The organism is Promicromonospora panici (genome assembly GCF_900608595.1).
GTDB classification, from domain to species: domain Bacteria; phylum Actinomycetota; class Actinomycetes; order Actinomycetales; family Cellulomonadaceae; genus Promicromonospora; species Promicromonospora panici.
On record NZ_UWYY01000012.1, the window covers coordinates 1 to 230,686 of the forward strand.

Sequence of the window (230,686 nt, forward strand, 5' to 3'; positions counted from 1 at the left end):
CCGCGCCCTCCCGACCGTCACCTCCCGACCGTCACCCCACGCGTTCCCCGGCCAGCCGGAGCCGCGGCTCGGCGCCGGCGGGCGCGCCCTTCTGGAAGAGCACCGACCGGACCACCGCGGGCCGGAACAGCTCGGACGGCGGCGCGAGGAGGGCCAGCACGCGGCGGAACGTGGTCTGGACCTCCGTGTTCACCCCGCAGCGCTCCTGGACCCGGCCGAGGTACCAGCTGGAGACCTTGTCGCGGAGGGTACGGCCCGCCGCGTTGCCCGTGACGCCGGGGCGCGCCTTGTCCGCTCCGGTGGAGATGGTCCAGGCCTGGTCGGAGGCGGCCAGGAGTGCGGTCTGGGCCGCGCGGTTCGGGAGTCCGGCGGTGAGGCTCTCGTCGAGCGCCACGGCGTCGAGCGCCGCCGTCGACATGCCCTGGCCGAACACGGGGTTCAGCGCACACAGCGCGTCCCCCGTGACGAGCAGTCCCTCGGGGACCACCCGGTCGTAGGACCGCCGCACGTTCTCCGTCCGCAAGAACCCGTAGACGGGCGAGACCGGCTCGGCCTTGTCGATCCACTGCCGCACCAGGGGGTGTACCTGGCGGTCGGCCAGGGCCTCGAACGCCTCGGGGTCGGTCGGCAGCGGCTCACCCCGCGGAGTGGCGAACGTGATCATATGGGTGCCCGCGGGCTCCACCGGGGCGATCACGGCACCCGTCGTCTCCCCCACCAGGTACACGAGCCGGGCGTCCGTCAACGCGCCGTCCGACCCGTCGCGGTAGACACGGCTGACGTAGCCGATGCCGGACTCGACCCGGTCCTCGGCGGGCCGGACCGCGCCGAGGGCCTCGAGCCACTCGGGTGTGCGGGAGGAGCGGCCGGAGGCGTCGACCACCAGGTCGGCGGCGAGCCGGGTGGGCGCGGTGCCCGTCCGCTCGCCGCCGCGCTCGCGCAGCAGCACGCCCGTGACCCGGTCCGCCGACCCGGTCAGCCCGACGACGTCGGTCCCCTGCACCGCCGTGACCCTCGGGTGCGCCAGGACCCGGCCCCGCACCCCGTGCTCCAGGAGGGGCCTGGTGAGGCAGAGCGTCGTGGACGTCGTGGCGCCCCGGGCGAACCAGCGGTCGCGCATGTTCTGCAGGTAGTCGGTGGGCGACCGCACCTGTTGCGCGCCCGCGGCGACCAGCTCCTCGTCGAGGCCAGGCAGAAAGCGCAGCATCGCCCGCAGTCCGCTCTCCAGCAGGAGGTGGGTGTGCTTGCTCTGCGGCACGCCCTTGCGCGGCTCGGGCCGCTCCGGGTACCGGTCGCGCTCGACGAGGGTCACCCGCTCCGCGTGCCCCGCCAGTGCGAGGGCCGCGAGCAGGCCGGCGATGCTGCCCCCGAAGACCACCGCGTGTCCGACGCCGTTGCCGATGCCCTGCTGCCCGTCGCTCACGTGCACTCCCCCTCCGCCGCCGAGCTCCCGCCGCGGCACCAGATCAGCCCAAATGTCCGTTCAGTCGGATTATTGAGCAGCGGGAGCGGCGGAGCAACGGCTGCAACGCTGGCTACCGCCCTTGTTTCAGGATCCGGAAGACGGGGCCGTCAGTACATCGCCCCCGCCGGCGCGGCCGGCTCCGTGACGTCGCCGCGCGCCGCGGCGAGCGCCGTGCGCACCACGACCGCCAGGGCGCGGGCGAGCGCTTCGAGCGGGAGGTGTGGCTCGCCGCCGTCGGCCAGGGCGGAGGCCGACACGGTTCCGCCCACCTCCTCCGTGCTGCGCGGTACGTGGACGAAGCCCGAGAGCACGCCCGGCCGTTCCGCCAGGGCGTGCTGGACGGCGTAGAAGCTGGCGTTGCAGACGTACGTCCCGGCGCTGTAGCTGACGCCGGCGGGAATGCCCGCCTCACGCACGGCGGCGGCAGCGGCCTTGACGGGGAGCGTGGCGAACCGGGCGAGCGGCCCGCCGTCGGCCACGGGGGCGTCGACGGGCTGGCCGCCGTCGTTGTCGGGGATCCGCGCGTCCATGAGGTTGATCGCGACCCGCTCGATCCGGATCTGGGTGATGCCATCGGCGAGACCTGCGGCGACGACGACGTCGGGCGCGTGCTCGTCGAGCAGGCGCAGCAGGGGCCCGTCAGCGGACCGGACCTGGTCGAACGCCACCGGCAGAACGGCGGTGACCAGCTCGTCCGGGCCTGCCCAGCCCTCCGCGAGCGCCGCTACGGCGTCCGCCGACGAGTTGACGGCGTCACCGCCGAACGGCTCGAACCCTGTGACCAAGACCTTCATCACGCACGCTCCTCACCCGGGCCGTGCGGATCACGCCGGCCGGATCACGCGGAGTCTGCCTCCGCCTCCTGCGCGACCTCGGTGGCTACGCGCTGCCATAGGGTATCGACCTGCGCGCGCAGATCGTCCTCGGAACCCGAACCGTCGAGGGTGACGTCGGCGGCGGCGAGCCGCTCGTCGTCGCCGGCCTGCGACGCGAGGCGCGAGCGTGCGGCGTCCTCGCTCAGCCCGCGGCTCTCCACGAGGCGGCGTACCCGCTGCTCGGCGGGCGTGTGCACCACCACCAGGAGGTGGAAGTGCCCGGCCTGCCCAGTCTCGACGAGCAGCGGGATGTCGTGCACGACGACGGCGGCGGGATCCGCGGCCGCCGCCTTGGCCTCCCGTTCCGCCGACAGCCGGCGCACCTCGGGATGCACTATGTCGTTCAGGCGGCGGCGGGCGGCGGCGTCCGCGAAGACCAGGGCACCGAGCTTGGGCCGGTCGAGGTCGCCGTCCGGCGTCAGGACGACGTCGCCGAACGCCTCGGCGATCTCGGCCAGGCCGACCGTCCCGGGCGCCACCGCCTCCCGCGCCAGCAGGTCGTGGTCGATGACGACTGCGCCGAGCTCGGCCAGGCGTGCTGTCGCGACCGACTTGCCGGCCGCGATCCCTCCGGTGAGTCCGATGCGGAACATGTGGTCCTCAGAGCCCGGGAACATGGAAGACGTGCGGCGCGGGGCGACGCAGCACGTCAAGGCTACCTCCGGACCAGCGCCGCATCGTCACGAACCCGGGCTGTGCCCGGTCGGTCGTGGTGAGCGCGCCGCGCCGCGGCGCGCGAGACGAGAGGAACCTCGATGACCCCGATCCAGCAGGCCCTCACCGACGTCCTCGATATCGCGTACGTCGAGGACGGGCCGGCCACCGGCCCGGCCGTGGTGCTGCTGCACGGCTACCCCTACGACGTGCACAGCTATATCGACGTCGCGCCCCGGCTGGCGGCGCTCGGCTACCGGGTCGTCGTGCCCTACCTCCGCGGTCATGGCCCCACGCGGTTCCGTGACGACTGGACGGCCCGATCCGGCCAGCAGGCGGCGCTCGGTGCGGACGTCCTCGGCCTGCTCGACGCCCTCGACCTGCCCGAGGCCGTGCTCGCCGGCTACGACTGGGGCGGCCGCGCCGCCTGCGTGGTCGCGGCCCTGCGGCCCGAGCGGGTCACCGGGCTCGTCAGCGTCAACGGTTACCTGATCCAGGACATCGCCGCGTCGGCGCAACCGATCCGTCCCGACCTCGAGGCCGGCTTCTGGTACTTCTACTACTTCCTCACCGAGCGCGGCCGGGCCGGCCTGACGGCGAACCGGCGCGAGATCGCCGAGGTCATCTGGCGCCGCAACTCACCGGCCTGGGACTTCGACCAGGCGGTGCTCGACCGGGCGGCGGCGGCGTTCGACAACCCCGACTACGTCGACGTCGTGCTGCACTCCTACCGGCACCGGCTGGGTCAGGCGCCGGGCGCGCCGGAGTACGACGCCTTCGACTACGCCCTCGCCGGGCTACCTCCGATCGGGGTCCCGACGGTGACGCTCGCCGGCCTCGCCGACGGCAACTTTCCGGCGCCCGACGGCGTCCCCGACGCCGGCCGCTTCACGGGTCCCCGCCTGCACCGCCGGGTGCCGGACGCCGGGCACAACCTCCCGCAGGAGGCGCCGGACGCGTTCGTCCAGGCCGTGCTCGACGTGACCCGGCTGGCGGCCGGCCGGGACCAGGTGCCGGACGCGTCGTAGCCGCCTACGAGGCCGGTGCGCCCTCTGCCAGGGCGGCGGCGATGTCCTTGCGTGAGCGGACGCCGAGCTTGGCGAACACCTTGCGCAGGTGCCACTCGACGGTGTGGGCGCTGAGGTAGAGCTGAGCACCGATCTGCGGGTTGGTCAGGCCGTCGGCGGCGAGCCGGGCGATCTGTGCCTCCTGCGGCGACAGCGTCTCGGTCGCTCGGGGTGCTGCCCGCGGCGCCGCGACGGCGACCGGGGCGCCTGCCTCCCTGAGGCCGCGCCGGGCGCGCTCGACGTATCCGGTCGCGCCCATGCGGGTGAGCAGGTCGTGCGCCAGGCGCAGGTGCTGCCGGGCGTCGGCGGCGCGCCCGGCCCGCACCAGCCACTCGCCGTACAGGAGGTGCGTGCGGGAGAGCTCCACGTCGACGCCCGTGGTCCGCAACCGCGCGAGCGCCTCGCGGTAGTGGGGCTCGGCGTCGGCGTCGGCGCTGACCAGCGCGGTCACGAGGGCGGCCGTGCCGAGCGCCCAGTCGGTGCCCGCCGCCTCGGTCAGCTCGACGATCGCACGTGCGCCCTCGGCCGCCTCCTCGGTGCGGCCGAGCCGGCTGGCCGCCTCGACGAGCTCGACCCTCGACCAGATCGACAGGCCCATCTCCTGCGGGTACGCGGCCCCGCGCCGCGCGGCGACGAGCGCGTCCTCCCAGCGGCCGAGGCCGTTGTAGAGGACGGCGGCCGCCCACTCCGTCGCGGTCAGCGCCTTGCCCTCGGTGCTCAGGGCCGGGTCGTCGACGATCGCCTGGATCGCCGCCCGGGTCGCGGCCTCGCTGCCACCCCACGGCACCACGACCAGCGCGGTGTAGTGGGCGAAGAAGCTGCTGCCCGTAACTTCCCCGATCGTCGCGGCCTCGTCGACGAGCGACTGCGCGTCCACCAGGTCGCCGGCGTACATCCGGTTCGAGAGCCGGAGCAGCAGCGCCGACGGCAGCACCGACAGCGCGCCGAGCTCGCGGGCGAGGCGGAGCATCGCCGCGGACAGCACCGACCAGCTCTCGAAGTCCCAGACGTTGTGCGCCATCCGGCAGGCGAGCGGGAGCCATCCCAGGTCGGCTGCGGTGACCCCCTCGGAGCTATACGCCGCGAGCGCCTTGAGCAGCAGCGGCGCCGCGGCGGCGTAGCCGTCGGTGTAGACGCGGGCGACTCCCTCGAGGAGCAGGTCGCTGCGCGCGGGCTGCTCGGGCCGGGCCATTCGCACGACGGCGGCGGCCACCTCCTCGAGCCCCTCGCCGCCGGGCAGCTGGCCGGCCGTGAACGCCGCGTACAGCGCGTCGCGGTAGGTCTCCTTCGCCAGCACGGGGTCGAGCGCCTCGAGACGGTGCGCCGACGCGAGCAGCAGCGGAAGCCCGACGCTCGCGCTGCGGAAGGCGAACATCACCTGTCCGCGGACCAGGTCCGCCTGGGCCAGCTCGCGCTCGCCGAGCGGCGCGAGCTGAGCGCCGTCGAGCAGTTCGAGCGCCTCGGCATACATGCCCGCCTGGCTCTTCGCCTGGGCAGCGGCGACCGCCCGCGACCCCTGGACGGCCGGGTCCGGAGTCAGCTGGGCCGCCCGGGCGAGGAACGCGGCCGACGCCGCCACGCCGCCACGCGCGCTCGCTCGCGCCGCGGCCTGCTCGAGGCCTGATGCGACCCGCTCGTCGGCGACGGACACGGCGCTCGCCAGGTGCCACGCCCGCCGGTCGGGGTCGTGCCCGGGGTCGGTGGCCTCCGCCAGGGCGCGGTGCGCGTCCTGGCGCTCCTGCGGCGATGCCGACCAGTAGGCCGCCGACCGCACCAGCGGGTGCCGGAAGCGCACCATGCTGCGGAGCGTGACCAGGTCCGCTGCCTCCGCCTCGGCGGCCGCGGCGGAGAGATCGATGTCGAGCGTCCGCGCCGCGCGCCGGAGCAGCACGACGTCGCCGACAGGCTCGGCGGCGGCGAGGTGCAGCAGCCGCTGGGTGTCCGGGGCGAGCGACCGGAGCCGCCGCAGGAAGCCGCGCTCGACCGGGCCGGCCAGCGCCTGGTCGTCAGGTCTCATGTCGCCGGCCAGCTCGGCCGCGGTCCGGCCGCGGGGTAGCTCGAGGAGGGCGAGCGGGTTGCCCCGGGCCTCGGCCAGGACCCGGTCGCGGACCTGGTCGTCGAACCGGCCGGGCGTCACGGAGGACAGCAGTGCGCGGGCGTCGTAATCGGCCAGTCCCTCGACCTCGAGGTGCGGCAGGCCCTGGAGCGGGTGCCCGTTCGCGGGACGCATCGCGAACAGCAGCAGCACCCGCTCGGCCAGGAGCCGCCGGGCGACGAACGCGAGCGTCTGTGCGGAGACCTGGTCGAGCCACTGCGCGTCGTCGACCAGGCACACGAGCGGCTGCCGCTCGGCGACGTCGGCGAGCAGGTTCAGCACCGCCAGCCCGATCAGGAACCGGTCGGGCGGCGTGCCCGCACTGAGCCCGAACGCCGTCTCGAGCGCGAGGCGCTGCGGCTCCGGCAGCCGGTCGATGTGGTCGCGGAACGGCGCGCAGAGCTGGTGCAGGCCACCGAACGCCAGCTCGGCCTCCGCTTCGACGCCGACCACGCGCACGACGCGGCAGCCGTGTGCTTCGTCCCGCAGGTACGAGAGCAGCGCGGTCTTCCCGATGCCGGCCTCGCCGCGCAGGACCAAGGACGCGCTCCGGCCGCCCTGGACGCCCGTGACGAGGTCGTCGAGGGCTGCGCACTCCCGTCGTCGGCCGAGGAGTACTCCGCCCGGCGCTCCGCTCGTTCTCTGCATGGCTCCCGGCGTGAGCATACTGGGCCAGGTGGCCGGTCGGCCGTTCCGCCGGACGACGCCGGGTCTCAAGCAGCCTCTTGCGGCGCCACGCGGCGCACGCCCCGCACCGGCTCGTGCCGACGCTTCGACGGCCACGCGGCGCGCGCCAGCAGCGTCTCGAGCGCCGCGAGGTCCCCCGTGCGCGCGGCCACCTGGAACGCCGTCACGAGACGGCGGTGACACGCCCTGTCGACCGGCCGCTCACCGCTCCCCTCGAGGTCTGGCTGCGCCCGCCGCACCAGCTGCCGCACGTTGGCGCTACTGGTCCGCAGCAGGGCGGCGATCTCGGCGTACGGATAGTCGAAGCCCTTGCGCAGCAGGTACGCCGCGAGCTTGCCCGGGGTCAGCCGCGCCATCAGGACCTGCAGCGTCTTCTCGACGACGGCGGTCTGCTCCGCCCTGAGCACCTGGTCGTCCGCGGCGTCGACCAGGTTGGCCAGGGACGTCGCACTTGTCGCCTGGTGCCGGTGCCGGGCGGACTGGATGACGTTGATCGCGAGGCGGGTAGTGGTCGTGGTCAGGAACGCCGCGGGATTCTCGATGACGCCGCGATCGGTGTGCTGCCAGCGCAGCCAGGCATCCTGGACCACGTCCTCGGCGCCGGAGACGTCGCCGGTCACCCGATGGGCGATCTGGATGAGCCGGGGGCGCTGCGCGAGGAAGACGTCGAGCGCCGCGTCGAGCTCGGTCGGGGTGGTGGGCACCAGGCCTGACGCTGACATCTGTGGACTCCCTCGCGGACGGCTGCCATCGGCTTCGATGGGTCAACCGTCCGTCCGCGGGGCGTTCAGGCGCGCCACGGGCAGTCCGTGGTCGGTCCGTAGGAACCCCGGGGGTCGCGACCACGGACCGCTGCCACGGGCCACGCACTCGCGGTGTGCCCCCGTGGGTTCCGGGGCTGGCGGCTCCCGGGCCGTCAGGCCAGGGTCGCCGTCGCGGTCCCCGCGTCGTCGTCCCGAGGGGTCACGAGGGCAGCGGCGAGCCCACGGCGCGACCTGATGTCGAGCTTCGTGTACACCTTGCGCAGGTGCCACTCCACGGTATGCGGGCTGAGGAAGAGCTCGGCGCCGATCTGCGCGTTGGTCATGCCACTTGCCGCGAGCGCCGCGATCTGCGCCTCCTGCGGCGTCAGCCGCTCCGAGGACCCGGCGTCGCGCGTGCGCACGTGCTCACCCGTCGCGAGCAGCTCGCGCCGGGCACGCTCCGTGAACGCGAGCGAGCCCATGGCGTCGAACATCCGGTGGGCGGTCCGGAGCTGCTCGCGGGCGTCCGCGCGCCGTCGGACACGGCGCAGCCATTCGCCGTAGACGAGGTGGGTACGGGCTACCTCGACCTGTACGCGATCGGCGGCGAGCTCGTCGATCGCCGTCCGGTAGAGCCGGTCGGCCTCGTCGGCGGAGTCGGTGAGCAGCGCCCGGCTGCGGGCCTGGACGCCGCGCGCCCATCCGGTGTCGGCGGCCCGGGTCAGCTCGACGAGCCGGTCGAGCGATTCCCGTGCCAAGGCACGCTCGCCGCAGTGGAAGGCGGCCTCGACGTGCTCGACCAGCGACAGGCCGGTGAAGTTGAAGCCGTCGTGCTCGATGCCGGTCCGCGCGGCGGCCAACGCGTCCTCGTAGCGGGCCAGGCCGTTGTACAGGACACCCTGCATGCAGCCCGTCACGCCGAGCAGCGAGACCTCGCCGTGCTCGGTGGCGCTGATCCGGGCCTCGTCGAAGATCCCGGCGGCGGCCGCCTCGTCGCCGCGCCAGGCGGCGAGAACCAGCGTGGCGTAGCGGTGCGGCGCCTGCCCGGTGGCCGCCGCTATGGCGTCGGCCTCCTCGATCATCCGGGTCGCTGCCGCGAAGTCGCCGTGGTGGATCTGCACGCCCCCGTAGTAGATGAGGGCCGGGGGCAGCACGCTGAGCGCGCCGACCTCGCGGGCCAGCCGGACCGCGCGGGAGGACAGGACGTCCCAGGCGGGGAGGTCCCACCGGTGGTGGATGAAGGACTCGAGCGCCACCGGCACGGAGAGCAGCCAGCGCATCGCGGCGTCGCGGTTCCCGAGCTCCTCGTGGGCGAACGGCTCGAACGCCCGGACCAGCGCCGGGACGCCCGCCTCGTAGCCGTCCGCGAGCAGCGTGGAGACGCCGTCCAGCAGCAGGTCGGAGGCCAGGGACGCCGACGGCGGGGCGCTCGACCGCCGCGCCGCGATCGCCGCCGCACGGGCGCCGTGCGGGCCGTGCACGCGGCCGGCGAAGACCGTGGCACTGATCGCCTCGAGGTAGGTCTCCCGCGCCAGCGGTGAGCCCTCGGCGGTGAACCGGTCTGCGGCGTCGAGCAGGAGCGGCGCGGCCTCGTCGCTGCGGCTGCGCGCGAACAGCATGCGCGCCCGCAGCCGGGCAAGACGAGCCCGGTCGAGCGGGCTGAGCGGGCACAGATCAGCGAGCGCGGCCAGCTCGGTCGCACGTTCGGGCGCGGCCGCCGAGAAGTGGGCCTCGGCGGCGGCGAGGGCGCGTCGGCCGCGCTGTCCGGGATCGGGGGTCAGGGCCGCGGCGCGTTCGAGCAGCACGGCCTCGGCCGCCACGCCGCCTCGCTGGTGTGCCCGGTCGGCGGCCTCTTCCAGCCCTGCGGCGACGTCCTCGTCCGGCCCGTGGGACGCCTGCGCGGCGTGCCAGGCCCGGCGGTCCGGCTCGAGCACGGGGTCGGTGGCCTCGGCCAGCGCCTGGTGCACCGTGCGACGCTGCCCGGCGTCGGCCTCGCGGTAGACCGCGGAGCGCGCCAGGGGGTGGCGGAAGCGCATCGACTCGCCGAACTCGATGAGACCGGCGGCCTTCGCCGGTGCGGCGTCCGGGGTGATGCCGAGCAGCTCGGCCGCGCGCAGCAGGAGCCGGACGTCGCCGACCGGCTCGGCCGCGGCGATGAGCAGCAGCGTCCGGGTGCGGTCGGGCAGCGACGTCAACCGCCTCGCGTAGTCCTGCTCGACGCGGCCCGACACCGAGGCCAGGTCGGCCGCGTCGAGGCCGTAGGCCAGGTCGGCGGCGGTGCGGCCGCGCGAGAGCTCGAGCAGTGCCAGCGGGTTTCCGCCCGTCTCCGCCACGAGGCGGTCGCGGACGCGCGGCTCCATGCGGCCCTCGACAGACGCCTCGAGCAGGTCGCCGGCGGCCTCCTTGTCCAGGCCGCCGATCCGCAGCTCCGGCAGCCCGCCCAGGGCTCCGGCGCCCTCGGGATCGCGGACGGTGAACACCATCGCGACGGCCTCCGCCAGGAGCCGCCGGGCCACGAACTCCAGGGTCTGGAGCGAGACCTGGTCGAGCCAGTGGGCGTCGTCGACGAGGAGCAGGACGGGACGGGTCTCCGAGGCGCGGGTGAGCAGGGTGAGGACCGCCAGCCCGACGAGGAAGCGGTCGGGCGGGTCGCCCGCCGCCATCCCGAATGCCACCTGGAGCGCGTCGCGCTGAGGCTCCGGCAGGGCGTCGACCGCCCCTAGGAACGGCGCGCAGAGCTGGTGCAGGCTCGCCCAGGCGAGCTCCATGTCGGCCTCGATGCCCTGCGCTCGGGCGATGGTCATCCCGGAGGCCTGGACCGCTGTGTACTTTAGCAGCACCGACTTCCCGATACCCGCCTCGCCCCGGATGACGCGCACCGTGGACTCCCTCGCCCGGAGCCTGGCGAGGACGTCGTCCAGCACCGCGCACTCGCGGTGCCGACCCACCAGGTTCGGTAGTCGGGCTGCGCTCACGGTGCTCCTGCGGGTAGGGGCGCACACCACGGCGGAGCGCTCTGCGGACAAGAATATTCGGTTCTGTCACACATCGGTACGTCTGCCGGGTCGAGAGCGGACAAGCATTCGTCTGCTGTCCAGCTGCTGTCTAGGAGTTGCCATGCCGTCACGCGAACACCGGCTCGCCACGTCCGTCCTCGTCGTCGGGACGGGAGGGGCCGGCCTGCGGGCCGCCATCGAGCTCACCGAGGCGGGCACCGCGGTGCTCGCGGTGGGCAAGCGGCCGGCCGTCGACGCGCACACCGTGCTCGCCACCGACGGCATCAGCGCCGCCCTGGCGACCGCCGACCCGGACGACACCTGGGAGCAGCACGCCGCCGACACCCTTCACGAGAGCGGCCTGCTGGCCGACCCCCGCGCGGTGCAGCACGTGGCCCGGAACGCCGGGCAGGCGATCCACGACCTCGAGCGGTTCGGGATGCGGTTCGACCGGCAGGCCGACGGGCGGATCGACCAGCGCGGGTTCGGGGCGCACACGTACCGGCGGACGGCCTTCACCGGCGACCACACCGGCCTCCGCCTGCAGCGGGTGCTCCGTGCGCACGCCGCGCGGCTCGGCGTACCCCTCCTGTCGACGTGCTACGTCACCCGGTTGCTGGTTGATGGGGGCTCAGTGTTCGGCGCCTACGGGTTCGATCTCGTCGACGGGTCGCGCTACCTCATCCACGCCGATGCGGTGATCCTGGCCGCGGGCGGGCACACGCGGATCTGGCGGCGTGCGGCGGCGCGACGCGACGAGAGCACCGGCGACTCGTTCCGGCTGGCCGCCGAGGCCGGGGTCCGGCTCCGCGACCCGGAGCTGGTGCAGTTCCACCCGACCGGCCTCCTCGCTCCCGAGAACGCCGCGGGCACCCTGGTCGGCGAGGCCGCGCGCCGCGAGGGCGGCGGCCTCCTCAACAACCTCGGCGAACGCTTTCTGGACCGCTACGACCCCGTGCGGATGGAGCGCGCCGGCCGCGACCTCGTGGCCCGCGCGTCGTACACGGAGATCGCCGAGGGGCGAGGCACGCCGGCGGGCGGCGTCTGGCTCGACCTCTCGCACCTGCCGCGGGAGACGATCCTGACCCGCCTGCCCGACGTCTACCGGACGCTGCTCGACCTGCAGATGGTCGACGTCACCTGCGACCCGTTCGAGGTCGCGCCCACGGCCTACTACTCGATGGGCGGTGCTCAGGTCCGGCCGGAGGACAACGGTACGGACGTCGACGGCCTCTATGTCGTCGGCGAGGCGGCCAGCGGGCTCCACGGCGCCAACCACGTCGAGGGCAACGCACTCCTCGAGCTGCTTGTCCACGGCCGGTCCGCCGCGCGCGCGGCGGCCCTCTACTCCGCCCGCCTGACCAACCAGCGACGCTCGCTCGGCGCGGTCCGCGACGCCGAGGCCGACGTCGACCGCGTACTCACCGCGGGCGGCAGGCAGAACCCGCGGGCCCTGCAGCGCGAGGTGCGCGACCTGGTGACCGAGCACGCCGGCGTCGTACGGCACGAGGCGGGGCTGCGGGCCGGTCTCACCCGGCTCGAGGACGTCGAGGACCGCGCGGGCGACCTCTACGTGCACACGGACATCAGCGGCTACCAGGACCTCGCCCACGCCTTCGACCTGCGCTCGGCGGCCCTGGCTGCCCGCGCGACCCTGGAGTGCGCGCTGGAGCGCCGCGAGTCGCGCGGCAGCCACCAGCGCTCGGACCACCCGGGCCCCGACCCGGCGCTGCGGGTCAACCTCCTGTGGTCGCCGACCGAGGGTGTGCGCCGCGCGGTGGTGCCACCCGTGCCGACCGACATCGCCGCGCTGATGCGCGACGTGCCGGCCGACGGGAAGTGGCTGGAGTAGGCGATGGGGCCGGAGTGGGTGGGAAGCGGCCGAGAGCGGGCCGCAGGCCGCGACCTCAGACCCGGGCCGGCGTCCGGGCGGCGTGCCGCTCGGGGGTGAACGCCACCGCCAGCGTCGCCGGGTAGCGCGACCACGGCGACGGCGCCCAGGTGACCTCGCGGTCGGTGAGCCGCAGGTCGAGCCGCTCCATGAGGCTCTCCACCGCGATCTTCACCACGAGCCGTCCCGGGCGCCGGGCGGGGCACGCGTGCGGCCCGACCCCGAACGACAGGTGCGAGCGGTTGCCGGCCTCGAAGAGGTCGTCGGTGGTCCGCACCCGCGGGTCGTTGTTCGCGGCGGCCACGCCCATCACTATCGCGTCACCTGCCTTGATCCGGACCTTGCCGAGCGTGCAGTCCGTGACGGCGTACCGGGCGGGCAGGTTGGCGACGGGCGGCTCGCTCCACAGCGTCTCGTCCATGGCGTCGTCCAGGCCGCGCCGCACGCCGGTGACCCGGCCGGTGTACCGGGGGTCGGTGAGCATCCGGCGCAGCGTGGCCGCTATCCAGGTCACGAGCAGCTCGTTCGACGCGCAGATCGCCACCACCATGGAGTGCACGATCTCCGTGTCGTCCTCGAAGCTGGGGTGCTCGACGAAGCGGGCCGTCAGGTTGTTGCCGGGGCTCTCCCGCGTCGCGAGCACGTGGTCCAGCACGATCCGGTCCATCGTGGCGAGGGCGGTCATGGGGTCGCCCCCGTGCCCGAAGACGTCGCTGGCGCAGCGCAGCAGGGCGATGCCCTGGTGCTCGTCGAAGCCGAACATCCCCGACACGGCCAGGAACGACACTGCGGCCGCGTACCCGCCGATCAGGTCCGCGTGCCCCTGGGTGGCGAACGAGTCGATCAGCCGGCTGCAGACGCCGCGCACGAGGGCGGCGGTCTGGGCCTCGTCGATGCCCGCGAACGCCTCGTCCACGGGGAGGCGCAGCCGCCGGTGGTCCGCGCCGTCCGCGTAGTACAGCGCCCGCCGTCCGGCCGGAGACAGGATGGCGTGCAGGGTCGAGTCCAGCGGCAGGCGCTCCTTCCAGTGCCGCGGGTTCCTCGCGAACACGCTCTCGGTCCGCATCACCTCCATGACCTCGGCGTGCCCCAGCACGAGCCAGCCCGGCACACCCGGCTCCAGGTCCACGGGCGCCACCGGCCCCCACTCGTCCTGCAGCTTCCGCAGCGCCGCGGTCATGTCCTCCGCGCCGGTCAGATCCACCAGCGCCACACGACCTCCGCCTCGCCGCGGTTCCAGGTCAGGCATGGCCCCTCCACGATCGACATTCATCGAATCATCCATCGAAATTGTGGGGCGACCTGCGTAGACGCCCGATCGTCGGTTTCTATCACGGCGTGTGGGGAACACGTAACACGTGTGTGGTCCAGGTCACCCTCGCTTCACCCGCTATCTTCGTGGCGCCTGTGCACACCGGTGGGTTCGGGTGGTCCGACGGGCGCGGCGGGGGCCGCACCGCGTGGGACGATGCGACGGTGAGCATGCACGGTGGCGGCGGGAGCATGGGCGGCGGCCGCACGATGAGGTCCTTCACGCAGGACGGCTCGGTCACCCAGCAGCGCCTGGGGCGGGCCGCGTTGCGGCGGATAGTGGGTTTCGCCCGGCCGTACCGCGGCCGGCTCATCCTCTTCGTGCTCATCCTGGCCCTGGAGGCCGCGGCGGGCGCCGCGACGCCGCTGCTCTTCCAGCGGATCATCGACCACGGCATCGTCGACGGCGACACGCGACTGGTCGTCCTGCTGGCCGGTGCCGCCGCCCTGCTCGCGATCGTGGCCGCTGGACTGTCCGTCGCAGACCGGCTGGTTTCGTCGCAGGTCGGCGAGGGGCTCATCCTCGACCTGCGGATCGCCGTGTTCGACCACGTCCAGCGCATGCCGCTCGCCTTTTTCTCCCGTGCCCGCACGGGCGCCCTGGTGCAGCGCCTCAACGGTGACGTGCTCGGGGCGCAGCGTGCGTTCACGTCGACCCTGCAGACGGTGGTCTCCAACACCCTGACCATCACGTTCACCCTCGCGGCGATGCTCACCATGTCGTGGGAGCTCACCCTCGGCGCCCTCGTGCTCGTCCCGCTGTTCGTGTTCCCCGCGCGCTGGTTCGGCCGCCGCCTCGCTGTCCTGACCCGGCGCGGCATGGAGGTCGACGCCGACCTCGGCCAGGTGATGAACGAGCGGTTCAACGTGGCCGGTGCCCACCTCGTGAAGGTGTTCGGCGACCCGGCCACCGAGTCCGAGCGGTTCGCCGGGCCGGCCCGCGAGCGCCGCGACCTGGGCGTGCGGACCGCGCTGTTCGGGACGTGGTTCCGGGTGGGGCTGTCGACCGTCGCGGCCCTGGCCGTGGCCGGCGTGTACGGGCTGGGCGGGCTGCAGGCGATCGCCGGCGAGCTCACGGTCGGCACGGTCGTGGCGCTCGCCACGTACCTCACCCGCCTGTACGGGCCGCTGACGGCGATGGCGAACGTCCAGGTCGACGTGATGACGGCGCTCGTGTCGTTCGAGCGGGTGCTGGAGGTCCTGGATCTCGAGCCGTCGGTGGCCGAGCAGCCGGACGCCGTCGACCTGCGTGCGGCCGTCGCTGCCCGGGGCGCGTCCGTCACCCTGACGGGCGTGACGTTCCGGTACCCGCGGGCCGACGAGGTGTCGCTCGCCTCGCTGGAGTCGGTGGCCGGGCAGCGCAAGGATCCGACGACGGACACGCTGCGCGACGTCTCGTTCGAGGTCCCCGCGGGTTCGATGGTGGCGCTCGTCGGGCCGTCCGGGGCGGGCAAGACGACGGTCTCGCAGCTGGTCAGCCGGATGTACGACCCGACGTCGGGCGCGGTGCGCATCGCCGGCACCGACCTGCGCGACGTGACGTTCGCGTCGCTGCGGGCCACGGTCGGCGTCGTCTCGCAGGACGCGCACCTGTTCCACGACACGATGGCGGCGAACCTCCGGTTCGTCCGCCCGGAGGCGACCGACGCCGATCTCGAGCGGGTGCTGCGCCAGGCGCGCATCTGGGACCTGGTCGACCGGCTGCCCGAGGGCCTGGACACCGTGGTGGGCGACCGCGGCTACCGGCTGTCCGGCGGCGAGCGGCAGCGCCTCGCGATCGCGCGCCTGCTCCTCAAGGCGCCCGACGTCGTGGTCCTCGACGAGGCGACGGCACACCTCGACTCGGAGTCCGAGGCCGCCGTGCAGGTGGCCCTCGACCAGGCCCTCGCGGGGCGGACGTCGCTGGTCATCGCGCACCGGCTGTCCACGGTCCGCGCGGCGGACCGCATAGTGGTGCTCGACGACGGCCGCGTGGCCCAGTCCGGCACGCACGCCGAGCTGATCGCCGCCGGCGGCCTGTACGCCGACCTGTACCGCACCCAGTTCGCGGAGACAGCCTGACGCCCCCGCTGGGAGGATGAGCCCTGTGGGATCCCACGACCATCACCTGCCGCACGGACACCGCGGCCGCCTCACCGCCGCGTTCACGATCACGGCGGCGGTGCTGCTCGCCCAGGTCGTCGGCGCCTGGGTCACGGGCAGCCTCGCGCTGCTCGTCGACACCGTGCACCTGCTGACCGACGCCGCGGGCCTCGCGATGGCCCTGTTCGCGGCGCACCTCGTGGAGCGTCCGCCGTCGGCCCGGCGCACCTGGGGCTACCGCCGCGCGGAGGTGATCGCGGCCCTCGCGCAGGCCGGCGTGCTGCTGGCCGTGGGCGTGTACGTGCTGGTCGAGGGCGTCGCGCGGCTCGCCGCGCCGCCCGAGGTGCCCGGACCCGAGCTGGTGGTCTTCGGCGCGATCGGCCTGGTCGGGAATCTCGCCGCGCTGGCGATCCTGGCCGGGCAGCGGACGGCGAGCTTCAACCTGCGCGCCGCGTTCCTCGAGGTGGTGAACGACGCGCTGGGCTCGCTCGCGGTCGTCGTCGCGGCGGTGGTCATCATCCTGACGGGCTGGCAGCGGGCCGACGTCGTCGCGGGGCTGCTGATCGGCGCGCTCATCCTCCCGCGGGCGCTCAGGCTGCTCCGCGAGACGGTCTCCGTGCTGCTGGAGTCGTCACCGCCCGGCCTGGACCTCGACGAGGTCCGCGCCCATCTGCTCCAGCTCGACCACGTCGAGGACGTGCACGACATGCACGCTTCGCTGATCGCCACGGGCCTGCCGGTGATCAGCGCGCACGTGGTGGTCGGCACCGACTGCTTCACCGACGGCCACGCCGCCCGCATCCTGGACCAGCTGCAGGAGTGTGTGGCCGAGCACTTCGACATAGCGGTGGAGCACTCCACGTTCCAGGTCGAGCCGCACACGCATCCGGCCCACGAGCACCCGCAGCACGCCTGATCTCAGACAGGCCTCTTGGCTGTGGGCGGCTAGCGGGGTGGCGGCGGGTTGCGGATCGCCGCGTCTATGCGGGCCAGCACCGCCCGGGAGCGCTCCAGCTCGGTCCGGTAGCGCTCCGGCAGGTCGGCGGCAAGCCGACGGCGCATCTCGACCGCCTCCCGCGCGTGCCCGAGCGCCGTGACGTTGTCACCCGCGGCGCTCAGCGCGCTCGCCAGGTTGGAGAGCGCGAGCGCCAGGTCGGGCCGGTGCTTGTCCGGGTTCTCCAGGACGAGCTGGCGCCGCATCATCACGGCCTCCCGCATGGGCGGCAGCGCGTCGTCGGCCCGGTCCAGGTCGAGCAGCGTGGCCCCCAGGTTGGCGAGCGCCTCGGTAAGGCCCGTGCGGTACTTCTCCGGCTGCTCACGCATGAGCCGGCGGAGCATGTCGACGGCCTCCTGCGTGGGCCGCAGCGCCTCGTCGAACCTGCCCAGGTCCGCGTACCGCACGCCCAGGTTCGACAGGGACTGCGCGAGGTACTTCAGCGACCGGGCGTTCCCGCTCGCGAGCCCCCGGCGGATACCCACCGCTTCCTCCTCGAGCAGCACTGCCTCGTCGTACCGGCCGCGCCGGGCCAGCGTGACACCGAGGTTCGACAGGGAGTGGGCGAGAAAGTGCAGGTACCGCTCGGGATGCTCGCGGGCGAGGTCCCTGCGGATCTCCAGCGCCTCCCGCTCCAGCCGGAGCGACTCGTCGGCGCGGCCGACCGTCGAGTACAGGGCGCCGAGCGCGGACAGCGCGCCGGCGAGGTCGGGCCGGGTGCCGCGCTCGTTCTCCTTGGCGAGCCCGCGCTGGATCTCCAGGGCCTCGACGAGCACCACGCCCGCCTCCTCGTACCGGCCGAGGGCCTCCAGCGTGGTCCCGAGCTGGCCGAGCGACCACGCCAGCTCCCCGAGGTGCTCGGGGCGCGCGGCGGCCAGCCGCCGCCGGATCGCCACGGCCTCGGCGTTCGCGGGCAGCGCGTCCTCGGGCCGCCCGCTCTCGGTGAGGGCCTCGAAGTTGCCCAGCACCGCCGCGACCCGCGGCTCGTACTGGATCGGGTCGCCCTCGGCGAGGCGCCGGTAGAGGTCGAGCGACGCCCGCTGCGCCGCCTCGATCTCGCCGGTCCGGCCGAGCTCGGTGTAGGACACCCCGGCGTTCTGCAGGGCGCGCGCGTGCTCGGCGTCGGCCCAGAGCGCGTCCCCGGGCGGGAACTGCCGGCACAGCGCGATGACCTCCTCCTGGAGGGCCAAGGCGTCGCTGTGCCGGCCGAGGGCCCAGTAGCCCATGCCGAGGTTGTTCAGCGCGGTGCACAGCGGCGGGCGATACCGGTTCTCGTCGTGCCACGCGAGGCCGCGCCAGAGCCCGACTGCCTCCTGCAGCAGGGCCGACGCGGCGTCGGGCTCGCCCTCGGCGATCAGCACCGTGCCGAGGTCGCTCAGCGCCTCGGCCCGCTCGGCGTCGCCGCCGGCCGTTCGGGCCAGGTCCGCCACCCGGTGGGTGAGGCGGTCCAGCACCGGCACGGCCAGCGGCCCCGACGACCGCGGCAGGCGGCGCGTCGCACGCATCAGGCCGGGCAGGTCCTCCGGCCTCCCGGACGGGAGGGCGGACGCCGCCGCCTCGATCAGCTCGCCGGTCACGTCCCGGTCCGCGGCGGGCCGGTCCAGCCCCATCGCCGTGGCGAAACCCAGCACCGCGAAGGCCTGGCCAGGGTCCAGGTCGCGGGTGCACGCGGCGGTCAGCTCCCCCGACCTCGCCAGGGTCCGCGACACGAGCAGCTCGGCCAGGCGCGGGACCGGAAGCAGGTGCGCGCGGACCCAGTCGACAGCGTCCGCCGTCCGGCCGTCTGCCGGCTCTGCGCCCGCGCGCCGCAGCGCCTCGCGGACACCGTCGTCGGTGGTGTCCCGCAGCAGCGTCGCCACGGCCAGGGCGGCCTCGGCGGTCCCGCCCGCTCCGTCCCCGAGCCCTGCCGCGGCGGCCGTGCGCGCCCAGCCGGTCCGCTCGTGGTCCAGCACGACGCCGAGCGCGGCCCCCGGGTCGACGACGTCGCCGCCGTCGAGCACCGTCGCCAGCGCCGCGGCGTGCAGGTCGAGGACGCGCACGTGCCCGTCGGCCACCGGCTCGAAGCGGACCTGGGGCACGGGCCGGCCCAGCGCCCGCGCGAACCGCGCGACCGCCGCCTCCAGGAACGCGCGCTCGTCGTCCGGGCGTTCGACCTCCAGGCCGAGCGCGGGGTCGAACGCGACACTCAGCGTCCGGTCGAGCGCCGGGTCCAGCGCCATCTGGGTGACCGACGGCGTCCGCCCCGCCCAGAGCTCGCTGGTCCACCGCTCGCGCCGCCACCACTGCCCGCCGGTGCGGGCCAGGCACAGGACGCGCAGGCGACCGCTGCGCCTGGTCGCCCCGATGGCGTCGAACATCGCGGACAGGCCGGGCCGGGAACCGGCGTCGTCCACGACGAGGAGCACACGCCGCGCGTCGGCGACGCCGTCCACCACCGTGACCTCCTGGCCGGGCGGCACGTGGACCACCGTCCATCCGGTGCGCCGCAGCCTCCGGCACAGCTCCAGCGCCAGGCGGGTCTTGCCGACGCCGCCGAGCCCGCACAGCAGCCGCAGCGCCACGGGCTCCCGCGACCGCGCCCACGACCGAAGCTCCGCGAGCTCCCGGCCGCGGCCCATGAAAGGCACGATCCCGCGCTCGGGCGCGAGGAGGGCAGCCGGGCTCGCGCCCCACGCCTCATCGGGTCCGGGTCGGCTCATGGGGAGTCATCCAACAGCACATGGGCCGTCCTGGCCAGCGAACCTGTGATAAGGATCAGGGGCGCCCGCTGACCGTGTCGCTGCAGGTCAGAACACCGGGCCGGGTGATCATCAGGCCAGGTACCGCATCCTGAAAACGACGACGGCCCGCCGCCCCCGAAGGAGCGACGGGCCGTCAGACGACTCGGGTCAGTTGCCCGTGAGCTTCTCGCGGAGCGCGGCGAGCGCCTCGTCCGAAGCCAGCGTGCCGACCTCCTCGACCGGAGCCGAGGAGTAGGTGGCGTTGCCGCCACCGGCCGGAGCGGCGGCCGGGGCCTCGGACGTCGCCTCGGTGTCCGCGGTCAGCGCCTCGGCGACCTGCTTGCGGTGCGCGGTCCAGCGCTCGTGCGCCTTGGCGTACTCCGCCTCCCACGCCTCGCGCTGCGCCTCGTAGCCCTCGAGCCACTCGTTGGTCTCCGGGTCGAATCCGTCCGGGTACTTGTAGTTCCCGGCCTCGTCGTACTCGGCGGCCATGCCGTACAGCGCGGGGTCGAAGTCCTCGGACTCCGGGTCCACGCCCTCGTTGGCCTGCTTGAGCGACAGCGAGATGCGGCGGCGCTCCAGGTCGATGTCGATGACCTTGACGAACACCTCGGCACCGACGGTGACGACCTGCTCGGGCAGCTCGACGTGGCGCACGGCCAGCTCCGAGATGTGGACCAGGCCCTCGATGCCGTCCTCGACGCGCACGAACGCACCGAACGGAACCAGCTTGGTGACCTTACCCGGCACGACCTGACCGATGGCGTGCGTACGGGCGAAGGTCTGCCACGGGTCCTCCTGCGTCGCCTTCAGCGACAGGGAGACACGCTCGCGGTCGAAGTCGACGTCGAGCACCTCGACGGTGACCTCCTGGCCCACCTCGACGACCTCGGACGGGTGGTCGATGTGCTTCCAGGACAGCTCGGAGACGTGCACCAGACCGTCGACGCCGCCGAGGTCCACGAACGCACCGAAGTTGACGATCGAGGAGACGACACCCGGGCGCACCTGGCCCTTCTGCAGGGTCTGCAGGAAGGTGGAGCGAACCTCGGACTGCGTCTGCTCGAGCCAGGCACGGCGCGAGAGCACGACGTTGTTCCGGTTCTTGTCGAGCTCGATGATCTTGGCCTCGATCTCCTTGCCGACGTACGGCTGGAGGTCGCGGACACGACGCATCTCCACGAGGGAGGCGGGGAGGAAGCCGCGCAGGCCGATGTCGAGGATGAGGCCACCCTTGACGACCTCGATGACGGTGCCGGTGACGACGCCGTCCTCCTCCTTGATCTTCTCGATCGTGCCCCAGGCGCGCTCGTACTGTGCGCGCTTCTTGGACAGGATCAGTCGGCCTTCCTTGTCCTCCTTCTGGAGGACCAGGGCCTCGACGGCGTCGCCGACGGCGACAACCTCGCCAGGGTCGACGTCGTGCTTGATCGAGAGCTCCCGGGACGGGATGACACCCTCGGTCTTGTAGCCGATGTCGAGAAGGACCTCGTCGCGGTCCACCTTGACGATCGTGCCTTCGACGATGTCACCATCGTTGAAGTACTTGATGGTGGCGTCGATGGCAGCAAGGAAGTCCTCCTCGGTGCCGATGTCGTTGACGGCAACCTGGGGTGCGGACTTCGCAGGGGTGGAGATGGTCATTGAGTTCGATGCTCCGATGCGGACATGGCGTAGTACGGACAGGGTCTGTTTGAGCTGCGCTTGCGCTCTGCTCACGAGGTGCCGCTGACTGCCCAGAGGGCGCACGGCACCGCCAGCCATCCTAGTGGCGTCGCAGCGCCCGGGTCAACGCGAGCCGGGGTGGCGCAAGCCTCAGGAGGCTGGTCGGGAACGTGCCGCCGGACGACGCCCGGGCGGGTGCGAGGGTGGGTGGTCGGGCAGCGGAACTCAGAGCGCGAGCTCCAGATCCTTGCCCGGGATGGCGTCGAGCAGGGCCCGCGTGTAGTCGGTGCTCGGCGAGTCGAAGACCGCGTCGACGGTCCCCTCCTCGACCACCCGGCCCTCCTGCATCACCAGCACGCGGTCCGCGATCTGCCGCACGACGGCGAGGTCGTGCGTGATGAAGAGGTACGTGAGCCCCAGCTCCTCCTGCAGGCCGGCCAGCAGCTGCAGGATCTGCGCCTGCACGACGACGTCGAGCGCCGACACTGCCTCGTCGCACACCACGAGCTCGGGCGACAGCGCGAGGGCGCGGGCGATCGCCACCCGCTGGCGCTGACCGCCGGACAGCTCCGAGGGGAACCGCTGCAGCTGGCCCTTGCTGAGGGCCACCTGGTCGGCGAGCTCCTCCACGCGGGCCCGGCGGGCCGCGGGGTCACCGTAGGAGTGCGCGCGCAGCGGCTCCTCGATCGCGCGGTACACCGAGTAGAGCGGGTCGAGCGACGAGTACGGGTCCTGGAACACGGGCTGCACCCGGCGCCGGTACGCGATCTGCTCCCGGTGCCCGCCGGCGCCCACGAGGCCGCCGTCGAACGTGATCGTCCCCGTGGTGGGCTTCTCGATGTCGAGGATCATCCGGGCCAGGGTCGACTTGCCCGAGCCCGACTCCCCCACCACCGCCACGGTGGAGCCGCGCGGGATGTCCAGGCTCACGCCGTCCACGGCGGTGAAGTCCCTGCTGCGGGAGAACAGGCTGTTCCCACGGATGGAGAACACCTTGCTCACGTCCTTGACGGAAACCAGGACGTCCGACTCCGCCGCCGTCTCCTCGCCGGGAGCGAGCAGGGCGTCGTCCAGCACGTCCTCGAGGCCGCGCTCGCGCGCGATCTCGATCCGCCGCGAGGCGAGCGACGGCGCCGCCGCCATCAGCCGCTTGGTGTACTCGTGCTGCGGCGCGGTGAGCACCTGCCGGGCCGGGCCCTGCTCGACGATGTCACCGCGGTACATGACCACGACGACGTCGGCGCGCTCGGCCGCGAGGCCGAGGTCGTGCGTGATGAGCAGCACCGCCGTACCGAGGTCCTCGGTCAGGGCGGAGAGCTGGTCGAGGATGCCGCGCTGGACCGTCACGTCGAGGGCCGACGTCGGCTCGTCCGCCACCAGCAGCGCCGGGCGGCCCGAGAGGCCCATGGCGATGAGCGCGCGCTGGCGCATGCCGCCGGAGAACTCGTGCGGGTACTGGCCGGCGCGCGCCCGGGCGTCGGGCAGACCCACCTCGTCGAGCAGCTCGACCGTGCGGGCGCGCGCGTCCCGCCGGGTCCGCAGGCCGTTGTCGATCAGGCCCTCGTCGACCTGCCGGCCGATCTGCATGATCGGGTCGAGGTTGGTCATCGGGTCCTGGGGCACGAGGCCCAGCTCGGTGCCGCGCAGCTGGGCCATCCGCTGCGGGGAGACCTTGCCCAGGTCCTCGTCCTTGAACCAGATGTGACCGTCGGCCACCGAGCCGTTGCTCGCCAGCAGGCCCAGCACCGCCATGGCCAGGGTCGTCTTGCCGGAGCCGGACTCCCCCACGATCGCCACGGTCTGGCCGCGCCGGACGGTCAGGTTCGCGTTCGCGACGGCGCGCGCGGCGCCGCCCTCCGTGCGGAAGTCGACGGACATGTTCTCGACGCGCAGCACGACGTCCTCGGTCGGCGCGTCGGTGGGCGGCGACGCACTGGTGGCCGGCTCCGCCGGCGTCGGCACGGCCGTGTTCTTGTCAGCGATGTCGTTCATCGTCGGGTCCTGTTCCGGGGGTCGAGGGCCTCGCGCAGGCTCTCGCCCACGAGGGTGAAGCCGAGGGCCGTCACGGCGATGCAGATACCGGGCAGGATCGCCAGCCGCGGCGCCACGGCCAGCTCCTGCTGGGCGGCCGTCAGCATGCGGCCCCACTCGGCCGTGGACGGCTCGCCGCCACCCAGGCCCAGGAAGGACAGCGCCGCGGCCTCGATCACCGCGGTCGCCAGGCTCAGCGTGGCCTGCACGATGACCGGTCCCACGCTGTTGGGCAGCACGTGGCTCATGGTCACCGACCGGCGCGTCAGGCCCAGGGCCGACGCGGCGAGCACGTAGTCCTGGCCCTTCTGCGCCAGCATCGACCCGCGCAGCAGCCGGGCGAAGATCGGGACCTGCACCACACCGATGGCGACGATGACCGCCATCGAGGACTGGCCGGCGATCGCGGCGATCGACACGGCGAGCAGCAGCGACGGCACGGACAGCATGAGGTCCACCAGCCGCATGACGGCGAAGTCGACCGACTTGCCGAACCAGCCGGCCAGGAGGCCCAGGAGCAGGCCGCCCGTGAGGCCGAACAGCGTGGACAGGACGCCCACCAGCAGCGAGGCCTGGGCACCCCAGATCAGCTTGCTCAGCACGTCGCCGCCGTAGCGGTCCAGGCCGAGCGGGAACTCGGCCGACGGGCCGGGGATCATCGTGGGACGCACCTCGTCGCGGCCCGGCAGCTCGGTTCCCCCGTAGGGCGCCAGCACCGGGGCCAGCACGGCTACGAGCACGAAGACCGCGACGATCACGAAGCCGCTGATCGCGACCGGGTTCTTGCGCAGCGTGCGCCACGCGCGCGCCCAGACGCCCTCGCCGCCGTGGTCGGCACCGCCCGGCCCGTCGCCGTGGATGCTCGTGTGGAGCGGCGCGGCGGCCGCGCCGTCGGTCACGGGAAGCTCGTTGGCACTCATTGCTGCCTCCTCAGCCGCGGGTCGATCAGCCCGTACGACACGTCGACGATCAGGTTCACGAGGGCGTAGACCACGGCGATCATCAGGATGAAGCCCTGCATCACCGGGTAGTCGGCGTTGAACACCGAGTCAGCCAGGAAGCTGCCGATGCCGCTGAACGCGAAGACGGTCTCGGTGAGCACCGCGCCGCTGAGCAGCAGGCCGACCTGCAGGCCGATGGTGGTGACGACCGGCAGCATCGCGTTCTTCAGGATGTGGTCGCCGCGCAGCCGGGCCGGCTTGATGCCCTTGGCCCGTGCGGTGCGGACGTAGTCCGCGTTCTGCACCTCGGAGACGGCGGCGCGGGTCATGCGGGCCACGATCGCCAGCGGGATGGTGCCCAGCGCGATGCCGGGCAGGATCAGGTGCACCAGTGCGTCCCACGCCGCGTCCCACTCGGCGGTGAGCAGGCCGTCCAGGACGTAGAAGTTGGTCGGGTGGGTGGCGACCATCGTGGCGCTCTGCCGCCCCGTCGTCGGGAACCAGCCCAGCTCGACCGCGAACAGGTACTTGAGGATGAACGCCAGGAAGAACACCGGCACGGTGACGCCGATCAGCGAGACAACGACCGCCGAGTGGTCGACGACGGAGCCGGCCCGGCGGGCAGCGACGTAGCCGAGCGGGATGCCGATCCCGATGGCGAAGATCAGGGCGACCACGGTGAGCTCGATGGTCGCGGGGAACCGGGTGAGGAACTCGTCCAGCACCGGGCGGCCGCTCTGCAGCGAGGTACCGAAGTCGCCCTGCAGCAGCCGGAGCAGGTACTTGCCGTACTGGACGGGAAGCGGCTGGTCGAGTCCCAGCTGGGCCTCGATCTCCGCCGCGGCCTCGGGGGTGTACCGCTCACCGAGCATGGCCTGGACCGGCCCGCCCGGCAGGGCACGCACCCAGCCGAACAGCAAGATCGACAACCCCACCAGGAGGGGTATCAGGAGCAGCAGCCGCTGCACAATCAGTCTGAGCATCGTTCCTCGACAGACATGCGTTTTCATCGGTCGTCCCGGAGGCAGGCTCGTGGCCCGCCCGGCCGGGACGACTCCGGACAGCGGTCGGGGCGCGGCAGCCGCCGCGCCCCGACCTGAGGTATTTCACCCTAAGGCGTTGGGGACCCTAGGCAGTTCGGGAGGGAACCTTACTCGCCCTCGCCGAGAGTGATGACGTTGTACACCTCGTCCTGCACCGGGGAGATCGGGTAGCCCTCGACCCCGGGTGCGACGACGAGCGACGGCACGGGGCTGGCCAGCGGGACGCCCGGCAGGGCCTCCATGATCACCTCGTTGGCGTTCTTGTAGGCGTCCTCCTGCTCTTCGAGCGGAGCGTTGCGCGCGTCCTTGATCGCGCTGAACACCTCCGGGTCGTCGAAGCCCCACTCCAGCGACGGCGCACCGAAGAAGGTGCCGATGAAGTTGTAGGTGTCGTTGTAGTCACCCGTCCAGCCCAGCAGGTGCAGGCCGTGGTTCTCGCCACCCTGGATGGTGTCGATGTAGGTCGGGCTCCACGGCTCTGGGGTCGCCGTCGCGGTGATGCCCACCTCCTCGAGGTCGGCGGAGATGGCCTCGTAGATCGCGGCGGGGTCCGGCATGTACGGGCGCGAGACCTCGGTCGGGTAGTTGAACTCGATCTCGAGGTTCTCCTGTCCGGCCTCCGCCAGGAGGGACTTCGCCTTCTCGGGGTCGTACTCGTAGGTCTGCACGTCCTCGCTGTAGCCCGAGACGATCTCCGGCACGAACTGCGTCGCCGGCGTCGTGCCCTCCGGCAGCGCGGCCTGGACCAGGCCCTCCTTGTCGATCGCGTGCGCGATCGCCTGGCGGACCTTGATATCGTCCAGCGGCTTCTGCGCCTGGTTCATGCCGAGGTACAGGATGTTGAACGCGTCGCGGTCGAGGATCGTGTAGCCGGCCTCCTCGAGCGCGTCGACGTCGGCGGGCGCGACCAGGTCGTAGCCGTCGATGTCACCGGCCTCGAGCGCCTGGCGACGAGCGGTGCCGTCGGCGATCACCGTGAACACGATGGTCTTGACGTCGGCGATCTCGCCCCAGTAGTTCTCGTTCGCGGCCAGCGTGACGCTCTCACCGCTCGCCCACTCCTGGAACGTGTACGGGCCGGTGCCGACGGGGTGCTCCCGGCCGTACTCGGTCAGCTTGGGAGCGTCCGCGGTGCCCTCCACCTCGTCCGCCCCGAACTCCTCCAGCGCCGTGGGCGACTGCATGGAGAACGACGGCAGCGAGAGCGCCGGGACCAGCTCGGGGATCGGCTCCTTCAGCGTGACGACGGCGGTCGCGTCGTCGGACGCCTCGCAGGAGTCGTACAGGCTGTCGTCGCCGGTGCCGCCGAAGACCGCCTTGTAGTAGTACGAGAGGTTCTCGTGCGCGGCGAGGCCGGTCCAGTTGTGCCAGCGGTCGAAGTTGAAGCACACAGCCTCGGCGTTGAAGTCCGTGTCGTCGTGGAACGTCACGCCCTCCTTGAGGTGGAACGTGTACTGCAGACCGTCCTCGCTGATGTCCCAGCTCTCGGCGAGCAGCGGGGCGGGGTCCGCGGTGCCCGGCTCGACGCCGACCAGACCCTCGAAGATCTGACGGGCGACCCGGAACGTCTCGCCGTCGCTGGCGAACGCGGGGTCGAGCGAGCTCGGCTCGGCGGATCCGGCGAACACGAAGGTGCCGTCGCCGCCGCCCCCGCCCTCACCGCCCTCGGGGTCCCGCTCGCTCGCGACACAGCCGCTCAGAGCCACTGCGAGCGCAGTCACCAGGGTGACGCCGCCCGCAAGGCGCGTAGCGCGTCGACGCATGGCACTCTCCTTCCTCGAGCGCACCGGCGGGCCCGGGTTCGGGCACGACGACACGCAGACCGTTTGCGCCTGACCTTAGGAGCCCTTTCGTTGCTTCCGTATTTCTCCCAGCACTCGCAATCCAATCGTGACCCTTTTGTTACCGCTGTGTATGTGGCAGTTGTCCGGCGGTTCACACCGGCGTGCTGGCGGGCGTGAGGCGGGGATGATGGCACCGTGAGCAATGACGAGCCCGTGTCCTTCGGCTACCGCGACGTGCGGGACGACGGCCGCGCCGCCAGGACCTGGTGGGACGCCAACGCCGGCGAGTATCTCGACGAGCACCGCGACTTCCTCGGCGACGCCGGGTTCCGCTGGGGACCCGAGGGCCTGACCGAGGCGGAGGCCGGCCTGCTGGGCGACGTCGCCGGGCGGGACGTGCTGGAGGTCGGCGCCGGCGCCGCGCACTGCTCCCGCTGGCTCGCGTCCCGCGGGGCGCGCGCGGTCGCCACCGACTACTCGGCGGGCATGCTGGCGGGTGCCGAGCGGCTCGATGCCGCGACCGGCGTCGTCGTGCCGCGGATCCAGGCGGACGCGCGGGCGCTGCCGTTCGCCGATGGCGCGTTCGACGTCGTCTTCACGTCGTTCGGCGCGCTCCCCTTCGTGCCCGACGCCGGCACCGTGCACCGCGAGGCCGCCCGGGTGCTGCGCCCGGGCGGACGCTGGGTGTTCTCCGTGACCCATCCCCTGCGCTGGGCGTTCCCGGACGACCCGTCCCGGCGCGGCCTGACGGCGACCCGCTCGTACTTCGACCGTCGCCCCTACGTGGAGACCGCGGACGACGGCCGCGTCCTGTACGCGGAGTACCACCGCACGATCGGCGACCACGTGCGCGACGTCGCCGGGGCCGGGCTGCGCCTGGTCGACCTGGTCGAGCCGGAATGGCCGGAGTGGAACGACCAGGTCTGGGGCGGTTGGGGTCCGGAACGTGGCCGCTACCTCCCGGGCACGGCGGTGTTCGTCACCGTCAAGGACCTGTCGGACGCTCAGGTCACCCGGGTGACCTGAGCGTCCGACACGTCAGTGGCCGGCCTCGTGCCAGGTGGCGCCCGTGCCTACCGAGACGTCGAGCGGGACGTCGAGCGTGAACGCCGACCCCATCTCGGTGCGCAGGACCTCCTCGGCGGCGGCACGCTCCCCCGGCGCCACCTCGAGCACGAGCTCGTCGTGCACCTGCAGCAGCAGGCGCGAGCTGAGCCCGCGGGCGTCGAGCGCGTGCTGCACCTTGAGCATGGCGAGCTTGATGATGTCGGCGGCGCTGCCCTGGATGGGCGCGTTGAGCGCCATGCGCTCGGCCATCTGGCGGCGCTGCCGGTTGTCGCTCGTGAGGTCGGGCAGGTAGCGGCGCCGGCCGAGGATCGTGGCGGTGTACCCCGTGGCGCGCGCCTCCTCGACCACGCCGGAGAGGTAGTCGCGCACGCCGCCGAACCGCTCGAAGTAGTCGTCCATCAGGGTCTGCGCCTCGCCCGTGGCGATGTTGAGCTGCTGCGACAGGCCGAACGCGCTCAGGCCGTAGGCCAGGCCGTACGACATCGCCTTGATCTTCGACCGCATCTCCGCGGTCACGCCGGCGGGCTCCACCTCGAACACGCGCGAGCCCACGTACCGGTGCAGGTCCTCCCCCGAGTTGAACGCCTCGATCAGGCCCTCGTCGCCCGACAGGTGCGCCATGATCCGCATCTCGATCTGGCTGTAGTCCGCGGTCAGCAGCGACTCGTAGCCCGCGCCGACCTGGAATGCCCGCCGGATCTGCCGGCCCGCCTCCGTGCGGATCGGGATGTTCTGCAGGTTCGGGTCGGTCGAGCTCAGGCGGCCCGTCGCCGCGATGGTCTGCTGGAACGTCGTGTGGATGCGCCCGTCGGGAGCGACCGACTTGAGCAGGCCTTCGACCGTGACCCGCAGGCGGGACACGTCGCGGTGCGCCAGCAGGTGCGCGAGGAACGGGTGCTCCGTCTTGACGAACAGGTCCTGCAGGCTCGCCGCGTCGGTGGTGTACCCGGTCTTGATCTTCTTGGTCTTGGGCATGCCGAGCTGGTCGAACAGGACCTCCTGCAGCTGCTTGGGGCTGCCGAGGTTCACCTCGCGGTCGATCACGGCGTACGCGTCCGCGGCGGCGTCGGCGACACCCTGCGCGAACTGCTTCTCCAGGCCCGTCAGGTACTCGGTGTCGGCGGCGATACCGATGCGCTCCATCCGTGCCAGGACGCCGGACAGCGGCAGCTCGACGTCGTCCAGCAGGTGGGTGGCGTCGCGGTCCTTGAGCTCGCCCACCAGGGCGGTCGCCAGCTCGGCCACGCCATGGGCGCGCACGGCTTCCGCCTGTCCCTCGGTCTCGCCCTCGAGCGAGAGGTCCAGGGCGCCCTGGGCGCCGTCGGGCTCCGCGACCTTGAGCTCGCGGCCGATGTGCCGCACCGCGAGGTCGCCCAGGTCGTAGCCGCGCTGGTCCGGGTAGCACAGGTACGCCGCGAGCTCGGTGTCGAACGTGACGCCCTCGAGGTCCATGCCGCGGGCGGCGAGCATGTGGGCGGCGGCCTTCGCGCCGTGCAGCGTCTTGGCCGCGCCCGGGTCGGCGAGCCAGGCCGCGAGCGCCTTCTCGTCGTCGGGGCCGAGTTGCGTCAGGTCGAGGTAGGCGGCCTCGCCGCCGGGTTCCGCCACGGCCACGGCCCAGGCGTCCCCTGCGCCGGGGACTGCCTTGCCCGCCACCTCCACGCCCACGTGCGCCGTGCGGGCGGCCAGCCAGGCCCCGAGGCCGCCGGGGGCGATGATGGCCAGGTCGAGCTCGATGTCGGTCCCCGCCGGGGTCTCCTCGTCCGCCGCGCCGGCCGGGTCCACGGCGAGCAGGCGGTCACGCAGCTGGCCGAACTGCAGGGTGTCCGACACGAGGTGCACGGCCTCGCGGTCGAAGCCCTCCAGTGCGAGGTCGGCCACGCCGAGCGGCAGCTCGACGTCGGTCAGGAGGGCGTTGAGCTCGCGGTTGATCCGCACCTGCTCCAGGTGGGTGCGCAGGCTCTCGCCGGCCTTGCCCTTGATCTCGTCGGCGGCGTCCAGCAGGGCGGCGAGGCCGCCGTGCGCAGTGATCCACTTGGCGGCGGTCTTGGGCCCCACGCCGGGGACGCCCGGCAGGTTGTCGCTGGTCTCGCCGACGAGCGCCGCGAGGTCCGGGTAGCGCTCCGGCGGCACGCCGTACTTCTCCTCGACGGCCGACGGGTCCATGCGGGCGAGCTCGGACACGCCCTTCTTCGGGTACAGGACGGTCACGTCGCCGTTCACGAGCTGAAGCGTGTCGCGGTCGCCCGAGCAGACCAGCACCTCCATGCCCGCGGCCTTGGCCTGCAGAGCCAGGGTCGCGAGGATGTCGTCGGCCTCGATGCCGGCGAGCTCGATCGAGGAGATGTGCAGGGCGTCGAGCACCTCCTTGATGAGCGGGACCTGCCCCTTGAAGGCGTCCGGCGTGGCGAGCCGCGTGCCCTTGTACTCCGGGAACCGCTCGGTGCGGAAGGTGACACGGCCGGCGTCGAACGCCACGGCCAGGTGCGTGGGCTGCTCGTCGCGCAGCAGGTTCGTCAGCATGGACGTGAAGCCGTAGACGGCGTTGGTGATCTGGCCTGAACTGGTCGCGAGGGTGTCGGGCAGCGCGTAGAACGCCCGATAGGCCATGGAATGGCCATCGATCAGCAGGAGACGGGGGCGGCCTGACGAGGGCTTGCCCGGAGTACGACTTGGCGCGGTGGAGGTCACGCCTGACAACATAGCCCGCATGACTGACACGAGCGCTTCCGCGACGCCTTCCGAGGCCGGCACCGGGGCAGAGATCGGGGCCGGTATCTCGCCCGGCATCGACTGGCGGGCCATGTACGGCGATGCCGACACCACGGGAACCCTCTTCGAGCGCATGGAGATGGAGCTGCTGGAGGTCGCCCCGGACCGCGCCGTCGGGCGTATGCCGGTGAAGGGCAACACCCAGCCCACCGGGCTGCTGCACGGCGGCGCCTCGGTCGTGCTGGCCGAGACGCTCGGCTCGCTCGCCGCGCAGGCGCACGCCGGGCCCGACAAGAAGACCGTCGGTATCGAGGTCAGCGCCACGCACCACCGCGCCGCGCGCGAGGGCTACGTGACGGGCACGGCGACGGCGATCCACCTGGGCCGCTCGACGGCGTCCTACGAGATCGTGATCACCGACGACGCGGGCAAGCGGGTGTGCACGGCACGGCTGACCTGCATGATTCTCGGCTAGGGCCGGTCTGAGAGTCAGCCGGCCTTCGCAGCGCGGCGGCGCGACGGCGCGCCGCCGCCCACGGGGCGCATGTCGATGGGGCCGGACTCCATGACGGACCGGGCGCGCCGGCGTCGGGCGATGAGGTCCTCGATGCCGCCGCGGCCGAACCTGCGGTGGTGCGGGTGCGCGCTGTCACGCACGGTGGCATCGGTCGTGAGGCGGCGCTGCAGCGCCGCGACGGACGCCACGCGGTGCCCCGCGGCCGGGGCGAACCCGAGCCGGGCGAGGAAGCGCTGCACCCCGCGGTTGCCGGGCACCGGCGCGGAGTAGATGTCGTCGCACTCGTGCTCGGCCGCGAGGTCGGTCGCCGCGCGGAGCAGCGCGTGCCCGACGCCGTGGCGGCGTGCCCGCGGGGCCACGAACACCATGTCGAGGTACAGGCTCGCGCGGCGCGCGAAGAGGTAGGCGGCCACGACCCGCCCGAGCACGACGCCGACGACCCGCCCGTTCTGCTCCGCGACCAGCACGTGGCCGCCCGCCGCGAGCAGGACGCTGAGGTGCTCCAGCAGGCGGTCGGTGTCCTGGGCTCCGAGCTGGGCCCCGGTGGGTGAGTCGTCGCGGGCCTCGTCGGCCAGCGCGGCGACGGCGGGCAGGTCGTCCTCGCGCGCGGGGCGTATCTCGAGCACGCTCATCTCCTCCCGGGTATCTGGGGTCCGGGTCTCAGGGCCGGCTGAACGCAGACACTAGTCCCGGCCCGGCCGGTAGAAAAATATACAACCCGGATTTCACCCGCTCTAGGGCACCGCGTGGGTCAGGCGCCGACCTGCTCGATGACGGCGTCGGCGACCTCGCGCATGGTGAGGCGGCGGTCCATCGACGTCTTCTGGATCCAGCGGAACGACTCGGGCTCCGACAGGCCCATCTTGGTCATCAGGAGGCCCTTGGCGCGGTCGACGCGCTTGCGGGTCTCGAAGCGTTCGGTGAGGTCAGCGACCTCGGCCTCCAGCGCGCCGATCTGCGAGTAGCGCGAGATCGCGATCTCCACGGCGGGCAGCAGGTCGGCCGGGGTGAAGGGCTTGACCACGTACGCCATGGCACCCGCGTCGCGGGCGCGCTCCACGAGCTCCGTCTGGGAGAACGCCGTGAGCAACACCACAGGAGCGGCGTGGGCCTTGCCGATGCGCTCGGCGGCCGAGATGCCGTCCAGCTCGGGCATCTTGACGTCCATCACCACGACGTCGGGCTTCAGCTCGATGGCCAGGTTGACGGCGGTCTCGCCGTCGCCGGCCTCACCCACCACGTCGAACCCGGCCTCACGCAGGGTCTCCACCACATCCATGCGGATGAGGGCCTCGTCCTCGGCCACGACGGCGCGGCGCGAGGGGTTGGCGGGAGCGGCCTCCGGCTCGGCATCGATCATCGGGGGCAGATCCAGGGAAAGCTTCTCGGTGTTCTCGTCGGTCACGGGGTACATCCTACGTCCCGCATACTCGGGCTTGGGGCCTGGACCAGCGGTGTGGTTCGATGTCTGCTGCACGACGCCGCGATGCGGCGAGCCGGGTTGGCGGAACAGGCAGACGCGGCGCTCTCAAAAAGCGCTGTCCGAAAGGACATGTGGGTTCGAGTCCCACACCCGGCACACGAGACGTCCGAGCTCCGCAGTACGCGGACGGCGAACACGCGGCACCTACGTCGCGGCGCCGCTGTGCTCGGCCAGCCCGTTCGTGCTCCCCGCCCGGCTCTCGTCGTAGCGCACGACCTCCAGCCCGAACTCTGCGAGGATCTCGGGCAGCAGGCGCACCACGTCGCGGTCCTTCTCCCGGTTCGCCTCGGGCAGCCGCGACCACGGCACGCCGATCATCGGGTGCACCTTGGCGTCGTCGTCCCGCACGGGCCCGCTGCGCCAGCCCTGCGCCACCCGTACGGACTCCCACAGCTCGTGCTCCGCCTCGGCGAGCTCGTCCAGCTCGGCGCCCTCGAACACGACCTCGGGGGCGCCGTCGCGCGGCGCGATCGTCGCGCCCATCCGCGCCAGGCGCTCCGGCAGCCCGACGACCCAGCCCCGGTTGGAGGCCCGCAGGTCGTCGGAGAGGTCCTCCCAGCGCACCATCGCGGGGACCTCGCCCCAGCCGACGCCGCGCTCCCGCTGGTTGCGCAGGTAGACGTGATGGACGGCGCGCGCGATCCGCTCGTACATGTCGGCGTGGGCGCGGGCCTCCGCTCGCTCGACGTCGGCGAGCAGGTCGCGCATGGTCACGGTCCGCAGGCGGCCGTCCAGGTTGTCGAGCACACGCGAGGCCTCCGTGCCGAAGGCGCCCGTCAGGCCCGCCAGGCCGTCGAGCAGGAGCACCAGCGAACCCGGGCCGCCGTGCCACAGCTTCGTGGCCGTGAGGGCCACCCGCAGGGACGTTCCCTCGTCCGCGTGGCAGACGTAGACGACGTCGGGCGCGCCGAGGCTGCCCGTGCCGAGCGACGGGGCCGCCCGCAGCTCGATCTTCTCGGCGACGGGCGACCACCGGGACCGCAGCGCCTCCACGACCGGCACGGCGTCGTCGGCCATGAGGTCGACCGCCAGCCGCACGCCGTCGCCGGCGAGCTCCCACTCGCGGGCCAGGCCCACCACGAGCGCCTTGGCGAACTCTCCGGACCCGACCACCGCCACCCGGGTCAGCGGGGCGGGCCCGCCCGGAGCGTCCACGATGCGCCGCACCTCGCGCACCGCGAGCGCCTGCGCGGCGATCACGTCGAGCGTGAAGAAGTCGACGCCGGGTTCGGCGCAGCTCAGGTGCCGCGCCTGGAGTGCTACGCCGAGGTCGGGGTCGCTGACGTGGGCGTACAGGCGCTCGGGCCCCTGACCGGCATGGCGGACGGCGTTCTCCGCCTCGGCCACGGTGAGTACGTTGGCCGTGGCGTCGGTGCTGTCGTCGCCGCACGCGTACAGGACCGTCGCGCCGGTGAGGCCGACGTCGTGCAGGCCGGACGCGTCGGCGGTGCGCAGGACCCGGTGGCCCGCAGCCTCGAGCGCGGCCGCGACCGTGTCGGCGGCGTCCGTCTGCCCGACGACTATCGCGTGCCCCTGCGCGCGCCGGTCCCTGAACCGGTGGATCTCCCCGGTGAACAGCACTCGGGCCGCCTCGAACAGCGCGTAGACGGCGGTGCCGGGCGCGAGGAACCGGGCCACCTGGAGCTGCCAGGAGAGCTCACCGCCTCCGCTGGCCGGGTCGGCGCCCATCACGAAGAGCTGGAGGTCGTGGTAGACGACGTCGTACCAGGTACGGCCGGGGACGTGCGTGGTGTCGAGCGCGAGCCCCCACCAGCCGAGTCCGAGCGAGACGGCGACGAGGACGGCGAAGCCGAGGCGGGTCCATGGGAAGGAGCGGGTCACGCCCGGAACAATAGCGACATCTCGCCCCGGCAATCGCCGAGGTGGAAGTGTGGCGAGGTAGGACCGGGGCCGGAGTGCTGATCAGCACTCCGGCCCGGTCCTACCTCGCCACAGTTCTACCTCGGCGCCAGAGGGTCAGAAGCCGCTGCGGCCGTCGACGTGCGAGCCGATGCGGTGCACCAGGATCGAGTTCGTCGTGCCGGGCACGCCGACCGGCGCACCCGAGACCACCACGACCAGATCGCCCTTCTCGGCGAGGCCCTGGTCCTGCAGGGTCAGGTCCACCTGGTCGACCATCGCGTCGACGTTCTCGACCTTCGGCACCAGGTACTCGGAGGTGCCCCAGGTCAGGGCGAGCGTGTTGGCGACGTGCTGCTCCGGGGTGAAGGCCAGCAGCGGGATCGACGAGCGCAGGCGCGACATCCGTCGCGCGGAGTCACCGGACTGCGTGAACGTCACGAGGTACTTGACCCCGAGAGTCTCGCCGATCTCGGCGGCGGCCCGCGTGATGGCGCCACCACGGGTGTGCGGCGTGGAGCCGAGCGGCGCGATGCGCTCCCGGCCCGCCTCTTCAGTGGCCTCGATGATCCGGGCCATGGTCTCGACCGTGACGATCGGGTAGTCGCCCACGGAGGTCTCACCGGAGAGCATCACGGCGTCGGCGCCGTCGAGCACGGCGTTGGCGCAGTCGGACGCCTCGGCACGGGTCGGCGTCGGCGACGTCGTCATCGACTCGAGCACCTGCGTGGCGACGATGACCGGCTTGGCGTTGCGCCGCGCCATCTCGACGATGCGCTTCTGCACGAGCGGCACCTGCTCCAGCGGCATCTCGACCGCGAGGTCGCCGCGCGCCACCATGACGCCGTCGAACGCCGCGATGACCTCGCTGAGGTTCTCCACGGCCTGCGGCTTCTCGATCTTGGCGATGACGGGGACCGTGCGGCCCTCCTCCTCCATCACCCGCCGGACGTCCTCGTAGTCCTTGGCGGACCGCACGAACGACAGCGCGATGAAGTCGGCGCCGAGCTGGAGCGCCCAGCGCAGGTCCGCCTCGTCCTTGTCGGACAGGGCCGGCACAGACACGGCGACGCCGGGCAGGTTGATGCCCTTGTTGTTCGAGACCGGACCGGGGACCTCGACCTCGGTGACGACACGCGGCCCCTCGACGGCGGTGACGCGCACACGCACCTTGCCGTCGTCGATCAGCAGCGGGTCGCCGACCTGGGCGTCCTGGTTCAGGCCCTTGTGGGTGGTGGACACGATCTCCCGCGAACCGAGGATGTCCTCGGTCGTGATGGTGAACGTGTCGCCCTTGTTCAAGAAATGCTTTTCGTCTCCCGCGAACCGGCCGAGCCGGATCTTCGGGCCCTGCAGGTCGACCAGTACGGCGACCGACTTCCCGGCCGCCTTGGCGGCCTCTCGCACGTTGCGGTAGACCGCCGCATGCGCCTCCTGCTCGCCGTGGCTGCGGTTGATCCGCGCCACGTTCATGCCGGCGTCTACGAGCTCCCGAAGCTTTTCGGGACTCTCTGTGGCGGGTCCGATGGTGCACACGATCTTGGCTCTGCGCATGTCTCCAGCCTAGGCATGGTGGGCGCCGCGGCGCCCTGTGGGGGTGTACAACTCCCGGACGGGTTCTCCGGTCACGACCGCAGAGCGAGCGTGCGCGGACGCACCGGGGCGGGCAGCTCGGTGCTGCCCTGCAGGTAGGTGTCGGCCGCGGCGGCCGCGGCGCGGCCTTCCGCGATGGCCCACACGATGAGGGACTGACCGCGGCCGGCGTCGCCGGCGACGAAGACGCCCGGCAGGCTCGCAGCATAGTCGTCGCCGCGGGAAACCAGGCCCCGCTCGGTGACCTCGATGCCGGTCTGCTCCTCCAGCACCGCGGTCTCCGGGCCGGTGAAGCCCATGGCAACGAGCACGAGGTCGGCGGGGATCTCGCGCTCCGTGCCCGGCGTCGGCGCGCGGCGGCCGTCCGGCAGGTAGACCGTCTCGGCGACCTTCAGCGCGCGGACGTTGCCGTCGGCGTCGGGCAGGAACTCGACCGTGGAGGCCAGGTAGGCGCGCTCGCCGCCCTCCTCGTGCGAGGTCGAGACCTCGAACAGGATCGGGTCGGTCGGCCAGGGCTGGTTCGCCGGGCGCTCGACCGGCGGCTTCTTGCCGATCGCGAGCGTCGTGACGCTCGCGGCGCCCTGGCGCAGCGCGGTGCCGAGGCAGTCCGATCCCGTGTCGCCGCCGCCGATGATGATCACGTGCTTGCCGGCCGCCGTCGGCGCACCCTCGGGGAGGATGTCCGGCGTACCGGTGCCGACCGCCTTGTTGGCGGGGGTCAGGTAGTCCATGGCGAAGTGGATGCCGGCCAGGTCCCGCCCCGGGAGGGGCAGGTCGCGCGGTACCGTCGCGCCCGTGGCGACCACGACGGCGTCGAACCGGCGGCGCAGGGCGTCCCAGCTGATGTCCTCGCCGATGGTGACGCCCGGGCGGAACCGCGTGCCCTCGGCCTCCATCTGCGCCAGACGGCGATCGATGTGCAGCTTCTCGAGCTTGAAGTCGGGGATGCCGTAGCGCAGGAGGCCGCCGATGGCGTCGTCCCGCTCGTAGACGACGACGGTGTGCCCGGCGCGCGTCAGCTGCTGCGCGGCGGCCAGACCGGCGGGACCCGAGCCGACGACGGCGACCGTGGAACCCGTGAGCCGCTCCGGCACGTGCGGGGTGACCAGGCCGCGGGCGAACGCCTCGTCGATGATCGAGACCTCGACGTTCTTGATCGTCACCGAGGGCTGGTTGATGCTCAGCACGCAGGACGACTCGCACGGCGCCGGGCACACGCGCCCCGTGAACTCCGGGAAGTTGTTCGTGGCGTGCAGGCGGTCGATCGCGTCGGCCCACTGGCCGCGCCACACCAGGTCGTTCCAGTCCGGGATCAGGTTGCCCAGCGGGCAGCCCTGGTGGCAGAACGGCACGCCGCAGTCCATGCAGCGCCCGGCCTGCTCCTTGAGGAACGGCTGGCCCTCTGCGCGGTGCGCGTGGGTGTCCTTCCAGTCGCGCAGCCGGACCTCGACGGGCCGGTTCGGGGGGAGCTCCCGCTCCCGGACCTTGAGGAATCCTCGGGGGTCAGCCACGTGCCACCTCCATGATCTGGTCCCAGACGGACGGGTCCCACTGGGTCTTGCCCGAGACGTCGGCGCCTGCGGCCTCCGCCTCGCTGAGCGCCAGGCGCACGCGCGCCCAGCCGGGAGGCAGCAGGCGGCTGAACCGGCCGCGCGCCGCCTCGGGGTCGGCGAGCAGCTCGGCCGCCACGGCCGAGCCCGTCTCGGCCCGGTGCCGCTCCAGCAGCGCGTGCACGTTCTCCCAGTCGGCGTCGTCCAGCACGCCGATCGCGAGCTCTCCCGACTCCAGCGCCGCCTGGTTGACCCGCGAGACCCGCAGGTCCAGGAAGTACGCGGTGCCGCCGGACATGCCCGCGCCGACGTTGCGGCCCGTGGGGCCGAGCACCAGCACCGTGCCGCCGGTCATGTACTCGCAGGCGTGGTCGCCCACGCCCTCCGCGACGAGCGTGGCGCCGGAGTTGCGCACGCCGAACCGCTCGCCCACGCGGCCGCGCAGGTAGACCTCGCCCGACGTGGCGCCGTAGCCGATGACGTTGCCCGCGATGACGTTGGCGCCGTCGAGCACCGCCGACTTGTCCGGTCGGACGGCGATGCGGCCGCCCGACAGGCCCTTGCCGACGTAGTCGTTGGCGTCGCCGAACAGGCGCAGCGTGATGCCGCGGGGCAGGAACGCGCCGAGCGACTGGCCGGCCGACCCGGTCAGCGTCACGTCGATGGTGTCGTCGGGCAGACCGGCACCGCGGTACCGCTTGGTCACCTCGTGGCCGAGCATCGTGCCGACTGTACGGTTCACGTTCCGCACGGGCAGCTCGATCCGGACGGGCTCGCCGCGGTCGAGCGCCGGCGCGGCCGCCGCGATGAGCTGGTTGTCCAGCGCCCTGGCCAGGCCGTGGTCCTGCTTCGTGGTGTGCCGCAGCGAGGAGCCGTCCTTGAGCTGCGGCTGGGCCAGCACCGGGGTCAGGTCGAGCCCCTGCGCCTTCCAGTGGTCGACGGCCTTGCGCGTGTCGAGCACCTGCACCTGGCCCACGGCCTCCTCGAGGCTCCGGAAGCCCAGCGCAGCGAGGTGCTCGCGCACCTCTTGCGCGATGAACTCGAAGAAGTTCACGACGAACTCCGGCTTGCCGGTGAACCGGCTGCGCAGCTCCGGGTTCTGCGTGGCGACGCCGACCGGGCACGTGTCCAGGTGACAGACGCGCATCATGACGCAGCCGGAGACCACCATCGGCGCCGTTGCGAAGCCGAACTCCTCGGCCCCGAGCAGCGCCGCGACGATCACGTCGCGGCCGGTCTTCATCTGGCCGTCCACCTGCACGACGATGCGGTCGCGCAGGTCGTTGAGCACCAGCGTCTGCTGGGTCTCGGCCAGGCCGATCTCCCAGGGCGTTCCGGCGTGCTTGAGCGACGTGAGCGGCGAGGCGCCCGTACCGCCGTCGTGCCCGGAGATCAGGACGACGTCCGCGTGCGCCTTGGACACACCCGTCGCCACCGTGCCGACGCCGAACTCGCTGACCAGCTTCACGTGCACGCGCGCCTCGGGGTTGGCGTTCTTCGCGTCGTGGATGAGCTGGGCCAGGTCCTCGATCGAGTAGATGTCGTGGTGCGGCGGCGGCGAGATGAGCCCGACGCCCGGCGTCGAGTGCCGCGTCCGCGCCACCCACGGGTAGACCTTCGGCCCGGGCAGCTGGCCACCCTCGCCGGGCTTGGCGCCCTGCGCGAGCTTGATCTGGATGTCCGTGGCGTGCGTCAGGTACTCCGACGTCACGCCGAACCGGCCCGACGCGATCTGCTTGACGCGCGAGCGGCGCTCGTCGTCGTACAGGCGCTCAGGGTCCTCGCCGCCCTCTCCGGTGTTGGACCGGCCGCCGAGGCGGTTCATCGCGATGGCGAGCGTCTCGTGCGCCTCGGCCGAGATCGAGCCGTAGGACATGGCGCCCGTGTTGAACAGCTTGACGATCTCGCTGACCGGCTGGACCTCGTCGATCGGCACCGGCTCGCGGTCGGGGCTGAACCGCAGCAGGCCGCGCAGCGTCATGAGCCGGTTCGACTGCTCGTCCACGCGCCGCGTGTACTGCCGGAAGATGTCCATCCGGCCGGACCGGGTCGCGTGCTGCAGGCGGAACACCGTCTCGGGGTCGAACAGGTGGTCCTCGCCGTCGCGACGCCACTGATACTCGCCGCCCGTGGTGAGGCGCTCGCCCGGCTTCTTGTTGCCCGACGGCGGGTACGCCTCCGCGTGCCGCGCCGCGACCTCGGCCGCGATGACGTCCAGCCCGATGCCGCCGAGCCGCGACGTCGTGCCGGTGAAGTAGTCCTCGACCAGGTCGTGGGACAGCCCGATGGCCTCGAAGATCTGCGCACCCCGGTAGGACATGATCGTGGAGATGCCCATCTTGGACATCACCTTGAGCACGCCCTTGCCGAGCCCCTTGATGAGGTTGGCGACCGCCTGCTCCGGCGTGACGTCCAGGTACCCGCGGCGGGCGAGGTCCTCGACGGTCTCCATCGCGAGGTACGGGTTGATGGCGGCCGCGCCGTAGCCGATCAGCAGCGCGACGTGGTGCACCTCGCGCACGTCGCCCGCCTCGACCACCAGCGACACCCGGTTGCGGGTGTGGTTGCGCACCAGGTGGTGGTGCACCGCGCTGGTCAGCAGCAGCGACGGGATCGGCGCCAGCTCGGAGTTGGCGTCGCGGTCCGAGAGCACGAGGAAGCTCGCGCCCTCCTCCACGTACCGGTCGACGTCGGCGAAGATCTCCTCGAGCCGGGACAGCAGCGCGGCGCCGCCGCCGGACACGTCGTAGAGGCCCTGGACCGTCTCGGCGTGGAACAGTCCCTCGAGCTCGCGGTCCCGCTCGACGTGGACGACCTTGGCGAGCTGGTCGTTGTCCAGCACCGGGAAGCCGAGCACGAGCTTGCGCGCGTGCTCCGGCAGGTCGGCGAGCAGGTTGGGCTCGGGCCCGATGGCGCTGCCGATCGCCGTGACGAGCTCCTCGCGGATGGCGTCCAGCGGCGGGTTGGTGACCTGCGCGAACATCTGCGTGAAGTAGTCGAACAGCAGCCGGGGGCGCTGCGAGAGCACCGCGACGGGCGTGTCGGAGCCCATGGCGCCCAGGGGCTCGCCGCCCGTGGTCGCCATCGGCGACAGGATGATCTTGAGCTCTTCCTCGGTGTACCCGAAGGCGCGCTGACGGCGGCGCACCGACGCCGGGCTGTGCGCAACGTGCTCGCGGTCCGGGAGATCCTCCAGGCGCACCGAGTGCTCGCGGATCCAGTCGCCGTACGGGTGCATCGACGCGAGGCCGGACTTGACCTCCTCGTCCTCGATGATCCGGCCGGAGCCGGTGTCGACCAGGAACATCTTGCCGGGCTCCAGGCGGCCCTTGCGGACCACCGTGGCGGGGTCGAGGTCGAGCACGCCGGCCTCGGAGGCCAGCACGACCAGGCCGTCCTCGGTGACCCACCAGCGCCCGGGGCGCAGGCCGTTGCGGTCCAGCACGGCGCCGATCAGGGTGCCGTCGGTGAACGTGAGCGACGCCGGGCCGTCCCACGGCTCGATGAGGTTCGCGTTGAACTCGTAGAACGCGCGCAGTGCGGGGTCCATGCCGGGGTTGTTCTCCCAGGCCTCCGGAACCATCATCAGCACCGAGTGCGGCAGGGACCGGCCACTGAGGTGCAGAAGCTCCAGCACCTCGTCGAAGCTCGCCGAGTCGCTCGCGCCGGGCGAACAGACCGGCTGCAGCGCCTTCAGGTCGCCGAGCAGCTCGGACTCCATGGTGCCCTCGCGCGCCGCGACCCAGTTGCGGTTGCCGCGCACGGTGTTGATCTCGCCGTTGTGGGCCAGCAGGCGGAACGGCTGGGCCAGCGGCCACGACGGGAACGTGTTCGTGGAGAACCGCGAGTGGACCAGCGCCAGCTCCGTGGCGTACCGCGGGTCGGACAGGTCCGGGAAGAACGGCTCCAGCTGCGCGGTGGTCAGCATGCCCTTGTACGTCAGGGTGCGGGCGCTGAGCGAGGCGAAGTACAGGCCCACCTCGTTCTCCGCGCGCTTGCGCAGGCGGTAGCAGCGGCGGTCCAGGTCGATCCCCGACAGGCCCCGCGAGGGGTCGGCCACGACGATCTGCCGGAACACCGGCATGGACGCGCGGGCCGTCGGGCCCACGATCCCGGCGTCCACCGGGACGTCGCGCCACGCCAGCACGTCGAGCTTCTCCTCGGCGGCCAGCGTCTCCACGCGGCGCACGACGGCGTCCCGCTCGGCGTCGTCGGTGGGCAGGAACGCCGTACCGATGGCGTACATCCCGGCGGGCGGCAGGTCCACGCCCACCACGTCGCGGATGAACGCGTCGGGGATCTGGGTCAGGATCCCGGCACCGTCGCCGCTGTCCTCCTCCGCCCCCACCGCTCCGCGGTGGTCGAGGTTCAGCAGGGCGGTCAGTCCGGCATCGACGATGTCACGCCCGGGCGTGCCGCGGAGCGTCGCCACGAAGGCGACGCCACATGCGTCGTGCTCGGCCGCCGGGTCGTACAGGCCCTGTGCGGGCATCCCCACCTGTTGTGTCGGCAACGGCTTGGTCATGGGTCCTCACAGGCACCCGGCCGTAGCCGGGCGCAGTTCCTTGCGGTGGTCCGGGACGACGGCGGCCCGGTCGGTCAGGGGGCTCGTCGTCCGGTGGTCCCGGCGGCCGTGCCCCTCAGGTGCGCGCGGAGGTGTCCGCGTCGGACTCCTCCACTGCTGCTGTCTTCTTCTCCTCGGGCTCGGCGGCTGCCGTGCCCGTCTCTTCACTTGCTGGGTCAGGCTCTGGGTCGGGCTCTGGCTCGGCCTCGGGTCCGGCCGACGGATCGTCGTCCCGTGGCCGCAGCAGTACCGACTCTTCCCTGGTGGGGAACTTGCGAGCCAGCACTATCGAGACCACCAGGGCCGCGAGGCCCAGGAGGATCGAGGTCCAGACGTTGAGGCGGAGCCCCAGCACCAGCTCCGCATCGTCGATGCGGAGCATCTCGATCCAGACCCGTCCGAGAGTGTAGAGCAGGACGTACGCCCAGAATACCCGCGCATGACCCAACTTGAACCGACGGTCGAGAAACAGCAGAACTCCGGCCATCGCGAGATTCCACAGGAGCTCGTACAGGAACGTCGGGTGGAACAGCGTGCCTTCCGGGTACGCCACGCCGGTCGCCGGGTTGGACACCAGGTACTCGGCGTCGATGTGCAGGCCCCAGGGCAGCTCGGTGGGCCGCCCGTACAGCTCCTGGTTGAACCAGTTGCCGAGCCGGCCCACGGCTTGCGCCACGAGCAGGCCGGGCGCCACGGCGTCGGCGAAGGACGACAGCCGGACGCCCAGGCGGCGGCAGCCGATCCAGGCCCCGACGGCGCCGAGCGCCACCGCGCCCCAGATGCCGAGGCCGCCCTCCCAGACGTAGAACGCCTTGACGGGGTCGCCCCCGCCGGAGAAGTCCTCGCCGAAGTACCTGTCCGGCGACGAGAGCACGTGATAGATCCGGCCGCCGACGATGCCGAACGGCACCGCCCAGAACGCGATCTCCAGGACGTCCTCGGGGTTGCCCCCGCGCGCCTTCCACCGCCTCGCGGTCATCCAGACGGCGATCACGATGCCGGCGAGGATCGCCAGCGCGTAGGCGCGCAGCGGGAAGATCCCGAGGTACCAGGTGTGCTCGGCGGGGCTGGGTATCTCGGTCGTCACAGCGGCCGGCAGCACCGCAGACAGCTCAAGTGGCAGAGCGGTCGGCAGTGCGGTCAGCAGCGTCACGGTGCCTCTCCGGAAGCGGTGGTCGCGCCGGTGGGTGCATCGGCGGGCGCGGTAGCGCGCGCCGACCGTACCCCGGCTGCCAGGTCCTCCGTCACCCGGGCGAGATTCGTGAGACGGACCGCCCACTCGTCGTCGGCCAGCGGGCCGTCCGACAGCAGCGGATGCACGAGCGCGGAGCCGACGATGACGCCGTCGGCGAAGCGGCCCACCTCGGTGGCCTGCGCGCCGGTGGAGACGCCAAGGCCCACGCAGACGTTGGTCGCGCCGGCGGCGCGCGTGTCGGCCACCAGCTGCTCGGCGCGCGAGCCCACCTGGCTCCGCTCCCCCGTCACGCCCATGAGCGAGGTCGCATAGACGAACCCGCGGGACGCGTCCACGGTGAGCCGCAGCCGCTCGACCGACGAGCTCGGGGCCACCAGGAACACCCGGTCCATCCCGTGCGCCTCGCTGGCGGCAAGCCAGTCGGCACCCTCGTCCGGGATCAGGTCCGGCGTGATGAGCCCGGCGCCGCCCGCGGCGGCCAGGTCGTGCGCGAACGCGTCCGGCCCGTACTTGAGCACCGGGTTCCAGTAGGTCATGACGAGCACGGGGACGTGCGGCGCGTACTCGGTCAGCTCCCGCACCACGCGGAACACGTCCCGTACGCGGGCGCCGGCGTCGAGCGCGCCCTGCGCGGCCGCCTGGATCACCGGGCCGTCCAGCACGGGATCGGTGTACGGGATGCCGAGCTCGATGATGTCGACGCCGTGGTCGACGAGCGTCTTCAACGCCTCGATCGACCGGTCCACCGTCGGGTAGCCGACGGGCAGGTAGCCCACGAGGGCAGGCCGGTTCTCCTCCTCGCGCAGGCGGGCGATCAGGTCGCCGGTGCCGGAGCCGGTGGCTCGCTCTGTCACGGTGCTCATCCCCGGCCCTCCTGCCGCTCGAGCTCCTCCGCGGCGACGCCGTTGTCGGCGCCGTCCAGCAGCCCGAACCAGCGAGCCGCCGTCGCCACGTCCTTGTCGCCGCGACCGGAGAGGTTCACGAGGATCAGGAGCGGCTCGCCGTCCGGCCCCGTGCGGCCCTCGGCCGCCGCGCCCTTGCCGACGCGCATGGCGCCCGCGAGGGCGTGCGCCGACTCGATGGCCGGGATGATCCCCTCGGTACGGCACAGGAGGCGGAACGCCTCCATGGCCTCGTCGTCGGTCACCGGCTCGTAGGTGGCGCGGCCCAGGTCGTGCAGCCAGGCGTGCGCCGGCCCGACGCTCGGGTAGTCCAGGCCCGCGGACACGGAGTGGCTGGGCAGCGTCTGGCCGTCGTCGTCCTGCAGCAGGTACGAGCGGGCGCCGTGCAGCACGCCCAGCGCGCCGCCGCTGAACCGGGCCGCGTGGCGGCCCGACTCGATACCCTCGCCGCCGGCCTCGAAGCCGCGCAGCTCGACGTCCTTGTCGTCGAGGAACGCGTTGAAGATGCCGAGCGCGTTGGACCCGCCGCCCACGCACGCCGCGACGACGTCGGGCAGCCGGCCGGCGCGCTCCAGGATCTGCTCGCGCGCCTCCTCGCCGATGATGCGGTGGAACTGGCGCACCATCTCGGGGAACGGGTGCGGCCCGGTGACGGTGCCGAGCAGGTAGTGGGTCGTCTCGACGTTGGCCACCCAGTCGCGCAGGGCCTCGTTGATGGCGTCCTTGAGGGTGCGCGAGCCGATCTTCACCGGCACGACCTCGGCACCGAGCAGGCGCATCCGCGCCACGTTCAGCGCCTGCCGCCGGGTGTCCTCCTCGCCCATGTAGACCACGCACTCGAGGTCCATCAGGGCGGCCGCGGTAGCGGTGGCGACGCCGTGCTGGCCCGCCCCCGTCTCCGCGATGAGGCGCTTCTTGCCCATGCGCTTGACCAGCAGGGCCTGCCCGAGCACGTTGTTGATCTTGTGCGAGCCCGTGTGGTTGAGGTCCTCGCGCTTGAGGAACACCCGCGCGCCGCCTGCGTGCGCCGCGAACCGCGGCACCTCGGTCAGCGGGCTCGGCCGGCCCGTGTACTCCCGGTGCAGGCGCTGCAGCTCGGCCGCAAACTCGGGGTCGTCGGCCGCCTTGCGGAACTCGGTGTCGAGCTCGTCGAGCGCGGTGATGAGCGCCTCGGGCACGAACCGCCCGCCGTACTGGCCGAAGTACGGGCCGGAGACGTCGGACAGCTTCACGTTGATCACGTCGGATCCCTTCAAGCTGGACGGACGGACCGCAGCGACGGGTGCGAGCCCGCTGCGACGAGGTCGGCCACCGAAGCACGCGGGGCACGGTCGGTCACGAGAGCCTCGCCCACCAGTACGCCGTCGGCACCGGCGCGGGCCATCTCCATCACGTCGTGCGGGCCCCGGATGCCGGACTCCGCGATCTTGATCACGTCGTCCGGGATGTACTCGGCGAGGCTGCGGAACAGGCCGCGGTCGAGCTCGAGGGTCTTCAGGTTGCGGGCGTTGACGCCCACGACCCGCGCCCCGGCGTCCACGGCGCGGCGGACCTCTTCGAGGTTGTGGGCCTCCACGAGCGCGGTCATCCCGAGCGAGTGCACGCGCTCGACGAGCGACTCGAGCACCGTCTGCTCCAGGGCGGCCACGATGACCAGGACCAGGTCGGCCCCGTGCGCGCGGGCCTCCCACACCTGGTACGGCGTCACGATGAAGTCCTTGCGCAGCACGGGGACGTCGACCCGGCCGCGCACCGCGTCCAGGTCGGCCAGCGAGCCGTTGAACCGGCGCTGCTCGGTGAGCACCGAGATCGCGGACGCGCCGCCGGTCTCGTACTCGACGGCGAGCGCCGCCGGGTCGTCGATCTGCGCGAGCGAGCCCTTGCTCGGGCTCGAGCGCTTGACCTCGGCGATCACCGATACGGCGTCCGCCTGCTTCAGGCGGCCGAGGCACTCGAGGGCCCCGGGCACCGCGGTGGCGCGCTCCTTGAGCGCGTCGAGAGGCACACGTGCCTCACGCTCCGCGAGGTCCTCACGAACCCCCGCGACGATGTCCTCCAGGACCGACATGTAATGAGCCTCCCCGTGCCCTTGCTCTGCCCTCGTCTACGACCTCATGCGATGGACTGCCTCATACGCTTGTCGGGACGTTCGCCCCCATGGCCATCGTAGGCGGATCGACGGTGTGGTCCTGACCACTCCCGGACCGTGAGACGACGTACCGTCAGATCCCGGGCCGGGAGCCGGCCGAGAACTGGCTGGGGATCACCTGGCCAGGTCAGGGATCGTCGCGGGGGCCGGTGCCGGCATCCGAACCAGGGTCCGCACCAGGGTCAGAGCCACGGCGTCAGATAGGGCTGCAGACCGGGGAGGTTGCGGGCTACGAAGAACGCCAGAGCGACGCCGAGCGTGACCCAGCCCGCGGTGCCGGACAAGCCCTTGACGGGCCGGTCGCGGGCGGCGGCCACGAGCCAGGTCAGCCACAGGACCACCACCACGGGGGCGCTCACGGTCCACAGCGCGTTCGCCGACCAGGCGCCCGCGAGGTCGAGGTGCGCCAGGTCGTGCGTGGCACGCAGGCCGCCGCACAGCGGGCAGGCCAGGCCGGTCAGCTCCAGCAGCGGGCAGAACCCGTAGGAGCCGCGTGCGTGCGGGTCACGGACGGCGACCAGCAGCGTGGCCGCGCCGACCGCCGCTCCGGCCAGCAGCGGCGCCCGGAGCGCCCGCCTCGCGGTGGTCCGGGCGGCTGCTTCAGGAATCGGGCCCACCCACCACGAAGCGCACGATCACGAGCACGATCACCGCGGCCAGGATCGCCAGCGAGATCCAGCCCAGCACGACGCCGGTCAGCGCCATGCCCTCGTTGTCGGCCTCGCCGGCGCGGACGGCTCGGCGGCCCTGGTTGCCGATGATGATGGCGGGGATGCCGGTGATGGCTCCCAGCGCCAGTACCACCGAGGCGATGCCCAGCACGAGCGACCAGGCCCCCAGGCTGTTCCGGGGGTACGGGGCGGGCCGTGCGGCCATCGCGAGCTCGGTCATCGTGGACCTACCGCTGGACCTTCTTCTGGCCCTTGCCCAGGTTGCGCAGAACCAGGCCGACGAGCAGCGAGGCGGCGACCACGACCATGCCGACCACGAACATGACCAGCCCCGACGGCGACGACGCGGCCAGTACGAGGCCGAACGCGGAGATCAGCGCCCCGAGCGTGATGCCTGCCATCGTGACCCACGCGGCGACCGTGTGGCCGTGGTTGGTCGGAGGGACGCCCGGCGGCAGGTAGGCGATCTCGGGCTTGTTGTCGGTCATTGCAGGTGGGTGCCTTTCGTGTCGTGCGGTACGCGCTCAGCCTAGCGGCTCAGCGCGAGGTCAGCGGCCCGTGGGGTCGTCGCCGCGGGACAGCGCGTCCCAGGCGTCGTGGGGGTCGATCTCGTCGTCCGGCCCGGCGGCTGCGCCGTCGTCGGGCGAGGTGCCGGGCTCGCCGCCGGGTGCGGTCGTGGCGCCGGAGGCGGCGCCGGCGGTCGCGCCCGCCGACGCCGCGGCGTCCGCACGCTCGTGCCGGCCCGACGTCGCCGTCCAGCCGCGGGCCGCGACCGCGCCCCAGACCGCCACGACGACGGCGAGCACGCCGGTGGCGACCGCGGCCCACGGCCACGCGGTGAGCGTGACCGGCGAGGTGAGGTCGGTGACACCGCTGCTCGCGGAGGCGGCGGCGGTCGCGGCGGGCGTGGGGTCGCCGACGACCACGAGCGTGCTCGTCACCACGAGCACCCCGGCGGCCGCCGCGACGACGAGCGCGACGTACCGGGCCACGCGCCCCGTGAGCGCGCAGGCGATGCCGGCCGCCAGGAGCACGAGCGCCCCGGCGCCGACGCCCGGCGCGGCCGAGGTCCCCGAGGCGGCGACGGCTACCTCGGGCTCCAGGGCCGTGGCCACCGTGGTGGTCACCCAGGTCGGCGAGCCGGTGCCGAACGTCAGCCCGCCCAGGACGAGCAGCGCGAGGACGGTGCGCGTACGGGTCACTTGGCGCCTCCGTCGATGCGCGCCGGCTCGGCACGCAACGGCTCGGCACGCAACGGCTCGGCACGCAACGGCTCGGCACGCAACGGCGCCAGGCGGGACGCGAGCTGTACGGCTCGCACCGCCGCGGCGGCCTTGTTGCGGGACTCCGCGTACTCCAGGGCCGGCACCGAGTCGGCGACGATGCCCCCGCCGGCCTGGACGCTGGCGCGGCCGTCCGCGATGTACGCGGTGCGGATCGCGATGGCCATGTCCATGTTGCCGCCGAAGTCGAAGTAGCCGCACACGCCGCCGTAGATGCCGCGGGAGGCGGGCTCCAGCTCGTCGATCAGGGCGATCGCCCGGGGCTTGGGAGCTCCCGAGAGCGTGCCCGCCGGGAAGGTCGCCCGCAGGGCGTCCAGGGCGGTGCGGCCGGCGCGGAGCCGGCCCACCACCGTCGAGCACATGTGCATGATGTGGCTGAACCGGCGCACCTTCATGAACTCGACCACCTCGACGCTGGTCGGCTCGCACACCTTCACCATGTCGTTGCGGGACAGGTCGACGAGCATGATGTGCTCGGCCCGCTCCTTGGGGTCGGCCAGCAGCTCCTCGCCCAGCTCCGCGTCCTCCTCCGGGTGCGCACCGCGTGGCCGGGACCCGGCGATCGGGTAGGTGGTGACGTGACCGTCGTCCACCTTCACGAGGGTCTCGGGGCTGGAGCCGACGACGGCGAACTCCGCGCCGTCCGGCTTGGCCAGGTGGAAGTAGTACATGTACGGGCTCGGGTTCACGGTGCGCAGGGCGCGGTAGACGTCGAGCGGGTCGGCCGGGCAGTCCAGGTCCAGGCGCTGGGAGAGCACGACCTGGAACACCTCGCCGTCGCGGATCGCCTCCTTGCCCGCGAGCACCGCGTTCTCGAACTCGTCCTGGGTGGACCGGAACTCGAGCTGCGGCTCGGGCGCGTCGTCGACGAGGACGGACGTGACGCGCGGCGCGCCGGCGGCGAGCTGCGCCTCCATGGCGTCGAGCCGTGCCACGGCGTCCGCGTACGCCTCGTCGACGCGCGCGTCGGTCGCGTCGCCGTTGATCGCGTTGGCGACCAGCCAGACCGTGCCCTCGCGGTGGTCCACGACGGCGAGGTCGGTGGCCAGGCACAGGGCTAGCTCGGGCGCGCCCACCTCGTCCGGGGCGGTCGCCGGGAGCGTGGGCTCCCAGTGGCGCACGATGTCCCAGCCCAGCACGCCCGCCAGGCCACCGGTGAGCGGCGGCAGGTTCGGCACGCCCGGCGTGCGGAGCGCGGTGAGGGCCACCTCGAGCACGTCGACGACGTCGCCCTCCGTGGGGATGCCGACCGGGACGTCCCCCGTCCAGACGGCCTGGCCCTTGTCACTGGTCAACGTGGCGCGGGACGCGACGCCGACGAACGACCAGCGCGCCCAGACGCCGTCGGACTCCGCCGACTCCAGGATGAAGCTGCCCGGCTTGCTCTGCGCCAGCGTCCGGTAGAGGCCGACGGGCGTCGCGTCGTCGGCGAGGAGGGGACGGACCACCGGGATCACCCGGCGGTCGGCGGCCATCTCCCGGAACTCCCCGAGGCTCGGCCAGGTGCGACCCCAGGGCAGGTCGGCGGGTGCGGTCGCCGTGCGGGCCTCGTGGGGATCGAGCTGGGTGTCGAGCTGGGTCACCGGATCTCCTCGTTCTGCGGGTTGCCGTACTGCTCAGTGTGGTCCGGCTCGTCACGTTCTCCCACCACGGCGCCCAGGTCGCCTCCGGCCTCGAAGCAGGTGCGCGTGCCGGTGTGGCACGCGGCGCCGACCTGGTCCACCTGGACCAGCAGGGCGTCGCCGTCGCAGTCCATGCTCACGGACTTGACGTACTGGGCATGCCCGGACGTGTCGCCCTTGCGCCAGTACTCCTTGCGGCTGCGGGACCAGAAGGTCACGCGCCCCTCCGTGAGGGTGCGGCGCAGGGCTTCGTCGTCCATCCAGCCGACCATGAGCACCTCGCCCGTGTCGTGCTGCTGTACGACGGCGGCCACCAGGCCGGCGTCGTCCCGCTTGAGCCGGGCTGAGATCGTGGGGTCGAGAACTTCGGGCACCTGAGAATCCTGCCACGTCGCGGGCCGACGGCGCTGTGATCTCCGCCGTCGGCCCGAAACTCACTCGTCCACCTGCCCGCCGAACCGAAGGTTGACCGCCCATCTGGCGCCCAACCGCAACCCACGCGTCGATCAGACCCGACCCGGACGCGCAACCTTCGATTCGACGACGGGGGCCGACAACGACCTGCGGTTCGACGTCGGAGGCCAGACGCGTAACCTGCGGTTCGACGCCGGAGTCGAGCCGCACCGTGCAGTTCGGCGCCGGCCGGATACTGAGCCGCCGAGCTGTGAGGCCGCTCAATCGTCAGGAGGGTCCGCCGTTGTGCAGCTCCAGCGTCGCGCGAACCTTCCCCGAGATCGCACCGGGCGTGTAGACGGCCGACTTTCGAAAGTGCAGCACGATCGCCGAGACCGCCGTGAGGTCGTTGTGGCGCTCCAGATCCGCGTCCAGACGCGTCCCGTCGTGATACTCGTCGCTGTCGATCTCAGCGATCACGATTCGCCCGTCCTTGAGGTCCCACCCCAGGTCACCCCTGCGTTCGACGCCGGACAGGTCACGCACCGGCACCTGCAGGTGATCCGGGGGAACGCCGTTGTCGATGCAATCGAGCCTGGCGCGGGTCTCCGACGGCGACTCAGATCTCGCGTCGGCCTCGCCGAAGTAGTCATGGCGCGTGGCAATCCCCCGCCGACCACGACACTTGGCGTGGACCTCCTCCAGCTCGTCGAAAGTGATGAATCTCCTGTTCAGGGCGTTGTCCATCACTCCGACAGCATGGATCCGGTCCAGCTCGGGCACGGCCTGCACCAGGGCCCAGGCCACCGTCGCCACCGCAATCCCGTCCACCTCGGTCACGGTCATCCGGTCGTCGAACATCCGGGCGTGAATTCCGTCGCGCGAGTACGCCCGTCGCCCGCCCGGAAGCGTGGCCTGCGGCACGAGCGCGATCGGTAGACCCCAGACGCCGTGGAGCGCGAGCGCACAGGCGCCGACCACCACCGACTCAGGACCGAGCGCCAGTTTCGCGGCGAACGCGGCCCGACGGCGACGGCGGTCCGGATGCCGCGACGCGATCGGCGTCGGGTCGGTGTCGTACAGGCCGCGAGCTACACGCTTCCAGGCACGCGAATCGAGCTGACGCGCGATCCGCGTGAGCGACACACCGAGCTCGCGGCACTGTTGTGTAGTGATCAGGCCTTCCTGGGCCTTGGCGATGATCGCGAGCTCGACTGGTAACTCGATCTTTCGTCCCATGCGCCCAGACAACGCTGGTCGCGGGGGCTCGTTGTTCGCGCAAACGGCGGTCTGTGCACAAGTCCCGTACGACCACGGATGTGGTCACGGTCAAAAGGCTCTCCCGCCGTCGACAGGTGCTGTCCTATGACACCAGTTCTTCCTCTGGCGTCACGCGCCCACACCACTGGACCGGCGATCGCGCCCCACGCCGTCCGACATGCCGCGTGCCGCGTTGCTCGTGCCACAACACCGAACTGCCGGACGCCGCACGCCGCACGCCGCACGCCGCACGCCGCACGCCGGACGCCGGACGGAACTCGCCTGCCCCCGACCGGTCCAGCTAGCGCCGAGCCGCAAGTTACGCGTCCACTCGCCGTACACCACCGGCGCCGAACCGAAACTCACGGGTCAACCCTGTCGTCGAGCCGAAGGTTGAACGTCCGGCTCGGGTCCGATCGACACGTAGGTTGCGGTTCGCCGCCAGGTCGACACGTAGGTTGCGGTTCGGCGCCAGGCCGACACTCAACCTTCGGTTCGCGCCGGGTGGGGCGGCAGCCTACCTCGTCTGCGCGACCCAGCTGGCGTGCATGCGGGCGTAGATGCCGCCGGCCGCGGCCAGCTCGTCGTGCGGGCCCGACTCGACCACGTGGCCCTGGTCCACCACCACCACCAGGTCGGACGCCTCCGCGGTGGAGAGGCGGTGCGCGATGGTGATCGTGGACCGGCCGGCCGTCAGGGAGTCCAGGGCCCGCGCGATGCGCACCTCGGTCGCTGGGTCTACCGCCGACGTCGCCTCGTCGAGCACGAGCAGGTCCGGCTGCGCGAGGTAGGCGCGGGCGATGGCGACGAGCTGCCGCTCCCCCGCCGACAGCGCCTCGCCCCGCTGCCCCACCTCCGTGTCGAGCCCGTCCGGCAGGTCGGCAACCCAGTCGGCCAGCCCGAGCTCAGCAAACGCCCCCTCCACGGCGGCCCGCTGAGTGCTGGAGATTCGCCCCTCCGCGGGGTCCTGATCGGGCGAAGACCCAGCACCCAGCGGGGTGCGGAGGCCGTAGGCCGCGTTGGCCAGCACCGTTCCGTCGAAGAGGAAGCCCTCCTGCGGGACGAGCACCACCCGCTCCCGCAGCGAGGCGAACGACAGATCACGCAGGTCCACGCCGTCCAGCTCCACGGCGCCCGCCGTCGGGTCCATGAGGCGGGTGACGAGCTTCGCGATCGTGGTCTTGCCGGAGCCGGTCTGCCCGACCACCGCCACCTTGGTCCGCGGCGGCAGGTCCAGCGTCACGCCGTGCAGCACCTCGGGCCCGTTCGGGTAGGCGAACCGGACGTCGCGCAGCGTCACGCGGGCCGGCCCGCGCTCCTGCGTCACCGCGTCCGGCTTCTCGGCCACCTGCACCGGGGTCTCGATGACGGCGATCACGCGCCGCCACCCGGCCACCGCGTTCTGCAGCTCGTTCAGGATCTCGGTAGCCATCTGCACCGGCCCGGTGAACAGCTGGACCAGGAACAGGAAGGCCACGAGCTGGCCCGCCGTCAGGCCGCCGCCCACGCCGAGCAGCGTGCCCACGACCACGACTATCGAGAGCACCAGGTTGGAGATCAGGACACCCGACGAGAACGTCCCGGCCACCAGGACCTGCGAGCGGGCCTGCGCGGCGCGCGTCTCCTCGATGGCGCCGCCGATGCGCCGCCCCGTGCGCTCGGACACGCCGTACGCGCGCACCGTCTCGGCGCCCACGACCGACTCGGAGATAGCACCCAGCATCGCCCCGACGCGTTCGCGCACCAGCGTGTAGGCCCGGTTCACGTACCTCTGCCCGTACCGGATCACGAGGAACATCGGCACGAAGGCGACCCACACCACCGCCGTGAGGATCGGCGAGTAGACCAGCATCAGCCCGGTCGCCACCACGATCTGCAGCGCGCTGACCAGCAGCATGATGCCGCCCCACTGCACGAAGAGTGACACCGTGTCGACGTCGTTCGTCACCCGCGAGACCAGGGCGCCGCGGCGCTCGGTGTTCTGCGTGAGGGTCGACAGGTCGTGCACGTGGCGGAACGCCTTGATCCGCAGCGTCGCCAGCCCGGCCTCGGCCGAGCGGAACAGCCGCACGTTGACGAGCGCCGCGCACAGCCCGGCCAGCACGAGCGCCCCCGCCGCGAGCGACGCCAGGAGCGCCACCCGGCCGGCGTCGGGCCCGGCGTCGGCCAGGATGCCGACGTCGATGGTCTGCTGCACCGCGAGCGGAACCACGACGCGGCCGGTGGCCGCGAGGGTCGCCAGGCCGAGCGTGATCCACAGCCCGCGCGTGATCTCGGGGCTGATCTCGATCCCGCGGCGCAGCGTCGCGAACACGCCGAGGTGGCTCGTCGACTCGATGCGGGCACCGTCGGCGTCGAGCAGGTCCTCGGGCACGTCGGTCACGTCGGGTTCGTCCGTCGCCGTGGTCATCCCGCCACCTCTTCCAGCTCGTCGTCCAGGGCACCTGCGGCGGCGGCGTCGGCCCGTTCCTTCTCGCGGCGCTCGGTCTCGACCTCGTAGGCCGTCGCGAGCTCGCGGTAACCGGCGTCGCGGGCCATCAGCTGGTCGTGCGTGCCGGTGTCGACCACGCGGCCGCCGTCGACGTGGATGACGCGGTCGGCGAGCGCGACCGACGACATGCGGTAGGCGACCATGATCACCGTCGTGCCCGGCCGGTTCCCGGCCTCCGGCCCGGGCCCCGAGGCCGCCTGATCGTCGACCCGGTCGGCCAGACCGCGCAGGATCTCCTGCTCCACCCGCGGGTCGACGGCGCTGGTGGCGTCGTCGAGCACGAGCAGCCGAGGGCCGCGCACCAGGGCGCGCGCGATCGCCAGGCGCTGCCGCTGCCCGCCGGACAGGTTGGCGCCACGCTCGCCCAGCGGCGCGTCGAGGCCACCGGCCAGCTCGCGCACCGTTTCGTCGAGCCGGGCGAGCCGCAAGGCCTCCCACACCTCGTCGTCGGACGGCGCCTCCGGTGCGCCCGCATCCGCGAGCGTCACGTTGCCGCGCACCGTGTCCTCGAAGATGAAGGTGGTCTGCGTGACGAACGCGACCTGGGCCGGGATCTCGCCGTCGGCCAGGGTGCGCACGTCGACGCCGTCGAGCAGGACGCTGCCGCGCGTCGGGTCGGACAGCCGGGCGAGGAGGCTCACCAGGGTCGTCTTGCCGGACCCCGTGGTGCCGACCACGGCGACCGTCGTACCGGGTTCGACGTCCACGTCCACGCCGTCGAGCAGCGTGATCGGGCGACCACGCGCGCCGCTGATCGCCGGCACGTCGACGCCGACGTCCGCCAGCCGGACGGCGAGGCCGGCCTGGCCGGCCGTCCGCGGCAGCCGGGCGTCGCCGTAGGCGAGCGCCCCGGTCGAGTCGACGACCTGCGCGATGCGCTCGTAGCCGACCAGCGCGCGCGGCAGCTCGCCGAGCACCCAGCCGAACGCCTGCACGGGCACGGTCATCATCGTCAGCAGGTAGGCGGCAGTGACGATGTCGCCCGGGACGACGTCGCCGGTGGAGATGCGCCAGGTGCCGATACCGAGCACCAGCAGCGTGCCGACGGCCGGCAGGGTCTGGATCACGGGGTCGAACAGCGAGCGGACGATGCCGACGCGGACGTTCGCGGCGCGCAGCTCCTGCGTGCGGGCGCCGAACCGGTCCTCCTCACGGTTCTCGGTGCCGAGCGACTTGACCAGCAGCGCGGCCTCGAAGCTCTCGTGCGCGACGTCGGCGACGTCGCCGCGCAGGCGCTGCGCCCTGGTCACGGCCGGCGACATGTGCCGCTGGTAGACGGCGTTCACGGCGACGGTGACCGGGATGATCGCGAGCGCCGCGAGCGCCAGCCAGGGGTCGATCGTCAGGAGCATGGCGACCGAGACGCCGATCATGACCACGACGCCGAGCGCGAACGGCAGGGGGTTGAAGACGCCGGTGGCAGCCTCGGTGTCCGAGGTGGTGTGGTTCAGGAGCTGGCCGGCGGGGTGCGCGCGGTGCCAGGACGCGGGCAGGCGCAGGTACTGGCGGGTCAGGGCGGTGCGGTGGTCGGCCTGGATGCGGGTGACGCCGAAGCCCGCCCAGATGCGGCGTCCGGCGACGGACAGGGCGAGCGTCAGCGCGACCGCTGCGAGCACGAGGCCGCCGAGCCAGATCCGGTCCTGGGCGGCCTCGTCGCCGGCGATGGCCGGGACGACTATGGAGTCGGTGGCCCAGCCGACCGCACGGCTCACGGCGACGGTCAGGGCGCCGAAGAGGCCTGACGCGCCCACGGCCAGGACGTACAGGCCGGGGTGGGAGCGCATGCCGCGCCACATGAGTGCGAGCGACCGGCGTACACGGGAGCCGGTCAGGGCCATCGGTCTGGATCGCGGGGCATCTGTGGGCACGGCAAAACCTCGCTTCCTCGGGGACTGGTCAATTTTCTCACGACCCGGGAATCGATTCGACGGTATTTTCGCCCTGGGCGTCGACGACGCTAAACCCTCAACTTAGGTTGAGGTCAAGGGAAGCGTGGTGTGCTGGTCACGGACCTGTCAGCGGACGACGATGCCCGCCGCGCGCATCGCGTCCTTGACCTGGCCCACTGTCAGTGTGCCGAAGTGGAACACCGACGCCGCCAGGACGGCGTCCGCCCCCGCCTCGGCGGCCTCGACGAAGTGCTGAGGCGTGCCCGCGCCGCCGGACGCGACGAGCGGAACGTTCACCCGCTCGCGCACCGCGCGCAGCATCTCCAGGTCGAACCCCGCGGTGGTGCCGTCGGCGTCCATGGAGTTGAGCAGGATCTCTCCCGCGCCCAGTGCCGCTGCCTTCTCGGCCCACTCCACGGCGTCGATCCCGGTGCCGCGGCGTCCGCCGTGCGTGGTGACCTCGTAGCCCGACGGGGTGGTGACGTCGCCGGTGACCCGGCGCGCATCGACGCTCAGGGTCAGTACCTGGGAGCCGAACCGCTGTGCGATCTCGGAGATCAGCTCGGGCCGCGCGATGGCCGCGGTGTTCACCCCGACCTTGTCGGCGCCGGCGCGCAGCAGCCGGTCGACGTCGTCCGTCGAGCGGACGCCGCCGCCCACCGTGAGCGGCACGAAGACCTGCTCGGCGGTGCGGCGTACCACGTCGACCATGGTCTGCCGGTCGCCAGAAGAGGCCGACACGTCCAGGAACGTGAGCTCGTCGGCGCCCTCGGCGTCGTACCGGTCGGCGAGCTCGACCGGGTCGCCGGCGTCGCGCAGGTCGGCGAAGTTGACGCCCTTGACCACTCGGCCTGCGTCGACGTCCAGGCACGGGATCACGCGGATCGCGACGGACATCAGCCCTCCTTCTTCTTCTCGGGTTCTTCCTCGGCGACCGCCTTGTGCGCGTCGAGGATGTCGACCACGTACACCACGGTCTCGCCGGCGAGCCGGCTCTTGGTGTTGGCGTAGCCGTCCTGCGGCGGTACCACCAGCATCACCTGCGAGCCGACGGTCTGTTCCAGGAGGCCCTGGTCCCAGCCCTCGACGAGCCGGCCGATGCCGATCTCCGCGGACTGCGGCGGAGAGCCCTCGGTCCACGTCGTGTCGACCACCCCGCCGTCGCTCCAGCGCACGGCGGTGAACTCCACGGTGACGATCTGGCCGGCCCGCACCTGCGGCCCCGTCCCGCGCACGAGCGGGTGCACCACCAGCTCCGACGGCGGTTCGACGTCGCCCGGGATGCGCACGGTCGGCGCCCCGAGGTCGTCGAGCTGCACCTGCGGCAGGCCCTCGCCCGGCGGCTCGCCCTCTTCACCCGACGCGCGGGCGGGCAGCACGTCCACGACCAGGAGGACGGGGACGCCGTCCTGCTCGTCCATGAGTGAGAGGCGGGCTCCGGTCCGATTGCCCTCCAGGGCCTCGAAGAGGTGGTTACCGAGCGACTTCTCGGTCATCGTGTACGCCACGGGCGCCGTACGGAACGTGTTCTGCAGCTCCGTGCCGTCGCGACCGTCCTCCGCGTAGAGGTTCAGGAGCACCGGGTCGTCCCGCTCCAGCACGTCACCCGTGCCGGGCCATACCGTCCGCGAGCCCGTCTGCACCACGGAGAATGGCTTCTTGTACTCGAGCTGTGGCGGGGCGCCGGCCGAGCCCGTGACCTGGAGCGGGGCCTGCGACGCCGACGACGTCGGCGCTGGGCCGACGTCGACCGGCAGCGAGGCCGGGGCGCACGCCGTGGTCACCGTCACCGCCGCCGCTGCCAGCGCACCGACGATCACGCGTACCCAGGAGCTCACCGACAGAGTCTCCCATGACGCAACGGTGTCTCCGGAACCGGCGGCACCTCCGGAACGGGACCACCCCCTGGGACGACAACGCCCCCGGAACCGGCGCGTGGCCGGCTCCGGGGGCATGCCTCTGGCGTCACATGCTCTCGATGAGCCGCTCCACCCGGTCGTCCACGCTCTTGAACGGGTCCTTGCACAGCACGGTGCGCTGCGCCTGGTCGTTCAGCTTGAGGTGCACCCAGTCGACCGTGTAGTCGCGCCGGGCCTCCTGGGCCGCCCGCACGAAGTCGCCCCGCAGCTTGGCCCGCGTGGTCTGCGGCGGGAGCGCCGTGGACTCGAAGACCTCCAGGTCGGTGGTGACCCGCTCCACCATGCCGCGTGCCGCGAGCAGGTTGTAGAGCCCTTCCGTGCGGGAGATGTCGTGGTAGGCCAGATCGAGCCGAGCGATACGCGGGTCGTCGAGACCCATGCCGTGCTTCTCCTGGTACCGCCGGATGAGCTTGAGCTTGATGGCCCAGTCCAGCTCGCGGTCCACGAGGGACAGGTTCTCTGCCTGCAGGGCGCGCAGCCCGCGCTCCCACAGGTCGAGCACCTGCTTGACCACCGGTGTGACCTCGAGGTTGGCCTCCACGAGCTCGCGTGCGCGCTCGTAGTACTCCGACTGGATCTCGATGGCCGTCATGGTCCGGCCGTTGGCGAGGGTCACCGCGTGCTTGCCCGTGCGGTCGTGGCTGATCTCCCGGATCGCGCGGATCGGGTTCTCCAGCGTGAGGTCCCGCATCGGGACGCCCGCCTCGACCAGGCGCAGCACCAGGTCGGTGGTGCCCACCTTGAGCATCGTGGTGGGCTCCGCCATCGACGAGTCGCCCACGATGACGTGCAGCCGGCGGTACAGCTCGGCGTCGGCGTGCGGCTCGTCTCGGGTGTTGATGATGGGGCGCGACCGTGTCGTCGCGCTGGAGACGGCCTCCCAGATATGGTCGGCGCGCTGGGACAGGCAGAACACCGCCCCTCGCGGGGTCGAGAGCACCTTCCCGGCCCCGACCAGGATCTGTCGGGTGATGAGGAACGGCACGAGCACGTCGGACAGCCGCGAGAAGTCCCCGGACCGGCGCACCAGGTAGTTCTCGTGGCAGCCGTAGGAGTTGCCCGCGGAGTCGGTGTTGTTCTTGAACAGGTGGATCTTGCCGGGTAGGTCCTCGTGCTCGAGGCGCTGCTGCGCGTCGGCCACGAGGCCCTCCAGGATGCGCTCCCCGCCCCGGTCGTACGAGACGAGCTGGCGCACGTCGTCGCACTCCGCCGTCGCGTACTCGGGATGGGAGCCGACGTCGAGGTACAGGCGGGAGCCGTTCCTCAGGAACACGTTCGAGGAACGGCCCCACGCCACCACCTTCCGGAACAGGTATCGGGCGACCTCGTCAGCCGACAGGCCACGCCCGTCGTCCGCCGCGCACGTCACGCCGTACTCGGTCTCGAGACCGAAGATCCTGCGGTCCATGGACTTCCCCTCCCTGTTCGCGGAACCTGCTGCTAGCGGTCGGTGCCAGGCGTGGTGCCGGAGGTGTCCGGCCCCTCGTCGGGCTTCTCCTCGGTCGCGGACTCGTCGGTCGGGGATTCCTCGGTCGGCGATTCGTCGGTCGGAGACTCATCGGTCGGAGACTCGTCGGGTGACTCCGGTTCGGCGTCCGGCTCGGTGGTGTCGACAGCGTCGACGGCGTCCGACGGCGCCGTGTCCGCTGTGCCCATGCCCGGCGTCGCCGGACCGGCCGGGACGTCGTCGGCGGGCGGGAGGTCGTCAGCGCGAGCCGTGGCGCCCGACACCGCCTCCCCGCCCTCGGCCAGCAGGTCGGCGAGCACCTGCCGGGTCAGCCGCCGGAACGCCCGCCGTGGCCGGTCCCGCTCCAGCACCGCCACCTCGAGCTGCGCGGCGTCGATGGTGCGCGACGACGAGCCCTCACCCGACCCGAGCGCCGCGACGGCGAGCCGCAGCGCCTCTCCGAGGGACATGTTCTCGCGCCAGCCGTCCTTGACGCGCCGGCCGAGCTGCTCGGCCTGCCCGCCCATGACGACGAAGCTGTGCTCGTCCGCCACCGTGCCGTCGTAGGTGAGCCGGTAGATCTGGTCGTCCGCCGGTTCGGTGCCCACCTCGGCGACGACGATCTCCACCTCGAGCGGCTTGGACTCGGTGATGAACACGGTGCCGAGCGTCTGCGCGTACGCGTTCGCCAGGCCCCGGGCCGTCACGTCCGACCGGTCATAGGAGTAGCCGCGCATGTCGGCGTACCGGACACCGGCCACCCGCAGGTTCTCGAACTCGTTGTACTTGCCGACCGCAGCGAACGCTATGCGGTCGTAGATCTCCGAGATCTTGTGCAGGGCACGCGAGGGATTCTCCGTGGCGAACGCGATGCCGCCGTCGTAGGCGAGCACCACCACGGACCGGCCGCGGGCGATGCCCTTCCGGGCGAAGTCCGCCCGGTCCTTCATCAGTTGCTCGGGCGAGACGTAGAACGGCATGTTCATGCGAGCGACCCCCTCTCGCGACGCTCCGCCGCGATCTGCTCCGCCACGCGGGCGATCTCCGCACTCTCGATCCGCTCGTAGCCGTCCACGGACACCGTGGCGACGATCGGGTAGATGCCGCGCACGGTGTCGGGGCCGCCCGTGGCAGAGTCGTCGTCCGCGGCGTCGTACAACGCCTCGACCGCTACCCGGGTCGCGGCATCGGCGTCCATCCCGCGTCGCCACAGCTTCTTCAGCGCACCCCGCGCGAACACCGAGCCGGAGCCCACGCCGTGGTGCTCGTGCTCCTCGTACCGGCCGCCGGTCGGGTCGTAGCTGAAGATGCGGCCGGTGTCCTTGTCCAGGTCGTAGCCCGCGAACAGCGGCACCACGGCCAGCCCCTGCATCGCCATCTGCAGGTTGCCCCGCAGCATCGTGGCCAGGCGGTTCGCCTTGCCGGTGAGCGAGAGCAGGGAGCCCTCGATCTTCTCGTAGTGCTCGAGCTCGAGCTGGAAGAGGCGCACCAGCTCCAGCCCGATGCCTGCGGAGCCCGCGAAGCCGACCGCCGAGTACTCGTCGGCGGGGAACACCTTCTCGATGCTGCGGCTCGCGATCATGTTCCCGGCGGTGGCGCGGCGGTCACCCGCCATCAGCACACCGCCGTCGAAAGTCAGCGCCACGATCGTGGTGGCGTGCGGGGACAGGGTCGCCGGGTCGGTCATGCCCGCGGGCACGCTCCGGTTCCCGGGCAGCCGGTCGGGGGCATGCTCGGCCAGGAAATCCACGAAGGACGACGATCCCGGACGCAGGAAGGCGTCCGGGAGTCGTCCTGTGGTGCGGTCTGCGCTCAGGTTCACTGCCCACCCTTCTGGACGAATCCACGAACGAACGACTCGGCGTTGGTCTCCAGCACCTCGTCGATCTCCTCGAGCAGGGCGTCGACCTCGTCGTCGTCCTTCTGCGCTGCGGCAGCGGCGGGCGCCGGGGTCTCGGCGTCGTCGTCGGGAGTGCGGTCCTCGTGTGACGGGTTGATTCTTTCCTGACCGGCCATGGTCGCCTCCTGGTGATTCTCTGACGTGGTGCTGGTCTCGAAGCCTAGGCCCTGACCTCAGATCTTGACCCTAGACGGTGACACTGACATCGAAGGTCACCTTCTCCCGGAGAGTCCCGCGAGCAGGGCCGCGGCGTCGGGACTCGCGTCGAGCAGAGCGCCGATGTGGCGCCGCGTGCCGCGGGTCGGGTCGAGCATCGGTACGCGCTGCAGCGCCTGGGACCCGTCGACGTCGAAGATCACGGAGTCCCAGCTCGCCGCCGAGATCTGGCTCCCGTAGCGGGCCATCACCTCGCCCCGGAAGTAGGCGCGCGTGTCCGTCGGCGGGTGCTGCACCGCTCGCGCGACGCTCTCCTCGTCGACGATGCGGTCCACCGCGCCCTTGGCGAGCAGCCGGTGGTAGATACCGCGTTCGGGGCGCACGTCGGACCACTGCAGGTCCATCGCGTGCAGCCGCGGGTGGTCCCATTCCAGGTTGTCGCGCGAGCGCAGGCGGTCCAGCAGCCGCATCTTGGCGACCCATTCCACCTCGCGCGCGCAGGACGCCGGGTCGGCACCGAGCCGTTCCACGACCGACGCCCAGCGGTCCAGCACGGCGTCCGACTCCGTGTCGGTGCCGAGCACCTTCAGGGAGCGCCGCACGACGTCGGCTACCTCCCCCTGGACCTCCAGCGCCGTCATCGTCCGGCCGTCAGCCAGGTCGAGCGGCGCGGTCAGGGAAAGGTCGCGTGAGACCTTCTGCACGTCGCTCACGGGCGCGGCGAGCCGGAGGGCGGCGAGCTCGGTGCGGGCGTCCACCCCGGCCTCGGCCAGCTCGTCGAGATGCTCCAGCACCCACAGGACCAGCGACGTCGTGCCGGTCTTCAGGTACGTGGGCACCTCCATCAGGTTGGCGTCGCCGAGGATGAGGTGCAGGCGTCGCCACCGCTGCCGGTCGGCGTGCGGCTCGTCGCGGGTGTTCACGATCGGACGGCGCAGCGTCGTCTCCAGGCCGATCTCGGCCTCGATGTAGTCCGCGCGCTGCGAGATCTGGTAGCCGGCGGTTCCGCTCGTCGCGCCCAGGCCCACGCGGCCGGAGCCGGTGAACACCTGCCGCGTGACGAGGAACGGTGTGATCAGCTCGGCGAGCGTGGTGAACGGAAGTGCGCGGTCCACCAGGTAGTTCTCGTGGGTGCCGTAGCTCGCACCCTTGCCGTCGACGTTGTTCTTGTAGAGCACCACCTCGCTGCCGGGGAAGCCGGACAGCTCCCGCAGGGCGGCCAGCATGACCCGCTCGCCGGCGACGTCCCAGCGCACGATGTCCTCGGGCGTCATGACCTCGGGCGACGAGTACTCGGGGTGGGCGTGGTCGACGTACAGGCGGGCGCCGTTCGTGAGGATCACGTTGGCGGCGCTCGGGTCGTCGTACTCCTCGGCGGCAGGCCGCTCGACCTCTTGCATGGATCCCGCCCGGCGCCGTCGGCCCGGCAGGCCGGGCTCCACCACGGGCACCTGCCCGGTCACGGGGCCTGACGGCGCGGGCAGCGCCGGGTCGTCGGTCAGCATCGACGGCTGCGCCGAGGCGCGGTCGAGGTGGAACCCGCGCGCGTCCTGCAGCGGGTCCTCGTCGTCGTAGTCCCAGCGTGCCTTGCCACCCGTGCCCTCGGCACGCGTGGATATCGCCCGGTAGGTCGTCACCACCTGGCTCGACAGCAGCATGGGGTTGGCCAGGGGTCGACCTGGCTGCAGGACCCCGTACTCGGTCTCGATGCCCATCACACGACGCACGCTCACGTTCACCACCCTATGCCGGAGTAGTCCCGTTGGTGAGGCAGGGTCCGCGCCCGCCGTAGGACGGACGCGGACCCTGCCCCGATGGCTGTCAGAGGTACTGACCGGTGTTCTGGACGGTGTCGATCGTGCGGGGCGTGGCGCCCTCGCCCTTCTTCTGGACGATGGTGCGGATGAAGACGATGCGCTCGCCCTTCTTGCCGCTGATGCGCGCCCAGTCGTCAGGGTTCGTCGTGTTCGGGAGGTCCTCGTTCTCCTTGAACTCGTCGACGCACGCGGTCAGGAGGTGCTCGACGCGGATGCCCTTCTGCCCCGTGGCCAGGAAGTCCTTGATCGCGTTCTTCTTGGCCCGGTCCACGACGTTCTGGATCATGGCGCCGGAGTTGAAGTCCTTGAAGAACAGGGTCTCCTTGTCGCCGGAGGCGTACGTGACCTCCAGGAACTGGTTCTCCTCGTCCTCCGAGTACATGCGCTCGACGACCGAGGTGATCATGCCGTCGAGAGCCGAGGCCATGTTGCCGTCGTACTCCGTCAGGTCGTCCGCGTGGATCGGCAGCTCCTTGGTGAGGTACTTGCCGAAGATCTCCTTGGCACCCTCGGCGTCGGGCCGCTCGATCTTGATCTTCACGTCGAGACGCCCCGGGCGCAGGATGGCCGGGTCGATCATGTCCTCGCGGTTGGACGCGCCGATCACGATGACGTTGTCGAGCCGCTCCACGCCGTCGATCTCCGCGAGGAGCTGCGGAACGATGGTCGTCTCGACGTCCGAGGAGAGGCCGGTGCCGCGGGTGCGGAACAGCGACTCCATCTCGTCGAAGAAGACGACGACGGGCATGCCCTGGCTGGCCTTCTCCCGCGCACGGGCGAAGATCAGGCGGATGTGCCGTTCGGTCTCACCGACGTACTTGTTGAGCAGCTCCGGTCCCTTGACGTTGAGGAAGAAGCTCTTCACCTCGGGGTTGCCCCCGTTGGCGCGAGCGACCATCCCGGCCAGGGAGTGGGCCACCGCCTTGGCGATGAGCGTCTTGCCGCAGCCGGGAGGACCGTACAGGAGCACGCCCTTGGGCGGGCGCAGCCCGTGCTCGCGGAAGAGGTCGGGGTGTGCGAACGGCAGCTCGACCGCGTCCCGGATCGCCTCGATCTGCGGCCCGAGGCCACCGATGTCCTCGTACTCGATGTCCGGGACCTCTTCGAGGACCAGCTCCTCGACCTCGGACTTGGGCACGACCTCGAACACGAAGCCGCTGCGCGTGTCGACCGTGAGCGAGTCGCCCACCCGGAGCGGAACGTCCATCACGGAACCGGCGAGGCGCACCACGCGCTCCTCGTCCGCGCGGCCGACCACGAGCACGCGGTCGCCGCCCAGCATCTCCTTGACGGTCACCAGCTCACCGGTGGTCTCGTACTCGCCCGCGCCGACGACCGTCATGGCCTCGTTGAGCTTGACCTCCTGGCCCGGGCTCAGCCGGGAGACGTCCAGGCTGGGGCTCGCGGACACATGCATCTTGCGGCCGGCGGACGAGATGTCCACCGAACCGTCGGTGTGCGCGCCCAGGAACACGGCGTAGGTGCCCGGCGGCTTGGCAAGATCGTCGAGCTGCTTCTTCAGCTCGACGATCTGATCGCGCGCCGCGCGGAGTGCCTCCGCGAGACGCTCGTTCTTGGCTGAGAGGAGGGCAATCTGGCGCTCGTAGTCGCGGTTCGGCAAAGACTCATGCTCGGGATGGTTGTATCCTGACGTGTTCTCGGTCATGACATCCCCTCTCGTAGGGCCCGGGAGGCGACCATATGACGCAAACGCCTCCGAGAACAGCACTCTAAGCACAGTCACCGACACACCGGGAGTAAGAACACCCGTTTGAGACGTCCGGGGTACCCGATCGTTACAGCCCGTTCACGCGGGCGGGATGTTCGGATCCTCGGGCGCAACGCCAAGGTCACGACGTACCTTGCGGACCTTCTTGTCCGATATGGCGCGCTCCCCCAGCTCCTCCGGCGTCCACTCCGATTCGGGCGTCACGGGGTACGCACCCTTGGCAGGACGCCGTTTCCGCTCGGGTGCGATGACCCCGTCGGCCATCCGCCGGGCGATGATGAGGAAACCCGTGTGGCCGATCATCCGGTGCTCGGGACGCACGGCCAGACCCTCGAGATGCCACCCGCGGATCATCGTCTCGAAGGCCGCCGGCTCGGTGAACCGGCCGTCCGCACGCAGATCTTCCGCTGTGCGCGAAAGTTGTGTCGTGGTGGCCACATAGCAGACGAGGACCCCGCCGGGGGCGAGCGCCGAGGCGACTGCGTCGACGTTCTCCCACGGCGCGAGCATGTCCAGGACCACCCGGTCGACGGTGCCCGGCTCGGCCACCTCGGGCAGGACGTCGGCGAGGTCGCCGACCGAGAGCTGCCACGCCGGGTGGGGCCCGCCGAAGAAGGTCTCCACGTTGCCCTGCGCGATGGCCGCGAAGTCCTCGCGCCGCTCGATCGAGTGCACGTGGCCCGCGTCGCCGACGGCGCGCAGCAGGGACATCGTCAGCGCTCCGGAACCGACGCCGGCCTCGACCACGCGGGCACCCGGGTAGATGTCGGCCATGGCGACGATCTGCGCGGCGTCCTTGGGGTACACGACGGCGGCGCCGCGGGGCATTGACAGGACGTAGTCGGCCAGCAGCGGGCGCAGGGCGAGGTACTCGATCTCCGCGGTGTTGACCACCACGGATCCCTCGGGCTGCCCGATGATCTGCTCGTGCTTGAAGTAGCCCTTGTGCGTGTGGAAGGTCCCGCCGGGCTGCAGCGTGATGGTGTGCAGGCGACCCTTGGGGTCGGTCAGCTGGACCTTGTCGCCCACGCGGAACGGGCCGCGGCGCAGTTCGGCGCCGGTGGCGGTAGGGGTATCGGTGGGTGTGGTCACGACCGACCAGTCTAGGTGCTGGCCCCCGGGCTCGCGTGCGCCGGGCCGGGCGCCGGAGGTCAGGTGGCGCGGACCGCGCGCGCGACGTCGGCGAGGTCGAGCACGCCCGTGACCCGGCCGCCGTCGACCACCGGGACGAGCCGGGCGCCGCCCGACCGTTGAGCCAGGTGGTTGAGCAGGTCGGTGCCCGACATGCCGGGGTGGACGCCGGATCCGGGGACGAACGGCACCGCCACGGCGTCGACCTGGGTCACGTTTTGGGCCGTCGGGGGCACGGCCGCGACAGCATCCCCGTCGAGCACGGCCACGGGGACCTGGTCGTGTCCCACCACGACGACGTAGTCCGACGACGACGCGCCGCTCGCGACCGCAGTCGCCCGCGCGCTCAGCGCCTCCGCGACCGTGGAGCCGACCGGCACCAGCAGCGCGGGCCTCGCGAGCGCGGCGGCGGACAGCCCGGCGATCGCCTCGCGGCGCAGCCCGTTGGTGATCGCTGCGCCGGCACCCGCCCAGAGGAAGGCGCCGATCAGCGCCGACCACAGGACGGTGGTCAGGCTCGGGGTCGTGCCCTGTACGAACGGCACCGCCAAGGCCCAGACCAGCACGCCGACGGCGACGACGCGGCCCACCCAGCCGGCCGCGATCGTGCCCGTCGTGCGCTTGCCCGTGACGGCCCAGACCAGGGACTCGAGGATCTGGCCGCCGTCCAGGGGCAGGCCCGGCAGCAGGTTGAACGCGCCGACGAACGCGTTGGACACGGCGCCCGCGTACAGCAGGAGCGTGGGAACGTTCTGCACCGGCGCGGCGATGTACGCGAACCAGAAACCTGCCGCGAGCGCCAGGTTCGTCAGGGGACCGACGACGGCGACGAGGAAGCCGTCGAGCGGCCGGCCCAGGCCGCCGGTGTAGGCGGTGTGGCCGCCCCAGAGCGTGACGGCGAGCTCGGTCACGTTCTGGCCGCGTGCCCTCGCGACGAGCGCGTGCGCCGTCTCGTGCAGGAACACCGAGCCGAACAGGAGCAGCACGAACACGAACGCCACGAGGTAGGCGCCCGCCCCGAGCCCCGGTGCGACCGACTGGACGTTGGGCACGAACAGGACGGTCAGGACGACGGCAGCGAGGAACCAGGACCGCGTGATGATCACTGGCGCGCCGGCGACGCGGCCGACGACGAACCCCTTCGAGCGCTGCGGGACGGGGGCTGCGGGCGTGGAGGCGGGCTCCGATGTGGTCACTGGACCAACCTATCCGGCCTGTCGGCCGGGGAGACACGGCGCGCTGTGGACAACTCCCGGGGGATGTCGGTGGCCGCCCCTAGGGTTGGGGTCATGACGACGACGGAGGTTACCCAGGAGCCGGTGCTGGACGTGGCGGCGGAGGCTGCCGACGATGCGGTGTCGGCCCTGCGTGCGCCCTCGCGGCCGCCCGCCCTGTCGCCGTCGCGCGCCAACGACTTCATGCAGTGCCCGTTGCTGTTCCGGTTCCGCACGGTGGACCGGCTGCCCGAGCCGCCGTCCGCGGCGGCGGCGCGCGGCACGCTGGTGCATGCGGTGCTGGAGCGGCTGTACGACGCCCCGCTGGGCGAGCGAACCCTGGCAGCCGCGCACGACCTGCTGCCCGGCGAGTGGGACCGGCTGCTGGAGGCTGACGAGCGGTACACGTCGCTGTTCACCGACGGGGTCGGCCCGGACGGGCAGGACCGCGAGGGGTGGCTGGCGGGGGCGGGCTCGCTGCTGGGTACGTACTTCACGCTGGAGGACCCGAACCGGCTGGAGCCGGCCGAGCGCGAGCTTCTGGTGGAGTCACAGCTCGACGGCGGCCCGCTGCTGCGCGGCATCGTGGACCGGCTGGACATCGCACCGACCGGTGCGGTGCGGGTGGTCGACTACAAGACGGGCAAGTCGCCGCGCCCGGGGTACGAGTCCTCGGCGGTGTTCCAGATGCGGTTCTACGGGCTGGTGCTGTGGCGGGAGCGCGGGGTGCTGCCCAAGATGCTCCAGCTCGTGTACCTGGGCGACGGCCAGGTACTGCGGGGCGAGCCGACCACCGAGCACCTGGAGCACACGGAGCAGAAGATCCGCGCCATCTGGTCGGGCATCGAGGAGGCGGCCCGGACCGGCGAGTGGAGGCCTCGCAAGTCCAAGCTGTGCGGCTGGTGCGCGCATCAGGCGATCTGCCCGGAGTTCGGCGGCACACCGCCGGAGATCCCGGAGGGCGCGGTAGCGCTGCGGCTGGGCATCACCGGCTGAGCCGGCTTGGCCGACGGCGGCCCGCGGCGACAACCGCGATGCGGGCTGCCAAGGGCTGAAGGCTCAGCCGAGCAGGTCCACGACCTCGCCCGACACGATCCGTCCGAGCACCTCGAGGTCGATCTGCTTGAGCGACGCCGCTCGGCTGAGCCCCGGACGCGGCGGTACGGGCACTTCCGCGGGCACACCGAGGGTGCGCGCACCCGAGGCGAGCGCGGACGTGATGCCTGGGCCGGAGTCCTCGATGGCCACGCAGTCCTCGGGTCGTACCCCGAGCAGGTCCGCGGCCACCAGGTACGGCTCCGGGTGCGGCTTGCCGTGCGCGACCTCGTCGCCGGTGACAAGGTGGGCGAAGGTACCCGCGGGGGCGCCACCGGCCACCACCTCGGCCTGGCTGCGGTAGGACATGGTGACCATCGCGCACGGGACCTGTGCGGCGCGCAGGTCGTCGAGGAGCTCCAGCACCCCGGGGCGCCACGGCACGGTCTCGCGCAGCTGCTCGTTCACGCGGGCCACGAGCCAGGCCACGATCTCGGCGGGTTCGAGCGGGACGCCGGCGTCGCGCAGCATGGTGCCGGTCGTGACGAGCGCCTGCCCCACGGCGCCCAGCGCGTCCTCGTGCGTCCAGGTCGCGCCGTGCGCCTCGACGATCTCCCGCTCGGCGCGCATCCAGTAGGGCTCGGTGTCGACGAGGGTGCCGTCCATGTCGAACAGGACGGCGGCGGGCAGGACGGCGGATGAGTCACGGGGCACCGGCACATCGTAGGTGCCGACGTTGTACAACTGGTAACGGCCGGCGAAGGCCTGGCTCAGTCCGCGAGGAGCTCGTCCACGCGCGCTTCCTGGCCGGCGTCCAGCTCGGTCCGGCCGAACGCGGCTACCGCCTTGTCGAACGTCCCGTTGACCCGGGGCTCGATCTCGACGACGCCGGCCGGTGCGACCATCGCCTGGTCGTACTCCGCGATCCACGCGTCCATGTGCGCCACGTAGGCGTCGCGCGCCAGGTCGAGCCGGCCGCCGTCGGGCAGCGTGACGGCCTTGGCGTCCTCCTTGGCGGTCAGGACTTCGGCCCGCGCGTCTTCGGCGAGGTCGGGCACGTCCGCCATGAGCGCCGTGGCGAGCTCCTCCTGCTCCTCGGCGTCGGAGGTGGCCTCGATCTCGTCGAACCGGGCGCTGATCTCGTCGATGTAGTCACGCATCGTCGACTCGCTGTGCTCCACGGCGTCGAGCAGCACGTCAGCGGGCTCGCTGGCGCGGTCGGCCTGGGACCAGGCGATACCGCTGCCGGCGCCGGCGACGACGAGCGCCCCGGCGGCAGACAGCAGGACCCGGTGATTTCGCAGGTTGAGCATTGGTTCATACTCACCCGAACCACGGGTGTCCCGCGCGGCGCACAGTGTGATTCGTGACGGAGCAATCAGACATATGCGGTTATCTCGGGCGGGCCACGTCGACCTCCATGCCCGCACGGGCGGAAAATCCTGTGCGACGGCATTCCGCCGAACCTACCGTGGCGGCATGCCGAAGATGCGTGTCGAGCTCCAGGCAGCGGACCGGGCCGAGGCCCAGAAGATCCTCCGGAAGTACGCCGACGGCGGCAGTGACCGCGCGTCCGACGACGCGGTCCTCGACGAGATCTGGCGCCTCGGGCACACCCCCGCCGGGAACCCGGAGTGCGTCGGGATCACCAACGGTTCGCCGACCTACCTGAAGTTCGACGTCGACGTCTACCCGGAGCTCTCGCGTTAGTTCTGGCCGCGCCCCGCGACACTGCTTCTCACGAGCACCGCAACCCACAGCCCTGCCGCGCGCTCCGCGGCGTCCTGGGCGATGCTGACCCTCGATCGGCGGCCCCGGCCGACGACTCCCGGCATCGACCGAAGGGAAGCAGACCGTGTTCGGACCCGATTTCTTCGAGCGACTCTCGCAGCGGATGTACTACGACCTCGACGGCAACCCGATCACGCAGGACCAGTGGTCCGTGCTGCGCCGCGGGGCCGGCAGCGCTCACGTCGCCCGCGACCACATCGGGTTCTACCACGTGTCCACGGTCTGGACCGGGATCGATACGACCGCCCCGCTCGACGACGACCACCGTCACACGCCGCTGATCTACGAGACGATGGTCTTCGTCGAGCGCCTCGACCCGGACGGCACCCTGTCCGAGGACGACCGGCTCGACTGCACCGAGCAGTTCGCGGAGCTGCACGCGACGCGCGAGGCGGCTCTGGCCGGCCATCACCGCGTGACGGCAATGGTCCGGGACTGGCTCGTCAACGGACACCCGGAGCTCTGACGACGGAGGGCTACTGATGCAGACCCGCACGCCTTCCCTGACCACGTCCGTTGTCGCCCGTCGCGCCGCGCGCGGCAGACCGCTCTACGGTGAACCGATGCACGGAACCACCCCGCGGGAGCTCGGCCCCGCGGGTGCACAGGCACTGCTCACCGAGCTCTTCGAGCCCGGCGCTGACCGTCTCGCCCACTCGATCGGCGTGGGACGGCGGGCCGAGCACGTCGCGCGGGTGCTGGGCCAGCCGGAGCTGCTCGTTTCCGCGGCGTACCTGCACGACATCGGCTACGCCGCGGCCGCGTGCGACACCGGCCTGCACCAGCTCGACGGCGCCCGTTACCTGCGTACGCTCGGCGCCTCCGGCGAACTGACCGGCCTCGTCGCCCACCACACGGCGGCCACGGTCGAAGCCGCCGAACGAGGCCTGGACGTGGCTCTGCGGCGCGAGTTCCCCACGCCGCCGGGCGAGCTGCTGGACCTGCTCACCTACTGCGACATGACCACGTCCGCCCGGGGCGAGGCGGTCACCGTGGACGAACGGTTCGAGCGCATCTACGACCGCTACCCGCCGGACCACCTGGTCTCGCGCAGCATGCAGCACGCGGAGCCGGGGCTGCGACGGATCGTGTCGGGCATCGAGCGACGGCTCGAGCGGTCGCTCGGGTGAGGTCCTGGGGGTTCAGATCGGGGTCCAACGGGTTCAGGTGAGGTAGGGCTGCATCCGCGTCGGGTCCACCGCATGCTCGATACGCAGCCGCATCGAGGGGTGGATGTCCAAGTCGCCGAGCCGGTCGACCGGCTGCCACACGACCTCGCTGGACTCCCCCGAGGTCCGCGCGGACCCGCCGGTCACCGTCCCCCGCATGCAGATGGAGAACTGTGCCCGGACCTCGCCGTCCGAGTACACGATCACGTGCCGCGGATCGGTGTAGATCCCGACGAGGCCCGTGATCCGCACGCGATACCCGGTCTCCTCCTCGGTCTCCCGGACGCCGGCCTGGCGCACGGTCTCGCCCGGGTCGATGCCGCCGCCCGGAAGCGCCCAGAGGTTGTTGTCGGTGCGATGGATGAGCAGCAGGCGCCCGACGTCGTCCTGCACCGCCACCGTGACAGAGGGAACCACCGAGTTCACGGGTGGCGCGGCCGGGTCGTCGAAATAGTCGAACCGGGCCATCACGCCACCCTGCCCGAGTCCTCCGTCCGAGGCCATGCCTCCAGTGGTTTCGCTGCGCTCCAGACCCGCTCGAACCCTGCCTGGTAGGCGGGCGCCATCGACGCCTCCGGGCCGTCCTTGAGGTGCAGCAGCGGGTTGGCCCCCGCGGGCGAGCCCCAGACGTGGGTGTTGACGAGCAGGTCGTCGTCGAAGCGGAACGTGGTCGCGTACAGGGTGCTGTCGTGCAGCCGCACCTCGACGCCGGGCGTGCCGAGCGCGGGCGCCAGGTAGGCCAGGACCAGCGCGATCCGCCCGGCGAGGCCCGTGCCGCCCTCCTCCTGGGTGCGCACCGCCACGGCCGCGCCGTCCGGGTCGCCGAGCAGCAGGCGCACCTGGACACCGCGCGCCGCCATTGTGACGATCTCGGTGGTCAGGTCGAGCGTCTGGTCGGGCAGGAACGTCGCGGCGAACGCGTGCAGCTCGAACCGCTGCTCCACGCCGGCGAGGAACGCGCGCCAGGTCCCGGACGGCACGGCCCGGCGGGCCGGGTACACCCCGACGATCTCCTGCGCCGCGGCCTCCGCCCGGTCCACGTCGCCCCACAGCGCCGCGACATCGCAGCCCAAGGCGTCGGACACCGCCACCCGGTGGCGCGGGTGCGGCGTGCGGCCCTGGGCCACCCAACGCTCCACGGTCTTCGGGTCCACGCCCACGGCAGCAGCGAGCCGCACCTGGCTCAGCCCGGCCTGGCTCATCGCTGCGACCAGTCGTTGATTCCTCATCGTGAATACCCCCCAGGGACGTATCTATCACCGAAACGTCCCGCGCGCTGCCGATGGCACGTCCCGTACCCCCGACGCACAGTGGTCTCGAGCCAGTCGACCCTTGCCCGACCCGTGTACCGGAGAGTCTCGTGAATCCCATTGCGTCGCAGTCGGTCACCGAACGTCTCGGCGATGTCATCGATCTGCTGCGTCACGTTCGCGCGGACTGGATCGAAGTACTGACCGTCACGCCCGAACGCGTGTGTCTGCAGCCCTGGCACCTGGACGACGGCGAGAGCATCGCCCGCGCGCTAGGCCTCGACCACGCCATCGACCAGCGCATGATGAACCCCGGCTACACCCTGTGGACCGGCACCTGGAGGGGTGTCGAGGTGCAGGTCCGGGGCGCGCTGCGGGCCGGGGTGCCGGTGTTCTGACGGGGTCTAGCTCCGCGGTGCCAGCACGGCTCGGGCCCGGTCCGCGAGCGCCTGCAGCCGGGGGTTGAGGTCGGCGAGCTCCGCGGCGTGCTCCTGGACGATCTGCTGCTGGAGGGCCGGAAGCTCGTCCTCCACCTGGGTGAGCAGCCCGGTGCTGCGGAGGCAGGTCACGAGCGCCACGGCGTACCTGCGCTCCCGATCGGTCGGCACGTAGTCCTGCTCGCGCGTGCCGGGCACCAGCTCGGCGTCGGCCGGCAGCTCACGCACCCGGGGCGGGTCGGCGCGGCGGGGCGGCTCGTTCGCTCCGAGCGGCACACCGAACAGGTCGGCGGTGGCGGACGGGTCGAAGGTCTCGCCGTCGGGCAGGCGGAAGCCGTGCTCGGCCAGGCAGCCGGCGAAGGCGCCGGTGCTCCGGCCGACCAGCTGCTGGACGGCCTCACCGCGCGCCTTGACGAGCTCGTTGCCGAGCCGGCCGTAGCGGTCGCGCACCTCGCTGACCTCGGCCGCCCCACCGAGCCGGTCCCCGGCCGTGCCGAGGCAGGATTCCGCTACGCGCTGAAAGGCGGGGTCGGTCCGAACGATCTTGGCGGACTGGGCCGGCACCGGGCCGCCGAGCCCGTGGCGACGTGCCTCCGCGACCGTCGTCGGCTGCAGCGGCGGCTCGTCGAGCGCGGCGAACGTCGGCTCGGCTCCCTGGGCGAGCGCTCGTTCCTGCGGGTATCCCTCGTCCGCGAGGCAGTCGAGGTACAGCGTTCCTGCCGCCCGCTCGACGGCGGCCAGGTGGTCGTCGCGGAACAGGTCGAACGGTTCGTCCTTCCCGGGTGGCAGCTCGCTCATCTCGTTGTCGGTGTGCTCGTCCGCCACGGCGGCGGACACCTGAACGAGAGGGAACGCCGGCGGGAGTCCGGGACACGCTTCGACACGACCCGAATTTCACCCGCTCCTCGTCACAAACCCGGGCGGCTCGCCTCAGACAACAGGGTTCGGTGGAGCCGGGGGACCGCCCAGGAGCCGGGGCCGCGGGCCGGCGTGCGGCGCCCGCCTCGGCGGCGCGTCCTCGGCTCGTGTTCCCTCGGCTGCCCCGATTCGCCCGTCCGCGAACGCGGCCGTGCCCCTGACCACGCCGAGCGCGCCACACCCTAGGCTGGGGGGATGACCGACGCGCATCACGAGCAGCCGGAGCAGGCCTCGCCTCGCCAGACCGTGCTCCTCGCTGCCTTCGAAGGTTGGAACGACGCGGGGAGTGCTGCAACGACAGCGCTGACGCACCTGGCCGAGGTGTGGGGCGCCGAGAAAGTGACCGAGCTCGATCCCGAGGAGTTCCACGACTTCCAGGTCAACCGGCCGTACATCTCGTTGGACGACGACGGCAAGCGATCCATCACGTGGCCCACGACGTCCGTGTCGGTGGCCCAGGTCGGCGAGCGCAAGGTGGTGCTGGTGCACGGCGTCGAGCCGTCCATGCGCTGGCGCAAGTACTGCGAGGAGCTGCTCAAGGTGGCCGACGAGATGGGCGTCCGGACCGTGATCACGCTCGGCGCCCTCCTGGCGGACGTGCCGCACACGCGGCCCATCCCGATGACCGCGACGTCGGACAGCGTGGGTCTGCAGTCCGTGCTCGACATCGAGGCCAACACCTACCAGGGCCCGACCGGGATCGTAGGGGTGCTGCAGCACGAGGCGGCCCAGCGCAACCTGCAGTCGGTCAGCCTGTGGGCGGCCGTGCCGCACTACGTGGCCAACCCGCCGTCGCCCAAGGCGACGCTTGCGATCCTCACGCGCGTCGAGGAGATCCTGGGCGAGTCCGTCCCGATGGGCGAGCTGCCCGACGACGCTGCCGCCTGGCAGCACGGCGTGGACGAGCTGGCGTCCGAGGACTCGGAGATCTCCGAGTACGTCGCCCAGCTCGAGGAGGCGAAGGACACCGCCGAGCTGCCCGAGGCGTCGGGCGACGCCATCGCGCGGGAGTTCGAGCGCTACCTGCGCCGCCGGGACAGCGGTGGCAAGGACAGCGGCCCGGAAAAGCTCTGACCGCCTAGGTCTCTGGTGGCCGGACCTCAGGCGGCGCGCCGCACGATGATCACGGGCGGCACGCGCAGGCTCTGGCCGACGACGCAGTAGCGCTCGGTGAGGGCACCGAGCCGCTGCAGCGCCGCGTCGTCGGCGTCGGTGTCGAGGTCTGCCTCGATCGTGACCTCACCGACCCCGACCAGGACGTCCCGGTCGAGACCGAGCGTGCCCCGGGCGTCGAACGAGCTCGTTCCCGTGAGGGTCGCCGAGCGGATCGTGATCCCCATGACCGTGGCCACGCTGCGCAGTGTGACGCCCGTGCACGCGAGGACGGCCTCCACGAGCATGTCGGCACTGCAGGCGTCGGACCCGTCGCCGCCCGTAGTCCGGTGCAGGCCCGCGCGCACCGGGCCCGCCCAGGTCGCGACGGTAACCGTCACCCCGGCGTCGGCGAACGTCCCCGAGGCGCGCAGCGGCGTCACCGCCGCGCGGGGGTCCGTGCGGTACTGCTCCTTCAGCGGTGCCTGGCGGGCACGGAGCTCAGTTGCGTCCATGGGTTCATTGGAGCAGCCGACGATGGCCGGCGCCCAGCCCGGAGAAAAGTGAAGGCCTGAACCCCGAGGGGTTCAGGCCTTCACCGTCCGATTCGGCGTGGGGCTCACGCGCTGGTGGAGATCGGCTCGATCCGTACTCCGGCGTCCGGACCGTGGAAGCCGACCCATGTCTCGAGGCACCGTGCGGCGTCCTCGACGCGGTCGTAGACCGGTGCGTAGCCCGGTCCGTTGCGAACGACGCGATAGCGCGTGCTGCACCGGGGCGTCGTCGTGACGGTGACCCGGGTCTCACCCGTGAAGTCTTCCTCGTACTCCGTCATGCTCCCCATCCTGCCCCGGGTTAAATGCAAACGGAAGCAGGGGTCAAAACTAACCCCGCGGGCCCGTCTCGTGGTGCTGGTCTACCTGACTCGGGCGGGGCGCCAGCCGGGCGTCCCCACGGTCAGATACGTACTCCGAGCAGGGCATTCATCAGGCGAGCCAGGACGCCGGGAGCGCCTTCCTCGTCGGCGGAGGTGTCCCGCGAGGGGTCCAGGGACTCCTCGGCCCAGGCGTCGACGGCGGCCAGCGCGGCCGGTGCGTCGAGGTCGTTCGCGAGCGCCGCGCGGACGGCGGCCAGGGTCACGTCGGCGGACGGCCCGCCATTGCCCGAGACCGCGTCGCGCCACCGCGCGAGCCGCGCCTCGGCAGCCGGCAGCGACTTCTCGTCCCAATCCCACTCGGTGCGGTAGTGCTGCGCCAGGAGGGCCAGCCGGATCGCCATCGGGTCGTGGCCGGCCTCGCGCAGGCTCGAGACGAGGACCAGGTTCCCGAGCGACTTGCTCATCTTCTCGCCCTCGTAGCCGACCAGGCCGGCGTGCACGTGCGTGCGGGCCCCGGCCGGCTCGTCGCCGGCCGGCGTCGGACACAGCACGCGCAGGTGCGACGTCGACATCTCGTGGTGCGGGAACAGCAGGTCGGAGCCGCCACCCTGCACATCGAACCGCTCCCCCGCCGCCAGGCCGAGCCCGTCGCGGGCGATGACCGCGCACTCGACGTGCCAGCCCGGCCGGCCGCTGCCGAGGGGGCCACCGTCCCACGCGGGCTCGCCCGGGCGCTCGCGGCGCCACAGCAGCGGGTCCAGCGCGTCCTTCTTGCCCGGGCGGGCGGGATCCCCGCCGCGCTCGGCGAAGGTCGCCAGGGCCTGCTCACGGTCGAGGCGCGCGACCGTCCCGAAGCGGGGGTCGGCGGTGAGGTCGGCGTAGACGTCGCCCAGGTCCGGCGTCTGGCCGCCGGCGCCCGGCTCGAGCGGGACGCGGTAGGCGGCCCCGGACTCGACCATGGCGGCGACGGCCTGTGCAACCTCCGGAACGGATTCGACGGCGCCGGTCCACGTCCGCGGCGGGATGACGCCGAGCGCCGTCATGTCCTCGCGGAACAAAGCGGTCTGGGACGCGGCGAGCTCGCGCCAGTCCACGCCGGTCGCCTCCGCGCGCTCCAGCAGCGGGTCGTCGACGTCGGTCACGTTCGAGACGTAGACGACGTCCTTGCCCGCGTCCAGCCAGGCCCGCACGAGCAGGTCGAACGCGACGTACGTGTTCGCGTGACCGATGTGGGTGGCGTCGTACGGCGTGATCCCGCACGCGTACAGCCGGGCCTGCGGCCCCGGCGCCGCCTCGACGAGCTCGCCGGTCGACGAGTCGTGGACCCGCACCGGGACGGCGGCGGGAAAGCCGGGAAGCTGCGGGACTTGGGGTGTGGGCCAGGCGTGCACGCGACCAACGATAACCGCCGCTCACGACACTCCCGGACCAGTTCAGGGCCCTGAGAGTGTGTTCTACACGATGCCGCCGTGCGGTTCGATCGTGCCCGACATCAGCAGCCACACGACGAAGCCCGCGAGCGCGAACCGGTAGAACACGAACGGCTTGTAGGAGTAGTTCCCGATGATCTTCAGGAAGCCGATGATCACCGCGTAGCCCACGCCGAACGCGACGATCGTCGCGATGATCGTTGCGCCCCAGCCGGGCGCTCCGGCGGGTATCGGCTCACCCAGGGTCTTGAACAGCTGGTAGAAGCCCGAGCCGAGCACGGCGGGCAGCGCGAGCAGGAACGAGTAGTCCGCGGCGGCCTTGCGGGTGAAGCCCATCGCCAGGCCCGCGGTGATGGTGCCGCCGGACCGCGACACACCCGGCACCAGCGCCATCGCCTGGGCCAGGCCGAAGGTGATGGCGCTGCGCCCCGTCAGCGACGTCAGCTCACGCTCCTGGCGGCCGAAGATGTCGGCCAGGAGCAGCAGCAGCCCGAAGAACGCAAGTGTGAAGACGGTGATCCACAGGTTGCGCAGCGTCGTCTCGATGTAGTCCTGGAACAGGAGCCCGAGCAGCACGATCGGGATCGAGCCGAAGATGATGTACCAGCCCATCGCGGCGTCGTGGTTCGCCGTGACGCCTGGGCGGCTGTGCCGTATGTCGACGGAGCCGGGGCGCGGTCCCAGGCCCGCCCGGGCACGCCAGCCGGTGCCGTTCGCACCCGTCAGGGCCTTGAACCAGGCGACGAGGATCGCCCCGATCTTCTTGCGGTAGTAGATGATCACCGCCGCCTCGGTACCGATCTGCGTGATCGCGGTGAAAGCCGCGCCGGGGTCGCTCGAGCCGATCAGCTCACCGACGATCCGCAGGTGCGCCGACGACGAGATCGGCAGGAACTCGGTAAGGCCCTGAACCAGGCCCAGAAGGATCGCTTCCCACGCAGTCACGGGCGGTGACACTACCCCACGGCGCGCCTCCGGACGCACCCGCGGGAGCCGCAGGTAGCCTGCCGAACATGGAACGACGCCGCGTAGGCAGGTCCGGCCTACGGGTCTCCGAACTCGGGCTCGGGACCATGACATGGGGCCGCGACACCGACGAGATCGACGCGGCGGAGCAGGTGCGGGACTTCCTCGATGCCGGCGGCACCCTCCTGGACACCGCAGCCAGCTACGCCGACGGCGACGCCGAGCGCGTCATCGGCACCCTGCTGTCCGGCAAGGTCGCCCGCCACGAGCTCGTGCTCGCCACCAAGGCCGGCATCCGCTCCGAGTCCCGGCCCGACGGCGGCTCCGGCCGCGTGGTGGACGCCTCCCGCGGCGCCCTGCTCGACAGCCTCGACGAGTCGCTCGTGCGCATGGGGACCGACCACGTGGACCTGTTCCTCGTGGCCTGTCCCGACCCGCACACCTCCCTCGAGGAGACGTGCAACGCACTGCGGATAGCCGTCACCAGCGGGCGCGCCCGCTACGTGGGGCTGAGCAACCACCCGGGCTGGGCCACCGCACGCGTCGCGACGCTGCTCGAGCCCGACGTCGGCCTGGCCGCCGTCGAGCTCGAGTACTCCCTGCTGCAGCGCGGCGTGGAGCGCGACGTGCTCCCCGCGGCCGAGGCCCTCGGCGCCGGGCTGTTCGCCTGGTCGCCGCTCGGGCGGGGCGTGCTGACCGGCAAGTACCGGCGCGCCATCCCCGCGGACTCCCGGGCGGCCGGGGCGCTCGCGGGATTCGTCCAGCCGTACCTCGAGGGTTCGGCGTCCGCCGTCGTCGAGGCCGTGGCCACCGCCGCCGAGGGGCTGGGCCGCACCGCCGGGGAGGTCGCGATCGCGTGGCTCCTGGAGCGCGAGGGCATAGCGTCGGCGGTCGTGGGCGCGCGGACGCCAGCCCAGCTCCGCTCGTCGCTGGAGGCCGTGACCCTCGAGCTGCCGTACGAGGTGCACGCCGCTCTCGACGACGTCTCCGCCCCCGAGATCGGCTACCCCGAACGCTGGTGACCGTGCCCCTGCCCGTGCCTGACCGGCGGACTGCTCAGCGCTGCTGCGCGGGCTGCCGCTCCTCCTCGTCCGCGTTCTCCTCGATGTCGTCCAGGTCGTCGTCGAAGTCGATGTCGTCGAGGTCCTCGTCCTCGTCGTCATCATCGTCGTCGTCGTCGATCTCGTCGGCCAGGTAGAAGGGCGTCACCTCGCCGAACACCGTGGCCAAGGAGTCCTCGTACACCTCGTAGGCGTCGGCGAGCACGTCGTAGGCGTCGTCGACTGCGGGGTCGTCGTCACTCCGGCGAGTGGCGACCGCGTGATGATGGGCCTCAAGTGCGGCAATGAGGCGATCGAGCGCGGCACGCGGTTCAACGGTCATGCCTTGAACTGTAGCGCCAGGTCCAGGCCAGCGGGATCGCAAATTCGGATCGTTACCGCGGAGGTACCGGGGTTTCCCGCCGGGCCCTTCAGGGGTGGCCCGGAGATCGGGACAGGGGATACCCGCAGATCTGACCAGCGAAGATGGTCCCGGCGGTGGATGACGTGCAGGGTCACGATCGATTGGATGGCGCACATGAGCGCAACCGTCTCCGCCGACCGCCCACAGACCACGACGCGACAGCGCTGGCGGTTCATCGACTCGCTGCGTGGCTTCGCCGTCTGCGGGATCCTGCTGGTCAACGCGGTCGACATCACCCAGGTCGGCATGGCACGGCTGGTCGAGGGCGGCGCCATACTCACCGACCCGGTACGTGAGGCGCTCTACCTCACGGTCCAGACCCGGTTCGTACCCATCTTCATCTTCCTGTTCGGCATGAGCCTCTGGATGGTGCTCGACGGCGCACGCACGCGCTCACCGCGCCCCGGGCTGGTAATGGTTCGGCGTCTGGTCAGCCTTACGGTCATCGGCGGCCTTCTGATGTTCGCCTACCCCGGCAACGTCCTCCTGGAGTACGGCATCGTGGGGCTGCTGATGCTGCCCGTCGTCCTGCTCGCCCCGCCGCGGGTGACCCTCTGGGCCGGCGTCGTGCTCACTGTCGCCGTGTACGCGCTCGCGGGCGGGGGTGTGGCGTCCGTTCCGGGCCTCGTCCTGCTCGGCGCGGGTGCCGCCGCCCTCGGCCTGCCCCGGGCACTGGAGACCTCCGGCAGGACCGTCGCCGTCGTGTTCGCCGTCGCGGCAGTGCTGACGGGCCCCGCCCTGCTGTGGCAGCAGACCACGCAGGGTGACCCGCGATACTCGACGCCGGGCGGGATCGCCGGCCTCGTCATGGCCGTGCTGTACGCCACCGGCCTGGCGCTGCTGTGGCGCACGCCCGCCCGCAGGGCGATCGCCGCCGCCTTCGAGCCGTTGGGCCGGATGGCGCTCAGCAACTACGTCGGGGCGGCGATAGTCATGGCGCTGACCCCGCTCGTCGTCGACGTCGGCTACATGACGAGTGTGGCGCCCGTGGTACTGCTGTCCGTGGCGGTGATCGTGGCGCAGTCGCTCCTGAGCCGCCTCTGGCTCAGGTACTTCGCCTACGGCCCGATCGAGTGGCTGTGGCGCACCGCGACCTGGCTTCGGCCGGTGGCATTTCGCCGCGCCGCGGCGTCGATCACTGCGGGTTGATCGCCCGTAGGGGCACAATGGCCGCTACGGAGCGTGTTGCTGTCATCGCTCCGCAATGAAAACGGCATAAACTGACCTCACCCGCGACCCGAGGACGGTGCATCAGATGGCGAGAGACGGCTCCTTGTTCCGCAAGCACAGTCAGTACGAGTACCGCGTCGTGACGTTCGACCCGGACACCAGCGTGCCGGACGCCCGCCGGCTGCTCACCGAAGAGGCCGAGTACGGCCGCTGGGAACTGGCAAGGACCCTTCTCTACATCGGCGGCAGACGCAAGGTCTGGCTCCGCCGCAGGATCATCAAGGTCTCCTCGACCCTGTGACGCCCGCCGCGCCGCCCGGCGTGTTCCGCAAGGCATGCGCGGACGCGCCGGCCGGGTTCTTCGCGCGCGAGGCCGCCGGCCTCGACTGGCTGCGGGTCGACGGCGGGCCACGGATCGTCGGCGTGTCCGACGTCGGGCCGGGCCACCTCGACCTGGAGCGCCTCTCCCCCGTGACGCCCACGCCGGCCGCAGCGCGGGCCTTCGGAGGCGCCCTGGCGACGCTGCACGACGCCGGCGCGCCCGCCTTCGGCGCCGGACCCGGCCCGGCCTGGGGCTGGTCCGGCGAACCCGGGGGCTGGTTCGGGCCGCTGCGCGACCCGCTGCCGATGCCGGGCGGGGTGTGGCGCTCCTGGCCGGAGTTCTACGCCGAGGCGCGGCTGCGTCCGCTGCTCGGCCAGGGCCGGGAGCGCGGTGTCCTCGGCGACGACGACGCGCGGCTGATCGACGCCGTCTGCGCGCGGCTGCCCCGCCTGGCGGGACCCAGCGCCGACGACGAGCCGGCCCGCCTGCACGGCGACCTCTGGTCCGGGAACGTGCTGTGGGTCGACGGCGGGCCGCCCGCACCGGATTCCGCGGGCGGCCCGGCGCCAGGCGCCGTCGACGCCGTCCTCATCGATCCCGCCGCGTACGGCGGGCACCGCGAGACCGACCTCGCGATGCTCGCGCTGTTCGGGGCGCCACACCTCGCCGAGATCCTGGCGGGCTACCAGGACGTCCACCCGCTCGCCCGGGGCTGGCAGCACCGGGTGCGGCTGCACCAGCTCTACCCGCTCGCGGTGCACGCGGTCCTCTTCGGCGGCTCCTACGTCCCCGAGACGCGGTCGCTCCTCGCCGAGCTGGCGGGGTAGCCGGCGCTCTACTTCGGCCAGGCGGATCAGCAGGTCGCCAGCGCTCAGCGGGTCGCCCGCGCTCAGCAGGTCGCCAGCAGGCGGTCCAGGACGCGCGTGCCGAACTTCAGGGCGTCGGTCGGCACCCGCTCGTCGACGCCGTGGAACATGCCCGCGAAGTCGAGGTCGTTCGTCAGCTGCAGCGGCGCGAAGCCGTAGCCCGTGATCCCGAGCCGGTGCAGCGACTTGTTGTCCGTGCCGCCCGACAGCGTGTACGGCAGCACCGTCGCGCCCGGGTCCTCGGCGTCGATAGCCGCGACCATGGCGTCCACGAGCGAGCCGCCGAACGGCACCTCGAGCGCCGTGTCGATGTGGATCGGCTCGATCCGCACCCGCGGGCCGGCGAGCTCGCGCAGCTTCGCCATGCCCGACTCCTCCTGGCCGGGCAGGAGCCGCACGTCGATCGCCGCCTCGGCCCGCCCGGGGATCACGTTCGCCTTGTAGCCGGCGTCCAGCTGGGTCGGGTTGGACGTGTTGCGCACCGTCGCGCCCACGAACTTCGCGACCGGGCCGAGGGCGGCGACCAGCGCGTCGATCGTGGCCGGGTCGTCGTAGTCCACGGGCAGCCCCGTGAGGTCGCCGACGCCGCGCAGCAGCGCGTCCACTGTGGGCGTGATCGTGTACGGCCAGGCGTGCTGCCCGATCCGCGCCACGGCGGCGGCGAGCTCCGTCACGGCGTTGTCCGCGTTGACCTGCGAGCCGTGCCCGGCCCGGCCGTCCGCGATCAGGCGCAGCCAGGCGATCCCCTTCTCCGCCGTCTGCAGCAGGTAGGCGCGCTTGCCGCCCACCTCGACCGAGTAGCCACCGACCTCGGAGATCGCCTCGGTGGCGCCCTCGAACAGCTCGGGGCGGTGGTCCACGGCCCAGCGCGCCCCGTACACGCCGCCGGCCTCCTCGTCGGCGAAGAACGCGACGACGACGTCGCGCGCGGGCTTGCGGCCCTCGCGCACCATCTGCCGCACGACGGCCAGGATCATGGCGTCCATGTCCTTCATGTCGACGGCGCCGCGGCCCCAGAGCAGTCCGTCGGTCAGCTCCGCGCCGAACGGGTCCACGCTCCAGTCGTCCTTCGCCGCCGGCACGACGTCCAGGTGCCCGTGCAGGACGAGCGCGGGACGGCTCCGGTCCTGCCCCTCCAGCCGCACGACGACGGACGCGCGCCCCGGGCTGGACTCGAACAGCTCGGGCTCCAGGCCGACCTCGTGCAGCAGCTCCATGACGTACTCGGCCGCCGCGCGTTCCCCCGGGCCCTCGTTGGTGCCGTAGTTGGACGTGTCGATCCGGATCAGCTCCTGGCAGATCCGGATGACCTCGTCGGCAGCGGTGGGCACGGGCGTGGAGGTGGGAACAGTCTCAGTCACGGCCCCACCGTAACCGCTGGCGTTGTGGGCGTGATCGTTGCGCCTAGATCGGGCACTTCATCGCAACTATCGCGCCCACAACAAAGGGGTCAGGCCAGGCCGCGGCGCTTGAGCAGCGGCGCGATGTCCGCCGTCCGGCCCCGCAGGTCCTCGAACGAGGCCAGCGGGTCCTGCGAACCGCCGCGGGCGAGCAGCTTGCGGCGGAACGCCTCGCCGTTCTCGCGCGTCAGCCCGCCGTTCTCGGCGTACCACTCGACGGTGTCGGCGTCGAGCACCTCCGACCAGATGTACGAGTAGTACCCGGCCGAGTAGCCGCCGCCGAAGATGTGGTTGAAGTAGGTGGTGCGGTACCGCGGCGGCACGGACTCGAAGTCGACGCCGGCCGCGGCGAGCGCCGCCGCCTCGAAGGGCAGCACCTCCTCGACGGACGTCGGCACCTCCGACGGCGCGAGCTGGTGCCATGCCTGGTCGAGCAGCGCTGCGGCGAGGTACTCCGTCGTCGCGAAGCCCTCGCCCCAGGTGCGGGAGGCGAGCATGGTGTCCACCCACTCGGCCGGCATCGGCTCGCCGGTGCGGTGGTGAACCGCGAAGGACCGCAGGATCTCCGGCTCCCACGACCACATCTCGTTGACCTGCGACGGGTACTCCACGAAGTCGCGGGGTACGGACGTGCCCGACTGCGACGGGTAGCGCACATCGCTGAGCAGCCCGTGCAGCGCGTGCCCGAACTCGTGGAACAGCGTGGTGACCTCGTCCCACGCGAGCAGTGTCGGCTCGCCGGCCGGGGGCTTGACGATGTTCAGGTTGTTGACCACCACGGGCTTCTGGCCCAGCAGGTGGCTCTGGGTGACGAGGCTGTCCATCCACGCCCCGCCGCGCTTGGACTCGCGGGTGTACCAGTCGGCGAGGAACAGGCCGAGGCCGGTGTTCGGTTCCCCCGGCTCGGGGGCGTCGAACACCTCGAACACCCGGACGTCCGGGTGGTAGCCGGGCAGATCGGCGCGCTCGGCGAAGGACAGCCCGAACAGCAGGTTCGCGGCCTTGAACACGCCGTCGCGCACGACGCGCTCCAGCTCCAGGTAGGGGCGCAGGGCGGCGTCATCCAGGTTGAAGCGCTCCTTGCGCACGGCCTCGTTGAGGTAGGACCAGTCGGCGGCGGCGACGCTGCCCTGGTTATCGCTGCCCGATGTCGCCCCGCTCACCTTCGCGAGCTCGGTCGCCTCGCGCCGCGCGTTGGCGACGGCGGCGGGCGCGAGCCGGGCGAGCATCTCGTTGACGGCGGCCGTCGTGCCCGCCGTCGCGTCCGCGGCGATGTAGGCGGCGTGATGCTCGTAGCCGAGCAGCCGCGCGTGCTCTGCCCGCAGGCGGGCGAGCTCCAGGAGGATCTCGCGGGTGTCGTTCTCGCCGCCCGTGGCGCCGCGTGCCGCGGATGCCTCCTGGACCCGCGCCCGGACCCCGGCGTCCTCCAGGGAGGCGAGCACGTTCTGGTGCGTGAAGAGCTGCATCTCAAGGAGCCAGCCGTCCTGGCCGCGGGCCTCGGCGGCGGCCTTGGCGCCGGCCTTGGCGTCCGGAGAGAGCCCCGCGAGCTCGGCCTCGTCGGTGACCAGCACGCTCGCCGCGTTGGCGCCGGCCAGGAGCTTGCGGCCGAAGCTCGCCTGCAGCGACGTGATGCGCGAGTTGAGGTCGCGCAGCGTGGCCTGGTCGGCCTCGGACAGCGCGATGCCGGCCCGCTCGAACTGCGTCATCTGCTTCTCCAGCAGGTACGCCGTATCGGGTTCGAGCTGGAGGGTGCCGGCCTCGGCGGCGTCGGCCAGAGACTTCACGCGCGCGTAGAGGCGCGCGTCCATACCGATGGCGTCCTGGTGGGCGGCGAGCTGCGGCGCCAGCCGTTCCTGGATGTCCTCCCGACCGGGCGTCGAGTCGGAGGGCAGCTGGTTGTAGAACGTCGTCGCCGCCCGGGCCAGGAGCCGCCCCGCGCGCTCCAGCGCCTCCAGCGTGTTCTCGACGGTGGCCGGCTCCGGGTTCGCCGCTATGGCTTCGACGTCGGCGCGATGGGTGGCCATGCCCGCGACGATCGCGGGCTCGTAGTGCTCCTCGCGGATCGCCGCGAAGTCAGGCAGCTCGTACGGGAGGGCCGACGGCGTGGCGAAGGGGTTGGCCGGGTCGAGGACGGCGTCCGCGCCCTGGAGGGTGGCGTTGCTGGAGGTCATAAGTACATCTTTACGCATACGTCCGGCGCGCTCCGGTGGTTTTACGGGCACCGCATAGGGCGGCCCCTGGCGCGTCACGTTCGAGGACGGTCGCGACTTCCACCCCTGGACCGCGGGCGCCGTCGAGCACCTGTGCGGCTGCGACCTCTACGAGGGCGGAGTTGAGCTCCCGGAGGAGCCCGCCGCGCCGTCGTCGGACCTGTCGTGGGAGCTGCGCTGGCAGGTCACGGGTCCGGAGAAGGACTACACCATCCGCACGACCTACTCCAAGCCCCTGACTCCCTCTGTCGTGGGCGGGATCGTTACGCCTAGAACGGGCAGGTAGGCGCAACGATCCCGCCCACAGCGAAGGGCATGGCTCGTCAGGGCAGGACGTGCGGGTTGTTCGCGTGGGTAAGCGTCTCCCAGGCGACGAACAGGTTGTTGGTGCCCTGGGGCCGCGTGGACTCCGTCAGCGCCTGCGTGTTCGTCATCGCATGGCCCTGCCGGTTGTGCAGCGCGTTGAACCCGACCTCGGTGACCGGACCGAGGCCCAGTTTCACCGACCCGCCGCAGAGCCAGGACGGCACGGCCGCGCCCCGCTGATAGGTCGAGTGGAACCCGAGCGCGTGCCGCAACCGCTCCCCCACCTGCGGGTACAGGTCGTCACCCTGGATGGCGGCGGTCTCCGCGACGTGCGAGATCGCCGAGATGCCGTAGCCCGTGTGCGTGAAGTCCCGGCAGGTCTCCTGCGACAGGCCGTTGACCAGCGTCCGCTGGTTGTGCCAGTAGGAGAAGATCTCGTCGGGCGTGTCCCGGCCGGAGCCCGGCACGGTGCGCGGCACCGACCCGTCAGAGGTCAGGTAGATGAAGGCGGGCACCCGCACAAGGAAGCGCTGGCGGGCGGAGGCGTATACGTTCCGGTCGTCGAGGAAGACGGCGATGCCGACGGCCGCCTCCATCATCGACAGCTCCCAGTTGCCGTTGCTGTTCGACCCGTTGACCACCTCGGGCAGGTAGACGTTGCGCAGCATCGTCTCGAACCGGTCGACGTCGGCCGACGCCCAGCCCGCACCCGTGTACCGGATGATCTCCGCGGCCCGCGGCCACACCGAGCCCGCCCACGCCGTCTGCAGGGGCGCGTTCGAGCTGGTGTGGTCGCGGATCACGAGCGACCACGCGTTCATGAGCGAGATGGACTTCTGGGCGTACCGCGCGTCACCGGTCACAGACCAGGCCAGGGCGTGGGTGTAGGCCGCTATCGCGTCCTCTCGCTCGTCGGTGCAGCCGTTGTTCGGGTTGGAGTACGACCCGCACTCGACGACCGCCCGCGGGTGCGGGGTGTAGGACAGTGACGCGTACCGGCTGCCCATCATCGAGTCGTATGCGCCCCGCCACGGCTGAGCGCCGGCCTGCACCTGCTGCCGCACGAAATCGAGCTGGGGCCGGCTGACGTGCACACCCGGGTGCGTGAAGGTGGTGGGCACGTCGGTGGGCGCCGTCCCGCTGGCCGTCCCCGCCGTCGACAGCAGCAGGCCGACCGCCACCGTTGCGCTGACCGCTGCCGCGACCAGGGCGCCGGTCGCGCCGGACCGCCCGGCGCGCATCAGAACCCCGCCGTGATGCGCGTGAACTCGAACCCGGGCTGGTCCCGGTTGACGGACCAGAACGCCAGCCGCGTCAGCCCGTTGTTCCGCGCGTAGTCACGGATCTGGGTCCAGGCAGCGGTGGTGGTGATCTCGCCCTGGTCGGAGCTCCCGTTCATGCCCGAGATGCCCATGTGCGAGTACGCCTGGGCGTCGGTCCACCCGTTGGCCGCCTTGAGCTGGTTCTTCAACCCCTCGGACGCGTTGATCGTGTCCTGCGCGATGTTCGAGGAGCCGAAGTTGAACGGCATGATCGTGTAGTTGTCGATCGGGACACCCAGCTGCGCGGCCCGGTTGATGAGCCGGGTGCCCGCCCCCTCCGGGCCGCTGCGGCCGGTACCGATCGTGACGGCGATCTTCACGTTCGGGTTGTTCTGCTTGACGATGGTCAGGCCCTGCAGGATGCGGTCCTGGACGGTGTAGTTCTCGAACTCGTCGGAGTTCTCGATGTCGAAGTCGACAACGTGCGGCTGGTGCGCGTTGATGACCTGCTGCACGGCCCCCGCGTACGCGGCGGGTGTCGAGCAGTTGGGACCGAGCTTGTTCCCGGACCAGCCGCCGAACGAGATCTGCACCTGGCCGCCCGCGGCCTTGATCGCGTTGATCGTCTGCTGGTCGACGCCGCCGGTGAGCGGGCGGCTGCCGTCCCAGGCGGGGTTGCAGCCGCCGGACGACAGGATGAACGCCATGGTGAACGCCCGCACGCCCGTCTGGCTCATCACCGACGTGGCGCTCGGCGGGTTGCCCCAGCCCAGGTACAGGTACGGTGCGGCCGGCATCTTCGCCGGGTTCGGGCCAGGGTTGCCGCCGCCGGACGGGAGCGTCCAGCGCTGGTTGTCGCCGGCGAAGCAGTCCCAGAGCTGCAGGGGTGTGCCGTCGGCCGAGCTGGGCCCGGTCGCGTCGAGGCACTTGCCCAGGGCGCGCAGGGTGCCGTCCGCGCCGGCCGTCCAGCGCTGCGCGGCGGTGCCGTTGCAGTCCCAGATCTGCACGCGGGTTCCGTTCGCGGTGGCGCCGCCGGCGACGTCGAGGCACTTGCCGAGTGCGCGGACGGTGCCGTCGGCGCGCACGTCCCAGCTCTGGGCGTCCGTGCCGTTGCAGCCGTAGAGCTGGACCTGCGTGCCGTTCGCTGAGCTCGCGCTCGCGACATCCACACACTTGCCGCCGTAGCCGGTGATGGACCCGGTGGCGGCCTGCGCCGGCAGCGCGCCCCCGCCGAGCGTGAGTGCCGTGACCAGGGCCATGGACAGAACCGCGAGGCCACCGAACACACGGCGCCGTAGACGTGCTTGCATGGTCGTCCTCCTTCACTTTCAAGCCTGTAAGTGAGGAGACGGTACGACCGCCGCGACGCGCGCCACATCAGGGCTTCCCCGTATACACACCTTTGTTGTGGGCGTGATCGTTGTGCCTACGCGCTGGTTTTAGGCGCAACGGTCACGCTCACAACAAAGGGGGTCAGAAGCCTGCCGTGATGCGCGTGAACTCCAGGTTCGGCTGCTCGATGCCGCTGCAGTTCGACGTCACGCCGCCACCGGGGCAGCCCCGGTCGCGGTTGACCGCCCAGTACGCGAACCGCGACAGGCCCTGCGCGCTGGCCCAGTCGCGGATCTCGGTCCACTGCGCGGGGGTCGTGGTCTCCTGCAGGTCCGAGAGCCCGTTCATGCCGGAGATGCCGGAGTGCGCGTACGCCTCGGCGTCCGACCAGCCGTTGGCGGCCTTGAGCTGGTCCTTCAGCCCCTGGGCGGCGCTGATCGTGTCCGCGACCATGTCGGAGCCGCCGAAGTCGAACGTCATGACCGTGTAGTTGTCGATCGGCGTGCCCAGCTCGGCGGCGCGCGTGATGAGGCGTGCCCCCGGGCCGGCCGGTCCGCTGATCGCGGTCGGGATCGTCACCACGGTCTGCACGTCCGGGTTGTTCTCCTTGACGATGGCGATCGCCTGCAGGATGCGGTCCTGGACCGCGTAGTCCTCGTACTCGTCGGTGTTCTCGACGTCGAAGTCGACGGCGTCCGGGCCGTGCGCGTCGATCACCTGCTGCACGGCGCCCGCGAGCGCCTCCGGGCTGGAGCAGTTCGGCCCCAGCTTGTTCCCGGAGTACCCGCCGAACGAGATCTGCACCTGGCCGCCGGCGCCCTTGATCGCGTCGATGGTCTGCTCGTCGACGCCGCCGGTGAGCGGCCGCTGCCCGTCCCACGCGGGCGTGCAGCCGCCGGACGACAGCATGAACGCCATGGTGAACGCGGAGACGCCGGTCTCGCTCATCACCGCGGTGGCGTCCTGCGGGTCGCCCCAGCCGAGGAACAGGTACGGCGCGCCGGGCATCTTCGCGGCCTCTGCCTGGGCGCCGGCGTCCGCATTCGCCTCGGTGCCGGCGGCGAGGCTACCGCCCTCCATCGCGGTGGCGCCGACCACGCCGCCCGTGACAAGGAGCGCCGCGGTCAGCGCGCTGAGGACGCCGAGGCGCCTCGGGTTGGTCTTCATCGTCGTCTCCCGAAGGTGTTGGTCTAATAAGTAAAGAGACCGTACAACCCGGGTGAAATTTGGCGCATCAGGGTTATCCCGTACCCGCTACCGCCGCTCCTCGGTCAGGTTGCCCTCGGCGTCCAGCCGGATCTCCGCGTCCAGGCCCAGCCGGTCCAGGAACGCCCCGTCGTGGCTCACCACCAGCAGCGCTCCCCGGTACGCCGTCAGCGCGTCGACGAGCTGGTCGGTGCTCGCGATGTCGAGGTTGTTGGTCGGCTCGTCCAGCACGAGGAGCTGCGCCGGCGGGTCGGCCAGGAGCAGCCGCGCCAGCGCCACCCGGAACCGCTCGCCGCCCGACAGCGTCGCGACCGGACGGTCCACCGCCGCGCCCCGCACCAGGAACCGCGCCAGCCGGTTGCGCAGCTCGCCCGGCGGCACATGAGGCGCGCCCTCCCGCACGGCATCCAGCACCGACGACTCTTCAGGAAGCACATCAACCCGCTGCGGCAGATAGGCGACGCGCCCGGTCACCACCTCACCTCCCGCCCCACCCCGTTGAGTGCTGGATATCTGCCCCTCCGAGGCCTGTTCAGAGGGCAAATATCCGGCACTCAACGAAGCCTGGGGGTCGAGTACGCGCTCCAGCAATGTTGTCTTTCCGACGCCGTTCGGGCCTGTCAGCGCCAGGCGCTCAGGGCCCTGGACCACGATCTCCCGGCCGTCCGCTCCACGCAGCACCGCGAGCCGGCGCCCGGCCGGCACCCCCGGATCCGGCAGGTCCACGGAGATCCGGTCGTCGTCGCGCACCGCGCGCTCCGCCAGGTCGACCGCCGCCCGCGCGGCCTCGACCTTGTCGTCCAGCATCCCCCGGCGCGAACCCGCCGACTTCTCCGCGCTGTTGCGGCGGTCATTGATCGCCGCGGGCACGTACTTCCGGTTCGCCCGGTCCTTCCTGCCCTGCCGCTCGCTGTGCGCGATCTTCTCCTCCGCCTCGATCCGCTGCCGCTTCTCCCGCCGCAGCGTCTGCTCCGCCGAACGCAGCGCCTGCGCAGCGGCCTCCTGCTGCACCGCCAGCCACGCCCGGTACTCCGAGTACGGGCCCCCGAACGTCGTCAGCGACCCCGCCCGCAGCTCGGCCGTCTCGTCCATCAGCTCCAGCAGCGCCAGGTCGTGCGAGACCACGACGAGCGCGCCCTTCCAGCCCCGCACGAGCTCGTACAGGCGCTCGCGGGCGTCGCCGTCGAGGTTGTTCGTCGGCTCGTCGAGCAGCGCGACGGCGGCGCTCCCGCTCGACTGGCGCAGCCGCACGCCGGTGATCGCCGTCAGCATCGCCTCACCGCCGGACAGGCTCGCGACCGACCGGTCCAGCCCGGTGGGCAGGCCGGTGGCCGAGAGCAGCGCGACGGCCCGCTCCTCGACGTCCCAGTCGTCGCCGACGGCGTCGAAGTGCGCGACGTCGACGTCCCCCGACTCGATGGCGCGCAGCGCGCGCACGACGGGCGTGATGCCGAGCAGGTCGGCGACCGTGGCGTCGACGTCCAGCGTGAGCCGCTGGGGCAGGTAGTCGGCCGTACCGCTCAGCACGATCCGCCCCGAGGTGGGTGTGAGCAGGCCCGCGACCAGGCGCAGCAGGGTGGACTTGCCGGCGCCGTTCAGGCCGGTCAGGCCGGTGCGGCCGCGGCCGAAGGCGCCCGAGACGTGGTCGAGCGCGACGGCGCCGTCAGGCCAGGCGAAAGTGACGTCGTGCAGCACGACAGAAGGGTTGGACAACAAGGCAGGACTCCCGGGTGGTGGCGAATGCCGACGCCGGGTACCGCAACAGAGTGGTGCAGCAGGGCAGGCGTCAGCGCGAGGTGGTCTCGTACCGGGAGATGCCTGTCATCACAGTCCTTCGAGTAGCTCCCTCACACGTGCGGCACACCCGCAGGAGCAGGTGAAATAGTGCCACGACGCGACGCCGGGGCGCAACGTGGAGCACGGCGCCGTTGCCGTGCGTCACGCCGCGCCCCGACGAGATCAGCGTCCGGTGAGGACGGCCCAGCGGATGCGCTCGCTGCGCAGGAACAGCGCGGCCCACACCGCCACGGCGTACAGGACTGGCGTAAGCGTATGCGTCACCGAGTCCTCCATGCGGATGTGCGCGGCGACGGCGCCGCCCAGGTAGGCGGTCAGCAGCAGGCCGCCGACGAACGCCGTCCACGGGATCACATAGAGCACCACGGCCACGGCCTGCAGCACACCGATCAGGAGGACGGCGGACGCCGGGTAGCCGATCGCCTCGAACATGCCGACCGACCGGTCCGACTCGGTGACCTGGCCGTACGCGCCCTGCGCGAGGTCCACGGCCACCCCTAGGGTGACCAGCCACCCGACGACGGGCGCCACCCGCCGCAGCACGACCTCCCTCCAGGCCGGCGTTCGGCGGGATCCGGGTTCGGCGGCCTGCCGGTCGGCCGGTTCCGCGGCGGGCGTGATCGTCTCGGCGGGTCCTGGAGCATCGATGGTCATGTCGTGGTCTCCGTTTCGTGCGACGTCTGCGGCGCGGTCACGAAAAAGTAGGACGGACCAGCGCGGTAGCCCACAGCACGAACCGTTTAACCTCCCGAACCCGTCACGGCGCCTCGGCCGTGATGTACCGCTGCACGGTGGGCGCCAGCCAGGCCACGACGTCCTCGCGAGACATGTCCGTGGCGGGACCGAACCTCAGCACGTACCGCACGAGCGCCATGCCGAGCACCTGTGAGGCGACGAGCGCGGCGCGGCGCTCGGCGTCCGCCCTGGTCACGACGAACCGTTCGGCGAGCGGCAGGATCTGGCCGGCGAACACCTCACGCATCCGGGCCGCACCGGCCTCGTTCGTCGCGCCGACGCGCAGGAGTGTCTGCAGCACGCTGTCGTTCTCCCACAGGTCGAGGAAGTGCCCGATGAGCACGCCGCCGACGTCCTCGACCGGGATCGCGCCCAGGTTCGGGAGGACCAGCTCGACGTCGATCACCGCCGCGAACAAACCCTCCTTGGAGCCGTAGTAGCGCATGACCATGGAGGGATCGATGCCGGCGTCGCGCGCGATGGCGCGCACCGTCGCACGCTCGTAACCGTCGGCCGCGAAGCGCGCACGGGCCGCCTTCAGGATCGCGGTGCGGGTCGCGTCGGAGCGGCGGCGCGGAGCTTTTGACTCTGTCATGCCAACAACTGTATGCCAACACTCGTTGACTTCGGCGCATCGGGCCCACTAGCCTGGTCAACAAGCGTTGGCAAACAACCGTTGGCCAAGCACCCTGAGGAGGACATCATGAACACGGACGTCATAGTTGTCGGAGCTGGGCCTACCGGCCTCCTGCTCGCCGGAGACCTCGCCACCGCCGGGACCCGCGTCACCGTGCTGGAGAAGCGTCCGGCAGCGCTGAGCAACCTCACCCGCGCGTTCGCCGTCCACGCCCGCAGCCTCGAGGTGCTCGACGCGCGCGGTCTGGCCGACGAGCTGATCACCAAGGGGCAGCCCGTCGGGAGCGTCCAGCTCTTCCAGAAGCTCACCATCAACCTGGCGGACCTGCCGTCGCGGTTCCCGTACGTGCTCGTCGCTCCCCAGTACGAGGTGGAACGGCTCCTGCGGCGTCGCGCCGAGGAGGCGGGCGCCGTCTTCCGGTACGACACCGAGGTCACCGGGCTCACCCAAGACGCCGACGGCGTCACGGTCACCGTCGCGGACGGCGCGGAGCTGCGCGCCAGGTACCTGGTCGGCACGGACGGCGCCCGCTCGACGGTCCGGGCCGCCGTCGGCATCCCGTTCCCCGGCCGCGCCGTCATCCGCTCGATGGTCCTGGCGGACGTCCGGCTCGCGCGCAAGCCCGCCGACACCCTGACCGTCGCCGCGGCCAACGAGTCGCTCGGTTTCATCGCCCCCTTCGGTGACGGCTGGTACCGGTTCATCGGCTGGCACGGCAACCGCAACGTGAGCGAGGACGAGCCGGTCGACCTCGAGGAGGTGCGCGCGATCGCGCGCGCCACCCTGCACGACGACTTCGGCATGCACGACCCCCGCTTCCTGTCCCGCTTCCACGCCGACGAGCGCCAGGCGCCCACCTACCGCGCGGGCCGCGTGCTCCTCGCCGGCGACGCCGCGCACGTGCACAGCCCCGCGGGCGGCCTCGGCATGAACACGGGCATGCAGGACGCCGCGAACCTCGGCTGGAAGCTCGCCGCGGCACTCCGGCTGCCCGACGGCGCGGGCGCCGCCGTCCTCGACAGCTACGAGGCCGAGCGCCACCCGATCGGCAAGCAGGTGCTGCGCGCCAGCGGGGGCATCCTGCGGGCGGCCACCAGCCGGGGCCCGCTGGCGGCGGCCGCGAGCGCCGTCGGCGTCGGGATCGTGTCGCGGGCCGCGCCGATCCGGCGGCGGGCGGCGGGCTTCATCTCCGCCGTGGGCATCGCCTACCCGCGACCGCGCGGCGCGCACCCCCTCATCGGCACGCGGGCGCGTGACCTGCCGCTGGACGGCGGCTCGCGCCTCGCCGAGGCGCTGCGGGCGGGCCGGTTCGTCCTCGTCGCCCCCGCGGGCGCGGTGGCGCCGGAGCTGCCCGCCGCGCTCGGCGAGGTCGACCCCGCCGAGCGCGTCCTGACCCGCCGGGCCGACGGCGGCGCCACCACCCTGCTGGTGCGCCCCGACGGTTACGTCGCCGACGCCGCTCCCGCGGCGTGACGGCCGAAGGCGACCGGATCAGTAGCTTGAGCTGGTCTCGCTGAAGAAGCCTTCCCGGAACTCCGGGATGCTGAACAGCACGGCGATTCCGGCGGCCGCGAGGAGAGTCAGGCCGATCGTGACCCAGCCCGTGATGATGCCGCCGAGCGCCAGGCCGGGGTTGTCCGCCAGGCCCTCCTTGTGCGCCTTGCGGCTCAGGTGGCCCGTGATGACCGCGGGAATCGCCGCGAGGAAGCCGACGAGGCAGCTGAACAGCATGACGACGCTGAGGATGCCCAGCACGAGGGACCACACGCCGAGGGCGTTCTTCTCGGGCGGCGCGGCGTACCCGTAGGGCGCACCGTACTGCGGCGGCTGGGGCTGGGGCTGGTGCGGCCCGGGCCCGTACGCCGAACCCTGCTGATACTCGGACCCCTGCGCGGGCTGCTGAAGGTACGGCTGCTGATATGGCTGCTCGTACGGCTGCTGATAGGGGCTGGGCGGTCCCGCCTGGTCAGATGCCGACGTCGGCGCGGAGCCGGGGTCGAACACCGGGCCGGAGGTGGCGTCCGGGGTGCTCGGCTTCGGTGGGTCGTACGGCGACTTCCACTCGTCGGGCTGGGTCATGGTCCTACCTTCCACGTAGTGCCTGCCAGGCGCTGTGCACCGCGCCTGGCGGGCCTGATCGAGTTATGCCTGGGAGACCGAGAACGCCGCGCCGAGAAGCCCGAAGATCAGGATGGCGACCCACCACAGCACAAAGGCGCCGACCAGCCCCACATTGATCCAGCCCAGGATGAGTCCCGCCGTCGCGGACCCGGTGTTGTTCGCCAGGCCTTCCCGGATCGCCTTCCTGCTGGCGTTCCCGGTGACTATCGCGACGATGCCGAGGACGAGCGGGCAGAGGATCCAGCTCAGGATGCCGGTCACCAGCGACCAGACGCCCAGGTCGTTCTTCGGCGGCGCGGCCGGGTAGCCGTACGGCGAGGGCGGGCCGTACTGGTACTGAGGCGGGCCCTGCGGCGCGTGGGGCTGCAGCTGTCCCGAGGGGTACTGGCCGGAGGGAAACTGCCCCGACGGGTACTGCACGGGATGCCCGTACGCCGGACCGGCAGGCGGCGGCGAGGGCGTGAGCGGGGTCTGTGGCTGCTCTCCCGGCGGCTGCGGGACAGCCGGCTGGTTCGGCGGGTCGTGCGGGGAGTACCCGTCGTCGGGCTGGGTCATCGTGCGGCCTTCCGGGCTCGGCCACGCCATGCGGCGCGGACAGGAGAGAGCGGGTCAGCCCGCCGTACCCCCGAGGGAGATCGCACCTCGGATGCGGCGGGCTGACCGACGGCAGGGAGTTGACTCAGCCGTTCTCGAGGTTCTCGAGCTCGTCCATCAATTCTTCGAGCTCAGGATCCATGGTCTGACCCGTGTCGCCGAGCTCCTGCTCGTAGCCCTCCTGGAGCTCCTCCTGGAACGCCGGGTCGTTGACCGCCGTGGCCGCGAAGATCGCCCCGACGACGAGGAAGCCGACCACGATCGTGGTCCACGCGATACCGACCCAGCCGGTGACGATGCCCACGAGGCCCATGGCGCCGTTGTCGGCCTGGCCCTCCTGCTGGGCCTTGCGGCTCTTGTGGCCGGTGATGATCGCGGCGATGCCCGTGAGGATGCCGCAGCCCAGCACGGCAAGGATGCCCAGCACGAGCGACCACACACCGAGGTTGTTCTTCGGCAGCGGTGCGGCGCCGTACGGCTGGCCGCCCTGCGCGTAGACCGGCCCCTGCTCCTCGTACGGCTGCTGCCCGTAGGGCTGCTGCTGGTACGGCTGCTGCCCATAGGGCTGCTGCTCGTAGGGCGTGGGCTGCCCGGGAACCGCGCCCGACGGCGGTGTGGCTGGCTGTCCCTGCTCGGGCTGCTGCGGCGGGTCGTAAGGTGACTGGCCGCCGTCAGGCTGGGTCATCGTGCTGCCTCTCTGCTTACGGGGGACCGGGGCTGATCCGGCCCGGAAGAGCCAAACCTACAGGCAGGAGACCCCTGCAAGCAGGAAAAACGCACGGGTAGATCTACCCAAGGTCCATGCAGGTCAGAGGTCAGTAATCGCCGTAGCGGTCCATGTCGTTCATGTCGCCCCACTCGCCGAAACCACCGGACAGCAGCCCGGCGCCCAGCAGGACGATGAAGAGCACGACGGCCACGAGCACCAGCGCCACGTTGATCCAGCCCAGGATCAGGCCGGCCGTCCCCATCCCGCGGTTGTTCGCGAGACCCTGGTCCGCGGCCTTTCGGCTCATGGTGCCCGTCACGATCGCGGCGATACCGAGCACCAGCGGGCAGAACACGTAGCTGAGGATGCCCGTGATCAGCGACCAGACGGCCAGGTCGTTCTTGGGCGGGGACTGCGCGTGCCCGTACTGGGACACGGCAGGCGCTGCCGGCTGGCCGTAGGCCCCGGGCGCGCCGGGCTGCCCGTAGGGTGCATTCGCGTCGCCCTGCTCGGACGGAGCGCCCGGGCCCGGGTCGGCCGGACCGGCCTGCGCCGGCTCCGCCCCGGACGACTCCGACACCGGCTGCGTGGGCGGCGTCTCGGGGTCTGGCTTGGGCTCGTACGGCGTGCCACCGTCGTTCTGGGTCATCAGGCTGCCTTCCTGGTCACGGAGCCAGGGGACGTCGGGACCGGCGCCCCTCCACCACTTAACCAGCCTGAGGGCAGACCCGCCCGGGAAACGCGCCGGTCAAACCGGCTCCCAGGTCTCCACCTCGTGCACCACCACGAAACCGAGCCGCTCGTAGACGCGGCGCGCGGCGGCGTTGTCGTCGTACAGCCCGAGCGTCACCAGCCCGCGCTCGGCGACGCCGTCCGCCGTCATGCGCGCCGTCAGCGCACCGGCGTACCCGCGGCCGCGGAACGCTGGAAGGGTCCCGATCGAGCCGAGGTGGACGGCGCCGCCCGGGACCGAGGTGGCCGAGCCGACGGCGGCCAGCACTCCGGCGGCACCTTCTGGGCCGTCCGACGGCGCCAGCACCCCGTACCAGCGGGCGTCGCGCGCGCCGGGACCACGCGCACCCGGGTTGGCCTCGGCGAGCAGGGCGGCGATCTCGTCCGCGTCGCGGTCCGGATCGAGCTCCGCCACGGCTGCCGCGCCGGTGTCGGGCACGGACGGCGCAGTCTCGGCGACCATCCGGTCCCAGGTCGCGGCGGGCCCGAGGCCCCAGCCGGAGAGGATCTGCCCGGCCAGGGCCCCGGTACCGCGGGTGACGGTCACGCCGCGCACCGTGTCCTCGGGCACGATCGCGCCCAGCAACCTCGCCAGGCGCTCCGGCCGGCCGACGGCGGTGAACGCCGTGCCCGCCCGCTCGCCCGTCCGGTCCACGAGCTCGACGACGGCGGCAGCACCGGCGTCGTCGGGACCGGTGCTGTCCGTCCACGACCGCCTGACCTCGGAAAAGCTCCGAGAGCGGACCCGGAGGAAGATGTGGTCGAGCCCGTGGCCGGCCAGCCGGGTCACGCCCGGGAGGCCGCCACCGGCGCGGCGGCCTCGGGCGTGAAGTCCACCCCGGCCTCCTTGCGCTGCTCCGGCGTGATCGGCGCCGGCGCCGCGGTCAGCGGGTCGAACCCGCCACCCGACTTCGGGAACGCGATGACGTCGCGGATCGACGGCGACTTCGTCAGCAGCGCGACGATGCGGTCCCAGCCGAACGCGATGCCCCCGTGCGGTGGGGCGCCGAACGCGAAGGCGTCGAGCAGGAAGCCGAACTTCTCCTCGGCCTCCTCGTGCCCGATGCCCATCACCTCGAAGACGCGCTCCTGCACGTCCCGGCGATGGATACGGATCGAGCCGCCGCCGATCTCGTTGCCGTTGCAGACGATGTCGTACGCGTAGGCCAGGGCCTCGCCCGGCTTCTTCTCGAACGAGTCGATCCACTCCGGGGTCGGCGACGTGAAGGCGTGGTGCACCGCGGTCCAGGCGGACGAGCCGAGGTCGACGTCGTCGTCCTCGCCGGCCGGCTTGAACAGGGGCGCGTCGACCACCCACACGAACGACCAGGCGTCCTCGTCGATCTCGCCGGTCTTGTGCGCGATCTCGAGGCGGGCCGCGCCGAGCAGGGCGCGCGCCTCCGACGTCTTGCCGGCGGCGAAGAACACGGCGTCACCCGGGGCCGCGCCGGTCACCGTGGCGAGGTGCTCGCGCTCTCCGTCGGACAGGTTCTTGGCGACCGGGCCGCCGAGCTCGCCCTCCTCCGAGAACGTCACGTAGGCGAGGCCGCGGGCCCCGCGCTGCTTGGCCCACTCCTGCCAGGCGTCGAACTGCCTGCGCGGCTGCGCGGCCCCGCCCTTCATGACGACGGCGCCCACGTACTCCGCCTGGAAGACACGGAACGGGGTGTTCTTGAAGTAGTCGGTGAGCTCGACGATCGGGTTGCCGAAGCGCAGGTCCGGCTTGTCCGTGCCGTACAAGCGCATCGCCTCGTGGAACGTGATGCGCGGGATCGGCGTCGTGATCTTGTGGCCGATCAGGTCCCACAGCGCGCCGAGGATCTTCTCGGCCAGTGCGATCACGTCGTCCTGCTCCACGAAGCTCATCTCGACATCGAGCTGGGTGAACTCCGGCTGACGGTCCGCGCGGAAGTCCTCGTCGCGGTAGCAGCGGGCGATCTGGTAGTAGCGCTCCATGCCGCTGACCATCAGCAGCTGCTTGAAGAGCTGCGGCGACTGCGGCAGGGCGTACCAGGAGCCGGGCGCCAGGCGCGCCGGGACCAGGAAGTCGCGGGCGCCCTCGGGCGTCGACCGGGTCAGCGTCGGCGTCTCGATCTCGACGAAGTCCTCCGCGTCGAGCACGGCGCGCGCGGCCTGGTTCACCTTGGAGCGCAGGCGGAGCGCGGCGGCCGGGGCCGGACGGCGCAGGTCGAGGTAGCGGTGCTTGAGGCGCGCCTCCTCGCCGATGACCTCGGTCTCGGCGAGCGCGGTGGACACCTGGAACGGCAGCGGAGCGGACTCGTTGAGCGTGACGACCTCGGTCGCGACGACCTCGATCTCGCCGGTGGCGAGGTTGGGGTTGGCGTTGCCCTCGGGGCGGCGGCCGACCTCACCGGTGACCCGCAGCACGTACTCGGCGCGCAGCGGGTGGGCGATCTCCTCGTCGCGGATGACCACCTGGGCGATGCCGGACGCGTCGCGCAGGTCGATGAACGCCACTCCCCCGTGATCACGGCGGCGATCGACCCAGCCCGTGAGGGTGACGGTCTGGCCGATGTGCTCGGCCCGTAGTGAGCCGGCCGTGTGGGTGCGGAGCACGGAGAGGTTCCTTTCGTACGGAAGGTGAGTGCCGCCGTCGGGCACCCTGGCGGGTTGGACGACGGCGTGTGGGCGCCCTGGGGCGCGCAGGCGAGTCTAGTCGGTGGCGACTGGCGGCGGGCTCCAGCAACCACTCGGCAACCTCCGGCGGACCGGCCCGGCCGACGTGTGCCGCAGGTGGGTGAAACCCCCAGCCCCGTCGAAGACGGATTTTCGTGGCATTACCCGCCACGGGTCGACTATCCTCCCTGGTCAGGAGGGGGTGCCCGATGGCTGATCTAAGTGTTGACCTTGATGCGGTACGCGAGCTGGGTTCGAGCCTGACGACGGTGGCGAACGAGTTCGAGAACGCGAACACGAACAGCGACCGCATCGCGGAGGCGGTCGGACACGGCGGGCTCGCGGACGTGGTGCGGGACTTCGCGCACAAGTGGGATGACACCCGCGCGAAGATGACCGAGAATCTGCGGATGCTGGCCGACGCGTCGACTCAGGTGGCTGAGGCGTTCACCGATGTGGACACGGACCTGGCCAAGTCGATGGAGGGCAACGACGCCCCCACCGGCTCCGGGGGTCCCGTGTGAGGCCAGCTGACTGGTCGCCGGTGGGGCTGGACGCTGACCCCACACCCGGCGACCCGGTACTTGTGCTGTCCGGTGGGCAGGAGTATCTGGAGGTCGCGGACTCGATCGACAACGCCGCCTCGGCGATGAGTCGCCTGGACGTCGAGGGCACCATCTCGCAGGCTGTCGATGCGTTGATGGAGACCAAGGAAGAGACCATCGGCGAGATCCGTCGAGCCCACGGCCGGTACGTCGCCGCGGGTGACGCCCTGGTCGGGTACGCGGACGCGTTGGAACGGGTGCAGTCCGAGACCCTGGCCGCGCTGGAGCAGGCGCGTACCGCGCGGGATGCGGCGGATGCGGCGTCGGGGTCGAAGGACCGGTGGCAGGAGATGGCCGACTCCGCGACCGACGAGAGCGAGAAGCAGGAGTATCAGCAGAAGGCTGATCAGGCCGGTGATGACGCCGATCAGGCGGCCGGGACGATCAGCTCGGCGCAGGGCACGATCGAGACCGCGGTCTCGGACCGGGACCGGGCCGCCGAGAATGCGATCGACCAGATCGAGGAGATCACCAGCTCGGATGATCTGAACGACGGATGGTGGGAGGACTGGGGCTCCAAGCTCGTCGCCGCCATTGCGGATATCGCCGACATGATCTCCACCATCGCCGGGATCCTGGCACTGATCGTCGCGTTCATCCCCGTGATCGGCACCGCCCTCGCCGGAGTGCTCATAGTGATCGCGGCAGTCGCGGCGATCGTGTCCGCCCTGGCGAACATCACGCTCGCGGCCACCGGGGAGCGTTCCTGGGCCGAGGCCGGCATCGCGATCGCAGGAGCCGCCCTGTCGCTGATCGGGCTCGGCGCCGCGGCCAAGGCCATCAAGGGCCTCAAGGGCGTCAAGTGCCTGTTCGGCAAGTGCTTCGTCGCAGGCACTCTGATCCATACTTCCGAGGGCGAGCGGCCGATCGAGGAGATCCGGGTCGGTGAGAAGGTCTGGGCCCGCAACCTCGCCACCGGCCTGGACGAGCTGCACCTGGTGGAGGAGACGTTCGTCCGGCAGACCACGACGCTGTACCACCTCACCGTCGCCGGTTCGGTGGTCACGACGACCGACGAGCACCCGTTCATGGTGCAGAACATGGGCTGGATCCTGGCCCGCGACCTGCAGCGCGGCGACATCCTGGTCACCCCCGAGGGCACCGCCACCCTCGACCGGGTAGAGGTCGAGCACCGCGGCGACGCCGAGACCGTCTACAACATCCACGTCGAGACCCACCACAACTACTTCGTCTACGCGGGCGACGTGCCCGTCCTCGTGCACAACGCCGTCCACGCGAAGGCCCTCAAGCCGAACCAGACGTACAAGATCAAGGACGCGGTCTACAAGACCGACGCCAACGGCCGCCCCTCGGGGATCGAAGCCAAGCTGACGAAGCAGAACATCGGCGGCGAGACCGACCCCAAGGTCGACCCGCTGGGCTTCGTCAGCGGCACGCACCAGCGCGGCCATCTCCACGGCGCGCAGCTCGGCGGTCCGAACGACCACGCCGCGAACTTCATCGCGCAGTTCGACCGGGCGAACAGCCCGTGGCAGCGGGCCATCGAACGAGAGGTCCGGAAGGTCGTCGAGTCGGGCGAGGATGTGACCTACAAGGTCACGCCTCATTACGATGGCGATGCCGTGGTCCCGTCGCAGGTTCATTACAGCGCAGAGGGTTCCAACGGGTACAAACTCGACTACACGATCGACAATCGGCCGGACCTGCCGTTGCTCTCCGACGAGGTGAAAGCGGGCAACCTCCCGAAGAACGACCACGGCTTCCGGTTCGGGAACAGGAGCTGACCCATGAGCCTCGAAGACCTGGTCGACGCCGGCGGTCTCACCCCGCGCGAAGAGCCATTCGACTGGGAGCGCGCCGAGAGCCAGCTCCAGATCCCGATCCCCGAGGACTACCGCAGGCTCGTCGACGCCGGGGGCAGCGGGCTGTGGTTCGACTACATTCGCGTGTTCGCGCCGGACGAGCGCTATCTGAGCCGGAACCTGCTCGACTCGAACGGCGTCTTCGAGGACCTCCTGATCCTCTGGGAGGACGATCCCGAGTTCAGGCCCGCAGACCTGCCGGAGGGCGACGACGCGCGGCTGATCGCGTGGGCGAACACCGCGAACGGCGAGATGTTGTTCTGGCGCACCGAGCCCGGTGCCGACCCGGACGCCTACCCGATCTACGTCGAGAACGCGGACGGCGAGGAATGGGAGCGGTTCGACATGTCGACCACCGACTACCTCACGGGCCTGCTGCGCGGCGAGGTGAGCAGCGAGTTCTTCTCGAGCACGTTCCTCCGCACGGATCAGGTGTTCCAGCCGTACCCGGACCTGTGACCGAATGATGCCGGCCCACGCGACCCCGGCCCACGATGAGAGGCGACGATGACCGACGTACCACCCCAGGGAAACGAGCCCTCGTCCACCGTCGACCCGCAGGCCGACGTCGGCTCGCCGGCGCTCGCGGCCGCTCTCGCCGCAGGTGACCTGCCCGCCGTCAGCCAGGCCCTGCAGGCCGACGCCGTCGTGGTGCCGATCCTCGATCGCGGGGACGGCACGCCGCAGATCCAGGTGTTCCCCGCACCCGAGGGGTCGGCCGGCCCCTACGAGCTGCACCTGTTCTCCTCGACCCAGACGCTGTCGGCGTTCCTGCGGGACGCGCCCGACCGAGCCTTCAGCCTGCGTCGGCGCGAGTCGCTGGCCCCGTTCGTGAACCAGCACGGCGCAGCCCTCGCCCGGGTGGTCCTGGACGCGGCCGGCCCGCACCCGATGACGTTCGCGGTCGACGACTTCCTCGACCGGCTCGACCCCCAGCCTCCGGCCGACGACCCGACCGGACTGTTCGACGAGACGGGCGCCGGGATCAGCGGCGAGGCCCTGTACGCCCTGGGCACCGTCGACGACCCCGGCGGTTACCGCGGCATCGGCATCGAGCTGAACCTGCCCGACCACTGGGCGATGATCGAGCTCGACGAGCCCGAGCAGCGCGAACGTCAGATCCGCGAGATCGTGAAGAAGCAGACGGCGAAGCTGGGCGACCGCTCAGCTCCCCTGCGGCGCGACCTGCGGGAGAAGATGGAGGACGCCGCCTCGAGGGCCGAGTCCGCAGGTGGGAAGATCATGGCTTACCTGCTCCTGCCCGGGGAGAACGTGGCCCTGGCCCTCAACGTGACGCTCTACTGGCACGACCTCGGCCCCGAGACCGGCAGCTCCAGCCACCTCCAGCGGATTCAGGACCGCCTGAGCGCCAACCCGAGCCCCGAGGACGTGCTCACGCGGACCGAGACCCTGTCCGGACCGTTCCTGCGGCACATCCGCCTCACCCACGGCTCCGACGAGGTCGGCGGGCAGGACGTCCCGCTCATGCTGGTCGACTACTGGGCGGAGGCCCCGGGGCGGCAGTCGGTCGCCCGGCTCGCGTTCTCCACGCCCCACGTCGAGGCCCGCGAGGCGATGCTGCGCCTGACCGACAAGGTCCTGTTCTCCACCGAATGGATCCTCGGCCAGCCGAGCGACAACGCGGACGCCGAGGGGTCCGCGGCCGACGCCCCGACGGATCCGAGCCCGGCGACGCCCAGCCCGTCGGCGCCCAGCCCGGCATCCGTATGACGCGGCGGGGCGCGGTCACCGGCTGACCGCGCCCCGCCGGGGCCATGGTGGCCGCACGCCCACACCGCGACCAGCGGCGGCGAGCGCGGCCACCACGTCGTCCGGCAGCTCGACGCCACGGGCGAGCGCATCCTCGTGGCGCCGCCACTCGAGCTGTCCCGGGTGCAGGATCTCCTCGGCGCCGTCGGCGAGCGGCGCGGCGTGCAGCCGGTCGAGGTAGTCCCCGACCCGCTGCCCGAACGGTGGCAGGCCGCCGAACACCGCCGGGTCGAGCACGACGAACACGTGCGCGACATCGTTCGGCTCGGCCGGTTCGAAGAGCCACGAGGAGATCTGGTCCGACGTCGGGCCGGCCGCCAGGATGCCGGTCAGGACGTCGACGAGGACCGCGAGCCCGTAGCCCTTGTGCGCCGACATCGGCACCATGGCGCCCTCGTCGGGGTAGCGCGACGGATCGGTGGTGGGACGCCCGGCGCCGTCGACGATCCAGCCCTCGGGTACCGCCGTGCCGACGTCTCGCGCCTTGACGACCTTGAGGGAGGCGACCTGGCTGAGCGCGATGTCCAGCATGACCGGCGGGTACCGGCCGGCGGGCACCGCGTACGCGAGAGGGTTGTTGCCGAGCACCTTGCCGCGCGCTCCCGGCACCGTCATGTTGGGGTCCACATTGCTGGCCACGATGCCGACCATCCCGGCCTCGGCCGCGGTCAGGGCATAGAGGCCGGCGGCCCCGAAATGCGTGGACCCCCGGACGACCACCACCGACACCCCGGTCGACCGTGCCTTCGTGATCGCGGTGCGCACCCCGGCGTGCCCGCCGACCATCCCCAGCCCGCGGTGCGCGTCGAGCAGCGCATAGGCGGGCCCGTCCACGACGGTGGTGGGCGTGGCGGTCAGGTCCAGCCCGCCGCGCCGGGCCTTGTCGAGGTAGCCGCCGAGGTTCTTCAGCCCGTGCGAGTGCACGCCGAACGCATCGGTGCGCGTGAGGTGACCGGCCGTCGTCCGGGCGTGCTCCACCGGGGTACCCGCCGCGACCAGGCACGACTCGGCGAACTCCGCGAGGTCCGGATAGGGCACGCGCAGCGGGCTCACATCGTCATCCCGCCGTCGAGGACGAGCACCGAGCCCGTCATGAACGCCGCTTCCTGGGAGGCGACGTAGGCGATGGCCGCGGCGATCTCGTCGGGCCGGGCCAGCCGGCCCAGCGGCTGGCGGGCGACGAACGCCGCCTCCTGGGCCGCCGGGTCGGCCGCGGCGGCGATCTTGTCCGCGAGCGCCGGGGTGAGCGTGGTGCCGGGGCACACGCAGTTGACGCGGACGCCGTCGGCGACGTGGTCCGCGGCCATCGACCGGGTCAGGGCGACGACGGCTCCCTTCGTGGCGGCGTAGACGGCGCGTTCGTGGTGCCCCTTGAGCGCGGCCACGGAGGCGACGTTCACGATGACGCCGTGGCTCTCGCGCAGCGCGGGCAGCGCGGCACGGCACATGTGCACGATGCCCTTGACGTTGACGGCGAGCATGCGCTCGAGGTCGCCGTCCGACGTCGTCTCGACGGTTCCCGGGATGGCTATGCCCGCGTTGTTGACGAGGATGTCGAGTCCGCCGAAGCGGTCCAGGGCCTCGGCGACGGCCCTGGTGGCGGTGTCCGGGTCGGCGACGTCGCCGGCGGCCAGGCGCGCCCGGCCGCCGTCGGCGACGATGGCGGAGACGGTGCGCGCCCCGTTCGCCGCGCCGCGGGCGTTGACCACGACTGCGGCGCCCCGGCGGGCGAGCAGCACGGCGGTCTCCCGGCCGATGCCCGCTCCGGCCCCGGTCACGAGCGCGGTGCACCCCGTGAGGTCGCCGGTCATGGCGCCGCCCCCGTGGTCCCGAACACGAGGTCCGGCAGCCACAGGCTCAGCTCCGGGACCAGGATGACGGCGAGGAGGAGCACTCCTATCGCCCCGAAGAGGTAGCCGGACTGCCGCAGGTAGGCGGGGACCGTGGTGTCGAACATGGAGCAGGCGATGAGCATCACCACGCCGACCGGCGGGGTGAGCAGGCCGAGCGTGAGGGTCAGCACCATGACGATGCCGAAGTGCACCGGGTCGATCCCGACCCGTTCCGCCACGGGGACGAGCATCGTCGTGAGCAGCAGGATCAGGACCGTCGAGTCCATGAACATCCCGACGACGAGCAGCGCGGCGACCAGGACCAGCATGAGCAGCGTCGGGTTCTCCGTGATCCCGAGCAGGCCGTCCATCAGCTGCTGCGGGATGCGGTCCCAGGTCAGGCCGCGGGTCCACGACCCGGAGATCGCGATCAGGAACATGATCATGCCGACGTCGACCACGGTGTCCCCCAGCGCGCGTCCCAGCCGTTGCCAGGTGAGCTCGCGGTAGAACAGCACGCCCACGAGCACGGCGTACGCGACGGCGAAGGCGCCCGCCTCCGACGGCGTGAAGTACCCGAACCGCAGGCCCAGGATCAGGATCACGGGGAACAGCAGCGCCCACACGCTCTTGACCGCAGCCCCGCCGATCTCGCGCGGGGGTGACATTCGGGGGCGCTCGCGCGGGTAGTCCTTGCGGCGCGCCGTGACCCCGACGGCCACCATGAGGAGCAGAGCCATCAGGACGCCGGGGACGACTCCCGCCGCGAACAGCCGGCCGATCGACACCTCGCCGAGCGTCCCGTACAGGATCAGGCCGGTCCCGGGCGGCACGAGCGTCGTGATGATCGCCGAGGTCCCGATCATCCCGGCCGCGAAGCCGGGCGCGTAGCCGCGGGCCGTCATCCCGGGGCCGAGCACGCGGCCGAACATCGTGGCGTCCCCGATCGCGGAGCTGGTCACGCCGCCCATCGTGAACGCCGTGACGACGTTGACGTGGCCCAGGCCCGCGCGCAGGTGTCCCGTGAGCGCGGACGACAGGTCGAGCAGACGGCGCGTCATCCCGGTCTCGTTGAGGAAGTTGCCGGCCAGGATGAACAGCGGGATCGCGAGGATGGCGAAGTTCTGGGTCTGCGTCACCGAAAGCTGGGCGGCGATCGTCAGGTCGGTGGTCGGCTCGCTCAGGTAGTACAGGAACCCCGAGACGCCGATGGCGAACGCCACGGGCATGCCGAGCGCCACGAGAATCAGGAACACGACGAAGACGGTGATCACAGGACGCCCTCCGGTGCTCTCCCGGCCGGGCCGGGTTCCGCCGGCCCGGGCTCCGCGGGCGTGCGCAGCGCCGCGACGTCGCCGCGGATCCGACGCAGCGTCGTGGCGAGCATGAGCAGGCAGCCGACCGGCATCGACAGCGTGACCCAGGTGTAGCTGAGCCAGGGCAGGCCGCTGAAGCTGCGGTCGGCGGCGTCGCCGGCCAGCTGGGTACCCGTGACCACCATGGCGACCAGGAAGACGGCGATGACGACGTCGTTGAGCAGCCGGACGCCGGTGCGCGGTCTGGCCGGCAGCCGGACCACGAGCAGGTCGATGGTGACCATCCGGTCGCGCCGCCAGGCGACGTCGGCCCCGACGAACACGGCCCACGCGAACAGGAAGGTCGCCAGGTCCACGGTCCAGGACAGCGGGCTGCCCGCGGTGCGGGCCGTCGCCGAGACGAGCACGAGCAGGGTCATGAGCACCACGCAGGCCTGGGCGAAGCCCAGCTCTACCCGGCCGAGCGCCTCGTAGAGCCGCGTCATTCCTTGCCGATCTCCGACCAGATCTGGTCCCGCGCCTCAGTGAGCCCGAGCGTCTCGTAAGCCGCCTCGCCCGCCTCCCGGAACGCGTCGACGTCGGGCTCCTCGTTGATGGTCATGCCCTGGTCGAGCAGCTCCGCCTTGACGTCGTCGACCTGGTCCTCCATCGCCTGCGACGTCGCCATGCCCGCCCGGTCCGCCTCCTCGACGAGGATCTGCTGGTACTCGGTGGGCAGCGACTCGAACCACTCGGTGCTGACGACCTCGAAGTTGATCAGCAGGATGTGGCCCGTCTCGCTGGCGTGGCTGAGCACCTCCTGGAGGTTCGCGCCAGGGATGTTCGCGTACACGAGCTCGGCGCCGTCGACCGCGCCCTGCTGGATTCCGGAGTACATCTCGCCGAAGTCCATGGCCACCGGCTCGGCGCCGAGCGCTCTGATCGACTCCTGCCAGATCGGCGAGCCCGGCGTGCGGATCCGCAGCCCGTTCAGGTCCTCGGGCGTGCTGATCTCCTCGTTCGTGAAGAAGTGCCGGTGGGTCTGGACCCAGTTGAACGAGATCACCTTGAGGCCCTGCGCCTCGAGCTCGTCGAGGTAGCCCTGGATCGTCTCGCTCTGTGCGAGCTGCTCCACCTCGGCCAGGTCGTCGGCGAAGTACGGGCCGTTCATGACGGCGATCTCCTCGACGTACTGCCCGAGCCGGGCGGCGTCCGTGTTCTGCCCGATGTTCGCGCCGCCCTGGATCTGCTCGATGATGTCCTCCTCGACGCCGAGCTGCGCCGCCGGGTACACCTCGATCGACAGGCCACCGTCGGTCCGCTCCTCGACGGCCTCGGCCCAGTCCAGGAAACCCTGGTGGAACGGCTCGCTCTCGGCGAGCACGTGGTTGAAACGGAGCTCGTACTCGGCGTCCCCGCCGGCCGGCCCGCCCGTACAACCTGCGGCGACCAGTGCCGCCGCGAACCCGATAGATACTATCAATCTGGATTTTCGACTGGGCATTTTCATCCCTTCGCACCACGATGTACGCCGGATCTTCGCCTATATGCGATGGTGCCACGTCGCCGAGCGAGGAACAAGTACTCCCTTTGAGCCGATCGGGCTCGTTGTTGTCGGGAGCGATCGAGCGCCGGTCAGCCCGGCAGCACGAACTCCGCGCGCACCCGCGACACGAGCAGTCGCGCGTACACCTCGGCGGCCTCGGGCATGCGCTCGCGGATGGCCCGGGCGGTCGTCACGTGGTGCTCCAGCACGGCCTCGACCGGGTCCGACGGCGACATGCCGAGTCGCGTGCGGCCGACCATCACCGTCTTGACCACCTGGTCGAGGGCGGCCAGCATCTCGTTCCCGCTCGCGCGCAGCATCGTCTGATGGAACTCGACGTCGGTCTCCAGGTACTCCTCGGTCTGGCCCAGCCCCCGGCGCCCCATGTCGACGAGCCGCTCGGCGAGCACGACCAGCTGCTCGCGCTCGGCGTCGGTCGCGTGGTCGGCGGCGCCGCGGGCCGCCGTCGGCTCCACCGCGACGCGGAGGTCCAGGAGGGTGCGGAGCTGGGCGTCCCGCCCGGGGCCGGCCAGGCGCCACTCGATCACCTGCGGGCTCAGCACGTTCCAGTGCTCCTGCGGGGCGACGATCAGCCCCACCCGCCGCCGGGCCTCGACCATGCCGAGCGACTCCAGCAGGCGCATGGCCTCGCGCGCTACGGTGCGCGAGACGCCGTGCTCCTTCTCCAGGCTCGCCAGGTTGACCACGCTGCCAGCAGGCAGCTCTCCGCCGGCGACCTGTCGTCCCAGGACCTCGGCGACGCGACGGTGCAGTGAGCTGGTAGCCACCGGGGCATCATCGCACCTGGCGTAGCCTGCCGCTGACGCCGGTCGAGGCGCCACAGGTCAGCGCGTCACGTCCCGGACGCGCATCGTCACCCGCTCCCAGCGCTCCCGTCGCTGCGCCTGCACGGCACGCCGGACGAGCTGCACCACCCAGACGATCCCCGGCATGACGACCGCGCCCAGCACCACGCCACCGATGGCCAGGTACACCCCGCGGTACTCGTCGGCCCACATCGACCGATCGGACACCACCTGGCTGGCGTTCATCCCGAGGTAGCCGAGTGCCAGGGCCGCCGCGAGCGGGATCGTCGCGAGGTAGAGGTAGGCCGCCTCCCAGCGGCGCCGACGGTCGTCCTCGCCGTGCCGGTCCCGCGCCTCCAGCGACGTCGTCTCCGCGTGGATCGACCGGGCGAGGCGCCGCAGCATCCGGCTCACGATCCTGAACTTGCGGCGCAGGCCCATCTGCACGAACAGCGTGTCGTGGTAGCTGGTCACGCGCACCGACGGGACGAGCAGGCTGATGTCCGCGGCGGCCTCGACCGAGAAGCTGAGCTCGAGCTCCAGGTCGCCGAGTGCGTCGGCGACGGTGCCGAGGATCCGGCGCTTCTCGGCGTCGGGCAGCGCTCTGCCCTGGGGCCGCCGCTGCGCGTCGCGGAAGTAGCGCAGGTTCCGGTGCGCCTCGTCCCCGATGTAGCGCAGCCGAGCCGCGCTCGCCACGAGCTGGGCCACGGAGACGAACGCCGTATTGCCCTCCTCCTTGCCCATGCCGAACATCAGGCTCACGTACGGGCCGACGACGACCGTGGCCCCCGGCCGCTTGTTCAGCTCCGCCGGGCGGTCGAACGTCTCGACGGACGGCTGCAGCTCGCGGTGCGTGCGGTAGACGAGCCGCTCGATCAGCAGCCGCCGCTCGTCGCCGACGCACGAGTCGGGCAGCCGCGGTCCGGCGACGAGCTGATGGCACTCCCGCGAGACGCCGAACGGCTGCTCGACGCCGGTCTCGGTACCGAGCTCGTCGATCCGCCGCTCCAGGGACACGCCGCCCAGGGCCACCTCGAGGCTGCGGCACGTGTTGAGCAGATCGACCAGGCTCTCCAGGAACCGCAGGTAGGAGGCATCGTCGGGCGGCGTACCTCGCTCGTCGGAGCCTGGCGCGTTGACGCCGAGGCTCAGCGCAGCCACGGACTGGCCGGAGGCGGTGCGGAACATCCACAGGCGAGCCCAGACGATGACACCGCCCGAGTACCGGACGCCGACGTCGGATCCCTCCCAGTGGCGCACCGTGGCGGCCGGGAGCAGGCCCGCCGCGTCGTCGTAGTACCTGTCCAGCCTGCCAAGGTGGAGATGCTTGCTCGGGGGCAGCATGCCGTCGCCCTCCACGGGCGTCCAGCCCGTGCCGTACAGCGACGAGACGATCAACGTGCGCGGTTCCGCGGGCCGGGGCGCCTGGGCCTCCGCCGCGACCGGGGCGCCACCAGATCGGCGGAAGAAAGCGACCATGCCGGACATGCTTCGCAGAACGGCATGGGGTGTCAACCATAGTGCGGGCGTAGCCTGACGCTCATGCCCAGAACGATCGCCACCAACACCACTGTGACCCGCGACGAGCTGCTCGAGTTCCTCCGCTCGCGCCGCAACGGGATCCTCGTGACCAGCCGCGCCGACGGCGCCCCACAGCTCAGCCCCGTCACCTACGGCGTCGACCCGGAGGGGCGCGTCGTGGTCTCGACGTACCCCGAGCGCGCCAAGGCGCGGAACCTGAGGAAGCGGCCCGCGGCGTCGTTCATGGCGCTCGGCGAGGGTTTCAACGAGGCCTGGGTCCAGGTGGACGGTACCGCCGAGGTGCTGGACATCCCGGAATCCGTGGAACCGCTGGTCGACTACTTCCGCGCGGCCGCTGGCAAGGAGCACCCGGACTGGGACGAGTACCGCGCGGCGATGGTCGAGCAGGGCAAGTCGCTGGTGCGGATCACCATCGAGCGGTGGGGGCCGGTGGCGACGGGCGGGTTCCCGGCGCGTCTCGCGCAGGGGTGACGCCGCCGTCGGCCGGTCAGCCGTTGCGCGTGTCGTCCTCGTCGTCACCCAGCCGGCGCACCACCCGGTAGCACAACCAGGTCACGCCGGCACTCGCCACGCCGACGAGGACGGCGCGGGCGGGCACCGGGCGGCCTCCGTCGGGCAGGACGGCGGCCCAGGCCACGAGGTTCGCCACGCCGTAGAGCGTGCCGGCCACCCCGGCGAGCAGCACCACGACCACCACGACCACGAGGCCGAGCCTGCCGATCGCGGCGGCCATCTGTGCGAGCTTGTCGTCCTCCACCATGGGGTACCTGTCCGGGTTCCTTCGAGTGTATTGCGGCTTCCGTCGGCCCGGCTGAGGGCTCCCGTCTGGAGGCTACGTGCGCCGCGGAGCGCAGGCAGGCTGATCGGGCGCCGCCGCCGGGGTGAACTTCGCCGGACCACCCCGGCGGCCGTCTCGCCGAGTGCCACCGCGCGCCGCCACTCCCCCGGACCTGCGACCATGTGGGCGTGCGAGAGATCAGGCAGAGCCGCAAGCTGAAGTCCGTCCGGTACGACGTCCGGGGTCCGATCCTGGAGGAGGCGTACCGGCTGGAGGCGGAGGGTCACAAGATCCTCAAGCTGAACATCGGCAACCCGGCGCCGTTCGGGTTCGACGCGCCCGAGGCGATCCTCGCGGACATGATCCACCACCTGCCCGAGGCGCAGGGCTACAGCGACAGCCGCGGCATCTACTCGGCGCGCACCGCCGTCGCGAACTACTACCAGACGCACGGCCTCGACACCCGCGTCGACGACGTGTACATCGGCAACGGCGTCTCCGAGATGATCAGCATGGTGCTGCAGGCGCTGATCGACGACGGTGACGAGGTGCTGGTCCCCGCGCCGGACTACCCGCTGTGGACCGGCGCGGTGAGCCTGCAGGGCGGCAGGCCCGTGCACTACCGCTGCGACGAGGACAACGGCTGGAACCCCTCGCTGGAGGACATCGAGTCGCTGATCACGCCCGCCACCAGGGCGCTCGTGATCATCAACCCGAACAACCCGACCGGCGCCGTGTACAGCGAGGCCACGGTCAAGGGCATGGCGGAGCTGGCGCGCGCGCACGACCTGGTGCTCCTGAGCGACGAGATCTACGAGAAGATCCTGTTCGACGGCGCGACCCACCACCACGCCGCCACGTTCGCGGGCGACGACGTCCTGACGATCACGTTCAGCGGCCTGTCCAAGGCCTACCGGATCGCCGGCTACCGGTCCGGCTGGGCCATGATCTCCGGGCCCAAGCACCGCGCCGCAGACTTCCTCGAGGGCCTGACCCTCGTGTCGAACATGCGCATGTGCGCGAACGTGCCGGCTCAGCACGCCATCCAGACGGCGCTCGGCGGCTACCAGTCGATCGAAGAGCTCATCGTGCCGGGAGGCCGGTTCTACGAGCAGTCGATGCTCGCCGACAAGCTGCTCAACGAGATCCCCGGCGTCACGTCCGTGCGCCCGCGGGGTGCGCTGTACTGCTTCCCGCGTCTGGACCCCGAGATGTACTCGATCCAGGACGACGAGGCCTTTGTCATCGGCCTGCTGCGCGACAAGAAGATCCTGGTCACGCACGGGACGGGGTTCAACTGGCCGGAGCCGGACCACTTCCGCCTGGTGACCCTGCCCGACGTCGACGTGCTCACCGAGGCGATCGGCCGGATCGCGGAGCACCTGGAGATGCTCCGCGCCTGACGTTCGTGTCCCGCGAAGCAGAGACGAACGTCAGCCCAGCGACGCCGGCATCAGGCCCGGCACGCCTGGGAGCCGCGGCGCGGGGAGCGCCGGCCGCTCCTCCCGCAGCCTGGCCGACGGCGCGAACGGCACGAGATCCTGCTGGCACACGGCGCCGTCGTCGGCCTCTAGCGTGACGAGGTACCGCGCGATCGCCGCGTCGGCGCAGGCGCTGACGCCGATGGTCGTGTGGCCCCAGCCGTCGACGGTGAGCATCCGCGAGTCGGGCCACAGGGAGGCGTACGGCGCGGTGAACCCGTAGTGCGTGGCCGGGTCGAACCGGGTGCCGATCACGAGCACGGGCTGCTGCGTGGCCTGCTGCCACGAGCCCTTGTAGACGTCCTCGTCGTCGGCCCCGATGTACTCGCACTGGATGCCGGTCCAGCCGCGGAACAGCCCGAAGTGCGGGTACTGCTCGTCGAGCGCGGCGACCTTGCGCGGGTAGGACGTGGGTCGTCCCGGGAACTCGAGGTCCACGCACGCGGTGGCGAAGCTGGCGCCCACGGACGGGTAGTCCTGCGTGTATCCGAGGCGGCGCAGCAGCTCGCTGATGGACGGGCCCGAGTCCAGCCTCTCCGCGGCCGACGGCGGCGAGGCCACCCCGGTCAGGACCGCGAGCTGGGCGAGGAGGGCGGCGAGGTCGGGCCAGCTCGCGGTGTTGTACATCGAGCCGAAGACCTGGGCGATCAGGGTGCCGTACCGCAGCTCGAACGTGGTCCCGTCGCCCACCGGGAGCTCGACCGGCTCCTCCTTCACGGCCGCGTACACGTCCTCGACCACCTGCGCCGGGTCACCCAGCGCGTTCAGGGCACACCGCTCGCCGGCCCCGGCGCACAGCCGCACGAACTCGGCATGGGTCTCGGAAGCGGCCTCCGCCTGCCGCAGCCGCGTACCCAGGAGCTCGCCGTCCGCGTCCGCGGACCACACCCGTGGGTCGATGGTTCCGTCGAGCACCAGCGCGCGCACGTTGTCCGGGAACAGGGCCGCGTAGGTGGCACCCAGGACGGTGCCGTACGAATACCCGACGTACGAGATCGCGTCGTCGCCCAGCCGCTCCCGCAGCACGTCCATGTCGCGGGCGACGTTCGCGGTGGACGCCGTCGCCATGCGGTCCCCGCCGAACACCGTGCAGGCAGTGCCGAGCGCCGCGGCCTCGCGCAGGAACCTGGCATCCTCCGCCCGGTTGAGCGGCAGGTCGAGGCTGGACGCGAGGAACTCCTGCTCGGCCTCCTGCGTAGGGAAGCACGTGGCGGGGTCGGACATACCGACGGCACGCGGATCGAAGCTGACGATGTCGAAGCGCTCGCGGACCGACGGGTCGAAGAGCGCCTGGCCGATCGCGTGCAGGGTCGACACGCCCTCCCCACCCGGCCCGCCGAAGTTGACCAGCACGCTGCCGATGCGGTTCTCCTGGTCCAGCGCGGGCAGCCGGGTCACGGCGATCGTGGTGGTGCGCCCGCGCGGCTTGTCGTAGTCCGAGGGCACTTCGATCGTGGCGCAGTCGAAGGCGTCGGCGCCCTCGGTCGCGCACGTGGTCCAGGGGATGTCCGCGGCGAAGGCGGGGGCCTCAGCCAGTTCGGCGGCCGTGGCCTCTGCTGCCGATGCCGGGAGCGTGGCGGGCTGCGGTGCGCCGCCGGCGGACTGGGCGGGTACGGCGCCGACCAGCAGCAGCGTACCGATGACGAGTAGGGACAGGGCTGGGGATATCGCCGCGCGTGCTCGGCGCGACGCCGTCGAGCGCTTGGTCATGGCCCCGAGTGAAACAGTCGAATCGGACACACGCCACGAAAGTCACCTGTTTCAGGGACGTCAGGGCACGGCGTGGACGTCGCCGGAGCGCGCGATCGCCCGCAGGTGGGCCCGGGCCCGGTGCACCACGGGGTTGGCCGCCCTGCGGGCGGCCAGGTCCACGAGGGCGACCAGGTCCGCGGCACGCGCCAGGTCGGTTGCCCGACGGCGGTCGGGCTCGCCGGCACCTGACCTCACGCTCGCGGCCGTGCTGGTGTCGGTGTCCACACCCGCGGCGGTGTCCGCTTCCGTGCCTGTGGCCGCTTCCGCGCCTGTGGCCGCGTCGCCGTCGAGCCCCGCGAAGTAGCCGTCCAGGACGCCCTCGACGTAGGCCGGCTCCCGGTCGAAGCGCAGGAGGTTGCCCAGGTCCGTGGCCGGATGGCCGGCGTGCGCGAACTCCCAGTCGAGCACGCCGGTGACCTGAAGCGTCATGGGATCGACCAGCACGTTCTTCGGGTTCAGGTCGCTGTGCACCAGGCTCGGCGGGGCGCCGTCAAGATCCGAGGCGGCCCGCTCGGCGACGGCCCGGAGCGCTGCGACCTCGCCGTCCGGCCACCCGTTCTCCGTGAGCTGCGGCGCGTGGGTATCAACCCACTCGGGCAGCCACAGGGGAAACGGGTCGATCCGGAGGCCGGCGTCCGCGAACATCCCGGCCTGCGGCATCGGGAAAGCGGCCAACGTCCCGGCCACGAAGCCGAGCGCGCGGCCGAGGGTGCGCAGATCGGTGGCCCGGCGTCCGGCGTCCCCGTCACCTCCCGCCCGGCGGGCGAGCGCGAGGTCGCCGCGCTCACCTGGCAGCAGCTCCGTAACGAGCACCCCGGGGAGGTCGGCGTCGCCGTCGTGCACCTGGCGGACGGCCGGAACGGGAACGACGTCGCGAACCAGGTGCAGGAGCGCCGCTTGGATGCCGGCGGCGCCCGGCGCGTGCCGCGCATCGGCGAAGTACCGGACCGCGAGCCGGTGCTCGCCCCGGCTGTCCTCGCCCCGGCCGTCGGAGGGCGCGGCGAGGAACGTCTCCCCCGACCAGCCGCCGGCCAGGGGTTCCAGGATGTAGCCGGCGAGGCGCGGGTCGTCGAGTACCGGGCGTCGCATCAGAACAGGGTCTCGCTTCCGACGTCCGCGACCAAGGACACCGCGCCGGTGCCGTCGGCGCGCACGCCGCTGAAGGCGCCGCGCGGGTAGTCGCCCTCCACGTGCTGACCGGCCTCGTCCGCGCCTCTTTCGGCGCCGGCAGCCCGGGCGCGATGCATGGCCGCGCCGCCCAGCCCGCGTTCGTCGATCAGCGGCCGCACCCGCTCCCAGAGCCAGTCCCGGTAGCCCTTGTGCGCGTAGGCGCCGCGGGCGTAGACACGCCCGTAGCCCTCCACGAGGTGCGGGTGAGACCGTTCGAGCCACCCCAGGTACCACTCGCGGGCGCCGGGACGCAGGTGGAGCGGCAGGACGGTGACGCCGGTGGCACCGGCGTCGACCAGGTTGTCGAGGAGCCGTTCGAGATGGGCGAGCGAGTCGGTCAGCCACGGCAGGACCGGCGCGACCATGACGCCACACGGCAGGCCCGCGGCCCGGATCGCACGGATCAGGTCGAGGCGAGCGCGCGGCAACGGTGTGCCGGGCTCGACGGCCTGCTGCAGCTCCCTGCCCGCCGGCGAGTCGGCGAAGGCCAGCGACACCCCCAGCCCGACGTCGACCCGCTCCGCCGCCTGGGCCAGCAGCGGCAGGTCGCGCCGCAGGAGCGTGCCCTTGGTCAGGATCGAGAACGGCGTGCCCGAGTCCGCGAGCGCCGAGATGATGCCGGGCATGAGCTTGTAGCGGCCCTCGGCCCGCTGGTACGGGTCGGTGTTGGTGCCGAGCGCGACGGCCTCGTGGGTCCAGGACGGCTTAGCCAGCTCGGCGCGCAGCACCTGGTCGGCGTTGACCTTGACGACGACCTGCGAGTCGAAGTCGTGCCCGGCGTCCATCTCTAGATATTCGTGAGTATTCCGTGCGAAGCAATAGGCGCACGCATGCGAACATCCACGATAGGGGTTGATCGTCCACCGGAACGGCATCTGCGATGCCGCCGGAACCTTCGACAGCGCGCTCTTGGCCAGCACCTCGTGGAACGTCACGCCCGCGAACTCCGGCGACCGGACGGTGCGCAGCAGCCCGGCGGTGCGCAGCTCGGGCAGCTCGAGCCCGGGCAGCGCACCGTCGTCGTGATTGATCGCCTGACCGTTCCATCGCATACCTGATTCGAACACTCGTTCGAACAGGCGTCAAGTTGATACGCCCTCCGCGTAAGGCGCCGAGCCGTCAGCCCTTCGGGACCACCCGCGGCCAGCGGTCCTCGGCGGGCGGCTCCCACGTCGCGGCGCCGGCGTCGACCTGGTCGCCGGAGCGGATGTCCTTGACCTGGTCGGCCCCGGGTCCGCCGTCCTCGCCCACGGAGCCCGGGAACCACACGAACGGGATGCCGCGCCGGTCCGCGTACTTGATCTGCTTGCCGAACTTCGCGGCGCTCGGGGCCACCTCGACCGGGATGCCCCGGGCCCGCAGCGCCGTGGCCACCGCGTCGGAGGCGGCGCGCTCCTCCTCGGACGCCACCGCCACCAGCACCGCCGACGGCACCGAACGCGTTGCCTGGACCAGCTCGGCTGACAGGAGCCGCGACACCAGGCGAGAGACGCCGATGGACAGGCCGACACCCGGGTAGGTGTTCCTGCCGTCGGAGGCGAGCGTGTCGTACCGGCCGCCGGAGCAGACCGAGCCGAGCTGCTCGTGACCCACCAGCACCGTCTCGTACACCGAGCCCGTGTAGTAGTCGAGGCCGCGCGCGATCTTCAGGTCCGCGACGACCACGCCGGGCGCGCGCTCGGAGGCGGCGGCGATCAGCGCGCCCAGCTCGGCCAGGCCGGTCTCCAGGAGCTCCGTCACGGCCCCGTACGACTCGGCGAGGGCACGGACCTCCGCGATCACTCCGACGTCGGACCCCGAGATCGACGCGAGCGCCAGGCAGGCCTTGGCCTGGTCCTCGGTGGCACCGCACTCGGTGACGAGCAGCCCGGAGACCTTGTCGGGCCCGATCTTGTCGAGCTTGTCGATCTGGCGCAGCACGCCCTCGACGTCGTCCAGGCCGACGCCGCGATAGAAGCCCTCGGCGACCCGGCGGTTGTTGACCAGGATCCGCACGGGCGGCAGGCCGATCTCGGACAGCGCGCCGAGCGCCTCCGCCATGACCAGCGGCGCCTCGACCTCGAAGTGGTACGGCAGCTCGCCGGCGCCCACGATGTCGATGTCTGCCTGGATGAACTCGCGGAAGCGGCCCTCCTGCGGGCGCTCGCCGCGCCACACCTTCTGGATCTGGTACCGCCTGAGCGGGAACGCGAGCTTCCCGGCGTTCTCCAGCACGTAGCGCGCGAACGGCACGGTCAGGTCGAAGTGCAGGCCGAGCTGCTTCTCGGAGCCGGCGCGCGCGGCGCCGTCCTCGTCCTGCAGGCGGGACAGCACGTAGACCTCCTTGGAGGTCTCCCCCTTGCGGAGCAGCTGATCGAGCGGCTCCACGGCCCGCGTCTCGATCCCGGCGAACCCGTGCAGCTCGAAGGTGTGGCGCAAGGTGTCGAGGACGTGCTGCTCGACGATGCGACCGTCAGGGAGCCATTCGGGGAAACCGGAGAGAGGAGTGGGCTTTGCCATGCCTCAAATCCTCCCATGAGCGCGAGGTGGTCAGCCCGGCTTTTCCACAGCCGCGCTCTCGACGAGCCGCGCGAGCAGCTCCGGCTCCCCGCACCGGTGCCACGCCGCCTCAGGACCCGACGAGGTCGCGGGCCGCCTGAAAGATCGGCTGGGCGAGCCGAGCCTGGATCTCCCTGATGTCCTGCCTGCGTTCGGCGTTGTGCTGCAGCACGTCCGTCGTGTGCTCGAGCAGCCGGTCGCCGAGGTTCGGCTCCCCCACGTCGAAGCCCCACTCCGGTCGCTCGATGTCCTCCAGGAAGTACCGCATCTTCGGGTGGGACACGATGCTCAGGACGGGGGTACCGAGCCCGAACGGGATCATGGTCGCGTGGCCGCGCATGCCGACCACGAGGTCGGCGCGACGGAACAAGGCATAACCCTCCTCGGGCCGGCTGCGGCTGAGATCGTCGACCGGCAGCTCGCGCCCGTACTCCGAGCGGAGGTCCTTGGCGATCCGCGAATCGTTCGGTGCGTGCACCACGCAGCGGACCTCACTGCCCGCTGCCTCGACGGCGGCGACGTACTTCTCGATCTGCGCCAGGAAGGTCCGGTAGCCCCGGCGGAAGCGCCGTCTGCTGCGGTCGTAGGCGACGTTGAGCAGGATCGTGCCCGTGCCCTCCTTGGCGGGAGGGAGCCCGGGGTGGGTGTGCTCGAGGATGGTGGTGGGGCACGGGACGAACCGGAGCCGGTCGTGCAGGTGTGCGGGCAGAAGGCGGCTGACCTGCTCGATCGAGCCGTGGTTGCGCAGCCCGAGGAAGACCGATCTCTCGGCCATCGCCAGGAGGCCGTTCCGGAACCTGTCGCCGACGAACTTCTGACCGACGAAGAGGTTGTACCCGACGGCGAACGTGGCGAGCGGCACGGTGATCCGCTCGAGCTGGGCCTGAGGGACGTTCCACTGCCAGCCGGAATGCCCGTTCGGCGCCGTGTCCGGGAGAAACAGCCCGCCGCCTCCGACGATCATCGCCCGCTGTGCGTTCACCAGCTCGAGCCGCTCGTCGTCGAACAGCTGGTGCACATGGATGCCGAGCCAGGACGTCTCGCCGGTCGCGGTGGTGAAGGCCTCGCGGACCGCGGAGGGCAGCGCGAGATCGCCGAAGTTGCCCCGCCCGGAGGCGTAGAAGGCCCCGTGCGCTATGCCGCCCGTCGGAACGTCGGCCGGAGCCGGGGTGACCGGCCCTCTCAGCCGCCCGAGGACACCCCGAGCCCCTCGGTACCCGGGCGTGGCGCGAAGCGCGTGGACCGCCGCGTCGATGCCCTCGTCGTAGGCGTGCCGGATCCAGGCGATCGTCGCGATCTCCGTCTGCGCGCGGGAGACCGCCTGGTGGTCGTGGCGTGCGAGCCGCAGGACCTCGACGGCCGCGTCGTACCTGCTCGTCGCGCGCAGGACGCGGGCAAGCAGCATGAGGTACTCGGTGCTGGCGAAGGCCGCGGCCGCGTCCTCCACCGACCTGAGCACCCCCAGTGCGCCGTCGAAATCGGCGCCCTCGAACCGCAGCTCAGCGTCTGCCACTGCCTCGGCGACGTTCATCGTGCGCTCTCCTGCTTCATCGTGATGACGTGCGGGCCTACGGCCACCGCGTTCGCCATGACCCAGTCCCGTTCTGCTTCCGAGTCGTGCGCCGCCGAGTGCGGGATCCACTCTGCCTCCTTGAGGCGCAGTGTCCCCGAGTCGTAGAAGTCGAAGCCCACGAGGTCGATGGTGGTCGACACGTCGAGGGCCAGGAGGAGCCGCAGCATGTTGAACCCCATGGTCGGGTAGCCGGTCCGGGGGTCGCCGTCGCCCCACAGGTTCTGCGGGGGCCACCGCAGGCTGGAGTCCCCCAGGTACCGCTGCATGCCCGGCCTCGCGCGGAGCTTGACCGACTCGTACCACTCCTCGATCCGGGTGCAGACCAGCATCCGCAGGTCCACCGGGACGTCGAGGTTGAAGTCGTGCTTGTGCAGCGTGACGTGGATGTCGGTGCGCGAGCCGGTGTGCGGCGGGTCGATGACGAAGGAGTTGAACCTCATGACCAGGTCGTGCGAGTCGATCAGCGCGCCGAGCTCGGCCTCCCGCAGCTTCATGGAGTTCGCGACGAGGGCGATCGACTTGCCCGAGACGTACTCGCGGAATCGCTCGGCGTCGATCCACTCCGTGGTCGTGATGAGCTCGGCCGGTGCCAGCTCGACCGGCTCAGCGGGGACCTGGGCGAACGCCTCGAAGAGCGCCCGCAGCCCTTCGGTCCGGTCCGCCGACGCGGCATCGAGGAGGAACCGTGCCACGGGGCTGTCGAGGTCACCATGCTGTGCGGACCGTTCGGCGAGGATCAGCCCGATCAGCTCGTCCGCCAGGTCCCTCGCTCCGGCCTGCCCCAGAGCCGACGCCGTGGACAGGGCGCGCGACGTGAACCCCGGCACGGAGGTCCACGGCCGGGCGCCGGTGCGCAGCCGGAGGTTCGTCCTCGTGCCCGGCCGTGCCCGCGCGGCCACGAGATGGGCGAGCGGCTCGGTCGCGTCGCGGACGGACAGGGGGCGGTCGGCTCGTGCGTCGCGTGCGAAGGCGAGGAACCGCTCGTTCGCCTCCGCCCGCTGCCAGACGGCCGATGCGGGGAAGAGCTGTCGTCCGACGGCGGTCGTGCCACCGGCGAGCAGGTCGGTCACCAGCGTCCGGGACCGACGTGCGAGATCGCCGGACGGGCCGAGCTGTCGAGAGGCCATGGGGATTCCGTTCCGGTTCTCAGCGTGCCGCGCCGAACGCGGTGGTGAACGCGCGAGTGACGGCCTTCCCGTTGGCACGGGCGCTGCATGCCACACGGCGTCGGACAGATTACCCCCAGCGCGGCCAGGATGCTCACGCGGTGCCGGCCGTAGATGGGGGGCGGCGGTGTCCCGGAGCAGTCGCGCGGCAGCCATGAAGGGCTGTCAGCCCAGCTTCTCCGCGGCCGCGTCCTCGACCAGCCGCGCGAGCACCTCCAGCTCCCCGCGCTCGTGCCAGGCCAGCCGCCGCAGCACCTTCACGCTGGTCCAGCTCCCGTGCCGGTCCGACGTCGATGCCAGGTCCGGCGCCATCCGGGACACCACCCGGCGCACGTGGGCGCCGGACTCCTCGAGCTCGGTCACCAGGTCGCTCGCCCGCTCGCGCGCGGGCAACCCGAGCAGCGGCAGGTAGTAGCGCGACTCGGTGTCGGCGATGTGCAGCGCGAGCTGTCCCACCGTGTGCCACCAGGCGTACACCGGGAGCACCCGGTGGGGGTCGCGGTACGCCAGCACGCTCGGCGGCGCGTCGCGCACCAGCTCGAGGGTCCTGGCCCGCATGCCGTCGAGGATCGCGAGCGTGGCCTCCCGCTCCGCCTCGGTCGCCGGCACGCGGTCCCGGTCGAACACCGTCTCGTCCCCGGTCCTGGCGCGGTCCACGCGCTCGACGACCTGCAGCATCCCGGCGTCGAGCGCTCCGGCACCGCCCGCTTCGGCGCCGGAACCGCACCGCTCCGCAAGGTTAGCCAGCGCCGTGTCGTCGTCGGGTCCCTGGCCGCAGGTGCCCCAGTGCTCGAGGTCGAAGGACCACGCCGCCGACCAGCCGTCCTCGGCCATCCCGGCGCGCTGGTCCACGTACGCCCTCATCTTCGTTCCGCGGCGAGGAAGGGGTTGGTCTCCAGCTCACGTGCCACGGTGGTTGCGGGGCCGTGCCCCGGTACGACGGCGAGCGCCGGGTCCAGGCCGCGCACCACGTCGCGCAGCGTCTCGGCCATGACGTGGCCGGAGCCGCCGTGCAGGTCGGTCCGGCCGACCGAGCCGGCGAACAGGACGTCGCCCGTGAGCACCATGTCGCCGTCGGGCCGGTAGAGGGTGGAGCCCTCCGTGTGGCCGGGCGCGTGCAGGGCGCGCAGCGTGACCTCGCCGAAGGTCAGCACGGCGGAGCCGCCGGGCGTGGCGAAGGGTTCGATGACGGCGGGCGGCCGGTAGTCGTCGCGGTGCAGCCCGAACGCGGCCTCCAGCGCGGGGCTGAGCGTGCCGAACGGGTCGGCCAGGCGGTAGGCGTCGGCCTCGTGCAGCCGTATCGGGATCTCGTAGCGCTCGCACAGGGCGCCCGCGTCCCAGGTGTGGTCGGCGTGGCCGTGCGTGGCGAGGACGGCGCGTGGCGTGAGGCCGGCGTCGTCGACCAGGCGGACGACGGCGTCGGCCACTCCCGCGCCCGCGTCGATCACCACGCAGTCGGCGCCCGCGGACACGACGCAGCAGTTGGTCCCGAACACCGGTGCGACCACTACGCGAAGCTCCACGGCGACCACGCTATCGGTTCACGTCGTCGCTGACAGGACCCTTCTTCACCCATGGGCCGAACCGTTCAGACAGTATGAGCTGGCATCCGATGCCTACACTGTCCCCGCACGGGGTGATTCGCCCCGGATCCGGCAGTGAATCGGTCCAGCGGACCACGCCCCCGGGTCGCGGCGAGCACAAGAGAGCACGGAGAAAGGAACGCGGTGGCGTCCAGCAAGCAGCGGCAGCGCGCTCAGCAGGCCAAGCAGGCCGAGAAGCAGGCGCAACGGCAGGCGGCCAGGCGCGCCCGCAGGCAACGCCTCTGGGCCCTGATCGCCGGGGTGACCGTGCTCGCGCTCGTGGCCGCCTTCGTGATCGCGGCGCTGATCAACAACGCGCCGGACGACGCCGCCACCAGCGGCGGCGCCTGCCCGGCGGGTGTCGAGGAGACGCGGGACGACTACGAGCTCGCCGACCCCTCGGTGGCCGAGGACCGTACCTGGACCGTCACGCTGCAGGCCTGCTCGGGCGACACCGAGGCCGACATCGTCCTCGAGCTGGACGGCGAGAACGCACCGCAGGCCGTCGCCAGCTTCGTCACGCTCGCTCAGGCCGGCTACTTCGACGGCACCGGCTGCCACCGGCTCACCACCGAGGGCATCTTCGTGCTGCAGTGCGGCGACCCGACGTTCACCGGCTCCGGCAGCCCGGGTTACAGCTTCGGCCCGATCGAGAACGCTCCGGACGACGACGTCTACCCTGCCGGCACCGTCGCCATGGCGCGCCGCGGCGGCGACGCGGAGTCCATGGGCTCCCAGTTCTTCCTCGTCTACGAGGAATCGACCATCCCCTCCGACGCAGCCGGCGGGTACACGGTCTTCGGCACGATCACATCCGGCCTGGACTTCGTCCAGGCAGTCGCTGACGCGGGAGAAGCGGGCGGTGTGTCTGACGGCGCGCCCGTCGACCCGGTCACCATCGAAGGAGTTGAGACCCAGTGAGCGAACCCACTTCTCGCTCGTCCGAGCCCGTCCAGCAGGACGCGCCCGCCGAGCCCGTGGCCGAGACTCCGACCGCAGCCGAATCTCCCGCCGAGGCGGTGAGCGAGGCGCCTGAGGCACCGGCCGAGGCGGACGCGACAGCGGACGCGCCGGACGCCACCGTGGAGGAGGCACCCGAGGTCCCCGCGGAGGAGACGGCCCCCGAGGCCGAGGCTCCCGCGCAGGAGGCTCCCGCGCAGGAGGCTCCCGCTGACGAAGCTCCCGTCGAGGAGACACCCATGCCGGCGGCTCCCGCGGCCGAGGCCGAGACGCCCGCGGAGGAGGCAGTTCCGACGGAGGACACTCCCGCGGCTGAGGCTCCGGCTGCTGAGGCTCCGACGGAGGAAGCTCCGGCTGCTGAGGCTCCGACGGAGGAAGCTCCGGCTGCCGAGGCTCCGACGGAGGAAGCTCCCGAGGCTGAGGCACAGGTGCCCGCTGAGGAGGCTCCCGCCGAGGAGGCTCCGGCGTCCGAGGCCCCCGCTCCTGCCGAGGAGAAGCCGGCCGCCGCTCCCCCGCCAGCGACTCCCAAGCCAGCGACCCCCAAGCCCTCGGCGATCCCGTCGCCGGCCGCGCTCGCAAGGCCGCGTCCGCCCAAGCCGGGCGCGCCGTCGGCTCCCGCCCCGCAGGCCGCCCCGGTCACCGCGCCCACGCCGGTCGTGCCGGCCGCCGCCGACGCCGCCGCGCACGCCGAGGCCGAGAAGTTCGGCCGCGTGGACGACGAAGGCAACGTGTACGTCCGCGAGTCTGCGGGCGAGCGTGTCGTCGGGCAGTTCCCGGGCGTCACCACCGAGGAGGCGCTGGCGCTGTACGTGCGCCGGTACCTCGACCTGAGCGCGAAGGTCGGCCTGTTCGAGGCCCGCCTGGAGAGCGCCGACCTGTCGGTGCGCGAGATCGACCAGACGCTCCAGAAGCTCGCCGAGGAGACCGCTGAGCCGGCCGCCGTCGGCGACCTGGACGGCCTGCGCACCCGCGTCGAGGCGCTGCGTGGCCGCGCCGCGGAACGTCGGGCCACCCTCGAGCAGGCACGGTCCGCCGCGAAGGCGGAGGCCGTCGCCGCCCGCACCTCGATCGTGGAGGCAGCCGAGAAGATCGCGGCGACCGACCCGAGCAAGATGCAGTGGCGTCCCGCGGGCGAGGAGCTGCGTTCGCTGCTGGACCGCTGGAAGGAAGCCCAGCGTTCCGGGCCACGCATCGACCGCCCCACGGAGGAGTCCCTCTGGAAGCGGTTCAGCCACGCCCGCACCGCGTTCGACCGCGAGCGCCGGCACTTCTTCGCCGACCTGGAGCAGCGCAACAGCGCCGCGAAGATCGAGAAGGAGAAGCTGGTCTCCGAGGCGGAGGCGCTGTCCACCAGCACCGACTGGGGTTACACGGCGGGCGCCTACCGCGACCTCATGACGCGCTGGAAGGCGGCGGGCCGTGCGTCCCGCAAGGACGACGACGCCCTGTGGGCCCGGTTCCGGGCCGCGCAGGACCGGTTCTTCCAGGCGCGGGACGCCGAGAACGCCGTCATCGACGCGGAGTACGGCGAGAACCTGAAGGTCAAGGAGGAGCTGCTCCTCGAGGCCGAGGCGCTGGTGCCGGTCAAGGACCTGAACAAGGCCAAGGCCACGCTGCGCGACATCCAGGAACGCTGGGAGGAGGCCGGCAAGGTCCCCCGCGGCGACATCCAGCGCGTCGAGGGGCGCCTGCGGGCGGTCGAGACCGCGATCCGCGACGCCGACCAGGCGCAGTGGAAGCGCAGCAACCCGGAGACGCGAGCGCGTGCCGAGGGTGCCGCCGCGCAGCTCGAGGCGGCGATCGCGGGCCTCGAGGAGGAGCTCGCGGCCGCCCAGGCCAAGGGCGACAAGCGCAAGATCTCCGAGCTGGAGGCGGCGGTCACCGCCCGTCGCTCCTGGCTGGAGCAGGTCGTCAAGGCGGCGGAGGACTCCCGGGGCTGACACGCCCCTGGGGTTTGTCCACAGCGGGCCCGGTCGCGCACTGCGCGGCCGTGCCCGCTGCACGTAGGTTCTGCGCATGCCGTCCCCGCGCACCTCGCTCGCCGCGCTCCTCGACCCACGGCCCGCGCCCGCGCCGCTGGTGGTCACGCCCGCGCACGTGGGCGGGCGGGTTGCATGGTCTGACCTGCGGCGTTCCGGCGCCCTGGTCGAGCTGCACGACGGCGCGGCGGTCGCGATCGGCTCTGTCGTCGGGCCCCGGCACCGCGCGCTGGCGCTCGCGGGCGAGGTGCCGGCGCGCTGCGTCCTGGTCGCCGCGACGGCCGCGTGGGTACACACGGGGCTGTACGAGGGTGTGCCCGCCCCGGCCTGGCCCGCGGGCGCGCCGATCGAGGTGGCCTACTCCCCCGGCGTCCACTGCCCGGCGCCCCGCCCCGGCCGGGTCGCGCGGCGCGCGCCGGGGCTCGGGCCGGACACGGTCAGCGTCGCGGGGGTAGCGGTCACGGGGCTGACCAGGACCGCAGCCGACGTCGCCTGTACCGCTCCGCTGGAGGCCGCGGTGCCGGTCCTGGTGGCCCTGGCGGAGCGTGGCGCGGATCTGCCCGGTGCTCTGCGGCTGCTCGACCGGCGCGTCCGGGTCGTGGGCCGGCCCGCGGCGCACCGGGCGTTCGCGGCAGCGCGGGAACGGCTGAGCCGCTAGGTTCAGGGACATGGCCGGATCCAAGACACCAGCGGTGGAGCTCGACGTCGCCGGACGCACCGTCCGCGTGACGAGCCCGGACCGCGTCGTCTTTCCCCGCGGAATCACGAAGCTGCAGGTCGTCGAGTACTTCGTCGCCGTGTCCGACGGCATCACCGGTGCGCTGCTGCACCGCCCCACGACGCTCGAGCGCTGGCCCAAGGGGTGGCACGAGGGCGCGCACCTCGCCACACGCATGCCGAAGCCGGACGATCCGAAGGGTGACGGCTTCTACCAGAAGCGTGTCCCGAAGGGCGCGCCGGACTACGTCGAGACGGCGACGATCGCGTTCCCGTCGGGCCGGACGGCGGACGAGGTGTGCCCGACGGAGCCGGCAGTGGTGGCCTGGGCGGCCAACATGGGGACCCTCACGTTCCACCCGTGGCCGGTGCGGCGGGACGACGTCGAGGCCGTCGACCAGCTGCGGATCGACCTCGACCCGCAGCCCGGTACCGCGTTCGCGGAGGCAGCGACCGTCGCGCCGCACCTGCGGGAGCTGCTGGGTGAGCTGGCTCTGACCGGCTACCCCAAGACGTCCGGCGGGCGCGGGCTGCACGTGTTCGTGCCGCTGGAGCCGCGGTGGACGTTCACGGAGGGGCGGCGAGCGACGATCGCCATCGGGCGCGAGCTGGAACGCCGCCTGCCCGGCAAGGTGACGACCCGGTGGTGGAAGGAGGAGCGCGGCGAGGCGATCTTCGTGGACTACAACCAGATGGCCCGCGACCGGACCATCGCCTCCGCGTACTCGATCCGGGCCAACGGAAGGGCTTCGGTGTCGATGCCGCTGGAGTGGGACGAGCTGGGCGAGGTGCACCCGGACGACTTCGACGTCCTGACCGCGCCGGCCAGGTTCGCCGAGCGCGGCGACCTGTTCGCCGCGCTACGGGCCGATCGGGACCCGGCGCTGGACTGCTCCCTGGACGCGGCCCTGGAGCTCGCGTCCCGCGACGAGGCCGACGGGCTCGAGGACCTGCCCTACCCGCCGGAGTACCCGAAGATGCCGGGCGAGCCCAAGCGAGTCCAGCCCAGCCGCGACAAGGACCGGGACAAGACAAAGGACTGACCCCCGCGGCTTCGTTGTGGGCGTGATCGTTGTGCCTATAACGGGCGCACCATCGCAACGATCACGCCCACAACCAGAGTGCACGGGTCAGTGGTTGCGCAGGGCCTTGATGAGGTCGCCCTTGCGCATCGTGGAACGACCCTCGATGCCGATCTCGGCGGCGCGCTTGCGCAGGTCGTCGACGGTCCAGTCGTCGTACTCGGGCGACTTGCCGCCCTTGCGACCGACGTTCTTGCGGGACGAGCCCGCGGCGGCGTTCGCGATGCGGGCCGCCTTCTCCTTGGAATTGCCCTCGTCACGGAGCTTCTCGTACAGCTCCTTGTCCTTGACGCTCGGGCCGGGTTCACGCCTCGGCATGGCTGCTCCTCCCGCTCGCTGACCGTTCACTGTCCACGATGGCCCGACACCGAGCCGCTCGCACCCGGGATGACCGATGAGTTCCGCGCGGCTGGGGCGTCGGACCGTGCATGGGAACCCTGAGCTACTTCGCGAACATGTCCGCCGACGGGTACACCGTCGACGCCGACGGCAAGTTCGACTGGACCGATCCCTCCGACGAGGTGTTCGCGTTCATCAACGAGATCGAGTCGGACGTCGCCGTCTACGTCCATGGCCGGCGCATGTACGAGACGATGGTCTACTGGGAGACCCACGAACCGGGACCGGATCCGAACCCGCACGAGACGCGGTACGCGGAGATCTGGCAGGGAGTGGAGAAGATCGTCGCGTCGTCGTCCCTGCCCGAGGAGGCCATCACGTCGGCGCGGACCCGGCTGGTGCGCGACCTGCGACTCGGTGAGCTGCGGCGGATCGCCGACTACGCGCCCGGCGTCGTCTCCGTGGGCGGGCCCACCGTGGCCGCCGAGCCGATCAAGCACGGGCTCGTCGACGAGTTCCGCTTCTTCGTCTACCCCGAGGTGGTGGGCGGCGGCCTGCCGGCCCTGCCGCTCGACGCACGACTCAGCCTGCGCCTCGTCGACTCCCGGACGTTCGCGAACGGGTGCGTCTACCTGCGCTACGTGCCGCGCTGAGGCAGGCTCGTTCCGTGACCACATTCAACCTGCCGGTGCAGCCCCCGGTTCGACCGATGCTCGCCAAGAGCGTGGCATCGATCCCTGCCCAGACGCCCACCGATGTCGGCCCGGCGTACGTCTACGAGCCGAAGTGGGACGGCTTCCGCGCCATCGTGTACCGCGATGGCGACGCCGTGCGCATCGACTCCCGCAATACGAAGCCCATGGACCGCTACTTCCCCGACGTCGTCGCCGCGGTCCGCGAGGCGCTCCCGGAGCGGTGCGTGGTCGACGGCGAGATCGTCATCGCCCGGACGCCGGAGGGCTCGGACGGTGATCTCGGCCCAGGCAGCGGCGCGCGGCTCGACTTCGAGCTGCTGTCCCAGCGCATCCATCCGGCCGCGTCCCGGGTGAACATGCTCGCGGAGACCACCCCCGCCGCGCTGGTGGTGTTCGACGTCCTCGCGCTGGGCGACGAGTCGCTCATGGACCGCCCGCTGGCCGAGCGGATCGAGGTGCTGGACGGGCTGGGGCTGAAGGGCCCGCTCGTGTTCGCCACACCCCGCACGCTGAACACCGCGGTCGCCGAGGAGTGGTTCGGCTCCTTCGAGGGCGCCGGCCTGGACGGCGTCGTCGCCAAGCCCGCGGACGGCCCCTACGCGCCCAACAAGCGCGCCATGCTGAAGATCAAGCACACACGCACGGCCGACGTCGTGCTGGCGGGCTACCGACTGCACAAGACCTCGACGCCCGAGGCACCGGTGCTGGGCTCGCTGCTGCTGGGCCTGTGGGACGAGTCCGACGACGGGCCGCGGCTGCAGTTCATCGGGGTCGCCGCGTCGTTCTCGGCGTCCCGCCGTGCCGAGCTCGTGGCCGAGCTGGCGCCGCTGGTCGTCGAGCCCGGCACACCCGCGGCGGACGAGCACCCCTGGCGCGGGTGGACCGATCCCGCGAACGCCGAGGCGGGCGACCGGCTACCGGGCGCGCAGTCCCGCTGGAGCTCCGGCAAGGACCTGTCGTTCACTCCCCTGCGCCCGGAGCGCGTGCTCGAGGTGGGCTACGACCACATGGAGGGCACCCGGTTCCGGCATACCGCCCAGTTCAAGCGCTGGCGCCCGGACCGCGAGCCGGCGTCGTGCACCTACGAGCAGCTGGAGGAGCCCGTCCGCTACGACCTGGGTGAGCTGCTGCCGGGCGCGCCGGGCACGGCCTGACGCCGGTCGTCCCAGTGGTGGGCGGCGGACCGACGGGCGTGATGCTGGCCGCGGAGCAGGAGCATGTCGTCGACCGCGGCGCGTAGCTGGACGCGCCGGCTCACCTAGGGCTGACGCTGCGCGGCAGGCCGCACCGGCGATCCGGTCAGACCGGCAGCTGCGGCCGTTCGACCGGCTTGGTGCCGGTGATCCGGTGCACGTCGAAGACGCCCTCGACCTTCCGGACGGCGGCGAGCACGGTCGCGAGGTGGGCCGGCTCGGCCATCTCGAAGATGAACCGGGAGACCGCCAGCCGGTCGTCCGACGTCGAGACGAACGCCGAAAGGATGTTCACGTGGTTCTCGGACAGCACCCGCGTCACGTCCGACAGGAGGCGCGACCGGTCGAGCGCCTCGACCTGGATCTGGACCAGGAACATCGTGTTGGCGCCCTGCGTCCACTCCACCTCGACCAGGCGCTCCGGCTGCTTGCGCAGCCCGTCCAGGTTCACGCAGTCCGTGCGGTGCACGCTGACGCCCTGGCCGCGCGTGACGAAGCCGACGATGTCGTCGCCGGGCACCGGGGTGCAGCACTTGGCGAGCTTGACCCACACGTCCGCGGAGTCGGAGCCCTTGAGCATGACGCCCGGGTCGCCCGAGCGCACGCGCCGGGCGGTGAGCCCGCCGGGCCGGGTCGCCTCGGCGACGTCCTCTTCCGCGCCGTCCGCGCCGCCGAGCGCCCTGACCAGCTTCTCCACCACGTGGGCGGAGGAGATCTGGCCCTCGCCGACTGCCGCGTACAGCGCGGAGACGTCCTGGTAGTTCATCTCGTTCGCGACCCCGACGAGGGTCTCGTGCGACATCAGGCGCTGGATCGGCAGGCCCTGCTTGCGCATGGACTTGGCGATCGAGTCCTTGCCGGTCTCGACGGCCTCCTCGCGGCGCTCCTTGGTGAACCACTGGCGGATCTTGTTCCGCGCGCGCGGCGACTTCACGAACCCGAGCCAGTCCCGGCTCGGCCCCGCCGTCTCCGACTTCGACGTGAGGATGTCGACGACGTCGCCGTTCTCCAGCGGCGAGTCCAGCGGCACCAGGCGGCCGTTCACGCGGGCGCCCATGGTGCGGTGCCCCACCTCGGTGTGCACGGCGTACGCGAAGTCGACCGGCGTCGCGCCGCCCGGCAGCGCCATCGCCATGCCCTTCGGCGTGAAGACGTAGACCTCGTCGCCGCCGATCTCGAACCGCAGCGAGTCGAGGAACTCCGCCGGGTCGGCGGTCTCGCGCTGCCAGTCCACGAGCTGGCGCAGCCAGGCCATGTCCTGGTTCTTCGGGTCGTTGCCGCCCCCCGCAGGCGTCTTCTCCTTGTACTTCCAGTGCGCCGCGACGCCGTACTCGGCGCGGCGGTGCATGTCGTGCGTGCGGATCTGGATCTCCACGGGCTTGCCGCCCGGGCCGATCACCGTCGTGTGCAGCGACTGGTACATGTTGAACTTCGGCATCGCGATGTAGTCCTTGAACCGGCCGGGGACCGGGTTCCACCGCGCATGCATGGCGCCGAGCGCCGCATAACAGTCGCGCACCGTGTCCACCAGGACACGCGTGCCGACGAGGTCGTAGATCTCCGCGAAGTCGTGGCCGCGCACGATCATCTTCTGGTAGATCGAGTAGTAGTGCTTCGGCCGGCCGGTCACCGTCGCCTTGATCTTGGCGCTGCGCAGGTCGGACTCGATCTGGCCCTTCACCACGCCGAGGTACTCCTCACGCGCGGGGGCCCGCTCGGCCACCAGGTGCACGATCTCGTCGTACACCTTGGGGTACAGGGCCTGGAAGGAGAGGTCCTCCAGCTCCCACTTGATCGTGTTCATGCCCAGCCGGTGGGCCAGGGGCGCGTAGATCTCGACGGTCTCGCGCGCCTTGCGCTCCGCCGACTTGGACGGCACGTACTTCCAGGTGCGGGCGTTGTGCAGGCGGTCGGCCAGCTTGATGACCAGCACGCGGATGTCCTTGGCCATCGCCACGACCATCTTGCGCACGGTCTCGGCCTGCGCCGCGTCGCCGTACTTCACCTTGTCGAGCTTGGTGACGCCGTCCACCAGCAGCGCGACGTCGTCGCCGAACTCGGTGCGCAGCGTGTCCAGCGCGTAGTCGGTGTCCTCCACCGTGTCGTGCAGCAGCGCGGCCGCGATCGTGGTGCCCTCGAAGCCGAGCTCGGCGAGGATCGTCGAGACCGCGACGGGGTGCGTGATGTACGGGTCGCCGCTCTTGCGCATCTGGCCGCGGTGGGCCTTCTCCGCGACGACGTACGCACGCTCGATCAGCGCCACGTCGGCCTTGGGGTGGTTGCTGCGGATCGCCTGCAGCAGCGGCTCGATCGCGGCGGGCGTACCGCCGCCCACGCTGCGCACGCCGAGGCGGACCAGCCGGTTCCGCATCCGGTTGCCACCGGGCGGGGTCGGCGGGTTCTTCTCGGGCACGGGAGCGCGTGACACCGTGTTCTCAGCCATGTACGCGCCTCCTTCCCCGGGTCGAACCCGGAGTCGCCAGTCTAGCCCTGGACCTCTATTCCCCGTCCGAAGGGCTCATTCACCGGACGTCGTGTCTACTCGCAGGAGAGTATCGACGTTGCGGCCCTGAAGCCTGTCCCGCCCGTGGAGTGCCTCCAGCTCGAGCAGGAACACGAGCCCTGACACCACTCCCCCGCATTGCTCGATCAGCTCCGCGGCCGCCGCCGCGGTACCACCTGTGGCCAGAACGTCGTCAATGATGAGAACACGCGCACCAGGGGTGAGTGTTCCCGAGCGCAGCTCGATCGACGCCGACCCGTACTCCAGGTCGTACGACACCGTCTCCGTGGGCGGCGGGAGCTTGCCGGCCTTGCGCAGGGGCAGGAAGCCGAGCCCGAGGGCGTGCGCCACCGGTGCGCCCAGCAGGAAGCCCCGGGCCTCCATACCCGCTACGACGTCCACACCGTCCGCCAGCGCCAGGCGCGTGAACGCCTCCACGACGTCGGCCAGCCCTTCGGCGTCGGCCAGGAGCGGGGTGATGTCCTTGAACAGGATGCCCGGGGAGGGAAAGTCGGGGACGTCCGCGATCAGGTCGCGAATGCGCGTCGCCCTCTCCGGCAGCAGGCCGGAGAGGGCGACGTCGGTCATGTTGTCTGCCACGAGGCGTGAGCCTACCGGCGACGCCTGGGCTGAGCGGAATGTCCCTGGTGATGCCCCGGGACGAGCTGAGCGGACCCGGACGCCGCGGCGGCCAGCACGCTCTCGTCGGCGCCCTCGGCGACCAGTCCGGCACGCAGGTCCATGACCTTCTTGGTGTGCGCGGCGATCTTCGGCTCACGCTCCCGCAGCGCCACGTCCAGCGGCGTCGCCAGGAAGAGCGAGGACAGCGCGCCCGCCGCGATACCGACGAACAGCGACAGCGAGATGTCCTTCAGCGTGCCGGCCCCCAGGAGGAAGCCACCCACGAACAGGATGCCCGCCACGGGCAGCAGCGCCACCACCGAGGTGTTGATGGACCGGACCAGGGTCTGGTTCACCGCGAGGTTGGCCCGCTCGCCGTAGGTGCTGCGGGTCTGCTCGGTCACGGCGACCGTGTTCTCGCGCACCTTGTCGAAGACGACCATCTTGTCGTACAGCGAGAAGCCGAGGATGGTCAGGAAGCCGATGATCGTCGACGGCGTGACCTCCCAGTCGATCACGGCGTACACGCCGGCCGAGATGAGCACGTCGGCGAGCATCGCCACGATGGCGGCTACCGACATGCGCCACGCGCGGAAGTAGATGGCCATGAAGACCGCCGCCGCCACCACGAACGCCACGGTGCCCCACAGGGCCCGCATGCTCACGGACTGACCCCAGGTCGGGCCGATGAAGTTCGAGGTGACCTCACTCGCCTCGACGCCGTACGCCTCAGCCAGCGCTTCGCCGACCTGGTCGGTCTGCTGGTTGTCGAGCTGCGTGGTCTGGACCCGGACCGAGTCCGCGCCCACCGTGGAGACATGGGGCTCCTCGTCCGGGGCCACCGACGCGACCGCCTCGAGGGCGACGTCCTCGTCGGTGGTCGATGCACCGGACACCGTGAACTCGGAGCCGCCCCGGAAGTCGATGCCGAGGTTCAGGCCCTGGAAGACCAGCACGAGGATCGACGCCGCCGAGAACAGCGCGACGATCGAGAACCAGAGGCCGCGCCGCTGGATGATCGGGTAGGACCTACGGCCGGTGTAGAGGTCGTTGCCCCACTGGGCGAAGCCGCCGCGAGCCATCAGTGCTTCTCCTCGTTCTGAGCCGCTTCGGCGGCCGCCTTGCGCTCGGCGGCTCGCCGCTCCGCGATAGTCATCCTGCGGCCGTCCTCGGCGACACGCGGCGCGGGTGGCACCGACTGCGCCGAGACCAGCTCGCGCTCCCTGCCCGGCGCAGCCGCGTCCGCAGGGACGGCGGCGTCCGGCTTCGGGCCCGCGAACCGGCCCGCGCCGCGGTACGGTGCCGCGTCGAGGCGGTCGGGCGAGAGGCCCGACGCCTTGTGCCCGTCGCGGAAGAACGGCACCTTCGAGATGATCTCCATGACCGGGTGCGTGAACCAGATGACGACCATGACGTCGATGATCGTGGTCAGACCCAAGGTGAACGCGAAGCCGCGCACGCCGCCGACCGTCATGAAGTACAGGATGACCGCGGAGAGCAGGTTCACCGCCTTCGCCGCGTAGATGGTGCGGCGAGCACGGCTCCAGCCACGCTGGACCGCGAGCCGGAGCGACCGCCCGTCACGTAGCTCGTCACGGATACGTTCGAAGTACACGATGAACGAGTCCGCGGTGAAGCCGATGGCCACGATCAGACCGGCGACACCGGGCAGGGACAGGCGGTAGCCCATTCCCCAGCTCAGGAGCGCGATCACGACGTACGTCATGGCGGCGGCCACGACCAGCGAGGCCACGGTCAGCAGGCCCAGCGTGCGGTACTGGAACAGCGAGTAGACGACCACGAGCGCCAGGCCGATCAGGCCGGCGAAGAGCCCGCGCTGCAGCTGCTCGGAACCTAGCGTCGCCGAGATCGTGTTCTGCCCCTGCACGTCGAACGTCAGCGGCAGCGAACCGAAGCTCAGCTGGTTGGCCAGCGTGGCGGCCGTGTCACGGGTGAAGGAGCCCGTGATGCTCGCCTGCCCGTTGGTGATCGGGTCGTTGCTGCTCGGCGCGGAGACGACCAGGCCGTCCAGCACGATGGCGAACTGGTTGCGCGGCGGCTCCAGCGGCGTCAGGCGCTCCGTGGTCTCACGGAACTTCACCGTGCCCTCGGAGTTGAAGTCGAGGTTGACACCCCACTCGTTGGTGACGGTGCCGTTCGGACCGGGCTGGAGGCCGGACGTCGCCGAGTTGAGGTCGGTGCCGTCCACCTCGACCGGGCCGAGGATGTACTTCGCCGCACCCGTCTGGTCACACGTCACGAGCAGGCGGCCGGGGTGGTCGCCGCCGCCACCCTCGCGGTTCTTCGGGTCGGTGCAGTCCAGTGCGTCGAAAGCGGCCTGGACCGACGGCGTGATCTGCGCCAGGTCGGACGGGTCGGTAGCCGACTCGATCGCCTTCTCCTGCTCGGCGATCTCCTTCTTGGTCGGCTCGTTCGCCGCGGCGACGTCGCCGGCGCCTTCGCGATTGGCAGCCTCGCCATCGGACCCCGCGGCGGCGTCGCCGGATGCGGACGGGTCCGCCGACGGCTGCGCCGTCGGGTTGCCGATGGTGAGGACCGGGCGGAACTTCATCTGCGCGGCCTGGGAGATCAGCGCGACGGTCTCGTCGTCCACCTCCCCCGGGATCTCGACAACGATCTGCCGCTCACCCTGGGCGGCGATCTCCGCCTCGCTCACGCCGTTGGCGTCAACACGCTGCCGGATGACACCGATGGCCTCCTCCATCGCCTCCGGCGTGATCTCGGAGCCGTCGGAGGTGACGGCCTGCAGGATGACCTGGGTACCGCCCTGCAGGTCGAGCGCCAGGCCAGGGGCCAGGCTCGCTCCGTCAGGATTGTCGCTCGACTTTCCGTCGAACTGCCAACCTGCCAAGAGGGCGCCGAAGGGCAGCAGGATCGTCAGGATCGTCAGGAGCACGATCGTGCGAACCGGCCGCGAGCGCCGGGTGTCAGTCGCCAACGTCTGTCTCTTCTCGTGTGCGCGCCGGGGTACGTCCGGCGCGGGTTCGGCGCCGCCCGGGATCACCGGACGGCGCGGCCGTCACTTACCGTCTGCGTCGGCGTCCCGCCGCTGCTGCTCCCGGTACTCGCGCTGGGCGGTGTCCAGGCCGGACAGGTCGTCGGGGACGTCGTTCGCGTCCGGCTTGATGGTACTTGCCGATTCGCTGTTCTCTGTGACGTCGGACTCATCGGCCGCGTCGTCGGTGTCCTCGTCGTCGGCGACGGGCTCATCGATCTTCTTGGAGATGGCGGCGCGGAGCCAGGTGGTGGGGTTACCGGGGAAGGACTCGATGGTCACCTGGTCGTTCGAGTCGTCGACGTCGACGACGGTGCCGATCATGCCGGAGGCGGTCATGACCTTGGTCCCCACGGTGAGGTTGTTCCGGAACTCCGCGGCCTCGCGCTGCTGCTTGCGGGTGCGGGAGGACATGAAGAACATCACCACGAGGAGGATCGCGACGAGAATGAGCATTTCCACGGTAAGGGTCCCTGTTCGATTGCGGTGTCGGATGAGCAGCGCTCGCATGCGTCGCGCACGTACGACGAGGATCCAACCCAGTGTAGTGCCGGGGCCGGATCCTCGGGTCGCCCGTCAAGGGGCGCCACCAGAACAACGTCAGGGGTCCAGCAAAGTTCCCGTTTCCGGCTCGCTTATGGCGCTGCCCGACGCCGGGGCGGGCGGGGTGAGCCCCAGGTGCTCCCAGGCCGCGGCTGTCGCGACACGGCCGCGCGGTGTGCGGCCGACGAGGCCCTCGCGTACCAGGTACGGCTCGGCGACGGTCTCGACGGTCTCAGCCTCCTCGCCCACGGTCATGGCGAGGGTGGACAGGCCCACGGGCCCGCCGCCGAACCGCGTGCACAGCGCGGTGAGCACCGCGCGGTCGAGGCGATCCAGGCCGATGGGGTCGACCTCGTAGACCTCCAGCGCAGACTTGGCGGCGTGCAGGTCGAGGCGTCCGTCGCCGCGCACCTGGGCCCAGTCGCGCACGCGGCGCAGCAGGCGGTTGGCGATGCGGGGGGTGCCGCGGGAGCGGCCGGCGATCTCGTGCGCCGCTGCGTGCTCCAGGTGCACGCCCAGTAGCCCGGAGGAGCGCAGGATCACTCGCTCCAGCTCTTCGGGCGAGTAGTAGTCCATGTGGCCGGTGAAGCCGAAGCGGTCGCGCAGCGGGGCGGGTAGCAGGCCGGAGCGGGTCGTGGCGCCGACGACGGTGAACCGCGGCAGCGCGAGCGGGATCGCGGAAGCGCCGGCGCCCTTGCCGACGACGACGTCGACCCGGAAGTCCTCCATCGCGACGTACAGGAGCTCCTCGGCGGGACGGGCGAGGCGGTGGATCTCGTCGATGAACAGCACGTCGCCCTCCTCGAGGGAGGACAGGACGGCGGCGAGGTCGCCCGCGTGCTGGATGGCCGGGCCGCTGGTGAGCCGCATGTGCGATTCCAGCTCGCCCGAGATGATCATCGCCAGGGTCGTCTTGCCGAGGCCGGGCGGGCCGGACAGGAGCACGTGGTCGGGCGGGTTGCCGCGGGCGATGGCGGCCTGCAGCACGAGGGAGAGCTGGTCGCGCACCACCCGCTGGCCCACGAAGTCGTCGAGCTTCTTGGGCCGGAGCGCGGCCTCGGCGGCGCGTTCGATCTCGTCGGCGCTCGGGGCGACGATCCGGCTGCCGGAGCTCTCGGTGGTGGTCGAGGCCTCAGCCACGGTGGCCTCCCAACAGCCGCAGCGCGGCGCGAAGCGTGGACGCCACCTCGTCGGCGGCCACGGCGTCGGTCCCCGCGTCGGCGAGCACCTTCGCGACGGCGTCGTCGGCCTGCTTGGCGGGCCAGCCCAGGCCGGCGAGGGCCTCTACGACCCGCTCGGAGTGGTCGCCGACGACGGCGGTGGCCGCGCCAGGGGCTGCCTCGGCGGGCGAGACCTCTGACGGCGGCCCGAGCCGGTCGGCCAGCTCCAGGACTATGCGCTGGGCGCCCTTCTTGCCGATGCCCGGCACGCGGGTGAGCGCGGCGAGGTCCTCGCCCGCGACGGCTCGGCGCAGCGCGTCCGGGGTGTGCACGGCGAGCATCGCGAGCGCCAGCCGCGGGCCGACGCCGGACACGGTCTGGACCACCTCGAACACGTCGCGCTCGTCGGGGTCGCCGAACCCGTACAGGGTCATCGAGTCCTCGCGGACCACCATGCTCGTGGCGACGCCGGCGGTCTCGCCGACACGCAGCCCGGCCAGAGTGGTGGGCGTGGCGTGCACCAGGTAGCCGACGCCGCCGACGTCGACCACCGCGCGGTCCAGGCCGATGTGGGCAACGGTTCCCGTCAGCGAGGCGATCACGGGCTCCCCCTTCTTGCGTCCTGGGACTATCGAACGTTCGTGCGAGGAGCCTAACAAGCGCGACCACGGCTCCCGACGCAGGCACGCCGCCGACCGCGTCCGCGGCCACCGGTCGAGTGCAGAGTTGGTCAGGCCCCGGGGGCCAAGTGCAGAGTTGGTCGCGGATACGGGCCCTGTCACCGCTACCAGCTCTGCACTCGCCAAAGCAGGCAGCAACCAAGTCTGCAGTCGGGGCCTGGGGCCGGGCTCAGCGGCGGGGACGCTGCTTGGCGGCCTGTTCCGCCGCCGCCCAGGCGCGCTGCGCGGGGGTGAGCTCGTGCCGGTCGCCGCCCTGCAGCGCGCCGGCCGGGCGCCACAGGTGCGTGAGCGCGAGGGCCAGCGCGTCGGCGGCGTCGGCGGGCCGGGGCGCCTCGTCCAGATCGAGGATGCGGGTGATCATCGTCGTCACCTGCGCCTTGTCGGCGCGGCCCGAACCGGTCACCGCGGCCTTCACCTCGGACGGCGTGTGCAGCGCGACGGGCACACCCCGGCGGGCCGCGGCCACCATGGCCAGGCCCGCCGCCTGGGCGGTCCCCATCACCGTGCCGACGTTGTGCTGGGCGAAGACGCGTTCGACCGCCACGACGTCGGGCACGTGCTCGTCCAGCCATCCGTCGAGGCCCTCGGCGATCTTCAGCAGCCGCAGGTCCGTGGACAGGTCGGCGTCCGACCGGATGACGCCTACCGCGACCATCCGCGCCCGGCGGCCGGGCAGGGAGTCGACGACGCCGACTCCGCACCTGGTCAGGCCGGGATCGACTCCGAGAACGCGCATGGCGTCAGATTCTCACGACCCGGGGCGTAACCCCGGCAGGCTCGACCGACGAAGTGTGCTCGACCGACGGGACGAGCGTCACTCCTCCTCGTCGAGCGCCGCCAGGACCTCGTCGCTCGCGTCGAAGTTGGCGTAGACGCTCTGCACGTCGTCGCTGTCCTCGAGCGCGTCGATGAGGCGCATGATCTTGCGCGCGCCCTCGACGTCCACCTCGACCTGCATCGACGGGTGGAAGATCACGTCGGCGGAGTCGTACTCGATGCCCGCCTCCTGGATGGCCGTACGCACGGGCACCAGGTCGGTCGCCTCGGTCAGCACCTCGATGACCTCGCCCTGGTCCGTGACGTCCTCGGCGCCGGCGTCGAGCGCGGCGAGCATGACCTCGTCCTCGCCCACCCCGTCGGCCTTCGGCACCACGATCAGGCCCTTGCGGGAGAACAGGTACGACACCGAGCCCGGGTCGGCGAGGTTGCCGCCGTTGCGCGTGAACGCCAGGCGCACCTCGGAGGCCGCGCGGTTCTTGTTGTCGGTGAGGCACTCCACCAGGACGGCGATGCCGTTGGTGCCGTAGCCCTCGTACATGATCGTCTGGTAGTCGACGGCGTCGGCGCCCTCGCCCGAACCACGCTTCAGCGCACGGTCGATGTTGTCGTTCGGGACCGACGACTTCTTCGCCTTCTGGACCGCGTCGAACAGCGTCGGGTTACCGGCGAGATCGCCGCCGCCCGTGCGCGCCGCGACCTCGATGTTCTTGATCAGCTTCGCGAAGAGCTTGCCGCGCTTGGCGTCGATCGCGGCCTTCTTGTGCTTGGTCGTGGCCCACTTGGAGTGACCTGACATGCCTCTACCTGACTCCTTGCATTTCCGATGGCTCTTTCAGTGGCGTCTTCAGTGACGTCGAACGGTAGCGGGAGAACCGCTCAGGCGCCCGCGACCATGCCGACGAACAGCCCGTGCACGCGCGTGTCCCCTGTGATCTCGGGGTGGAAAGCGGTGGCGAGCAGCGGCCCCTGCCGTGCTGCAACGATCCTACCGGCGGCCGCCACCTGACGGCCCTGCGTATCCACAGCCGGGATGCGCGCGAGCACCTCGACGTCGCGGCCGGCCTCCTCGATCCAGGGGGCGCGGATGAACGCGGTGCGCACCGGGCCGCCAGCTCCCACGTCGGAGATGCCGACGAAGTCGAGATCCGTCTCGAACGAGTCGACCTGCCGCCCGAACGCGTTGCGCCGCACGACCACGTCCATGCCGCCCACGGTCTGCTGGTCGGCGGTCCCGTCCAGGATCCGGTCGGCGAGCAGGATCATGCCGGCGCACGAGCCGTACACCGGCAGGCCCTCCTTGATCCGCGCCTGCAGCAGGTCGCGCAGCTCGAAGATGCGCAGCAGCTTGTCGATGGTCGTGGACTCCCCGCCGGGGATCACGAGCCCGTCGACGGTCTCCAGCTCGGCCGGCCGCCGCACGGTCACCGCGCGCGCGTTCACGGACTCGAGAGCGGACAGGTGCTCGCGGACGTCGCCCTGCAGGGCGAGTACTCCAACAGTCGGGGTTGCCACAACCATCCATCTTACGGCGCCGCGCCAATCGCCCGAGGATCGAGCCCTTCTGGCCGAAAGATGCCGGCGAACGACGTCAAGGGCCGCTGACCTCGTCATCCATCGCGCCTTCGACGTCCGCACGCCATGCGGCAGCATTACGCGGGCTCATCGGCGGGACATCAGCAAGGTCGTTTCCTAAAACCCAGCGGCGAGGAGACCGGTTGTCCGGGACGATTCGCACCCCGGCCGGGCGGCCGTAGCTCGTGATCTCGTACTCTTCCCCGGTCTCCAGGACATGCTGGATCACCGCGTGTGGGTTCTGCTTCAGCTCGCGGGCGCCGATGGTCCTCATGGGTCCTCATGGCAGCATCGTCGTCGTGGTGTGGACGCACGTCTGTGCCACATTGGGATTGCCCCGGCGATCACGACGTGCACTCCACCGTGAGGCCGGGCGGCAGCGTGGTCACAGCGGACTGGAGCGTCTCGGTCGCGAGCTGCTGCAGGACAGTCTGGTTGATCACACCGACCGTGTCGTGCCGTTGTCGGTGATCGACACCGCCACGTCGTTGATCGTCGCCGTGTAGTCGAGGGCGTGCGGCGCGGTGGTCTCCGGCCAGGTCACCGCTGCCGTCTCGAACAGCTCCCCATCGGTGTCGGTGCAGACCGTGGCAGTGGTCGGCACCGTCCAGGCGATGACCTGGCCCGCTGGACCTGCTGCGGCGCCCTCAACGACCCACACGGCCCAGGCGACACCACCGCCCACGCACACGAGCAGCGTTGCGAGCGCCACTGCCGCAGCACGCGGCGCACGCTTCCCCACCCCGTGACCGTGCTCCGGTCAGTCACGCCGCGCCCGCCTACGCAGCCGCATGCCCGCGGCGACCGCTCCGGCCGCAAGCTGGGCCAGCACCAGCAGGTCCGCCCCGGTACGTGGCAGGCTGCCCGGCCCGCGTGCACCAGAATCAGTCCCGCCACCCTCGCCCTGGCCGACGGCGGAGAGGGTCACGGCCACGTCGATCCGCGCGGTCTGCTGCGAGGTATCCGTGCCGTCCGCCGTCCCGGTGTCATCGCGCGGTTCCGTCCCCGGCTGGGCCGGCCGAACCCGTTCGCCCGGCCGGCCCAGCCTCTGCGGCCGGACCTTCCCGTCCGGCCAGCCCGCCGCCGTCGGCCACCCCAGAGCCGACGGCGGCGGGCAGTTCGGTCGCCCGCGCGGAACGCTCGCGGGCGGCACGGGCGGCGTGGCATCGGCCGCCCGGGGCGCGATCACCCGGAGCGCGAGGGCCGCACTCGCCGCTACGGTGACGGCGGCCGCGAGCGCCCGCACAGTGAACCGGGTCACCGTGTTCCGGGTCGGAGTCTGCACTGATCCGTCCACGTCCGCGGTGCGGTCAGGGGGCCGGCGGATCGAGGTGTGCCTGCGTCACATTGACCGTGAAGTTCTCCAGGGTCGCGGTCAGGGCCTGCGTGAGTCTTTCCATGAGGAGCACCTTCCGTGGAATTTCTCCCTACGCCGCTCACGCTATGCACGGCATCCACGGGTGCGCGCGCCAATAGGGCGGCCCTTTCTGGATTTCACCCGCTATTCTTCTCGACCAGCCGCCGGAACTGCCGATCCGTCCCGCAATGCGGCGTTTAGCGCGTCGATGACAACGAATCGACCGGTAGCGACACATTCGGCGATCTGAAGAGGAGCGATTCGGATATCGCCGATATCGGACGGGATCGCCGACATAAAAATGCCGCGGCAAGTCGATGGATATCGACGCAATGCCACGCAAAAAAGGACACTTTCACCCTCTATACAAACGATGAGAGGCATGTCCTGCCGCGACGGTCGCGTCAGTCGTCGAACTGCTCACCGAGGTGGCGTACCTCGCCGTCCCAGCCGGCCACGAGGTGGTCGACGACGTCCGGCAGCTCCGGAGGGAACACCTCCAACGGCTGGTCGCGAAGCTCCGCCGCCGTCAGCCAGGCCACCTCGTCGAGCAGCTCCCGCTCGGCGTCGGTCCAGCCGTCGGCGTTCACCTCGACGGCGTGCGGTGTCCGGGCCAGGAAGAACACCTCGTACTGGCGGCACGTCTCGGCGTAGAACTCGAAGATCCCGGTTCGCGTGAGCACCGGGCCTATCAGGTCCTCCGCGGCCAGCACGATGCCGACCTCCTCGCGGGTCTCCCGCAGCGCGGCCTGCACCGGGGTCTCCCCCGGGTCGATGCCGCCACCCACCGTGAACCACCAGGAACGTTCGGGCTGGTTCACGTCGTGCCCGCGCATCACGAGTGCGCGGCCGTCGTCGTCCATCAGGATCACGCGGGCTGCCGAACGCTCCCGGATGCCGTCCGGCCCCGGCACCCAGTCGTCACCGAGCGACGTGCTCGACGACGAAGCGCCGGGCCCCATCTCGGCGGCGGATGTCACCAGCCCCGCTCCGCCGGCCGGACGGGCTGCGGCTCCTCCGCGAGGTTGATCAGAACGGTCGCTACGCCAGGTCATGCGATGACGATACGTGGACACCACTTGCCACCATCGTCAGCAGCTCCGGCCAGGACTCCTGGAGCAGCTCGACAACGGCTCCCGACCCGAAGGTGCAGCTGCTCAGCACGGGAGATCGTCACCCAGGTATCGGCGCACCGGGTCCTCCAGGCGCAGCGTCCCGGACACGACCTGCCGCATGACCGCGAGTGCGGTGAAGCTCTTGCTGCCGCTCTGCGGGGCGGCGCGCGGGGTGCTCGACCAGGGCGACGACCCGCGCGGACATGAAGCGAGCCGTCCGGACCGGCGTACCGCCACGAGTGACCTCGGTGACCTCGACGATCCCGCGACCCTGCGTCACCTCGACCCGCCGGCCGGCACGGGTGGCTTCGACCTCATAGGTTCGAGTCGCTCCACCGGCGTCGATGACGACCTCGACACGATCACCCCTCATAGTGACCCTCCCTGGGCCGAGCGCTGACGATCAGGCGACGAATGGACGTCGGACCCGGATCATCCGCTACCTGGTACAACCGGAGGTCGGCAGCTGGTCATCCCGCGGCACAGTGGTCACTCCCGGGTGACCACGTGCGAGAGGTCGACCTCCCACCGGTCCAGGCCGCCCTGCGGGAGCTGCCAGACGTACTCGTTCTTGAGCTTGCCGCCGTCCTCGGCGAACGGTCCGGTGTGGTGCCCGTAGAACGCGACGGTGGGGAGCGTGCCCTCCGGCGCGGTGCGGATCCCGTTGTTGAAGTCGCCGTTCCGGCGGCGCAGCTCGTCCGCCACGAACGCCCTGAACCGTGCCTGGTCCAGGGAGGCCGCCGACGTCGCGCTCTCAGTGAGCTGGATCGCGATGTGGAGCTGTCGGTCGCCGTTATGGTCCTCGTAGCTGATCAGGCGGTGGTTCTCGACCGCCTCCAGCAGTTCGGGGTCGCTGTAGATCACGTCCCGGAGGGCGTCGGGTCCGACGACGGCGCCGTTGTAGTCTACGGACATGTCGGAGCGCCCGTAGTGGAACAGGAGTGGAAGGTCGAGGAACTTCTCCTCGATGACCTGCTCGTGGCCGAGCTCCCTCAGGACCGGCAGGAGGTCGCGCATGCGCAGCACGTGACCGCGGTCGTGGATGTTGTACCGGATGCGCGGGTTGATGTTCCGGTCGCGGACGATCGTGACGACCAGCTCCCCGTCGTCGTTGGTCTCCAGCAGATAGTCGAACGGGTTGAACTGGAAGATCATGGGCAGCACGCCGTACTCGCCGGTCTTGGTCAGACGGTCGGACAGGCGCTGGTCCTCGCTGATCGCGCGCCGCAGCGCGACCGTGAAGTCGGTCTCGATACTGAGGTTGATCTCGAGGTCGCTGGCCCCGTAGGAGCCGAACACGCTGTGGGCGTAGCGCAGGATGTGCGAGCGCATGTTCTCGCTGATGCCCTCGCCGCCGAACGCGGCCACGATGTCGTAGTCCGCCCAGTTCAGCCGGTCGTCCTCGAACAGTGACTTCAGGAACGGCGGGTAGCTGGTGATGATGTAGGTGTAGTCGGTCCCGAACTCCCTCATCGTGTTGATGATCTTGTCCTTGTCCGGCCCGCACGACTTGATCATCGTGATCTCGGTCAGCGACGTCGTGACGTTCATGCCGGTCGCCCACGCCCCGAGGGAGAACGCGTTGAGCAGGAAGGGCTGCTTCCGCAAGGTGGACGCCGTCCGCGCGAAACCCACCTGGAGCAGCTGACGCGTAGCGGCCCGCTCCTCACGCCCCCTGACCCAGCTCGTGGGCATCCCGGAGCTCCCGGAGGACTCGTCGACGACCACACCGCGACGGGGCAGCCGGCCTCCGACACACCGTTCGCTGACGCTCCACCGCTTGATGTACGAGTCCTTGTCCATCTCCGGGACCGCCCGGAGCGCCTCGGTCAGCGAACCCGTGAAGACCAGGCGGTCACGGCGACCATGCTCCGCGAGGAAGGCGCGGTAGGCGGGCACCTGCCGTGCGGCGAGCTCGAACGTGCGCCAGGCCCTGAGCCGGCCCAGCCACCAGCGCAGGGGCTCGATCCCCGGACCGAGGAGCAGCTTGTGCGTGTGCACGCTGTGCGTCAGGGGGCGGACCACGCCGTCGACCAGGGCCACGAGCGAGAAGGCGAGGAGACGCTTCATGCGCCGGCTCCGATCAGCATCGATGTGGCAGGACGACGGTGCGCCACGGGCGGGGTCTTGCTGTATCCGAACCGGAAGAGCATCCAGGCCATCCGGCTACCGCCCTCGTCGGCGGCCACCGCCGAGGCGAAGGCACGGTGCGAGCCGGGGTTGGTGATGACCGTCCCGAACGGGTGCAGCCGGACGCCGTGGGCGGTGAGCTCCAACCAGAGCCGCATGAAGGTGCGGCCCGCCTCGATGTAGTCGGACGGGTTCGCGAAGGGGCCCTCCAGCCAGCCGAGCTGACGGACGCCGCGCATGGTGTTCAGGTACATGGTGCGGACCGCCCCGCCGATCACCGGTGCGTCCCACAGGCCGCGGTGCGTCATCGCGAACCGGAGCAGGCTGCCCGGCATCAGCATCGCCTCGGCGCTCAGGCCGTCGGCCCTCTGGCGGGCGTCCTGCTTGCTGAAGCGCAGCCACGCCATGATCTCGTCGTAGACCGCGTCGTTACGGAGGTCGGAGAACAGCGTCGCCTGGTTGATGTGCACCAGCCTGCGGACGGTCGAACGGTCGGAGGTGGTGCGGAACGTGTGCCCGCCGGCGTCCGCCACGTCGGACGCCGCCGCCACGACCTCGGCCGGGACCGGCCGCGCGTCATACGGGCGGCGGGACGTGCCGCGGACTCGGAACAGCTGCAGCCGGGCGACATCGTCCGCGGTCGCCGTCCGGGGTGTGAGGGTCACCGTTCCCAGGAAGTGCAGGCGGTCCGGGCTCCCGAAGTCCATCTCGCTGTGGTCGAGGTTCTCGGCCACGTCGTAGCCGAGCCCGCCCGCGACCGTGCGGAGCGACTCCAGGAAGACCCCCGCGCAGACGTGCCCGAAGGGGATGCCGAAGGACTCGGCGGGCAGACCCAGGTCCAGGTCGTAATAGACCTCGGCGGTACGGGAGTCGACGGGCCGGACCTTGATCGGCTGCGAGTTGTGCGGGGACGGGTAGTAGCGGGCATCCTCCACGATGCTCAGCCACGGTTCAGCCGGGTTCATCAGGTGCATCTCCGTTCGGCACGCCGTCGGCCGCCGTCGGACAAAAGGTAGTGCAGTGGCGAACGCGGCGGCACCTATATGACGGCTGCCGCAGGCGCTCGCCGCTCCCGCTGCCGGTACTCGCGGGGCGTGACGCCCGTCTCCGTGAGGAACTGCCGGTTGAAGTTCGACAGGTTGGTGTAGCCGACCTCCTCGCAGATCCGGGCCACCTTCAGGTCGGTAGAGACCAGCAGGCGACAGGCCTGGGAGATCCGGAGCCGTCGGACCACCTCGGTGAAGCTCAGCCCGCTGGCGCGCTTGAAGTGCTTGGAGAACGACGGCTGGGACATGTAGGCCAGCTCGGCCGCGCGCTGTGCGGTGATGGGCCGCCGGAGGTCCTGGAGGATGTAGGCCAGGCCGGCTTCGACGGCGGCCACGCTCTCCTGGCTCGTGGAGTCGGCGATCCAGGTGCTGTTGATGCGGAGCACTTCACTCTCGGGCGCTCCGCCGAGGAAAGCCAGGAGCGTGTAGAGCGCGCCGATGCGCGCGACCCCGGTGCACCGGCCCACGTCCTCGACGAGCTGGGCGGCCTGCCGACCGGTCTCCCCGACGAACTCGATGCCCCGCTGGGACAGCTCGAGCAGCCCGGTGACCTCCGCGAGCTCGGGAATCACCTTGATCGAGTCGCGCAGCCAGTCGGGATGGAGCTGGATGACGACGTCGCGGTTCACGACGACCTCACCCGGGGCGAGGTCGCTCATCCAGTCATGTGGCACTCCGCTGCCCACCATGGCGACGTGGCCCGGCCCGAACCGGCCGATCTGGTCGCCGATGATGTAGCTGCCATGGCTGGACCGGATCAGGTGGATCTCGTACTCGGGGTGCCGGTTCCAGCGGGCGACGTCCGTGGGGTAGTCGTGCTGCTTCCACCGGAACGACTGCGTCGGCGGGACGGAGATGAGCTCGAGCGTGGCGGGCTGCGAGGTCACCCGCTCGAGCTCGGCCGCGTAGGCGGGGTCGGAGGCGACCACGGCCAGTCCTTTCCGTCGTCCTGTGGAATGAAAGTATCAGTATCTGTTCAGGATCGGCGTAGTTTCAACGACGCGAGGCTGCGACTGTCGTATTCCGACCACATCGCATGACCACGAGTTCGGGTCTGGGCCGAGCGCCACCGACGGCTGCTTCACCATCCTCAGGCCCTCGAACGGTCAGTGCCATGAGTGACATAGGAGTACTCGTGAAGGCCAACCGACGCACGTCCCTGATCAGCGTCACGCTGTTGGGCACCTTGCTGGCGACATCCGCCTGCTCATCCTCCGGCGGCGAAGCCGGAGAAGACGTCACCCTCACCATCGCCACGGTGAACAACCCGCAGATGCAGGACATGGAGGAGCTGAAGAGCCACTTCGAGGCGGACAACCCCGGGATCACCGTCGACTTCGTGACCATGGAGGAAGGGGACCTGCGAGCGGCGGTGACCGCCGACGTCGCCTCCGGCGCCGGCCAGTACGACATCGTGACCGTCGGCGCCTACGAGGTCCCCCAGTGGGGCGCGCAGGACTGGCTCCTGGACCTCACGGAGCCCCTCGAGTCGGACGCCGAGTACGACGTCGACGACATCCTGCCCCCGCTGCGGGACGCGCTCTCGGTCGACGGCCGGCAGTACGCGGTGCCGTTCTACGGGGAGTCGTCGATCCTCATGTACAACAAGGAGATGTTCGCCGAGGCGGGCATCGAGATCTCGAACAACCCCACCTGGCAGGAGGTCGCCGAGTACGCGGCCGAGCTGGACACCGACGAGCACGCGGGCATCTGCCTGCGCGGCAAGCCCGGCTGGGGCGACCTCTTCGCACCCCTGACCACCGTCGTGCAGACCTTCGGCGGCAACTGGTACGACGAGAACTGGGACGCCCAGGTCAACTCGCCCGAGTTCGTGGAGGGCGTCGAGTTCTACGTCGACCTCCTCAACGAGCACGGGCAGGCGGACCCGGTGTCCTTCAGCTTCACCGAGTGCCTGAACCTCCTGAGCTCCGGCAAGGTCGCCATGTGGTACGACGCCTCCGTCGCCGCCTCCATCCTCGAGGACCCGGAGGCATCGGAGGTCGCGGGCCAGATGGGGTACACCCACGCGCCCGTGTCCGAGACCGAGGAGTCCGGCTGGCTCTGGTCCTGGAACCTCGCGGTGCCCAGGACGACGAAGAACGCCGAGGCCGCGACCACGTTCGTCAAGTGGGCGACGAGCAAGGAGTACCACCAGCTCGTCGGCGAGGAGCTGGGCTGGACCCGCGTCCCGCCGGGCGCCCGCACGTCCACCTACTCGATCCCCGAGTACGAGGAGGCCGCCGCCGCATTCGCCCCGATCACCCTCGAGGTGATGGAGAGCGTCGACCCGACGCACCCGGGCGTCGACCCGCAGCCGTACGTCGGCATCCAGTACGTCCCGATCCCGGAGTTCCAGGACGTCGGCAACCAGGTCGCCCAGGAGGTCGCTGACGCGATTGCCGGCCGCACCACCGTCCAGGACGCCCTCGACCGCGGACAGGGCATCGCCCAGACCGCCGGCGACCTGCAGAAGTAGTCCGCATCGACGGGTCGACGCCCCTGGTGCACGCCGGCACGAACACCGGCGTGCACCAGGGGCCCGGCCGGAGGCTCCATGACCAGCAACTCTGAAACGACCACACCTCCTAGCGGCCCCGCCGCTGACGCGAGCACCGCGCGGACGCCCCTCGGGATGTGGAACAGCAAGCCCCGTCAACCGGTCGCCGGTGGAGCGGCGGCGAAGCAGACGGCACGGCTCGCCCGCGGCCTCGTCCTGCCCGGCCTGATCTTCACGATCCTGCTGACCCAGATCCCGTTCGTCGTGACGATCATCTTCTCGTTCCTCCAGTGGAACCAGCTGCGCCCCGACGAGATCCGCTTCACCGGCTGGGACAACTACGCCGTCGTGTTCACCGGACCGGACTTCCTGAGGTCGCTGCTGGCGACCGTCACCATCACCGGCTCCGCAGTGCTGCTGTCGCTCCTGCTCGGCCTGTTCCTCGCGGTGCTGCTGGACCGCAAGTTCCGCGGACGCGGTCTGGCGCGCACACTCGCCATCACCCCGTTCCTGGTGATGCCCGCCGCCGCGGCACTCGTGTGGAAGTGGCTGATGCTCGACTCCAACGTCGGCATGGTCAACTGGTCGCTCGGGCTGTTCGGGATCGACCCGGTGCAGTGGAACACGAACTACCCGTGGGTCACCATCGTCATGGTCCTGGTGTGGCAGTACACGCCGTTCATGATGCTGATCCTGATGGCAGGGCTCCAGAGCCAGGGCGGGGACGTCCTGGAGGCGGCGGCCGTGGACGGCGCGGGACCCGTCCGGGTCTTCTGGTCGCTCACCCTCCCCCACCTGCGTCCGTACGCCGAGATCGCGACGCTCCTCGGGTCGATCATGCTGCTGCAGGTCTTCGACCCGATCGCGATCATGACCAAGGGCACCGGCGGCACCAAGACCCTGTCCTACCTGCTGTACGAGCGGGCGTTCATCGGCCTGGACATCGGCCAGGCCGCGGCGTTCGGCGTCGTCGCCGTCATCGTCACCATCGGTTTCGCCATGATCACCCTGCGCAGCGTGTTCTCCATCTTCGTCGAAGGGAAGGTGCGCTGATGCGGGTCTTCAAGGAAAGTCTGGTCACCAGCCTCACGTGGCTGATCGTGCTGCTCTTCTTCTTCCCGATCGCGTGGATGGTGTTCACGGCCCTCAAGTCGGAGAACGACGCCGCGGCCATCCCGCCCCGGTTCGACGCCGCGCTGAGCCTCGACCAGTTCCGGGCCGTGATCGACACGGGCATCGGGGACTACCTCACGAGCTCCTTCATCGCGAGCGTCGGCTCGACCGTGCTGGTCCTGGCGCTCGCGATCCCGGTGGCCTACGGGCTGAGCATCCGGCCGATCGTCAAGGTCCGGGACGTGCTGTTCTTCTTCATCTCGACGCGCTTCCTGCCGGCCGCGGCGTCCATCCTGCCGATCTTCATCATCCTGAAGACCATCGGAGCGCTGGACAACATCAACGTGATGCTGCTGCTCTACGCCGCGATGAACCTGCCCATCGCCGTCTGGATGATGCGCTCCTTCTTCAGCGAGGTGCCGGAGGAGATCGTCGAGGCCGCGCGCCTCGACGGAGCGAACCTGCGCACCGAGCTGGTCCGGGTCGTCCTGCCCATCGTGCTGCCGGGCGTCGCCGCCGTCGCGCTGATCTGTTTCATCTTCGCGTGGAACGAGTACTTCCTCGCGAACCTCCTCACGACCGTCGAGGCCCGGACCGTGCCGCCGTTCCTGGCCAGCTTCGTCTCCGGCCGCGGACAGTTCCTCGCCATTCTCTCGGCCGCCTCGACCCTCGCCGTCCTTCCGGTGGTGCTCGCCGGCTGGCTCGCCCAGAAGCAGCTCGTCCGCGGCCTGGCGATGGGGGCGGTCAAGTGATGATGTTGCGCGCCGTCGTCGAACCCGGGACGGGCACCCGGCTGCACCACACCACCGTTCCGACCCCAGGGGACGGCGAAGTGCTGGTCCGCAGCACACTGGTCGGGATCTGCGGGTCCGACACCCACGCCCTGGCCGGCCACCACCCCTTCCTGACCGGCCCGTACGTGCCGGGCCATGAGGCGATCGGCGAGGTCGTCTCCACCGGGCCGGGCGTCGACGGCCCTGTGCGACCGGGGCAACGGGTGCTGCTCAAGCCGAACGTGGCGTGCGGCACCTGCCTCAACTGCCGCGCCGACCGCACCAACGCCTGCGAGACCCTCGCCTGGGTGGGTTGTGATCCCTCCGATGCGCTCCCGGGCGCCATGGCCGACTACTTCGTCGCTCCTGCCAGGAACCTCTACGCCGTGCCGGACGGACTGAGCGACGAAGCGGCGGCCCTGGTCGAGTGCCTGGCCACCCCGGTGCACGCCGCCCGGATCGCGGGCGACCTCAGCGGCGCACGCGTGGTCGTCCTCGGGGCCGGGACGATCGGGCTGCTCTGCGTGCTCGCCGCGCTGCACGCCGGGGCTGCCTCGGTGGTCGTCACGGACATGGAACAGAGCAAGGTGGACCGCGCGAGACGTGTCGGGGCGGCCGGCGGGGTGATCGCGACGTCCGAGCGGTTGCCCGACGAGGTCCGCGAGCTGCTCGGCGGACCGGCCGACGTCGTCTTCGACTGCGTGGCGAACGGCCGCTCCCTGGACCAGGCGGTCGGCCTGCTGCGCCGGGCCGGAACGCTGCTGATCGTCGGCGTACCTCCCCGGCCCGACCCGATCAATCTCCCGCTGGTCCAGGACTGGGAGCTGCGTGTGCAGGGCTGCGCGGCTTATACCGAGGCGGACATCGTCACGGCCCTCGGTATCGCCGTCGACGGCGGGCTCCCGGTCGACGAGATCGTGTCAGGCACCTACGAGCTCGGCCACATCGCGGAGGCCTTCGCCGCTGCCGGAGCGGACACCTCGGGGAAGGTCATGATCTCCATGGCCAGGTGAGCCGTTCGCCCGCCGCACCTGGGGTGGCTCATGTGCGGCGGGTGGGTGCCGGGCGATCGGTTGTCAAGGAGCGGTGTCGCTAGACCCCGAGGCGGGCCTGGGCCGTGCTCGCCCGCTCGACCAGGGCGGGGCGCACGGTCACGGTACGGTGACGGTGCTCGCCGGCCGGGGTGTTCAGCTCCTCCAGCAGCAGCGCTGCCGCGGCCTCGCCCATCTTCGCGCCTCGCAGCTCGACCGTGGTCAGCGCGACGGGGCCGCTCCGCGCCGACCGGTTGTCCTCACAGCCGACGACGGCGATGTCGCCGGGCACCTCAGCGACCAGAGCAGTGTGCAGGCCGTCCGCGATGCCGTTGCCGAGGTCGTCGGTGACCGCCACGACGCCGTCGGGGAGCGGGCGCCCAGTGCGGCCGGCGAGGGCGTGTGCGACCGCCTGGCCGCCCTCGAAGCGGAGCCCGTCGGCGTCGATGGTCTCCAGCGACACACCCTGCGCCTCAGCGACCGCACGCCGCACACCCGCGCGCCTGGCCCGGACCGGCTGGTACTCGTCGCGAGCGGCGACGAACGCGAGGCGCGTGCACCCCGTCTCGATGAGGTGCCGCGCGGCGACGTATCCGACCTGCTCGTTGTCCACCAGCACCGTGCAGCACTCGACCCCGGCCTGCTCGTAGTTGAGCAGCACGATCGGCCGGCCGTGTGAACGCATCCGCTCGATGCCGTCGAGGGAGTCCTCCATCGGCGAGAGCAGGACCCCTGCGACGCGAGCCTCGTCGAACAGGTGCAGGTAGTCGTCCTGCCGGCGCATGTCGCACGCCGCATTCCCCAGGACCAGCCGCAGCCCGACGCCGTCGGCGCCCTGCTGGGCACCGTGCGCCATGTCCACGTACAGCGAGTTGTCGAGGTCGGCCAGGACCATCCCGATCGAGCTCGTCGTGCCGGTCGCCAGCAGCCGGGCGGCGTCGTTACGCACGAAACCCAGCTCCGCGATCGCCGCCCGGACCCGCTCGGCGGTCGCCTCCGCGACCTTCTCGGGCCGGTTGATCACGTTCGAGACCGTGGCGATCGAGACCCCCGCATGGTGCGCGACGTCGAGCATGCTCGGGTTCGTCTTCTTCGGCGTCGCCGGCACCTCGTCACCTCTCTCGTTCGCCCTGCCCAGAGGGTATCTGCCGCCGACTCTGGTTTAAGCGCTTAATTCTCCGCTAGGCTGCGCCCGGCCGCACGGGCACGTGCGTGCCTCTCGCGACGAAGGAGTCGAGATGAGAGCAAACCTCCGGACCCGGCTGCGCGGCATCGCCGCCGCCCTGGGATCCCTGGCGTTCCTGCTGGCCGGCGTGTTCGCCGTCCCCACCACCGCCACCGCGCTGGAGGGCGAGATCAATCTCCACGACCCGAGCGTCATCAAGGCCGGCGGCTGTTACTACGCGTACTCGACCGGGTTCGAGAACGACCCGGCCAACCGCACGGGCTCGATCACGACCTACCGCACCTGCGAGCCGACGCCGGACCGCGGCTGGCGGAAGGTCGGCAACGTCTGGGAGTCCACACCGGCCTGGATCACCCAGGCGCACGGCGGCCAGACCCCGCCGAACATCTGGGCACCCGACATCAACTACATCGACGGTGAGTACCACCTGTACTACGCCACCGCGATCTGGGGCGTCGACCACGCCGCGATGGGCCTGGCGACGGCTCCGAGCCCCACCGGGCCCTGGACCGACCGGGGCATGGTCACGGACGTCAACTACCCGATCGACCCCGACGTGGTCCGCGGCGGGGACGGGCGCCTGTACCTGGCATGGGGCTCGTGGAACGGCATCTACATGCACGTGCTCGACGAGTCCACCGGCAAGCTCTCCACGTCCGACCACAACCTGTGGCGCATCGCCACGAACGTGGAGGGCGTCTCCATCGTCCGGGACGGCGCGTACTTCTACCTGCTCGCACCCACGGGCACCTGCTGCAGCGGCACCAGCAGCACCTACCACACCGTCGTCGGCCGGGCCACGTCCGTGGCCGGGCCGTACTACGACCGCGACGGACGGAACCTCCTCAACGGCAGCCAGACCGTGATCATGCGCGGGGCCTGGCCGCGCGTCGGCGCAGGAGGTGGCGACGTGTACACCGACGGCGGCAACCGGTACTTCGCCTACCACTACTACGACGCGGACAACGGCGGACGCGGGACCCTGGACATCCGCCAGCTCACCTTCGCCGCCGGCTGGCCGATCCTCGACGCCCCGCTCGGCAGGACCGACGCTGTCCTGCAGGTCAGGCACTCCTCGATGTGCGCGGACGTCTGGTTCGAGAGCACCGAGGCCGGGGCCGGGGTGAGCCAGGGCAACTGCAACGGCGGGGACAACCAGCTCTGGCAGACCACGCGCACCGGCAACACCTACCAGTTCCGCGCCACCCACTCCGGGCAGTGCCTCGCGATTCTCGGCAGCTCCACGACCCAGGGCGCCACCGTGAACCAGTGGACCTGCAACGGCGCCGACGACCAGAAGTGGGAGCGCGTCCCCGTCCTCGGCGCGTATTCCCTGCTCCGGAACGTCGCCACCGGCCAGTGTCTCGAGGTCTCGGCACACTCGACCACCAATGGCGCTGCGCTCAGCCAGTGGCCGTGCAACCGCGGCGACAACCAGCTCTGGCTCATGGACTGACCGGCACCCCTACGGCGTCGACGACGGACCGCACCGTCGTCGACGCCGTGGGCCTGAGCATGGGGGCCGGTCAGTTCACGTTCGTGACGGGTCGATAGCGGGCGCCATCCTGCGTCCTTGCGAGACGCGCCGCCGGGAGACCATCGGGTCTCCCGGCGGCGTACCCGTCAGGCCGATGCCTCGGTAACGCCTACCAGCGGCGGGGCGCTGTGGTGGATGGGGACTCCGGTGTGCAGCGGTACCCCGGTGCCACCGTGCCGGTGCGCGACGATCTCGGCGGCGATGGAGAGCGCCGTCTCCTGCGGGGTGCGTGCACCCAGGTCGAGGCCGATCGGTGAGTGCAGCCGGTCGAGCTCGTGGTCGGTCAGGCCCGCTTCGCGCAGCCGGGTCAGGCGTTCCTCGTGGGTGCGGCGCGAGCCCATGGCCCCGACGTAGGCCGTTCGAGTCATGGGCATCCGGGACGACATCCGTGAGTTCCTGACCACCCGCCGGGCCCGGCTCACGCCCGACCAGGTCGGCCTGCCGGACTTCGGCGGACGACGTCGGGTGCCCGGCTTGCGCCGCGAAGAGGTCGCCATGGTCGCGGGCCTGAGCGTCGAGTACTACGTGCGCCTGGAACGCGGCCACGCGACCGGGGTCTCCGAGGCAGTCCTGGAGGGATCAGCCGCGCCCTCCAGCTCGACGACGCCGAACGGGAACACCTCTACGCCCTCGTCCGCGCAGCGAACCAGGGCGCGCACCCGCAGCGACGCCGCACACGCACCAGGACCGACCAGATCCGACCCCGTGTGCAGCAGCTTCTCGACGCGATGGACAACGTGCCTGCCCTGGTCCAGAACGGGCGGCTCGACATCGTCGCCACCAACAAGCTCGGACGGGCCCTGTACTCCGAGATGTACGTACAGCCGCAAGGACCGGTGAACTTCGCACGGTTCGCCTTCCTCGATCCCCGCGCCGAGCCCTTCTACCGGGACTGGGAGAGCGCTAGCCGGCAGACCGTCGCGGTCCTGCGCGCCGAGGCCGGCCGCGCCCCGTACGACCGCGCCCTCAGCGACCTGGTCGGCGAACTCTCCACCTGCAGCGACACCTTCCGCACCCTCTGGGCATCGCACGACGTACGCGAGCACCGCACCGGCCTCAAGACCCTGACCCACCCCGTCGTCGGCGACTTGGACCTCGACTTCGAAGCCATGGACCTCACATCCGACCGCGGCATCCAGCTGATCGCCTACTCCGCCGTGCCCGGCTCGGCATCACACGACGCCCTCAAGCTACTCAGCAGCTGGACGGCGACGACCGTCGATGCCCGGAGCACCGACCAGAACGTCGCCGGCCGCAACTGACCGACCAGGGGTGCCCTGGCAGTACACCCCTCGTCAGGGACTCCCGCGAGCGCACCGGGGCCGGAAGGCTGACGAGCATGCTCAGCACGAAGAAGCTCCTCGCCGCCCCGCTGGCCCTCGGGCTCGCGCTCCTGATGACCGCCTGCACACCCACTGGGTCCGCCACGCAAACCGGGTCCGCCACGGAACCCGAGGAGACCGACCCGCTCACGGGCCAGTGGCAGATAACCTCGCTCGAAGCCGGTACCGAGGGCGACCTCGAACCCGTGCCGTACTCCGGTCAGATCATCTTCACGGAGGCCGACACCATGGCCGTCCAGGCGATGAACCCGGACACAGAAGCCCCGGACACGCCGTACACCGTGAACGGGTACGAGGCGTACTACGGGAACGTCGCGATCGACGAGGCCGATGGCACCTTCGAGGTGACCATCGAGTCCGCCGCGGTCCGCGACCTCATCGGGCAGAGCCTGACCCGGAACTTCGAGGTGTCCGACGACGCCCTCGTGCTGACGCCCGCCGACCCCGCCGAGGGCTGGCGCGTAACCTACGAGCGGTCCTGACCGCCTGAGGGGTCCTGTCCGGGCCTCCCACTACGGAGGCGGCGGGGCGTTTGATGAGTTCCGAACGGACACGAGAGGAAACCACACCGTGGAACTTGGCCTGCACATCGCCGACTTCACCTGGACCGGCAGCGCGCCCGCGCTCGGTCCGACCCTCGCGCAGCACGTACGCAGCGCCGAGCAAGCCGGCATCACGCGCGTCACCGTGATGGACCACTTCTGGCAGATCCCCGGCGTCGGTCCGGTCGAGCACGAGATGTACGAGGCGTACACGGCGCTCGGGTTCATCGCCGCGCACACCGAGAAGGCCCTGCTGCACACACTCGTCACCGGCGTGATCTACCGCGAGCCGGCGCTGCTGGCCAAGGCCGTCACGACCCTCGACGCCCTCTCGGGCGGACGGGCCGGCCTCGGTATCGGTGCCGCATGGAACGCCGACGAGTCCGAAGGGCTCGGGTTCCCGTTCCCGCCCGTCAGGGAGCGGTTCGACCGGCTGGAGGAGGCCATCCAGATCTGCCTGCAGATGTGGTCCGACTCCGAGGAGCCGTTCGAGGGGACGCACTACCAGCTCGGACGCACGCTGGACTCGCCCGGGCCGCTGCGCCGCCCATACCTGATAATCGGCGGTGGCGGCGAGAAGCGGACGCTCCGCCTGGTTGCGCAGTACGCGGACGCCTGCAACATCGGTGCCGGGCCTGAGGCCGGTCACAAGCTCGACGTGCTGCGCGCCCACTGCGACGCCGTCGGCCGTGACTACGACCAGATCGAGAAGACCGCCATGCTCACCCTCGACCCGCACGACGACGCGGACGCCCTGGTGCGCAACGCCGAGGAGATGCGCGAGCTCGGCTACACCGTGGCCTACGTCTACGCGCGCGACATCACCGAACCGGCGAAGATCATCGACACCCTCGCGACGGCGGCGGACCGGCTCCGTTGAGCTAGGCCTTGAGATCGTCGAACAGGTGACACAACGAAGGAGCAGCATGACCACCATCGCCATCGTGGGCGCGGGCCCGGGCCTGGGTGCCGCCGTCGCCCGCAGGTTCGGGGCCGAGGGCTTCGCGGTCGCCCTGGTCTCCCGCACCCAGGAACGCCTCGACCAGCTCGCCGCCGACCTCCGGGCTGAGGGCGTCACCGCCCGCGGTTACGCGGCCGACGTCCGCGACGCGGAGTCGCTGACCGCCGCGCTCGGCCGGGCGGCAGCGGAGCTCGGGACCATCGAGGTGCTCGAGTACAGCCCGATCCCGCAGCGGGAGTTCCTGCGGCCCGTCCTGGAAACGACCGTCGACGACCTGACCGCCGCGGTCGAGTTCTCCGTGCTCGGACCGGTCACCGCCGTCCAGCAGGTACTCCCCGGCATGCGGTCGCTCGGCCGGGGAACCTTCCTGTTCGTCAACGGCGGCAGCGGCGCCCGCCCCAACCCGAGGGTCGCGGGCACGTCGATCGCGTTCGCCGGCGAGAGCGCCTACGCCAGCATGCTCCACGACGTCCTGGCCGGCGAGAACATCCACATCGGCCAGCTGATCATCCCCGGCGCGATCCGGCCCGGGCACCCCACCCACGACCCGGCGGTGCTGGCCGACACCCTGTGGACGATCCACAGCGACCGGGGCGAGTTCCGGACGTTCGCCGACCAGCTCGACGCCTGAAGAACTGCCCCCAGAAGAACCACCGACAAGGAACCCGATGCGTCCCCGCCACATCCAGTCGTTGATCGCGATCGCCGCGGTGTCCTGCTTCGCCCTCGCGGCCTGCACCGCCGCGCAGACGCAGTCCGTGTCCCCGTCGGCATCGGCATCGGCTCCTGCAGCACCATCGACGACACCGCCGGCACCCTCCGGCGAGTCCGGCGGGGTGGTCCCCTCGGGTGAGCCCGTCGACGTCGTCACCGGGCTCGTCGCGCCCTGGTCCGTCGCCTTCCTCGGCGACACTCCCCTGATCAGCCAGCGCGACGACGGGACCATCCTGGAGGTCACGGGCGACAGGACCCGGGCCATCGGCACGGTCGCGGGCGTGGAGCACGTCGGCGAGTCCGGGTTGCTCGGGCTCGCGGTCGACGACCAGGACCGGCTCTACGCCTACTCCACAGGCCCGGATGGCAACCGCATCCAGCGCTACACGGTTACCGGCGAGCCCGGGTCACTGGCTCTGGGCGAGCCGGAGTCCATCATCGACGGCCTTCCCTCGGCCAGCTATCACGACGGCGGCCGCATCGCCTTCGGCCCGGACGGTCTGCTCTACGCCACCGTCGGAGACGCCGGACAGGGAGACACCGCACAGGACGTCGACAGCCTCGGCGGGAAGATCCTGCGCATGACGCCCGACGGCGACGTGCCGGACGACAACCCGTTCCCCGGGTCGCTCGTCTACAGCTACGGGCACCGCAACCCCCAGGGCCTCGCCTGGGCCGACGACGGAACCCTGTTCGCCGCCGAGTTCGGGCAGGACACCTGGGACGAGCTCAACATCATCACCCCCGGCGGCAACTACGGCTGGCCCGAGGTCGAGGGCATCGCCGGACGGGAGGACTACATCGATCCCGTCCAGCAGTGGAGCCCCGAGCAGGCCAGCCCGAGCGGCATCACCATCGCCGGCGGCACCATCTTCCTCGCGAATCTCCGCGGCCAGGTGCTGCGCGCCGTCCCGGTCGCCGACCCCACCACGTCCACCGACTTCTACGCCGGCGAGTACGGGCGCATCCGGGCCGTCATACCCGCGCCCGACGGCGATCTCTGGTTCCTCACCAACAACACCGACGGCCGCGGCACACCGACCGCCGGCGATGACCGCCTCCTGAGCGTGCCGCTCAGCTAGCCGGTGCGCATGTGGGTTCGTTGGCCCTGCTGCCCGAAGAGGATGAGCAGCTCCAGGGGGCGCGTCCCGACGTTGGCGATCGCATGCGGGGTGCGGGTGTCGAACTCGGCGGCCTCGCCCGAGCCCATCTCGAAGTCCTTGTCGCCGAGCGCGAGCCGCAGCGTGCCGCTGAGGACGTAGATCCACTCGTGCCCCTCGTGCACCTGTAGGTCGAGCTTCTCGGGTACCGACGACGGCACCGGGATCACCTGCTTGAACGCGTTGAGGCCGCCCGCCTCGCGGGACAACGGGACCCACACCACGCCCCGGCGATTGACCGGCCGCGGGTGGATACGAGGATCGCCTGTCGCCGGCGCCCCCACCAGGTCGTCCAGCGGCATCCGGTAGGCCCGGGCGAGCGGGAGCAGCACCTCGAGCGTCGGACGGCGCTGCCCGGACTCGATCCGCGACAGCGTGCTGACCGACATGCCGGTCAGCTCGGCGACCTGACCCAGCGTGGACCGCCGCTGCTTGCGTATCGCGCGCAGGCGCGGCCCCACGGCGTCCAGGACGGCATCGAGGTCATCAGCCATGCGCCCATCGTGACATGCGGCCCTTTGCGGTTCTGGCAAATCTCGGATCGATCCTGGCAACCAGCGGTTAGGGCTCATCAACACCCAGGCCCCGCCCCGGAGCCTGCGACGAGAGAGGACCGGCATGTCCGCCCCCACAACCAGCCAGGTGGATCGCCCCAGAACCGGGCGACGACGTTTCCCCTACGCCCCCGTCATCGTGCTCACCCTCATGCAGGTGACGCTGGTGATCGACAACAGCGTCGTGGTTCGGCGAGCGTGCGGTCGGGTCGGCCGGCATGGGCGGCCTCCTGCTCGGCCTGGTGTGGATGTCCCGCCTGACCCCGGACAGCGGCTACCTCGACGGCCTCCTCGGACCGTTCCTGCTGCTGGGTCTGGGCGCCGGTCTCACCGTCGCGCCGCTCACGGCGGTGATCATGCACAACGCACCGCGCGAGCACGTCGGGGCCGCCTCCGGCCTGAACCAGGCGATGCAACAGCTGGGCGGGGCCGTAGGTCTCGCGGCGCTGTCGACGGTCTTCGCCGATACCGCGGCCACCGCCGACACAGCGACGGGCATCTCTGCCGCGCTCACCGTCGCTGTCCTCTTCCCCCTCGCCGGCCTGCTGCTGTTCGCGGTCTGGGCACGGCGCATCACCGTCCCCTGAACACCTCGCCGTGCCCCAACCCACCATCCGAACCATGGGAGAACACGATGAAGAACACCCTTTCCAAGAACTACCGCACCGAGTGGAAGGCCTGGCGGTCGGGCTGGGAGCAGTGGCTCGTGGCGCCCCACAGCTGGCTGTCCGCCGTTGCCGTGAACTGGCTCGACGACACCCCGCGGCGGTTCGAAGCGACCCCGGGCCTGTGGTGGCAGGACGGCGACACCCTCATGGTCGACCCCGAAGGCACGTCCATGTCGTTCGACGGGACGGAGTTCACCCGGACCCGCGCTCTGCGCCTGGCCGAAGGGCGTGATGATCAGCGGGTGACCGCGGGCGACCTCGAGATCGGGATCACCTACCGCGAGGGCTACCACATCAACACCTACGACCCGAACGCGCCGGCGCGGAAGGCGTTCGACGGCGTGCCGACGTACGAGCCGAACCCCGACTGGATCATCACCGGCCGGTTCGAACCGTTCGGCGACGACCAGGCACTCGCCCTGGGCACCGTGGGCTGGCGCGAGCACGAGTACCTCTCGCCCGGCGTCGTGCACTTCGAGCACGGCGGTACCGCGTACGAGCTGCAGGTCATCGTCGGAGGCGGACACCGCACCACGGTCTTCGCCGACGCGACCAGCGGCGAGACGACCTACCCAGCAGGCCGGTCCCTCGACATCCCGGAACCTGCCGACGACGGCACGGTCACGCTCGACTTCAACCGCGCGCTGAACCTGCCGTGCGCGTTCGGCGACTTCTTCCCGATCTGCCCCACCCCGCCGTCAGGCAACCGCTACCCGTTCCGCATCGAGGCGGGCGAGATGACGCCCGCGACGAAGTAGGAGGCCCTGCTCGTCGTGATGGATTCCTTGACGGGCAATCAGGCGTCATATCTACTGGTCGCCCGGTGTTTCGATGACGCAACTCCAGGGGGTCTGGAATGAGCAGAGAGTCATCCGTTCGTCGAACTGCTTCGGTGCTGACAGTCCTGACCGCGGCCGTATCGCTCGCCGCCTGCGGCAGCCTCGGTGGCGGCACCAGCGAGGACGAGGACGACGGCGACGGCGTCATCACGTTCTGGCATTACTACGGCGACGCACACGGCGTTCCGCTGCAGGCGATGCTCGACAAGTACTCCGACGAGTCGGGTGTCGAGGTCGAGGCCCGCTTCATCCCCTTCGACGACTTCAACCGCACCCTGCAGCAGGCGGCGGCCGCCGGAACGCTGCCGGACATCGCGCTGATCAACGCCTTCGACACCACGCAGATGGCCGAGGCCGGCATCATCGAGGACCTCACCCCGTACGCCGAGGAGTGGGGCGAGCAGGACGCCTATTACGAGACCGGCTGGGAGTCGGGGCAGGTCGACGGTGCGACCTACGCGATCCCGCACCTGGCCGACGTCTACGCCCTCTACTACAACGAGGATGTCCTCGCCGAGGCGGACGTCGAGGTCCCGGAGACCTGGGACGAGCTAGAGGCCGCCGCGACGAAGATCACCCAGAGTGATGCGGCGCCCAACGGGCTGGCGATGTCCGGCATCGAAGGGGCGGAAGGAGCCACGGGCGTCCTGCTGCGCACCCTCGCGGCCGGGGGCGACCTCGCCGACTTCGGTGGGGAGGCCGGCGTCGCCGCCCTCGAGTCCATGCAGCGGATGACCGAGTCCGGAGGCCTGTCAGAGGGCTTCCTCACCTGGAACGAGGACGACGCCATGGCGGCCTTCACCAACGGAGAGGCCGGGATGGCGATCAACTCCGCGAGCGCCATCAACGTCATTCGCGAGAGCGCGCCCGACCTCGCCTGGAGCGTGGCGCCACTTCCCGAGGACGTCACCGAGGCGACCTTCCTGTCGGCAGAGAACCTCACGATCGGGGCGGGGAGCGGCGACGCGGACGCCGCCTGGGACCTCATCGAGTGGATGCAGCAGCCGAGTGAGCTCGAGGAGTACCTGCCCGCTCGCAACAAGCTTCCCGCGCGAGACGACGTTCCGGGAGCTGTGACCGACCCCGAGCGGGCGACGTTCGCCGACCAGCTCGTGAACGCCTGGGCACCGAACGGCGATATGGCCGCACGCTCGAACGAGGCGCTTACCCTCGTCCAGCAGGCGTTGCAGTCGGTGATCAGCGGCGCGGCCTCCCCTACCGACGCGGCCGCCGACACACAGGCGGCGATCGACGAGGCGATGGGTAGCTGATTCGTGACGGCTGCCGCGCCCGTGCACGTCGAGATTCCTCCGGGCCTGGCGCGGCCCGGCCGCCGAGGGCGCCGGGCACGACGGCTCCTGGCCCCGGCGCTCTTCGTGCTGCCCGCCGTGGTCTTCGTCGGGGCCACGGTCGTCTATCCGCTCCTGTACAGCGTGCTGCAGAGCTTCTTCGACGTCGGCCTGCGTGAGGTGGTCCAGGGCGGCGCGCGATGGGCCGGTCTCGACAACTACGTCGATCAGTTCGGCCGCTCCCGCTTCTGGTACTCGTTCTTCATCTCGATCGTCTACGCCGCGGGCAGCGTCGTACTCACCTTCGCCGCGGGCCTCGGCCTCGCGCTGCTGCTCCGCCGCGCCTTCCGCGGGCGCAACGTGCTCCGTGCCCTCATTCTCATCGCGTGGGTGCTGCCGACGGTGGTGAGCGCGAACGTGTGGCGGTGGCTGCTCGACGGCAGCTACGGGCTGCTCAACGCGGCGCTGCGCGCGGTCGGTCTGCTCGAGGGAGACCTCTTCTGGCTCGGCCGGCCGGTCACCGCGATCGCGGCGGTCGTCGTCGCCACCGCGTGGAGCTTCGCGCCGTTCGCAATGATCCTGCTGTCGGCGGGGCTCGAGGGGATCTCGAGGACGCTGTACGAGGCAGCCCGCATCGACGGTGCGTCGCCATGGCAGCAGTTCCGGTACATCACCCGGCCGCAGCTGCGGCCGGTGGCACTCGCCGCGCTGCTGCTCATCTTCATCTACACCTTCAAGACCTTCGACACGATCTTCCTCATGACCGCGGGCGGCCCCGGCGGAGCGACCACGACGCTTCCCGTCTACGCGTACAACGAGGCGTTCGAGTTCTCACGCTTCGATACCGCGGCGGTAGCGACCACGGTGCTCATGGTGGTTCCGATCGTGCTGTCGGTCGCGTACTTCCGAACCCTTCGGAAGGAGAACGCGTGAGTGCCAAGCGGATCCCCGCCGGCGCCGCGCCACCTGCCCGCGGCATCCACCGTGACCACGTGACCCGGCGCTGGCTGGCGATAGCCGGGGTCGTCGTCACGGCCGTCTACCTCGTCCCGGTCTACTGGATGCTCGTCACCTCGCTGAAGACGGGCGACTCGGTCTTCCGGGTGCCGCCGGACCTGATCCCGCTGCCGCCCACGATCGAGCCGTACGTGCACGCCGTGTTCGGCGACGCCGACATCGCGCGGGGTCTCACGAACAGCGCGATCATCGCCGTCGGCACCACCTTCCTCACCCTGGCACTCGCCCTGCCCGCCGCCTACGGGCTGGCGAAGTTCCGGCTGCGCGGTCTCGGCGTGGTGCTGATGCTGATGCTCGTCGTGCAGATGGTCCCGTCCATCAATCTCGCGCTCCCCATGTTCGTGCTGTTCAGCAGCATGGGGCTGGTCAACTCCTATGCCGGGCTGATCATCGCCAACTGCGCGCTGGCGGTGCCGCTGGCCGTCACGATCCTGCGGCCGTACTTCCTCACCGTCCCCGCCGAGGTCATCGAGGCGGCGAAGGTGGACGGATGCAACGAGCTGACGTCGTTCGCCCGCGTCGCCCTGCCGATCTCCACGCCGGGCGTCATCACCGTCGCGGTGATCAGCTTCCTCGGAGCCTGGGGCGAGTTCGTCTTCGCCCTCTCCCTCGCTACGAGCGAGCACATCCAGCCCATCACCATCGTCCTCGCCGAGTTCACGAACCAGGTCGGCATCCGGTGGAACGACCTGATGGCGGTCTCGGCGGTCGTCGCGCTGCCGGTCATCGCCGCGTTCGTCTTGCTCCAGCGGTACATCGTCGCCGGTCTCACTGACGGCGCCACCAAGACGTGACGCCCACGCACGAGAAGGGTTGACCGGAGCTCGGTTCACTGGCGAGGTTTTACCCGTTTGGTCGGGACGGCGGTGAGCGGATCCTCCGGCCACGGATGGCGGGGGTAGCGGGCCCGCAGGTCGGCTCGGACCTGGGGATAGCCCTGCTTCCAGAAGGAGGCGAGATCACTCGTGATCGCCACTGGGCGCTGCGCCGGCGACAACAGGTGCAGGACGACCGGGACACGACCGTCCGCGACGGCCGGTGTGACGGTCCAGCCGAATACCTCCTGCAGCTTCACCGCCAGGACCGGCGGCTCGACGCCGTCGTACGCGAGCCGAACCTCGGAGCCTGACGGGACCCGGAGCCGTTCCGGTGCGAGCTCGCCGAACCGGCCTGCTGCGGGCCACGGCAGCAGTCGCCGAAGTGCCGAGGCCACGTCGATGCGGGCAAGGTCGCGCGCGCCGCGCACCGAGGCGAGCTCGGTACCCAGCCATCCGTCAAGATCGGCCAGCAGCGCTTCGTCGTCGACCGCAGGCCACGGGGAGCCGAGGTGGGCGTGGCAGAACGCGAGCCGCTCCCGCAGGGCGAGTGCGGCCTCCGACCAGCGCAGTACGGACAGGCCGCTGCGCCGGATACCGTCGCGGACGGCCGCCTGGACGAGCAGCGGGTCGGGCTTCGCCAGCGGGACGTCGTTGAGCACGATCGCGCCGAGTGTCTCGACGCGCCGCGTCACGATCCGGCCGTCGTCCCAGCGGATGTCGTCGGTGGTCGAGACGAGGTCGCCGGCGACGTCTCGCGCGGTCTGCTCGTCGATCGGCGCCGCGGACCGGATCCTGGCGTCGGCGCGACCGGGTGCCCGGTCAGCGACCGCGACCGCCAGCCAGGTCGCGGCCCGCAGCGGGGACTGCGGATCCAGCGCGGCACCCGTGCCACCGGACATCTGGTACGTGGCCGAGTCGGTCCCCCGGGCCCGCGCGATCCGATCCGGATACGCCAGCCCCACCACGATCCCCGCCGCGAGATCGTCCGGTACGCCGCGTGTCCCTCGCCCGGCCGGCCCACTCACCGGGCCGCCCGTGCCCCGGCCCAGGCGCTTCGCCTCTTCCCGCCAGCGGGCCGTGGCTCCGCGGTCCTCGCCACGGCGCAGGGCCCGCCAGCGGGCCGGCAGATCATCGCCGAACGCCCGACCGGAGTCGTCCGAGAGCATCGCGACGACCTCGCGAGCCCGGTCGGCGCCGACGCGCGGAGCGCCGTCCAGCAGCGCACGAGCCAACCGGGGATGCGCCCCGATCGCCGCCATCCGCCGGCCCCGCTCGGTGATCCGGCCGCTGTCGTCAACAGCGTCGATGCGGCGCAGCAGCTCGGTGGCCGCGGTCATCGCGACCGCCGGCGGCGCGTCGAGCAAGGCCAGACCGTCACCACCGGGCGCACCCCACGCCGCGAGCTCGAGGGCGAAGGCCGCCAGGTCGGCGATCGCGATCTCCGGCGCCGCGTGGTCGTCGAGGCGCGAGTGGTCGGTGGCAGACCAGCACCGGTAGACCCGGCCGGGCGCCTCCCGCCCGGCGCGCCCCGCTCGCTGGTCGGCCGACGACTTCGAGACCCTGCAGGTAACCAGCGAGCCGAGGCCACGGGACTGATCGGTCCGCGGCTCCCGGGCAAGACCCGCGTCGACCACGACCCTGACCCCGGGCACGGTCAGCGAGCTCTCCGCGACCGACGTCGTGACGACGATCCGGCGAGTCGCGGCCGGCGCCAGCGCGCGGTCCTGTTCAGCCCTCGACTGGCGGCCGAACAGCGGCAGGACGTTCTCACCGGCCAACCGGCGGGTCACCCCGTTGATCTCCCCCTCCCCGGGGACGAACACGAGGATGTCGCCGTCGTTCTCGGTCAGTGCACGCCGGACGACGGCCGCGACGTGATCCAGCAGGCGCGGGTCGACCCGCCCGCCGGGAAGCAGCGGCGCGGGGACCGGCGGTGGGGCCCACTCGACCGCCACGTCGAACTGCGCGGCGGACGCGGTGATCACCGGCGCCGGAGCGTCCGTGGCCAGTGCGCGGCTCAGCCTGACCGTGTCCGCCGTGGCGGAGGTCGCGACGATCGCCAGGTCTTCCCGAAGATTCGCCCGGATGTCGACGCAGAGCGCGAGCAGCAGATCGGCATCGAGGTGCCGCTCGTGGCACTCGTCGATGACGATGGCGGAGACGCCCGGCAGCTCCGGGTCCTGCTGCAGACGCCGCACGAGGAGCCCTGTCGTCACCACCTCGACCCGGAGTCCCGTGCCGCCGCTGCGTTCACCGCGCATCGCGTAGCCGATCCGCTGCCCGAGCGGTTCGCCGGCCAGCATCGCCAGCCGAGTCGCTGCCGCGCGGGTCGCCATCCTGCGCGGCTCGGCGACGATGATCGTGCCCCCGAGCGCGTCGGCCAGCGCGAGCGGCAGCAGCGACGTCTTCCCCGATCCGGGCGGCGCGACCAGCACCGCGGTACCGCGCGACCGCACCGCGTCGACCGTGGCGGGCAGCACCGCCCGGACAGGCAGGTCCGCCCCCGGCACCGACGATTCAGGAAGCAGCACGCCCCGACGGTAACCGACCACTCACACCCTGCGAGAATGCGTTCTCGTGAACCAGCTGCTGGACCTCGGGTCCCGGAAGTTCTGGCGACTGGTCGGCAAACCTGTCGACCTCGCCGCGGACCACTCCTGGTTGCGCGCCCCGATGAGCGTCTCCTCCACGGTCGGGGACGGTTGGCTCTCCGCCGAGGCCGCGCATCACGGCGGCACGGTGGACGACGACGTCGCACCCACGGAGCGTTCAGCGGACCCGGCACCCGGCCTGCTTCCGACGATGACGCTCCTCGACGGTGCCGGCTTCGACGCCTCCCGGCTGGATCCACGGATCCGTGACTTCTACGAGCACACCGCCGCCTGGCACATGGAGGTGTGGACCGGATGGTCACCGCTGTTCTGGCCGGCCGGTGAGCTGATCGCGCGGTTGTTCGGCCGCCGGGTGGAGCAGCTGTCTCTCCCGATGCGCCCGCTCGACGTCGCGCACGGGATGGACAGCCGGGTCCGCGTGATCCGCGACCGGGACGGCGAGCAGGTGGGCGCCGCGTGGCTGCGGACCCTCCGACCGTCGGGCCGCTATGTTTTCAGCGGCTGCTACTCGGCGCGTCGGCTCCCCGGCTCGGCACAGCCGAGCGTGCACGTCGCGTTCCCGCTCGAGTCCGGCAACGTCCAGGTGTTCCTGCGCCCGGTCGTCAGTGACGGGGGCGGGCTCGTCCTGGAGTCGCCCCCAGGCCTGTTCGGGCAGGATGGCGCGTACGTCGTCGTCCACGACGGCGGACGGGACTTCGCGGCGCGTGTCCCGCTGCACGAGACCTTCCGTCTGTACCGCGACCCGTACGGTGTGCTCCGCACCGACCACGAGCTGCGGGTGCGGCGCACCTGGATGATGCGCCTGCACTACAAGATGGAGCGCGCCCGATGATCCACACCTTTCACCTCGCCGAGCTGCCGGCCGCCGTGACGGCACGCGCGCTGCTGCGTCCGCCGTCGGGCGCCGCCACGCCCGGACTGGACCACGCCGAGTGCCTGGCCCTCATGCGCCTGGGGGCGCCCACCGCCTCCGTGGACCGGCTGCAGCTACGCCGGATCGCGGTCTTCGCGCAGTGGCGCGACGAGGACGCCGTGGACCGCTTCCTGTCCGACGACGTCCTCGGCCGCCACCTGGCGACCGGCTGGCACGTCCGCCTGGAGTACCTGCGCCGCTGGTCCCGGCTGGCGGCCCTGCCCGGCCTGCCTGCCCGGACAGGCGACTGGGACCAGGACGAACCCGTGGTCGCGGTGACCGTCGCACGGATGCGTCTGCTGGAGGTCCCCCGGTTCCTGCGGTGGGGCAAGCCCGTCGAACGCCAGGTGCGCGACCATCCCGGCACCACGCTCGCCCTGGCCGCGTTCCGGCCGCCGCGCACGATCTCCACGTTCTCCGTGTGGCGCACCGTGCGCGAGATGGAGGAGATGGTGCACGGCCGCTCCGGCGTCCCCGCGGACCGGCGGCATGCGGACGCCATGGTCGAACGTCGGCGCCGCGACTTCCACCACGAGTTCGCGACGTTCCGCTTCCGCCCGCTCGCGGAGCACGGCACCTGGGAGGGGCGGACCGGGATGGTCCCGCTGAGCTGATCGGGCGCGTATCCAGGTGCGAGCGGCTGCTGGACGGGGCAGCATCGAGAACCCAGCCGCCGCACCGGACGAGCAGCTGGACGCACGCAGAGGAGTACGACCATGAGCGAGTTCGCCGGGCCCACGGGGCCGATCCGCGACGTCGCCCCAGGGATGACAGTGATCGATGCCGACGGCGAGACCGTCGGGGCCGTGGACGATGTCCGCCTGGCTGACGCGGGCGCGACCACCGGCGCCGGCCAGTCGGCCGACCAGCCTGGTGGTCCGGTCGCGTGGATCGCCGAGGCGCTCACGACGGACACCGACCTGAGCCAACAGGCGCAGGAGCGCCTCACACGTCTGGGGTACGTCCGGGTCGACGCCAGCGGGCTGTTCTCCGGGCATCGTTACGTCGAACCGGACCAGATCGCCATGGTCACCGGCGAGGAGGTACGGCTGTCGGTCGCAGCGGACCAGTTGATCAGGTAGACGCGTGCCGGAGACGGCCTGACGACGGAGAACACGACATGGCAACTGACTACGACGCCCCACGCAAGACCGTCGAGGACGAAGAGGTCGAGCGGGATTCGATCCAGGAGCTGCAGGCACGTCGTGCTGACAAGGCCTCGGAGGTTGTGGACCTGGACGAGAACGAGGTGACGGAAGGCTTCGAGCCGCCGGGCGCCGACCTGTCCGGCGAGGAGCTCACCATACGTGTGCTGCCCCCGCAGGCTGACGAGTTCACGTGTTCCAGCTGCTTCCTCGTGCACCACCGCAGCCAACGTGCCTACGAGAGCGCTGGCCAGGTGCTGTGCACGGAGTGCGTCGCCTGATCAGTCTTCCCGCCTGACGGGCGCAGCAGAGGTCTCAGGTGGACGGAGCCGGGCGCCGGTCCCGGGCGCCGGTTACCCTACGGCGTGCCAACGAAAGCAGGGATCGACCCGGACGAGCTTGCCACCACCCTTCGGGTGCTGGGCCGGCTCAAGGACCTCGACCCCAACCATCCCGACGTCCAGACGGTCAAACGGGCGACCGGCTACATGTGGAAGCTGCTCAAGAAGTCCCGTAAGGCCGCAGTTCGCGACGAGCGTCAGGCGCACGACCGGAGCGTCATCGAGCAGACGGCGACCGGTTCGGCGGAGCGGATCGACGACGAGACCGCCGGCATCCCGCTGGTCTCGACCGTGCGGGGGGCGTTCGCCGGGGAGCTGCGCACCGCCCGCGGCTGCTACATCTGCAAGACGGACTACACGCTGGTCGACTCGTTCTACCACGGGCTGTGCCCGGCCTGTGCCGCGAAGAGCCACGCGCGGCGCGACCAGCGCACGGACCTGACCGGCCGCCGCGCGTTGCTCACCGGGGGCCGGGCGAAGATCGGCATGTACATCGCGTTGCGCCTGCTGCGCGACGGCGCTCACCTCACCGTCACCACGCGCTTCCCGAAGGACGCGGTGCGCCGCTTCTCGGCGATGCCCGACGCCGCCGACTGGCTGCACCGGCTCAAGATCGTCGGCATCGACCTGCGTGATCCCACACAGGTGATCGCCCTGGCCGACGACGTCGCCGCGGCGGGCCCGCTGGACATCCTGATCAACAACGCCTGCCAGACGGTCCGCCGGTCCCCCGGGGCCTACTCGCAGCTCGTCGCGGGCGAGTCGACGCCGGTCGCCCCGCTTCCCCACGGGCTGGTAGCGCCGGAGATGGTCACGTTCGATCGCATCTCCGAGGCCCACCCCGCCGCGATCGCTGGGGCGCTGACCGCCTTGTCGGTCGCCCACCACGAGGGGCAGTCGCAGGACGACGCCGTCGCGATGCACAGCGCGGCGTCCCTGACGGCGCTGGCACTCCGCGCGGGCTCGGCCTCCCTGGACGCCCACCTGGCCGGCACCGCCGTCGACGCCGGCGGGCTCCTCCCCGACCTGCAGACGACCAACTCGTGGACCCAGGTCGTGGACGAGGTCGACCCGCTGGAGCTCCTGGAGGTCCAGCTCTGCAACGCGATCGCGCCGTTCCTGCTGATCTCCCGGCTGCGGCCGGCGATGCGGGCCGCGACGTCCAAGGCGCGACGCGGGTACGTCGTCAACGTCTCGGCGATGGAGGGACAGTTCTCCCGCCGTTACAAGTCCGCGGGACACCCGCACACCAACATGGCCAAGGCCGCCCTCAACATGCTGACCCGGACCTCCGCGGCGGAGATGTTCGAGAAGGACCGGGTCCTGATGACCGCGGTGGACACCGGGTGGATCACGGACGAGCGCCCGCACCAGGAGAAGCTGCGGATCGCCGCCGAAGGCTGGCATGCGCCCCTCGACCTGGTCGACGGCGCCGCCCGCGTCTATGACCCGATCGTCCAGGGCGAGGCCGGGACCGACCTGTACGGCTGCTTCCTCAAGGACTACGAGCCGTCGCCCTGGTAGACCTGATTCGGGCCCGAACTAGGGACTAAAGTCCCTACCCAACCAGCCCGGGCTGGAGCAACATAGCAAGTGGCCTGCGAGACAGGCGAGGGAGCCGAGAGGCTGAGAGGCCAGAAGGTTGAAAAACCAGCTGGCGACCCCCACAACCTGATCCGGACAATGCCGGCGAAGGGAAATCGCCTCGCAGGTCCTTTACATGCCTTGAGCAGACAGGGAGGCTCCGCGGACACGATGTCCGCGGAGCCTCCCTGCTGGCAGCGCCGCGACGTCTGTCGCGGTTACGGGGTGTGGATGTCGGGCCAGGGGTAGCTGCTGACCTCGCTGCCGATGTGGAAGCTCGGGTGCGGCGGCTGGTTGTAGGCGGTGTTCTGCCAGGCGATCGCCACGCGGTACTGGACGTCGTGCATCAGCGTCGCGATGCGCAGGTTCGTCCTGTGCGGTGTGGCATAGATGCGCAGCGCGGAGGAGTCACTGGTCCGCCAGACCACCTCTTCGCGCCAGTCGCCGAACAGGTCCGCCGACAGGCTCGGCGTGGACTTGGTGCCGTTGTTCGACGCCACGCCCGACCCGGTCAACGCCGTCCCGGAGGGATAGTCGGTGATCCGGGTGCCGTCGAGGAGCTCGCGCTCACCGTCGCCGTCCCACCACGCCAGGAAGTTCGTCGAGGCCGGCTTGGCGCCGACAGAGCTTCCTGAGGCGTTCCGCAGGTCCGACACGTTCGAGGACCAGAACTCGCCCCCGGGATTGGCGGTCGTGACGTTCGCGGCGACGCCGCGGCCGTTGTCGCCGCTGGGGCTGGTCTGGAACAGGACCGAGCCGTTGGAGCCGATGAGGCTGGACGACGGGTCGCTGCTGCTCTCGTGCACCATGAACACCTCTTGACCCGCACGGCTGGGCACGAAGTCCGAGACGTGGAGCGCGTCGCCGTGGCCCATCCGGGAGTTCCACAGCGCGTTGCCGTCCGAGCCGACCACCATCGCCCCGTAGACCACGTCCTGGCGGCCGTCGCCGTTCAGGTCGGCGATGGACAGGCTGTGCGCGCCCTGGCCCCGGTACTGCGAACCCTCGACGTCGGAGTCGAAGATCCACCGCGTCGAGAGGTTCTGGCCGTCGAAGTCCACGGCCCAGATCACCGAACGGGTGTAGTAGCCCCGCGCGAAGATCATCGACGGCGTGGCCCCGTCGAGGTAGGCGGTGCCGGCCAGGAAGCGGTCGACCCGGTTGCCGTAGTTGTCGCCCCAGCTCGACACGTTGCCTCGCGGGGGCTGGTAGTCGACGGTGTCGATCGCGCCGCCCGTACGGCCGTCGAAGATGGTCAGGTACTCCGGTCCGGTCAGGATGTAGCCGCTGCTGTTGCGGTGGTCGGCGCCGGCGTTGCCGATGACGACGCCACGGCCGTCGCGCGTGCCGTCGGCGGTCTTCATGGCGATCTCGGCGTCGCCGTCACCGTCGTAGTCGTATACCTGGAACTGGGTGTAGTGGGCACCGGAGCGGATGTTGCGCCCCAGGTCGATCCGCCACAGGCGGGTTCCCTGGAGGGTGTAGGCGTCGATGATGGTGTTGTCGGTGACGCCGGACTGCGCGTTGTCCTTGGCGTTGGTGGGGTACCACTTGACGATGTACTCGTAGTCCCCGTCGCCGTCCAGGTCGGCGACGCTGGCGTCGTTCGCCTCGTGGCTGCTCGTGGGCCGGCTGATCGGGACGTCGAGGTAGCCACCGGAGCCGAACCTGGCCTCGGTGCCCGAGCGCGTCCCCTCGGAGCCGCCGGTGACGGCCGCGACGGTGTAGGTTCCGTTGCCGCTGCTGTCGAGATAGTTCGTGGCGCCGGTGATCGGCGACGCGTTGAGCTTCTGCCCGTCGCGGTAGACGTTGAAGGCCACGTTCTGGTCGTCGGTGCCCAGCAGCCGCCAGCTGACGAGGTTGCCGCTCCCCGAAGGCACGACGGTCACGCCGCGGGTGAGCGCCTCGACCTCGTAGACGCCGTCGCCTCCGCCGGGTTCCCCGGAGCCGCCGGTCGTGACGTCCAGGTAGTCGATGTTCGCCAGGCCGCTCGCACCGGTGGCCCGCAGGCGGACGGTGTTCGCGCCCGCGTTGAGCTGAACGGTGATGGTCTGGGTCGCCCAGCTCGTCCAGGCACCGGTGGACCCGAACTGCTCGGTCTGCACCACCGCGCCGTTCACGACGACCTCGCCCGGCCTGCCGTCCGTTCCGCCGTTGGCATAGCCGAACGTCAGGGTCACCGTGCCCGCTGCGGCGGCGTCGACCCTGAACTCGACCGCGGCTCCGACAGCATTGTCGGTGTTGCAGAATCCGCTGCCCGAGTGCCCGGCGTGGTTGGACTCGATCAAGCCACCACAGACGGCCGGGGCGGCCTCGGCCTCATGGCGGACCGTGGCCGCGTGGGCGGTGTTCAGTGCGACGACGCTCGACGCGACGACGGCGAGGCCGGATAGCCCTGCCACGAGCGTCATTCGGGTACTTCTTCGCCTTGACATAGTTTCGCTCCTCTTTGAGCTGGCTCGACTTGAGACGGCGCGGCCATGGGGGCACGGCCGGGGATCTTGCGAGGCGCGATGAGGCAAACGGGCCCCATCGCCACGATGTCATCGAAAAACCGAACTTGAATCGATCCAATCCGGCGTCGTTGACCGTATGGTAAGCGTTTGCCTGGTGTCAACGGGTACCCGATAGTTAATCGATTAGCCGCTGGCTCAACGCAGAAGGGCCCCGCGGACACGATGTCCGCGGGGCCCTCCGTCGAAGCCCTAGCTCACCAGCCGCGCTCCGCCAGCCGCACCGGCGCCGGCTCCTCCTCGACGTTGATGCCGACCATCGCCTCGCCGAGGCCGCGCGAGACCTTGGCGATCACGTCGGCGTCGTCGAAGAACGTCGTGGCCTGCACGATGGCCTTCGCGCGCTGCGCCGGGTTGCCCGACTTGAAGATGCCGGAGCCGACGAACACACCCTCGGCGCCGAGCTGCATCATCATCGCGGCGTCGGCCGGGGTGGCGATGCCGCCCGCGGTGAACAGCACGACCGGCAGCTTGCCCTCGCGGGCTACCTCCGCCACCAGCTCGTACGGTGCCTGCAGCTCCTTGGCGGCGACGAACAGCTCGTCCTCCGGCAGCGAGGTCAGGCGGCGGATCTGCTGGCGGATCTGGCGCATGTGCGTGGTCGCGTTGGAGACGTCGCCCGTGCCGGCCTCGCCCTTCGAGCGGATCATCGCGGCGCCCTCGGTGATGCGGCGCAGCGCCTCACCCAGGTTGGTCGCGCCGCACACGAACGGCACGGTGAAGCCCCACTTGTCGATGTGGTTCGCGTAGTCCGCGGGGGTCAGCACCTCGGACTCGTCGATGTAGTCGACACCCAGGGACTGCAGCACCTGGGCCTCGACGAAGTGCCCGATGCGAGCCTTCGCCATCACGGGGATGGAGACGGCCTCGATGATGCCGTCGATCATGTCGGGGTCGCTCATGCGCGACACGCCGCCCTGCGCGCGGATGTCCGCGGGCACCCGCTCCAGCGCCATGACGGCCACCGCGCCCGCGTCCTCGGCGATCTTCGCCTGGTCGGGCGTGACGACGTCCATGATGACGCCGCCCTTGAGCATCTCGGCCATGCCACGCTTCACGCGCGCGGTGCCGACCGTACCCACGGTGTTCTCGCCGGTCACGGATTCAGTCACGGTTACCTCGCAAAGTTCTCGCCGATGGGATCGACGCCGGTCGTTCCGGGCGCGGTCGGCGCCCTGAGTCGATCCTATCGCCCGGCCCTACCAGGAATCGCCCGCCGTTCGCCCAGCGGTCACCCGCCATTCGGCTCCAGGGCGTGCGGCAGAGCGTCGTCCAGCTCCACCGTGCGTGGCATCGGCGCCCGGCCGGCCAGGTGGAACATCCGTACGTGCCGGAGGCGGCGCACGCGGCGGGCCTGAGCCACGGCCTCGTTGTGGAAGCGGCGCGCCAGCGTCGCCCGGTACCAGGCCGCGGACAGCCCCGCCACCACCTCGCCCGACGGCCCGTCCAGCAGCACCCGGATCGCCTCGGGGGCGCCCAGCGCCTCCCGCAGCGTCGCCGTCAGCCCTGACTCGGCCCGCTCGCGGTCCGCGCCCAGCCCGTCCATCTTCAGCGCGGCGGCGGGAGAGGTGACAGGCCCCGCGTCCGACGCCGCGTACGCCGCGTCGGCCACCAGGATGGCGCTCGCAGGGTCCAGCGCACCTGACGCCGCGAGCTCGACCGCCGCGGACGCGCGCCGCACCAGCTGCGCGTCGAGCGCTATGCGGGACGCGGCGACCTTGCGGTGCAGGCGGTCCAGCCGGGACGCTCCGCGCCAGGCGAGCAGCAGGCCCACCGCGAGCGCCCCCAGCACTACGAGCGCGATCTCGGACCAGCTCATGCGTCACCTCCGACCCGGCGCGGGAACAGCCCCATGATGCGCCCGACGACGTCGCCGCCGATGGCGCTGTCGGCGGCGAGCGTCATGTCGTAGACGGCGAGCACCTGTTCGGTCACGCCGGCCCAGTCGAACCGCTGGACCCACTGGGTGGCGTGGGCGCGGTAGGCGTCCCGGCGTGCGGGGTCGGCGAGCAGCGTCAGCACGGTCGCGGCGAGGTCCGCGGGGTCGCCGTTGCGGAACAGGGCGCCGGCGGCGCCGTCGTCCAGGACACGCTGGAACGCGCCCAGGTCGCTGGCCACGACGACCGACCCGGCGCTCATGGCCTCCACGAGCACGATGCCGAAGCTCTCCCCGCCGGTCTGGGGCGCGACGTACAGGTCGGCGGAGGCCAGCAGCGCGGCCTTGTCGGCGTCGGACACCCCGCCCAGGAACTCGACCGACGAGGCGCGCTCCCCCAGCAGCTCGCGGGTCTCGGCTGCGGCGCCGTCGCCGCGGCCGGCCACCAGGAACCGGGTGCCGGGCAGGGCGTCGAGGATGGCGGGGACGGCCCGCAGCAGGACGCTGAGGCCCTTGCGTGGTTCGTCGAGCCGGCCGAGGAACGCGACGGTCGGGGCCTCGGGCGTCCCGGTCCACTCGGGCCGCCGGGGGCTGCTCGCGAACACCTGGGTGTAGACGCCGTTCGGGATGACGACGGCGTCGCCGCCGAGGTGGTCCACCAGGGTGCGGCGGGCGTCCTCCGACACGGCGATGCGGGCGGCGATCTTCTCCAGGGACTGCCGCACGAGCGGATAGGCGACCTGCAGCGCCCGCGAGCGCACCTGGGAGGTGTGGAAGGTGGCGACGACCGGCTCGGTGGCCTGCCAGAGCGCGAGCATCGACAGGGACGGCACCATCGGTTCGTGCAGGTGGACGATGTCGAAGGCGTGGCCGTCGATGCCGCCCTCGAGCCAGCGGCGCACGCGCGTGGCGGTCAGCGGCCCAAAGGTGAGGCGGGCCACCGAGCCGTTGTACGGCACGGGTACGGCCCGGCCGGCGGCGGTGACGACGTCGGGCAGGTTGACGTCGTCGCTCGACGGGGCCAGCACGGAGACCTCGTGCCCGGCGGCCTGGAGCGCCTGCGCGAGGTCGCGCACGTGGAACTGGACGCCCCCGGGGGCGTCGAAGGAGTAGGGGCAGACGAGGCCGACGCGCAGTGTGCGGTGGCCGCGCCGCCGGACGCCTCTCACCCGGTGCCTCGCGTGTCGGCGGGCTGCCGCCGGGCGGGTCCGAGGTCGGCGAGGAAGACGCGCTGCAGCATGTGCCAGTCGTGGGTGTGCTCGACGATGATGCCCGCGAGCTGGTCCACCCAGCCCTGGGTGAGCAGGCGCGCGCGCTCGTCGCGCGGCAGCCCGGCGTCGGGCACGGGCAGGGGCGGGTAGAACCGGATGACGATCCCCCACGGCGTCCCCGCTGCCCGACGGCGGACGCCGCGCAGCCGCTCGTAGGTGATGCCCACGGCGTGCACGGGGATGCCGGCGTCCAGGCCGACCAGCGCCGGTCCGGCGGCGACCCGGGCGCGATGCCCGGCGAGGTCGACCTCGATGCCCCTCGCGGTGAGGTCGCGGTCGCTGAGCAGCGGGATGAGCTTGCTGCCCTCCTTGGCGCCGCGGATCAGGGCGCCGAGCGTGTCGCCGTTGCCCAGGGGGAGCACCTTGATGCCGATGGAGGTGCGGAACCGGACGAACTCCTCGAACAGCTCGTCGGGCTTGAGCCGTTCGGCGACGGTGAGCACGTTCGAGAGGTAGCGGGAGCCGTAGGCGCCGGCCAGGTCCCAGTTACCGAGGTGGCCCAGCGCGAGCGCGGCCGCGCCGCCCGCGTCGACCCCGGGCCGCACGTGCTCGTCGTAGCCCTCCACGCGGACGCGCGCCCGCAGCCGTTCCGGGCTGATGCCCTGGAGGGTGAACGCCTCGCGGAAGTAGCGCATGTAGCTGCGCATGCCGGCCCGGGACAGCCGGCGGACGGCGGCGTCGTCGAGGTCGGGCCGGACCCGCGCGTAGTTGGCCTCCATGCGGCGCACGCTCTTGTCGTGCCGCAGCCAGGTGAGGTCGGCCACGAGGGTGAACAGGCCCCGGAGGACCGGCTCGGGGATCTTCGTGGCGTTCCGCCACGCGAACGTGTAGACCGACGCGACGTTCATCAGACCTCCTGCCTCGTGAGCTGCGCCCGCACGGTGGACATGCGCTGGAACACGGTCACCAGGCTGGCGAGGGCCAGCAGCGTGAGCACTACCTCTAGCACCATCACCGGAAGCCCCACCTGCATGAACGTGAACGGCACGAGCGCCAGCACCAGGCGGTCGGCCCGCTCGGCGATGCCGACCTGGGCGGTGGCTCCCACGCTCTCGGCGCGGGCCCGGGCGTACGGGACGACGCTGCCCAGCACCAGGCAGGCCAGCGCGGCGGCGATGCCCCACAGGCCGTGGTGCTCGTCGGGGTGCAGCACGAACCAGAGGGTGATCCCGGCGAACACCGCGCCGTCGGCCACGCGGTCCAGCGTCGAGTCGAGGAACGCTCCCCACGGGCCGGAGCGCCCCGCCAGGCGCGCCATCACCCCGTCGAGGGAGTCGAACAGGACGAAGAAGCCGACCAGCAGGCCGCCCACCAGCGTGTGGCCCGTGGGAAACAGCGTCAGGGCGATCGCGGTGACCACCACCGTGCCGGCGACGGTCACGGCGTCGGGCGAGACGCGCAGCGCGAGCAGCAACCGGGCCAGGGGCGTGAACACCTTGGTCATGAAGGAACGCAGGCCCCGTAGCATCAGTTCTCCTCTTCTCCGCCCCCCGCGGTCTTCCACGCCTCCGCGAGCCGGCGACGGGTGTCGCCCAGCAGCTCGGGCATCGCCTTGGTCTGACCCACCACGGGCAGGAAGTTCGCGTCGCCCAGCCAGCGTGGCACCACGTGCTGGTGCAGGTGCGCCGCGATGCCCGCGCCCGCCACCTCGCCCTGGTTGATACCAAGATTGAAGCCTGCCGGGGCGTAGACGGCGCGCGACACGCGCATGGCCTGCTGTGTCATCTTCGCCAGCTCGGCCGTCTCGGCCTCGTCGAGGTCCGTGTAGTCCGACACGTGCCGGTACGGGAGCACCATCAGGTGTCCCGAGTTGTACGGGTACAGGTTCAGCACGACGTAGCACAGCTCGCCGCGGGCGACGACGAGGCCCGTCTCGTCGTCGCCCTCCGGGATGCGGCAGAACGGGCACGTCGCGATCGTCGCGTCGGCCGGCCGGTCCTGCCCGCCGATGTAGACCAGGCGGTGCGGGGTCCAGAGCCGCTGCAGCCCGTCACCCGGCGGGCCGAAGTCCGCGGCGTCCTGGGCGGTGGGGTCCATCAGGCCTGCTGGGACCGCTCGGCCACGGCCGCCACGATGCGCTCGACGGCGTCCGCCACCGGCACGCCGTTCTCCTGCGTGCCGTCGCGGAACCGGAACGACACGGCGCCCGCCTCGGCGTCCTCCCCGCCGGCGATCAGCGTGAAGGGCACCTTCTCCTTGGACGCGTTGCGGATCTTCTTGGCGAACCGGTCGTCGGACAGGTCGATCTCGACGCGGATGCCGCGCGCGGTGAGCTGCACGGCGACGTCCTTCACGTAGTCGTTGAACGCCTCGGCGACGGGAACCATCTTGACCTGCACCGGCGCGAGCCAGGCCGGGAAGGCGCCCGCGTAGTGCTCGATGAGCACCCCCATGAACCGCTCGATGGAGCCGAACTTGGCCGAGTGGATCATCACCGGCTGCTGGCGCGTACCGTCGGCCGCGGTGTACTCCAGCCCGAACCCCTTGGGCTGGTTGAAGTCGTACTGCACGGTGCCCATCTGCCAGGTCCGCCCGATGGCGTCCTTGGCCTGCACGGAGATCTTCGGGCCGTAGAACGCTGCGCCGCCCGGGTCGGCCACGAGCTCCAGGCCGGTCTCGCGGCCCACCTGCTCGAGGATCTTCGTGGCGGCCACCCAGTCCTCGTCCGAGCCGACGAACTTGTCCGGCTTGGAGTCGTCCCGCGTGGACAGCTCCAGGTAGAAGTCGTCCAGACCGAAGTCGCGCAGCACGCTGAGCATGAACTCCAGCAGGTGCTTGACCTCCGACGGCGCCTGCTCCGGCGTCACGTAGGAGTGCGAGTCGTCCTGCGTCAGCCCGCGCACCCGGGTCAGCCCCTGCACCACGCCCGACTTCTCGTACCGGTACACCGACCCGAACTCGAACAGGCGCAGCGGCAGCTCACGGTACGAGCGCCCGCGCGAGGCGAAGATCAGGTTGTGCATCGGGCAGTTCATGGCCTTGAGCCGGTACTTGGACCCTTCGAGGTCCATCTCCGGGAACATGGTGTCCGAGTAGTACGGCAGGTGCCCCGAGGTGTGGAACAGCCCGTCCTTGGTGATGTGCGGCGTGCCGACGTAGGAGAAGCCCTCCTCGATGTGCCGCTGCCGGACGTAGTCCTCCATGACCCGCTTGATCACGCCGCCCCTGGGGTGGAACAGCGGCAGGCCCGAGCCGACCTCGTCGTGGAAGCTGAACAGGTCCATCTCGGCGCCGATACGGCGGTGGTCCCGGCGCTCGGCCTCGGCCAGCCGCTCCAGGTGCGCCTTGAGCTCGTCCTTGGTGGGCCACGCCGTGCCGTAGACGCGCTGCAGCATCGGGTTCTTCTCACTGCCCCGCCAGTAGGCGGCGGCGCTGCGCATGAGCTGGACGCCGTTGCCGATCAGGCGCGTGCTCGGCAGGTGCGGGCCCCGGCACAGGTCCTTCCAGACCACGGTCTCGCTCTCCCGGCCCGCGCCCCGGACGTTGTCGTAGATGGTCAGCTCGGCGCCGCCCACCTCGACGTTCTCGCCGTTGTCGTCGTCGTCCGAGCCGCCCTTGAGGCCGATCAGCTCCAGCTTGTACGGCTCGTTCGCCAGCTCGGCGCGCGCCTCGTCCTCGGTGACGACCCGGCGGCGGAACGTCTGGCCCTCCTTGATGATGCGGCCCATGATCTTGTCGAGCGCCTTGAGGTCCTCGGGCGTGAACGGCGTCTCGACGTCGAAGTCGTAGTAGAAGCCGTCCGTCACGGGCGGGCCGATGCCCAGCTTCGCGTCCGGGTTGACCTGCTGCACGGCCTGCGCCAGCACGTGCGCGGCGCTGTGCCGCAGCACGGCCAGGCCGTCCGGCTCGCCGATGGTCACGGGCTCGACCTTGTGGCCGGCCGGGATCTCGCGGTCGAGGTCCCACAGCTCGCCGTCCACCCGCACCACGACGACGTCGCGGCGCCCGCCGAACAGCTCGACACCGGTGGTCGTGGCCGTGGTCGTCGTCGCCCCCGTGGAGTTCTCAGCCGGGGTCTCGTCACCGGCGAGGTCGATGGGGCTGGGCGGCGATGCGACGTCGGACACAGGAGTGCTCCTTGGGGAACGGAAGAGAAACTGATCGAGGGGCACCGTCCACAGGACGGTGCCCCTCGATCGTACCGATCCGCGACCCACGGTCGCACCGCAGGCGGATCGGTGAGTCAGCTCTGGCCGAAGTCCTTGGCCTTCTCGCCCAGCGAGTCGATCGCGCCGTCGGCCTGGTCGGGCGCGATCTCCTTCAGCTTGTCGGTTGCAGCGTCGACGTTCTCGTCGGTGAGCTGGCCCTTCGCCTTCTCGACGTTGTCCGGGTCCGTCACGAACTCCTTGGCCTTGTCAAAAAGCCCCATGTTCGAATCCTCTCGACACAGGCACACGGCAGTGCGCCCCCTGCTCGACGACGGGGTCCCGCCGTCGTCCCGAACCTACGCGCCGCCGGCAACGCGCGCACGGCCACGCCAGGCAAACCAGGTGATCCCCGTCACCGGACCCGGCGGACGCCGCCCGCGTCTCGTACCGTCGGGCAGTGGACTACGTGGACTACCTGACCATCGCGGTCGCCGCGGCGGCCGTCATCATCGCGGTCACCGCTCTTGCACCCCGGGCCGGCGTCGCCTCGCCTCTGGTCCTCGTGGTGCTCGGTGCCGGCGTCAGCCTGCTGCCCTGGGTCCCGGCCATCGAGGTGCCGCCCGAGCTGATCCTCGGCGGTGTCCTCCCGCCGCTGCTGTACTCGGCGGCGGTCGGTCTGCCGTCGATGGACTTCCGGCGCGACTTCACGGCCATCGGCGGCCTCTCCGTCACGCTCGTCGTGATCAGCTCGGTCCTGCTCGGGCTGCTCTTCCGCTGGCTGATCCCCGACATCGACCTGGCCACCGCGATCGCCCTGGGCGCGATCGTGAGCCCGACCGACGCCGTCGCGACCTCCATCGTGAAACAGCTCGGGGCGTCCCCGCGCAGCGTCACCATGCTCGAGGGCGAGTCCCTGCTGAACGATGCCTCCGCGCTGGTGCTGCTCCGCTCGGCGATCGCGGCCACGGCGGCGTCGGTCAGCCTGTGGGAGGTGGTGGGCGACTTCGCGTTCGCGGCCGTCGTGGCCGTCGCGATCGGCATACCCATCGGCTGGGTGGGCCTGCGGATCCGCAAGCGCGTGCGGCACGCCGCGCTGAGCACCGCCATGTCGTTCGTCATCCCGTTCGCCGCGTACCTGCCCGCCGAGGAGCTGGGCGCGTCGGGACTGGTCGCCGTGGTCGCGGCGGGCCTCGTCACCGGCAACGGCTCGGCGCGGCACCTGCGGCCGCAGGACCGCATCGCCGAACGGTCCAACTGGCGCACCGTCGAGCTGCTGCTCGAGGGCGCGGTCTTCCTCGCGATGGGGATCCAGCTCTTCGACCTGATCGAGGACGCCGAGCGCGGCAGCGGCTCGGTCCTGCGGGCCGCCGGGGTCGCCGCGATCGCGGGCGCCGCGGTGCTCGTGGTGCGCGCCGGGTTCGTGACGCCGCTGGTCGCCATCCAGGGCCGCCGGTCTCGCCGGCGCCAGGCCGTCCGGGAGACCCTGTCGGGCTTCCAGGAGCGCATCGACCAGCGGGTCGCCGCGACGCCGTCGTCCGCCGAGGCCACCGAGGGCGCCGAGGGAAAGGGGCGCCGCTCGACCGCCGCCCGCCTGGAGCGGATCCAGGGCACGCTGCGGCGCAGGACCGCCGACATCGACTACGACCTGTCCCGGCCGCTCGGCTGGCGCGAGGGCACGCTGCTGGTGTGGGCGGGCATGCGCGGCGTGGTGACGCTCGCCGCCGCGCAGACGCTGCCCGCCGAGACGCCGGGCCGGTCCTTCCTGATCCTGGTCGCGTTCGGCGTCGCGTTCGGGACCCTCCTGGTCCAGGGCAGCACCCTGCCCTGGGTGACCCGGCGCCTCGGCCTGGTCGGGCAGGACACGACCCGCGACCTGCCGGCCCTGCGCCGCGAGACCGAGCAGGCCGCCCGTGCCTTCCTCACCGACCCCCGCCGCCCGGACGGCACGCCGTACGACGACGGCGTGGTCGCCCGGGTGCGCAAGGACATGTTCCGGGAGCACGAGTCGCAGGACGAGGACGCCGTCCTGTCCAAGGAGCGGTTCATCCAGTACCGGGAACTGCGCCTGGCCGCGATCGCCGCCCAGCGCGAGGAGCTGCTCGCCGCCCGCTCCGCCGGCACCTACGACTCCGCCCAGCTCGGCAACGCCCTGGACCTGCTGGACGCCGAGCAGATAGCGGTGGAGATGCGCAAGGGCCGAATGCCGATACGTGAGGACGATCCGGAACGCTAACCTCCGGACGTGACGGATTACACACCGCTCCATCTCGACTGGCCGGGCTGCCTCAACGTGCGCGACCTGGGCGGGCTCCCGCTCACGGGCGGTGGCACGGTCCGCGAGCGGGTCCTGGTGCGCTCGGACTCCCCCAGCTTCCTGACCGACGACGGCGTCGCGGCCGCCACCGCCTACGGCCTGTCCCGGATCATCGACCTGCGCCGCCCGGACGAGATCGAGCTGGAGCCCAGCCGGCTGGCCGGTCTCCCCGCCCACCTGCACCTGCCGGTACAGGGCCCCGGCGACCCTGTCGAGGGGCCGTGGGTCCACCTGTACGCGGGGCTGCTGGACCGGCGTCCCGAGCTGTTCGCGCGCGCCGTCGCCGCCGTCGCGGACGCGCCCGAGGGGCCCGTGCTGGTGCACTGCGCCGCGGGCAAGGACCGCACCGGACTGGTGGTGGCGCTCGCTCTCTCGCTCGTCGGGGCCGACCTCGACGCCCTCGCGGACGACTACGAGATCACCAACCTGCGGCTCGCTCCCCGGTACGCCAAACGGTTCGAGCTGGCGGACGAGGCCATCCCGGGCCGTGAGATCCCGCCCGCCCGGCACGTCATCCTCGGAGCGCTGGAGCACCTGCGCACCCAGCACGGTTCGGTCGAGGCGTACCTCTCGCGCGGCGGCCTGACCCCGGGCCACCTCCGCGCGCTGCGCGCCCGCCTGACGGCCTGATACCTGACTTTGGTTCAGCAGGCTCCCGGAGAGCCGTAATGCCCCGAGTTACGGCTCCCCGGCGCCTGCTGAACGACAGTCAGCCCCCGGGACGGCGTCGGGGACGGCGAAGGCCCCAGACCGTTTGGTCCGGGGCCTTGCTGGTGGGCGATACTGGGATCGAACCAGTGACCTCTTCCGTGTCAGGGAAGCGCGCTACCGCTGCGCCAATCGCCCGAGGTGGGTACGGGATTCGAACCCGTGTGTACGGCTTTGCAGGCCGCTGCCTCGCCTCTCGGCCAACCCACCGTGCTCCCCACCAAAGCGGGATCGAGCGGATGACGGGACTTGAACCCGCGACCCTCACCTTGGCAAGGTGATGCTCTACCACTGAGCTACATCCGCGTTGCCACCATCCTGAACCCTTTCGAGCCCCTGTGGTGACGCTCCGGAAGAGTAGTTCACAAACGGCGTGCCGGTCCAATCGAAATGAGCGTGTCGCCCGTGCCGCGCCCTGCGGACCCGGGCGGAGCAGCCGAAGCTCCGGCGGCCCCGCCCGTGCAGGTCAGGCACGGCGTCCGTCAGTAGAGCCGGACGCCGTACTCGTGCAGCGCCTCGAGGATCGGCTGGTAGAACGTGGTGCCCTCACCCGGGCAGTCGCCGCTGCCGCCGGACGTGATCCCGAGGGCGGTGGAGCCGTCGTACAGCGCGCCGCCGGAGTCACCCGGCTCGGCGCAGACGTCGGCCTGGATCATCTCCCGCATCGTGACGTCGCCCGCGTACCTGACGGTGACGTCGCGCGCGGTGACGGTGCCGGTGTGCTCACCGGAGGCCGCGCCGTCGCGGGTCACGCTCTGGCCCACGTGGGCGACTCCGGCGGAGTAGCCACCGGGGCGCTCCAGCCCGGAGTCGTACCGGACGAGGGCGTAGTCGTTGCCCGGATAGGCGGAGTCGACGGTCCGCCCGACCGGCACCGTCTCGTCCGAGTCGGCGTACCAGGTGGACGCCTTGTCACCGCAGTGCCCCGCGGTGATGAGGTAGCCCTCGCCGTCGTCACCCGCGTTGAATCCGGCGGAGCACCAGACGTCCGGGCCGTGGATGGCGTCGCCGGGGCCGAGCAGCGGCGTGAAGACGCCGTCGGCCCGCTTGATGGTGAGCGAGCCCGGAACGTCGCCGGCGGCCGCGCGGATGGTGTCCCGCTCGGCGGCGGAGACCGTGGAGTCGACGGTCACGACCACCGTGCCGGCGGCCGCGTCGGTGTACCAGGCGACGCCCGGTCCGGCCGCGTCGTCGACGGCGGCGTTCACCTCGGCGAGCTCGGCGGACGTCGGCCCGTCGGGTTCCGCCGCGGCCGGCGGGCCGGCCAGGGCGGACATCGTGAGCCCGACCCCCGCGGCGAGGGCGATCAGTTGTGCCCGCGGCGCGTAGCGGCGGGGTTTGCTGGGAAGTCGCCTCATGGCTACCTCCTGGGGTGCGGTCAGCTGGCGGCGGGGACTGCGGGTTATGTTTCGTGTATGAGTGCGACCGACATCATCCCCGCCCACCTGATCCCGCTCCTGGAGGCGCCGAACTACGCGTTCCTCGGCACCGTCCGGCCTGACGACACGGTTCAGGTCAACCCGATGTGGTTCGACTTCGACGGCGAGACCCTGCGCTTCACCCACACCACCAAGCGCGCCAAGTACCGCAACCTGCAGCACAATCCGGCGATGAGTCTCGCGATCATCAACGACGAGAACGTGTTCAACTACGTCGAGGTGCGCGGGAACCTGGTCGAGGTGGCTCCGGACCCGACTGGCGAGTTCTACGTCCACCTCGCCAAGCGGTACGGCGCGACCGACCCGCAGCCGCCGGCGGACAGCGCCGACCGGGTGATCCTGGTGATGAGCGTCGAGCACTACACGACGCAGTAGCCGGAACAGCCGGCGTAGACCACCGGCGTTTCTCGCCGCGCTATTTGCTCTCCACCCTAGTCCGACCGCCCCCACTCGCGAGACGACGCGGGCGGTGTCACCGGAGCATCCGGTGACACCGCCCGCTCAGGTCAGCTACGACCTGGCATCAGTAGATGGAGACGCCGTACGCGCTGAGCGCCTCGGTGACGGGCTGGAAGAACGTGGTGCCACCGGAGGAGCAGTTGCCGCTTCCGCCCGAGGTGATGCCGAGAGCGGTGGAGCCGCTGTACAGCGCCCCGCCCGAGTCGCCGGGCTCGGCGCAGACGGTGGTCTGGATCATCCCGCCGACCGAGCCCTCCGCGTAGCGGACGGTGACGTTGAGGGCGGTGACGGTGCCCGAGTGCACGCCGGTGGTGGAGCCGTCACGCGTGACGCGCTGACCCACGTAGGCGTTCCCCGCCGTCCAGCCGCCCGGGTGGCTCACCGACGTGTTGTCGTACCGGACGAGCGCGTAGTCGTTGCCCGGGAAGCTGGAGCCCACCGTGGCGCCGACCAGGTTGGTCTGCGCCGAGTTCGTGTACCAGGTGGGCACGTCGTTGGCGCAGTGCCCGGCGGTGAGCAGGTAGTACTGGCTGCCGCTGCGGACGTTGAAGGCCACCGAGCACCGGTACCCGGAGCCGTAGATGGCGTCACCGGGCCCCAGCAGCGGCTTGAAGACGCCGGAGTCCCGCTTGACGGCCAGGGCGTCCGCGTCGGCGCCCGCCGCCTTGCGCACCTCGCCGAGCTCGGCGGCGGAGACGGTGGAGTCCGCGGTCACGACGACCTTGCCGGTCGCCTGGTCCGTGTACCAGGCGATGCCGGTCACGTCGGTCGATGCCACGGCGGCGCGCACCGTGGCCAGCTCGGCGGCGGTCGCCTTGCCGGGTTCGGCCGACGCCGTCGGCCCGGCCAGGGCCGACGTCGCGAGCGCGAGCCCTGCTGCGAGTGCGATCAGGCGGGTCCGCTTCGCGGAGCCCGGGCGGAACGTGGTGCGAGTGAACGTCATGACGTCCTCCTGGGGTGAGGGGCCCGCTGGCGGCGGGCCCTGCTCGGCAAGGGCGGTTCGCCGCCACCTGCCGTCTCGCTGGCGAGAGTATGCCCTTCGGACATTTCACCCCACAAGCCCCCACACCAGATGTAACTGACTGGAAATGAAATAGGCCCGTTCTTGGCCATTTTCACCCCGCCCCATCCGGTCGGGATCAGCGGTTGTAGGCGGGCATCACGCCCTTCAGAGGGTCGCTGATCTCGTGGCAGGCCGCGAGCACGTCCGGGGGAAGCGGGCCCTTCAGCAACGACTCGAGGTTGCGGGCGAGATGCTCGGTGCTGCCGCCGCCCACCAGCACGGCCCCGGCTCCGGGACGGCTGACCAGCCACCGCAGCCCGAGCTCCGGAAGCGAGAGCCCGGCGTCCGCGGCCACCGCGGCCAGCTCGGCGACCGCCGCGAGGAGCTCCGGCGTCCAGTAGCGCTTCTTGTACATCTCGGCGAGACTCGAGCCGGCCGAGAAGCGCGTGGGCACGCTCGCCCCATGGGGCGACTGGACGAGAAGGCCCCCGGCGAGGGGGTTGTAGCACATGGTGAGCAGCCCGTGCGTCCCGGCGAACTCGACCCACTCGTCCTCGACCCGGCGGGCCAGCAGGTTGTAGACGTTCTGGCCTACGACGGGAGCGATGGTGCCGAGCTCCCTGGCCGTCTGGATGACCTCGAGGGCTTGCCACGCGGAGTAGTTGGAGACTCCGAGGGCCTTGATCTTGCCGGCCTCGTGCAGGCCGGCGATCGTCTCCATGGTCTCGGCGACCGGCGCGCCGCGGTCCGGCTGATGCAGATAGAACAGGTCGATGCTCTCCACGCCGAGGCGCCGCAGGGATCCCTCGACGCTGGCAGTGAGGCCGGCCCTGGACAACGGCGGGCTGTCGCCCGCATCGGGGTGCGGCATGCCTGCCTTCGTCGACAGCACGATGCGCTCACGGTGCCGCTGGACGAACGGGGCGATCAGGGACTCGGTGGTTCCTCGGGCGTAGCCGTTCGCGCAGTCGATTCCGGTGATCCCGGCATCGACGGCCGCCTCGAGCATCGCCTCGGACGCGGCAGCATCCGCCGTGTCGCCCATGGACATCGTGCCCAGCACGATCCGCGTGAGCGGCGTCGCGACGCCGTCGAGCGGCACCGTCGGGATCTGGGCCCGAGCGGTCTCGGCAGCGATGTCGCCTGCCGGCGGAAAGCTGTTCATCGCACGCCCCGGGCGTGGTCCGCGGCTACGGTGGCCCCGATGTCGGCGAGCGCCTCGTCGCCGAGGTGGTTGAACGGTGCCCGGCAGGGGCCCACCGCCTCGCCGGCGGCGTTGGTGGCCGCCTTGACGATGGTGTTGGGGTTGCCGTGGCGAAAGAGATTGCGCACGGAGCGGATGCGGGCCTGCGCGGCCCGAGCAGCGTCCAGGTCGCCCGCCAGCCACTGCTCGAAGATCTCCACCATGGTGTGCGGGTAGATGTTCGCGATGGCAGTGATGCCGCCGGTTCCGCCGGCCTGCAGGGTCGACAGGATCAACGAGTCCGTGCCCGAGAGGACGGCGAACGTGTCCCGGTCGGTGAGCTCGAGGTACTGCAGGATGTTGTCAAAGTTCCCCGACGAGTCCTTGATGCCGACGATGTTCTCGATCGCGGCGAGCCGGGCCACCGTCGACGGGTTCAGGTGCACGTTCGTCCGCGCGGGGATGTTGTAGAGCAGGATCGGCGCGTCGACGCTCTCGGCGACGGCGGCGAAGTGCCGGTAGAGCTCCTCCTGCGACGCGGCTGCGAAGTAGGGCGTGATCACGGACAGCACGTCCGCGCCGGCGCCGACGAGCCGCCGCGCGATCGTGCTGGTGTCGCGCGTGCCGATGGCACCCGCGCCCGCGTAGACCGGCACGCGTCCGTCCGCGGCCTCCACGACGGCTTCGAGGACGGCCACCCGCTCGTCCACCGTCAGCTGGAAGAACTCGCCGTTGGTGCCCAGGCAGAAGATCCCGTGCGCGCCGGCGTCGATCGCCCGGTCGGTCTGGCGTCTCATCTGCTCGAGGTTCAGGGATTCGTCGTCGTGGAACGGCGTCACCAGCGCGGGGATGATGCCTCGGATCGGAACGCTCTTCATGGGCCGCCTTTCGGTTCTGGACTGGTGTGAGGGTTGGTCGCGACGGTGCCGCCGATCAGTCCGCCACGACCGTGGCGATGCCGCGGCGGTCGAAGGGCGCGAGCTGCTGAGCGGTCGCTCCTGAGTCCGTGACGAGGGTCCACTTCCCCGGCAGGTGCACCCAGGCGTTGAACGGCGTCGCGCCGAGCTTGGCCGAGTGAGCCAGGACGTAGACCCGGTCACTGGCCCGGGCCATCAGCTCCTTGAGCCGGGTCTGCGCGGGAGAGGCTTCGCAGATGCCGCGCTCGGCCGTCACCGCGTCGGCCCCGAGAAAGGCCCGGTCGAACGACCAGCGGTCGAGCGCCGCCTCGGTGAGCGGGCCGACGAAGCTCTGGGAGACCTCCCGGTACTCGCCGCCCAGCAGGATGCGCTCCATCCCGGAGTCGTCGGCGAGCTCGAAGAACGGCGTCAGGCCGCTGGTCACCACGGTGAGCGGGGCCATGCCGTGCAGGTGGGCCGCGACCCGTGCTGTCGTCGTCCCAGCGTCCAGCAGGACGGTCTGTCCCGGCTCGACCTGACCAGCCGCCCATCGACCGATCGCGTCCTTGGCGCCGTGGCTCTCGGCGGCCCGTTCCTGGAGGCTGGCCTCGTAGTGCGCCGAGCGAACGGCGATCACGCCACCGTAGGTTCGGGCCAGCTGGTTCGACTTGTCGAGCGTGGACAGGTCCCGCCGGATCGTCGACTGGGTGACTCCGAACACCTCGGCGAGCTGCTCGACGCTGGCCAGTCCGTTGGTCCGGGCCATCCGCACGATCTCTTCGCGCCGTTGGGGTGCCCTCATTCGACTCTCCTTCGAGTTTGTTCACGGTTCCGCGCACCTGAACGGCCAGCGTATCGCGCGAAACGCGCAACCCGATGCGCGGCAGATGCGCGACCGCCATCTCCAGACCAGCGGTGCCGGGGGTCAACGCCGTCACACGGGGAACAGAACGACAGCACCCGCGCACAGGGCAAGGATCCGGATGAGGTACATGGGGACGGTGAACTTCCAGAACTCCGTCAGCTTGTACTTGCCCATCCCGAAGATCATCGCGGGCATGCCGTCGATGGGCATGTAGTGCCCGTTCCAGCCGGCCACGGCCACGGCGCACGCGGCGGCGACAGGGTTGAGCCCCAGGCTCAGGAACGTGGCGATGGCGATCGGCGCGAAGATCGCCACGGAGCCCAGGTTGGAGCCTGTGAAAGCGGCGGCGGTGCTGGTGAGCAGGGCGAACACCAGGACGAGCACGAACGGGGACACGCTCGTGCCCACCATGTCGGCCACGGAGTTGCCGACCAGCGCGGTCAGGCCGGAGTTGGCGAGGGCGTCGGCCACGCCGATCACGCCCGCCATCATGAGGATGACGGGGGCGAACAGATTCTCGCGGAACTCCTTGAAGTCGACCATGCGGATGGAGAGCAGGACGAACGCGCCCAGGCCGGGGACGACGTAGGCCAGGTCGCCCAGCACGTTCAGGAGCATCATGGCGACGACGCTCACGACGAACACGGCGCCGGTGGTGTACTCCTTCCAGGCGGGCAGCCCTTCGCCGTCGGCCTCACGCAGCGCGACCGACGTGCTCGTCGTGGTCGTCGTGGTCGTCGTGGTCGTCGTGGTCGTCGTGGTCGTCGTGCTCTCCGACGGCGCCGCCGACCGGGTCCCGCCCGGGGTCGCGGGCGTCCCGCCGTGGGTGCCGCTCGCGGACGTCGCGGGCTCACTGCCCGGTCCGGACCCGGCCGCCGGCTCGGCGATGGGGTGGTCGGGCAGCAGGCGATACGCCAGCAGCGACCAGGCCAGGAAGCCGAGGCTCACGACCAGGTTGACCAGGGCGAAGGTCACCATGGAGACGCCTCCCGTGTAGCCGGAGGCCTCGAGCGCCGTGACCATCACACCGTAGATCAGAGCCACGTTGACCGGGGCGAGCGGGTGGTTGGTCGCGAACCCCAGCGGCATCATGAGCTTCGACGTCGGAAGCTTCTTCGTATAGGGAATGGTGGACACGAGGGCGATGATCAGCACGTAGTAGCCCGTTGCGCCGGTACCCGCGAGGCTTGCGCCCAGCATGACGACCACGATCAGCAGGGCGTAGCTCTTGTAGCCGCCCCTCTCCACGAGCTCGCCCATGGTTTGTTTCACCCTGGCGATCAGTCTTGTCTTCTGCATGGCCGCTAGCGGGACCATGAAGAACGCGATCATGAGAACGCTCGGGTTCGTGAAGCCCGCGAACGCCTCTGGAACAGTCGATACGCCGACCACCACCAGCAGCAGGCAAGCCAGCAGCGGCGGCGCTCCGAACGGAAGCACGTCCCACATGATCAGCACGATCATGACGACCAGGACCCCGAGCGCCAGAATCATCGGCAGCGTCATCCGAAGTCACACTCCTTTCATCTCTCGCTGCTGAACGTCGGTGTTCAGCGGCTCCACGTGGGACGGGCACCAGTGCCCGCCGCGCTACTGCTGTTCGCCCAGCTCAGGGCCGACGGAGGTGGGCCGAGCGGCCCGGATGCGGGCCATCGTGTCGGCGTCCAGGTGCACGTGCTTGATCGCCTTGCGATGCCACGTGTAGGCCACGTGGACGTCGCCGTCGGGCCCGCCGATGATCGACGGGTAGGACATCTCCCGGTTGATCCCTTCGCGGCTGTTGTTCGACAGGCAGTAGCCGTCGCCGTTCTCGATGTCGTACGTGATCGGCCAGCTACGGCCGTCGTCGTCCGAGAGCGCCAGGGTCATCGGGGCGCGCGGGGCGCCCCAGAAGGCGGTGCGCCCTTCGCCGTCGAACGACGGCTCGGCGAGTACCGGGCCGTCGGTGTCCCGGACGCCCTCGTCGTCGATCTCGTCGTACAGGGATGCCCTCCGGCCCGTGGCGTCGGCCTGGCTGGCGTAGTTCATGACCATCGCCAGCTGCGCGTCGCCCAGCGCCCGCGCCTGGATGGAGGAGTTGTTGTTCGGGAGCGCGTTCGGCTTGCACGGCTTCCAGGTCGAGCCGCCGTCGCCGGACTCCGACTCGTAGACGTGGTCGGCCCACCGCGAGCGGAAGCAGGCCCAGAGCGTGCCGTCGGCACGGGGAACGATGTTCATGTGGACGCAGCCCTCCGAGTCAGGAACCGGGGTCTCCGCCCATGTCTCGCCCTTGTCGTCGGAGTACCAGACCGAGGCCGTGTCCTGGTTGCCGACCCATTTCTCGCCGGAAAGGGCGACGCAGTTGAAGGTGGGCAGCAGGATACGGCCGCTCTCCAGCGCCACCGGCACCTGGCGGACGAACACGCCCTTCGGGGCGTCGGCGCCGAGGAGCGCGGTCGGCTCGTCCCACGTCTCACCGCCGTCGTGAGAGACGCGCCGGCGCACCTCCGCGGTGTCCTGGTTGCCGGCGATCTGGGCGGTGTAGAGCAGCCAGACGTCGCCATCGGGGGCGACGAACAGGATGGGGTTCTGCTCGGAACGGCCGGCGTCGAAGCTGAGCTGGACCGGTTCGAGCCAGCGATCCGCACCGACCGGAAGCCGGGAGAGGTGGACCGAGATATCGGAGACGCCCTCCTGGGTCCCGCCGAACCAGACGCACGCGAGGTCTCCGCCGGGCAGGAAGGCGAGGTTCGCGGCGTGGCACTGCACGGTGGGCGTCGGCAGGAACGCCTCGGTTCCGCCATCCGTACGAGGGCGAAGGAGCCCGTCGAACGTGGTCATGTTTCCTCCGAGCTTCGTTGCAAGGGGTCGAGGTGTGGCGCAACCCTGACAGATCTGCGCGCTCCGCGCAAGGGAATGCGCGCTACGCGCATCATGGAGGGGCCTCTTCTGCTCCGACCGTTCGTCGCGCGCATGTTCAGCCAAACCATGGGATTGCCGGGTCGTCTTCCCGGTCATCACGGGTGCCACCGGGCGGGAGCGCATCTTCGACGGGTACCCGGACGTCGCCCTCGACCTGGTCGAGAGCCGCACGTTTCGACGGCCGGCTCCAGCTCCTCGAGTACGTCCCGACGGTGCTCGACGGACCGCCCGGGACCGGCGACTGAGTTTCAGCGGTCCGGTCAGCGACGCGTGTAGATGACACCGACCTTGTCGAGCTCGCTGCCGGAGCGGCCGTGGAAGCCGGCGATCTGCCAGCCGGACGGGGCGGTGTAGGTGGTGCAGTCGCCGGTTTCGGTGCCACCCGCCAGGGTCCGGCCGGTGCTGGTGGTGAAGCGGGCGTAGGAGATCCGGGTGTGGTCGTCGTGCTTGGCGCGGCACAGCTGCAGGCTCACCGGGTACTCGCCGGACGAGAGCGCCAAGGTCTTCAGCGTGCCCCCGCTGCCCCCGTGTTCGAGGCGGACGCCGTCGGCGAGCGTCAGGCCGATCTGGTCCACCCGGGACGCGGCGCGCAGGCGCAGCTCAGTCGCGCTCGCTCCGGCCGTCAGGTCGTCGACATCGGTGAAGAAGTCTCCGTGCGGGCCTCCGAACTGGTCGCTCATCCGGAGGTCCGGGCTGAGCGACCAGTCGAGCTCGACGGCGATCGGGTAGTGGTCCGAGAGGTTCGCGCCGGCGTCGTCCCGGAAGGCCGCGTGGTCGTTGCGGTACTGGGACGCGCCGAGGTCGACGTAGTCGCTGCCGCGGTACAGGACCTTGTCGACGACCTCGCAGCTCGCGTCCACCGTGGCGTCGTCGCAGGTGATCGCCGGTTCGCCCTGGTCAGGGGCGTCGCCGCCGCGGACGAGGTCGACCCACGGGTCCGACAGGCCGTTCGCGGACGCGAACTCGGCGATCGTGTCGCCGGCGCGGGTGTAGCGCGTGTTGGTGTCGCCGTAGACGATCACCGCGTTCCCGGCCGAGTGAGACCGGATGAAGGCGGTGACCTGCGCGAGGTTGGCGCGCCGGGCGGCCAGGTCCCCGGACTCCACCCCGGCGTCGGTGTGGAGGTTGTACAGGTCGACCCATACGCCCTCGGCGAGGCGCGCCCGCATGAAGGTGAAGCCCTTGGGGGTCAAGCAGTCCCCGGACCCCGAGGAGCAGTTGTCCCAGGTGACGCGCTGGAAGTCCTCGAACGGAAAGTTCGAGAGCGTGTTGAGGCCGTCGCCGAACGGGACGCCGCCGCTGGTCGGCGTCCGGTAAGGATGGTTGTCCGCCGCGTACAGGGCGGCGTGGTAGTTGAAGTCCTCCTGCGCGTGCACGACGTCGTAGGCGCCCAGGCGCGAGCCGATGATCGGGGTGTTGGTCTCCGGGTCGCCGTCGCCGATCCCGAGGGGCAGCCCGGCGATGTTGTAGCTGAGCACCGAGAACGATCCGCTCGCAGCCTCCTGGGCCGACGCCGCTGCCGGGGCGGTGACGCCCGCGAGGCCGACGGCGGCGGCGAGCGGGACGAGCGCGGCCAGTACCCTGAGTTTCCGCATCTGGTGCTCCAGGTGTCGAGGGCGCCAGGCCGAACCGGACCGGGCGAGACACCCAGCGTGACCGATATGCGTGCCTTGTGCACCAACTGCGCCTTACCCGGTCGTGGCCCGCAGGTGACGGGCCGGTTCGCCCCGGCGTCGGCCGCTGACCTGCTCAGGCGCTCGTGGCCACCGGCGCGACCCGCAGCTCGTGCAGCCGCGAGCCGTCGGTACTGATGTTCGCGGTGGCGGTCGCGATGGCGCCGATCACGCAGATCACCGCGGAGTACACGACCACGGGCCAGATCTGGCCGCCGACCAGCGCGACCAGCGCGGTGCAGATGAAGGGCGCGAGCCCGCCGCCGAGGGTGTTGGAGATCTGGTACCCGATGTTCACGCCGGTGGTGCGCGCCTCCGGATCGAACATCTCGGCCAGCATGGTCTGCAGCGTCGCCTGCATCGCGACGCCGGGGATCACGAAGCCGAGGATCATGCCGGCCCAGATCAGCAGCAGGTTGCTGGTGCCGAACAGCAGGAACGCAGGCCAGACCAGCACCGCGAAGCCGATGCAGCCCGCGATGTACACCTTGCGGCGTCCGATCCGGTCGGACAGCGCGCCGTACGCCGGGGCGACGAAGACCTGCAGGAGGCCGACGATCATGGTTCCCGCGAAACCCTGCCAGGCGGGGATGTCGTTCTCGTTCACCATGTAGGCGATGCCGAACGTGAGGACCACGTACCCGGCGATGCTCTGCGGCAGGCCGATGAGGACGCCCATGACGGCGTTCTTCGGATGACGGAAGACCTCGACGATCGGGTTGGTCCGCACACCGGCGTCCACCTGGGCCTGCTTGGTGTCCTTGAACTCCTCGGACTCCTCGAGCTTGCTGCGCAGCACCACCGCGATGATGGCGAGCACCAGCCCGAGCACGAACGGGATGCGCCAGCCCCAGGTCATGAACCAGGATTCCGGGCCGAGGCCCAGACCGGCCATCAGACCGGCGGACGCCACGTTCGCGACGCCCGCACCGCTGATCAGGAACGCGCCGTACATGCCGCGCTTGCCGACCGGGGCGTGCTCGACGACCATCGTCGCCGCGCCGCCCATCTCACCGCCGACGAAGAAGCCCTGGCACATGCGGAAGAAGATCAGCAGCAGGGGTGCGGTGATCCCGATCGACGCCTCCGGCGGGATCAGCCCGATACCGGCGGTGGCGATGCCCATGCCGACGACCGTGATCAGCAGCGCCGTCTTGCGGCCGACGCGGTCGCCGATGGGGCCGAACACCAGACCGCCGATCGGGCGGAGGAAGAAGCCGACCGCGAACGTCGCGAACGACGACAGCTGCGCGACGATCGGGTCCTCGCCCGTGAAGAAGACCGCGGGGAACACCGCGGCCGACGCCAGGCCGTACAGGTAGTAGTCGTAGTACTCCATGAGCGTGCCGATCGCGCCACCGGCGATGGTGCGCTTCTGCGTACGGGTCAGCGGCGTTGTCGTCGTCATCGGACCATGATGACCATCTCTGAACACAACGTCTATGCGCGAACGTTTCGTTAAGGTAAAGCCGAGCGGATTTGGTCCAGGTAGGCGTAGGCGGTGACCTTGGAGATCCCCAGCCGCTTCGCCACCGTCTCGACCGAACGCTTGACGTGGAAGGCGCCCAGGTCGTCGAGGGTGCGCAGCACTGCGATCCGGTCGGCCTTGTCCATCCTCGCCACCGGACGGCCGACCGCCGAGACGGCGTCGGCGATCATCGTGTCGAGCAGGCTCGCGATGTCCTGCGTGTGGAGCTCGCGGTCGCGCTTGTCGGGCGCCGCCGACGGCAGCAACGCACTGAGGGCGTTCTGCGCCGTCTGCAGCGGCGTCAGGTCGACGTTGATGCACAGCGCGGCGATGATCCGCCCCGACGAGTCGCGGTAGTAGACGGACGAGGAGTGCAGCTCGCGCCCGTCGGCCGTGCGGCCCGAGTACCCGAACTCGTCGTGCTCGGCGTCCTCGTCGCGCATCACCTCGAGGCCGAGATTCGTGGACGGCCCGCCGACCTTACGCCCGGTGACATGGCCGTTGACGATCGCGTAGATCGTCTGGTCCAGGTCGCGCCGGCTGAGATCGTGCAGCACGACCTCGCAGTGGTCCCCGACGGCGGACGCGATGGCACGCATGACCGGCTCCAGCACCGAGTGGGCGGCCTCGATGCTCTCGAAGCGGCCTTTCGGCACCGCGGCGCCGATCCCGTCGGCACCGCTCTCGCCATCACCACTGCGCCCAGTCATATCGCTGGTGATCCTACGCGGAGGGGTCAGCGATCCCGGGACCGAACCAGTGACCCCTCCCGTACGGGTCAGCGACGGAGCCTTCAGTAGAGGCGAAGGCTGTGGAGCTTGAGCACCTTGCCGACGGGCTGGTAAAAGGTCACGCCCCTGCCGGGGCAGTCGCCGGTTCCGCCGGAGGTGAGGCCGATGGCCTTGGATCTGCGGTAGAGCGGGCCGCCGGAGTCGCCGGGCTCACCACAGATGTCGGCCTGGATCATCCCCTTCACCAGGTACCCGCCCACGTACCGGACGGTGACGCCGAGCGCGGTGATCCGGCCGGAGTGCGTACCGGTCGTCGACCCGTCCCGGGTGACCGCCAGCCCGACAGTGGGCTTGAGCCAGCTGTAGCCGCCAGGCCGGCTCAGCCACCGACGGTCGTACCTGACGAGCGCGTAGTCACGGGTCGGGTACACGGCGACGGCCGTCTTCCCGATCACCCTGCCGGTGGACGACTTCGCATGCCAGTAGGGCACCTTCTTGCCGCAGTGCCCGGCCGTGAGGAAGAAGTACCTCGAGCCGCTGCGGACGTTGAAACCCATCGAGCAGCGCACACCCCGCCCGTAGATGGCAGACCCGGGATACAGAGCAAACGGTTGGAAGGCTCCGCTCACCCGCTCGATCTCCAGCGCGTCCAGATCCTCGCGGGCGGCCCAACGGACCTGGTTCTGCTCGTACAGGGAGACGGTGGAGTCGGCGGTCACGACCACCTCGTTGTTGACCGTGTCGGTATGCCAGGCGATGCCCTCGACCTCGGTCTCCTTGACCGCTTCGGCCAGCTGGGCCAGCTCGGCGTCGGTCGGCTCGTCGGACTCCGAGGCGTTCGCGGGCACGACGGTCACCGGCGCTACGAGTCCGATCAGTGCGACAAGGATGGTCAGGCGAAACCGCCTCGCAGCGGCGGGGCGAGATGTGGTGGGACGTACCTTCATAGCGACCTCTCAGGGTAGAGACCAGTCCGCGGCGAGTAGTGCTCACCAGGGCGGATGCCGCCCCGGCCGGCCACGCTGGCCACGAGTTCCGCCCGGACGGCACGGTCCGGGCCAACCCGATGTGGTTCCACGTCGACGGCGGGACGCTGCGCTTCGCACACCACGTACCGCGCCGAGTACCGCAATCTGCGGCACAACCCGACGATGAGCCTCGCGATCCTCAACAATGAGAACGCCTTGGACCACCTCAAGGCCCGCGGGAAGCCGGTCGAGGCGATCCCCGACCTCACCGGCGAGCTCTACGTGCATCCGGGCGTGCGGTACGGCGACTCCGACCAGCAGGCGCCGGCGGACAGTGCCGACCGCGTCATCCTGGTGATGAGCAACGAGCCGTGCACCGCCCGTTGCGTAAGATCACCAAAATACTGCGTATCAGTTGCTGCAAATTTAACCCGGCCCATGCGCGTACGCGACAGCAGCATTCACCGCGACGGACCGGTCCGGGCCAGGCAGTGCCAGGGCCGGACCCGGGTGCCGAGACACAGCGATGGCCTGGACGGTCCGGTCCGCCTTAGCGCGGCGGTGGGCGACGACAGGGATCGAAACTGTTCTAGTACCGGTCCTCACCAGCGACGACGCGTGTCTCTGAGCCGAGCGTGGACCACGGCGGTACCGGGTCTTTCGAGGGCGCCGAGCTGTGCAGATGGCGCTGTTACAGGCCGGGGACGGCGAGGCGGATGCGACATAGTCCGGCCACCGTCTTGCATTTCTGGTTTCAGGTCGCGAAAAGCCGGGATCTGCCTCTGACCCACCGGGGCCGAACGAGCAAAAGCCCTCCGACCCACGTTTCCGCTGGTCAGAGGGCCTTACTTCAGGAGTGGGCGATACTGGGATCGAACCAGTGACCTCTTCCGTGTCAGGGAAGCGCGCTACCGCTGCGCCAATCGCCCATGCTGCAAAACGAGGTGGGTACGGGATTCGAACCCGTGTATACGGCTTTGCAGGCCGCTGCCTCGCCACTCGGCCAACCCACCGCTCGGCCAACCTACAACCTGGGGTGCTCTCTTCAGCCGAATATCCACGAGAGCGGCGTTCCGAGCGGATGACGGGACTTGAACCCGCGACCCTCACCTTGGCAAGGTGATGCTCTACCACTGAGCTACATCCGCGAAGCCGGACATCGCGGGGTTTCCCCCGGCGTTCCGGCGCGTTCTGAACATTAATCGACGGGAGGGCGAACCGTCCAATCGCACGCGCCGCCGTACGGTTGTCCCGTGTCCCCCAGCCCTGCTCATCCGCCCGCAAACCGCACGATCCGCCCTGTCGCGAAGAGCTCGGGTCTCCCGACTCCTCCATCCGACGTGACCGGAGACACGGGCTGGGCCAGCTTCGCCGGACGCATCGCGACGGACACGGTCGAGTGCGTCGACGTCCGGGCCGAGCCGGAGCGGCTCGCGACGGGCACCTGGTTCGTCGTCGCCGACTTCGAGGGCCCGGCGCGCGCGTGGCGCTTCGCCCAGGTACGCGACGCCGATGCGGTGCCCAACGCCGGAGCGCCGGCCGACACCTGGCACGGCCCCGCACGCGACGCCTGGACCTCGTCGATGGACCAGGCCGGCTATGAGGCCGCCGTCAGCCGGGTGCGCGAGCACGTGCGGGAGGGCGACGTCTACCAGGCGAACATCTGCCGCGTGCTGTCGGCTCCCCTCGCGGCGCCGTCCGGCACCACGCCGTCCGGCAAACGACCCAGCACCGAACCCGACGCCCGTGCCCTGGCCGCCCGGCTCGCCGCCGGCAACCCGGCGCCGCACGCGGCCGCCGTCCACGTCCCCGCCGCCACCGGGCTGGACCCGGTGTGGGTGGTGAGCGCCTCCCCCGAGCTGTACCTGTCCGTGCGGCACGAGCCGGGGACCGGGACGGTCGTGGAGTCGGGCCCGATCAAGGGCACCGCCCGCACGCCCGACGGCCTCACCGACAAGGACCGGGCCGAGAACGTGATGATCACCGACCTCGTGCGCAACGACCTGCAGACGGTCTGCCGCCCGGGCACCGTCGAGGTCACTTCGCTGCTGGCGGTGGAGGAGCACCCCGGCCTGGTGCACCTGGTCTCCCGCGTGCGCGGCACCCTGTCCGACGACGTCGCCCGCTCCGGCGAGCTGTGGCGCCACCTGCTGGACGGCACGTTCCCGCCGGGATCCGTCTCGGGCGCGCCGAAGTCGAGCGCGCTGCGCATCATCGGCGAGCTCGAGCCCGCACCGCGCGGCCCGTACTGCGGCGCCGTGGGGTGGGTGGCCGACGGCGAGGCCTCCCTCGCCGTCGGCATCCGCACGTTCTGGTGGGCCGACGGGGTCCTCCGGTTCGGCACCGGCGCCGGCATCACCTGGGGCTCCGACCCGACTGCCGAGTGGCACGAGACCGAGCTCAAGGCCGAACGGCTGGTCGCGCTGGCGTCAGAGCACCGCTGACCGTCGCGACGTCCGCTCCCCGTGGACCTCGATGACCGGGTCAGTCATCGGCACCGAGCTCCAGCGCCACAGTGGCGTACGAGTGTGCCGGAAGGTCGACCTCCAGGCCACGCGGGTGCCTGCGCACGCCGTCCAGCTTCCGCGGCGCCACGGCCTCCGGGTGCTCTGGCGTGTTGTGGCTGTTCAGCTCGGCCGCTGTCAGTACCTGCGCCGAGAAGCCCGCGATGTCGCGGCCCCGCAGGTCGAGCACCACCGTGCGCTCCTGCGCGGCATCCAGGTTGGACAGCGAGACGTGCGCCGTCGCCCCCTTGCTCGACGCCGACACCGAAAGCAGCGGCAGCGCCTTCCCCTCGACCTTCCGCGACGCCTCCGGCGCGATCACGTGCGCGGCGAGCGACCTCGCGTCATGGTGCGGGGTGTTCATCGCGAAGACGTGGTAGGTCGGGGTGAGTACGAGCGCCCCCGTGTCCGGGTCGGTGAGGATCATCGCCTGCAGGACGTTCACCGTCTGGGCGATGTTGGCCATGACGACGCGGTCCGCGTGCCGGTGGAACGCGTCGAAGTGAACGCTCGCGACCAGGGCGTCGCGCAGCGTGTTCTGCTGGTACAGGAATCCCGGGTTGGTGCCGGGCTCGACGTTCCACCATGTGCCCCACTCGTCGACCACCAGGCCCACGCGCTTGTGGGGGTCGTAGCGGTCCATGACCTGCCCGTGGCGGGTGAGCAGCTCGTCCATGTGCGCCGCGCGGGACAGGGCGACGTACCACTCGTCCTCGGTGAAGCTGGTCGCGTCACCCTTGTCGTCCCACGGGCCGGTCATCGTGTAGTAGTGCAGCGAGATCCCCTGGAACGGCCCGGCCGGCCCGTCGGCCCCGTCCAGGGGGCCGAAGGACTTCATGAGGACCTCGGTCCAGTTGTAGTCGTGGTCCGAGGCGCCCGCGGCGATCCGGTACACCTCGTTGCCCGCGTGGTTGCGCACGTACGTCGAGTACTGCCGCGCCAGGGAGGCGAACTGCTCGACGCGCAGGTTCCCGCCGCAGCCCCACGCCTCGTTGCCGATGCCGAAGAACGGCACCTTCCACGGTTCGTCCCGGCCGTTCTCGCGGCGCAGCGCCGCCATCGGCGAGTCATCCGCACGGGTGAGGTACTCGATCCACTCGCTCATCTCCTGCACGGAGCCCGAGCCGACGTTGCCGCTGACGTAGGCGTCCGTGCCCAGCAGCTCGCACAGCGCCATGAACTCGTGCGTGCCGAACGAGTTGTCCTCGACCACGTCACCCCAGTGGGAGTTCACCATCCGCGGACGCTGGTCGCGCGGCCCGATGCCGTCGCGCCAGTGGTAGTCGTCGGCGAAGCACCCGCCGGGCCAGCGCAGGTTCGGGATCCGGAGGGCGCGCAGGGCCTCGACGACGTCCGACCGAATGCCGCCCACGTTCGGGATCGGTGAGTCCTCCCCGACCCAGAAACCCCCGTAGATACAGCGCCCGAGATGCTCGGCGAAGTGACCGTAGAGGTGTCGGCTGATGGTCGGTCCGGGCAGGTCGAGGTCGATCACGACGCGGGCGGATTCGGTGGGCATAGAAGTCCTTTCAGCGGTTCAGCGGACGGCCCTGGTCAGGCCGGTTCGAGTGCGGCCACGGCTGCCGCGAGCTCGTCGGTGGCGGCGTCCACCTCGGCCTGGCCGGGGTCGGCGTCGTCCCCGCGGAGCGCGAGACCGGCGTCTCGTGCCGCGGTGAGGCGCTGCCACGACTCGGGCGTCCAGTCCTCGGCCACCAGCTCCGCGGTCTCCGCCAGGTACAGGTCGAGGCCGGTACGGTCCACGGTGCTGGTGACGAGGGCCACCTCGGCCAGGTTGGTGTTGCCCGAGGTCGCCAGCACGCGGATCGCTCCTGCATCGACCGGCTCCGGCAGGTCGATCTGGTTCCAGCCCGCCGTCGCGCCGCTGATCGTAGCGAAGGTCTGCCAGGTCTGGCCGCCGTCGGCGGATTTTTGGAACTGGACCCCCTCCGCGCGGCTCACATGGGTGGACCGGGGCAGGTACCGCACCGCCTCGACGTGGAAGGTGGTGCCGTCGTCGGGAACGACCTGGACCCAGCCGCTGGCCACCTTCGTGTCGGTGAAGGTGGCCGGGTCGCCGTCGAACATCGCCCAGCCGTTGGCCGCCGCGTCCTTGCTCCCGTCCCACGACGGCGTGCTCGCGGTGACCCACTCGCGCGGGACGGAGGCGAGCTCCGGCGCCGGCCGTTCGAGCAGGTCCCAGGCGGCGAGGACACGCTGCGCGAGCGCCTTCTCGTCCGCGTCCGGCTCCGCGGCGGCGGCGTGGACCGCCTCGATCTCCCGGGTGAACAGCACCACCGACCCACGGGACCAGCCCGACAGGTCCGCGGCCTCCGCCTCGGCGAGCAGTACGTCCAGGCCGGTTTCGGTCCGCTCACCGTCGATCCGGAAGTCCGCGAGAGTCCAGATGACGGCCGGGTACGCCGGATCGGTCGGCACGCCGGGCTCGTCGATCTGGAGCTTGAGGTACCGGAAGGTGCTGTCGCGCTCGGCCTCGCGCACCGCCACCTGCTCGATGTTGGTGTCGTCGCCCGCGTTGGGGTGCTCGGTCAGCAGCGTCCACGCCTCGCCGTCCGACGACCCGTAGACGTTCGTGCCCTCGGCCCGGTTGGGGAACGTGTCCCGCGCGAGGAACCCGAAGGCGTCGGCCCGGACGCGGTAGCCCGGCCCGAAGTCGAGCACGACGCTCGGGATGCGCAGGTCTCCCCAGGTGGACTGGCTGTCGCCGTCCGTCAGGGCCAGGAGGGTGTTCGGCGTGATCTGGGCCGAGGAGACGGTGCGGGAGAAGTCGAGCGTGCCGTCCGGCAGGCGCGGGTCGAGCAGCTCCAGGCCGGCGACGGCCAGCCGCAGCTCCTCCAGCAGGACGCCGAACTCCGCCGGTGTTGCGCCGTCCACGGCATCGAGCGCGGCTTTCTGTGCCGCGGCGACCGGCGTCCAGCTTGCGGTCGTGTAGGCCGCCTGCTCCTGCAGCCCGTCCAGGAGCGTACTCACGGCACCCGCCCGGTCCGGCGCGATCGTGAGGGACACAGGCAGCGCGGTGTCGGCCTTGTCGTCCGAGGCGACGACGACGACGCGCTCGGCGGCCTGCCCGTCCGGCGTCCACGTGAACGTGCCGTCCGCCGAGACCTTCGCACCGCGGGGTGCGTCCTGGAGCCTCAGCGAGAAGTCGCCGTCGGGGTCGGTCACGCCGAGGTCCCTGGTGTAGGGCTCGCCGGCCACAGCCACGACGTCCAGCGACGCGCCGTCGCCGAAGGTCGGCGGGGCGAGGGTCCCGTTGGCGTCCGCGAGCAGGCCCGCGACGTCCACGTAGGTCCTGTCCGCGGTCGCGCGGAGCACCACGAGGTTGGCCCCCGCGTTCGGCACCTTGGCCGCCGCGACGTCGAACCAGGCGTAGCGCCACTGCCCACCGGTGTCGGGGAGCTGGACCGTCGTGAAGGGCTCGTCGTACGAGGTGCGGGAGACCTCCAGGGTCGCGGTGCCCTGGGTGCGGACCCGCACCCCGACCAGCGCCTTGCTGCTGCGGTCGCGGTACACCACGCGGCGCACGGCCACCTGAGCGTCGCTCTTCGTGGCGTTCAGCCGCACCAGGCTCTGACCGGCGTCGTCGGTGAGGTGCTTGGCACCCTTGCCGAGGATGTGGCCGAACTTCTCCAGGGGCAGCTCCGCCCCGTCGCCCACGGGCGGCACCGTCACGTCCTCCTGGGCGAGCTCGGGCGGGAACGCCACCCAGTACTCGGCGCCGGTGAAGTCCGAGCCGCTCTCGTTCCAGAAGTTCGAGACGCCGTTGCCGTAGCGGTACAGCGGCCCGTCACCGTGCCGGTACAGCTCGGCGACGTACGGCGCCTCCTGCTCGACATCCACGTCCGCGACGTACTTGTACTGGTAGTACAGCTCGTTCAGCGGCTCGCGCAGGCGTCCGCGGTACGCCTCGGAGAGCTTGCCTGCTCCGCCGGAGGTGTCGATGTAGGGCGGCTCCTCGCCCATCATGAAGGCGGCGAAGACGTCGCCTCCCTCGAGGATCCGGTTGTCCAGGAACTCGTACGGGCTGACGGCGTCCGCCGTGGTGGAGACGGTCCCGTCGACGGGGTCGATTCGCGTGCCCTGGTTGTTGACGATCCGGGCCAGGGCCACGAGGAGGTCGACGTCGCCCTCGGCGTGGGCCTGGTCGCGGCCCATCTCCACGTGCTGGACGAAGTCCTTGCCGTACGGGTTGAGCGGGTCGCCGGAGTCGATGACGCGGAACAGCGAGGCCAGCGAGCCGTTGACGTCCCCGCCGTTGATCGTGTGCTCGCTCTCGTAGCCCTCGTTCACGGTGAACCACTCGACGCGCTCGGCGTACAGCTCGGCGTCGTCGAGGAAGATCGCCGCGGACACCATGCCGATGACGCCGTACAGGTGCTGGTTCCACAGGCGGTTCTGGGAGAACAGGAACGTGTCGAGCACCGGGCGAACGAGGTTGTCCTCGATCCGCTGCTCGTCGCGCTCGGTCCAGCGCAGGTCATACCCGTCGAGCTCGTCGTTCACGGGCTCGGTGGAGCGGATGATCTCGGCGGCGACGAGCGTCTGGTACAGCGGGACGCCCGTGTGGATGTGCGCGTCGGGGAAGTACTGGAACTTGGCCGGGTCCAGGCTGCTCCAGGTGCGGATCACGTGCAGCGCGTTGGCGCGGTACCTCTCGTCACCGGTGACGACGTACTGCAGCGCCTGCGTCATCGCGCCGATGCTGTCGGCGTGCTGACGGCTGCGCATGCTCGCGGTGTTGTATGCCGTGGCGGTCGGCTGCTCGTCCGTGGGGCCCTGGATGGAGGCCTTGAAGTCGACGGCGGCGAAGCGCGTCTGCAGCATGGCGTCGTAGTAGCTCGCCCACGGCTCGACGCCCGCGTGCACCTGCGTCCGCATGTTCTCGAGATTGTCCGCGGTCAGTCCGACGCCGGGGTGCGCGAACCCGGCGGCGCTCGTGGTTTCGTGGATTTCTACGGCCTGGCCGGCCAGCAGCTCGGCCTGGCCGGCGTCGCCGGCCGCCGCCGCGGGCGCCGGGACCAGGCCGGCGACCACAACTGCCGCCGTCGTGAGCAGTGCGGCCGCTCTTGAGCGCAGCCTGGACGTGTGTTGCCTCATCGTGTTCCCTCCACGGCCGCAGCTCTGCGGGCCGAGCGCGGCCCCTGGCCACGCTGTCGTCACCTCGTCGTGAGCGGGATATCGTTATCCCGGGAATACGTTATCCCGACGTACCGGACAACACAAGGGCTCACCGGTCGTCTCCCTGCGTGGCGGGCGCCGAACCGAAAGCTACGTGTCGATCAGTGCCCAGATCGACACGTAGGGTTCGGCTCGGCAGCTGGGCCCGGCGACAAGTTTCGGTTCGGCGCGACGGCCCGCGAGGAACCTGCTGCCAGTGTTTCGGCGAGCCACGATCCCCGACGGGAACGCCCTCAGCGCAGCGCCCAACCCGAGAAGTCAGCGGTGAAGGCGCCGCCGACGAGGTCGACCGCGCTGATCCCCACGAAGGCGCCGGTGAACCGCAGGCGCGGGCCGAAGTCGTCGGACAGCTCGCTGAAATCGACGTCCGGCCCGATCTTCGCCCACGGCACGTCGCCGGTCGCCGACCAGAGCCGCGCGGTGGCGCCGTCGATCTGCGCGCGCAAGCGGACCGGGCCGTCCGCTACGCCGACGGTGTCCAGCACGCGGGCGCCGTCCGGGTGCCCGTGGGTCAGGACCAGCACGCGCCGGCCCTGGTCGCCCGCCCACTGCTGGCCCGCCTGGGGTTCGCCCTCGGGCTCGGCCCACGTGACGTGGAGCTCGTAGTACGACGTCGTGTTGTACCAGAGCACCAGCCCGGCGGACTCGGTGAACGTCCGGGGCTCGGCGTCGACCGTCACCTCGACCTCGGCCTGGTGCTCGGTCAGCCGCTGGGCGAGCAGCGACTGCTGCCACAGCGATTCCGCGGACAGCCGCCCGCGCAGCCGGAGGGCGCCCGGCCGGCCCGGGACCGACTCCACCCAGTCCCCCGCCGGCTCCCGCAGCGTGGACCACGGCCACCCGGGAGCGACGTCGAACCCGCTCCGCCGGTCGCCGAGACCATCACCAGCCACGTCAGGCACCTCCACCTCCACCTCCACCTCCGGGTGCCAGCCGCCCTGCGCCAGCCGCGGCCACCCGTCGGTCCACACCACGCGCTGCACCGCCGTCTCGCGCCCGAGCGGGTTCCGTGGCCCGGACGGCGTCGCCACCGGCCGGGACGCCAGGTGCGTCAGGTACCACTCGCCCGACGGCGCCTGGACCAGCTCGCCGTGCCCGGCCTTCTGCAGCGGGACGGTCGGGTCGTCCCGCGAGGTGAGCAGCGGGACGTCGTCCACCTCGTAGGGCCCGGTCAGGGACCGGCTCCGCGCGACGAGCACCCCGTGCTCGACGCCGGTCCCGCCCTCGGCGAGCAGCAGGTAGAACCAGCCGTCCTCGACGGTGATCTTGGGCCCCTCGACCAGGTTGTCGCGCTGCAGCAGCAGGCGGGTCGGGCCTAGGACGCGTACCCGGCCGGCATCAACAGCCCCGCCGACAAGCGGAACCTCCAGCTCGGTGAGCACGATCCCGTCGAACCGCCGTCCGCCGACCCGGGAGTCGTTCTGCAGGTTCAGCAGGTAGTGCCGGCCCTCGTGGTGCAGCAGCGACGGGTCGAACCCGTGGCCGGGCACGCGCACGGGCTCCGACCACGGGCCGCCGGCGTCGGGCGCCGTGCAGAGGTAGGTCTCCAGGTCGAAGTGCCGCGTGCCGAGCGAGCGGACGATCGAGTACACGACCCAGAACACGCCGTCCGCGTAGCTCAGTGCGGGCGCCCAGATCCCGCCCGAGTCGGGGACCCCGAGCAGCGATCCGCCGGGGACGGCGGTGTCGACCGCCCCGGCGGGCTCCCAGTCCGCGAGGTTCCGCGAGCGGTAGAGCGGGATGGCCGGGAACCACTCGAACGAGCTGGTCGCGAGGTAGTACCAGTCCCCCACGCGGATCACCGAGGGGTCGGGCGCGAATCCGCGCACCACAGGGTTCACGAGAAGCACGGGTCCCCCTCAGCGCGGGACGACGGCGACGCGCAGCAGGCGCGCCGTCATCGGGGCGGGCAGCTTGATCTCGAGCGAGCAGCCGTCGTCGGCCACGGCGATCGAGTCGTCGTGCCAGGTCGGGTAGAGCACCTCGACCTCGCCGGCCGCGCGCAGCCCGGGCAGCGGCAGCCGGACGACGTCGGCGCCGCCCGGCTCGGCGCCACGCCGGGTGACCGCGAGGTAGAGGTCCGTGCCGTCGCGAGCGCCGAGGACGACCCAGGGGTCGCGCCAGCCGGGCAGGCCGAGCGGCCAGACCGGTACGGACCGGGCGATCGCGGCCCGGAACGTCCGGTAGACGGCGAGGCCGTCGCGGACGACGGCGCGCTGCGCCTCGTCGAGCGTGTCGATGCGCCCGGCGAGATGGACGCGCGACAGCAGCGCGGTGACGAGGGAGAAGGCGATCTCCTCCTGGCTCATCGACCCCTCGACGGAGGCCCACACGCCGGACTGCTCCGGCGTGATCGCGAGCGGCGCGGCCGCCGCGACGGGCGGGACGAGCCGGAAGTCCTGCTGGTCGGTGAGCGACTGGACCGGGAACACGGCCCCGCTCGCCGCGTCGAGGCGTGACCCGCCGGCGGCGCAGCCCTCGACCACGAGGCCGGGGTGCCGGTCCATCACGTCCGCTACCCAGGCCAGGTGGACGCGGCTGTGCCCGAGGAGCCCTGCACCCAGCGGTTCACCCGAGCCGCCGTCGGTCCCGGGGCCGGTGTCCACGTTGTAGTCGAGCTTGAGGTACGCCAGGCCGAACCGGTCGACGAGGCGGTCCACGACCGCGTCGAGGTGGGCCCGCGCGGCGGGGTGGCGCAGGTCGAGCTGGTAGCGGCCCCACTCGGCGACGCGCCGTCCGCCGCGCTGGAAGAACGCCTCGGCGGGCAGCTCGTCCGCGACCGGGCTACGCACGCCGACGACCTCGGGCTCGAGCCAGAGGCCCGGCTTCATGCCGAGCTCGCGGATGCGGTCGACGACGGCGTCGAGCCCGCCGTCGGGGAACCTGCTCGTGGACGGCTCCCACGCGCCGACGGAGTCCCACCAGCCGCCGGACTCGTCGTCGTACCAGCCGGCGTCGATCACGTAGTACTCGGCCCCGAGGTCCGCGGCCGCTTCGATGAGCGGCAGCTCGCGCTCCGTCGTCGGGTCGGACATCAGCGCGTTGAGGAAGTCGTTGTAGACCACGGGGAGCCCCGTGTGGTCCGGGTGCGGACGCCGGGTACGACGGCGGTGCGCCGTCAGCGCCGCCGCCAAGTCGCCGAGCGTCGTGTCGACGTCGCCCGCTCCGGGCACGACCACGAGCGCGACGGGAACCGTGGCGAACGTGTCGCCCGGCGCCAGCTCGGCGGCCCACTGGTGCTCGTGCGACGTCGGGCCGAGGACGGCGAGGTAGACGTCCCCGTACCGGTCCCCCAGCTCCGCGTGCCACGCGGAGCTCGACTCGATCTGCCAGCCCAGCATGCGACCGGTCCGCGAGTCCTCGACGATGCCGAGCGGGAGGTGCTCCGACGTCGACCATGCCCCGGTCGAGGTGAGGCTCACGCGGTTCTTCGAGCCGACCTGGTTGAACCGGGTCATGCCCACGTCGTAGAGGCCGCGCTCGGACAGGGCCGAGCGCCGCCAGCGGAACTCGCCGCTCCAGGGGTTGGCCGCCTCCCAGACGGCGAGCTCGTCCTCCCACCGGGCACCGTGGCCCAGGCCGGACACGACCCCGGTCGTGGCGTAGTCGACCGCCAGCTCGCGATCGGCGGTGAGCTCGGCCCATGAGCGCAGCACGGGGATCCCGTCGGCCAGCTCGAGGTGGACCATCGCGCGCAGGCCCGTCGACTCGTCCGCGAGCTCCAGGCGCAGGCGCACCAGCGTCTGCTCCCGGTCCTCCGCGAGGCCCGTGAGCCGCATCCGCTGAGCGGCCGCGCCGTCCACGTGCCGCTTGCCCGAGGTGCCGACCCGGCCGTCGCCGGCGAGGGCCACCTCGAGCACGGGCAGCGCGGACCGGCGCAGACCGAGCTGGTCCGGCCCAGCCTCTGCGGCGTGCCAGAGCGCCACCAGGCGCGGCGTCGTGTGCGGCCCGTGGGCGATCAGCAGCCGCAGGACGTCGTTGCCCCACTCGACGTAGCTCTCTGAGTCGTCCGCCAGGCCAGGAAGGGTGACGCTCATGCGATCACGCCGGTGGCGGTGTCGATCGTCCACGCGTCGCGCCACTCGAGCTCGGCGGCGCCGTCGGCGATCCGCACCGGGAGCCACACCGGCGCGGAGTGGAACAGGTCGTCCCTGTCCCACCGGTCGCCGACGTAGACATAGCTGGTGGCCTGCGAGCCCTCGACGGTCACGATCGTGGACGTCTGCGAGTCGTAGGTGGCCGAGCCGGGGGGCGCGAAGTCCGCCCAGTCGCTCCACGGCCCGGCGAGCGACGACGCCGTCGCCACCTTGTTGTCGTTCGTGGACCAGCCCGTCAGGTCCGAGCCGAACAGGTAGTAGAGGCCGTTTACCTTCACCAGCGCCGGCGACTCGTACCCGTGCGGACCCGCCGGGTGGTCGCTCGGCGGCGTGAGCGTCGTCGAGACGATCTCCTCGATCGCCAGGTAGTCGACCGACAGCCGGTAGATGTGCAGGCCGTGCTCGCGGTCCTCCGACAGCAGGTACCCGGTGCCGTCGTCGTCCGCGAAGACGCCGATGTCCCGACTGATGTTGCCGAGCGGGCGCTCGCTGCGCAGGTAGGTGTACGGGCCCTCGGGCCGGTCGGCCACGGCCCAGCCGACACGGGCGTCGGCGTAGTCCGCTGACTCGATGTGCAGGAACATCACGTACGTCCCCGCCGGGTTGCGCAGCACCTTGGGTCGCTCGACGACCCGCCCGGGGGCGAGATCGGGGACGTCCGGGGAGACCGGGAGGGCGTGCCCGTGCGCGGTCCAGGTGGCCAGGTCGGGCGACGAGTAGCAGGCCACTCCCCCGAAGAGCCCCGCGTTGGTCTTGTCCTCGCCCCAGGCGTAGAACCGGTCGCCGAACTTCTGGATGCCGACGCCGTGCAGCTGGGCGACGGCGCCCTGGTCGTCGGCGAAGAGCCGTCCTGGTGCGATGACGCCACGTGGGGCTCGCGGGTGGGTGGTCACACTGTCTCCTCGTTCGGGAAAACGTTATCATTTGAAGTATGCTCAGCGACATGGCCAGTCCGAAGTCGTACCGCGCCCCCGTCCTCGCCGATGTCGCCAGGGCGGCGGAGGTCTCCGTGCCGACCGTCTCCCGGGTCCTCAACGGCTCGAAGTACGTGGCGCCGGAGCTCGCCCAGCGTGTCAACGAAGCGGTGCAGGCGCTCGGGTACCGCCCGAACGGCGCCGCCCGCTCGATGCGCTCCGGCAAGCGGACGCTCGTCTCCGTGCTCGCCGGCGCGACCGCGAACTACGGTTACGCGCGTACGCTGCAGGGTGTCGAGACCGCCGCCCGCCGCGCCGGCATGACGGTGTCGATCACGGTCGTGGAGTCCGGCGACGACGAGCACGTCCGCGCCGCCATCGACCTCACCCTGGCGCAGCCGACCGCCGGCGTGATCGTTCTCGAGTTCGACCGCGCGGGCATCAACGCCGTCAAGGCGCTGCCCGAGGGGCTGCCCGTGGTCGTCGCCGGCGGCGGCTCGCGCCGCACCGGGCACGTCCCCGCCGCGCTGATCGACGAGCGCACCGCCGGCCGCCAGGCCACCGAGTACCTGCTCCACCTCGGCCACAGGACGGTCCACCACATCGCGGGCCCCACCGAGGGCAAGCACTCGGGCCGCACGGACGGCTGGCGCGCGGCCCTCAACGCCGCCGACGCGCCGGTGCCGCAGGTCATGCGCGCCGACTGGGACGCGAGCGCCGGCTACCGGTGGGGCGAGCGGATCGCCGGGATGAGCGACGTCACCGCCGTCTTCTGCGCCAACGACGACATAGCGCTGGGCCTCATGCGCGCCCTGTCCGACCGGGGCATCGACGTCCCGGGCGACATCTCCGTGATCGGCTTCGACGACCAGCCGCTGGTCGCCCTGTGGCGCCCGTCCCTGACCACCGTGGACCAGGACTTCGAGGACCTCGGCGCCCGGGCGTTCGGCCTCCTGTCCCAGGTGATCGACGGCGAGGACGACGCGGCGTCGTCGGTCACGGCGCCGCAGCTGGTGGTGCGCGAGTCGACGGCTCCGCCGAAGGGCTGAGCCGCCCACTACTTGAGGCTCCCGAGCGTGACGCCCGAGCGCCAGTAGCGCTGCATCGCGATCATGAGCACCACCATCGGGATGGTCGAGATGAGCGATCCCGTCAGGACCAGGCTGGTGAGGTCGACGGTGCTGTCGGTGCCGCGCGACAGCCATGAGTACATGCCGAGCATCACGGGCCACTTCTCGACGCCCTTGAGGAAGACCAGCGGCCACATGAACGTGTTCCACGACGACACGAAGTGCAGCAGGAAGATCGTCGCGCCCGCCGTGGACAGCATGCGCAGGCCCATGGAGAAGAAGATCCGGTACTCGCCGGCGCCGTCGATGCGGGCGGCCTCCATGAGCTCGGTCGGGATCGCGCCCTCGGCGTAGACCTTGGCGAGGTAGACGGAGAACGACCCGAACATCCCGGGCAGGATCATCGCCCAGATGGTGTCGTACAGGCCGAGGTTCACGAAGAGGATGAACGACGGCACGATCATGAGCGAGCCCGGGATCAGGAACGACGCGATGATCAGGCCCATCGTCAGTCCGCGCCCGCGGTACTTGTACTTGGCGATGCCGTAGCCGGCCGCGAGCGCGACCAGCGTCAGTCCGAGCGAGCCGAGCCCGGCGTACACGACGGTGTTCCACAGCCAGCGGACGAAGATCCCGTCCTGGTAGGTGAACAGGTCGCCCAGGTTCTGCCACAGGTTGAACTGGCTGAACCAGAGCCCGTTGGTGGTGTATAGGTCCCGCTGGTTCTTCGTCACCGCGACGACCAGCCACCACAGCGGCCCGACGGCGTACAGCGCCAGGGCGACCAGCACCCCGAGGACGACCCAGCGGGAGGCACCGCGGGCTTCCGCCACGGAGGAGTAGTCGTCGACCCGTCGGCGACGGCGTCCTGGCTTGCGCGCGGTCTCGCCGACGGCGGCGTCGGGCACCAGTGTCGTGTCGCTCATGGCTCTTCCCTGTTGATGAAGCGGTAGATGATCGCGGAAGCGACACCGACGACGACGGCGAGGATGACCGACAGAGCCGTGGCGTAGTTCAGGTTGCCCACCTTGAACGCCTGGTCGTAGATCATCATGGCCGGCGTGAAGTCGCGCGTGATGGTCTCGGGGGTGACCGCCCGGAACAGCAGGGGCTGGTCGAAGAGCTGCAGCGTGCCGATGATCGAGAGCAGCGACGTCAGGACGAGCGACCCGCGCACGAACGGGACCTTGATGGACCACGCGATCCGCAGCTCGGAGGCGCCGTCGAGCCGCGCGGCCTCGAAGATCTCGTGGGGCACCGACTGGAGCGACCCGTACAGGATGAGCATGGTGAACCCGAGCGAACCCCAGACCGCGAGGTTGCCCATCGACGTCCAGACCATCGAGCTGGAGAAGAAGTTGACGTCGAGCCCGAGGAACTCGAAGAACGGGGTCAGCGGCCCGACCGTCGGGCTGTACTGGAAGATCCAGACCATGGTGCCGACGACGCCCGGCACCATGTAGGGAAGCAGCAGCAAGATCCGGAACTGGGCGGCGGCGCGGCGGCGTGCGGCGTCGAGCAGGAGGGCCAGGACGAGGCTCAGCACCTGGGTCAGCGGGACCACGACCAGGGCGTACAGGAACACCCTGAGCATCCCGCTCCAGAAGGAGCCGTCGACGAGGCCGGCGGCGAAGTTGTCGAACCCGGCGAAGGACACGGTCTGGCCGCCGAAGCCCAGGCCGCCCGTGGACTTCGTGGTGTAGACGCTCTCCCGCAGGGCCATCGCGACCGGCACGATGACGAAAAGCGCGAAGCCGGCCAGGAACGGAAAGGTGAGCGAAGCGCCCTTGACGCTCTGTGCGGTGCGCCAGTTCCAGAACGGGGCACGCCCACGAGGGGAGGAGCCGCTCCGGGCACGCCCGCCGGGTGGCGAGCCGGGGACCGGCTCTCGCGCGGTGGTGTGGTGGTCTTGCGTGTTGACGGACATCGGCGTCCTCCCCTCGTGGGTCAGTGGGTCACTCGGCGACGGTGTAGGAGATGCCCTTGCTCTCCAGGTCAGAGGCGACGAACTCCTCGACGGCCGTCATGGCCTCCTCGAGCGTGATCTTGCCGGCGACGGCCTTGCCCCACTGGTCCTGCAGCTCGGGGAACCAGGCGTCGTAGTTCGGGCCGAGCTCGAACTTGCCGATCACGGTCTCCTGGGCGGCGACGATCTCTTCGCCCGCAGCCTTCTCGTCGGCGAAGAAGTCCTTCGGGATGACCTCTTCGACGTAGGGGGCCGGGTCCTGGATCTGCGTCGGGAAGCTGACGGCGCCGGTCTCCTTGTTCCGGCCGGCCTCGACGGCCTCCGGGGTGGTGAGCCAGTCCGTGTAGGCCATGACGGCCTCGGGGTTCTCGCAACCCTCCGGCACGAACGACGGCGCCGTGCGGCCCGGGGTCACCGGCTCCGCCGCGTCCGCGAACTGCGGGATCGGGTGCGCCGCCCAGTCGCCGGCCGAGTCGGTGAAGCCGACCTGGTAGCCGCCGAGCGACCACCACTGCGTCGTGACGGACGCCATCTTGCCCGAGTCGAAGTACTTGAGCAGTGCGGGCTTGTCCATGTAGGTCTGGTTCGAGACCAGGTCCTCGTCGATGAGCTGCTGGAACACGTCGGCCGCGGCCAGCGTGCCGTCGTCGGTGAAGTTGACGACCCACTGGTCACCGTCGATGGCGAACCACTCGGCACCCGCCTGCTGGGCCAGGTTCATCAGGCTGCTCGGGTCCTCGCCGGCCAGGTTCGTGATGTCGACGCCGTGCGGCTTGAGCTCGCGGCCCGCCTCGACGAACTCGTCCCAGGTGGTCGGCACCTCGACGCCGTACTTCTCGAACGGCTTCTGGTTCACGATGTAGAACTGGCCGTCCGACCCGGACGGCAGGCCGTAGTACCGGCCGTCGACCTGGGCAGCGGCGAGCGCGCCCTCGTTGTACAGGTCGGCGGAGCCCTCGACCTGCTCGGTGATGTCCTGCGCCCAGCCGTTGACGACCATCGTGGTCAGCGGCGCGAAGCCCTGCACGAGGCACGGCACTCCGGAGCCGGCCTCCATGGCGTTCTGGAAGTTGGTCTGCGTGGCGACGTTGCTGGCCTGCAGCACGTACTTCACCTCGACGTCGTCCTGTGCCTCGTTGAAGGCGTCGACGATCTGCTCGCCGGTCTCGGCGTTCCAGCCCCAGACCTCGATGCTGACCGGGCCGGCGGCCTCGCCCTCGGACTCGGTCGAGGCCGCGGGCGCACCCCCCGCCGAGCAGGCGCTCAGGCCGGCCAGCGCCGTGACGGCCAGCCCTGCGGTGGCCCAGCGGGCGCGTGATCTGATCATGGCTCTCTCCCTTGAGAAGTTCTCGTCCTTGAGCTGCGCCGCGGTCGGCGCAGGAAAACGTTCTCAGGTTAGCGGCCTGGTCCCCGGTGTCAAGGTACCGTCTCATTTCTGGCGTTGAGCCTGGCCACAGGCACCGGGACACGAGGAGCAACGTTATCCCAGAAGTCGCTGCTGGCCGGGTGTCGGAGGCGACGACTACCGTGGAGACGTGACCCGCGCCCCGGCCTCCGGCGTCCCGGAGGTCCTCGCTCCCTATGTCACCGCCGTCGTGCCGTACGACCTCGACATGGGCGCACCGGGCCTGCACCGGGGCATGCCCAGCACCGGGCTGACGTTCGAGCTGGCTCTCGGCGAGCCGATCGACGTCTCGTGGGCCGGGGAGGACGGCTCCCGGCGTCGGGCCTGGTCGTGCGTGTCCGGGCTGCACACGCGACCTGCCGCGATCCACCACGGCGATCGGCAGCGCGGCGTCAGCGTCTCCCTCACGCTGCGCGGCGCCCGGGCGCTGCTCGGGGTACCCGCGGGCGAGCTGGCAGGCGAGCTGGTGAGCCTGCCCGACATCGCGCCACACCTCGCGCACCTGCCCGAGATGCTCGCGGAGTCCCCCGACGGTGCGACAGTCACTCGTGCGCTGGTCGAAGGGCTCGCCCGGGGCGGGGAGCCGCGGCCACGGGCGGAGATCGGGCGGGCGCTCGCCCGCATCGCCGGTGGCGGTCAGGTCCGCGAGGTCGCGGCCGAACAGGGATGGAGCCGCCGCCACCTGCAGGATCTGGTCCGAGCCGAGTGCGGGCTCACGCCCCGGGACCTGCGTCGAGTCGCCCGCCTCGCACGCTCGCGCCGCGCGCTCGTGGTGGCCGCCCGATCCGGGCGAGTCAGCCTGGCCGACGTCGCCGCGTCCGCGGGATACGCCGACCACGCCCACATGACCCGGGAATGGGTGGCGCTCGGCGGGTGCACTCCGTCCACCTGGATGCGCGAAGAGCTCCCGTTCGTTCAAGACGTCGCCGACCCGCCCCGGGCATCGTGGGAGACACCCGACCGAGGAGGAACACGATGAGCACCGGACTGTGGGTGACCCTGACCTACCATGACGCCGACGCGGGCCTGGCCTGGCCGAAGGCCGTCGGCTTCACCGAAAGCGCCATCTACCGGGACGACGCCGACCCCGCCGTGGTCCACCACGCCGAGCTGAGCTGGCCGGGCGGCGGCGGCATCATGCTCGGCACCCACCAGCCGCGCCCCGGATGGCCCGACCAGGCCGGGACCGGCTCGGCCTACGCCGTGACCGACGACGTCGACGGCACCTACGAGGCGGCCCTCGCCGCCGGAGGCTCCAGCCTCAGGGAGCCCGCCGACCAGGACTACGGCGGCCGGTCCTGCGTGGTCCGCGACCCGGAGGGCAACCTGTGGAGCTTCGGGAGCTACCGGGGCGAGGGCTGAGCCTCCGGGGGATGCGCTGAGTCGTCGATGAGTTCTGGCGGCCTCCGTCGTCGTACCGGCATGGGAATCGTCAAAGCAGACATGGCAGTTTCGCTCGACGGCTACTCCGCCGGGCACGACCAGAGCCTCGAGTACCCGTTCGGGCCGCTCGCGGGCGAACGCTTGCACACCTGGATGTTCGAGTACGAGGACAAGCACAAGGCCGAGGTGGACGCGATCGTCGGAGCCGGCGCGTACATCATGGGCCGCAACATGTTCACCGCCGGCCGCGGGCCGTGGGACCTGGACTGGAAGGGCTGGTGGGGCGACAACCCGCCGTACCACGGGCCCGTCTTCGTCCTCACCCACTACCCGCGCGACCCGGTCCCGATGGAGGGCGGCACCACGTACCACTTCGTCACCGACGGCCTGGAGAGCGCGATGGAACAGGCCCGGGCGGCCGCGGGCGACGGCGACATCTCCATCACGGGCGGAGCCACGACGCTCAACGAGTACCTCGCCGCCGGATACGTCGACGAGCTGCGCCTGCACGTCGTGCCGTTCACGCTCGGCTCGGGCACCCGCGTGTTCGACGGCGTCCCGCCCATCGAGTTCGGCTCCACCTCCGTACGGCACACGCCGGAGGTCACCCACATCACCCTGCGCCGGTGACAGACTGGGCGTCATGACGGTCATCTGGACAGAGGGGCGCATGGTCGCGCCCGACGAGGCCGCGCTCAGCGCGGTCGACCACGGCATCACAGTCGGCGACGGCGTCTTCGAGACCTGCGCGGTCCTCGACGGTCAGGCGTTCGCCCTCACGCGTCACCTGGCGCGCCTGGAGCGGTCGGCGGCGGGCATGGGTATGGCAGGTCTGGACCTGCACAAGGTGCGCGGCGGCGTGGACGCCGTCCTCGCCGCCGCGCCCGACGCCGGGCGCCTGCGGATCACCGTGACCGACGGCATCGGGCCGCTCGGCTCCGGACGATCGGACACCCCGCAGACGGTGGTGGTCGCCGCCTCCGCCGCCGTTATCGTGCACACCGGGCGCGCCGCGCGCTCCCCCTGGACGCGCAACGAGAACAGCGCGGTGGCGGGCCTGAAGACGACGTCCTACGCCGAGAACGTCGTGGCGCTCGCCGACGCGATCAAGAAGGGCGGCGACGAGTCGGTGCTCGCGAACACGCAGGGCGATCTGTGCGAGGGCACCGGCTCCAACGTGTTCCTCGAGATCGACGGCGAGCTGGTCACTCCCCCGCTCAGCTCGGGCTGCCTCGCCGGGATCACCCGCGAGCTGCTGCTCGAGTGGGGCGCCGAGGAGGGGCTGCCCGTGCGCGAGGCGAAGGATGGCGAGCTGCCGTTCTCCGTGCTCGACCGTGTCAGCGCGGGCGAGGCGCGGATGCTGCTGACCGGCTCGGTGCGCAACGTGCAGCCGACGGTGTGGCTGGACGGCGTCGACCTGCAGGTCGGCGAGCTCTCGGCCGCCGCGCGCGACCTGTTCGAGCGGAACATGCGCGAGCGGATCGATCCCTGACCCGTCCGGGCTATTGGATTTCGCATCCGCGCTCGAACCAGGCTAATATCGTCCACGCACGCCCTACGGGGTGAGCAGCACGGGCGATTGGCGCAGGGGTAGCGCGCTTCGTTCACACCGAAGAGGTCACTGGTTCGATCCCAGTATCGCCCACCGTGTAGAAGGGCCCTCTGACCAGCGGAAACGCTGAGCGGGGGGCCTTTCTCGTTGGCGGACGCGCCTCCGCCCCCGACCCGCAAGTTGTCCCCAGGGGCGCCGAACCGCAAGCTGCACGTCCATGAGGGTCCTCATTGACGCGTTTCTATCGACTCGGCGCCCGAGTCAATCGTCAAGTTGCGGTTCGGCGGCATGGTTCAAGGCAGTCGAGCTGACGCCGAGCACTGAACGTGCATCCAGGTAGAGCACTGCCCTTGCGCCCCACACGCATACGGGTGGCTCCGCGTTCAGCCCCCGCCCTTGGCCGACACCCCGTCGTAGCCCCAGCGCTCGCACATCGCGCGCAGGTCGCGCGGGACCTCGTCGGCGCGGGGCAGAGGCCGCCCGGGCTGGATCGTGCCGGTGCGGATCTTCTCGCGCCAGTCGCCGATGCCCTTGCGGAGCTCGCCGTGCTCCTGCTGGCCGTAGGAGATCATGCCTGGCTCCCAGGGCACGTCGAGATAGTCGCAGATGCGACGGGTCTCGGCTTCCGGCTCGGTGGTGAGGTCCTCGTAGCGCACCGTGAGACCGTCATGCCGCTGACGTGCACTCTCAAGCGCCTCCATGTATTTCAGCGTGTGGTGGATGGCGCGGTTCATGGGCCGCCGCGGCGGGTCCGCGTCGTGCCAGGACTGCGCCATGGACAAGGGGTGCCGCAGCAGGAAGAGGAAGCGGGCGTCCGGCCAGCACTTCGCGAACCGGTCGGCCACGAAGACATTGCTGGGAGTCTTCTCCACGACGGTCTTCTTGCCGCTGCGCAGCAGCTCACGGTGGAGCAGCCGGTCCCACAGGATGTGCTCGACGTCGGGGATGTTGTGCCCGAGAGCGTCCATCGCGGAGCGAGCCAGCCGGGTGTTGAACCGAACCGACAGCCGCCGGACGTGCGTCTCGATCGGGGCATGCAGCTCGGAATGGCTGTCCAGCACCATGCGTAGCAGCGTTGAGCCGGAGCGTGGCCCGGAGAGCACGAAGAGGGGAGCGACCAGGAGGCGGTCGGTCTCCGGATCGGCCGGCGGGCGAATCTTGCGCGGCCGGCTGGCGCCGCCCGCCTCGCCGCCTCCGCCCGCGCCGCCTCCACCCGCACCATCGCGGGCAGCATTCGGCTGATCGACAGTGGCTCGGGGAACACGTATTACCCGGACGCCCGCGCGTTTCTCGAGCGTCGTACCGAGTCGGCGGGCAAGCTGTGTGCGCATCTCTCGCACCGTGAGCACGTCAGGTGCCTCCAATCGTCTGTCTCAGCGTGGCACGCTACGCCACCATGCACCTCCTGGGCACGGCGGCACCGGGAGGTGCATCTTCTTTCGCCGCGCAAACGGCGCGAGGATTCAGACGATCCGGTAGCCGACGCCGGGAGTCGTGGCGATCACCGGCGGCGCACCCAGCTTGCGCCGCAGCCGCCCGATCGTCACCGTCACCGTGTTGGTGAACGGGTCCGTGTGCTCGTCCCAGACCTGCTCGAGCAACCGCTCTGCGCTGATGAACCCGGGGGTCGCGCGCAGCAGCGCGTGCAGCACGGCGAACTCCTTCACCGACAGACCCAGCTGCCGTCCGTCGCGCACGACGGTCCGGCGCACCGGATCGAGCTCGATCCCCGCAGCCCGCAGGATGCGCGGGCGCGCGTCCGGCTTGCGCCGGGCCAGCGCCTGGACCCGGGCCACCAGCTCAGGGAAGTGGAACGGCTTGCCGAGGTAGTCGTCCGCACCGAGCGACAGGCCGTCGACGCGGTCCCCCGGGGACCCCGCGGCCGTCAGCATGATGACCATCGGGCGCTCGTCCCGCTCGGTGATCATCCGGCAGAGCGTGTCGCCGTGCAGCCCGGGCAGGTCCCGGTCGAGCACCACGACGTCGTACGCGGTGAGGTCGAGCTTGCCCGCGGCCGAGAGACCGTCGTGGGCGACGTCGACAGCCATGCCCTGGTCGCGCAGGCCCTCGGCGACGACCGCCGCGAGCGCCCGAGCATCCTCGACGACCAGGAGCCTCATACCCCGACCTCGGCTGTCGCCCGGACGAACGGGAGCGCGATCTCGGCGCGTAGTCCGCCCTGCGGCCGGGCGGTCAGCGTGAGGCGCCCGCCGTGGGCCGCCGCGATCGACGCCACGATGGACAGCCCGAGGCCGGTGCCGGCGTCGGAACCGGTACGGTCGCCGCCGAGCCGGCGGAACGGCAGCGCCAGCTCGTCCACGTCCCGCTGGTCGAGCACCGGTCCCCCGGTCTCCACGACGAGCCGAACCTCGTCGCCGTCACCATTGCCGTCGACGTCGCCCTCGCCCTCGGCATCGGCAGTAGTCACGACGCGGATCCAGCCGCCCGCGTCGTTGTGGACCACCGCGTTGTCGAGGAGGTTGTCGACCATCCGCGCCAGCAGCGCGACGTCGCCGCGGACGCCGGTGCCACGGGACAGCTCCCGGGTGGCGCTCAGCTCCTTCGCCGCGATCGCCGCCGCGCGGTCGGTCACGGCCTGGTCGGCGAGGACGGCCAGGTCGACCGGCTCGACGTCGTCGAGCGCGCCGTGCTGTGCGCGGGCCAGCACCAGCAGGCCGTCGAGCAGCCGGTCCACGTCGTCGAGCCGGGGTCGCAGCCGGTCGGCCAGCGCGACGGTCGGCGACGGCGCATCGGGTTTGGCGGCGGCGACGTCGACCAGGGCCCGCATGGTCGTCAGCGGCGTCCGCAGCTCGTGCGAGGCGTTGGCGACGAAGCGGCGCTGGGCGTCGAAGGACGCCTCCAGCCGCCCGAGCAGCCCGTCGATCGTGTCGGCGAGGTCCTTGACCTCGTCGTCCGGGCCGGTGACGGCGAGCCGTCGGTCGAGGTCGTCGGCCGAGATCTCGCGGGTCGTGGAGGTGATGGTGCGCAGCGGGCGCAGCACCCGCCGGGCCATCGCGCGCCCGATCAGCAGCGAGACGGCGGCCATGACCGCGAGCGCCAGCAGCGAGCCGAGCAGCAGCTGCCGGGCGTAGTCGGCCTTCAGGTCGGTGATCTGGGCTTCGAGCGCGTGGATGCGCTGCTCGGCCGGGTCACCGGTCGGCACCTGACCGGGTGCCGGCGCGACGCTGGAGAACTCGACGCCCGAGAACGCGCCCGCGAGGGCCAGCAGCCCGGCCCCGCAGGCAAGGAATGCGGCAGCGTAGAGGAGGGTGAACCGCAGCCCCACCGTGCCGTCGCGCAGCTTGAACATGCCCACAGCATGCCTGGTGGGACCCAACAGCGAGATAACGGCCGCCGTTCGGGCCGGGTCACCCGTCCCCGCGTAGAACCGACGGCATGTTCAGCAGACAACTTCTGCACCGGGAATGGCGGGCGCTCCGGCGCCCGGGCCGCCTGGTCGCATTCGCGCTCGCCGCCGTGGCCGTGATCGGCCTCGGCTTCCTGCCCGCGTTCGGCGTCCGCTCCTCGTGCCCCGGGCCGTGCCCGGTCGCGCCGACCGCCGCGGACGGTTCGACGGTCGCCGACAGGTTCTGGTTCGTGCACCGAGACCTCGGCCCGGAGGGGAGCATCACGGTGCGGCTGACCGACATGACCGGCACGATCACCTATCCCCCGCCGGACCACGACGAGATCGTCTCGGGCCTGGTGCCCTGGGCAAAGACCGGGATCATCGTCAAGGACGGCACCGAGCAGGGCTCGGCGTACGCGGCGGTCATGATGACCGGCGAGCACGGGGTACGCATGCAGCACGACTACACGCACGACGTCGCCGGCGGCCCGGGTCAGGCCACGCCCGAGTCGCCGCGATGGCTGCGCCTCACGCGCGACGGCGACGACATCACCGGCTACGAGTCGGCCGACGGCGAGCAGTGGGACGAGATCGGGACCGCGACCCTGGACGGCCTTCCGGACACGGCGCAGGTCGGCCTGTTCGCGACCTCGCCCGGCGACCTCACCCTGGATCCGGTCGGCGTGGGTGGCTCGGTCGAGACCGTGCGGTTCACGCAGGCCAGCGGCGTCTTCGACCATGTCTCGCTGGAGGGTGCGGCCGACGGCGCATGGCGCAGCGAGTCGGTCGGCGCGATGAACCAGACCGACTGGGAGAAGGACCACCAGCGGTCCGGCTCGTCGGAGACGGCCGGCGAGATCACCGTGAGCGGCACGGGCGACATCGGACCGCTCAGCGACGAGGGCTTCAATCTGCTGCGGCTGCTGCTCCTCGGGCTGCCGATCGGCCTGATCCCGCTCGTCGTGGTGGCTGCCCGGTGGGGGGCCCGCACCACGGCCACCGAGTCGCGCCGGACGTTCGTGGCCCGGGCCACGGTGCTGGCCGCCGCGAGCTTCTCGACCGTGCTCGTAGCGGTCGGCGCGGCGGTCCTCGGGGGTCAGGCGATCCTCCGCTCGCACGAGGTCCCGGTACCGCACCTGACGCTCCTGACCGGCACCCGGGTGATCGTCGGCCTGGCTGTGGTCACCGCGCTCTGCACGGTCCTCACCTACTGCCTCGGCGCGCTGCTCCGCCGCGGCTGGGCGGCTGTTCTCGGCGGGCTCCTGCTGACCGTGATCCCCTACGTCGTCGCGACGAACCCGTTCCTGCCGGACGAGGTGGACCGGTGGATCCTCCGCGTGACCCCGGCGGCGGCCTTCGCGGTCCAGCAGACCGGCGTCGAATACCCGCAGGTGGTGGCCCACTTCGCGCCGTCGAACGGCTACTTCCCACTGCCCGCGTGGGTCGGCCTTGCGGTCCTCTGCGTGTACCTCGTGGCGGTCTGGTGGGCGGCGATCCGCCGGGTGGAGGCCCGCCTCGATCAGAGTTGACGGCCGGTGGCGGCGACGTCCCCGACGAACGCCCCCATCACCGTCGCGCACTCCGGCGAATGGGTCTCCAGCAGCATGTGGCCGGCGTCGTACACGTGCATCTCCAGCCGGTCGAGCACCCTCGCGTAACCCATGATCTCGGCCAGGTCGAAGTACGTGTCATGACGGCCCCACAGCACCAGGCACGGCGGCTGGTGGATCCGGTGGTACTCGGCCAGCTCGCCGAATCGGGCGACGTGGCTCGCGTAGTCGCGGAACAGCCGGAACTGGGCGTCCAGGTTGCCCGGCCGCGTCATCCGCTCCCAGTCCAGGTGCCACGACTCGGGCGGCTGGAGCACCCGGACCCGCTCGGGCAGACCGCTCACGTACTCGTCGCGCACGCCCTCGAAGTTGAGCCACTCGGGCAGACGGGCGCGGTTGGCCTCCGACGGGTCCGCCCAGTACGCCCGGGCGCTGTCCCACTGGCTGCCGAGGCCGTCCTCGTGGGCGTTGCCGTTCTGCACGATGAGCCCGAGGACGCGCTCGGGATACCGCGTGGCGAGGTAGTACCCGACCGGGGCTCCGAAATCGTGCAGGTAGACGAAGAACTGGTCGACGCCGACCTGCGCGAGGAACGCCTCGACGGTGTCGGCCAGGTTCGCGAACGTGTACTCGTACTCGTCGACGCCGGGGGAGTCGGAGAACCCGAAGCCGGGCAGGTCCGGCGCGATGACCCGGCTCACCTCGGCCAGCGGCGACATCACGTGCCGGAAGAGGTGCGACGAGCTCGGGAAGCCGTGCAGGAGCAGCACGCACGGCCTGTCCACGGCGCCGGCCTCCCGGTAGAAGATCTCGAGGCCGTTCACGTAGATGCTGCGGTGGCGCGGCTTGTAGATCGCCGCCATCTGACCCTCCTCGGCACTTCCCCACCGACGCTAGCCGGATTGCCGTCCACTCACAGTTCGCGCCAGGCCAGTGACATAGTCAGGTTTCCTCACTAATATCCGTCTCGCACTGACAGTCCAGTAAGTACAGCGACGTACTCCACGGAACACGAGGAGATCTCCCCATGTCACCTGCACGGTCACGTACGCGAAGGCTCAGGCCCCGCAGACTGCTGAACACCATCGCCGCTCTCGGCGTGCTCGCGATCACCGCTACCGCGCTCGTCGTCGCCCAGCCCTCCCCCGCGACGGCGGTCCCCGCCACGATCCCCCTGACCATCACCAACGACTCCGACCGCGGCGACCAGGTCTTCGTCTACGTCCTCGGCGACCCGGGCACCGGCCGGCTCGGCTGGTCCGACGCCGCAGGCACGTTCCACCCGTGGCCGACGGTGGGCGGCACCCCGGTGGACGCCCCCGACGCCTCGATCGCGGGCCCGGCGAACGGGCAGTCGAAAACCATCCAGCTGCCCAAGATGTCCGGCCGGGTGTACTTCTCCTACGGCAGCAAGCTCTCGTTCAAGATCGTCAACGACGGGCGGCTGGTCCAGCCCGCGGTGCAGGACCCGAGCGACCCGAACCGCAACAAGCTGTTCAGCTGGACCGAGTTCACGCTCAACGACGACGGCCTGTGGATCAACAGCACCCAGGTCGACTTTCTCTCCGCCCCGTACCAGACGGGCCTGCGGAAGGCGGACGGCACGGTGATCAGCACCGGGATGCTCAAGCCGGACGGCTATCAGAACGTCGTCAACGCCCTGGCCGGCACCCCGGGGTGGGGAAACCTGGCGCAGCGCGCGCCCGACGGTTCGCTGCTGCGCGTGCTGGCTCCGAGCCACGCCATCGGGACCGGGCAGCTGGACGCGAACATCCTGGCCGGCTACGTCGACCGGGTATGGGCCAAGTACGCGAACGAGCCGCTGACCGTCGCGCCCTACTCCTACGACCCGGCCGCGCGGTTCACGGGCCGCGTGGTCAACGGCGTCATGCGGTTCACCAATTCCTCCGGCGCGTTCGTCACGGAGTTCCGCAAGCCGTCGAGCGACTCGATCTTCGGCTGCTACAACGACCTGGCCGCGCCGAACAACGACATCGGGGCCATCGCCCGCACGCTCTGCGCGGGCTTCCACCGCTCGACGCTGCTGACCACCACCACGCAGCCCGGCACCAGCACGTCCGGCTTCTACCAGGAGTCCGTCACCGACTACTACTCCAAGTACATCCACCAGCAGATGGCGAACGGCAAGGCCTACGGCTTCGCGTTCGACGACGTCCTGGCGCAGGAGTCGCTCGTGCATGACGGCAACCCGTCCGCCGCCTACATCCAGCTCGACCCGTTCCAGGGCGCGGCAACACCGATCGCGGGGTCCGACGGCGGAGGCGGCGACGGCGGCACGTCCCCGCTCCCGCAGGGCACGGGCGCGGTGCGCGCGGCCAACGGCATGTGCGTGGACGTCCCGTGGGCCGACTCGTTCGACGGCAACCCGCTGCAGATCGTGAACTGCAGCGGCAACGCCGCCCAGACCTGGACCCGGTCGGGCTCCACGATCGGCGCGCTGGGCCGGTGCATGGACGTGTCGGGCGGCAGCACGGCAGACGGCGCCGTCGTGCAGCTGTGGACGTGCAACGGGACCGCGGCGCAGAACTGGACGTACCAGTCCGCGAACCGCACCCTCGTGAACCCGCAGTCGGGCAAGTGCCTGACGGCGGTCGGGGGCACGCCCCTGCACGACGGCCAGCGGCTGGAGATCCGTTCCTGCTCCGGCGGTGAGGCGCAGCGCTGGACCTTCTAGGTCCGCCGTCGCCGGTCGAGCTTGTCGAGACCCGGGGTCTCGACAAGCTCGACCAGCGGAGGGCGTGCTCGACCAGCGAACGGCTAGAGACCGGCCACGAACCGGCCGACGATCTCCCGCCACGTCGCCTTGACCTCGTCGTTGCGCTCAGGCGTCGGGGACCCGATGTGCTGCACGACCAGCGAGGCGGTCCCGCCCTTCTTGGGCTCGCTGATGACGATGACGGACTCGCCCTCGCGGGCCTTGGCACGCCAGGTGATGCGGTTCTCCGTGCCGCTGACCCGGACCTCACCCTCGACGAGCGCTTCCACGTCCGCATTGCCGGCGGCGAAGTCGGTCCAGGCCTTCATGAGGGCCTCCATGCCGAGCGTCGTCGACTTGCTGACGCTCGTCTGAAACGTGCCGTCGGGTCGCTGGCCGGGTATGCGACGTCCGATGTACTGCTCGTACGCGACCGCGGTCGACTGCGCCCACCACCCGAGGTTGTCGACCTTGCCGTCCAGCTCACCGAGGACGGCGGACGCGATCTCGTGGTGCGTCATCTCGGGCGCGCCGATGCGGCTCAAGTACTCGAGCCACTCGTCCCAGCTTCTGCCGGTCGCGCGCTCGACGGCCCGGATGCGAGAGTTCGTCGCCATGTCGCCCATCCTGGCACGCACGGGCCCGGCTCGTCAGCGTCGCACCGGGTACCTGAGGTGCACGGCGCGGCGCCCCTGGACGACCACCGGGTCCTCCAGGAGCTGGTGGCCGCCCTGGTTCGCGAAGTAGGGAATCCGCTCGCCGAACAGCACCGGCACGAGGCTTACGCACACCTCATCGACCAGGCCGAGCGTGAGCGCTTGCTGGGCCACGTTCGCGCTCGCGATGACGACGTCCTTGTCATCTGCGATTTCTCCGGCCCGGGCGATCGCCGTGCCGACATCGCCGGCGAACGTTGTCCTCGGCCACCTGTCCGCGTTCTCGGGCGTGCGATGGGTGACCACGACGACCGGGGCGCCCACTGGGTGGTTGTCGCCCCACCCGTCCGCGATGTCGAACAGGCGCCGGCCCGAGACCAGTGCCCCGGTGTTCGTGAGGATGTCGCGCAGTACGTCTGCGCTGCCCTCGTCGACCTTGAAGGTGACGCTCTCGTTCGGGTTCGGCACGGTCACGTCCCCGGACTCGTACCACTCGAAGAGTTCTCCGATCTGGCCATCCGGTTCCGCGATGAACCCGTCCAGCGACATCGTCATGTGTGTGAAGACCTTGCTCATTGCCGGCTCCTTCCGGTTCCGATGCCTGTCCGACCGCAGCGGGCTCGCGGACTCATCGGTCGCGGCTCACTACGCTGGGGCGATGAGCCAGTGGGACATGGCCGACGGCGTTGTTGAGCTCCCCGACGGCCGGCGCGTCCGCGGCACGGGACTGCGCCGTTCGCGCCGGGACTCCCCCGCCCCGGCCTTCGCCGTCTACCTGCTCGGCCGCGACCCGCAGGGGCCCGAATGGGAGTACCGGTGGGTCCGCTGGCGCGACTTCCGCCTGCCCGACTCGACGGAGCAGGCAGTGACCGCCCTGCGGGAGGCCCACACACGCGCGGAGTCCGAGCGGGTCGAGATCGCGTGCGGCGGTGGGGTCGGCAGGACCGGTACGGCGATGGCGATCCTCGCGATCATGAGCGGGGTTGCGCCGGACGACGCGGTCGCGTGGGTCCGCGAACACTACCGGCCTCGCGCGGTGGAGACCCGGCGCCAGCGACGGTGGGTCTCCACCGCCGAGGTGTGCTCAGCCGCTACGCAGGTGGACGTAGGTGAGGCTACGTCCGGGGACGGATGACGGGCAGCTGATCCCGGCCGACGATTGGCACGATCGTCGTTCGAGGAGGCGCAGCGTGAAGACTCACCGCCGCGTGATGCCTGTGCTCCTCGCAGCATCGGCCCGCCTGTGCGGCGGTCGGCCGGGATGAGACGGGCCGTGGCCGTTCCCGGCCTGGTGGTGGCTTCTCCGTGGCGCCGACTGGCCCCGGTGTACGCGGCAGCGTTTCTCTACAACGTCGCCTTGTGGGTCCCGATCGAGAAGCTGTTCATGACGAGTATCGGGTTCGATGCCGCCGAGATCGGGGTCATGGCGGCGGTCTACGCCGCGGTAGTGCCTCTGCTCGAGACGCCGTCGGGGATTCTCGCCGATCGGTGGAGCCGCCGCGGGGTGAGCATGGTGGCCCTGGCCGCGCTCGTGGTCAGCGTGACCCTCGGCGGGCTGAGCCAGAACGTCGTGACCTACCTGGTGGCGGCACTATTTCTCGGGGTGTTCCTCGCGATGCAGTCGGGCACGTTCGACTCCATCGTCTACGACACGGTCCTGGAGGAGACCGGTGACAGCGCTACGTTCGAGCGGTCGATCGGCCGGTTGCGGCTGGTGGAGAGCGTCGGACTGGTAGCCAGCGCCTTGGCGGGCGGCGCGATCGCCGCGGTGCTACCGCTGCGCGCGACCTACTTCCTCACGATCCCGTTCATCGTCGCTGCCGGCGTCGCGGTGGCGCTGCTGCGGGAACCGCGCCTGCAACGCTCGGACGAGCCGGTGCCGCTGCGCCGGCAGATCGTGACGACCTACCGGACGATCCTGAATCGAGGCCGGTTGCGCCCGGTCGTCGCGCTGATCGTGCTCACGTCGCTGCTCGCACAGGTCATGATCGAGTTCGGTCCGCTGTGGATGGTCGCGCTCGCCGCGCCGGCGGTCCTGTACGGGCCGCACTGGGCCGGGCTGACCGCCGGGCTCGGGCTCGGCGGGGTGCTCGGATCGCGTCCTGAGTTCAGGTCACGGTGGGTGATCGTGCTGGTGGGCATCGTGATGGTTGCGTGCACCGCGGCTCTGGCCTCGACCCGTGCGGCCGTCGTCGTGATCATCGCGCAGCTCGTGCTGACCTTGCTCGTCGTCGCGCTGAGCATCCCGCTGCTACGACGGCTGCACGACGCGATCCCGTCGACCATCCGCGCCGGCGTCGCGTCCGGGGTCAGCACCCTCACCTGGCTGACGTTCATCCCTTTCGCGCTCGTCATCGGATTCATCACCGACGCGGCCGGGGTACACACCGCGGGCTGGCTGCTGGTGGTGGTCGCCGCCGTCGGCGCGGTCCTCGCCGTGATCGTGCTGCCCGGCGAACCCGCCAGGCCGGTCGCTGCCGAAGCGGCGCCGGTCCCAGCGCCCAAACCCATCGTCGACCCGTCCTTCGCCGCCGACCGGTTCCGGCTCCCCGACGATCCGGACTGGCCCGGCCACTGGGCCGACCCGCCGGTCGAATGGGCGAGCCTGGGCGATGACGCGCTCGCCCAGATCCGCGTCGCAGTTCTCGAGCTCCCGCTGCCACAACGGCGAGTGGTCATCATGCGCGACGTCGAGAAGCGCTCTCAGGCCGACGTGTGCTCCTCCTTCGGGCTGAGCCCGACGGAGGAGCAAGCCCTGCTCGGTCAGGCCCGGGGCACGATTCGGGCCCGCATGGAGCACCATCTCGAAGGGAGGCAGGCGTGAGCGTGCCTGAGTTGACGTGCGCGGAGTTCGTCGAGGAGATCACCGCCTATCTCGACGGCACCCTGCCCAAGGACGTGGCCGTCGCAGCCGAAGAACACCTGGCCGGATGCCCGGGCTGCCGGGCTGCAGTCGCCCAATGGCGCACCGTCATCAACCTCACCGGTCGCCTCACCGAGGACGACGTGACCAACGCCGACCCCCTCGCCACCGACCGGCTCATGACAACGTTCCGCCGCCTACGGCGCCGGTGACCGAACAGATAACGAGGTGGGAACATGTTGCTGGAACAGAAGGTCGCCCTGGTCTTCGGGGCCGGCGGTGCGATCGGCCGTACGGTGGCCCGGGCCTTCGCCGACGAGGGCGCGCAGGTCTTTCTCAGCGGTCGCAACCTCGCTGCTGTCGAGGCGGTCGCCGACGAGATCGGTGCGGCGGGTGGGAAGGCGTCCGCGGCCAGGGTCGACGCGCTCGACGAGGACGCCGTGAACCGCCATGTCTCCGATGTCGTTCAGGAGGCAGGCCGTATCGACGTCGTGCTGAACGCGATCGGGTTCAAGGCCGTGCAGGGAGTCTCGCTGACGGACATCGATCGCGACGACTTCCTCTCGCCCATCGTCACCTGGACAACTGCCCAGTTCCTGACGGCGCGCGCCGCCGCGCGGTACATGGTGCGGGAGCGTTCCGGTGTCGTCCTCACCCTCTCTGCGTCCCCGGCACGACTGGCGATCGCGTCCACCGGCGGGTTCGGCGTGGCGTGCGCGGCCATCGAGGGCCTTTCCCGCACGCTGGCAGCCGAGCTCAGCCCACACGGCGTCCGCGTCGTGTGCATCAGGCCGCATCGCATCGGCGACACGCTCGGTCCCGATCCGGATTTCCCGATGGCACCCGACGAGTTCCGGAGTCTCATCGAGAACATGACCCTGCTCAAGCGACTACCGACCCTGGAGAACGTCGCATCCACGGCGGCGTTCCTGGCATCCGACGGCGCCGCGGCGATGTCGGGAACGGTCGCGGACCTCACCGGTGGAATGAGTGTCGACTGAGTCGTGTCCCGTCCGGGGTGCGGGGATCGACTGCGGGAACCGGAAGAAGCCGTCCGGGTCGTACGCCGCCTTGACCTGCCGAAGGCGCTCGAAGTTGGGGCCGTGGTAGGCCCGCGCCCACGACGGAAGATCTGGGTCGGGGAAGTTCGGGTACACGCCGCCAGACCCCCACGGGTGCACGATCCCCCACGAGCGGTGCAGCCAGGCGCGTGCCTCCTCGCGTTCGTCGCGCGACGCGTCGCCCTCGACGACGACCGCGTGCTTGACCAGGAACCGCGCGGTGCGGTGCGGGAACGCCGTGGCGTCGACGGGGACCCGGTTGTAGGCACCGCCCCAGGGCATGAAGTCGAGCTCGCGCGCCTGGCCGCCGCGCCGCGTGTCGCCGAGATTGCGCACCAGCGCCTCGACCACGGCGTCGGGCAGCGGGGCGTCGAAGAACTCCGACCTGCTGAAGCTGTGACCGTGCTCGAACGCCGCACCCGCCATCCGCGCTCCGAGATCGGCGAGGTACCGCTTGGCCCCCGCGTACGATGCCGGCGCGGCGGCAGTGGACACGGGCGCGGCGCCGGCCAGGTCGGTGAACGCGTCCAGCAGGTCGGTGACCTCGGGCTCACCGCCGACGAGCATGCCGAACACGTTGAGCACGGGCGGACGCACGACGTCGGCGGGGACGGTCACGAGAAGGCTGGCCGCGAGCCGGTC

The 230,686-nt window shown here is 71.3% G+C and carries 201 protein-coding genes, 8 tRNA genes and 6 pseudogenes (1 of these 215 cut by a window edge); 68 read left to right on the forward strand and 147 right to left on the reverse strand.

Annotated features, from left to right (window positions below):
- Positions 1-31: 31 nt before the first annotated feature.
- The 3 genes from EW117_RS14940 to coaE form a co-directional block, all read right to left on the reverse strand.
- Positions 32-1,423 carry an FAD-dependent oxidoreductase gene (locus EW117_RS14940; RefSeq protein WP_207211886.1) on the reverse strand — a complete coding sequence of 464 codons (1,392 nt, stop codon included), beginning with the start codon at positions 1,421-1,423 and terminating at the stop codon, positions 32-34.
- A gap of 149 nt (positions 1,424-1,572) precedes the next feature.
- Entirely contained in the window at positions 1,573-2,259 is a 687-nt protein-coding gene (locus EW117_RS14945) for a pyroglutamyl-peptidase I (RefSeq protein WP_129787695.1), read from the reverse strand.
- A 44-nt stretch (positions 2,260-2,303) separates the two neighbouring features.
- Positions 2,304-2,933, reverse strand: a complete 630-nt coding sequence (gene coaE / locus EW117_RS14950) for a dephospho-CoA kinase (RefSeq protein WP_129787522.1) — start codon at positions 2,931-2,933, stop codon at positions 2,304-2,306.
- 162 nt (positions 2,934-3,095) lie between these two features.
- Between coaE and EW117_RS14955 the strand changes: the two genes are divergently transcribed.
- On the forward strand, positions 3,096-4,022 hold the full coding sequence (locus EW117_RS14955) for an alpha/beta fold hydrolase (RefSeq protein ID WP_129787523.1): 927 nt from the start codon (positions 3,096-3,098) through the stop codon (positions 4,020-4,022).
- A gap of 4 nt (positions 4,023-4,026) precedes the next feature.
- Here EW117_RS14955 and EW117_RS14960 read toward each other — a convergent pair whose 3' ends face one another.
- The 3 genes from EW117_RS14960 to EW117_RS14970 form a co-directional block, all read right to left on the reverse strand.
- Positions 4,027-6,804, reverse strand: coding sequence for an AAA family ATPase (locus tag EW117_RS14960; protein ID WP_129787524.1), 2,778 nt, complete (start codon positions 6,802-6,804; stop codon positions 4,027-4,029).
- Between the two features lie 65 nt (positions 6,805-6,869).
- Entirely contained in the window at positions 6,870-7,565 is a 696-nt protein-coding gene (locus EW117_RS14965) for a sigma-70 family RNA polymerase sigma factor (protein ID WP_129787525.1), read from the reverse strand.
- A gap of 194 nt (positions 7,566-7,759) precedes the next feature.
- Entirely contained in the window at positions 7,760-10,561 is a 2,802-nt protein-coding gene (locus EW117_RS14970) for a helix-turn-helix transcriptional regulator (protein ID WP_129787526.1), read from the reverse strand.
- Positions 10,562-10,703: 142 nt separating this feature from the next.
- Here EW117_RS14970 and EW117_RS14975 point away from each other — a divergent pair, with 142 nt between their 5' ends.
- On the forward strand, positions 10,704-12,434 hold the full coding sequence (locus EW117_RS14975; RefSeq protein ID WP_129787527.1) for an FAD-binding protein: 1,731 nt from the start codon (positions 10,704-10,706) through the stop codon (positions 12,432-12,434).
- Between the two features lie 55 nt (positions 12,435-12,489).
- Here the strand turns inward: EW117_RS14975 and EW117_RS14980 are convergent, their stop codons facing one another.
- Positions 12,490-13,722: a cytochrome P450 family protein gene (locus EW117_RS14980; RefSeq protein ID WP_129787528.1), complete on the reverse strand. Its 1,233-nt coding sequence runs from the start codon at positions 13,720-13,722 to the stop codon at positions 12,490-12,492.
- Positions 13,723-13,955: 233 nt separating this feature from the next.
- Here EW117_RS14980 and EW117_RS14985 point away from each other — a divergent pair, with 233 nt between their 5' ends.
- Together EW117_RS14985 and EW117_RS14990 are read left to right on the forward strand one after the other, a co-directional pair.
- Complete coding sequence (locus tag EW117_RS14985) at positions 13,956-15,845, forward strand: ABC transporter ATP-binding protein (protein WP_242504327.1); 1,890 nt, start codon at positions 13,956-13,958, stop codon at positions 15,843-15,845.
- Positions 15,846-15,861: 16 nt separating this feature from the next.
- Positions 15,862-16,782, forward strand: coding sequence for a cation diffusion facilitator family transporter (locus EW117_RS14990; RefSeq protein ID WP_129787529.1), 921 nt, complete (start codon positions 15,862-15,864; stop codon positions 16,780-16,782).
- Positions 16,783-16,811: 29 nt separating this feature from the next.
- On the opposite strand, the gene EW117_RS14995 is transcribed toward EW117_RS14990, so the two are convergent.
- The 6 genes from EW117_RS14995 to EW117_RS15020 all read right to left on the reverse strand — a co-directional run bounded on the left by EW117_RS14995 (position 16,812) and on the right by EW117_RS15020 (position 27,023).
- The gene (locus EW117_RS14995; protein ID WP_129787530.1) at positions 16,812-19,559 is read right to left on the reverse strand and encodes a tetratricopeptide repeat protein; all 2,748 of its coding nucleotides are present in this window, start codon (positions 19,557-19,559) and stop codon (positions 16,812-16,814) included.
- 189 nt (positions 19,560-19,748) lie between these two features.
- Positions 19,749-21,224 (reverse strand): 30S ribosomal protein S1, encoded by a 1,476-nt coding sequence (rpsA, locus tag EW117_RS15000; RefSeq protein WP_129787531.1) that lies wholly within the window; start codon positions 21,222-21,224, stop codon positions 19,749-19,751.
- A gap of 246 nt (positions 21,225-21,470) precedes the next feature.
- The gene (locus EW117_RS15005; protein ID WP_422890945.1) at positions 21,471-23,237 is read right to left on the reverse strand and encodes a dipeptide ABC transporter ATP-binding protein; all 1,767 of its coding nucleotides are present in this window, start codon (positions 23,235-23,237) and stop codon (positions 21,471-21,473) included.
- Positions 23,234-24,196, reverse strand: a complete 963-nt coding sequence (locus tag EW117_RS15010) for an ABC transporter permease (protein ID WP_242504308.1) — start codon at positions 24,194-24,196, stop codon at positions 23,234-23,236. The genes EW117_RS15005 and EW117_RS15010 overlap by 4 nt, the downstream gene beginning before the upstream one ends.
- Positions 24,193-25,200, reverse strand: a complete 1,008-nt coding sequence (locus EW117_RS15015; RefSeq protein ID WP_129787532.1) for an ABC transporter permease — start codon at positions 25,198-25,200, stop codon at positions 24,193-24,195. The genes EW117_RS15010 and EW117_RS15015 overlap by 4 nt, the downstream gene beginning before the upstream one ends.
- Before the next feature lie 167 nt (positions 25,201-25,367).
- Positions 25,368-27,023 carry an ABC transporter substrate-binding protein gene (locus EW117_RS15020; RefSeq protein WP_129787533.1) on the reverse strand — a complete coding sequence of 552 codons (1,656 nt, stop codon included), beginning with the start codon at positions 27,021-27,023 and terminating at the stop codon, positions 25,368-25,370.
- A 216-nt stretch (positions 27,024-27,239) separates the two neighbouring features.
- Between EW117_RS15020 and EW117_RS15025 the strand changes: the two genes are divergently transcribed.
- Positions 27,240-28,070, forward strand: coding sequence for a class I SAM-dependent methyltransferase (locus EW117_RS15025; RefSeq protein ID WP_129787534.1), 831 nt, complete (start codon positions 27,240-27,242; stop codon positions 28,068-28,070).
- 12 nt (positions 28,071-28,082) lie between these two features.
- Here EW117_RS15025 and polA read toward each other — a convergent pair whose 3' ends face one another.
- Positions 28,083-30,821, reverse strand: coding sequence for a DNA polymerase I (gene polA / locus EW117_RS15030; RefSeq protein WP_165362714.1), 2,739 nt, complete (start codon positions 30,819-30,821; stop codon positions 28,083-28,085).
- Positions 30,822-30,912: 91 nt separating this feature from the next.
- On the opposite strand from polA, the gene EW117_RS15035 reads away from it, so the two are divergent.
- Entirely contained in the window at positions 30,913-31,296 is a 384-nt protein-coding gene (locus EW117_RS15035) for a PaaI family thioesterase (protein WP_129787699.1), read from the forward strand.
- A 14-nt stretch (positions 31,297-31,310) separates the two neighbouring features.
- Here the strand turns inward: EW117_RS15035 and EW117_RS15040 are convergent, their stop codons facing one another.
- On the reverse strand, positions 31,311-31,964 hold the full coding sequence (locus EW117_RS15040; RefSeq protein ID WP_165362704.1) for a GNAT family N-acetyltransferase: 654 nt from the start codon (positions 31,962-31,964) through the stop codon (positions 31,311-31,313).
- Positions 31,965-32,089: 125 nt separating this feature from the next.
- Positions 32,090-32,698 carry an ANTAR domain-containing response regulator gene (locus tag EW117_RS15045; protein WP_233257301.1) on the reverse strand — a complete coding sequence of 203 codons (609 nt, stop codon included), beginning with the start codon at positions 32,696-32,698 and terminating at the stop codon, positions 32,090-32,092.
- A gap of 135 nt (positions 32,699-32,833) precedes the next feature.
- Here EW117_RS15045 and EW117_RS15050 point away from each other — a divergent pair.
- Positions 32,834-32,917: transfer RNA gene (locus tag EW117_RS15050), tRNA-Leu, on the forward strand.
- 48 nt (positions 32,918-32,965) lie between these two features.
- Here the strand turns inward: EW117_RS15050 and EW117_RS15055 are convergent.
- The 27 genes and pseudogenes from EW117_RS15055 to EW117_RS15190 form a co-directional block, all read right to left on the reverse strand.
- Positions 32,966-34,663, reverse strand: a complete 1,698-nt coding sequence (locus EW117_RS15055) for a RyR domain-containing protein (RefSeq protein WP_129787537.1) — start codon at positions 34,661-34,663, stop codon at positions 32,966-32,968.
- A gap of 135 nt (positions 34,664-34,798) precedes the next feature.
- Positions 34,799-36,235 (reverse strand): pyruvate kinase, encoded by a 1,437-nt coding sequence (gene pyk, locus EW117_RS15060; RefSeq protein WP_129787538.1) that lies wholly within the window; start codon positions 36,233-36,235, stop codon positions 34,799-34,801.
- Positions 36,236-36,306: 71 nt separating this feature from the next.
- Positions 36,307-37,785, reverse strand: a complete 1,479-nt coding sequence (locus EW117_RS15065; protein ID WP_129787539.1) for a glutamate synthase subunit beta — start codon at positions 37,783-37,785, stop codon at positions 36,307-36,309.
- On the reverse strand, positions 37,778-42,349 hold the full coding sequence (gene gltB / locus EW117_RS15070) for a glutamate synthase large subunit (RefSeq protein WP_129787540.1): 4,572 nt from the start codon (positions 42,347-42,349) through the stop codon (positions 37,778-37,780). The genes EW117_RS15065 and gltB overlap by 8 nt, the downstream gene beginning before the upstream one ends.
- Before the next feature lie 115 nt (positions 42,350-42,464).
- Positions 42,465-43,541, reverse strand: coding sequence for a prolipoprotein diacylglyceryl transferase (gene lgt, locus EW117_RS15075; RefSeq protein ID WP_129787541.1), 1,077 nt, complete (start codon positions 43,539-43,541; stop codon positions 42,465-42,467).
- Complete coding sequence (gene trpA, locus EW117_RS15080) at positions 43,538-44,446, reverse strand: tryptophan synthase subunit alpha (protein WP_129787542.1); 909 nt, start codon at positions 44,444-44,446, stop codon at positions 43,538-43,540. Before trpA ends, lgt begins: the two co-directional genes overlap by 4 nt.
- Entirely contained in the window at positions 44,443-45,726 is a 1,284-nt protein-coding gene (gene trpB / locus EW117_RS15085) for a tryptophan synthase subunit beta (RefSeq protein WP_129787543.1), read from the reverse strand. The genes trpA and trpB overlap by 4 nt, the downstream gene beginning before the upstream one ends.
- Before the next feature lie 11 nt (positions 45,727-45,737).
- A complete protein-coding gene (gene trpC, locus EW117_RS15090) occupies positions 45,738-46,553 on the reverse strand; it encodes an indole-3-glycerol phosphate synthase TrpC (RefSeq protein ID WP_129787544.1) in 816 nt (271 codons plus the stop codon).
- Positions 46,554-46,816: 263 nt separating this feature from the next.
- Complete coding sequence (locus tag EW117_RS15095) at positions 46,817-47,251, reverse strand: DUF2752 domain-containing protein (RefSeq protein WP_129787545.1); 435 nt, start codon at positions 47,249-47,251, stop codon at positions 46,817-46,819.
- The gene (locus tag EW117_RS15100; RefSeq protein WP_129787546.1) at positions 47,235-47,525 is read right to left on the reverse strand and encodes a DUF4190 domain-containing protein; all 291 of its coding nucleotides are present in this window, start codon (positions 47,523-47,525) and stop codon (positions 47,235-47,237) included. The genes EW117_RS15095 and EW117_RS15100 overlap by 17 nt, the downstream gene beginning before the upstream one ends.
- A gap of 7 nt (positions 47,526-47,532) precedes the next feature.
- On the reverse strand, positions 47,533-47,793 hold the full coding sequence (locus EW117_RS15105; protein ID WP_129787547.1) for an HGxxPAAW family protein: 261 nt from the start codon (positions 47,791-47,793) through the stop codon (positions 47,533-47,535).
- Positions 47,794-47,853: 60 nt separating this feature from the next.
- A complete protein-coding gene (locus EW117_RS15110; RefSeq protein WP_129787548.1) occupies positions 47,854-48,507 on the reverse strand; it encodes a Trp biosynthesis-associated membrane protein in 654 nt (217 codons plus the stop codon).
- Positions 48,504-50,171, reverse strand: a complete 1,668-nt coding sequence (locus EW117_RS15115; RefSeq protein ID WP_277986467.1) for an anthranilate synthase component I — start codon at positions 50,169-50,171, stop codon at positions 48,504-48,506. Before EW117_RS15115 ends, EW117_RS15110 begins: the two co-directional genes overlap by 4 nt.
- A complete protein-coding gene (hisI, locus tag EW117_RS15120) occupies positions 50,168-50,584 on the reverse strand; it encodes a phosphoribosyl-AMP cyclohydrolase (RefSeq protein ID WP_129787549.1) in 417 nt (138 codons plus the stop codon). Before hisI ends, EW117_RS15115 begins: the two co-directional genes overlap by 4 nt.
- 307 nt (positions 50,585-50,891) lie before the next feature.
- Positions 50,892-51,842, reverse strand: a complete 951-nt coding sequence (locus tag EW117_RS15125) for a type IV toxin-antitoxin system AbiEi family antitoxin domain-containing protein (protein WP_129787550.1) — start codon at positions 51,840-51,842, stop codon at positions 50,892-50,894.
- Between the two features lie 538 nt (positions 51,843-52,380).
- Complete coding sequence (locus EW117_RS15135; RefSeq protein ID WP_129787551.1) at positions 52,381-54,273, reverse strand: ABC transporter ATP-binding protein; 1,893 nt, start codon at positions 54,271-54,273, stop codon at positions 52,381-52,383.
- On the reverse strand, positions 54,270-56,192 hold the full coding sequence (locus EW117_RS15140; RefSeq protein ID WP_165362717.1) for an ABC transporter ATP-binding protein: 1,923 nt from the start codon (positions 56,190-56,192) through the stop codon (positions 54,270-54,272). Before EW117_RS15140 ends, EW117_RS15135 begins: the two co-directional genes overlap by 4 nt.
- 177 nt (positions 56,193-56,369) lie before the next feature.
- Positions 56,370-57,140, reverse strand: coding sequence for an imidazole glycerol phosphate synthase subunit HisF (gene hisF / locus EW117_RS15145; RefSeq protein WP_129787552.1), 771 nt, complete (start codon positions 57,138-57,140; stop codon positions 56,370-56,372).
- Positions 57,140-58,081: an FKBP-type peptidyl-prolyl cis-trans isomerase gene (locus tag EW117_RS15150; protein ID WP_242504310.1), complete on the reverse strand. Its 942-nt coding sequence runs from the start codon at positions 58,079-58,081 to the stop codon at positions 57,140-57,142. Before EW117_RS15150 ends, hisF begins: the two co-directional genes overlap by 1 nt.
- Positions 58,082-58,208: 127 nt before the next feature.
- A complete protein-coding gene (gene pafA / locus EW117_RS15155) occupies positions 58,209-59,570 on the reverse strand; it encodes a Pup--protein ligase (RefSeq protein ID WP_129787553.1) in 1,362 nt (453 codons plus the stop codon).
- A gap of 338 nt (positions 59,571-59,908) precedes the next feature.
- Positions 59,909-60,595: pseudogene (gene prcA, locus EW117_RS15160) on the reverse strand (proteasome subunit alpha); the annotation flags it as partial.
- A complete protein-coding gene (prcB, locus tag EW117_RS15165) occupies positions 60,592-61,431 on the reverse strand; it encodes a proteasome subunit beta (protein ID WP_422890955.1) in 840 nt (279 codons plus the stop codon). The gene prcB and the pseudogene prcA, both read right to left, overlap by 4 nt.
- Positions 61,428-61,625, reverse strand: coding sequence for a ubiquitin-like protein Pup (locus EW117_RS15170; protein ID WP_121383395.1), 198 nt, complete (start codon positions 61,623-61,625; stop codon positions 61,428-61,430). The genes prcB and EW117_RS15170 overlap by 4 nt, the downstream gene beginning before the upstream one ends.
- A 96-nt stretch (positions 61,626-61,721) precedes the next feature.
- Positions 61,722-63,380, reverse strand: coding sequence for a depupylase/deamidase Dop (dop, locus tag EW117_RS15175; RefSeq protein WP_129787703.1), 1,659 nt, complete (start codon positions 63,378-63,380; stop codon positions 61,722-61,724).
- A 106-nt stretch (positions 63,381-63,486) separates the two neighbouring features.
- Positions 63,487-65,148, reverse strand: coding sequence for a proteasome ATPase (arc, locus tag EW117_RS15180; RefSeq protein ID WP_129787555.1), 1,662 nt, complete (start codon positions 65,146-65,148; stop codon positions 63,487-63,489).
- Between the two features lie 141 nt (positions 65,149-65,289).
- On the reverse strand, positions 65,290-66,303 hold the full coding sequence (locus EW117_RS15185) for a tRNA (adenine-N1)-methyltransferase (protein WP_129787556.1): 1,014 nt from the start codon (positions 66,301-66,303) through the stop codon (positions 65,290-65,292).
- Between the two features lie 59 nt (positions 66,304-66,362).
- The gene (locus EW117_RS15190) at positions 66,363-67,538 is read right to left on the reverse strand and encodes a site-2 protease family protein (protein WP_129787557.1); all 1,176 of its coding nucleotides are present in this window, start codon (positions 67,536-67,538) and stop codon (positions 66,363-66,365) included.
- A gap of 93 nt (positions 67,539-67,631) precedes the next feature.
- On the opposite strand from EW117_RS15190, the gene EW117_RS15195 reads away from it, so the two are divergent.
- Positions 67,632-68,552, forward strand: coding sequence for a RecB family exonuclease (locus EW117_RS15195; protein ID WP_129787558.1), 921 nt, complete (start codon positions 67,632-67,634; stop codon positions 68,550-68,552).
- Between the two features lie 63 nt (positions 68,553-68,615).
- Here the strand turns inward: EW117_RS15195 and EW117_RS15200 are convergent, their stop codons facing one another.
- Both EW117_RS15200 and EW117_RS15205 read right to left on the reverse strand, forming a co-directional pair.
- On the reverse strand, positions 68,616-69,305 hold the full coding sequence (locus EW117_RS15200) for an HAD family hydrolase (RefSeq protein WP_242504311.1): 690 nt from the start codon (positions 69,303-69,305) through the stop codon (positions 68,616-68,618).
- Between the two features lie 56 nt (positions 69,306-69,361).
- On the reverse strand, positions 69,362-69,904 hold the full coding sequence (locus tag EW117_RS15205; protein ID WP_129787560.1) for a hypothetical protein: 543 nt from the start codon (positions 69,902-69,904) through the stop codon (positions 69,362-69,364).
- A 166-nt stretch (positions 69,905-70,070) separates the two neighbouring features.
- On the opposite strand from EW117_RS15205, the gene EW117_RS15210 reads away from it, so the two are divergent.
- The 3 genes from EW117_RS15210 to EW117_RS15220 all read left to right on the forward strand — a co-directional run bounded on the left by EW117_RS15210 (position 70,071) and on the right by EW117_RS15220 (position 71,512).
- Positions 70,071-70,301 (forward strand): hypothetical protein, encoded by a 231-nt coding sequence (locus EW117_RS15210; protein ID WP_129787561.1) that lies wholly within the window; start codon positions 70,071-70,073, stop codon positions 70,299-70,301.
- A 145-nt stretch (positions 70,302-70,446) separates the two neighbouring features.
- A complete protein-coding gene (locus EW117_RS15215; protein ID WP_129787562.1) occupies positions 70,447-70,848 on the forward strand; it encodes a hypothetical protein in 402 nt (133 codons plus the stop codon).
- Positions 70,849-70,945: 97 nt separating this feature from the next.
- Complete coding sequence (locus EW117_RS15220) at positions 70,946-71,512, forward strand: HD domain-containing protein (RefSeq protein WP_129787563.1); 567 nt, start codon at positions 70,946-70,948, stop codon at positions 71,510-71,512.
- 33 nt (positions 71,513-71,545) lie between these two features.
- Here the strand turns inward: EW117_RS15220 and EW117_RS15225 are convergent, their stop codons facing one another.
- Both EW117_RS15225 and EW117_RS15230 read right to left on the reverse strand, forming a co-directional pair.
- Positions 71,546-72,019 (reverse strand): NUDIX hydrolase, encoded by a 474-nt coding sequence (locus tag EW117_RS15225; protein ID WP_129787564.1) that lies wholly within the window; start codon positions 72,017-72,019, stop codon positions 71,546-71,548.
- Entirely contained in the window at positions 72,019-72,780 is a 762-nt protein-coding gene (locus EW117_RS15230) for a helix-turn-helix domain-containing protein (protein ID WP_129787565.1), read from the reverse strand. Before EW117_RS15230 ends, EW117_RS15225 begins: the two co-directional genes overlap by 1 nt.
- 131 nt (positions 72,781-72,911) lie before the next feature.
- Between EW117_RS15230 and EW117_RS15235 the strand changes: the two genes are divergently transcribed.
- Entirely contained in the window at positions 72,912-73,199 is a 288-nt protein-coding gene (locus tag EW117_RS15235; RefSeq protein ID WP_129787566.1) for a hypothetical protein, read from the forward strand.
- Between the two features lie 6 nt (positions 73,200-73,205).
- On the opposite strand, the gene EW117_RS15240 is transcribed toward EW117_RS15235, so the two are convergent.
- Complete coding sequence (locus EW117_RS15240) at positions 73,206-74,075, reverse strand: hypothetical protein (RefSeq protein WP_129787567.1); 870 nt, start codon at positions 74,073-74,075, stop codon at positions 73,206-73,208.
- A gap of 276 nt (positions 74,076-74,351) precedes the next feature.
- Between EW117_RS15240 and EW117_RS15245 the strand changes: the two genes are divergently transcribed.
- On the forward strand, positions 74,352-75,230 hold the full coding sequence (locus tag EW117_RS15245; protein WP_129787568.1) for a PAC2 family protein: 879 nt from the start codon (positions 74,352-74,354) through the stop codon (positions 75,228-75,230).
- A gap of 26 nt (positions 75,231-75,256) precedes the next feature.
- Here EW117_RS15245 and EW117_RS15250 read toward each other — a convergent pair whose 3' ends face one another.
- The 4 genes from EW117_RS15250 to EW117_RS15265 form a co-directional block, all read right to left on the reverse strand.
- Positions 75,257-75,763 (reverse strand): OsmC family protein, encoded by a 507-nt coding sequence (locus tag EW117_RS15250; protein WP_129787569.1) that lies wholly within the window; start codon positions 75,761-75,763, stop codon positions 75,257-75,259.
- 104 nt (positions 75,764-75,867) lie between these two features.
- Positions 75,868-76,083, reverse strand: a complete 216-nt coding sequence (locus tag EW117_RS15255; protein ID WP_129787570.1) for a hypothetical protein — start codon at positions 76,081-76,083, stop codon at positions 75,868-75,870.
- Between the two features lie 122 nt (positions 76,084-76,205).
- On the reverse strand, positions 76,206-77,516 hold the full coding sequence (mshC, locus tag EW117_RS15260) for a cysteine--1-D-myo-inosityl 2-amino-2-deoxy-alpha-D-glucopyranoside ligase (protein WP_129787571.1): 1,311 nt from the start codon (positions 77,514-77,516) through the stop codon (positions 76,206-76,208).
- A gap of 63 nt (positions 77,517-77,579) precedes the next feature.
- A complete protein-coding gene (locus EW117_RS15265) occupies positions 77,580-78,500 on the reverse strand; it encodes an undecaprenyl-diphosphate phosphatase (RefSeq protein ID WP_129787572.1) in 921 nt (306 codons plus the stop codon).
- Positions 78,501-78,568: 68 nt separating this feature from the next.
- Here EW117_RS15265 and EW117_RS15270 point away from each other — a divergent pair, with 68 nt between their 5' ends.
- Entirely contained in the window at positions 78,569-79,543 is a 975-nt protein-coding gene (locus EW117_RS15270) for an aldo/keto reductase (RefSeq protein ID WP_129787573.1), read from the forward strand.
- Between the two features lie 34 nt (positions 79,544-79,577).
- Here EW117_RS15270 and EW117_RS15275 read toward each other — a convergent pair whose 3' ends face one another.
- Positions 79,578-79,904, reverse strand: a complete 327-nt coding sequence (locus EW117_RS15275) for a primosomal protein (protein WP_129787574.1) — start codon at positions 79,902-79,904, stop codon at positions 79,578-79,580.
- A 195-nt stretch (positions 79,905-80,099) separates the two neighbouring features.
- On the opposite strand from EW117_RS15275, the gene EW117_RS15280 reads away from it, so the two are divergent.
- The 3 genes from EW117_RS15280 to EW117_RS15290 all read left to right on the forward strand — a co-directional run bounded on the left by EW117_RS15280 (position 80,100) and on the right by EW117_RS15290 (position 82,304).
- A complete protein-coding gene (locus EW117_RS15280) occupies positions 80,100-81,134 on the forward strand; it encodes a DUF418 domain-containing protein (protein ID WP_165362705.1) in 1,035 nt (344 codons plus the stop codon).
- A 106-nt stretch (positions 81,135-81,240) separates the two neighbouring features.
- Positions 81,241-81,456 (forward strand): DUF5703 family protein, encoded by a 216-nt coding sequence (locus EW117_RS15285; RefSeq protein ID WP_129787576.1) that lies wholly within the window; start codon positions 81,241-81,243, stop codon positions 81,454-81,456.
- Entirely contained in the window at positions 81,453-82,304 is an 852-nt protein-coding gene (locus EW117_RS15290; protein ID WP_242504313.1) for a fructosamine kinase family protein, read from the forward strand. Before EW117_RS15285 ends, EW117_RS15290 begins: the two co-directional genes overlap by 4 nt.
- A gap of 62 nt (positions 82,305-82,366) precedes the next feature.
- Here EW117_RS15290 and EW117_RS15295 read toward each other — a convergent pair whose 3' ends face one another.
- A complete protein-coding gene (locus EW117_RS15295; protein WP_242504314.1) occupies positions 82,367-83,704 on the reverse strand; it encodes a M20/M25/M40 family metallo-hydrolase in 1,338 nt (445 codons plus the stop codon).
- 89 nt (positions 83,705-83,793) lie between these two features.
- Entirely contained in the window at positions 83,794-85,914 is a 2,121-nt protein-coding gene (locus tag EW117_RS15300) for a M3 family metallopeptidase (protein WP_129787577.1), read from the reverse strand.
- A 76-nt stretch (positions 85,915-85,990) separates the two neighbouring features.
- Between EW117_RS15300 and EW117_RS30800 the strand changes: the two are divergent.
- A pseudogene (locus EW117_RS30800) lies at positions 85,991-86,239 on the forward strand (DUF6314 family protein); the annotation flags it as partial.
- 37 nt (positions 86,240-86,276) lie between these two features.
- On the opposite strand, the gene EW117_RS15305 reads toward EW117_RS30800, so the two are convergent.
- The 6 genes from EW117_RS15305 to EW117_RS15330 form a co-directional block, all read right to left on the reverse strand.
- Entirely contained in the window at positions 86,277-87,500 is a 1,224-nt protein-coding gene (locus tag EW117_RS15305; protein ID WP_129787578.1) for an alginate lyase family protein, read from the reverse strand.
- The gene (locus EW117_RS15310; protein ID WP_242504315.1) at positions 87,500-88,831 is read right to left on the reverse strand and encodes a ricin-type beta-trefoil lectin domain protein; all 1,332 of its coding nucleotides are present in this window, start codon (positions 88,829-88,831) and stop codon (positions 87,500-87,502) included. The genes EW117_RS15305 and EW117_RS15310 overlap by 1 nt, the downstream gene beginning before the upstream one ends.
- 163 nt (positions 88,832-88,994) lie before the next feature.
- Positions 88,995-90,020: a chitinase gene (locus EW117_RS15315; protein ID WP_129787579.1), complete on the reverse strand. Its 1,026-nt coding sequence runs from the start codon at positions 90,018-90,020 to the stop codon at positions 88,995-88,997.
- Between the two features lie 87 nt (positions 90,021-90,107).
- Positions 90,108-91,754 (reverse strand): ABC-F family ATP-binding cassette domain-containing protein, encoded by a 1,647-nt coding sequence (locus tag EW117_RS15320; protein WP_129787580.1) that lies wholly within the window; start codon positions 91,752-91,754, stop codon positions 90,108-90,110.
- A gap of 264 nt (positions 91,755-92,018) precedes the next feature.
- Positions 92,019-92,510, reverse strand: a complete 492-nt coding sequence (locus EW117_RS15325) for a DoxX family protein (protein ID WP_129787581.1) — start codon at positions 92,508-92,510, stop codon at positions 92,019-92,021.
- A 103-nt stretch (positions 92,511-92,613) separates the two neighbouring features.
- On the reverse strand, positions 92,614-93,186 hold the full coding sequence (locus tag EW117_RS15330) for a TetR/AcrR family transcriptional regulator (RefSeq protein WP_129787582.1): 573 nt from the start codon (positions 93,184-93,186) through the stop codon (positions 92,614-92,616).
- Between the two features lie 108 nt (positions 93,187-93,294).
- Here EW117_RS15330 and EW117_RS15335 point away from each other — a divergent pair, with 108 nt between their 5' ends.
- Complete coding sequence (locus EW117_RS15335; protein ID WP_129787583.1) at positions 93,295-94,701, forward strand: FAD-dependent monooxygenase; 1,407 nt, start codon at positions 93,295-93,297, stop codon at positions 94,699-94,701.
- Positions 94,702-94,719: 18 nt separating this feature from the next.
- Here EW117_RS15335 and EW117_RS15340 read toward each other — a convergent pair whose 3' ends face one another.
- The 6 genes from EW117_RS15340 to aspS all read right to left on the reverse strand — a co-directional run bounded on the left by EW117_RS15340 (position 94,720) and on the right by aspS (position 99,961).
- On the reverse strand, positions 94,720-95,307 hold the full coding sequence (locus tag EW117_RS15340; RefSeq protein ID WP_129787584.1) for a DUF4190 domain-containing protein: 588 nt from the start codon (positions 95,305-95,307) through the stop codon (positions 94,720-94,722).
- A gap of 63 nt (positions 95,308-95,370) precedes the next feature.
- Positions 95,371-95,904, reverse strand: a complete 534-nt coding sequence (locus EW117_RS15345; RefSeq protein ID WP_165362707.1) for a DUF4190 domain-containing protein — start codon at positions 95,902-95,904, stop codon at positions 95,371-95,373.
- 124 nt (positions 95,905-96,028) lie between these two features.
- Positions 96,029-96,628, reverse strand: coding sequence for a DUF4190 domain-containing protein (locus EW117_RS15350; RefSeq protein ID WP_129787586.1), 600 nt, complete (start codon positions 96,626-96,628; stop codon positions 96,029-96,031).
- A 130-nt stretch (positions 96,629-96,758) separates the two neighbouring features.
- On the reverse strand, positions 96,759-97,301 hold the full coding sequence (locus EW117_RS15355; protein ID WP_129787587.1) for a DUF4190 domain-containing protein: 543 nt from the start codon (positions 97,299-97,301) through the stop codon (positions 96,759-96,761).
- A 99-nt stretch (positions 97,302-97,400) separates the two neighbouring features.
- A complete protein-coding gene (locus EW117_RS15360; RefSeq protein WP_129787588.1) occupies positions 97,401-98,174 on the reverse strand; it encodes a GNAT family N-acetyltransferase in 774 nt (257 codons plus the stop codon).
- Positions 98,171-99,961, reverse strand: coding sequence for an aspartate--tRNA ligase (gene aspS / locus EW117_RS15365; protein WP_129787589.1), 1,791 nt, complete (start codon positions 99,959-99,961; stop codon positions 98,171-98,173). Before aspS ends, EW117_RS15360 begins: the two co-directional genes overlap by 4 nt.
- Positions 99,962-100,230: 269 nt before the next feature.
- Here aspS and EW117_RS15370 point away from each other — a divergent pair, with 269 nt between their 5' ends.
- The 4 genes from EW117_RS15370 to EW117_RS15385 are packed head-to-tail and all read left to right on the forward strand — an operon-like array spanning position 100,231 to position 104,180.
- On the forward strand, positions 100,231-100,545 hold the full coding sequence (locus tag EW117_RS15370; protein WP_207211887.1) for a hypothetical protein: 315 nt from the start codon (positions 100,231-100,233) through the stop codon (positions 100,543-100,545).
- A complete protein-coding gene (locus tag EW117_RS15375; RefSeq protein WP_129787590.1) occupies positions 100,542-102,371 on the forward strand; it encodes a polymorphic toxin-type HINT domain-containing protein in 1,830 nt (609 codons plus the stop codon). The genes EW117_RS15370 and EW117_RS15375 overlap by 4 nt, the downstream gene beginning before the upstream one ends.
- A gap of 3 nt (positions 102,372-102,374) precedes the next feature.
- A complete protein-coding gene (locus tag EW117_RS15380) occupies positions 102,375-102,908 on the forward strand; it encodes an SMI1/KNR4 family protein (protein ID WP_129787591.1) in 534 nt (177 codons plus the stop codon).
- A 48-nt stretch (positions 102,909-102,956) separates the two neighbouring features.
- Complete coding sequence (locus tag EW117_RS15385) at positions 102,957-104,180, forward strand: SseB family protein (protein WP_129787592.1); 1,224 nt, start codon at positions 102,957-102,959, stop codon at positions 104,178-104,180.
- 15 nt (positions 104,181-104,195) lie between these two features.
- On the opposite strand, the gene EW117_RS15390 is transcribed toward EW117_RS15385, so the two are convergent.
- The 7 genes from EW117_RS15390 to EW117_RS15420 all read right to left on the reverse strand — a co-directional run bounded on the left by EW117_RS15390 (position 104,196) and on the right by EW117_RS15420 (position 111,177).
- Positions 104,196-105,272 (reverse strand): Ldh family oxidoreductase, encoded by a 1,077-nt coding sequence (locus EW117_RS15390; RefSeq protein WP_129787593.1) that lies wholly within the window; start codon positions 105,270-105,272, stop codon positions 104,196-104,198.
- Entirely contained in the window at positions 105,269-106,030 is a 762-nt protein-coding gene (locus EW117_RS15395; protein ID WP_129787594.1) for an SDR family NAD(P)-dependent oxidoreductase, read from the reverse strand. Before EW117_RS15395 ends, EW117_RS15390 begins: the two co-directional genes overlap by 4 nt.
- Positions 106,027-107,325 (reverse strand): TRAP transporter large permease, encoded by a 1,299-nt coding sequence (locus tag EW117_RS15400; RefSeq protein WP_129787595.1) that lies wholly within the window; start codon positions 107,323-107,325, stop codon positions 106,027-106,029. The genes EW117_RS15395 and EW117_RS15400 overlap by 4 nt, the downstream gene beginning before the upstream one ends.
- Positions 107,322-107,852 carry a TRAP transporter small permease gene (locus EW117_RS15405; RefSeq protein ID WP_129787596.1) on the reverse strand — a complete coding sequence of 177 codons (531 nt, stop codon included), beginning with the start codon at positions 107,850-107,852 and terminating at the stop codon, positions 107,322-107,324. Before EW117_RS15405 ends, EW117_RS15400 begins: the two co-directional genes overlap by 4 nt.
- Positions 107,849-108,829 (reverse strand): C4-dicarboxylate TRAP transporter substrate-binding protein, encoded by a 981-nt coding sequence (locus EW117_RS15410; protein WP_207211888.1) that lies wholly within the window; start codon positions 108,827-108,829, stop codon positions 107,849-107,851. Before EW117_RS15410 ends, EW117_RS15405 begins: the two co-directional genes overlap by 4 nt.
- Before the next feature lie 152 nt (positions 108,830-108,981).
- A complete protein-coding gene (locus EW117_RS15415; RefSeq protein ID WP_129787598.1) occupies positions 108,982-109,680 on the reverse strand; it encodes a FadR/GntR family transcriptional regulator in 699 nt (232 codons plus the stop codon).
- Between the two features lie 57 nt (positions 109,681-109,737).
- Positions 109,738-111,177, reverse strand: a complete 1,440-nt coding sequence (locus tag EW117_RS15420; RefSeq protein WP_129787599.1) for a hypothetical protein — start codon at positions 111,175-111,177, stop codon at positions 109,738-109,740.
- 63 nt (positions 111,178-111,240) lie between these two features.
- Between EW117_RS15420 and EW117_RS15425 the strand changes: the two genes are divergently transcribed.
- Positions 111,241-111,711, forward strand: coding sequence for a PPOX class F420-dependent oxidoreductase (locus EW117_RS15425; RefSeq protein WP_129787600.1), 471 nt, complete (start codon positions 111,241-111,243; stop codon positions 111,709-111,711).
- A 16-nt stretch (positions 111,712-111,727) separates the two neighbouring features.
- Here the strand turns inward: EW117_RS15425 and EW117_RS15430 are convergent, their stop codons facing one another.
- Positions 111,728-112,000 carry a hypothetical protein gene (locus EW117_RS15430; protein WP_129787601.1) on the reverse strand — a complete coding sequence of 91 codons (273 nt, stop codon included), beginning with the start codon at positions 111,998-112,000 and terminating at the stop codon, positions 111,728-111,730.
- A 206-nt stretch (positions 112,001-112,206) separates the two neighbouring features.
- Here EW117_RS15430 and EW117_RS15435 point away from each other — a divergent pair, with 206 nt between their 5' ends.
- Positions 112,207-113,421, forward strand: coding sequence for a pyridoxal phosphate-dependent aminotransferase (locus EW117_RS15435; RefSeq protein WP_129787602.1), 1,215 nt, complete (start codon positions 112,207-112,209; stop codon positions 113,419-113,421).
- A 30-nt stretch (positions 113,422-113,451) separates the two neighbouring features.
- Here the strand turns inward: EW117_RS15435 and EW117_RS15440 are convergent, their stop codons facing one another.
- The 8 genes from EW117_RS15440 to EW117_RS15475 all read right to left on the reverse strand — a co-directional run bounded on the left by EW117_RS15440 (position 113,452) and on the right by EW117_RS15475 (position 123,221).
- Positions 113,452-115,209 (reverse strand): alpha/beta fold hydrolase, encoded by a 1,758-nt coding sequence (locus EW117_RS15440; protein ID WP_129787603.1) that lies wholly within the window; start codon positions 115,207-115,209, stop codon positions 113,452-113,454.
- Positions 115,210-115,269: 60 nt separating this feature from the next.
- Positions 115,270-116,340 carry a phosphotransferase family protein gene (locus tag EW117_RS15445; RefSeq protein WP_129787604.1) on the reverse strand — a complete coding sequence of 357 codons (1,071 nt, stop codon included), beginning with the start codon at positions 116,338-116,340 and terminating at the stop codon, positions 115,270-115,272.
- A complete protein-coding gene (locus EW117_RS15450) occupies positions 116,340-117,473 on the reverse strand; it encodes an Rv2578c family radical SAM protein (RefSeq protein ID WP_129787605.1) in 1,134 nt (377 codons plus the stop codon). The genes EW117_RS15445 and EW117_RS15450 overlap by 1 nt, the downstream gene beginning before the upstream one ends.
- 67 nt (positions 117,474-117,540) lie before the next feature.
- Positions 117,541-118,920, reverse strand: a complete 1,380-nt coding sequence (gene hisS, locus EW117_RS15455) for a histidine--tRNA ligase (RefSeq protein WP_129787606.1) — start codon at positions 118,918-118,920, stop codon at positions 117,541-117,543.
- Between the two features lie 109 nt (positions 118,921-119,029).
- Entirely contained in the window at positions 119,030-120,490 is a 1,461-nt protein-coding gene (locus EW117_RS15460; RefSeq protein ID WP_129787607.1) for a polysaccharide pyruvyl transferase family protein, read from the reverse strand.
- Positions 120,487-121,659, reverse strand: coding sequence for a glycosyltransferase family 29 protein (locus EW117_RS15465; protein WP_165362708.1), 1,173 nt, complete (start codon positions 121,657-121,659; stop codon positions 120,487-120,489). Before EW117_RS15465 ends, EW117_RS15460 begins: the two co-directional genes overlap by 4 nt.
- A 204-nt stretch (positions 121,660-121,863) precedes the next feature.
- Complete coding sequence (locus EW117_RS15470) at positions 121,864-122,562, reverse strand: DinB family protein (protein ID WP_129787609.1); 699 nt, start codon at positions 122,560-122,562, stop codon at positions 121,864-121,866.
- Entirely contained in the window at positions 122,559-123,221 is a 663-nt protein-coding gene (locus tag EW117_RS15475) for an MBL fold metallo-hydrolase (RefSeq protein WP_165362709.1), read from the reverse strand. Before EW117_RS15475 ends, EW117_RS15470 begins: the two co-directional genes overlap by 4 nt.
- A gap of 204 nt (positions 123,222-123,425) precedes the next feature.
- Between EW117_RS15475 and EW117_RS15480 the strand changes: the two genes are divergently transcribed.
- The 4 genes from EW117_RS15480 to EW117_RS15495 all read left to right on the forward strand — a co-directional run bounded on the left by EW117_RS15480 (position 123,426) and on the right by EW117_RS15495 (position 127,980).
- Positions 123,426-124,202, forward strand: coding sequence for a peptidylprolyl isomerase (locus EW117_RS15480; protein WP_129787610.1), 777 nt, complete (start codon positions 123,426-123,428; stop codon positions 124,200-124,202).
- The gene (locus tag EW117_RS15485) at positions 124,199-126,181 is read left to right on the forward strand and encodes a DUF349 domain-containing protein (protein ID WP_129787611.1); all 1,983 of its coding nucleotides are present in this window, start codon (positions 124,199-124,201) and stop codon (positions 126,179-126,181) included. Before EW117_RS15480 ends, EW117_RS15485 begins: the two co-directional genes overlap by 4 nt.
- 76 nt (positions 126,182-126,257) lie before the next feature.
- Complete coding sequence (locus EW117_RS15490) at positions 126,258-126,878, forward strand: hypothetical protein (RefSeq protein ID WP_129787612.1); 621 nt, start codon at positions 126,258-126,260, stop codon at positions 126,876-126,878.
- A 10-nt stretch (positions 126,879-126,888) separates the two neighbouring features.
- On the forward strand, positions 126,889-127,980 hold the full coding sequence (locus EW117_RS15495) for a DNA polymerase domain-containing protein (RefSeq protein ID WP_129787613.1): 1,092 nt from the start codon (positions 126,889-126,891) through the stop codon (positions 127,978-127,980).
- A gap of 87 nt (positions 127,981-128,067) precedes the next feature.
- Here the strand turns inward: EW117_RS15495 and EW117_RS15500 are convergent, their stop codons facing one another.
- On the reverse strand, positions 128,068-128,337 hold the full coding sequence (locus EW117_RS15500; RefSeq protein WP_129787614.1) for a DUF7218 family protein: 270 nt from the start codon (positions 128,335-128,337) through the stop codon (positions 128,068-128,070).
- Positions 128,338-128,447: 110 nt separating this feature from the next.
- On the opposite strand from EW117_RS15500, the gene EW117_RS15505 reads away from it, so the two are divergent.
- A complete protein-coding gene (locus EW117_RS15505) occupies positions 128,448-129,011 on the forward strand; it encodes a dihydrofolate reductase family protein (protein WP_129787615.1) in 564 nt (187 codons plus the stop codon).
- A 14-nt stretch (positions 129,012-129,025) separates the two neighbouring features.
- Positions 129,026-130,207 carry an ATP-dependent DNA ligase gene (locus EW117_RS15510; RefSeq protein WP_129787616.1) on the forward strand — a complete coding sequence of 394 codons (1,182 nt, stop codon included), beginning with the start codon at positions 129,026-129,028 and terminating at the stop codon, positions 130,205-130,207.
- Positions 130,208-130,352: 145 nt separating this feature from the next.
- Here the strand turns inward: EW117_RS15510 and EW117_RS15515 are convergent, their stop codons facing one another.
- The 18 genes from EW117_RS15515 to EW117_RS15605 form a co-directional block, all read right to left on the reverse strand.
- Entirely contained in the window at positions 130,353-132,689 is a 2,337-nt protein-coding gene (locus tag EW117_RS15515; RefSeq protein WP_129787617.1) for a RelA/SpoT family protein, read from the reverse strand.
- Positions 132,690-132,764: 75 nt separating this feature from the next.
- A complete protein-coding gene (locus EW117_RS15520) occupies positions 132,765-133,337 on the reverse strand; it encodes an adenine phosphoribosyltransferase (protein ID WP_129787708.1) in 573 nt (190 codons plus the stop codon).
- A 23-nt stretch (positions 133,338-133,360) separates the two neighbouring features.
- Positions 133,361-134,452, reverse strand: a complete 1,092-nt coding sequence (secF, locus tag EW117_RS15525) for a protein translocase subunit SecF (RefSeq protein ID WP_129787618.1) — start codon at positions 134,450-134,452, stop codon at positions 133,361-133,363.
- Positions 134,452-136,329 (reverse strand): protein translocase subunit SecD, encoded by a 1,878-nt coding sequence (gene secD, locus EW117_RS15530; RefSeq protein WP_242504316.1) that lies wholly within the window; start codon positions 136,327-136,329, stop codon positions 134,452-134,454. The genes secF and secD overlap by 1 nt, the downstream gene beginning before the upstream one ends.
- An 81-nt stretch (positions 136,330-136,410) precedes the next feature.
- Positions 136,411-136,842, reverse strand: a complete 432-nt coding sequence (gene yajC, locus EW117_RS15535; protein ID WP_129787710.1) for a preprotein translocase subunit YajC — start codon at positions 136,840-136,842, stop codon at positions 136,411-136,413.
- A 144-nt stretch (positions 136,843-136,986) separates the two neighbouring features.
- Entirely contained in the window at positions 136,987-138,069 is a 1,083-nt protein-coding gene (gene ruvB, locus EW117_RS15540) for a Holliday junction branch migration DNA helicase RuvB (RefSeq protein WP_129787619.1), read from the reverse strand.
- Complete coding sequence (ruvA, locus tag EW117_RS15545) at positions 138,062-138,691, reverse strand: Holliday junction branch migration protein RuvA (protein ID WP_129787620.1); 630 nt, start codon at positions 138,689-138,691, stop codon at positions 138,062-138,064. The genes ruvB and ruvA overlap by 8 nt, the downstream gene beginning before the upstream one ends.
- A 247-nt stretch (positions 138,692-138,938) precedes the next feature.
- Positions 138,939-139,505, reverse strand: a complete 567-nt coding sequence (gene ruvC, locus EW117_RS15550) for a crossover junction endodeoxyribonuclease RuvC (protein ID WP_129787621.1) — start codon at positions 139,503-139,505, stop codon at positions 138,939-138,941.
- A gap of 78 nt (positions 139,506-139,583) precedes the next feature.
- Positions 139,584-140,345 (reverse strand): YebC/PmpR family DNA-binding transcriptional regulator, encoded by a 762-nt coding sequence (locus tag EW117_RS15555; RefSeq protein WP_129787622.1) that lies wholly within the window; start codon positions 140,343-140,345, stop codon positions 139,584-139,586.
- 80 nt (positions 140,346-140,425) lie between these two features.
- Positions 140,426-141,067, reverse strand: a complete 642-nt coding sequence (gene pdxT, locus EW117_RS15560) for a pyridoxal 5'-phosphate synthase glutaminase subunit PdxT (RefSeq protein ID WP_129787623.1) — start codon at positions 141,065-141,067, stop codon at positions 140,426-140,428.
- 70 nt (positions 141,068-141,137) lie between these two features.
- Positions 141,138-141,395 carry a type II toxin-antitoxin system Phd/YefM family antitoxin gene (locus EW117_RS15565; protein WP_129787624.1) on the reverse strand — a complete coding sequence of 86 codons (258 nt, stop codon included), beginning with the start codon at positions 141,393-141,395 and terminating at the stop codon, positions 141,138-141,140.
- A 165-nt stretch (positions 141,396-141,560) separates the two neighbouring features.
- Complete coding sequence (locus tag EW117_RS15570) at positions 141,561-141,863, reverse strand: hypothetical protein (protein WP_129787625.1); 303 nt, start codon at positions 141,861-141,863, stop codon at positions 141,561-141,563.
- An 18-nt stretch (positions 141,864-141,881) separates the two neighbouring features.
- Positions 141,882-142,406 carry a hypothetical protein gene (locus EW117_RS15575; RefSeq protein ID WP_129787626.1) on the reverse strand — a complete coding sequence of 175 codons (525 nt, stop codon included), beginning with the start codon at positions 142,404-142,406 and terminating at the stop codon, positions 141,882-141,884.
- Between the two features lie 476 nt (positions 142,407-142,882).
- Positions 142,883-143,458 (reverse strand): NUDIX hydrolase, encoded by a 576-nt coding sequence (locus EW117_RS15580; RefSeq protein WP_242504317.1) that lies wholly within the window; start codon positions 143,456-143,458, stop codon positions 142,883-142,885.
- Positions 143,459-143,635: 177 nt separating this feature from the next.
- Complete coding sequence (locus tag EW117_RS15585) at positions 143,636-143,830, reverse strand: serine hydrolase (RefSeq protein ID WP_129787628.1); 195 nt, start codon at positions 143,828-143,830, stop codon at positions 143,636-143,638.
- Between the two features lie 252 nt (positions 143,831-144,082).
- Entirely contained in the window at positions 144,083-145,663 is a 1,581-nt protein-coding gene (locus tag EW117_RS15595; RefSeq protein ID WP_242504318.1) for a phenylacetate--CoA ligase family protein, read from the reverse strand.
- Complete coding sequence (locus tag EW117_RS15600) at positions 145,660-146,688, reverse strand: hypothetical protein (protein ID WP_129787629.1); 1,029 nt, start codon at positions 146,686-146,688, stop codon at positions 145,660-145,662. Before EW117_RS15600 ends, EW117_RS15595 begins: the two co-directional genes overlap by 4 nt.
- Positions 146,689-146,762: 74 nt before the next feature.
- Positions 146,763-147,698, reverse strand: coding sequence for an AraC family transcriptional regulator (locus tag EW117_RS15605; protein ID WP_207211889.1), 936 nt, complete (start codon positions 147,696-147,698; stop codon positions 146,763-146,765).
- Positions 147,699-147,904: 206 nt separating this feature from the next.
- Here EW117_RS15605 and EW117_RS15610 point away from each other — a divergent pair, with 206 nt between their 5' ends.
- The 4 genes from EW117_RS15610 to EW117_RS15625 all read left to right on the forward strand — a co-directional run bounded on the left by EW117_RS15610 (position 147,905) and on the right by EW117_RS15625 (position 152,165).
- On the forward strand, positions 147,905-149,245 hold the full coding sequence (locus EW117_RS15610; RefSeq protein ID WP_242504319.1) for an ABC transporter substrate-binding protein: 1,341 nt from the start codon (positions 147,905-147,907) through the stop codon (positions 149,243-149,245).
- Positions 149,246-149,323: 78 nt separating this feature from the next.
- Positions 149,324-150,319, forward strand: coding sequence for a carbohydrate ABC transporter permease (locus EW117_RS15615; RefSeq protein WP_242504320.1), 996 nt, complete (start codon positions 149,324-149,326; stop codon positions 150,317-150,319).
- On the forward strand, positions 150,319-151,131 hold the full coding sequence (locus tag EW117_RS15620) for a carbohydrate ABC transporter permease (RefSeq protein ID WP_129787631.1): 813 nt from the start codon (positions 150,319-150,321) through the stop codon (positions 151,129-151,131). Before EW117_RS15615 ends, EW117_RS15620 begins: the two co-directional genes overlap by 1 nt.
- On the forward strand, positions 151,131-152,165 hold the full coding sequence (locus EW117_RS15625; protein WP_129787632.1) for a zinc-dependent alcohol dehydrogenase: 1,035 nt from the start codon (positions 151,131-151,133) through the stop codon (positions 152,163-152,165). The genes EW117_RS15620 and EW117_RS15625 overlap by 1 nt, the downstream gene beginning before the upstream one ends.
- A 79-nt stretch (positions 152,166-152,244) precedes the next feature.
- Here the strand turns inward: EW117_RS15625 and EW117_RS15630 are convergent, their stop codons facing one another.
- Entirely contained in the window at positions 152,245-153,291 is a 1,047-nt protein-coding gene (locus tag EW117_RS15630; protein WP_207211890.1) for a LacI family DNA-binding transcriptional regulator, read from the reverse strand.
- A 130-nt stretch (positions 153,292-153,421) separates the two neighbouring features.
- On the opposite strand from EW117_RS15630, the gene EW117_RS15635 reads away from it, so the two are divergent.
- Complete coding sequence (locus EW117_RS15635) at positions 153,422-154,825, forward strand: family 43 glycosylhydrolase (protein ID WP_129787633.1); 1,404 nt, start codon at positions 153,422-153,424, stop codon at positions 154,823-154,825.
- Between the two features lie 167 nt (positions 154,826-154,992).
- Here EW117_RS15635 and EW117_RS15640 read toward each other — a convergent pair.
- Positions 154,993-155,262, reverse strand: a pseudogene (locus EW117_RS15640) (XdhC family protein); the annotation flags it as partial.
- Between the two features lie 10 nt (positions 155,263-155,272).
- Here EW117_RS15640 and EW117_RS15645 point away from each other — a divergent pair.
- The 5 genes and pseudogenes from EW117_RS15645 to EW117_RS15665 all read left to right on the forward strand — a co-directional run bounded on the left by EW117_RS15645 (position 155,273) and on the right by EW117_RS15665 (position 159,548).
- Positions 155,273-156,168 (forward strand): annotated as a pseudogene (locus tag EW117_RS15645) (helix-turn-helix transcriptional regulator).
- A gap of 77 nt (positions 156,169-156,245) precedes the next feature.
- On the forward strand, positions 156,246-156,731 hold the full coding sequence (locus EW117_RS15650; RefSeq protein ID WP_129787634.1) for a lipocalin-like domain-containing protein: 486 nt from the start codon (positions 156,246-156,248) through the stop codon (positions 156,729-156,731).
- 88 nt (positions 156,732-156,819) lie between these two features.
- Positions 156,820-157,671 carry an LLM class F420-dependent oxidoreductase gene (locus tag EW117_RS15655; protein ID WP_129787635.1) on the forward strand — a complete coding sequence of 284 codons (852 nt, stop codon included), beginning with the start codon at positions 156,820-156,822 and terminating at the stop codon, positions 157,669-157,671.
- Positions 157,672-157,717: 46 nt separating this feature from the next.
- The gene (locus EW117_RS15660; RefSeq protein ID WP_129787636.1) at positions 157,718-158,383 is read left to right on the forward strand and encodes an SDR family NAD(P)-dependent oxidoreductase; all 666 of its coding nucleotides are present in this window, start codon (positions 157,718-157,720) and stop codon (positions 158,381-158,383) included.
- Positions 158,384-158,420: 37 nt separating this feature from the next.
- Positions 158,421-159,548, forward strand: coding sequence for a PQQ-dependent sugar dehydrogenase (locus EW117_RS15665; protein WP_129787637.1), 1,128 nt, complete (start codon positions 158,421-158,423; stop codon positions 159,546-159,548).
- Here EW117_RS15665 and EW117_RS15670 read toward each other — a convergent pair.
- Positions 159,545-160,120 carry a helix-turn-helix domain-containing protein gene (locus tag EW117_RS15670; RefSeq protein ID WP_129787638.1) on the reverse strand — a complete coding sequence of 192 codons (576 nt, stop codon included), beginning with the start codon at positions 160,118-160,120 and terminating at the stop codon, positions 159,545-159,547. The two genes, EW117_RS15665 and EW117_RS15670, sit on opposite strands and share 4 nt — an antisense overlap.
- Positions 160,121-160,380: 260 nt before the next feature.
- Between EW117_RS15670 and EW117_RS15675 the strand changes: the two are divergent.
- From EW117_RS15675 to EW117_RS15695, 5 genes and pseudogenes are all read left to right on the forward strand, one after another.
- A pseudogene (locus EW117_RS15675) lies at positions 160,381-160,767 on the forward strand (MFS transporter); the annotation flags it as partial.
- Between the two features lie 47 nt (positions 160,768-160,814).
- On the forward strand, positions 160,815-161,606 hold the full coding sequence (locus EW117_RS15680) for a DUF1684 domain-containing protein (RefSeq protein ID WP_129787640.1): 792 nt from the start codon (positions 160,815-160,817) through the stop codon (positions 161,604-161,606).
- Positions 161,607-161,740: 134 nt separating this feature from the next.
- Positions 161,741-162,958 (forward strand): extracellular solute-binding protein, encoded by a 1,218-nt coding sequence (locus tag EW117_RS15685; protein WP_165362710.1) that lies wholly within the window; start codon positions 161,741-161,743, stop codon positions 162,956-162,958.
- Positions 162,959-162,961: 3 nt separating this feature from the next.
- The gene (locus EW117_RS15690) at positions 162,962-163,909 is read left to right on the forward strand and encodes a carbohydrate ABC transporter permease (RefSeq protein WP_129787642.1); all 948 of its coding nucleotides are present in this window, start codon (positions 162,962-162,964) and stop codon (positions 163,907-163,909) included.
- A complete protein-coding gene (locus tag EW117_RS15695) occupies positions 163,906-164,787 on the forward strand; it encodes a carbohydrate ABC transporter permease (RefSeq protein ID WP_207211891.1) in 882 nt (293 codons plus the stop codon). Before EW117_RS15690 ends, EW117_RS15695 begins: the two co-directional genes overlap by 4 nt.
- Before the next feature lie 35 nt (positions 164,788-164,822).
- Here EW117_RS15695 and hrpB read toward each other — a convergent pair whose 3' ends face one another.
- On the reverse strand, positions 164,823-167,342 hold the full coding sequence (gene hrpB / locus EW117_RS15700) for an ATP-dependent helicase HrpB (RefSeq protein WP_129787643.1): 2,520 nt from the start codon (positions 167,340-167,342) through the stop codon (positions 164,823-164,825).
- Positions 167,343-167,388: 46 nt separating this feature from the next.
- Here hrpB and EW117_RS15705 point away from each other — a divergent pair, with 46 nt between their 5' ends.
- From EW117_RS15705 to EW117_RS15725, 5 genes are all read left to right on the forward strand, one after another.
- The gene (locus EW117_RS15705; protein ID WP_129787644.1) at positions 167,389-168,255 is read left to right on the forward strand and encodes a hypothetical protein; all 867 of its coding nucleotides are present in this window, start codon (positions 167,389-167,391) and stop codon (positions 168,253-168,255) included.
- On the forward strand, positions 168,252-168,950 hold the full coding sequence (locus EW117_RS15710; RefSeq protein WP_129787645.1) for a hypothetical protein: 699 nt from the start codon (positions 168,252-168,254) through the stop codon (positions 168,948-168,950). The genes EW117_RS15705 and EW117_RS15710 overlap by 4 nt, the downstream gene beginning before the upstream one ends.
- A 102-nt stretch (positions 168,951-169,052) precedes the next feature.
- Complete coding sequence (locus EW117_RS15715) at positions 169,053-169,418, forward strand: DUF2171 domain-containing protein (protein ID WP_129787646.1); 366 nt, start codon at positions 169,053-169,055, stop codon at positions 169,416-169,418.
- Positions 169,419-169,456: 38 nt separating this feature from the next.
- Positions 169,457-169,762 (forward strand): DUF4193 domain-containing protein, encoded by a 306-nt coding sequence (locus EW117_RS15720; RefSeq protein ID WP_129787647.1) that lies wholly within the window; start codon positions 169,457-169,459, stop codon positions 169,760-169,762.
- 84 nt (positions 169,763-169,846) lie between these two features.
- Positions 169,847-171,346 (forward strand): SDR family NAD(P)-dependent oxidoreductase, encoded by a 1,500-nt coding sequence (locus tag EW117_RS15725; RefSeq protein WP_129787648.1) that lies wholly within the window; start codon positions 169,847-169,849, stop codon positions 171,344-171,346.
- Positions 171,347-171,624: 278 nt separating this feature from the next.
- Here the strand turns inward: EW117_RS15725 and EW117_RS15730 are convergent, their stop codons facing one another.
- The 9 genes from EW117_RS15730 to EW117_RS15770 all read right to left on the reverse strand — a co-directional run bounded on the left by EW117_RS15730 (position 171,625) and on the right by EW117_RS15770 (position 181,435).
- Entirely contained in the window at positions 171,625-173,817 is a 2,193-nt protein-coding gene (locus EW117_RS15730; RefSeq protein WP_129787649.1) for a rhamnogalacturonan lyase family protein, read from the reverse strand.
- Positions 173,818-174,116: 299 nt separating this feature from the next.
- A complete protein-coding gene (gene pdxS / locus EW117_RS15735; protein ID WP_277986468.1) occupies positions 174,117-175,019 on the reverse strand; it encodes a pyridoxal 5'-phosphate synthase lyase subunit PdxS in 903 nt (300 codons plus the stop codon).
- A 131-nt stretch (positions 175,020-175,150) separates the two neighbouring features.
- A complete protein-coding gene (locus EW117_RS15740) occupies positions 175,151-175,738 on the reverse strand; it encodes a hypothetical protein (RefSeq protein ID WP_129787651.1) in 588 nt (195 codons plus the stop codon).
- The gene (locus tag EW117_RS15745; protein WP_129787652.1) at positions 175,735-176,964 is read right to left on the reverse strand and encodes a glycosyltransferase family 4 protein; all 1,230 of its coding nucleotides are present in this window, start codon (positions 176,962-176,964) and stop codon (positions 175,735-175,737) included. The genes EW117_RS15740 and EW117_RS15745 overlap by 4 nt, the downstream gene beginning before the upstream one ends.
- On the reverse strand, positions 176,961-177,914 hold the full coding sequence (locus tag EW117_RS15750) for a phosphatidylinositol mannoside acyltransferase (protein ID WP_129787653.1): 954 nt from the start codon (positions 177,912-177,914) through the stop codon (positions 176,961-176,963). Before EW117_RS15750 ends, EW117_RS15745 begins: the two co-directional genes overlap by 4 nt.
- The gene (gene pgsA, locus EW117_RS15755; RefSeq protein ID WP_129787654.1) at positions 177,914-178,534 is read right to left on the reverse strand and encodes a phosphatidylinositol phosphate synthase; all 621 of its coding nucleotides are present in this window, start codon (positions 178,532-178,534) and stop codon (positions 177,914-177,916) included. Before pgsA ends, EW117_RS15750 begins: the two co-directional genes overlap by 1 nt.
- Positions 178,534-179,103 (reverse strand): HIT family protein, encoded by a 570-nt coding sequence (locus tag EW117_RS15760; protein WP_129787655.1) that lies wholly within the window; start codon positions 179,101-179,103, stop codon positions 178,534-178,536. The genes pgsA and EW117_RS15760 overlap by 1 nt, the downstream gene beginning before the upstream one ends.
- Positions 179,103-181,133 (reverse strand): threonine--tRNA ligase, encoded by a 2,031-nt coding sequence (gene thrS / locus EW117_RS15765; RefSeq protein ID WP_242504321.1) that lies wholly within the window; start codon positions 181,131-181,133, stop codon positions 179,103-179,105. Before thrS ends, EW117_RS15760 begins: the two co-directional genes overlap by 1 nt.
- A gap of 116 nt (positions 181,134-181,249) precedes the next feature.
- Entirely contained in the window at positions 181,250-181,435 is a 186-nt protein-coding gene (locus tag EW117_RS15770) for a hypothetical protein (RefSeq protein ID WP_129787656.1), read from the reverse strand.
- 176 nt (positions 181,436-181,611) lie between these two features.
- Here EW117_RS15770 and EW117_RS15775 point away from each other — a divergent pair, with 176 nt between their 5' ends.
- Both EW117_RS15775 and EW117_RS15780 read left to right on the forward strand, forming a co-directional pair.
- Positions 181,612-183,387 (forward strand): cation:proton antiporter, encoded by a 1,776-nt coding sequence (locus tag EW117_RS15775; protein ID WP_242504322.1) that lies wholly within the window; start codon positions 181,612-181,614, stop codon positions 183,385-183,387.
- A 9-nt stretch (positions 183,388-183,396) separates the two neighbouring features.
- Complete coding sequence (locus EW117_RS15780; protein ID WP_129787657.1) at positions 183,397-184,098, forward strand: tyrosine-protein phosphatase; 702 nt, start codon at positions 183,397-183,399, stop codon at positions 184,096-184,098.
- A gap of 141 nt (positions 184,099-184,239) precedes the next feature.
- Here EW117_RS15780 and EW117_RS15785 read toward each other — a convergent pair.
- From EW117_RS15785 to EW117_RS15800, 4 genes are all read right to left on the reverse strand, one after another.
- A tRNA-Val gene (locus tag EW117_RS15785) sits at positions 184,240-184,314 on the reverse strand.
- A gap of 1 nt (position 184,315) precedes the next feature.
- A tRNA-Cys gene (locus EW117_RS15790) sits at positions 184,316-184,386 on the reverse strand.
- Positions 184,387-184,410: 24 nt separating this feature from the next.
- Positions 184,411-184,482: transfer RNA gene (locus EW117_RS15795), tRNA-Gly, on the reverse strand.
- A 176-nt stretch (positions 184,483-184,658) separates the two neighbouring features.
- Complete coding sequence (locus EW117_RS15800; RefSeq protein WP_129787658.1) at positions 184,659-185,534, reverse strand: S1 family peptidase; 876 nt, start codon at positions 185,532-185,534, stop codon at positions 184,659-184,661.
- Positions 185,535-185,591: 57 nt separating this feature from the next.
- On the opposite strand from EW117_RS15800, the gene EW117_RS15805 reads away from it, so the two are divergent.
- Positions 185,592-185,990, forward strand: a complete 399-nt coding sequence (locus EW117_RS15805; RefSeq protein WP_129787659.1) for a PPOX class F420-dependent oxidoreductase — start codon at positions 185,592-185,594, stop codon at positions 185,988-185,990.
- Positions 185,991-186,138: 148 nt separating this feature from the next.
- Here EW117_RS15805 and EW117_RS15810 read toward each other — a convergent pair whose 3' ends face one another.
- The 6 genes from EW117_RS15810 to EW117_RS15835 form a co-directional block, all read right to left on the reverse strand.
- A complete protein-coding gene (locus tag EW117_RS15810; RefSeq protein ID WP_129787660.1) occupies positions 186,139-187,017 on the reverse strand; it encodes a S1 family peptidase in 879 nt (292 codons plus the stop codon).
- 196 nt (positions 187,018-187,213) lie between these two features.
- Positions 187,214-188,242, reverse strand: a complete 1,029-nt coding sequence (locus EW117_RS15815; RefSeq protein WP_129787661.1) for an aldo/keto reductase — start codon at positions 188,240-188,242, stop codon at positions 187,214-187,216.
- Positions 188,239-189,138 carry a 4-hydroxy-tetrahydrodipicolinate synthase gene (gene dapA, locus EW117_RS15820; RefSeq protein WP_129787662.1) on the reverse strand — a complete coding sequence of 300 codons (900 nt, stop codon included), beginning with the start codon at positions 189,136-189,138 and terminating at the stop codon, positions 188,239-188,241. The genes EW117_RS15815 and dapA overlap by 4 nt, the downstream gene beginning before the upstream one ends.
- 55 nt (positions 189,139-189,193) lie before the next feature.
- The gene (locus tag EW117_RS15825; protein WP_129787663.1) at positions 189,194-189,958 is read right to left on the reverse strand and encodes a DeoR/GlpR family DNA-binding transcription regulator; all 765 of its coding nucleotides are present in this window, start codon (positions 189,956-189,958) and stop codon (positions 189,194-189,196) included.
- Between the two features lie 132 nt (positions 189,959-190,090).
- Complete coding sequence (locus tag EW117_RS15830; protein WP_129787664.1) at positions 190,091-191,527, reverse strand: SLC13 family permease; 1,437 nt, start codon at positions 191,525-191,527, stop codon at positions 190,091-190,093.
- Positions 191,528-191,611: 84 nt separating this feature from the next.
- The gene (locus EW117_RS15835) at positions 191,612-192,841 is read right to left on the reverse strand and encodes a sialidase family protein (protein ID WP_129787665.1); all 1,230 of its coding nucleotides are present in this window, start codon (positions 192,839-192,841) and stop codon (positions 191,612-191,614) included.
- Positions 192,842-193,001: 160 nt separating this feature from the next.
- Between EW117_RS15835 and EW117_RS30210 the strand changes: the two are divergent.
- A pseudogene (locus EW117_RS30210) lies at positions 193,002-193,167 on the forward strand (dihydrofolate reductase family protein); the annotation flags it as partial.
- 15 nt (positions 193,168-193,182) lie between these two features.
- On the opposite strand, the gene EW117_RS15845 reads toward EW117_RS30210, so the two are convergent.
- From EW117_RS15845 to EW117_RS15875, 7 genes are all read right to left on the reverse strand, one after another.
- Positions 193,183-194,517: a jacalin-like lectin gene (locus tag EW117_RS15845; RefSeq protein WP_129787666.1), complete on the reverse strand. Its 1,335-nt coding sequence runs from the start codon at positions 194,515-194,517 to the stop codon at positions 193,183-193,185.
- 154 nt (positions 194,518-194,671) lie between these two features.
- A complete protein-coding gene (locus tag EW117_RS15850) occupies positions 194,672-196,003 on the reverse strand; it encodes an MFS transporter (RefSeq protein WP_129787667.1) in 1,332 nt (443 codons plus the stop codon).
- 50 nt (positions 196,004-196,053) lie between these two features.
- The gene (locus EW117_RS15855) at positions 196,054-196,773 is read right to left on the reverse strand and encodes a helix-turn-helix transcriptional regulator (protein ID WP_129787668.1); all 720 of its coding nucleotides are present in this window, start codon (positions 196,771-196,773) and stop codon (positions 196,054-196,056) included.
- A gap of 83 nt (positions 196,774-196,856) precedes the next feature.
- On the reverse strand, positions 196,857-197,642 hold the full coding sequence (locus tag EW117_RS15860; protein WP_242504323.1) for a S1 family peptidase: 786 nt from the start codon (positions 197,640-197,642) through the stop codon (positions 196,857-196,859).
- Positions 197,643-198,619: 977 nt separating this feature from the next.
- Positions 198,620-198,691: transfer RNA gene (locus EW117_RS15865), tRNA-Val, on the reverse strand.
- A 13-nt stretch (positions 198,692-198,704) separates the two neighbouring features.
- Positions 198,705-198,775, reverse strand: a tRNA-Cys gene (locus EW117_RS15870).
- A 63-nt stretch (positions 198,776-198,838) separates the two neighbouring features.
- Positions 198,839-198,910 (reverse strand) — tRNA-Gly (locus tag EW117_RS15875).
- A 192-nt stretch (positions 198,911-199,102) separates the two neighbouring features.
- On the opposite strand from EW117_RS15875, the gene EW117_RS15880 reads away from it, so the two are divergent.
- On the forward strand, positions 199,103-200,206 hold the full coding sequence (locus tag EW117_RS15880) for a chorismate-binding protein (RefSeq protein ID WP_129787670.1): 1,104 nt from the start codon (positions 199,103-199,105) through the stop codon (positions 200,204-200,206).
- Between the two features lie 40 nt (positions 200,207-200,246).
- Here the strand turns inward: EW117_RS15880 and EW117_RS15885 are convergent, their stop codons facing one another.
- The 5 genes from EW117_RS15885 to EW117_RS15905 all read right to left on the reverse strand — a co-directional run bounded on the left by EW117_RS15885 (position 200,247) and on the right by EW117_RS15905 (position 210,452).
- Entirely contained in the window at positions 200,247-201,785 is a 1,539-nt protein-coding gene (locus tag EW117_RS15885) for an alpha-N-arabinofuranosidase (protein WP_129787671.1), read from the reverse strand.
- Positions 201,786-201,820: 35 nt separating this feature from the next.
- Positions 201,821-205,381, reverse strand: coding sequence for a discoidin domain-containing protein (locus tag EW117_RS15890; RefSeq protein ID WP_129787672.1), 3,561 nt, complete (start codon positions 205,379-205,381; stop codon positions 201,821-201,823).
- Positions 205,382-205,695: 314 nt separating this feature from the next.
- Positions 205,696-207,312: a glycoside hydrolase family 43 protein gene (locus EW117_RS15895; RefSeq protein ID WP_129787673.1), complete on the reverse strand. Its 1,617-nt coding sequence runs from the start codon at positions 207,310-207,312 to the stop codon at positions 205,696-205,698.
- Positions 207,313-207,321: 9 nt separating this feature from the next.
- Positions 207,322-209,499 (reverse strand): glycoside hydrolase family 36 protein, encoded by a 2,178-nt coding sequence (locus tag EW117_RS15900; protein ID WP_129787674.1) that lies wholly within the window; start codon positions 209,497-209,499, stop codon positions 207,322-207,324.
- The gene (locus EW117_RS15905; protein ID WP_242504324.1) at positions 209,496-210,452 is read right to left on the reverse strand and encodes a family 43 glycosylhydrolase; all 957 of its coding nucleotides are present in this window, start codon (positions 210,450-210,452) and stop codon (positions 209,496-209,498) included. The genes EW117_RS15900 and EW117_RS15905 overlap by 4 nt, the downstream gene beginning before the upstream one ends.
- 50 nt (positions 210,453-210,502) lie before the next feature.
- Here EW117_RS15905 and EW117_RS15910 point away from each other — a divergent pair, with 50 nt between their 5' ends.
- Entirely contained in the window at positions 210,503-211,522 is a 1,020-nt protein-coding gene (locus tag EW117_RS15910) for a LacI family DNA-binding transcriptional regulator (protein WP_129787675.1), read from the forward strand.
- A gap of 8 nt (positions 211,523-211,530) precedes the next feature.
- Here EW117_RS15910 and EW117_RS15915 read toward each other — a convergent pair whose 3' ends face one another.
- From EW117_RS15915 to EW117_RS15925, 3 genes are read right to left on the reverse strand one after another with little or no spacing between them, the layout of a single operon-like run.
- Positions 211,531-212,469, reverse strand: a complete 939-nt coding sequence (locus EW117_RS15915) for a carbohydrate ABC transporter permease (RefSeq protein WP_129787676.1) — start codon at positions 212,467-212,469, stop codon at positions 211,531-211,533.
- Positions 212,466-213,470, reverse strand: a complete 1,005-nt coding sequence (locus EW117_RS15920) for a carbohydrate ABC transporter permease (protein WP_129787677.1) — start codon at positions 213,468-213,470, stop codon at positions 212,466-212,468. The genes EW117_RS15915 and EW117_RS15920 overlap by 4 nt, the downstream gene beginning before the upstream one ends.
- A gap of 28 nt (positions 213,471-213,498) precedes the next feature.
- The gene (locus tag EW117_RS15925; RefSeq protein WP_129787678.1) at positions 213,499-214,836 is read right to left on the reverse strand and encodes an ABC transporter substrate-binding protein; all 1,338 of its coding nucleotides are present in this window, start codon (positions 214,834-214,836) and stop codon (positions 213,499-213,501) included.
- 208 nt (positions 214,837-215,044) lie between these two features.
- On the opposite strand from EW117_RS15925, the gene EW117_RS15930 reads away from it, so the two are divergent.
- The 5 genes from EW117_RS15930 to EW117_RS15950 all read left to right on the forward strand — a co-directional run bounded on the left by EW117_RS15930 (position 215,045) and on the right by EW117_RS15950 (position 217,942).
- Positions 215,045-215,893, forward strand: a complete 849-nt coding sequence (locus EW117_RS15930; protein WP_242504325.1) for a helix-turn-helix domain-containing protein — start codon at positions 215,045-215,047, stop codon at positions 215,891-215,893.
- A complete protein-coding gene (locus tag EW117_RS15935) occupies positions 215,890-216,276 on the forward strand; it encodes a VOC family protein (protein WP_129787679.1) in 387 nt (128 codons plus the stop codon). Before EW117_RS15930 ends, EW117_RS15935 begins: the two co-directional genes overlap by 4 nt.
- 60 nt (positions 216,277-216,336) lie before the next feature.
- On the forward strand, positions 216,337-216,927 hold the full coding sequence (locus tag EW117_RS15940) for a dihydrofolate reductase family protein (RefSeq protein ID WP_129787680.1): 591 nt from the start codon (positions 216,337-216,339) through the stop codon (positions 216,925-216,927).
- 13 nt (positions 216,928-216,940) lie between these two features.
- Positions 216,941-217,789 carry an aminotransferase class IV gene (locus EW117_RS15945; RefSeq protein ID WP_129787681.1) on the forward strand — a complete coding sequence of 283 codons (849 nt, stop codon included), beginning with the start codon at positions 216,941-216,943 and terminating at the stop codon, positions 217,787-217,789.
- Positions 217,790-217,870: 81 nt separating this feature from the next.
- Positions 217,871-217,942, forward strand: a tRNA-Val gene (locus EW117_RS15950).
- A gap of 290 nt (positions 217,943-218,232) precedes the next feature.
- Here EW117_RS15950 and EW117_RS15955 read toward each other — a convergent pair.
- The 3 genes from EW117_RS15955 to EW117_RS15965 form a co-directional block, all read right to left on the reverse strand.
- Complete coding sequence (locus EW117_RS15955) at positions 218,233-219,180, reverse strand: sulfotransferase family protein (RefSeq protein ID WP_165362711.1); 948 nt, start codon at positions 219,178-219,180, stop codon at positions 218,233-218,235.
- 132 nt (positions 219,181-219,312) lie between these two features.
- Positions 219,313-219,969, reverse strand: coding sequence for a response regulator transcription factor (locus EW117_RS15960; protein ID WP_129787683.1), 657 nt, complete (start codon positions 219,967-219,969; stop codon positions 219,313-219,315).
- On the reverse strand, positions 219,966-221,159 hold the full coding sequence (locus tag EW117_RS15965; RefSeq protein WP_129787684.1) for a sensor histidine kinase: 1,194 nt from the start codon (positions 221,157-221,159) through the stop codon (positions 219,966-219,968). The genes EW117_RS15960 and EW117_RS15965 overlap by 4 nt, the downstream gene beginning before the upstream one ends.
- A gap of 86 nt (positions 221,160-221,245) precedes the next feature.
- Between EW117_RS15965 and EW117_RS15970 the strand changes: the two genes are divergently transcribed.
- Complete coding sequence (locus tag EW117_RS15970) at positions 221,246-222,727, forward strand: DUF1349 domain-containing protein (protein ID WP_129787685.1); 1,482 nt, start codon at positions 221,246-221,248, stop codon at positions 222,725-222,727.
- On the opposite strand, the gene EW117_RS15975 is transcribed toward EW117_RS15970, so the two are convergent.
- On the reverse strand, positions 222,718-223,611 hold the full coding sequence (locus tag EW117_RS15975; RefSeq protein WP_129787686.1) for an alpha/beta fold hydrolase: 894 nt from the start codon (positions 223,609-223,611) through the stop codon (positions 222,718-222,720). The two genes, EW117_RS15970 and EW117_RS15975, sit on opposite strands and share 10 nt — an antisense overlap.
- Before the next feature lie 236 nt (positions 223,612-223,847).
- Here EW117_RS15975 and EW117_RS15980 point away from each other — a divergent pair, with 236 nt between their 5' ends.
- Positions 223,848-225,443, forward strand: a complete 1,596-nt coding sequence (locus EW117_RS15980) for a beta-1,3-glucanase family protein (RefSeq protein ID WP_242504326.1) — start codon at positions 223,848-223,850, stop codon at positions 225,441-225,443.
- An 83-nt stretch (positions 225,444-225,526) separates the two neighbouring features.
- Here EW117_RS15980 and EW117_RS15985 read toward each other — a convergent pair whose 3' ends face one another.
- Both EW117_RS15985 and EW117_RS15990 read right to left on the reverse strand, forming a co-directional pair.
- Positions 225,527-226,081, reverse strand: a complete 555-nt coding sequence (locus EW117_RS15985; protein WP_129787688.1) for a hypothetical protein — start codon at positions 226,079-226,081, stop codon at positions 225,527-225,529.
- 33 nt (positions 226,082-226,114) lie between these two features.
- The gene (locus EW117_RS15990; RefSeq protein ID WP_129787689.1) at positions 226,115-226,696 is read right to left on the reverse strand and encodes a dihydrofolate reductase family protein; all 582 of its coding nucleotides are present in this window, start codon (positions 226,694-226,696) and stop codon (positions 226,115-226,117) included.
- Between the two features lie 82 nt (positions 226,697-226,778).
- Here EW117_RS15990 and EW117_RS15995 point away from each other — a divergent pair, with 82 nt between their 5' ends.
- The 4 genes from EW117_RS15995 to EW117_RS16010 all read left to right on the forward strand — a co-directional run bounded on the left by EW117_RS15995 (position 226,779) and on the right by EW117_RS16010 (position 229,984).
- Positions 226,779-227,255: a protein-tyrosine phosphatase family protein gene (locus tag EW117_RS15995; protein WP_129787690.1), complete on the forward strand. Its 477-nt coding sequence runs from the start codon at positions 226,779-226,781 to the stop codon at positions 227,253-227,255.
- Positions 227,256-227,393: 138 nt separating this feature from the next.
- Positions 227,394-228,944, forward strand: coding sequence for an MFS transporter (locus tag EW117_RS16000; RefSeq protein ID WP_165362712.1), 1,551 nt, complete (start codon positions 227,394-227,396; stop codon positions 228,942-228,944).
- A complete protein-coding gene (locus EW117_RS16005; protein ID WP_165362713.1) occupies positions 228,941-229,195 on the forward strand; it encodes an anti-sigma factor family protein in 255 nt (84 codons plus the stop codon). Before EW117_RS16000 ends, EW117_RS16005 begins: the two co-directional genes overlap by 4 nt.
- A 24-nt stretch (positions 229,196-229,219) precedes the next feature.
- Positions 229,220-229,984, forward strand: coding sequence for an SDR family NAD(P)-dependent oxidoreductase (locus tag EW117_RS16010; RefSeq protein ID WP_129787693.1), 765 nt, complete (start codon positions 229,220-229,222; stop codon positions 229,982-229,984).
- Here EW117_RS16010 and EW117_RS16015 read toward each other — a convergent pair.
- The coding region annotated (locus EW117_RS16015; RefSeq protein WP_340641094.1) for an FAD-binding oxidoreductase crosses the window boundary (this coding region is incomplete at its 5' end): on the reverse strand, positions 229,874-230,686 show 813 of its 1,556 nt. Its footprint extends 743 nt past the window's final position. The two genes, EW117_RS16010 and EW117_RS16015, sit on opposite strands and share 111 nt — an antisense overlap.

Coding starts and splice junctions, on each gene's coding strand:
- EW117_RS15615 (WP_242504320.1), top strand. CDS start 149,324: ATGACCAGCAACTCTGAAACGACCACACCTCCTAGCGGCCCCGCCGCT.
- hisF (WP_129787552.1), bottom strand. CDS start 57,140: ATGTCCGTCGCGATCCGCGTGATCCCGTGCCTGGACGTCGACGCAGGC.
- EW117_RS15465 (WP_165362708.1), bottom strand. CDS start 121,659: ATGGCCTCTCGACAGCTCGGCCCGTCCGGCGATCTCGCACGTCGGTCC.
- EW117_RS14990 (WP_129787529.1), top strand. CDS start 15,862: ATGAGCCCTGTGGGATCCCACGACCATCACCTGCCGCACGGACACCGC.
- EW117_RS15255 (WP_129787570.1), bottom strand. CDS start 76,083: ATGACGGAGTACGAGGAAGACTTCACGGGTGAGACCCGGGTCACCGTC.
- EW117_RS14960 (WP_129787524.1), bottom strand. CDS start 6,804: ATGCAGAGAACGAGCGGAGCGCCGGGCGGAGTACTCCTCGGCCGACGA.
- EW117_RS15770 (WP_129787656.1), bottom strand. CDS start 181,435: ATGGGGCTTTTTGACAAGGCCAAGGAGTTCGTGACGGACCCGGACAAC.
- EW117_RS15505 (WP_129787615.1), top strand. CDS start 128,448: ATGGGAACCCTGAGCTACTTCGCGAACATGTCCGCCGACGGGTACACC.
- EW117_RS15015 (WP_129787532.1), bottom strand. CDS start 25,200: ATGCTCAGACTGATTGTGCAGCGGCTGCTGCTCCTGATACCCCTCCTG.
- EW117_RS15355 (WP_129787587.1), bottom strand. CDS start 97,301: ATGACCCAGAACGACGGTGGCACGCCGTACGAGCCCAAGCCAGACCCC.
- EW117_RS15660 (WP_129787636.1), top strand. CDS start 157,718: ATGACCACCATCGCCATCGTGGGCGCGGGCCCGGGCCTGGGTGCCGCC.
- EW117_RS15975 (WP_129787686.1), bottom strand. CDS start 223,611: ATGGCGGCGATCTACAAGCCGCGCCACCGCAGCATCTACGTGAACGGC.
- EW117_RS15900 (WP_129787674.1), bottom strand. CDS start 209,499: ATGAGCGTCACCCTTCCTGGCCTGGCGGACGACTCAGAGAGCTACGTC.
- EW117_RS15565 (WP_129787624.1), bottom strand. CDS start 141,395: ATGAGGACCATCGGCGCCCGCGAGCTGAAGCAGAACCCACACGCGGTG.
- pyk (WP_129787538.1), bottom strand. CDS start 36,235: ATGCGCAGAGCCAAGATCGTGTGCACCATCGGACCCGCCACAGAGAGT.
- EW117_RS15955 (WP_165362711.1), bottom strand. CDS start 219,180: ATGCGCACACAGCTTGCCCGCCGACTCGGTACGACGCTCGAGAAACGC.
- EW117_RS16010 (WP_129787693.1), top strand. CDS start 229,220: ATGTTGCTGGAACAGAAGGTCGCCCTGGTCTTCGGGGCCGGCGGTGCG.
- EW117_RS15170 (WP_121383395.1), bottom strand. CDS start 61,625: ATGGCCGGTCAGGAAAGAATCAACCCGTCACACGAGGACCGCACTCCC.
- EW117_RS14965 (WP_129787525.1), bottom strand. CDS start 7,565: ATGTCAGCGTCAGGCCTGGTGCCCACCACCCCGACCGAGCTCGACGCG.
- EW117_RS15470 (WP_129787609.1), bottom strand. CDS start 122,562: ATGAGGGCGTACGTGGACCAGCGCGCCGGGATGGCCGAGGACGGCTGG.
- EW117_RS15910 (WP_129787675.1), top strand. CDS start 210,503: ATGGCCAGTCCGAAGTCGTACCGCGCCCCCGTCCTCGCCGATGTCGCC.
- EW117_RS15315 (WP_129787579.1), bottom strand. CDS start 90,020: ATGAAGACCAACCCGAGGCGCCTCGGCGTCCTCAGCGCGCTGACCGCG.
- EW117_RS15370 (WP_207211887.1), top strand. CDS start 100,231: ATGGCTGATCTAAGTGTTGACCTTGATGCGGTACGCGAGCTGGGTTCG.
- EW117_RS15490 (WP_129787612.1), top strand. CDS start 126,258: ATGCCGTCCCCGCGCACCTCGCTCGCCGCGCTCCTCGACCCACGGCCC.
- EW117_RS15970 (WP_129787685.1), top strand. CDS start 221,246: ATGTTCAGCAGACAACTTCTGCACCGGGAATGGCGGGCGCTCCGGCGC.
- trpC (WP_129787544.1), bottom strand. CDS start 46,553: ATGTCGGTCCTGGAGGACATCGTCGCGGGGGTTCGTGAGGACCTCGCG.
- EW117_RS15335 (WP_129787583.1), top strand. CDS start 93,295: ATGAACACGGACGTCATAGTTGTCGGAGCTGGGCCTACCGGCCTCCTG.
- EW117_RS15425 (WP_129787600.1), top strand. CDS start 111,241: ATGCCCAGAACGATCGCCACCAACACCACTGTGACCCGCGACGAGCTG.
- EW117_RS15305 (WP_129787578.1), bottom strand. CDS start 87,500: ATGCGCGCCGGGCGGTCCGGCGCGACCGGCGCCCTGGTCGCGGCAGCG.
- EW117_RS14955 (WP_129787523.1), top strand. CDS start 3,096: ATGACCCCGATCCAGCAGGCCCTCACCGACGTCCTCGATATCGCGTAC.
- rpsA (WP_129787531.1), bottom strand. CDS start 21,224: ATGACCATCTCCACCCCTGCGAAGTCCGCACCCCAGGTTGCCGTCAAC.
- EW117_RS15420 (WP_129787599.1), bottom strand. CDS start 111,177: ATGGTCGCTTTCTTCCGCCGATCTGGTGGCGCCCCGGTCGCGGCGGAG.
- EW117_RS15710 (WP_129787645.1), top strand. CDS start 168,252: ATGATCCACACCTTTCACCTCGCCGAGCTGCCGGCCGCCGTGACGGCA.
- EW117_RS15940 (WP_129787680.1), top strand. CDS start 216,337: ATGGGAATCGTCAAAGCAGACATGGCAGTTTCGCTCGACGGCTACTCC.
- polA (WP_165362714.1), bottom strand. CDS start 30,821: ATGCGGGCTATGTTGTCAGGCGTGACCTCCACCGCGCCAAGTCGTACT.
- EW117_RS15825 (WP_129787663.1), bottom strand. CDS start 189,958: ATGAGGGCACCCCAACGGCGCGAAGAGATCGTGCGGATGGCCCGGACC.
- pdxT (WP_129787623.1), bottom strand. CDS start 141,067: ATGGTTGTGGCAACCCCGACTGTTGGAGTACTCGCCCTGCAGGGCGAC.
- EW117_RS15140 (WP_165362717.1), bottom strand. CDS start 56,192: ATGGCCCTGACCGGCTCCCGTGTACGCCGGTCGCTCGCACTCATGTGG.
- EW117_RS15035 (WP_129787699.1), top strand. CDS start 30,913: ATGTACGGCGATGCCGACACCACGGGAACCCTCTTCGAGCGCATGGAG.
- EW117_RS15670 (WP_129787638.1), bottom strand. CDS start 160,120: ATGGCTGATGACCTCGATGCCGTCCTGGACGCCGTGGGGCCGCGCCTG.
- EW117_RS15385 (WP_129787592.1), top strand. CDS start 102,957: ATGACCGACGTACCACCCCAGGGAAACGAGCCCTCGTCCACCGTCGAC.
- EW117_RS15800 (WP_129787658.1), bottom strand. CDS start 185,534: ATGAGGCGACTTCCCAGCAAACCCCGCCGCTACGCGCCGCGGGCACAA.
- EW117_RS15960 (WP_129787683.1), bottom strand. CDS start 219,969: ATGAGGCTCCTGGTCGTCGAGGATGCTCGGGCGCTCGCGGCGGTCGTC.
- EW117_RS15275 (WP_129787574.1), bottom strand. CDS start 79,904: ATGACCGTTGAACCGCGTGCCGCGCTCGATCGCCTCATTGCCGCACTT.
- EW117_RS15830 (WP_129787664.1), bottom strand. CDS start 191,527: ATGACGCTGCCGATGATTCTGGCGCTCGGGGTCCTGGTCGTCATGATC.
- EW117_RS14945 (WP_129787695.1), bottom strand. CDS start 2,259: ATGAAGGTCTTGGTCACAGGGTTCGAGCCGTTCGGCGGTGACGCCGTC.
- EW117_RS15010 (WP_242504308.1), bottom strand. CDS start 24,196: ATGAGTGCCAACGAGCTTCCCGTGACCGACGGCGCGGCCGCCGCGCCG.
- secF (WP_129787618.1), bottom strand. CDS start 134,452: ATGGCTCGCGGCGGCTTCGCCCAGTGGGGCAACGACCTCTACACCGGC.
- EW117_RS15250 (WP_129787569.1), bottom strand. CDS start 75,763: ATGGACGCAACTGAGCTCCGTGCCCGCCAGGCACCGCTGAAGGAGCAG.
- EW117_RS15135 (WP_129787551.1), bottom strand. CDS start 54,273: ATGACCACGGCGACGGACGAACCCGACGTGACCGACGTGCCCGAGGAC.
- EW117_RS15430 (WP_129787601.1), bottom strand. CDS start 112,000: ATGGTGGAGGACGACAAGCTCGCACAGATGGCCGCCGCGATCGGCAGG.
- EW117_RS15600 (WP_129787629.1), bottom strand. CDS start 146,688: ATGAACCCGGCTGAACCGTGGCTGAGCATCGTGGAGGATGCCCGCTAC.
- EW117_RS15965 (WP_129787684.1), bottom strand. CDS start 221,159: ATGTTCAAGCTGCGCGACGGCACGGTGGGGCTGCGGTTCACCCTCCTC.
- EW117_RS15720 (WP_129787647.1), top strand. CDS start 169,457: ATGGCAACTGACTACGACGCCCCACGCAAGACCGTCGAGGACGAAGAG.
- EW117_RS15945 (WP_129787681.1), top strand. CDS start 216,941: ATGACGGTCATCTGGACAGAGGGGCGCATGGTCGCGCCCGACGAGGCC.
- EW117_RS15625 (WP_129787632.1), top strand. CDS start 151,131: ATGATGTTGCGCGCCGTCGTCGAACCCGGGACGGGCACCCGGCTGCAC.
- EW117_RS15495 (WP_129787613.1), top strand. CDS start 126,889: ATGGCCGGATCCAAGACACCAGCGGTGGAGCTCGACGTCGCCGGACGC.
- EW117_RS15330 (WP_129787582.1), bottom strand. CDS start 93,186: ATGACAGAGTCAAAAGCTCCGCGCCGCCGCTCCGACGCGACCCGCACC.
- EW117_RS15680 (WP_129787640.1), top strand. CDS start 160,815: ATGAAGAACACCCTTTCCAAGAACTACCGCACCGAGTGGAAGGCCTGG.
- EW117_RS15020 (WP_129787533.1), bottom strand. CDS start 27,023: ATGCGTCGACGCGCTACGCGCCTTGCGGGCGGCGTCACCCTGGTGACT.
- EW117_RS15995 (WP_129787690.1), top strand. CDS start 226,779: ATGAGCCAGTGGGACATGGCCGACGGCGTTGTTGAGCTCCCCGACGGC.
- dapA (WP_129787662.1), bottom strand. CDS start 189,138: ATGAAGAGCGTTCCGATCCGAGGCATCATCCCCGCGCTGGTGACGCCG.
- EW117_RS15380 (WP_129787591.1), top strand. CDS start 102,375: ATGAGCCTCGAAGACCTGGTCGACGCCGGCGGTCTCACCCCGCGCGAA.
- EW117_RS15915 (WP_129787676.1), bottom strand. CDS start 212,469: ATGAGCGACACGACACTGGTGCCCGACGCCGCCGTCGGCGAGACCGCG.
- EW117_RS15220 (WP_129787563.1), top strand. CDS start 70,946: ATGCACGGAACCACCCCGCGGGAGCTCGGCCCCGCGGGTGCACAGGCA.
- EW117_RS15205 (WP_129787560.1), bottom strand. CDS start 69,904: ATGCTCAACCTGCGAAATCACCGGGTCCTGCTGTCTGCCGCCGGGGCG.
- yajC (WP_129787710.1), bottom strand. CDS start 136,842: ATGCTCATTCTCGTCGCGATCCTCCTCGTGGTGATGTTCTTCATGTCC.
- EW117_RS15280 (WP_165362705.1), top strand. CDS start 80,100: ATGAGCGCAACCGTCTCCGCCGACCGCCCACAGACCACGACGCGACAG.
- EW117_RS15445 (WP_129787604.1), bottom strand. CDS start 116,340: ATGCGACGCCCGGTACTCGACGACCCGCGCCTCGCCGGCTACATCCTG.
- EW117_RS15450 (WP_129787605.1), bottom strand. CDS start 117,473: ATGCGATGGAACGGTCAGGCGATCAATCACGACGACGGTGCGCTGCCC.
- EW117_RS15925 (WP_129787678.1), bottom strand. CDS start 214,836: ATGATCAGATCACGCGCCCGCTGGGCCACCGCAGGGCTGGCCGTCACG.
- EW117_RS15855 (WP_129787668.1), bottom strand. CDS start 196,773: ATGACTGGGCGCAGTGGTGATGGCGAGAGCGGTGCCGACGGGATCGGC.
- dop (WP_129787703.1), bottom strand. CDS start 63,380: ATGGGCATCGAGACCGAGTACGGGGTCCTGCAGCCAGGTCGACCCCTG.
- EW117_RS15760 (WP_129787655.1), bottom strand. CDS start 179,103: ATGGACCCCACCGCCCAGGACGCCGCGGACTTCGGCCCGCCGGGTGAC.
- EW117_RS15730 (WP_129787649.1), bottom strand. CDS start 173,817: ATGACGCTCGTGGCAGGGCTATCCGGCCTCGCCGTCGTCGCGTCGAGC.
- EW117_RS15985 (WP_129787688.1), bottom strand. CDS start 226,081: ATGGCGACGAACTCTCGCATCCGGGCCGTCGAGCGCGCGACCGGCAGA.
- EW117_RS14980 (WP_129787528.1), bottom strand. CDS start 13,722: ATGCCTGACCTGGAACCGCGGCGAGGCGGAGGTCGTGTGGCGCTGGTG.
- ruvC (WP_129787621.1), bottom strand. CDS start 139,505: ATGCGCGTTCTCGGAGTCGATCCCGGCCTGACCAGGTGCGGAGTCGGC.
- EW117_RS15555 (WP_129787622.1), bottom strand. CDS start 140,345: ATGTCAGGTCACTCCAAGTGGGCCACGACCAAGCACAAGAAGGCCGCG.
- EW117_RS15340 (WP_129787584.1), bottom strand. CDS start 95,307: ATGACCCAGCCCGACGAGTGGAAGTCGCCGTACGACCCACCGAAGCCG.
- EW117_RS15750 (WP_129787653.1), bottom strand. CDS start 177,914: ATGAACGTCGCGTCGGTCTACACGTTCGCGTGGCGGAACGCCACGAAG.
- coaE (WP_129787522.1), bottom strand. CDS start 2,933: ATGTTCCGCATCGGACTCACCGGAGGGATCGCGGCCGGCAAGTCGGTC.
- pafA (WP_129787553.1), bottom strand. CDS start 59,570: ATGGACCGCAGGATCTTCGGTCTCGAGACCGAGTACGGCGTGACGTGC.
- hisS (WP_129787606.1), bottom strand. CDS start 118,920: ATGGCAAAGCCCACTCCTCTCTCCGGTTTCCCCGAATGGCTCCCTGAC.
- EW117_RS15325 (WP_129787581.1), bottom strand. CDS start 92,510: ATGACCATCGATGCTCCAGGACCCGCCGAGACGATCACGCCCGCCGCG.
- EW117_RS15990 (WP_129787689.1), bottom strand. CDS start 226,696: ATGAGCAAGGTCTTCACACACATGACGATGTCGCTGGACGGGTTCATC.
- EW117_RS15810 (WP_129787660.1), bottom strand. CDS start 187,017: ATGACGTTCACTCGCACCACGTTCCGCCCGGGCTCCGCGAAGCGGACC.
- arc (WP_129787555.1), bottom strand. CDS start 65,148: ATGACCGAGAACACGTCAGGATACAACCATCCCGAGCATGAGTCTTTG.
- EW117_RS15885 (WP_129787671.1), bottom strand. CDS start 201,785: ATGCCCACCGAATCCGCCCGCGTCGTGATCGACCTCGACCTGCCCGGA.
- EW117_RS15285 (WP_129787576.1), top strand. CDS start 81,241: ATGGCGAGAGACGGCTCCTTGTTCCGCAAGCACAGTCAGTACGAGTAC.
- EW117_RS15395 (WP_129787594.1), bottom strand. CDS start 106,030: ATGACCGGCGACCTCACGGGGTGCACCGCGCTCGTGACCGGGGCCGGA.
- EW117_RS15225 (WP_129787564.1), bottom strand. CDS start 72,019: ATGGCCCGGTTCGACTATTTCGACGACCCGGCCGCGCCACCCGTGAAC.
- EW117_RS15835 (WP_129787665.1), bottom strand. CDS start 192,841: ATGACCACGTTCGACGGGCTCCTTCGCCCTCGTACGGATGGCGGAACC.
- EW117_RS14995 (WP_129787530.1), bottom strand. CDS start 19,559: ATGAGCCGACCCGGACCCGATGAGGCGTGGGGCGCGAGCCCGGCTGCC.
- EW117_RS15345 (WP_165362707.1), bottom strand. CDS start 95,904: ATGACCCAGCCCGACGACGGGTACTCCCCGCACGACCCGCCGAACCAG.
- EW117_RS15440 (WP_129787603.1), bottom strand. CDS start 115,209: ATGACCAAGCGCTCGACGGCGTCGCGCCGAGCACGCGCGGCGATATCC.
- EW117_RS15270 (WP_129787573.1), top strand. CDS start 78,569: ATGGAACGACGCCGCGTAGGCAGGTCCGGCCTACGGGTCTCCGAACTC.
- EW117_RS15500 (WP_129787614.1), bottom strand. CDS start 128,337: ATGCCGAGGCGTGAACCCGGCCCGAGCGTCAAGGACAAGGAGCTGTAC.
- EW117_RS15650 (WP_129787634.1), top strand. CDS start 156,246: ATGCTCAGCACGAAGAAGCTCCTCGCCGCCCCGCTGGCCCTCGGGCTC.
- EW117_RS15245 (WP_129787568.1), top strand. CDS start 74,352: ATGACCGACGCGCATCACGAGCAGCCGGAGCAGGCCTCGCCTCGCCAG.
- EW117_RS15105 (WP_129787547.1), bottom strand. CDS start 47,793: ATGACCGACAACAAGCCCGAGATCGCCTACCTGCCGCCGGGCGTCCCT.
- gltB (WP_129787540.1), bottom strand. CDS start 42,349: ATGACCAAGCCGTTGCCGACACAACAGGTGGGGATGCCCGCACAGGGC.
- EW117_RS15195 (WP_129787558.1), top strand. CDS start 67,632: ATGACGACGACGGAGGTTACCCAGGAGCCGGTGCTGGACGTGGCGGCG.
- EW117_RS15350 (WP_129787586.1), bottom strand. CDS start 96,628: ATGACCCAGCCTGACGGCGGCCAGTCACCTTACGACCCGCCGCAGCAG.
- EW117_RS15715 (WP_129787646.1), top strand. CDS start 169,053: ATGAGCGAGTTCGCCGGGCCCACGGGGCCGATCCGCGACGTCGCCCCA.
- EW117_RS15230 (WP_129787565.1), bottom strand. CDS start 72,780: ATGAGGAATCAACGACTGGTCGCAGCGATGAGCCAGGCCGGGCTGAGC.
- EW117_RS15520 (WP_129787708.1), bottom strand. CDS start 133,337: ATGACCGACGTCGCCCTCTCCGGCCTGCTGCCGGAGAGGGCGACGCGC.
- EW117_RS15890 (WP_129787672.1), bottom strand. CDS start 205,381: ATGAGGCAACACACGTCCAGGCTGCGCTCAAGAGCGGCCGCACTGCTC.
- pgsA (WP_129787654.1), bottom strand. CDS start 178,534: ATGCTACGGGGCCTGCGTTCCTTCATGACCAAGGTGTTCACGCCCCTG.
- EW117_RS15620 (WP_129787631.1), top strand. CDS start 150,319: ATGCGGGTCTTCAAGGAAAGTCTGGTCACCAGCCTCACGTGGCTGATC.
- EW117_RS15310 (WP_242504315.1), bottom strand. CDS start 88,831: ATGCAAGCACGTCTACGGCGCCGTGTGTTCGGTGGCCTCGCGGTTCTG.
- EW117_RS15815 (WP_129787661.1), bottom strand. CDS start 188,242: ATGAACAGCTTTCCGCCGGCAGGCGACATCGCTGCCGAGACCGCTCGG.
- EW117_RS15100 (WP_129787546.1), bottom strand. CDS start 47,525: ATGACCGAGCTCGCGATGGCCGCACGGCCCGCCCCGTACCCCCGGAAC.
- EW117_RS15635 (WP_129787633.1), top strand. CDS start 153,422: ATGAGAGCAAACCTCCGGACCCGGCTGCGCGGCATCGCCGCCGCCCTG.
- EW117_RS15935 (WP_129787679.1), top strand. CDS start 215,890: ATGAGCACCGGACTGTGGGTGACCCTGACCTACCATGACGCCGACGCG.
- EW117_RS15125 (WP_129787550.1), bottom strand. CDS start 51,842: ATGGGACGAAAGATCGAGTTACCAGTCGAGCTCGCGATCATCGCCAAG.
- EW117_RS14985 (WP_242504327.1), top strand. CDS start 13,956: ATGCACGGTGGCGGCGGGAGCATGGGCGGCGGCCGCACGATGAGGTCC.
- EW117_RS14975 (WP_129787527.1), top strand. CDS start 10,704: ATGCCGTCACGCGAACACCGGCTCGCCACGTCCGTCCTCGTCGTCGGG.
- EW117_RS15405 (WP_129787596.1), bottom strand. CDS start 107,852: ATGACGCGGCTCTACGAGGCGCTCGGCCGGGTAGAGCTGGGCTTCGCC.
- EW117_RS15665 (WP_129787637.1), top strand. CDS start 158,421: ATGCGTCCCCGCCACATCCAGTCGTTGATCGCGATCGCCGCGGTGTCC.
- EW117_RS15005 (WP_422890945.1), bottom strand. CDS start 23,237: ATGAACGACATCGCTGACAAGAACACGGCCGTGCCGACGCCGGCGGAG.
- EW117_RS15850 (WP_129787667.1), bottom strand. CDS start 196,003: ATGACGACGACAACGCCGCTGACCCGTACGCAGAAGCGCACCATCGCC.
- EW117_RS15920 (WP_129787677.1), bottom strand. CDS start 213,470: ATGTCCGTCAACACGCAAGACCACCACACCACCGCGCGAGAGCCGGTC.
- EW117_RS15300 (WP_129787577.1), bottom strand. CDS start 85,914: ATGACCTCCAGCAACGCCACCCTCCAGGGCGCGGACGCCGTCCTCGAC.
- EW117_RS15515 (WP_129787617.1), bottom strand. CDS start 132,689: ATGGCTGAGAACACGGTGTCACGCGCTCCCGTGCCCGAGAAGAACCCG.
- EW117_RS15210 (WP_129787561.1), top strand. CDS start 70,071: ATGCCGAAGATGCGTGTCGAGCTCCAGGCAGCGGACCGGGCCGAGGCC.
- EW117_RS15460 (WP_129787607.1), bottom strand. CDS start 120,490: ATGAACGTCGCCGAGGCAGTGGCAGACGCTGAGCTGCGGTTCGAGGGC.
- trpA (WP_129787542.1), bottom strand. CDS start 44,446: ATGAGCACCGTGACAGAGCGAGCCACCGGCTCCGGCACCGGCGACCTG.
- EW117_RS15740 (WP_129787651.1), bottom strand. CDS start 175,738: ATGAGCTGGTCCGAGATCGCGCTCGTAGTGCTGGGGGCGCTCGCGGTG.
- EW117_RS15595 (WP_242504318.1), bottom strand. CDS start 145,663: ATGAAGCGTCTCCTCGCCTTCTCGCTCGTGGCCCTGGTCGACGGCGTG.
- EW117_RS15845 (WP_129787666.1), bottom strand. CDS start 194,517: ATGCGGAAACTCAGGGTACTGGCCGCGCTCGTCCCGCTCGCCGCCGCC.
- EW117_RS15045 (WP_233257301.1), bottom strand. CDS start 32,698: ATGATCGATGCCGAGCCGGAGGCCGCTCCCGCCAACCCCTCGCGCCGC.
- EW117_RS15805 (WP_129787659.1), top strand. CDS start 185,592: ATGAGTGCGACCGACATCATCCCCGCCCACCTGATCCCGCTCCTGGAG.